Source organism: Microbacterium sp. CCNWLW41 (assembly GCF_037083505.1).
In genome coordinates, this window is sequence record NZ_JBAOJP010000002.1 from 506,227 (window position 1) to 733,733 (window position 227,507).

Annotated in this window: 207 protein-coding genes, 1 tRNA gene, 2 pseudogenes and 1 riboswitch (2 of these 211 only partly in view); of the genes and pseudogenes, 126 read left to right on the plus strand and 84 right to left on the minus strand. The window is 71.7% G+C overall.

Going from position 1 to position 227,507, the window contains the following annotated elements; translation table 11 throughout:
- Positions 1-528, plus strand: the 3' portion of a protein-coding gene (locus tag V6R91_RS10200) for a GntR family transcriptional regulator (protein WP_336395345.1). 135 nt of this gene lie to the left of the window's left edge; the window shows 528 of its 663 coding nt (coding positions 136-663); its start codon lies off the left edge, out of view; its stop codon occupies positions 526-528.
- 171 nt (positions 529-699) lie between these two features.
- Positions 700-3,342 (plus strand): VaFE repeat-containing surface-anchored protein, encoded by a 2,643-nt coding sequence (locus V6R91_RS10205; RefSeq protein ID WP_336395346.1) that lies wholly within the window; start codon positions 700-702, stop codon positions 3,340-3,342.
- Between the two features lie 190 nt (positions 3,343-3,532).
- Here V6R91_RS10205 and V6R91_RS10210 read toward each other — a convergent pair whose 3' ends face one another.
- Both V6R91_RS10210 and V6R91_RS10215 read right to left on the minus strand, forming a co-directional pair.
- A complete protein-coding gene (locus tag V6R91_RS10210) occupies positions 3,533-5,842 on the minus strand; it encodes an ATP-binding protein (protein ID WP_336395347.1) in 2,310 nt (769 codons plus the stop codon).
- A 432-nt stretch (positions 5,843-6,274) separates the two neighbouring features.
- Positions 6,275-6,922 (minus strand): hypothetical protein, encoded by a 648-nt coding sequence (locus V6R91_RS10215; RefSeq protein ID WP_336395348.1) that lies wholly within the window; start codon positions 6,920-6,922, stop codon positions 6,275-6,277.
- Between the two features lie 208 nt (positions 6,923-7,130).
- On the opposite strand from V6R91_RS10215, the gene V6R91_RS10220 reads away from it, so the two are divergent.
- From V6R91_RS10220 to V6R91_RS10245, 6 genes are all read left to right on the plus strand, one after another.
- Positions 7,131-8,384 (plus strand): ABC transporter substrate-binding protein, encoded by a 1,254-nt coding sequence (locus V6R91_RS10220; RefSeq protein WP_271060924.1) that lies wholly within the window; start codon positions 7,131-7,133, stop codon positions 8,382-8,384.
- A gap of 2 nt (positions 8,385-8,386) precedes the next feature.
- Positions 8,387-9,349 (plus strand): carbohydrate ABC transporter permease, encoded by a 963-nt coding sequence (locus V6R91_RS10225; protein ID WP_336395349.1) that lies wholly within the window; start codon positions 8,387-8,389, stop codon positions 9,347-9,349.
- Complete coding sequence (locus V6R91_RS10230; protein ID WP_271060926.1) at positions 9,346-10,227, plus strand: carbohydrate ABC transporter permease; 882 nt, start codon at positions 9,346-9,348, stop codon at positions 10,225-10,227. The genes V6R91_RS10225 and V6R91_RS10230 overlap by 4 nt, the downstream gene beginning before the upstream one ends.
- A gap of 26 nt (positions 10,228-10,253) precedes the next feature.
- On the plus strand, positions 10,254-11,174 hold the full coding sequence (locus tag V6R91_RS10235) for a dihydrodipicolinate synthase family protein (protein WP_336395350.1): 921 nt from the start codon (positions 10,254-10,256) through the stop codon (positions 11,172-11,174).
- A 16-nt stretch (positions 11,175-11,190) separates the two neighbouring features.
- Positions 11,191-11,880: a FadR/GntR family transcriptional regulator gene (locus V6R91_RS10240; protein WP_067244925.1), complete on the plus strand. Its 690-nt coding sequence runs from the start codon at positions 11,191-11,193 to the stop codon at positions 11,878-11,880.
- Between the two features lie 107 nt (positions 11,881-11,987).
- Positions 11,988-13,226 carry a sialidase family protein gene (locus tag V6R91_RS10245; protein ID WP_336395351.1) on the plus strand — a complete coding sequence of 413 codons (1,239 nt, stop codon included), beginning with the start codon at positions 11,988-11,990 and terminating at the stop codon, positions 13,224-13,226.
- 36 nt (positions 13,227-13,262) lie between these two features.
- Here the strand turns inward: V6R91_RS10245 and V6R91_RS10250 are convergent.
- Positions 13,263-13,336 (minus strand) — tRNA-Gly (locus V6R91_RS10250).
- Between the two features lie 143 nt (positions 13,337-13,479).
- Here V6R91_RS10250 and dcd point away from each other — a divergent pair.
- The 3 genes from dcd (at position 13,480) to V6R91_RS10265 (ending at position 16,998) form a co-directional block, all read left to right on the plus strand.
- Positions 13,480-14,085 carry a dCTP deaminase gene (dcd, locus tag V6R91_RS10255; protein WP_067244913.1) on the plus strand — a complete coding sequence of 202 codons (606 nt, stop codon included), beginning with the start codon at positions 13,480-13,482 and terminating at the stop codon, positions 14,083-14,085.
- A 1-nt stretch (position 14,086) separates the two neighbouring features.
- A complete protein-coding gene (locus V6R91_RS10260) occupies positions 14,087-15,529 on the plus strand; it encodes a hypothetical protein (RefSeq protein ID WP_336395352.1) in 1,443 nt (480 codons plus the stop codon).
- A gap of 260 nt (positions 15,530-15,789) precedes the next feature.
- Positions 15,790-16,998: an MFS transporter gene (locus V6R91_RS10265; protein WP_067249514.1), complete on the plus strand. Its 1,209-nt coding sequence runs from the start codon at positions 15,790-15,792 to the stop codon at positions 16,996-16,998.
- 32 nt (positions 16,999-17,030) lie between these two features.
- On the opposite strand, the gene V6R91_RS10270 is transcribed toward V6R91_RS10265, so the two are convergent.
- Positions 17,031-17,999: an AraC family transcriptional regulator gene (locus V6R91_RS10270; protein WP_336395353.1), complete on the minus strand. Its 969-nt coding sequence runs from the start codon at positions 17,997-17,999 to the stop codon at positions 17,031-17,033.
- Positions 18,000-18,125: 126 nt separating this feature from the next.
- Positions 18,126-18,968 carry a MarR family winged helix-turn-helix transcriptional regulator gene (locus tag V6R91_RS10275; protein ID WP_336395354.1) on the minus strand — a complete coding sequence of 281 codons (843 nt, stop codon included), beginning with the start codon at positions 18,966-18,968 and terminating at the stop codon, positions 18,126-18,128.
- Between the two features lie 88 nt (positions 18,969-19,056).
- Between V6R91_RS10275 and V6R91_RS10280 the strand changes: the two genes are divergently transcribed.
- Complete coding sequence (locus V6R91_RS10280; protein WP_336395355.1) at positions 19,057-19,662, plus strand: MarR family winged helix-turn-helix transcriptional regulator; 606 nt, start codon at positions 19,057-19,059, stop codon at positions 19,660-19,662.
- 140 nt (positions 19,663-19,802) lie between these two features.
- Here V6R91_RS10280 and V6R91_RS10285 read toward each other — a convergent pair whose 3' ends face one another.
- The 3 genes from V6R91_RS10285 to V6R91_RS10295 form a co-directional block, all read right to left on the minus strand.
- On the minus strand, positions 19,803-21,224 hold the full coding sequence (locus tag V6R91_RS10285) for an MFS transporter (protein ID WP_336395356.1): 1,422 nt from the start codon (positions 21,222-21,224) through the stop codon (positions 19,803-19,805).
- 61 nt (positions 21,225-21,285) lie between these two features.
- Entirely contained in the window at positions 21,286-21,885 is a 600-nt protein-coding gene (locus V6R91_RS10290; protein ID WP_336395357.1) for a DUF2165 domain-containing protein, read from the minus strand.
- Positions 21,886-21,986: 101 nt separating this feature from the next.
- Positions 21,987-23,531, minus strand: a complete 1,545-nt coding sequence (locus V6R91_RS10295; protein WP_336395358.1) for a nucleobase:cation symporter-2 family protein — start codon at positions 23,529-23,531, stop codon at positions 21,987-21,989.
- A gap of 263 nt (positions 23,532-23,794) precedes the next feature.
- Here V6R91_RS10295 and V6R91_RS10300 point away from each other — a divergent pair, with 263 nt between their 5' ends.
- Positions 23,795-24,397, plus strand: coding sequence for an ATP-dependent endonuclease (locus tag V6R91_RS10300; RefSeq protein WP_336395359.1), 603 nt, complete (start codon positions 23,795-23,797; stop codon positions 24,395-24,397).
- Positions 24,398-24,542: 145 nt separating this feature from the next.
- Here the strand turns inward: V6R91_RS10300 and V6R91_RS10305 are convergent, their stop codons facing one another.
- The 12 genes from V6R91_RS10305 to V6R91_RS10360 form a co-directional block, all read right to left on the minus strand.
- Entirely contained in the window at positions 24,543-25,553 is a 1,011-nt protein-coding gene (locus tag V6R91_RS10305) for an NAD(P)/FAD-dependent oxidoreductase (protein WP_271060943.1), read from the minus strand.
- Positions 25,550-26,971 (minus strand): FAD-dependent oxidoreductase, encoded by a 1,422-nt coding sequence (locus tag V6R91_RS10310; protein WP_336395360.1) that lies wholly within the window; start codon positions 26,969-26,971, stop codon positions 25,550-25,552. The genes V6R91_RS10305 and V6R91_RS10310 overlap by 4 nt, the downstream gene beginning before the upstream one ends.
- Entirely contained in the window at positions 26,968-27,990 is a 1,023-nt protein-coding gene (gene cobA, locus V6R91_RS10315; protein ID WP_336395361.1) for a uroporphyrinogen-III C-methyltransferase, read from the minus strand. The genes V6R91_RS10310 and cobA overlap by 4 nt, the downstream gene beginning before the upstream one ends.
- Complete coding sequence (locus V6R91_RS10320; protein ID WP_336395362.1) at positions 27,987-28,898, minus strand: ABC transporter permease; 912 nt, start codon at positions 28,896-28,898, stop codon at positions 27,987-27,989. The genes cobA and V6R91_RS10320 overlap by 4 nt, the downstream gene beginning before the upstream one ends.
- A complete protein-coding gene (locus V6R91_RS10325) occupies positions 28,888-29,739 on the minus strand; it encodes an ABC transporter ATP-binding protein (protein WP_336395363.1) in 852 nt (283 codons plus the stop codon). Before V6R91_RS10325 ends, V6R91_RS10320 begins: the two co-directional genes overlap by 11 nt.
- The gene (locus tag V6R91_RS10330; protein WP_271062401.1) at positions 29,736-30,803 is read right to left on the minus strand and encodes an ABC transporter substrate-binding protein; all 1,068 of its coding nucleotides are present in this window, start codon (positions 30,801-30,803) and stop codon (positions 29,736-29,738) included. The genes V6R91_RS10325 and V6R91_RS10330 overlap by 4 nt, the downstream gene beginning before the upstream one ends.
- Before the next feature lie 28 nt (positions 30,804-30,831).
- Positions 30,832-32,151 carry a sulfate adenylyltransferase subunit 1 gene (locus V6R91_RS10335; RefSeq protein WP_336395528.1) on the minus strand — a complete coding sequence of 440 codons (1,320 nt, stop codon included), beginning with the start codon at positions 32,149-32,151 and terminating at the stop codon, positions 30,832-30,834.
- A 407-nt stretch (positions 32,152-32,558) separates the two neighbouring features.
- On the minus strand, positions 32,559-33,446 hold the full coding sequence (gene cysD, locus V6R91_RS10340) for a sulfate adenylyltransferase subunit CysD (RefSeq protein ID WP_336395529.1): 888 nt from the start codon (positions 33,444-33,446) through the stop codon (positions 32,559-32,561).
- 233 nt (positions 33,447-33,679) lie between these two features.
- Positions 33,680-34,420, minus strand: a complete 741-nt coding sequence (locus tag V6R91_RS10345; protein ID WP_336395364.1) for a phosphoadenylyl-sulfate reductase — start codon at positions 34,418-34,420, stop codon at positions 33,680-33,682.
- Positions 34,417-36,135, minus strand: coding sequence for a nitrite/sulfite reductase (locus V6R91_RS10350; RefSeq protein ID WP_336395365.1), 1,719 nt, complete (start codon positions 36,133-36,135; stop codon positions 34,417-34,419). The genes V6R91_RS10345 and V6R91_RS10350 overlap by 4 nt, the downstream gene beginning before the upstream one ends.
- A gap of 183 nt (positions 36,136-36,318) precedes the next feature.
- Positions 36,319-37,029, minus strand: coding sequence for a sirohydrochlorin chelatase (locus tag V6R91_RS10355; RefSeq protein ID WP_336395366.1), 711 nt, complete (start codon positions 37,027-37,029; stop codon positions 36,319-36,321).
- A gap of 143 nt (positions 37,030-37,172) precedes the next feature.
- A complete protein-coding gene (locus V6R91_RS10360) occupies positions 37,173-38,063 on the minus strand; it encodes a serine protein kinase RIO (RefSeq protein WP_336395367.1) in 891 nt (296 codons plus the stop codon).
- Positions 38,064-38,375: 312 nt separating this feature from the next.
- Here V6R91_RS10360 and V6R91_RS10365 point away from each other — a divergent pair, with 312 nt between their 5' ends.
- From V6R91_RS10365 to V6R91_RS10395, 7 genes are all read left to right on the plus strand, one after another.
- Positions 38,376-38,837 carry a DUF3817 domain-containing protein gene (locus V6R91_RS10365; protein WP_271059761.1) on the plus strand — a complete coding sequence of 154 codons (462 nt, stop codon included), beginning with the start codon at positions 38,376-38,378 and terminating at the stop codon, positions 38,835-38,837.
- Positions 38,838-38,900: 63 nt separating this feature from the next.
- Positions 38,901-39,164, plus strand: a complete 264-nt coding sequence (locus V6R91_RS10370; RefSeq protein ID WP_336395368.1) for a type II toxin-antitoxin system Phd/YefM family antitoxin — start codon at positions 38,901-38,903, stop codon at positions 39,162-39,164.
- The gene (locus tag V6R91_RS10375; RefSeq protein ID WP_336395369.1) at positions 39,161-39,532 is read left to right on the plus strand and encodes a type II toxin-antitoxin system VapC family toxin; all 372 of its coding nucleotides are present in this window, start codon (positions 39,161-39,163) and stop codon (positions 39,530-39,532) included. The genes V6R91_RS10370 and V6R91_RS10375 overlap by 4 nt, the downstream gene beginning before the upstream one ends.
- Positions 39,533-39,699: 167 nt before the next feature.
- Positions 39,700-41,559, plus strand: a complete 1,860-nt coding sequence (gene dnaK / locus V6R91_RS10380) for a molecular chaperone DnaK (RefSeq protein ID WP_067245899.1) — start codon at positions 39,700-39,702, stop codon at positions 41,557-41,559.
- Positions 41,559-42,170, plus strand: a complete 612-nt coding sequence (locus V6R91_RS10385) for a nucleotide exchange factor GrpE (RefSeq protein ID WP_336395370.1) — start codon at positions 41,559-41,561, stop codon at positions 42,168-42,170. Before dnaK ends, V6R91_RS10385 begins: the two co-directional genes overlap by 1 nt.
- A 10-nt stretch (positions 42,171-42,180) precedes the next feature.
- On the plus strand, positions 42,181-43,158 hold the full coding sequence (locus V6R91_RS10390) for a DnaJ C-terminal domain-containing protein (protein ID WP_271059764.1): 978 nt from the start codon (positions 42,181-42,183) through the stop codon (positions 43,156-43,158).
- A 232-nt stretch (positions 43,159-43,390) separates the two neighbouring features.
- The gene (locus V6R91_RS10395; protein ID WP_233460140.1) at positions 43,391-43,834 is read left to right on the plus strand and encodes a heat shock protein transcriptional repressor HspR; all 444 of its coding nucleotides are present in this window, start codon (positions 43,391-43,393) and stop codon (positions 43,832-43,834) included.
- Between the two features lie 54 nt (positions 43,835-43,888).
- Here V6R91_RS10395 and V6R91_RS10400 read toward each other — a convergent pair whose 3' ends face one another.
- A complete protein-coding gene (locus tag V6R91_RS10400; RefSeq protein ID WP_336395371.1) occupies positions 43,889-44,593 on the minus strand; it encodes a hypothetical protein in 705 nt (234 codons plus the stop codon).
- Complete coding sequence (locus V6R91_RS10405) at positions 44,590-45,033, minus strand: MarR family winged helix-turn-helix transcriptional regulator (protein ID WP_336395372.1); 444 nt, start codon at positions 45,031-45,033, stop codon at positions 44,590-44,592. Before V6R91_RS10405 ends, V6R91_RS10400 begins: the two co-directional genes overlap by 4 nt.
- Positions 45,034-45,344: 311 nt before the next feature.
- On the opposite strand from V6R91_RS10405, the gene V6R91_RS10410 reads away from it, so the two are divergent.
- The 6 genes from V6R91_RS10410 to V6R91_RS10435 all read left to right on the plus strand — a co-directional run bounded on the left by V6R91_RS10410 (position 45,345) and on the right by V6R91_RS10435 (position 52,169).
- Entirely contained in the window at positions 45,345-46,616 is a 1,272-nt protein-coding gene (locus V6R91_RS10410) for an ABC transporter substrate-binding protein (RefSeq protein WP_271059767.1), read from the plus strand.
- Positions 46,609-47,529 carry a carbohydrate ABC transporter permease gene (locus tag V6R91_RS10415; RefSeq protein ID WP_271059768.1) on the plus strand — a complete coding sequence of 307 codons (921 nt, stop codon included), beginning with the start codon at positions 46,609-46,611 and terminating at the stop codon, positions 47,527-47,529. The genes V6R91_RS10410 and V6R91_RS10415 overlap by 8 nt, the downstream gene beginning before the upstream one ends.
- Positions 47,526-48,422: a carbohydrate ABC transporter permease gene (locus tag V6R91_RS10420; protein WP_336395373.1), complete on the plus strand. Its 897-nt coding sequence runs from the start codon at positions 47,526-47,528 to the stop codon at positions 48,420-48,422. The genes V6R91_RS10415 and V6R91_RS10420 overlap by 4 nt, the downstream gene beginning before the upstream one ends.
- Positions 48,419-49,132 carry a hypothetical protein gene (locus V6R91_RS10425; protein ID WP_336395374.1) on the plus strand — a complete coding sequence of 238 codons (714 nt, stop codon included), beginning with the start codon at positions 48,419-48,421 and terminating at the stop codon, positions 49,130-49,132. The genes V6R91_RS10420 and V6R91_RS10425 overlap by 4 nt, the downstream gene beginning before the upstream one ends.
- A complete protein-coding gene (locus V6R91_RS10430) occupies positions 49,129-51,621 on the plus strand; it encodes a GH116 family glycosyl-hydrolase (RefSeq protein ID WP_336395375.1) in 2,493 nt (830 codons plus the stop codon). Before V6R91_RS10425 ends, V6R91_RS10430 begins: the two co-directional genes overlap by 4 nt.
- A 116-nt stretch (positions 51,622-51,737) precedes the next feature.
- Positions 51,738-52,169 (plus strand): DoxX family protein, encoded by a 432-nt coding sequence (locus V6R91_RS10435; RefSeq protein WP_219086106.1) that lies wholly within the window; start codon positions 51,738-51,740, stop codon positions 52,167-52,169.
- Between the two features lie 318 nt (positions 52,170-52,487).
- Here the strand turns inward: V6R91_RS10435 and V6R91_RS10440 are convergent, their stop codons facing one another.
- Positions 52,488-53,621, minus strand: coding sequence for a glycoside hydrolase family 172 protein (locus V6R91_RS10440; RefSeq protein ID WP_336395376.1), 1,134 nt, complete (start codon positions 53,619-53,621; stop codon positions 52,488-52,490).
- 122 nt (positions 53,622-53,743) lie between these two features.
- Here V6R91_RS10440 and V6R91_RS10445 point away from each other — a divergent pair, with 122 nt between their 5' ends.
- Entirely contained in the window at positions 53,744-54,724 is a 981-nt protein-coding gene (locus V6R91_RS10445; protein WP_336395377.1) for a LacI family DNA-binding transcriptional regulator, read from the plus strand.
- Positions 54,725-54,760: 36 nt separating this feature from the next.
- Here V6R91_RS10445 and V6R91_RS10450 read toward each other — a convergent pair whose 3' ends face one another.
- Positions 54,761-55,045 carry a hypothetical protein gene (locus V6R91_RS10450; protein WP_336395378.1) on the minus strand — a complete coding sequence of 95 codons (285 nt, stop codon included), beginning with the start codon at positions 55,043-55,045 and terminating at the stop codon, positions 54,761-54,763.
- A 194-nt stretch (positions 55,046-55,239) separates the two neighbouring features.
- Here V6R91_RS10450 and V6R91_RS10455 point away from each other — a divergent pair, with 194 nt between their 5' ends.
- Both V6R91_RS10455 and V6R91_RS10460 read left to right on the plus strand, forming a co-directional pair.
- A complete protein-coding gene (locus tag V6R91_RS10455; RefSeq protein ID WP_336395379.1) occupies positions 55,240-56,760 on the plus strand; it encodes an FGGY-family carbohydrate kinase in 1,521 nt (506 codons plus the stop codon).
- A 91-nt stretch (positions 56,761-56,851) separates the two neighbouring features.
- Complete coding sequence (locus tag V6R91_RS10460) at positions 56,852-58,483, plus strand: fucose isomerase (protein ID WP_271059776.1); 1,632 nt, start codon at positions 56,852-56,854, stop codon at positions 58,481-58,483.
- 82 nt (positions 58,484-58,565) lie between these two features.
- Here V6R91_RS10460 and V6R91_RS10465 read toward each other — a convergent pair whose 3' ends face one another.
- On the minus strand, positions 58,566-58,889 hold the full coding sequence (locus tag V6R91_RS10465) for a hypothetical protein (protein ID WP_336395380.1): 324 nt from the start codon (positions 58,887-58,889) through the stop codon (positions 58,566-58,568).
- A gap of 184 nt (positions 58,890-59,073) precedes the next feature.
- On the opposite strand from V6R91_RS10465, the gene V6R91_RS10470 reads away from it, so the two are divergent.
- From V6R91_RS10470 to V6R91_RS10480, 3 genes are all read left to right on the plus strand, one after another.
- Complete coding sequence (locus tag V6R91_RS10470; RefSeq protein WP_271059778.1) at positions 59,074-60,531, plus strand: flavin monoamine oxidase family protein; 1,458 nt, start codon at positions 59,074-59,076, stop codon at positions 60,529-60,531.
- 82 nt (positions 60,532-60,613) lie between these two features.
- Positions 60,614-61,696, plus strand: a complete 1,083-nt coding sequence (locus V6R91_RS10475) for a LacI family DNA-binding transcriptional regulator (RefSeq protein WP_271059779.1) — start codon at positions 60,614-60,616, stop codon at positions 61,694-61,696.
- The gene (locus tag V6R91_RS10480) at positions 61,693-62,754 is read left to right on the plus strand and encodes a ribokinase (protein WP_336395381.1); all 1,062 of its coding nucleotides are present in this window, start codon (positions 61,693-61,695) and stop codon (positions 62,752-62,754) included. Before V6R91_RS10475 ends, V6R91_RS10480 begins: the two co-directional genes overlap by 4 nt.
- Before the next feature lie 21 nt (positions 62,755-62,775).
- Here V6R91_RS10480 and V6R91_RS10485 read toward each other — a convergent pair whose 3' ends face one another.
- The 3 genes from V6R91_RS10485 to V6R91_RS10495 all read right to left on the minus strand — a co-directional run bounded on the left by V6R91_RS10485 (position 62,776) and on the right by V6R91_RS10495 (position 64,534).
- On the minus strand, positions 62,776-63,063 hold the full coding sequence (locus V6R91_RS10485; protein WP_336395382.1) for a hypothetical protein: 288 nt from the start codon (positions 63,061-63,063) through the stop codon (positions 62,776-62,778).
- 124 nt (positions 63,064-63,187) lie between these two features.
- Entirely contained in the window at positions 63,188-63,838 is a 651-nt protein-coding gene (locus tag V6R91_RS10490; RefSeq protein WP_336395383.1) for a Pr6Pr family membrane protein, read from the minus strand.
- Between the two features lie 123 nt (positions 63,839-63,961).
- A complete protein-coding gene (locus V6R91_RS10495) occupies positions 63,962-64,534 on the minus strand; it encodes a TetR/AcrR family transcriptional regulator (RefSeq protein ID WP_271059787.1) in 573 nt (190 codons plus the stop codon).
- A gap of 71 nt (positions 64,535-64,605) precedes the next feature.
- Between V6R91_RS10495 and V6R91_RS10500 the strand changes: the two genes are divergently transcribed.
- A complete protein-coding gene (locus V6R91_RS10500) occupies positions 64,606-65,184 on the plus strand; it encodes a dihydrofolate reductase family protein (RefSeq protein WP_271059788.1) in 579 nt (192 codons plus the stop codon).
- A gap of 6 nt (positions 65,185-65,190) precedes the next feature.
- Here the strand turns inward: V6R91_RS10500 and V6R91_RS10505 are convergent, their stop codons facing one another.
- On the minus strand, positions 65,191-65,781 hold the full coding sequence (locus tag V6R91_RS10505; protein ID WP_336395384.1) for a hypothetical protein: 591 nt from the start codon (positions 65,779-65,781) through the stop codon (positions 65,191-65,193).
- A gap of 156 nt (positions 65,782-65,937) precedes the next feature.
- Between V6R91_RS10505 and V6R91_RS10510 the strand changes: the two genes are divergently transcribed.
- The 3 genes from V6R91_RS10510 (at position 65,938) to V6R91_RS10520 (ending at position 69,322) form a co-directional block, all read left to right on the plus strand.
- Positions 65,938-66,666: an alpha/beta fold hydrolase gene (locus V6R91_RS10510; protein ID WP_336395385.1), complete on the plus strand. Its 729-nt coding sequence runs from the start codon at positions 65,938-65,940 to the stop codon at positions 66,664-66,666.
- A 150-nt stretch (positions 66,667-66,816) separates the two neighbouring features.
- Positions 66,817-68,055: a glycosyltransferase gene (locus V6R91_RS10515; protein WP_271059791.1), complete on the plus strand. Its 1,239-nt coding sequence runs from the start codon at positions 66,817-66,819 to the stop codon at positions 68,053-68,055.
- Positions 68,056-68,068: 13 nt separating this feature from the next.
- Positions 68,069-69,322 (plus strand): glycosyltransferase family 4 protein, encoded by a 1,254-nt coding sequence (locus V6R91_RS10520; protein ID WP_336395386.1) that lies wholly within the window; start codon positions 68,069-68,071, stop codon positions 69,320-69,322.
- Between the two features lie 223 nt (positions 69,323-69,545).
- Here V6R91_RS10520 and V6R91_RS10525 read toward each other — a convergent pair whose 3' ends face one another.
- Positions 69,546-70,049 carry a hypothetical protein gene (locus V6R91_RS10525; RefSeq protein WP_271059793.1) on the minus strand — a complete coding sequence of 168 codons (504 nt, stop codon included), beginning with the start codon at positions 70,047-70,049 and terminating at the stop codon, positions 69,546-69,548.
- Positions 70,050-70,293: 244 nt separating this feature from the next.
- On the minus strand, positions 70,294-70,455 hold the full coding sequence (locus V6R91_RS10530; protein ID WP_336395387.1) for a hypothetical protein: 162 nt from the start codon (positions 70,453-70,455) through the stop codon (positions 70,294-70,296).
- 120 nt (positions 70,456-70,575) lie between these two features.
- Here V6R91_RS10530 and V6R91_RS10535 point away from each other — a divergent pair, with 120 nt between their 5' ends.
- On the plus strand, positions 70,576-71,580 hold the full coding sequence (locus V6R91_RS10535; protein ID WP_336395388.1) for a GlxA family transcriptional regulator: 1,005 nt from the start codon (positions 70,576-70,578) through the stop codon (positions 71,578-71,580).
- Between the two features lie 285 nt (positions 71,581-71,865).
- On the opposite strand, the gene V6R91_RS10540 is transcribed toward V6R91_RS10535, so the two are convergent.
- On the minus strand, positions 71,866-72,579 hold the full coding sequence (locus V6R91_RS10540; protein WP_336395389.1) for an NRDE family protein: 714 nt from the start codon (positions 72,577-72,579) through the stop codon (positions 71,866-71,868).
- A 450-nt stretch (positions 72,580-73,029) separates the two neighbouring features.
- Between V6R91_RS10540 and coaBC the strand changes: the two genes are divergently transcribed.
- Positions 73,030-74,247: a bifunctional phosphopantothenoylcysteine decarboxylase/phosphopantothenate--cysteine ligase CoaBC gene (gene coaBC, locus V6R91_RS10545; protein WP_336395390.1), complete on the plus strand. Its 1,218-nt coding sequence runs from the start codon at positions 73,030-73,032 to the stop codon at positions 74,245-74,247.
- A gap of 118 nt (positions 74,248-74,365) precedes the next feature.
- Here coaBC and V6R91_RS10550 read toward each other — a convergent pair whose 3' ends face one another.
- Positions 74,366-75,277 (minus strand): LysR family transcriptional regulator, encoded by a 912-nt coding sequence (locus V6R91_RS10550; protein ID WP_271059798.1) that lies wholly within the window; start codon positions 75,275-75,277, stop codon positions 74,366-74,368.
- A 115-nt stretch (positions 75,278-75,392) separates the two neighbouring features.
- On the opposite strand from V6R91_RS10550, the gene V6R91_RS10555 reads away from it, so the two are divergent.
- Positions 75,393-76,712 (plus strand): MFS transporter, encoded by a 1,320-nt coding sequence (locus tag V6R91_RS10555; protein WP_336395391.1) that lies wholly within the window; start codon positions 75,393-75,395, stop codon positions 76,710-76,712.
- Between the two features lie 24 nt (positions 76,713-76,736).
- The gene (locus tag V6R91_RS10560) at positions 76,737-77,606 is read left to right on the plus strand and encodes an alpha/beta fold hydrolase (RefSeq protein WP_336395392.1); all 870 of its coding nucleotides are present in this window, start codon (positions 76,737-76,739) and stop codon (positions 77,604-77,606) included.
- Positions 77,607-77,704: 98 nt separating this feature from the next.
- Here the strand turns inward: V6R91_RS10560 and V6R91_RS10565 are convergent, their stop codons facing one another.
- Together V6R91_RS10565 and V6R91_RS10570 are read right to left on the minus strand one after the other, a co-directional pair.
- Complete coding sequence (locus V6R91_RS10565) at positions 77,705-78,268, minus strand: TetR family transcriptional regulator C-terminal domain-containing protein (RefSeq protein WP_336395393.1); 564 nt, start codon at positions 78,266-78,268, stop codon at positions 77,705-77,707.
- A 9-nt stretch (positions 78,269-78,277) separates the two neighbouring features.
- Positions 78,278-79,024 carry a hypothetical protein gene (locus tag V6R91_RS10570; protein ID WP_336395394.1) on the minus strand — a complete coding sequence of 249 codons (747 nt, stop codon included), beginning with the start codon at positions 79,022-79,024 and terminating at the stop codon, positions 78,278-78,280.
- 172 nt (positions 79,025-79,196) lie between these two features.
- On the opposite strand from V6R91_RS10570, the gene V6R91_RS10575 reads away from it, so the two are divergent.
- On the plus strand, positions 79,197-81,389 hold the full coding sequence (locus tag V6R91_RS10575) for an ATP-dependent Clp protease ATP-binding subunit (RefSeq protein ID WP_271059803.1): 2,193 nt from the start codon (positions 79,197-79,199) through the stop codon (positions 81,387-81,389).
- 40 nt (positions 81,390-81,429) lie between these two features.
- Here the strand turns inward: V6R91_RS10575 and V6R91_RS10580 are convergent, their stop codons facing one another.
- Both V6R91_RS10580 and V6R91_RS10585 read right to left on the minus strand, forming a co-directional pair.
- Complete coding sequence (locus tag V6R91_RS10580; protein WP_336395395.1) at positions 81,430-82,542, minus strand: alpha/beta hydrolase; 1,113 nt, start codon at positions 82,540-82,542, stop codon at positions 81,430-81,432.
- Entirely contained in the window at positions 82,536-83,993 is a 1,458-nt protein-coding gene (locus V6R91_RS10585; RefSeq protein ID WP_336395396.1) for a M28 family peptidase, read from the minus strand. Before V6R91_RS10585 ends, V6R91_RS10580 begins: the two co-directional genes overlap by 7 nt.
- Before the next feature lie 87 nt (positions 83,994-84,080).
- Here V6R91_RS10585 and V6R91_RS10590 point away from each other — a divergent pair, with 87 nt between their 5' ends.
- Positions 84,081-85,079 carry an AsnC family transcriptional regulator gene (locus tag V6R91_RS10590; protein ID WP_336395397.1) on the plus strand — a complete coding sequence of 333 codons (999 nt, stop codon included), beginning with the start codon at positions 84,081-84,083 and terminating at the stop codon, positions 85,077-85,079.
- Between the two features lie 58 nt (positions 85,080-85,137).
- Here the strand turns inward: V6R91_RS10590 and V6R91_RS10595 are convergent, their stop codons facing one another.
- Entirely contained in the window at positions 85,138-86,463 is a 1,326-nt protein-coding gene (locus V6R91_RS10595) for an MFS transporter (protein WP_336395398.1), read from the minus strand.
- A 420-nt stretch (positions 86,464-86,883) separates the two neighbouring features.
- Between V6R91_RS10595 and V6R91_RS10600 the strand changes: the two genes are divergently transcribed.
- Positions 86,884-88,290, plus strand: a complete 1,407-nt coding sequence (locus V6R91_RS10600; protein WP_336395399.1) for an 8-oxoguanine deaminase — start codon at positions 86,884-86,886, stop codon at positions 88,288-88,290.
- A 145-nt stretch (positions 88,291-88,435) separates the two neighbouring features.
- Here the strand turns inward: V6R91_RS10600 and V6R91_RS10605 are convergent, their stop codons facing one another.
- From V6R91_RS10605 to V6R91_RS10645, 9 genes are all read right to left on the minus strand, one after another.
- Positions 88,436-89,347, minus strand: coding sequence for a hypothetical protein (locus V6R91_RS10605; RefSeq protein ID WP_336395400.1), 912 nt, complete (start codon positions 89,345-89,347; stop codon positions 88,436-88,438).
- A 279-nt stretch (positions 89,348-89,626) separates the two neighbouring features.
- On the minus strand, positions 89,627-90,214 hold the full coding sequence (locus V6R91_RS10610) for a nitroreductase family protein (protein WP_231819679.1): 588 nt from the start codon (positions 90,212-90,214) through the stop codon (positions 89,627-89,629).
- A gap of 155 nt (positions 90,215-90,369) precedes the next feature.
- Positions 90,370-91,500 (minus strand): ABC transporter permease, encoded by a 1,131-nt coding sequence (locus V6R91_RS10615; protein ID WP_336395401.1) that lies wholly within the window; start codon positions 91,498-91,500, stop codon positions 90,370-90,372.
- Entirely contained in the window at positions 91,497-92,411 is a 915-nt protein-coding gene (locus V6R91_RS10620) for an ABC transporter ATP-binding protein (RefSeq protein ID WP_271061109.1), read from the minus strand. The genes V6R91_RS10615 and V6R91_RS10620 overlap by 4 nt, the downstream gene beginning before the upstream one ends.
- A gap of 85 nt (positions 92,412-92,496) precedes the next feature.
- Entirely contained in the window at positions 92,497-94,389 is a 1,893-nt protein-coding gene (locus tag V6R91_RS10625) for an endonuclease/exonuclease/phosphatase family protein (RefSeq protein WP_336395402.1), read from the minus strand.
- A 109-nt stretch (positions 94,390-94,498) separates the two neighbouring features.
- The gene (locus V6R91_RS10630; RefSeq protein ID WP_336395403.1) at positions 94,499-94,906 is read right to left on the minus strand and encodes a PIN domain-containing protein; all 408 of its coding nucleotides are present in this window, start codon (positions 94,904-94,906) and stop codon (positions 94,499-94,501) included.
- Positions 94,903-95,181 carry an AbrB/MazE/SpoVT family DNA-binding domain-containing protein gene (locus V6R91_RS10635; RefSeq protein WP_067250582.1) on the minus strand — a complete coding sequence of 93 codons (279 nt, stop codon included), beginning with the start codon at positions 95,179-95,181 and terminating at the stop codon, positions 94,903-94,905. Before V6R91_RS10635 ends, V6R91_RS10630 begins: the two co-directional genes overlap by 4 nt.
- Before the next feature lie 177 nt (positions 95,182-95,358).
- Positions 95,359-96,018, minus strand: a complete 660-nt coding sequence (locus V6R91_RS10640) for a response regulator (protein ID WP_442928115.1) — start codon at positions 96,016-96,018, stop codon at positions 95,359-95,361.
- Positions 96,019-96,062: 44 nt separating this feature from the next.
- Complete coding sequence (locus tag V6R91_RS10645) at positions 96,063-97,337, minus strand: sensor histidine kinase (protein ID WP_336395404.1); 1,275 nt, start codon at positions 97,335-97,337, stop codon at positions 96,063-96,065.
- 333 nt (positions 97,338-97,670) lie between these two features.
- Between V6R91_RS10645 and V6R91_RS10650 the strand changes: the two genes are divergently transcribed.
- From V6R91_RS10650 to V6R91_RS10660, 3 genes are read left to right on the plus strand one after another with little or no spacing between them, the layout of a single operon-like run.
- Positions 97,671-98,120, plus strand: coding sequence for a VOC family protein (locus V6R91_RS10650; RefSeq protein WP_067250520.1), 450 nt, complete (start codon positions 97,671-97,673; stop codon positions 98,118-98,120).
- Between the two features lies 1 nt (position 98,121).
- Positions 98,122-98,853, plus strand: a complete 732-nt coding sequence (locus V6R91_RS10655; protein ID WP_336395405.1) for a winged helix-turn-helix transcriptional regulator — start codon at positions 98,122-98,124, stop codon at positions 98,851-98,853.
- Positions 98,850-99,476 (plus strand): dihydrofolate reductase family protein, encoded by a 627-nt coding sequence (locus V6R91_RS10660; RefSeq protein WP_336395406.1) that lies wholly within the window; start codon positions 98,850-98,852, stop codon positions 99,474-99,476. The genes V6R91_RS10655 and V6R91_RS10660 overlap by 4 nt, the downstream gene beginning before the upstream one ends.
- Positions 99,477-99,626: 150 nt before the next feature.
- On the opposite strand, the gene V6R91_RS10665 is transcribed toward V6R91_RS10660, so the two are convergent.
- From V6R91_RS10665 to V6R91_RS10685, 5 genes are all read right to left on the minus strand, one after another.
- Positions 99,627-100,469 (minus strand): HAD family hydrolase, encoded by an 843-nt coding sequence (locus tag V6R91_RS10665; RefSeq protein ID WP_336395531.1) that lies wholly within the window; start codon positions 100,467-100,469, stop codon positions 99,627-99,629.
- A gap of 5 nt (positions 100,470-100,474) precedes the next feature.
- Positions 100,475-101,323, minus strand: coding sequence for an exodeoxyribonuclease III (locus V6R91_RS10670; RefSeq protein ID WP_336395407.1), 849 nt, complete (start codon positions 101,321-101,323; stop codon positions 100,475-100,477).
- A 52-nt stretch (positions 101,324-101,375) separates the two neighbouring features.
- Entirely contained in the window at positions 101,376-103,553 is a 2,178-nt protein-coding gene (locus tag V6R91_RS10675; protein ID WP_336395408.1) for a malate synthase G, read from the minus strand.
- Complete coding sequence (locus tag V6R91_RS10680) at positions 103,550-103,981, minus strand: GlcG/HbpS family heme-binding protein (protein ID WP_271061117.1); 432 nt, start codon at positions 103,979-103,981, stop codon at positions 103,550-103,552. Before V6R91_RS10680 ends, V6R91_RS10675 begins: the two co-directional genes overlap by 4 nt.
- A 133-nt stretch (positions 103,982-104,114) precedes the next feature.
- Entirely contained in the window at positions 104,115-104,657 is a 543-nt protein-coding gene (locus tag V6R91_RS10685) for a YbhB/YbcL family Raf kinase inhibitor-like protein (RefSeq protein ID WP_271061118.1), read from the minus strand.
- A 201-nt stretch (positions 104,658-104,858) separates the two neighbouring features.
- Between V6R91_RS10685 and pyrE the strand changes: the two genes are divergently transcribed.
- The 3 genes from pyrE to V6R91_RS10700 are packed head-to-tail and all read left to right on the plus strand — an operon-like array spanning position 104,859 to position 107,537.
- Positions 104,859-105,437, plus strand: coding sequence for an orotate phosphoribosyltransferase (gene pyrE, locus V6R91_RS10690; protein WP_067243894.1), 579 nt, complete (start codon positions 104,859-104,861; stop codon positions 105,435-105,437).
- Positions 105,434-106,357, plus strand: a complete 924-nt coding sequence (locus V6R91_RS10695; protein ID WP_271061120.1) for an ROK family protein — start codon at positions 105,434-105,436, stop codon at positions 106,355-106,357. Before pyrE ends, V6R91_RS10695 begins: the two co-directional genes overlap by 4 nt.
- 19 nt (positions 106,358-106,376) lie before the next feature.
- On the plus strand, positions 106,377-107,537 hold the full coding sequence (locus tag V6R91_RS10700) for an anhydro-N-acetylmuramic acid kinase (RefSeq protein WP_336395409.1): 1,161 nt from the start codon (positions 106,377-106,379) through the stop codon (positions 107,535-107,537).
- Positions 107,538-107,576: 39 nt separating this feature from the next.
- On the opposite strand, the gene V6R91_RS10705 is transcribed toward V6R91_RS10700, so the two are convergent.
- From V6R91_RS10705 to V6R91_RS10725, 5 genes are all read right to left on the minus strand, one after another.
- Entirely contained in the window at positions 107,577-107,960 is a 384-nt protein-coding gene (locus V6R91_RS10705) for a hypothetical protein (RefSeq protein ID WP_336395410.1), read from the minus strand.
- 146 nt (positions 107,961-108,106) lie between these two features.
- Positions 108,107-108,259: a hypothetical protein gene (locus tag V6R91_RS10710; RefSeq protein ID WP_169797653.1), complete on the minus strand. Its 153-nt coding sequence runs from the start codon at positions 108,257-108,259 to the stop codon at positions 108,107-108,109.
- A gap of 3 nt (positions 108,260-108,262) precedes the next feature.
- On the minus strand, positions 108,263-109,084 hold the full coding sequence (locus V6R91_RS10715) for an HAD-IIA family hydrolase (RefSeq protein ID WP_271061124.1): 822 nt from the start codon (positions 109,082-109,084) through the stop codon (positions 108,263-108,265).
- Between the two features lie 48 nt (positions 109,085-109,132).
- Entirely contained in the window at positions 109,133-109,759 is a 627-nt protein-coding gene (locus tag V6R91_RS10720) for a metal-dependent transcriptional regulator (RefSeq protein ID WP_336395411.1), read from the minus strand.
- 38 nt (positions 109,760-109,797) lie between these two features.
- Complete coding sequence (locus tag V6R91_RS10725; RefSeq protein WP_067243902.1) at positions 109,798-110,118, minus strand: hypothetical protein; 321 nt, start codon at positions 110,116-110,118, stop codon at positions 109,798-109,800.
- A gap of 80 nt (positions 110,119-110,198) precedes the next feature.
- On the opposite strand from V6R91_RS10725, the gene V6R91_RS10730 reads away from it, so the two are divergent.
- Genes V6R91_RS10730 through V6R91_RS10745 form a run of 4 tightly spaced genes read left to right on the plus strand, consistent with a single transcriptional unit; the run spans position 110,199 to position 114,046 of the window.
- Complete coding sequence (locus V6R91_RS10730; RefSeq protein WP_336395412.1) at positions 110,199-110,828, plus strand: TrmH family RNA methyltransferase; 630 nt, start codon at positions 110,199-110,201, stop codon at positions 110,826-110,828.
- Between the two features lie 48 nt (positions 110,829-110,876).
- Entirely contained in the window at positions 110,877-112,097 is a 1,221-nt protein-coding gene (locus V6R91_RS10735; protein ID WP_336395413.1) for a sensor histidine kinase, read from the plus strand.
- Positions 112,094-112,777, plus strand: coding sequence for a response regulator transcription factor (locus V6R91_RS10740; protein WP_336395414.1), 684 nt, complete (start codon positions 112,094-112,096; stop codon positions 112,775-112,777). Before V6R91_RS10735 ends, V6R91_RS10740 begins: the two co-directional genes overlap by 4 nt.
- A 57-nt stretch (positions 112,778-112,834) precedes the next feature.
- A complete protein-coding gene (locus V6R91_RS10745; RefSeq protein WP_336395415.1) occupies positions 112,835-114,046 on the plus strand; it encodes a hypothetical protein in 1,212 nt (403 codons plus the stop codon).
- An 18-nt stretch (positions 114,047-114,064) separates the two neighbouring features.
- On the opposite strand, the gene V6R91_RS10750 is transcribed toward V6R91_RS10745, so the two are convergent.
- Positions 114,065-114,268: a hypothetical protein gene (locus V6R91_RS10750; RefSeq protein WP_231819696.1), complete on the minus strand. Its 204-nt coding sequence runs from the start codon at positions 114,266-114,268 to the stop codon at positions 114,065-114,067.
- 142 nt (positions 114,269-114,410) lie between these two features.
- Positions 114,411-115,730 carry an MATE family efflux transporter gene (locus tag V6R91_RS10755; protein ID WP_336395416.1) on the minus strand — a complete coding sequence of 440 codons (1,320 nt, stop codon included), beginning with the start codon at positions 115,728-115,730 and terminating at the stop codon, positions 114,411-114,413.
- A gap of 109 nt (positions 115,731-115,839) precedes the next feature.
- Between V6R91_RS10755 and V6R91_RS10760 the strand changes: the two genes are divergently transcribed.
- Positions 115,840-116,397, plus strand: a complete 558-nt coding sequence (locus V6R91_RS10760) for a J-domain-containing protein (protein ID WP_231819698.1) — start codon at positions 115,840-115,842, stop codon at positions 116,395-116,397.
- 6 nt (positions 116,398-116,403) lie between these two features.
- Here V6R91_RS10760 and V6R91_RS10765 read toward each other — a convergent pair whose 3' ends face one another.
- Positions 116,404-117,669, minus strand: coding sequence for a heparan-alpha-glucosaminide N-acetyltransferase domain-containing protein (locus V6R91_RS10765; protein ID WP_336395417.1), 1,266 nt, complete (start codon positions 117,667-117,669; stop codon positions 116,404-116,406).
- A gap of 49 nt (positions 117,670-117,718) precedes the next feature.
- On the opposite strand from V6R91_RS10765, the gene V6R91_RS10770 reads away from it, so the two are divergent.
- Complete coding sequence (locus tag V6R91_RS10770; protein WP_336395418.1) at positions 117,719-119,683, plus strand: M13 family metallopeptidase; 1,965 nt, start codon at positions 117,719-117,721, stop codon at positions 119,681-119,683.
- A 149-nt stretch (positions 119,684-119,832) separates the two neighbouring features.
- A complete protein-coding gene (locus V6R91_RS10775) occupies positions 119,833-120,750 on the plus strand; it encodes a serine hydrolase (protein WP_336395419.1) in 918 nt (305 codons plus the stop codon).
- A gap of 6 nt (positions 120,751-120,756) precedes the next feature.
- On the opposite strand, the gene V6R91_RS10780 is transcribed toward V6R91_RS10775, so the two are convergent.
- On the minus strand, positions 120,757-122,226 hold the full coding sequence (locus V6R91_RS10780; protein WP_271060665.1) for a peptide MFS transporter: 1,470 nt from the start codon (positions 122,224-122,226) through the stop codon (positions 120,757-120,759).
- A 95-nt stretch (positions 122,227-122,321) separates the two neighbouring features.
- Here V6R91_RS10780 and V6R91_RS10785 point away from each other — a divergent pair, with 95 nt between their 5' ends.
- The 3 genes from V6R91_RS10785 (at position 122,322) to V6R91_RS10795 (ending at position 123,809) form a co-directional block, all read left to right on the plus strand.
- Positions 122,322-122,579: a CopG family transcriptional regulator gene (locus tag V6R91_RS10785; RefSeq protein WP_271060666.1), complete on the plus strand. Its 258-nt coding sequence runs from the start codon at positions 122,322-122,324 to the stop codon at positions 122,577-122,579.
- Positions 122,576-122,995, plus strand: a complete 420-nt coding sequence (locus V6R91_RS10790) for a type II toxin-antitoxin system VapC family toxin (RefSeq protein ID WP_271060667.1) — start codon at positions 122,576-122,578, stop codon at positions 122,993-122,995. Before V6R91_RS10785 ends, V6R91_RS10790 begins: the two co-directional genes overlap by 4 nt.
- A gap of 124 nt (positions 122,996-123,119) precedes the next feature.
- Positions 123,120-123,809: a GNAT family N-acetyltransferase gene (locus V6R91_RS10795; RefSeq protein ID WP_336395420.1), complete on the plus strand. Its 690-nt coding sequence runs from the start codon at positions 123,120-123,122 to the stop codon at positions 123,807-123,809.
- A 30-nt stretch (positions 123,810-123,839) separates the two neighbouring features.
- Here V6R91_RS10795 and V6R91_RS10800 read toward each other — a convergent pair whose 3' ends face one another.
- Positions 123,840-124,253, minus strand: a complete 414-nt coding sequence (locus tag V6R91_RS10800; RefSeq protein ID WP_231819704.1) for a VOC family protein — start codon at positions 124,251-124,253, stop codon at positions 123,840-123,842.
- A gap of 62 nt (positions 124,254-124,315) precedes the next feature.
- Between V6R91_RS10800 and V6R91_RS10805 the strand changes: the two genes are divergently transcribed.
- The 4 genes from V6R91_RS10805 to V6R91_RS10820 all read left to right on the plus strand — a co-directional run bounded on the left by V6R91_RS10805 (position 124,316) and on the right by V6R91_RS10820 (position 128,033).
- Positions 124,316-125,041 (plus strand): YdeI/OmpD-associated family protein, encoded by a 726-nt coding sequence (locus tag V6R91_RS10805; RefSeq protein ID WP_336395421.1) that lies wholly within the window; start codon positions 124,316-124,318, stop codon positions 125,039-125,041.
- A gap of 56 nt (positions 125,042-125,097) precedes the next feature.
- On the plus strand, positions 125,098-126,483 hold the full coding sequence (locus tag V6R91_RS10810; RefSeq protein WP_067243960.1) for a glycine--tRNA ligase: 1,386 nt from the start codon (positions 125,098-125,100) through the stop codon (positions 126,481-126,483).
- An 82-nt stretch (positions 126,484-126,565) separates the two neighbouring features.
- Entirely contained in the window at positions 126,566-127,381 is an 816-nt protein-coding gene (locus tag V6R91_RS10815) for a serine hydrolase domain-containing protein (protein ID WP_271060669.1), read from the plus strand.
- 31 nt (positions 127,382-127,412) lie between these two features.
- Positions 127,413-128,033, plus strand: a complete 621-nt coding sequence (locus tag V6R91_RS10820) for a hypothetical protein (RefSeq protein WP_271060670.1) — start codon at positions 127,413-127,415, stop codon at positions 128,031-128,033.
- 138 nt (positions 128,034-128,171) lie between these two features.
- Here V6R91_RS10820 and V6R91_RS10825 read toward each other — a convergent pair whose 3' ends face one another.
- Positions 128,172-131,186 carry an alpha-mannosidase gene (locus V6R91_RS10825; RefSeq protein ID WP_336395422.1) on the minus strand — a complete coding sequence of 1,005 codons (3,015 nt, stop codon included), beginning with the start codon at positions 131,184-131,186 and terminating at the stop codon, positions 128,172-128,174.
- A 106-nt stretch (positions 131,187-131,292) separates the two neighbouring features.
- On the opposite strand from V6R91_RS10825, the gene V6R91_RS10830 reads away from it, so the two are divergent.
- Positions 131,293-132,315: a LacI family DNA-binding transcriptional regulator gene (locus tag V6R91_RS10830; RefSeq protein WP_336395423.1), complete on the plus strand. Its 1,023-nt coding sequence runs from the start codon at positions 131,293-131,295 to the stop codon at positions 132,313-132,315.
- A gap of 658 nt (positions 132,316-132,973) precedes the next feature.
- On the opposite strand, the gene V6R91_RS10835 is transcribed toward V6R91_RS10830, so the two are convergent.
- Positions 132,974-134,272: a glycoside hydrolase 5 family protein gene (locus tag V6R91_RS10835; RefSeq protein WP_336395424.1), complete on the minus strand. Its 1,299-nt coding sequence runs from the start codon at positions 134,270-134,272 to the stop codon at positions 132,974-132,976.
- Positions 134,273-134,469: 197 nt separating this feature from the next.
- Here V6R91_RS10835 and V6R91_RS10840 point away from each other — a divergent pair, with 197 nt between their 5' ends.
- The 4 genes from V6R91_RS10840 to V6R91_RS10855 are packed head-to-tail and all read left to right on the plus strand — an operon-like array spanning position 134,470 to position 139,234.
- Entirely contained in the window at positions 134,470-135,759 is a 1,290-nt protein-coding gene (locus V6R91_RS10840) for an extracellular solute-binding protein (RefSeq protein ID WP_336395425.1), read from the plus strand.
- 30 nt (positions 135,760-135,789) lie between these two features.
- Positions 135,790-136,773 carry a carbohydrate ABC transporter permease gene (locus V6R91_RS10845; protein WP_336395426.1) on the plus strand — a complete coding sequence of 328 codons (984 nt, stop codon included), beginning with the start codon at positions 135,790-135,792 and terminating at the stop codon, positions 136,771-136,773.
- A complete protein-coding gene (locus V6R91_RS10850) occupies positions 136,770-137,687 on the plus strand; it encodes a carbohydrate ABC transporter permease (RefSeq protein WP_219085389.1) in 918 nt (305 codons plus the stop codon). The genes V6R91_RS10845 and V6R91_RS10850 overlap by 4 nt, the downstream gene beginning before the upstream one ends.
- Positions 137,684-139,234 (plus strand): family 20 glycosylhydrolase, encoded by a 1,551-nt coding sequence (locus tag V6R91_RS10855; protein ID WP_336395427.1) that lies wholly within the window; start codon positions 137,684-137,686, stop codon positions 139,232-139,234. The genes V6R91_RS10850 and V6R91_RS10855 overlap by 4 nt, the downstream gene beginning before the upstream one ends.
- On the opposite strand, the gene V6R91_RS10860 is transcribed toward V6R91_RS10855, so the two are convergent.
- Positions 139,198-140,139, minus strand: a complete 942-nt coding sequence (locus V6R91_RS10860; RefSeq protein ID WP_336395428.1) for an Lrp/AsnC family transcriptional regulator — start codon at positions 140,137-140,139, stop codon at positions 139,198-139,200. The genes V6R91_RS10855 and V6R91_RS10860 overlap by 37 nt on opposite strands.
- Before the next feature lie 244 nt (positions 140,140-140,383).
- Here V6R91_RS10860 and V6R91_RS10865 point away from each other — a divergent pair, with 244 nt between their 5' ends.
- The 6 genes from V6R91_RS10865 (at position 140,384) to V6R91_RS10890 (ending at position 148,684) form a co-directional block, all read left to right on the plus strand.
- Positions 140,384-141,739: an MFS transporter gene (locus tag V6R91_RS10865; protein ID WP_271060339.1), complete on the plus strand. Its 1,356-nt coding sequence runs from the start codon at positions 140,384-140,386 to the stop codon at positions 141,737-141,739.
- 1 nt (position 141,740) lies between these two features.
- Positions 141,741-143,414, plus strand: coding sequence for an amidohydrolase (locus V6R91_RS10870; RefSeq protein ID WP_336395429.1), 1,674 nt, complete (start codon positions 141,741-141,743; stop codon positions 143,412-143,414).
- On the plus strand, positions 143,411-145,030 hold the full coding sequence (locus V6R91_RS10875) for a thiamine pyrophosphate-binding protein (RefSeq protein ID WP_442928112.1): 1,620 nt from the start codon (positions 143,411-143,413) through the stop codon (positions 145,028-145,030). Before V6R91_RS10870 ends, V6R91_RS10875 begins: the two co-directional genes overlap by 4 nt.
- Before the next feature lie 14 nt (positions 145,031-145,044).
- Positions 145,045-146,007, plus strand: coding sequence for an agmatinase (speB, locus tag V6R91_RS10880; RefSeq protein WP_336395431.1), 963 nt, complete (start codon positions 145,045-145,047; stop codon positions 146,005-146,007).
- 16 nt (positions 146,008-146,023) lie between these two features.
- On the plus strand, positions 146,024-147,007 hold the full coding sequence (locus V6R91_RS10885) for a C-terminal binding protein (protein ID WP_336395432.1): 984 nt from the start codon (positions 146,024-146,026) through the stop codon (positions 147,005-147,007).
- 111 nt (positions 147,008-147,118) lie between these two features.
- Positions 147,119-148,684 (plus strand): amidohydrolase, encoded by a 1,566-nt coding sequence (locus V6R91_RS10890; protein WP_336395433.1) that lies wholly within the window; start codon positions 147,119-147,121, stop codon positions 148,682-148,684.
- 6 nt (positions 148,685-148,690) lie between these two features.
- Here V6R91_RS10890 and V6R91_RS10895 read toward each other — a convergent pair whose 3' ends face one another.
- The 6 genes and pseudogenes from V6R91_RS10895 to V6R91_RS10915 form a co-directional block, all read right to left on the minus strand.
- Entirely contained in the window at positions 148,691-149,113 is a 423-nt protein-coding gene (locus V6R91_RS10895; protein WP_336395434.1) for a DUF1801 domain-containing protein, read from the minus strand.
- Between the two features lie 61 nt (positions 149,114-149,174).
- A complete protein-coding gene (locus V6R91_RS10900) occupies positions 149,175-149,762 on the minus strand; it encodes an HhH-GPD-type base excision DNA repair protein (RefSeq protein WP_336395435.1) in 588 nt (195 codons plus the stop codon).
- Positions 149,763-149,835: 73 nt separating this feature from the next.
- Positions 149,836-151,644, minus strand: coding sequence for an AIPR family protein (locus tag V6R91_RS10905; protein ID WP_336395436.1), 1,809 nt, complete (start codon positions 151,642-151,644; stop codon positions 149,836-149,838).
- Positions 151,645-151,798: 154 nt separating this feature from the next.
- Positions 151,799-151,894, minus strand: a pseudogene (locus V6R91_RS10910) (HhH-GPD-type base excision DNA repair protein); the annotation flags it as partial.
- Positions 151,895-151,961: 67 nt separating this feature from the next.
- Positions 151,962-152,180: pseudogene (locus V6R91_RS36375) on the minus strand (CGNR zinc finger domain-containing protein); the annotation flags it as partial.
- 114 nt (positions 152,181-152,294) lie between these two features.
- Positions 152,295-153,614 (minus strand): glutamyl-tRNA reductase, encoded by a 1,320-nt coding sequence (locus V6R91_RS10915; protein WP_336395437.1) that lies wholly within the window; start codon positions 153,612-153,614, stop codon positions 152,295-152,297.
- Between the two features lie 354 nt (positions 153,615-153,968).
- Here V6R91_RS10915 and hemE point away from each other — a divergent pair, with 354 nt between their 5' ends.
- The 11 genes from hemE to V6R91_RS10970 all read left to right on the plus strand — a co-directional run bounded on the left by hemE (position 153,969) and on the right by V6R91_RS10970 (position 163,623).
- A complete protein-coding gene (gene hemE / locus V6R91_RS10920; protein ID WP_336395438.1) occupies positions 153,969-155,039 on the plus strand; it encodes a uroporphyrinogen decarboxylase in 1,071 nt (356 codons plus the stop codon).
- Complete coding sequence (locus V6R91_RS10925) at positions 155,036-156,586, plus strand: protoporphyrinogen/coproporphyrinogen oxidase (protein ID WP_336395439.1); 1,551 nt, start codon at positions 155,036-155,038, stop codon at positions 156,584-156,586. Before hemE ends, V6R91_RS10925 begins: the two co-directional genes overlap by 4 nt.
- A 179-nt stretch (positions 156,587-156,765) precedes the next feature.
- A complete protein-coding gene (locus tag V6R91_RS10930) occupies positions 156,766-157,221 on the plus strand; it encodes a hypothetical protein (RefSeq protein WP_067250394.1) in 456 nt (151 codons plus the stop codon).
- A gap of 1 nt (position 157,222) precedes the next feature.
- Positions 157,223-157,630 (plus strand): phage holin family protein, encoded by a 408-nt coding sequence (locus V6R91_RS10935; protein WP_067250397.1) that lies wholly within the window; start codon positions 157,223-157,225, stop codon positions 157,628-157,630.
- Complete coding sequence (locus V6R91_RS10940; protein ID WP_067250401.1) at positions 157,617-157,901, plus strand: hypothetical protein; 285 nt, start codon at positions 157,617-157,619, stop codon at positions 157,899-157,901. Before V6R91_RS10935 ends, V6R91_RS10940 begins: the two co-directional genes overlap by 14 nt.
- An 88-nt stretch (positions 157,902-157,989) precedes the next feature.
- Positions 157,990-158,700, plus strand: a complete 711-nt coding sequence (gene hemQ, locus V6R91_RS10945; RefSeq protein WP_067250404.1) for a hydrogen peroxide-dependent heme synthase — start codon at positions 157,990-157,992, stop codon at positions 158,698-158,700.
- Positions 158,701-158,707: 7 nt separating this feature from the next.
- Positions 158,708-159,727 carry a hydroxymethylbilane synthase gene (hemC, locus tag V6R91_RS10950; RefSeq protein WP_231819723.1) on the plus strand — a complete coding sequence of 340 codons (1,020 nt, stop codon included), beginning with the start codon at positions 158,708-158,710 and terminating at the stop codon, positions 159,725-159,727.
- A gap of 2 nt (positions 159,728-159,729) precedes the next feature.
- Positions 159,730-160,521, plus strand: a complete 792-nt coding sequence (locus tag V6R91_RS10955) for a uroporphyrinogen-III synthase (protein ID WP_372449942.1) — start codon at positions 159,730-159,732, stop codon at positions 160,519-160,521.
- Positions 160,518-161,510, plus strand: coding sequence for a porphobilinogen synthase (gene hemB / locus V6R91_RS10960; RefSeq protein WP_067250413.1), 993 nt, complete (start codon positions 160,518-160,520; stop codon positions 161,508-161,510). The genes V6R91_RS10955 and hemB overlap by 4 nt, the downstream gene beginning before the upstream one ends.
- Positions 161,511-161,579: 69 nt before the next feature.
- A complete protein-coding gene (gene hemL / locus V6R91_RS10965; protein WP_231819724.1) occupies positions 161,580-162,902 on the plus strand; it encodes a glutamate-1-semialdehyde 2,1-aminomutase in 1,323 nt (440 codons plus the stop codon).
- Between the two features lie 268 nt (positions 162,903-163,170).
- On the plus strand, positions 163,171-163,623 hold the full coding sequence (locus V6R91_RS10970; protein WP_067250842.1) for a hypothetical protein: 453 nt from the start codon (positions 163,171-163,173) through the stop codon (positions 163,621-163,623).
- A gap of 100 nt (positions 163,624-163,723) precedes the next feature.
- On the opposite strand, the gene V6R91_RS10975 is transcribed toward V6R91_RS10970, so the two are convergent.
- Complete coding sequence (locus tag V6R91_RS10975; protein ID WP_336395440.1) at positions 163,724-166,333, minus strand: ATP-binding cassette domain-containing protein; 2,610 nt, start codon at positions 166,331-166,333, stop codon at positions 163,724-163,726.
- A gap of 143 nt (positions 166,334-166,476) precedes the next feature.
- On the opposite strand from V6R91_RS10975, the gene V6R91_RS10980 reads away from it, so the two are divergent.
- The 5 genes from V6R91_RS10980 to V6R91_RS11000 all read left to right on the plus strand — a co-directional run bounded on the left by V6R91_RS10980 (position 166,477) and on the right by V6R91_RS11000 (position 172,408).
- On the plus strand, positions 166,477-167,568 hold the full coding sequence (locus V6R91_RS10980) for an enoyl-CoA hydratase/isomerase family protein (protein WP_378820791.1): 1,092 nt from the start codon (positions 166,477-166,479) through the stop codon (positions 167,566-167,568).
- Between the two features lie 137 nt (positions 167,569-167,705).
- The gene (locus V6R91_RS10985) at positions 167,706-167,957 is read left to right on the plus strand and encodes a hypothetical protein (RefSeq protein ID WP_336395442.1); all 252 of its coding nucleotides are present in this window, start codon (positions 167,706-167,708) and stop codon (positions 167,955-167,957) included.
- Between the two features lie 74 nt (positions 167,958-168,031).
- On the plus strand, positions 168,032-168,181 hold the full coding sequence (locus V6R91_RS10990; protein ID WP_336395443.1) for a hypothetical protein: 150 nt from the start codon (positions 168,032-168,034) through the stop codon (positions 168,179-168,181).
- 205 nt (positions 168,182-168,386) lie between these two features.
- Complete coding sequence (locus tag V6R91_RS10995; protein WP_067250107.1) at positions 168,387-170,114, plus strand: ABC transporter ATP-binding protein; 1,728 nt, start codon at positions 168,387-168,389, stop codon at positions 170,112-170,114.
- Positions 170,111-172,408 carry an ABC transporter ATP-binding protein gene (locus V6R91_RS11000; protein WP_336395444.1) on the plus strand — a complete coding sequence of 766 codons (2,298 nt, stop codon included), beginning with the start codon at positions 170,111-170,113 and terminating at the stop codon, positions 172,406-172,408. The genes V6R91_RS10995 and V6R91_RS11000 overlap by 4 nt, the downstream gene beginning before the upstream one ends.
- Positions 172,409-172,618: 210 nt before the next feature.
- Here the strand turns inward: V6R91_RS11000 and V6R91_RS11005 are convergent, their stop codons facing one another.
- A complete protein-coding gene (locus tag V6R91_RS11005) occupies positions 172,619-174,163 on the minus strand; it encodes a D-alanyl-D-alanine carboxypeptidase family protein (RefSeq protein ID WP_336395445.1) in 1,545 nt (514 codons plus the stop codon).
- Between the two features lie 134 nt (positions 174,164-174,297).
- Positions 174,298-174,407: riboswitch (TPP riboswitch) on the plus strand.
- Here V6R91_RS11005 and V6R91_RS11010 point away from each other — a divergent pair.
- From V6R91_RS11010 to V6R91_RS11020, 3 genes are all read left to right on the plus strand, one after another.
- Positions 174,400-175,032 (plus strand): ECF transporter S component, encoded by a 633-nt coding sequence (locus V6R91_RS11010; RefSeq protein WP_271061171.1) that lies wholly within the window; start codon positions 174,400-174,402, stop codon positions 175,030-175,032. Its footprint overlaps the riboswitch before it by 8 nt.
- A 1-nt stretch (position 175,033) precedes the next feature.
- Positions 175,034-176,506, plus strand: a complete 1,473-nt coding sequence (locus tag V6R91_RS11015; protein WP_336395446.1) for an ABC transporter ATP-binding protein — start codon at positions 175,034-175,036, stop codon at positions 176,504-176,506.
- Positions 176,503-177,327 (plus strand): energy-coupling factor transporter transmembrane component T family protein, encoded by an 825-nt coding sequence (locus tag V6R91_RS11020; protein WP_336395447.1) that lies wholly within the window; start codon positions 176,503-176,505, stop codon positions 177,325-177,327. The genes V6R91_RS11015 and V6R91_RS11020 overlap by 4 nt, the downstream gene beginning before the upstream one ends.
- Positions 177,328-177,345: 18 nt before the next feature.
- On the opposite strand, the gene V6R91_RS11025 is transcribed toward V6R91_RS11020, so the two are convergent.
- The 3 genes from V6R91_RS11025 to V6R91_RS11035 form a co-directional block, all read right to left on the minus strand.
- Positions 177,346-177,591, minus strand: a complete 246-nt coding sequence (locus V6R91_RS11025; protein WP_336395448.1) for a hypothetical protein — start codon at positions 177,589-177,591, stop codon at positions 177,346-177,348.
- 269 nt (positions 177,592-177,860) lie between these two features.
- Entirely contained in the window at positions 177,861-178,631 is a 771-nt protein-coding gene (locus V6R91_RS11030) for a hypothetical protein (protein ID WP_336395449.1), read from the minus strand.
- Positions 178,632-178,845: 214 nt separating this feature from the next.
- The gene (locus V6R91_RS11035; RefSeq protein ID WP_336395450.1) at positions 178,846-179,460 is read right to left on the minus strand and encodes a TetR/AcrR family transcriptional regulator; all 615 of its coding nucleotides are present in this window, start codon (positions 179,458-179,460) and stop codon (positions 178,846-178,848) included.
- A gap of 221 nt (positions 179,461-179,681) precedes the next feature.
- Between V6R91_RS11035 and V6R91_RS11040 the strand changes: the two genes are divergently transcribed.
- The gene (locus V6R91_RS11040) at positions 179,682-180,992 is read left to right on the plus strand and encodes an MFS transporter (RefSeq protein ID WP_067245236.1); all 1,311 of its coding nucleotides are present in this window, start codon (positions 179,682-179,684) and stop codon (positions 180,990-180,992) included.
- Positions 180,993-181,019: 27 nt separating this feature from the next.
- Positions 181,020-182,780: a glycoside hydrolase family 3 protein gene (locus tag V6R91_RS11045; protein ID WP_219085406.1), complete on the plus strand. Its 1,761-nt coding sequence runs from the start codon at positions 181,020-181,022 to the stop codon at positions 182,778-182,780.
- Positions 182,781-182,790: 10 nt separating this feature from the next.
- Here the strand turns inward: V6R91_RS11045 and V6R91_RS11050 are convergent, their stop codons facing one another.
- The gene (locus tag V6R91_RS11050; protein WP_336395451.1) at positions 182,791-183,528 is read right to left on the minus strand and encodes an aminoglycoside 3'-phosphotransferase; all 738 of its coding nucleotides are present in this window, start codon (positions 183,526-183,528) and stop codon (positions 182,791-182,793) included.
- A gap of 184 nt (positions 183,529-183,712) precedes the next feature.
- Between V6R91_RS11050 and V6R91_RS11055 the strand changes: the two genes are divergently transcribed.
- On the plus strand, positions 183,713-184,474 hold the full coding sequence (locus V6R91_RS11055; protein WP_219085407.1) for an SDR family NAD(P)-dependent oxidoreductase: 762 nt from the start codon (positions 183,713-183,715) through the stop codon (positions 184,472-184,474).
- 87 nt (positions 184,475-184,561) lie between these two features.
- Complete coding sequence (locus V6R91_RS11060; RefSeq protein ID WP_219085408.1) at positions 184,562-185,404, plus strand: SDR family oxidoreductase; 843 nt, start codon at positions 184,562-184,564, stop codon at positions 185,402-185,404.
- Positions 185,405-185,486: 82 nt separating this feature from the next.
- On the opposite strand, the gene V6R91_RS11065 is transcribed toward V6R91_RS11060, so the two are convergent.
- From V6R91_RS11065 to V6R91_RS11080, 4 genes are all read right to left on the minus strand, one after another.
- The gene (locus V6R91_RS11065; protein WP_336395452.1) at positions 185,487-186,275 is read right to left on the minus strand and encodes an ankyrin repeat domain-containing protein; all 789 of its coding nucleotides are present in this window, start codon (positions 186,273-186,275) and stop codon (positions 185,487-185,489) included.
- A 106-nt stretch (positions 186,276-186,381) separates the two neighbouring features.
- A complete protein-coding gene (locus V6R91_RS11070; protein WP_231819735.1) occupies positions 186,382-187,020 on the minus strand; it encodes a bifunctional 4-hydroxy-2-oxoglutarate aldolase/2-dehydro-3-deoxy-phosphogluconate aldolase in 639 nt (212 codons plus the stop codon).
- 46 nt (positions 187,021-187,066) lie between these two features.
- Positions 187,067-187,552, minus strand: coding sequence for a hypothetical protein (locus V6R91_RS11075; protein WP_336395453.1), 486 nt, complete (start codon positions 187,550-187,552; stop codon positions 187,067-187,069).
- 87 nt (positions 187,553-187,639) lie between these two features.
- Complete coding sequence (locus tag V6R91_RS11080) at positions 187,640-188,401, minus strand: GntR family transcriptional regulator (RefSeq protein WP_336395454.1); 762 nt, start codon at positions 188,399-188,401, stop codon at positions 187,640-187,642.
- Between the two features lie 270 nt (positions 188,402-188,671).
- Between V6R91_RS11080 and V6R91_RS11085 the strand changes: the two genes are divergently transcribed.
- From V6R91_RS11085 to V6R91_RS11150, 14 genes are all read left to right on the plus strand, one after another.
- Positions 188,672-189,580: a sugar phosphate isomerase/epimerase family protein gene (locus tag V6R91_RS11085; protein WP_336395455.1), complete on the plus strand. Its 909-nt coding sequence runs from the start codon at positions 188,672-188,674 to the stop codon at positions 189,578-189,580.
- Positions 189,577-190,746 carry a Gfo/Idh/MocA family protein gene (locus tag V6R91_RS11090; RefSeq protein WP_336395456.1) on the plus strand — a complete coding sequence of 390 codons (1,170 nt, stop codon included), beginning with the start codon at positions 189,577-189,579 and terminating at the stop codon, positions 190,744-190,746. Before V6R91_RS11085 ends, V6R91_RS11090 begins: the two co-directional genes overlap by 4 nt.
- 65 nt (positions 190,747-190,811) lie before the next feature.
- Positions 190,812-192,236, plus strand: coding sequence for an extracellular solute-binding protein (locus V6R91_RS11095; protein ID WP_067245214.1), 1,425 nt, complete (start codon positions 190,812-190,814; stop codon positions 192,234-192,236).
- Entirely contained in the window at positions 192,233-193,210 is a 978-nt protein-coding gene (locus tag V6R91_RS11100) for a carbohydrate ABC transporter permease (protein ID WP_231819738.1), read from the plus strand. The genes V6R91_RS11095 and V6R91_RS11100 overlap by 4 nt, the downstream gene beginning before the upstream one ends.
- Positions 193,207-194,061 carry a carbohydrate ABC transporter permease gene (locus tag V6R91_RS11105; protein ID WP_217996208.1) on the plus strand — a complete coding sequence of 285 codons (855 nt, stop codon included), beginning with the start codon at positions 193,207-193,209 and terminating at the stop codon, positions 194,059-194,061. The genes V6R91_RS11100 and V6R91_RS11105 overlap by 4 nt, the downstream gene beginning before the upstream one ends.
- Positions 194,061-195,134, plus strand: coding sequence for an ABC transporter ATP-binding protein (locus V6R91_RS11110; protein WP_336395457.1), 1,074 nt, complete (start codon positions 194,061-194,063; stop codon positions 195,132-195,134). Before V6R91_RS11105 ends, V6R91_RS11110 begins: the two co-directional genes overlap by 1 nt.
- A complete protein-coding gene (locus tag V6R91_RS11115) occupies positions 195,134-196,390 on the plus strand; it encodes a CehA/McbA family metallohydrolase (protein WP_231819740.1) in 1,257 nt (418 codons plus the stop codon). Before V6R91_RS11110 ends, V6R91_RS11115 begins: the two co-directional genes overlap by 1 nt.
- Before the next feature lie 52 nt (positions 196,391-196,442).
- Positions 196,443-199,142, plus strand: a complete 2,700-nt coding sequence (locus tag V6R91_RS11120; protein WP_336395458.1) for a hypothetical protein — start codon at positions 196,443-196,445, stop codon at positions 199,140-199,142.
- A gap of 40 nt (positions 199,143-199,182) precedes the next feature.
- Complete coding sequence (iolC, locus tag V6R91_RS11125) at positions 199,183-200,139, plus strand: 5-dehydro-2-deoxygluconokinase (protein WP_336395459.1); 957 nt, start codon at positions 199,183-199,185, stop codon at positions 200,137-200,139.
- Positions 200,139-201,044, plus strand: a complete 906-nt coding sequence (locus V6R91_RS11130; RefSeq protein WP_067245205.1) for a Cgl0159 family (beta/alpha)8-fold protein — start codon at positions 200,139-200,141, stop codon at positions 201,042-201,044. Before iolC ends, V6R91_RS11130 begins: the two co-directional genes overlap by 1 nt.
- A gap of 46 nt (positions 201,045-201,090) precedes the next feature.
- A complete protein-coding gene (locus tag V6R91_RS11135) occupies positions 201,091-202,614 on the plus strand; it encodes a CoA-acylating methylmalonate-semialdehyde dehydrogenase (RefSeq protein WP_067245203.1) in 1,524 nt (507 codons plus the stop codon).
- Between the two features lie 18 nt (positions 202,615-202,632).
- Positions 202,633-203,544, plus strand: a complete 912-nt coding sequence (gene iolB / locus V6R91_RS11140) for a 5-deoxy-glucuronate isomerase (protein ID WP_336395460.1) — start codon at positions 202,633-202,635, stop codon at positions 203,542-203,544.
- Entirely contained in the window at positions 203,544-205,454 is a 1,911-nt protein-coding gene (gene iolD, locus V6R91_RS11145) for a 3D-(3,5/4)-trihydroxycyclohexane-1,2-dione acylhydrolase (decyclizing) (RefSeq protein ID WP_336395461.1), read from the plus strand. The genes iolB and iolD overlap by 1 nt, the downstream gene beginning before the upstream one ends.
- A gap of 114 nt (positions 205,455-205,568) precedes the next feature.
- Positions 205,569-205,880, plus strand: a complete 312-nt coding sequence (locus V6R91_RS11150) for a GIY-YIG nuclease family protein (protein ID WP_336395462.1) — start codon at positions 205,569-205,571, stop codon at positions 205,878-205,880.
- A 303-nt stretch (positions 205,881-206,183) separates the two neighbouring features.
- On the opposite strand, the gene V6R91_RS11155 is transcribed toward V6R91_RS11150, so the two are convergent.
- On the minus strand, positions 206,184-207,515 hold the full coding sequence (locus tag V6R91_RS11155; protein WP_336395463.1) for a 6-phospho-beta-glucosidase: 1,332 nt from the start codon (positions 207,513-207,515) through the stop codon (positions 206,184-206,186).
- Positions 207,512-208,261 carry a DeoR/GlpR family DNA-binding transcription regulator gene (locus tag V6R91_RS11160; protein ID WP_067245192.1) on the minus strand — a complete coding sequence of 250 codons (750 nt, stop codon included), beginning with the start codon at positions 208,259-208,261 and terminating at the stop codon, positions 207,512-207,514. Before V6R91_RS11160 ends, V6R91_RS11155 begins: the two co-directional genes overlap by 4 nt.
- 103 nt (positions 208,262-208,364) lie before the next feature.
- On the opposite strand from V6R91_RS11160, the gene V6R91_RS11165 reads away from it, so the two are divergent.
- The 7 genes from V6R91_RS11165 (at position 208,365) to V6R91_RS11195 (ending at position 218,401) form a co-directional block, all read left to right on the plus strand.
- Positions 208,365-209,402 carry a carbohydrate kinase family protein gene (locus V6R91_RS11165; RefSeq protein WP_336395464.1) on the plus strand — a complete coding sequence of 346 codons (1,038 nt, stop codon included), beginning with the start codon at positions 208,365-208,367 and terminating at the stop codon, positions 209,400-209,402.
- A gap of 41 nt (positions 209,403-209,443) precedes the next feature.
- Entirely contained in the window at positions 209,444-210,802 is a 1,359-nt protein-coding gene (locus V6R91_RS11170; protein WP_336395465.1) for an ABC transporter substrate-binding protein, read from the plus strand.
- Positions 210,795-211,712 (plus strand): carbohydrate ABC transporter permease, encoded by a 918-nt coding sequence (locus V6R91_RS11175; protein ID WP_231819747.1) that lies wholly within the window; start codon positions 210,795-210,797, stop codon positions 211,710-211,712. The genes V6R91_RS11170 and V6R91_RS11175 overlap by 8 nt, the downstream gene beginning before the upstream one ends.
- Complete coding sequence (locus tag V6R91_RS11180; RefSeq protein ID WP_067245186.1) at positions 211,709-212,527, plus strand: carbohydrate ABC transporter permease; 819 nt, start codon at positions 211,709-211,711, stop codon at positions 212,525-212,527. Before V6R91_RS11175 ends, V6R91_RS11180 begins: the two co-directional genes overlap by 4 nt.
- A gap of 174 nt (positions 212,528-212,701) precedes the next feature.
- A complete protein-coding gene (locus tag V6R91_RS11185; RefSeq protein ID WP_336395466.1) occupies positions 212,702-215,986 on the plus strand; it encodes a sugar-binding protein in 3,285 nt (1,094 codons plus the stop codon).
- A gap of 237 nt (positions 215,987-216,223) precedes the next feature.
- A complete protein-coding gene (rlmN, locus tag V6R91_RS11190) occupies positions 216,224-217,474 on the plus strand; it encodes a 23S rRNA (adenine(2503)-C(2))-methyltransferase RlmN (RefSeq protein ID WP_336395467.1) in 1,251 nt (416 codons plus the stop codon).
- 315 nt (positions 217,475-217,789) lie between these two features.
- Complete coding sequence (locus tag V6R91_RS11195) at positions 217,790-218,401, plus strand: GNAT family N-acetyltransferase (protein WP_336395532.1); 612 nt, start codon at positions 217,790-217,792, stop codon at positions 218,399-218,401.
- Between the two features lie 193 nt (positions 218,402-218,594).
- On the opposite strand, the gene V6R91_RS11200 is transcribed toward V6R91_RS11195, so the two are convergent.
- On the minus strand, positions 218,595-219,230 hold the full coding sequence (locus V6R91_RS11200) for an NAD(P)H-dependent oxidoreductase (RefSeq protein ID WP_336395468.1): 636 nt from the start codon (positions 219,228-219,230) through the stop codon (positions 218,595-218,597).
- 139 nt (positions 219,231-219,369) lie between these two features.
- On the opposite strand from V6R91_RS11200, the gene V6R91_RS11205 reads away from it, so the two are divergent.
- The 8 genes from V6R91_RS11205 to lsrF all read left to right on the plus strand — a co-directional run.
- Entirely contained in the window at positions 219,370-219,876 is a 507-nt protein-coding gene (locus tag V6R91_RS11205; RefSeq protein WP_336395469.1) for a TetR/AcrR family transcriptional regulator, read from the plus strand.
- A 182-nt stretch (positions 219,877-220,058) separates the two neighbouring features.
- The gene (locus V6R91_RS11210) at positions 220,059-221,753 is read left to right on the plus strand and encodes a DUF4407 domain-containing protein (RefSeq protein WP_336395470.1); all 1,695 of its coding nucleotides are present in this window, start codon (positions 220,059-220,061) and stop codon (positions 221,751-221,753) included.
- 31 nt (positions 221,754-221,784) lie between these two features.
- The gene (locus V6R91_RS11215) at positions 221,785-222,276 is read left to right on the plus strand and encodes a hypothetical protein (RefSeq protein ID WP_336395471.1); all 492 of its coding nucleotides are present in this window, start codon (positions 221,785-221,787) and stop codon (positions 222,274-222,276) included.
- A gap of 47 nt (positions 222,277-222,323) precedes the next feature.
- The gene (locus tag V6R91_RS11220) at positions 222,324-223,337 is read left to right on the plus strand and encodes an aldo/keto reductase family protein (RefSeq protein ID WP_336395472.1); all 1,014 of its coding nucleotides are present in this window, start codon (positions 222,324-222,326) and stop codon (positions 223,335-223,337) included.
- Positions 223,338-223,791: 454 nt separating this feature from the next.
- The gene (locus tag V6R91_RS11225) at positions 223,792-224,604 is read left to right on the plus strand and encodes a GntR family transcriptional regulator (protein ID WP_336395473.1); all 813 of its coding nucleotides are present in this window, start codon (positions 223,792-223,794) and stop codon (positions 224,602-224,604) included.
- A 34-nt stretch (positions 224,605-224,638) separates the two neighbouring features.
- On the plus strand, positions 224,639-225,661 hold the full coding sequence (locus V6R91_RS11230; protein WP_219086716.1) for an NAD(P)-dependent oxidoreductase: 1,023 nt from the start codon (positions 224,639-224,641) through the stop codon (positions 225,659-225,661).
- Positions 225,658-227,232 (plus strand): FGGY family carbohydrate kinase, encoded by a 1,575-nt coding sequence (locus V6R91_RS11235; RefSeq protein WP_336395474.1) that lies wholly within the window; start codon positions 225,658-225,660, stop codon positions 227,230-227,232. The genes V6R91_RS11230 and V6R91_RS11235 overlap by 4 nt, the downstream gene beginning before the upstream one ends.
- 25 nt (positions 227,233-227,257) lie before the next feature.
- A protein-coding gene (gene lsrF, locus V6R91_RS11240) for a 3-hydroxy-5-phosphonooxypentane-2,4-dione thiolase (RefSeq protein ID WP_336395475.1) crosses the window boundary here: on the plus strand, positions 227,258-227,507 show its start. It continues 641 nt past the right edge of the window; only the first 250 of its 891 coding nucleotides appear in the window; the start codon lies at positions 227,258-227,260; its stop codon lies beyond the right edge, outside the window.

Below are 227,507 nucleotides of genomic sequence, written 5' to 3' on the forward strand. Positions count from 1 at the left end.
TACGGAGTCGCCCGTCCGACCGCGAAGGCGGCGATCGAGCAGCTCGTCGCGAACGGGCTGCTCGTCCGCACCGCCCATCGCAGCGCCCGCGTCGCAGAGATCGACCCGGAAACCGTGCGCGACGTCTATCGCACCCGCACCCGTCTGGAGAGCGCGGCGCTGCGGGAGCTCGCCGAGACCCGGTCGGTGCCCGTGGCGGCCGCCGCGGCGAACGCGGAGATCCTGGCGATGCCGCCCGGCCCGGATCCCGCCACGGTCGATCCGGACCTGCGCTTCCACGCCGCCCTCATCGACGCGCTCGGCAGTGACCGCACGGCGCGGATGTACCGCAGCGTCCTGGACGAGGTGCGCCTCTGCATGGCGCAGGTGCAGGGGCGAAGACTGCTCGACGCCGCCGCCATCGCCGCGCAGCACGCCGCCATGCTCGACGCCGTGGCGGCCGGGGAGGGCGAGCGCGCCGCGGACCTCCTCGCCGCGCACCTCGCATCGGCCGAGCAGCGGCTCGTCGAGGCGCTGCTCGCCGACTGACGGGGTGGCGGTGACCCCGCCCGGGGGGCATTTTCCGGCAAGACATTGAACACGCCTTCAAGTCATGCCAGAATATCGGTCTTACAGACGCGCGCGGCCGGGGGGCCGGGCGCGCGATTCATGATGGGGATGGGGGCTTCTATGGTCGTGCAACGACGAAGGATCACACGGGTGGGGCGGTGGCTCGTCGCCGCGGCGCTGGCGCTCGGAGCGGTCATCGCTCCGGGAGCCGTCTCGGCGGCTGCGGCGGCCGAGATCGTGCCGGGCAGTTCCGTGTACATCGGCGGCAAGCAGGGATACGGCGGGACGGGACTGTACCCGATCTGGTCGAGCGGGACGCCGACCGGGGACCCGGACTACTGGGCATACTGCATCGAGCACGACGTGCCGGCCAAGACCGGTGTCAACGGCGGCGCCGGCGACCCCGACGACTATCTCGGCAGCAACTACTTCACGGACCCGGCGGTCCAGGGCAAGGTGCTCTGGGTGCTCGCGCACAGCTACCCGGCACTGAGTCTGGAGGAGTTCGGAGCGGCCGCGGGCGTGCCCGACATCGCCCGCAACGATGCGATCGAGGCGACGCAGTACGCGATCTGGCGGTACACGGACCTGACCTTCGACGCGGCGTGGGCATTCGAGACCCCGGACTCCGAGGCCGCGTACTGGTACCTCGTGAACAGCGCGAACGCGAGTCCCGGCATGACTCCGGGTGACTTCGACGTCTCGGTCTCGGTCAGCGCACCGGCCGGCCCGCACGCCGCAGGCTCCCTGGTCGGGCCGTTCGTCGTGTCCACGGACCAGCCGGTCGCGACCGTCGCCGTCGACCCGGCCGTCACTGTGACCGACGCGGACGGCACTCCCGTCGACCTGTCCAGCGTGACCGATGGGCAGGAGCTCTACCTGGACCTGCGCACCGCCACGGACGCGGGGACGGCCACCGTCACCGCGAGCGTCACCGGATCGAGCAGCTCGGGGATGATCATCTCCGTGCCGACCACGCCGGGCGAGACCCCCACGGCGGAGGACCACGCGCAGTCGATGATGCTCATCGCTCCTGACACGCTGACGACCGACGCGGAGGCCACGGTGTCGTGGGCCGCGCTGCCGGGAAGCGCCGTGCCGGCGATCGGTACCTCGCTCGTCGACTCCGCGGACGGAGACCGGATCCTGCCGTGGAACGGCGGAACGGTCATCGACAGCGTGCACTACGAGGGTCTGACCCCCGGGGAGACCTACACGGTCTCCGGTGAGCTGATGCGCAAGTCGGACGGGTCCGGCACGGGGATCACCGGATCGACCACGTTCGTGCCGACGGAGCCGATCGGGTCGGTGGACGTGACGTTCGTCGTCCCCGAGGGGTACGCGGGTGAGACGTTGGTGGCGTTTGAAGATCTCTTCGTCGGTCCGGAGGTCTCCGGGGAGCCGGTGGCCGATCACCGCGACATCGATGATCCGGCGCAGACCGTGGTGGTCGAGGAGGCTCCGCAGGCCCCCGCGCCGGTGATCGGGACCTCGCTGACGGACTCGGCGGACGGCGACCGGGTGCTGGGGTGGAACGGTGGGACGGTCATCGACACCGTCGCGTACCAGAACCTGACTCCGGGTACGGAGTACACCCTGACGGGTGAGCTGATGCGGAAGTCGGACGGGTCGGCCACGGGCATCACGGGGTCGGTGACGTTCGTGCCGACGGAGCCGAACGGGTCGGTGGACGTGACGTTCGTGGTGCCGGCCGGATATGCCGGTGAGACGTTGGTGGCGTTTGAGGATCTCTTCGTCGGTCCGGAGGTCTCCGGGGAGCCGGTGGCCGATCACCGCGACATCGATGATCCGGCGCAGACCGTGGTGGTCGAGGAGGCTCCGCAGGCCCCCGCGCCGGTGATCGGGACCTCGCTGACGGACTCGGCGGACGGCGACCGGGTGCTGGGGTGGAACGGTGGGACGGTCATCGACACCGTCGCGTACCAGAACCTGACTCCGGGTACGGAGTACACCCTGACGGGTGAGCTGATGCGGAAGTCGGACGGGTCGGCCACGGGCATCACGGGGTCGGTGACGTTCGTGCCGACGGAGCCGAACGGGTCGGTGGACGTGACGTTCGTCGTCCCCGAGGGGTACGCGGGCGAGACGCTGGTGGCGTTCGAGGAGCTGCGCCTGTCCGGGGAGCCCGAGGGCGAGCCGGTGGCTGTGCACACGGACATCGACGACCCGGCCCAGACCGTCCTGGTCGAGGAAGCCCCCACTGCACCGGTCCCGGTCATCGGCACCTCACTGGTGGACGCTGACGACCAGGACCACGTGTTGGACAGCGACGGGGGCTCGGTGGTCGACACGGTCGCCTATCAGAACCTGACTCCGGGTACGGAGTACACCCTGACGGGTGAGCTGATGCGGAAGTCGGACGGCTCGGGGACGGGCATCTTGGGGTCGGTGACGTTCGTGCCGACGGAGCCGAACGGGTCGGTGGACGTGACGTTCGTCGTCCCCGAGGGGTACGCAGGTGAGACGCTGGTGGCGTTCGAGGAGCTGCGCCTGTCCGGGGAGCCCGAGGGCGAGCCGGTGGCCGTGCACACGGACATCGACGACCCCGCGCAGACCGTCCTGGTCGAGGAAGGGGAGACGCCGGGCGTGCCGTCGACGCCGACTCCGACGCCGGTGCCTTCGGCGCCGAGCCCGTCGGCGCCCAAGCCCGGGCACGAAGGCGACCTCGCCGTGACCGGTGCCGCGGCACCGATCGCCTTGGCGGGCGTGGCCGGCCTCGCGGTCGTCGCGGGGCTCACCCTGATGGCGGCGCGACGCCGGTCCACCCGCTGACCGATCACGGGGCGGAAGGGCGGTTCCCCCGCCCTTCCGCCCCGTGGCGTCCCCGTGGCGTCCCCGTGGCGTCCCCGTGGCGTCCCCGTGGCGTCCCCGTGGCGTCCCCGTGGCGTCCCCGTGCCGTCGGGCCGCGGCCATCGTGAGATCTCCGTGCAGCTCCGGCTGGCCGGCGGCCCGGGGCGTCGGCTCAGGAGCGCGGGGAGGGGGCCGGTGCGGCCATCGTCGCCTCGATGAGCGTGTGGTCCGCGAAGCGCTCGACCGCCAGGTCCAAGGTTCGCGAGGTGGAAGAGCCCAGGCGATCCGCGAGCTCGGGATCGCCGGTCGCGACGAGCAGCATCCGCAGATCGGCGCCGCGCTGGAGGAGCGTCACGACGAGCTCGCTGCCGGGCCGACTCTGCGCGATGCAGTCGAGGACGAGACGACCGAGGGGATCGGCCCGGGCGTCGTCGATCCGCACCTGATCCGGCGAGTGCAGGTGCAGGCGCACCTCCCTGAGGCGAGATTCCGCGAGCGCGAGGGTGAACCACCGGGTCATCCGGGTCGCGTCCTGCGCGACGGCGCTGACCTGGCGGAGGTATGTCTCCTCGTCGCCGCATCGCCGGCGCGTGTCGGGGTCGGTGGGCGACACGGTGCCGTCCGCGAGTGCCTGCAGCAGCTCGAGCGGCTTCCGGAGGCCGGAGGCGCTCCACTGGACCTGCACCTCCGTCGCTGCCTCCAGCCTCGCTGCTTCTCGGGCGGAGCGTTCCGCGGCCTGGCGGGTCTGTGCGATCTGCGCGCCGATCGAGCGGAACAGCCGGAAGAAGATGTGGCACACGATCGTGAGCACGAACGGCGGTGCGGCGAGCAGGGCGATCTCCGTCGCGGCGTCCGGGTGACCCACCGTCGCCGCCGTCGCGATGACCGCGACGCTGAGGACCTGCGTGACGAGCGCCGCGACGAAGGCGCGAAGCGAGGGGCGAGCGACGTGGAGCAGGACGGGAAGGACCGTCAGCGACATGCCCTGGAACAGGTAGGGCGCGTCGTCGCCGTAGTCCACGGCGAGGAACGCGCACATGTTCGCCACGGGGATCGCGGTGAGCAGCAGCGCGACCAACCACCGCGGTGCCGGCTCGAGGCCCCGGCAGCGGGTCCAGACCATGGCCCCGCTCGTGACGATCATGACCAGCAGGAAGTAGGCCGCCAGGCTGCCCTCCCGTGGGCGGATGGTCTCCAGCGCGAGTCCGATGGCGGTGGCCTGGGCGACCCAGGCCATGGCCGTGCGCAGCAGGAAGGTCTGCAGGGGCGCGCTCGTCGGGCCGGCGGGCTCCGGGTCCTGCCCGGGGACGCTGAGCGGCACGGCGAGGGCCACGGTCGTGCCCGCCCCGGGAGTACTGTGCAGCGTCACCCGGATCCCGTGCGCCCGGCCCCGTGCGAACAGGGAGGACGCGATCCCCCGCAAGGGGGTCTGGGCGCGGTCGAAGCCGCAGCCGTCGTCCGACACGACGATCCGCAGCTCGTCGTCCGCGTACCGGACGTCGATCGCGACATGGTCGGCTCCGGAGTGCTTGGCCGCGTTTCGGACCGCCTCGGACGCGCATCCGTAGACGGCGTCGAGCACCGGGGAGGGCAGCAGCGCCTGGAAGCGGCGGAGATCGTCGCCCGAGATCCCCGACCAGCGGACGGGGAGGCCCTCGTCGTCGAGGTCGGTCAGGCTGAAGCGGGGTTCGCGGCCGACCTGGTGGCGCTGGAAGTCGCGGATGCGCTCCAGGTCTCGTCGGCATCGCTCCCGGGCCTCCGCCGGATCCATGCCGCGGGTGCGATCGCGCGCGAGCGCGCCGAAGGTGTTGATGATCGTGTCGTGCAGCACGCGGACGTACTCGGCGGTCGTCTCCCGCAGCGCCCCGGCGCGTTCGGCCCGCAGCTCCTCGTCGGCCGCCTCCTCCCGCTGCCGGTCCAGGGCGCCGGCGATCCGGCGCAATGCGTTCGCGAACAGCGTGCTCGTCGCGACGAGCACGACGTTCGTGGCCACCGATGCGCTCAGCACGGCGCGGTCCCAGTCCGGGTGCGCGAGCAGGATGACACCGCCGAACCCGACGGTGAGCGCGGACGCCGCCACGACCGGCCGGACGCCAGGACGCAGCATGATCGGGAGGATGACCGTCCATGCCGTGAGCGGGACCAGGAGGCCGAGGAGCGGATCGTCCGGGTCGACAACGACGACGAACCAGAACACGACGGCGAGGTAGAACGGGACGATGAGGACCAGCGCGGGCGCGCGCAGGGCGAGGACGAGGACCCCGGCGATGGCGACCGCCGCGGCGACGAGGACCACGGTGGTCTTCGGCACGGCCACCCGGGAGGCGAGGGCGGCGGCCATCAGCAGGAACTGCACCAACACCAGACCGAGGAACTGCGCACGGCGCATGGCGTCGGAGAGGCTCGAGCCGAGCCAGCGGTCCGCGTCCGAGCGCGGCGCGGCGCGGCGGGACCTCCCGGGTGATGCGGTGGCTCGTGGCATGCGGGGATCCTCTCACGCGGGCACGGCACGAGTGGCTGTGGCGTGGTCGGGTCCGGATCGACGCTGGGGGGAAATGGCCGATCCGAACCCGACTCCTGCACCTCGCCGCGTGGCGGGGTCGTCGGTCCGATGCTGCACGCGATTCCTCCCGTGATCACGAGCCGACCCCAGGGCTCGTGGCGTCGACCGACGAGAAGGAGGCATCCGGAATCACCGGTACGACATCACCGCGGTGCGCCGACGTGCATCGCTGACGCCCTGCGATGCCCGCGATCTCCGCGGTGATGGCAGGGCGTCCGTGGCCTCCCTCACCCTCGAGTCAACGACTCGGGCGCCTCGGGTTCTTCCCGCGCCCGCCTTTTGACACCCCGGCGGGGTCGCTTCCGGCGGATTTGACCCCCGCCGGGGGTCACGCGGGGCCCGGCCTGCGGATCAGTCGTGGAGGGTGAGGTACCCGTCGCGTGCGGCGGTCCTGCTCCACTCCGCGCGGGAGGACAGCGGCCGGTCCACGGCCGCGTACTTGTTCCGGACCCGCTGCAGGTACTTCTTGGCCGTGTCCGGCCGGACGCCGATGGAGGAGGCGACGGCCTCGATCGAGAGGCCGGAGGCGTAGAGGATCAGCGCCCGCTCCTCCTGGTCGCTGAGCTTGGGCTGGTTCGGGTCCTGCGCGATCAGGACGGCGAGCTCCGGTGAGACCCACCACAGCCCGGAGAGGACCGCACGCAGGGCGGCGAGGATGCTGGACTCGGTGTCGCGCTTGCCGATCAGGCCGTGGACGCCCGACTGGATCATCCGGCGCGCCAGCGGGGGAGAGGTGAGCGCGGAGAAGAGCACCACGCGCATTCCGGTCGCGAGCAGACGCCGGACCGTCTCGGGCCTCGCGTGCGGCCCGCGCTCGACCATGAGGTCGAGCAGGACCAGGTTCGGCCGTGCGAGCCGGTCCGTCGACTCCAGCCAGGTCATGAAGGACGGGAGGTCCTCCCCGTCGTACACCACCGACATGTCGGACTGTGCGTTGATCAACGCCATCGCGTACTTGCGCTGCAGCAGATGGTCTTCGATGACCGCGATCCGATACATGTCTCCCCTTGCCACCGTGCGCGCGGCGCACCCCTCGCGGCCCCCCACGGTGGCACAGGACCGCCGTTCCCCGAATCGCAGAAACGTCGACTCTCAGCATACGAACCGGCCGGTCGGCGCGGGAAGCGCGACTCTTGACGAGTTATCAGATATCTGATCTACTGAGGCGGTCCCGAGTTCCGATGACGAAACACACCTGGAGGACCGCATGACCCGAACACGAGCTCTTCGCCGATCCGCCGTCACGGCGCTGGCGTTGACGACCACGATGTCCCTCGCAGCATGCGGCAGTCTCGGCGGCGGGGGAGGGGCGGCCGGCGGCGAAGGCGACGGGGTCGTCACGTTCTGGCACTACTACGGCTCTCCGCACGGCGACGCGCTCACCGCGATCCTCGACGACTACACCGCGGAGACAGGCGTCGAGGTCGAGGCCCGGTTCATCCCCTACGACGACTTCAACCGCACGCTCCAGCAGGCGGCCGCTGCGGGCGAACTTCCCGACATCGCGCTGATCAACGCGTTCGACACGGCGCAGATGGCCGAGGCCGGGATCATCGAGGATCTCGACTCCCGCGTCGAGGCGTGGGGCGAGAAGGACGCGTACTACGAGACCGGGTGGGAGTCCGGGCAGGTGGACGGCGTGACCTACGGCATCCCGCATCTGGCGGACGTCTACGCGCTGTACTACAACGAGGACATCCTCGCGAAGGCGGGCGTGTCCGTGCCCACCACCTGGGATGAGCTGGAGGCCGCCGCCGCCAGGATCACCGAGAGCGGCGCCGCGTCCTACGGCATGGCCATGTCCGGGATCGAAGGAGCCGAGGGCGCCACGGGCATCCTGCTGCGCACCCTCGCCGCCGGGGGAGACCTCGCTGACGTCGGCGGCGAGGCCGGTGTCGCCGCGCTCGAGTCGGTCCAGCGGATGACCGCGTCCGGAGCCCTTTCGCCGGGTTTCCTCACCTGGAACGAGGACGACGCCATGGCGGCGTTCACCAACGGCGAGGCGGGCATGGCCATCAACTCCGCCAGCGCGATCAACGTCGTGCGAGACAACGCCCCGGACCTGGTCTGGAACGTCGCTCCGCTGCCGCGCGACGCGACCGAGGCGACCTACCTGTCCGCGGAGAACCTCACGATCGGCGCGGGCAGCGGGGACGCCGACGCGGCGTGGGAGCTCATCGAGTGGATGCAGAGGCCCGAGGTCCTGGAGGAGTACCTGCCCGCGCGGAATAAGCTGCCCGCGCGGGACGACGTCCCCGGCGCCGTGACCGACCCGATCCGCGCGACGTTCGCGGACCAGCTCGTCCACGCCTGGGCTCCGAACGGCGAACTGGCCTCCCGGTCGAACGAGGCGCTGTCGCTGCTCCAACAGGCGCTGCAGGCGGTCGTCAGCGGTGCGGCAGCCCCCGCAGAGGCGGCGAAGACCGCACAGGCCGGGATCGACGAGGCACTGGGGAACTGAACGTGTCGGTGTCCGCCCCGCCCCGCCCCGCGGCGCGACCGCGCGTCGCCTCTCCTCCGGCTCCCGCCCGGCGCCGGCGGGGCGCAGTCCGACGGCTCGCCGCGCCGGCGCTGTTCGTCCTCCCGGCCGTGCTGTTCGTGGGGGCGACCGTCGTCTACCCGCTGCTGTACAGCGTTCTGCAGAGCTTCTTCGACGTCGGGCTCCGCGAGGTGGTGCAGGGCGGAGCCCAGTGGGTCGGGATCGACAACTACGTCGACCAGTTCGGGCGCCCGCGGTTCTGGTACGCGTTCGGGATCTCGATCCTGTATGCCGCCGGCAGCGTCGCGCTCACCTTCCTGCTCGGGCTCGGACTCGCGCTGCTGCTGCGCCGCGCCTTCCGCGGACGCAACGTGCTCCGTGCGCTGATCCTGATCGCCTGGGTGCTGCCCACGGTCGTCAGCGCCAACGTCTGGCGGTGGCTCCTGGACGGCAGCTACGGGCTCCTCAACGCCGTCCTGCGTTCGCTCGGGATCGTGGACGGGGACGTGTTCTGGCTCGGCCAGCCGGTGACGGCGATCGCGGCGGTGATCCTCGCGACGGCCTGGAGCTTCGCTCCCTTCGCCATGATCCTTCTCTCCGCGGGGCTCGAGGCGATCCCCGGCACGCTGTACGAGGCCGCGCGCATCGACGGGGCCTCGCCGTGGCAGCAGTTCCGCTACGTCACTCTGCCCCAGCTGCGCCCGGTGGCTCTGGCGGCCCTGCTGCTCATCTTCATCTACACCTTCAAGACGTTCGACACGATCTTCCTCATGACGGCGGGTGGCCCGGGAGGCGCCACCGCCACCCTTCCCGTCTACGCCTACAACGAGGCCTTCGAGTTCTCCCGTTTCGATACGGCGGCCGTCGCGACCACGGTGCTGATGATCGTGCCGGTCGTGCTGTCCGTCGTCTACTTCCGGTCCCTGCGCAAGGAGAACGATTCGTGACCGTCACACAGGCACTCCTGACCCCGGCCCGGAGGGGGGCCGGATCCGGACGCGATCGCGCTGTGCGGCGGTGGCTGGCCGGTCTCGGCGTCCTCGTGACCGTCGTCTATCTCGTGCCCGTCTACTGGATGGTGGTCACGTCCCTCAAGACAAACGACGCCGTGTTCCGGGTCCCGCCGGACCTCATCCCCCTCCCCGCCACCGTCGAGTCCTATGCCACGGCCGTGTTCCGGGACCCCGACATCGCTCGGGGGCTGACGAACAGCGCGATCATCGCGATCGGCACCACCCTGGTGACCTTGGCGCTCGCACTGCCCGCCGCGTATGGCCTCGCGAAGCTGCGCGTACGCGGGATCGGCGTCGTGATGATGCTCATGCTGATCGTGCAGATGGTGCCGTCCGTCAACCTTGCGCTGCCGATGTTCGTGCTCTTCAGCAGCGCAGGCCTCGTCAACTCCTACCTCGGGTTGATCATCGCCAACTGCGCGTTGGCGGTCCCCCTGGCGATCACGATTCTGCGCCCCTACTTCCTCAGCGTGCCCGCCGAGGTGGTGGAGGCGGCCAAGATGGACGGCTGCAACGAGCTCACCTCGTTCCTGCGGATCGCGCTGCCGATCTCGATGCCGGGGATCATCACGGTCGCCGTCATCAGCTTCCTCGGCGCCTGGGGGGAGTTCGTCTTCGGGCTCTCCCTTGCCACCAGCGAGAGCATCCAGCCCATCACGATCGTGCTCGCCGAGATCACGAACGAGTTCGGCGTGCGATGGAACGACCTCATGGCGGTCTCGGCCGTCGTCGCTCTCCCGGTGATCGCGGCGTTCATCTTCCTCCAGCGGTACATCGTCGCCGGGCTGACCGACGGCGCCACAAAGGCGTGACCAGTCACGCGAAGAAAGGATGGCTCATGAGCCGGTTCGAATTCTGGGCGGCCTCGTTGGCCCCGTACGACGACGCGGGACGCGTCGACGTCTCCCGGGTCCCGGAGCAGGCGGAGCATCTGCGCTCCATCGGGGTGCGCGGCGCGTTCGTGAACGGCACGAGCGGGGAGTTCCCGTTCCTCACCGTCGATGAGCGGATGGCCATCCTCGAGGCATGGGCTTCGTCCCGCCCCGACGGCTTCGCCCTCGGGGTTCAGGTCGGGGGGCTTCCGCTCGAGCCCACGAAGGAGCTCGCCGCGCATGCCGCGGGCCTGGGCGTCGACCTCATCTCCAGTGTCGCCCCTTACTACGGGCAGCCGTCGAGCGTCGCGCACACCGTGCGCTGGCTTGCGGAGGTGAGCGCGGCGGCCAGTGGCGTCCCGTTCTGCTACTACCAGATCCCCTCGATGACCGGGTCCACGCAGCGACCGAGCGGGATCCTGCGTGCGGCCGCGGGCGAGGTCCCCGCGCTGAGCGCCGTGAAGTTCACGGATGAGGACCTGATGGAGCTGGACGCGATCCGGAGGGAGCGGCCGGACATCGACGTCTATTTCGGCCGCGACGAGCTGCTCCCTGCCGCGCTCGCCTGCGGCGCGGAGTCGGCGATCGGCAGCCTCTACAACGCCCTGGCTCCCATCGGTCACGCGGTCGTGGACGCCTTCGACGCGGGGGAGACGGCTCACGCGTACGATCTGCACCGTCCCTTCCGCGACATCGCGCGGGTGGCGACCGGGCCTGGTTTCGTGAAGGAGCTCATGAACCGCCTCGGACCGGACGTCGGACCGGCGCGCGGTGTGTGGGGTCCGGTGAGCGCGGAGGAGCGTGCCGTGATCGACGCCCTGGTGCCGGCGCTGCGCGAGGAGATCGCGGCGGCGTCCGAGCGCGCGTCCGCCGTGAGCGCGGCCTGAGAGGTAGCGTCTGAGCATGAGATCCGGAGGACCGATCTATGTCGTTGCGCAGCGCCGGCTCCGCGACTACATCCGAGAGCACGATCTCGCCCCGGGGGACAGGCTCCCCAGTGAGGCGGAGCTCGCGGCGGAGCTGGGCGTCAGCCGGCTGTCCCTCCGCGAGGCCTCGCGCAGCCTGCAGACGCTCGGGGTGATCGAGGCGCAGCACGGGAACGGCCTGTTCGTGTCCGAGTTCTCGTTCCGGCCGATCATCGATCAGCTCCCCTACGGCGTCGCCGGCTCGGGCGCGGCCCTGCGGGAGGTCCTGGTCGCGCGGGAATCGATGGAGGTCGGACTGATGTCGGCCGTGGTGCGCGCCGACCCGGGGGAAGAGCTCGGACGCTGTGCCGAGATCGCCGCGGAGATGGTCGCACGCGACTCCCGGGGCGAGGATTTCCGCGATCTCGACGAGGAGTTCCACCGCACGCTGTACTCCGGTCTCCGCAACCCGCTCGTGGACAACCTCATCGACCTGTTCTGGCATCTGTTCGGCGAGCTCAGTCGCGAGGCCGGGGAGCGGATGCCTGCTCCCGCCTCCGACCGCGGCGTCGTCCACCAGCGCATCATCGACGCGCTGATCGCGCGGGACGAGGAACTCGCGGTTCGCCGGATGCGAGAGCACTTCGACGACCTGCGCCGGCGCGTGGCGGCCCTCGACCCGCGCTGACCCCACCCTGTCGGCCCCGGAGGGCCGCCTTTCGTTCCCTGATCCTCGGCGCCGATGGCGGCGCCGTCCGCATCGACGCTGTCGATGCCCCTTCCCGGAGGTCGAAGATGACTGTCTCGAAGCAGGAACTGTCCCGTCGTCACGTGCTCGGACTCGCGTCCGCGGCCGCGCTCGGCACTGCCCTCTCCGGAGCCTCGGTGCTCGCTCCGTCCGCAGCGGAGGCAGCGGTCGGCTCGGAGACGGTGAGCGGAGCGGTGTTGTCCGTCACGCCGCTGACCATGGCGGTGAGACGCGTGTCGCCCGCCACGTCCTTTCCGACGAACGCGTGGCCGCAGGGAAAGACCAGCGTGTCGAGCACGGGGCGGATCTACCAGGGGTACAACCGGTCGAGCGGTCACGGGGCGACCGACACCAAACCGCTGGTCACCTTCTCGGACGACCTCGGGGCGACGTGGTCCACACCGGTGGTCATCGTGCCCGGAGAGTCGAATGCGCGCGGGACGGACTGCTTCGCGCTGGGGGTCGACGCGGGGAACACGCTCTGGGCCATCATTCGCAGCCGTGGCGCCACCAACGCGGTCGGGACGACCCGGCACACCCTCTATTCCTCGGTCGACGGCGGCGTCTCCTGGGCGTCCCGGGTCGTGCTCGACGCCGTGCAGCAGGGCGGCTTCGTCCCGGAGCTCTTCCACGACCTCGAACTCGTCGGAGACCGGATGATGTCCGGCTTCCACTTCGCCGGGTCCTCACGGCTGGGGTTCCTGACGTTCGATCCGGCGGACCCGGTGGCGAGCTTGGCCTTCTTCGACGTCGTCGGCGACGGGAACGCCGCCTATCCGCCGGTGACCTACTGCGAACCGACCATCACGTGGGATCCCGTCGCGGGGAGGGTCGTCGGAGGACTGCGGACGCAGAAGGCCACCGGCGCGCCCACGCAGTTCTACTCCATGAACCCGGACGGCTCGGGCTTCGCGCGATGGAACGCTCCGGAGGGGTTCGCATACAGTCCGCTGCCTGTCGAGATCGTCGGGGAAACGGTCTACGCGTTGATCGTGGAGCGGTACGGTTCCTGCCGCATGGCGCTGTGGATCGGCGACCGCAGCCAGTTCCACGCGAAGAACACCGCATCGCCGGTCTTCCGCAGCATCGCGCTCGGGACCATGGGAGGGACCCCGATCTCCGGGTCCACCGAGATGGGGGTCCCGGATCTGGCGTCCGTCGGCTCCACACTGGTGCTCTCCTGGAGCTTCGAGGCGGACGACGGCTCCTCGAAAGTCCTCCTGGGGACGATCGACCTGACGGCGCCCTCGCGCGCGATCACCTACGCCGCGATCGCAGCCCTCTGACGAGGGGTCGCCGTGTGAGAGCAGGAGACGAATCCGTGGAGGGGCTGACGGGAATCGAACCCGCGCTGTCTGCTTGGGAAGCAGAAGTTCTGCCATTGAACTACAGCCCCGGAGCCTTGCGGCGTCTGGCCAGCATAACAAACGCCGCGCCCACCCGGTGACACCGCGGCTCCGCGCCTCGCGACGCAGGAAGAGCGCGGGCACGGCGACAGGGCTGCAGGCGAGCGTCGGAGCGGGCCGCTACGCTGAAAACGTGCTGCTCTCCGATCGGGATATCCGTGCCGGCCTGGACGAGGGAAGGATCGGGCTCGACCCGCTCGAGCCGTCGATGATCCAGCCGTCCAGCATCGATGTGCGCCTGGACCGCTACTTCCGGCTGTTCGACAACCACAAGTACCCGTTCATCGACCCGTCCGCCGACCAGCCCGAGCTGACCCGGCTCATCGAGGTCGATCCGGATGAGCCGTTCATCCTCCACCCGGGGGAGTTCGCCCTGGGCGCCACGTTCGAGCAGGTCTCCCTCGCCGACGACGTCGCGGCGCGGCTGGAGGGCAAGTCGTCGCTCGGGCGCCTCGGCCTCATCACGCATTCGACGGCGGGGTTCATCGATCCCGGCTTCCGCGGACACGTCACGCTGGAGCTCGCGAACGTCGCGACGCTCCCGATCAAGCTCTGGCCGGGGATGAAGATCGGTCAGCTCTGCTTCTTCCAGCTCACCTCCCCGGCCGAGAACCCGTACGGATCGGGTCCGTACGGCAACCGCTATCAGGGGCAGCGCGGGCCGACGGCCTCGCGGTCGTTCCAGAACTTCCATCGCACGAACGTCGGCGTGACCGACGCGGGATCCACAGGGGGCTGACATGCAGGGCGACGCGACCGATCCGGAGAACGGCGCAGGCATCCCGGACCCCGAGCCCGGGAGCGCGGCGGACGCCGGAGCGGTCCCGCCGCCCGCCGCGGGCGGCGACGATCTGCCCGAGGCCGGTTCCCCGGACGCCCCGGCGGCCCCCGCCGTGCCGGGCCCGGAGAACGCCCAGGCCGAACAGGCGCTCGCCGAGGCCTCCGACGCCGTGGCCGAGGCCGGTGCGCTCGCCGCGTCCCCCGCGGCCGAGGAGCTGAACCCGGAAGAGCTGCTCTCCTCGGGGGACGCCATCGACATCCCCCCGGCGCCGGAGATCCCCGAGCCGGATGCCGCGATCCTCGACCTCATCGAGTCGCCCCCGGACCCGCCGGTGGACGAGGCGCTGCTCGCCTCCGTCGCGGACGACCGGCCGTCAGGACCGGCGACGGACGCGGGCACCCATCTCATCCCCGCGTCGTCCGCCTCGTCGGGGCGCGCGCCGGGCGGGACCGCACCGGTGGACTCCGGACCGACCGGCGCAGGGGTCCCCTCGCCGAGCAGCGCGCCGACCGCACCCCCGACCACGGATGCAGCCGCGACGCCTCCCGGCGCCCCGGCTGGACCCTCGTCGCCGAGCGTCACGGCGTCCGGCGCCCTGGCGTCGTCGGACGTCTCGGGCGCACCGGGAGTGTCCCCCTTCGGCGGTCTGCCCGCGGCGCCGCCGGCCACGGACCTGCGGCGGGACGACGCTGCCATGGAGGACCGCAGCTACCGCGGATGGACCGTCGCGATCCTCGGCTTCCTCGGGCTGCTGCTCGTCGGTGCGATCGTGCTCATCGTCTTCCTCCTCGGGCAGTCCTCGCGGTCGGCGGCGCCGGCACCGGCGCCCACCGCATCGTCGTCGGCATCGTCCTCGGCGGCGCCCTCGGTCGCCCCGTCCCGGTCGCCCTCGACCACACGATCGCCGGCGGCGTCGGCGAGCCCGCGACCCACGGAGACCGACACCGCCGTTACACCCCGCCCGGCCGCGCGCTGCGACGAGGTCTGCACGGCGCTGGCGGATGAGGCCGGGACCCGGATCGTCAGCGCCGACGGCGCGGTGACCTGGCGACTCGCGGAGGGGTGGGAGACGGCGGACACCAACTCGGCCAATGCGGCCGAGGTGGCGCACGCGGTCTACACGTCTTCCGTCGGCGAGGTCGAGATGACCGTGTGGAGCTTCACGGGCGGATCCGCGGCCTCGGACCGCGCGTTCGAGCGCTTCGCCCAGGAACGCGGCACCCCCACCTCGCAGGACACCGTCTACGACGACGGACGCGGCATGCGGTACGACTACGACTCCGCGACGACCTCTGCCGTCCTCTGGACGGTCGGCGACGACCCGTCCCGCTCCTGGGTGATGCTCGTGGAGGGCCCCGCGGGTGATGAGGTGTTCCAGTTCTACCTGGCCCTGCCGCTCTGACCCGGCGCGCGCTGCGGCGGAGATCTCCTCCTCGCGCGGACGGTTAGGCGGGATTGCTCCGCCGAGGGCGCAGGACTCCGCCGAAGGCGTGCGACTCCGCCGTTGTGGCCGTCGTCCGGCGCGGGCCCAGATCTCCGATCGGTGCTGCGGATCCAAGGGTTGAGCGCCGACCGTCGTGCCCTCGCGGAGGCCGGACGATCCGTCGGGTGCGACGGACGCCCGGTCGGGCGGGCGCCGTGGAGCCACGCCAGAGTGGAAACATGACCACGACCGCCCCCACCCCCGTGACCACCGCCGCCGGATCGGCCCCGCTGCGCTACGGCGCCCTCATCACGATGATGGCGATGAGCTTCCTGCTCGTCACGGCCGAGTTCCTGCCGAACGGCGTGCTCACCGAGATCGCCGCCGACGTGGGGGTCACGCCCGGGCAGGCCGGGCAGATGGTCACCGTCACGGCGCTCGTCGGGCTGCTCGTGGCCCCGACCATCGGACTCGCGCTTCCCCGCCTCGATCGCCGCTCCCTGCTGGTCTGGATGGCGGTGGCCGCCGCGGTCTCCAACATCGTCGTCGCGTTCGCGCCCTCGCTGCCGCTGCTGCTGCTGGCTCGGATCCTGCTCGGCGCGGCGTTGTCGGGGTTCTGGACGATGTCGATCACCGTGGCCGCGCGCATCGCCGGTCCCGAGCGCCTCGGCCGGGCCGTGATGTTCACGTCGGCGGGAACCTCCCTCGCCACGGTCGCGGGAGTGCCGATCGGCGTGATGCTCAGCGAGCTCGCCGACTGGCGGACGGTCTTCGTCATCGCCGCGGTCGCGACGGGAGCCCTCGCGATCGCCCTGCGGATCCTCCTGCCCTCGGTCCCGGCGGAGAACGCCGCTCGGCTCTCCGTGCTGCTGGACACGGTGCGCCGTCCGGGCATCGCGCTCGGCGTCGTCGGCCACGTGCTCGTGGTGCTCGGGCACTTCCTCGCCTACACCTACATCCGGCTCGCGCTGGACCGGGTCCAGATGGACGGCACTCCGATCGACGCGGGCACCGTGATCCTGCTGCTCGCCGTCTTCGGCGTCGGCGGTCTCGTGGGGAACCTCGTGATCGGCGTGGTCATCGACCGCACCTACCGTCTGTTCGCGGTCGTCTCCCCGCTCGTGATCGCCCTGATGGTGCTGCTCGTGATCCTCGGATCCGCTTCCCCGTGGACGATCGGCGTCGCCGCGTTCGTCTGGGGCTTCTTCTTCGCCTCGTGGCTGCTCATCGTGAACACCTGGGTCGGGCACCGGATGCCGGATCGCCTGGAGGCCGGCGGCAGCGTCGTGGTCGTCGGATTCCAGGCCGCCATCATGATCGCCGCCGGGGTGGGCGGCGCGCTGGTGGACGGTGTGGGGATCGAGGTCGTGTACGTCGCCGGCGCCGTCGCGCTGGCCGTGGGCGCGGTCCTGTTCGGTCTGTCCAACCGGGCGGGCGCGCGCCGCTGACGCCGCGGCCTCCGCCGTGGGAGGCGAGGGGCTCAGGCGGGAAGCGCGGCGGTGCGCGCGGCCCGCCAGGCCGACGGGGTCATCCCGGTGTGCCGACGGAATGCGCGGCTGAACCCTTCGTCGGATCCGTAGCCGAGCTCGCGCGAGATCTCGCTCACGCTGTAGCCGCGGCGCAGCAGCTCCTGGGCGGAGCGCATCCGCACGTCGGTCACATAGCCGAGGGGCGAGCGGCCGAAGGCCTGCCGGAAGCGCTCGGCGAAGACGGAGCGCGACATCGCCCCCAACGTGGCCAGGCTGTCCAGCGACCAGTCCCGACCGGGCTCGGCCTGGATCGCGTCGACGACCCGGTCCAGGAACGGGTCGTTCGACAGGGACGGCCAGCCGGCGGGGGCGCAGCCGTTCGAGGACCAGGCCCGGATCACCGAGGCCAGCACCGTCCGGGACATCATCCGGCAGATCGTGAGGTCGCCCTCCCGGTCGGGGCAGGCGTTCTCGCGGTCCACGCCCATGTGCTGGGCGAGCGCGGCGGCGGCGGGCTCGAGCGTGTCGAACCCGGTCACGAAGGCGCGCTCGGGGAGCAGGCCGGCGACGTGGGCGGATCCGTCGGCGAGGTCGAGGGACGACAGCAGGATCCGCGCCCGTCCTCGAGCCTCCAGCGCGAGCGGTCGGCCGCCGGTGGACAGCAGGACGTCACCCGCGGACAGCGCGCTGAGGGGCGGTTTCGCCGGCGAGAGGGACACCCGGCCGGTCGGGCGGATGGTGCAGGAGGAGCCGCCGTCGGAGAGGATCCGGACCTCGCCGTCGAGCACGTACACGAGGGCGAGGTCGCCCGCGTCGACGGGGAGCGCCTCTCCCGCATCGAGGGAGACCCGGATCTGGCGCCGGATGTGCACGTCGACCGCCGCGAGGACGGTTTCGAGCGCCGCCGCCGACCGACGTTCCGGCGCCGCGACGTCGACACGCGTGCGGACGGTCGGGGCGGGGGCGGCGATCGTGCTCATAGAAGGACGAACCGGCGCTCGGAGCGACGTATTCCGTCATGACGTCGCGTGTGCGCGCCGGGACAGGCGAAGGCCCCGCGTTCGCGAACGCGGGGCCTTCGGTGGCCGGGCTGGCATCGGAGAGGGTCAGCGCTCGCCGAGGTGGAGGTGGATGTGGGTCGCTCCGGAGCGGCGGTGGCCGCCGTGAGAGGGGCGGCCGTGGTGCGAGTGGCGACCGCGGCGGCCGTCGTGTCCTCCCCGCGGCCCGTCGCACTCTTCCCGGCCGAACCGGTCGGCGGGGCCGAACCGGTCGGCATCGGGGAACCGGTCGAACCGCTCGGCGCCGTGGTCGCCGTGCGGCCGGCGGCCGAATCCGGCGCGCGTCGGGTCGGTGTGGTGCGGGTCCGCAGGACGGCCGTGGCCGAAGTCGGCGTGTCGGCGCATTTCGCGCAGCACGGCACCGAAGGCGCGACGTGCGCGGTCGTCCTGGCCGTCGTCGTGTCGGTCCTGGTGCCGATCGCCGTGCCGGTGCTCGTCGTGCCGGTGCTCGTCGTGCCGGTGGGGACGCCCGGGGCGCCGGGGGAGGCGCCTGCCCTCCTGCCAGCCGAGCTCGCGGGCGATCTTCTCGAGCGTCGAGGCCATGGCGGCGAACTCGTCGGGCTCGACGGCGCCGGCGATGCGGGCGCGGATGCCGGCGACGAGGGCATCGAGGCGTTCCTTCGCGCCACGTCCTTCGTCGGTGAGCGTCCAGCCGTCGCCGTCGCTCGCCACCCAGCCGAGCTCGACCAGGCGGCGGAGCTTGGACGCCGACGGCGGGCGGTCCGACGGGGCGGTCCCATCGACGACGTTGAGCAGCCGCCACTCGCGACGGCTCACGCCCTCGTTCTCGAAGGCGCGGGCGAACTCGGCCGCCATCAAGCGGTCGACGGCGGTGATCCAGAAGCCGAACGGTCGATCGGCGGAGTGTGAGGTGGAGTCCTGGGTGTTCATGGGTGATGTCCTTTGCTTGTCATTGTGCATGTGTATGTAGTGTGACATGCGATTTAGATGCATGTCAAGTCGCATGTAAAATGAGCGGGTGAGCACTCCGCAGCGCCCATCGGACGGCGAGGTCCCCGATCCCGTCGACGCGATCTTCACGTTCCTCGGACGACTTCGTGGACGAGGGCCCTTCGGCCCCGGGGATCCGCGCATGCACGGCGGCCCGCACGCCCGGGGTCATCGGCACGGCGTGCCCGCTCCCTCGGACGGCGACCGGGACGGAGTGGGCCTGCACGGCGGGCACGGCCACGGCGGCCATCGCGGGCACCGCGGGGCCGGGATGCCCGGCGGGCGGGGCGGACACGGGATGGACGGACGCGCACCCGCGCGGCTGCGGATGCTGGAGGCGCTCGCGGGGGGTGCTCTCAGCGTCAGTGCGATCGGCGAGGCGATCGGGGTCGATCAGCCCCGCGCCTCACGGCTCGTGCAGCAGGGCGTGGACAGCGGATGGGTGGTCCGCGAGGCGGATCCGGAGGACGCGCGGCGCACCCGCATCGTGCTCACCGACGAGGGCCGACGGCTGATCCGTGGCGTCCGCGGCGAGCGGCGCGAAGTGCTCGGTCGCGCCCTGGAGGCGCTGGAGCCGGAGGAACGCACGGAGCTCGCACGTCTGCTCACGAAGCTCGCCGAGAACTGGCGCTGACCCCCCTCGGGGCGTCGGGCGTTTCGTCTGGCTCCGCTCGCTCAACGACCGTCGCGCCTTCCGGTCGTTGAGCGAGGAGCGCAGCGACGAGTCGAAACGGGGCGTCGGGGGCGTCGGGCGTTTCGTCTCGCTGCGCTCGCTCAACGACCGGCGCGCTCGCGCACGGGGAGCAGCAGCAGGAGGCCGATGAGCAGGACGAGGACGATCCCGAGGATGCCGAAGGCGGTCGCCCCGGTCAGCACGATCAGGACGGTCCACGCGCCCGAGGCCATCCAGCTGGCGGCGCGGCCGGTCGTGGCGTACAGCCCGAAGATCTCGCCCTCGCGTCCCGCCGGGGTGACGCGTGCGAGGAAGGAGCGTGCGGCCGCTTGGGCGGGACCCACGAAGGCGCAGAGGATCAGGCCCCCGATCCAGAACACCGTCTTCCCGGAGTCCACGAGGAAGAACACGGCGAGACCCGCGACGACCATGGCCGTCAGGGCGGTGAGGATGACGCGTTTGGGGCCGAACCGGTCGTCGAAGCGCCCGGCGACGATGGTGGAGACCCCTGCGATGAGGTTCGCGGCGACCCCGAAGATCACGAGCTCCATGAATCCGAACTGGAAGATCGTGCTCGCGATCACGGCGCCGAACGTGAACACGCCGCCGAGCCCGTCGCGGAAGACGGCGCTGGAGAGCAGGAACCAGAAGGTCGGCCGGGTCTCGGGGTTCCGGTAGAGGCCGGCGACGTCCTTCGCCAGCAGGCCGTACGAGGCGAGGAACCCCACCTTCCGCTCCGGCCGGCCCAGCGACGGCTCGGGCACGTGGAGGAAGATCGGGATCGAGAAGACGATGGCCCAGACCGCGCATCCCACGGCGATGAGACGGAACGGGAGCCCGCCGTCGTCAGGGAGCCCGAACCAGTCCGCGCTGTAGAACACGATGACCAGGACGAGCGCGACGATCCCGCCGAGGTAGCCGAAGCCCCAGCCGAGGCCGGACACCCGCCCGACGGTGCGAGGCGTGGCGATCCCGATGAGCATCGCGTTGGAGTTGACCGCCGCGATCTCCCCGAACACGGCGCCGGCGGAGATGAGGGCGACTCCCAGCCAGAACAGGGACGGCGTCGGCTCGACGAACCACAGCCCGAACATGCAGGCGACGAGCGCTCCCGTCCCGATCCCGAGCCAGAGCTTCTGGCGTCCCGCCGCGTCCGCCCGCTGGCCGAGCACCGGCGCGAGCACGAGGATCGCGAGGCCGGCGATGGTCGACCCGAGGCCCAGGCCGCTGGTCAGACCCGCGATCGCGGACTCCTTGACCGGGTCGTCGGCGTTCAGCGCCGCGATCTCCGGCGGCAGGAACGCGTCCGTCGTGAGGTAGAGCGCCGTGAAGATGAACGTGAGGATGACCGTGTTGAAGGGCTGGGTGGCCCAATCCCACAGCGCCCAGGAGTAGATCTGCTTCTTCGACGCGGGCTCCTCGCCGCGCAGCTCCAGGCCGATGACGCCGACGGCGCCGCTGTCGGCGGTGGCCGGCGGTCGGTCGGCGGGGCGTCGGGCGGCCGGATCCTCGGGCGTGCTCATGGACGAAGTCTGTCCTCGCCGGGTGAACGCCCGGTAGCGGCGCGCCGCAGGCGATCCTCGCTCACGCCGCGGGGGCGGCGGGCGTCTCGGCCACGGCGGGCTCGCCGTCCTGCCAGCGCGGCGAGGGCAGATGCAGCAGGATCAGCCCGATGCCGGCGAGCGTCGCGTTGCGGAACGCCGGGTCCAGGCCGTTCCAGGCCTGCGACCGCCACATCTGGAACCACTCGCCGCCCATCGCGATGAATCCGCCGACGAACAGCAGCACGATCATCACCCCGCCGATCGTCGCCCAGCGCCGGGCGGCGCCGTAGCCGTGACCGAGGAAACCGCGCACGAAGAACACCACCGAGACGATCAGCGCGACGGCGGCCAGCGACTCCCAGACGATGATCCCGACGTAGCCGATGTTCCACACGACCGGGCTCGAGATCGCCCGCCACATGACGTCCGGATCCAGGCCGGTTCCGGCCTGCTGGCCGAAGTTGGTCGTGTCCATGGACAGCACGTGCTGGACGAACGCGAAGTTCGTCTCGTAGTCGGTGACGTTGCCGAGCGCCACCAGGAAGATGTACAGGCCGTTCACGAGGGCGAAGGCGGCGGCCGCGAACGGCAGGGTGCCGATGACGTGCCAGCGCGGCGCCGGGGCGGGGGATGCGGTCATGCCTGCACCGTAGCGCCGTTGCGGCCCGGGGAACAGAGGCTCGGGAGGGAACCTCGGCGCCGCGGCGGCCACCCCATCCGATGACGCGAGGCGGGGCGAGGTCAGTCGGCCTTCGGGGTCCCGTCCGCCGCGGAGTTCTCCACAGGGCGGTTCGGGTCGACGACGCGGACCGTGCCGGTCGGGACGATCGGCACCTCCTGGCCCTCGGCGTCGATGATCTTCCCGTCCACGACGGAGTCGCCGTCCTCCAAGGCGTCGAGGAGCTCCTCGGGCACCGACCGGCTCGCCGCGGCGACGAAGACGCTGCGGTCGCCCTTCGTGTTCGAGCGGCGCACGAGGTGGTTGAACACGAGGTTCAGCAGGATCGCCATGATCGTCGTCGAGCTGATGGCCGAGTGGAAGATGACCGTGAACCACGACGGGAACCCGTCGTAGATGCTCGGCTGCACGAGCGGGAGCAGGCCGAAGCCGAGCGAGACGGCGACGGTGATGAGGTTGAGGTTGTTCTTGTAGTCGACCTTCGAGAGGGTCGCGATGCCGCTCGCGGCCACGGTCCCGAATAGGACGATGCCCACGCCTCCGAGCACGGGGGTCGGGATGGCGGCGACCACGCGGCCGAGGACGGGCAGCACGCCGAGGACCACGAGGATCACGCCGCCGGCGGCGACGACGAAGCGGCTCTTCACGCCGGTGATGGCGACGAGGCCGACGTTCTGCGCGAAGGCGCTCTGCGTGAAGGAGTTGAACACGGGGGAGACGGCGCTGGAGAGCATGTCGGCGCGCAGGCCGTTCGCGATGCGCTTCGAGTCGACCTTGGTGCCGACGACCTCGCCGACCGCCAGGATGTCGGCGGTCGTCTCGGTGAAGGTGACGAGGATCACGATGAGCATCGACACGATCGCGGCGATGTCGAAGGTCGGCAGGCCGAAGGCGAACGGCGTGGGCAGGGCGAAGACGGGGCCCTCGCCGACGGTGGAGAAGTCGGCGACGCCGATGACCGTGGCGAACAGGGTGCCCAGGGCGAGGGCGATGAGGATGCTCAGACGTGCGATCGCGGGAGTGCCGAACTTGGTCAGCAGGATCACCAGCAGCAGGGTCAGCGCGGCCAGGCCCAGGTTCGCGACCGAGCCGTAGTCCGGGGCCTCGGCGTTGCCGCCCATGGCCCACCCCGCCGCCACCGGGAGCAGGGAGAGACCGATCGAGGTGATCACCGTCCCGGTGACGACCGGGGGGAAGAACCGGATGATCAGCGCGAACGCGGGGGCTATCAGCAACCCGATCGCGGAGGCGACCAGCACGGCGCCCATCACCGCCTGGATCCCGCCGTCCCCCTGGATCGCGAGCATGGTGGCGACGCCCGAGAACGACACGCCCTGCACGAGCGGCAGCTTGGAGCCGAAGAACGGCACGCCGATGGTCTGCAGGATGGTGGCCAGCCCGCCGATGAAGAGCGAGCACGCGATGAGGGTGCCGATCTCCGCCTGGGAGAGCCCACCGGCCTGTCCGACCACGAGCGGCGGGGCGATGATCCCCCCGTACATGGTCAGCACGTGCTGCAGGCCGTAGGCGAAGCTCGGGCCGATGCCGAGCCGGGCGTCCTCGGGGCGGTCGGTGGGACGAGCGTGCCGCGTCTTCGTCTTGCTCATGTCTCGCGCTTCCTGATCGTCGTCGATCAATAATCCGCAGTACGGAAAAAGAGTTCCGGACTGCGACAATGCTAGGCCAGTCGTTCGGGCCGGTCAACCGTCGGTCGCCGCGCCGGCCGTCCCGCGGCGGTCTGTGCATCATCCTCCACGGTGCCGATCTGCACATCCATTCCCGATCTGCACACGTTCTCGCGTGGCGGGTGTGCAGATCGGGTGGGAGTGTGCAGATCGGGTGGGCGAGGCGGGCGCGGTAGCGTCGTGCCATGTCGGGATCACGGTCCGCGGGGCCGGTCGTGCTGCTCGAGGGGGAGAGCGACCGGCTCGCCCTCGAGCAGGCCGCGCGCGTGCTGGGGCGACCGCTGGCGGGCGTCGCGCTGGACGTGCTGGGCGGGATCACCAACCTCCGCTCGCGACTGATGGCCCTGGCGGCATCGGGAGCGGAGCCGGTTCTGGGGCTCTACGACACCGCGGAGGAGAGATTCGTCGTCGGCGCGCTGGCCGCCGCCGGCCGGATGGATGCACCGGCGGCGGGAACGGTGTTCGACGCGCTCGCCGCGGTCGGATTCCACGGCTGCGCGCGGGATCTGGAAGACGAGGTGATCCGCGCGGCGGGGCCTGAGCTGGTGCTCGAGACGCTGGCCGCCCGGGGGGAACTGGCGCTGTTCCGGGTCTTCCAGGGGCAGCCGGCGCAGCGCGTGCGGTCTGTGGAGGCGCAGCTGCACCGCTTCGCCGGAACCGCCGGCGGGCGCAAGGCGCACTTCGCCGCGGATGTGATCGCGGCCCTTCCCGCCGACCGGATCCCCGCCCCGCTGCGCGCGCTGCTGGACGACCTCGCGTCCCCGCCTCGCCTCGGGGTCTCGCAGTAGCCGTTTCGTCTCGGTGCTGCGCTCCTCGCTCAACGACCGGTGGTGGCGGTTCTCGGTCGTTGAGCGAGCGAAGCGAGACGAAAAGTGGTGACCTCCGGGCGGGCGCGTTTCGTCGCGGGGGCGCGGCCTCGCTCAACGACCGAGGTCAGTGCGGGGTCGAGACGCCGACGGCGTCGTGCACCATCGCCGTGGCGGCCCGGGCTCCTGCGCCGGCCGCGATGATGAGCTGCTGCGGACCGGGCGAGGCGGCGTCTCCCGCGGCGTAGAGACCCGGGATGCTCGTGCGGCCGACGCGGTCGGTGACGAGGTGGCCTGCGGCGTCTCGATCCGGATCGATGCCGTCGAGGAACGCGAGGTCCAGCGACCACTCCGGGCGGACGAACCCGCCGTCCAGCGGCAGGACGGCCCCGCCCTCCACGACGGCGTGCACGATCCGGCCCTTCTCCGACACGAGGTCGAGGACCCGCCGCCGCTCGACGACGACGCCGATCGCCGCCAGCTCCGCCTCCTGCACGGCGTCGAGGACGTCCTCGCCGTGGGTGAACACCGTCAGATCGTCGGTCCAGCGGGCGATGAGCCGCGCTCGCACGGCCAGATCCGGCGTCCGCCCGAACAGCGCGAGGCGTCGCTGCTGCAGCTCCCACCCGTCGCACGCCGCACAGCTGAACACGCTCACGCCGTAGCAGCCGAGGAGCCCCGGGACCTCGGGCAGCGTCTCCCGCAGACCGGTCGCGAGCAGGACCGTCTGGGCACGCACGCGGGACTCCGGTTCGCGCCGGCCGACCTCGGCCTCGAACGGCGCGTGCGGATCCGTCGTCCTCCGCAGGGACAGCACGCGCCGCCGGGAGAGGATCTCGACGTCGGGATAAGCGCCGAGCTCCTCGCGGGCGAGGCGACGCAGCTCATGCGGAGGCATCCCGTCGCGGGTGAGGAAGCCGTGCGAGTTCAACGTCGCGGCGTTGCGAGGGCGGTCCGCGTCCACGACGAGGACGCGGGAGCGGGATCGGCCGAGACCCAGGGCGGCGGACAGGCCCGCGGGCCCTCCGCCGATGATCAGCGCGTCGTACGGTTCGGCGAGAGCGCCCGTGCCCGCATCTGCGACCGGTTCCGCCGCCTCGCCGCTGCCCGGGCGGGAACGGGGGATCCCGCTCCTCATCGCGCCAGGGCGCCGGCGGACGAGATGGCGACCTGCTCGTCGCGCGGGATCACCTTCACGCGTTCCCGGCGGTGCTCGTGCGTCTCCCCGAGCGCCCGCTCGTGGGCGTCCAGCGCGAGCCAGCCGTCCCAGGTCGTCACGGCGACCTCCCGGGCGACCAGGTCGTCGAGCAGATCCCCGGAGTCCGTCGGATCGGGCAGACGCCTCGCCCTCGCGTCGTCGAGGAGGTTCGCAATGGTCTCACTCGCATCCGACTTCGTGTGACCGATGAGACCGACCGGTCCGCGCTTGATCCATCCCGTCGCGTACAGACCGGGCTCGCCGTCGACCCGTCCGCCCTCGTTCGGGACGACGCCGCGGCGCTCGTCGAACGGCGCCCCCAGGACCGGGGAGCCGAAGTAGCCCACGGCCCGGTACACCGCCTGGACGGGAATCGTCCGCTCCTCGCCGGTGGCGACGGCGCCCTCCGCGCCGGGAGCGGTCCGAGCGAAACGGACGGCCTCCACCCGCTCGGCCCCGACGATCTCGAGCGGCGCATGCCAGAAGTGCAGGTGCAGGCGCCGCGGTGCTCCGCTCGGCTCCCGCGTGCGCCAGGACTGAAGCGTCCGGAGCATGATCTTGAGCTGGTTGTTCGGCGCGGCGGCCGGATCCACGCCGTCGAAGTCCTCGTCGTGCAGCACGATGTCGACGCCGGCGACCTCGCCGAGCTCGCGGAGCTCGATGGGCGTGAACTTGATGTCGGCGGGGCCGCGGCGCCCGAAGACGTGCACGTCCGTCACCGCGGACGACTCCAGCCCGGCGAGGACGGAGTCGGGCACTTCGGTGCTGCGCAGCGCGGCGGCGGGCTTGGCGAGGACGCGGGCGACGTCGAGGGCGACGTTGCCGTTCCCGATGACCGCGACGGAGGCGGCGTCGAGCGGCCAGTCGCGCGGCACGTCCGGGTGGCCGTCGTACCAGGCGACGAAGTCCGCCGCCCCGTAGGAGCCGGGAAGGTCCGCGCCGGGGACGTCGAGGACGGCGTCGCGGATCGCCCCGGTCGCGAGGATGACCGCGTGGTAGCGGGCGCGCAGCTCGTCCAGCGTGACGTCGCGGCCGACCTCGACGTTGCCGAGGAACCGGATGGAGCGTCGAGGAGCCGTCTCCGCGCGGCCCGCCGCGTCGGACGGGCGCGCGTCGAGCATCTCGTGCAGGGAGTTCACGATGCCCTTGATGCGCGGGTGGTCCGGGGCCACGCCGTAGCGGATGAGGCCGTACGGGGCGGGGAGCGACTCGATCAGGTCGATCTCGACCCGCGCGCCGGCGTCCTCGGCCTCGCGCACCGCGGCGACGGCGGTCGTGAGGATGTTCCCGGCGTAGATGCCGGCCGGGCCGGCGCCCACGATCGCGACGCGGAGAGGGGAGGGAAGGGAAGAGGTCATCGGCGCGGCGCCTTTCGCTCGGCGGAGGAGGGTCCGGGAACGGCGGCGCTGGCGCTGTCTCCAGTCTCCTCCGGAAGGGGGTGGAAAGGGAAGGGCGGCTCGTCGCGACGGACGGCCGCGAGGAGCCCGGTGTCGACGGCGAGACCGGCTTCCAGCGCCTCGGCCAGTCGTGCGACGGCGCCGGCGCGACGGGTCCGCGCCGCGGGCGGCGGTGGCGGCGTCGACGACTCGGGGGACGCTCCCGCGGAGGTGCGGGGGACGCGCAGGGCCGGCGGGGCCTCGGGGCTCAGACGCACCACGTCACCGATCACGACGACGGCGGGGCTGCGGACGCGACGGGCGGCGGCGAGCTCCACGATCGAGTCCAGGGTGCCGATGGTCACACGCTCGCCCGGTCCGTACCCGTCCTCGACGATCGCGATCGGGCAGGTGCCGCCGCGGACGCCGCGGGCGAGCACCGCCGCCGCGTGGGCGAGGGTGCCGATGCCCATGAGCAGCACGATCGTGTGGTCGCGACCGCCGGGGAGCGCGGCGATCGGATCGTGACCGCTGACGACGGTGAACGAGGTGGCCACGCCCCGGTGGGTGAGCGGGATCCCCGCCACCGCGGGCACCGAGACGGCGCTCGTCACCCCGGGCACCACGCGCACGGGAACGCCCTTCTCCTCCAGGTGCAGCTGCTCCTCGCGCCCGCGACCCAGGACGAACGGATCGCCGCCCTTCAGCCGCACCACGGCCCGGCCCTCGCCGGCGAGGCGCACGAGCAGCGCGTTGATCTCCTCCTGCGGCACGCGGTGGTGACCCGGGAGCTTCCCGACGTCGAGGACCTCCGCCGTGATCTCCACGCCCTCGGCGGCCAGTTGGTCGAGCACGGCGCGGGCGCCGAGCCGGTCGGCGACGATGACGTCCGCCTCTTGGAGGGCGCGCAGCCCGCTCCGGGTGAGCAGCCCCGCGTCGCCGGGACCGGCACCGACGAGCACGACCCCTCCGGGGACGGCGATCCGGGCGACCGCGCTCACGACGCGGCCCCCGGGGCGAGTCCGCGCCGGCGCAGCACCTGCCGCTCCCACGGGCCGAACAGGACGAGCTCGATGAGGATCCCGATGGCCAGGATCAGCAGGATCGTCGCGAGCACGCCGGGAAGGTCCGCGAGCTCGCGGGACTGCTGGAGCATCGATCCCAGGCCGAAGCCGATGGACCCGCCCACTGCGATGATCTCCGCCGCCATGAGCGAGCGCCACGAGAACGCCCAGCCCTGCTTGATGCCGGCGAGGTATCCGGGGAGCGCGGCGGGCAGCACGATCGCGGTCGCGAGCTGTGCGCGTCCGGCGCCGAGCACGACGCCGACGCGGCGCAGCTGCGGCGGCACCTGGTCGATCCCGGCGAGCAGGCCGTTGACGATCGAGGGGATCGCCCCCATGAGGATCACGAAGTACACGGTGGCGTCCGACAGTCCGAACCAGATGATCGCGGCCGGCACCCATGCCACGGAGGGGAGCACCTGCAGCCCCGAGATCAACGGTCCTGCGGCGCGGCGCAGCGGCGTCCACTCGGCGAGCAGGAGCCCGACCGGTGTGCCCACGACCACGGCGATCGCGAACCCGACGAGGCCGCGCTCCAGGCTGGTCAGGACGGCTTCCTGGAGTCGTCCGCTCTGCGCCGCGTCGCCGAACGCCCCGAGCACCTGGAGCGGGCCCGGCACGATGTCGGGCCGCGGCTGGACGATCGCCACGAAGACCTGCCATGCCGCGAGGAGCACGAGCAGGAGGACCACGGGCGGGAGGATCCGCGCGAGCCGGTCGCGACCGCGGGCGGCGGGAGCCGGGGCGGTCTGCAGCCGGTCCAGCCCGGCCTCGACGCGGGCGAGGTCGTCCGCATCGGTTCTCGCGGAGGAGGGGAGGACGGCGGCGTCGGTGTCAGTCGGCATTGCGTCGGATCTCCTTGCGCAGCTGGAGCGTGATCTCGGCGGCCAAGGCCGCGACCGCGGGGGATTCGATGCGCCGGTCCGTGGCCGCGCCGATGCGCCATTCGCCGGCGACCCGACCGGGTCGGCTGGAGAGGAGGACCACGCGCTGTCCGAGCCGGACCGCCTCATGGACGTTGTGCGTGACGAACAGGATCGTCCGCCCCGTCTCGCGCCAGACGTCGGTCAGCACCTCGTGGAGCAGGTCCCTGGTGATCGCGTCGAGCGCCGCGAACGGCTCGTCCATGAGCAGGACGTCCCGGTCCTGCGCGAGCGCGCGGGCCAGGGCGACCCGCTGACGCATCCCGCCGGACAGCTCGTGCGGACGCTTGTCGGCCGCGTCGGCGAGGTTCACGATCGACAGGAGCCGCAGCGCCTCCGCGCGGCGCTCGCCGCGCGGGACCCCGCGCAGACGCAGCGCCAGCTCGACGTTGCGCCGCGCGCTCAGCCACGGCATCAGGGCCGAGTCCTGGAACATGACCGCCGCACCGCCGGACGGCGTCCGGATCGCGCCCTGCGTCAGCGGCTCGAGACCGGCGACGAGGGCAAGCAGCGTCGACTTGCCGCAGCCGGATGCCCCCAGCAGGCACACGAACTCGCCGGGCGCGATGTCCAGGCTGATGCCGTCGAGCACGAGGGGCCCCGTGCCGTACCGCTTCGAGACCCCGTCCAGGTGGACCGCCGGAGCGGGCGCGGGTGCGGGGACGACGATGGGGGCGACGGCGTCGAAGCTCGGCGCCAGGGAGAGCCCGACGGGAGGCGCCGACGGCGGGGACCCGACCCGCGAGCCGGCGTCGGCGGTCATCCGTCGTCCCTTCCGAGTCCTGCATCCGCGACCGGATCCCGGTCGTCCGCGGTCAGCAGCCGGTTGAGGACGGTCAGATCGAACAGGCCGTCGATCGACCCCTCCTTCTGCGTGCCCGCCTCGATGCCGTTCTCGACGAGGGCCGTGAAGGCGGCGGCCTGCGGATCCGGGGAGAACGTCACGTGGTCGAGCGCCCGCTCCAGCACCGCGTCGTCCAGGGCCTTGCCGGTCGCGTCCTCCAGGGCGGCGTTCACCACCTGCGGGAGCTCCGCCGGATGGGACTCGATCCAGTCCAGCGCCGCGAGGTGGCCGCGCAGCAGATCCTCGACCGCGTCCGGGTGCTGTTCGGCGAACTCTGCCCGGACGAGCAGGACCGTCGTGGGGAACCGGCCCTCCGGCCACAGGTCCGCCTCGTCGACGAGCACGTGGGCTCCCGCATCGACCACGAGCCGCGACACCCAGGGCTCGGGGAGCCAGGCGCCGTCCAGATCGCCGCTCTGGAAGAGCGTCAGTGTCTGCGCGTTCTCCGTCGGCGTGATCCGCACGTCGCCGCCGCCCGCGGTCGTCGTCGCGAAGCCCTCGTCGCGGAGCCAGCTCCGAAGCGCCACGTCCTGCGTGTTGCCGAGCTGCGGCGAAGCGAGGGTCGTGCCCGCGAGATCCGCGGGCGCGACGATCCCGTCCCGGACGACGAGCGCGGCCCCGCCGGTCGTGGCCCCGGCGAGGATCCGCGCGGAGGAGCCGCCGGACTGGATGAAGGTGTTGATCGACGGGTTCGGGCCGATGTACGCCGCGTCGATCGCCCCGGCCGACAGCGCCTCGACGGCGGCCGGGCCCGCGTTGAAGACCTGGGTCTCGATCTCCGTGTCCCCGAGCGCGTCGTCGAACAGCCCCTCGGCCACGCCGACGAGAGCGGGCGCGTGCGTCACGTTGGCGAAGTAGCCGAGCCGGAGCGTGTCGAGCCCGGCCTCCGCGGCGTCGGCGGCGGGGGACGAGCATGCGGCCAGCATCGCCATCCCGAGTCCGAGGGTGGTGAGGGTCGCGGTCGTGCGGATGGTGCTGTTCACAGTCGCCTCCTTCGCGGCGTCGGGGTTGTCAGCGGGGATCGGATCCGACGACGGTCGCGGCGGCGAGCGTCGCGCCGTCGACCGGGTGGATGAGCAGGAGGGCGCCGCCCTCGCGGTTCTCGCGGTACGGCTCCACGGGCAGGGCGGCGGCGAACCGGAGGCGGACGCGGCCGATGTCGTTCACGCCGAGCGCGGCCGCCGGGGTCGCCGCGAGGGTGTCCAGGTCGCGCTGAGACCGGACCTCCGACACCACGGCCTGCACCGTCGTCGTGCCGTGCTTGGCGAGGAGTCGGTCTCCCGGGCGGATCGGGCGGTCGTCGAGGACGAACACCTCGGCCTCGGCCTCGCGGGCGCCGGCCGGGACGCTCCCGTGCGCGGCGATGAGCGCGCCCCGGGCGACGTCGACCTCGTCGGCCAGCGTCACGACGACCGACTGCCCCTCACGGGCGACGGGCGCCGCGGAACCGGCGACGAGCACCTCCGTCACCGTCGTCATGTGGCCGCCCGGGAACACCTGCACGCGGTCGCCCACGGTCAGCGACCCGGACGAGACCCGCCCGGCGAAACCACGGAAGTCGCGGTAGCGCTCCGCGGTCTCCGGCCCGTCGTCGAGGAGGGGGGAGAGTCCGCCCTGCGGGCGGATGACCGTCTGCACCGGAAGCCGGAAGGGGGCGCCGCCGGCCTCCGCATCGGCCTCCGACCGGGTGGGCAGGGACTCCAGCAGCTCCAGCAGGGTCGGCCCGGGGACTCCGTCCTCTCCGTACCAGGGCGTCCGATCCGACGGCTCCGCCACGTTGTCGCCCTCCAGCGCCGACACCGGCAGGACGTGCGGGCGCGACAGCCCGAGCTCCGCCGCCAGCGCGACGACCTCGCGCTCCACTGTGCGGAACCGGTCCTCGTCGAACCCGGTGAGGTCGATCTTGTTGACCGCCACGAGCACGTGCGGCACACGCAGCAGCGACACGACGGCGAGGTGTCGTCGGGTCTGCTCCACGACGCCCTTGCGCGCATCGACCAGGACGACGACGGCGTCCGCGGTGGCGGCGCCCGTGACCATGTTGCGCGTGTACTGCACGTGCCCGGGGCAGTCCGCGAGGATGAAGCCCCGCGCGCCGGTGGCGAAGTAGCGATAGGCGACGTCGATCGTGATCCCCTGCTCGCGCTCGGCCCGGAGGCCGTCCGTGAGGAGCGCGAAGTCGACGGCGCCGTGGGCGAAGCCGCGCTCCGCCGTCGTCCTGGTCACCTGTTCGAGCTGATCGGCGAGGATCGCCTTGGCGTCGTGCAGCAGGCGCCCGACCAGGGTCGACTTCCCGTCGTCCACCGACCCCGCGGTCGCGAACCGGAACAGCGTCGTCTCGGGATACGCGCCGAGGCCCGGGGTCGGGTCCGTGGGGGCGTCGTCCCTGCGCTCGGCGGTGGCGTGCGCTGCGCGCCGGCCCCGTCCGTCCCGCGGTCCCCCGCCGTCCTTCGGTCGGCTCCCGCCAGTCCCGATGCCTGCGGGTCGGCCGGGGCCGTCGCTCCGCTCAGCGGGAATCGGAGGGCCGGAGGGGGTGTCGTCGCTGCGCTCGGCGGTGGCGTGCGCTGCGCGCCGGCCCCGTCCGTCCCGCGGTCCCCCGCCGTCCTTCGGTCGGCTCCCGCCAGTCCCGATGCCTGCGGGTCGGCCGGGGCCGTCGCTCCGCTCAGCGGGAATCGGAGCAGCGGCAGGGGCGTCGTCCCTGCGCTCGGCGGCGAGCCGTGTGGGGCTGTTCGTGGTCATCAGAAGTACCCGTCCTTCTTCCGGTCCTCCATGGCGGCCTCGCTGATCCGGTCGTCGGCGCGCGTCGCGCCGCGTTCGGTGAGCGTGGAGCGGCCGACCTCCGCGACGACGGCGTCGAGATCCGCCGCGTCCGACTCCACGGCGCCCGTGCAGCTCATGTCTCCGACCGTGCGGTAGCGGACCAGGCGCCGCTCGACCGCTTCGCCCGCCCGCGGCTGCGAGAACGCGCCGACCGCCCGCCACATGCCGTCGCGGCGGAACACGTCGCGCTCGTGTGCGAGGTACAGCGGGGGAAGCGCGATCCGCTCCCGCGCGATGTAGCGCCACACGTCCAGCTCGGTCCAGTTCGAGATCGGGAACGCGCGCACGTGCTGGCCGGGCAGGTGCCGGCCGTTGTAGAGGCTCCACAGCTCCGGGCGCTGGTTGCGCGGATCCCACTGCCCGAACTCGTCGCGCAGCGACAGGATCCGCTCCTTCGCCCTGGCCTTGTCCTCGTCGCGGCGCGCTCCGCCGAAGACGGCGTCGTGGCGACCGGCCGCGATCGCGTCGAGCAGCGGCCGCGTCTGCAGCACGTTCCGGGTGCCGTCGGCGCGCTCCGCCAAGCGGCCGTCGTCGATGTACGACTGCACGTCGGCGACCTCCAGCGTGAGGCCGAGACGGGCGACGGTCTCGTCGCGGAAGCGGATCACCTCGGGGAAGTTGTGCCCCGTGTCCACGTGCAGCACCGGGAACGGGATGCGACCGGGGGCGAAGGCCCGCGCGGCGAGGTGCAGCACCACGACGGAGTCCTTGCCGCCGGAGAACAGCAGCACGGGACGCTCGAACTCGGCGACGACCTCGCGGATGACGTGGATCGCCTCCGCCTCCAGCGCGTCGAGCGCGCTCAGCGGCCTGTCGCTGCGCGTTTCGTGTCGGTCTCGCTCCGCTCGTCCTCGCTCAACGACCGGACCCCCGCTGCCGGTCGTTGAGCGAGCGGAGCGAGACGAAACGGTGTCGTTCTCGGTCGTTGAGCGAGCGGAGCGAGACGAAGCAGTGTCGTTCTCGGTCGTTGAGCGAGCGGAGCGAGACGAAACGTCGCGTCCGTCCACGGTCGTCTCGGGGGACGAGTCGATGTCGATGCTCATAGATGGAGTCCGCATTCCGTCTTGGCCAACCCGGCCCAGCGGCCCGAGCGGGGGTCGTCGCCCGGGGCGACGGGGTTTGTGCAGGGAGCGCAGCCGATCGACGGGTACCCGTTCGCCACGAGCGGGTTGACGGCCACCGCGTGCGTCTCGGCGTAGGCGAGGAGGTCGTCGAACGTCCAGCTCGCGACGGGGTTGACCTTGATCAGCCCGTTGCGCTCGTCGAAGGCGATGAGCGGCGTGGCGGTCCTCGTCGGCGCCTCCTCGCGGCGCACACCGGTGAACCACGCCTCGTACCCGCCCAACGCCCGGTGCAGCGGGGCAACCTTGCGCCGGGCGCAGCACAGCCCCGGGTCCCGGGCGAACAGATCGGTGCCGAGCTCCGCGTCCTGCTCCGCCACGGTCTGCTCCGGGTGCACGTCCACGATCCGTACGTCGAGGGTCCGGGCGACCTCGTCCCTCGTGAACCGGGTCTCGGCGAAGTGGTAGCCGGTGTCGAGGAACAGCACGTCCACGCCCGGGAGCCGCTCCGCCACGAGGTGCGGGAGCGCCGCATCCGCCATCGAGCAGGCCACGGCGGCGCTGCGGACGCCGACGTGCGCCGCGACCCAGGCGACGACCTCCGCGGGCGTCGCCTCGTCCGCCGCTCCGGTGCGGAGCTCCTCGGCACCGCGCGCGGCGAGCGCCCGCAGGTCCTCGGCATCCCGGCGCCGGGGTCGCACATCCACCCGCACGCTCACCGCAGGGCCTCCTCGTCGGCGCGGTGCGCCCAGGTCGCGAAGGACTCGCCGTCGGCGCGGTCGGCCAGATAGCGGCGGATCACGCGCTCGGCGTAGTCGGCGATGCCGTCCGCGGGCACCTTGAGCCCGCGGACCGTCCGGCCGAGACCCGCCTCCTCCCGGTCGACCCCCGCGAGACCGCCGCCGAGGTGCACCTGGTAGCCGGGCACCTGCTCTCCGTCGATCGTCACGAGCTGGCCCTTGAGGCCGATGTCGGCGACCTGGATACGGGCGCAGGAGTTGGGGCAGCCGTTCACATGCAGGGTGATCGGGCGGCCGATCTCGGGCTCCAGGGCGCCCAGACGCTCCTCCAGCGCGCGGATCGCCTCGGCGGCGTTCACCTTCGTCTCGACGATCGCCAGTTTGCAGAACTCGATGCCGGTGCACGCGATGGTCCCCCGCCGGAACAGGCTCGGGCGCGCGGAGAGCCCGAGCGCGTCGAGGCCGTCCACCAGCGACGGGACCCCCTCCTCGGGGACGTCGAGCACGAGGAGCTTCTGGTACGGGGTGGTGCGGATCCGGCCGGAGCCGTGCTGCTCCGCGAGATCGGCGAGGCCCGTCAGCGTCGTCCCGGACACCCGGCCCACGAGCGGCGCCGCGCCGACGTAGAAGCGGCCGTCCCGCTGGCGGTGCACCCCGACGTGATCCCCCTGCCCCTGCGGGCGCGGTGCCGGCGGGCCGTCGGGCAGCGGCTCATCCAGGTACTCCGTCTCCAGGACCTCGCGGAACCGCTCCGGTCCCCAGTCGGCGAGGAGGAACTTCAGCCGCGCCTTGTTGCGCAGGCGCCGATAGCCGTAGTCGCGGAAGATCTGCGTGACCCCGTGCCAGACGTCGGCGACCCGCTCCGGAGCGACGAACGCGCCCAGGCGCTCGCCGAGTCGCGGGACGGCCGCCAGCGCCCCGCCCACCCACAGGTCGTAGCCGATGCCGAGCTCGGGGTGCTCCACGGCGACGAAGCCGCAGTCGTTGATCTCGTGGACGACGTCCTGGCTCGGATGCCCCGTGATCGCGGTCTTGTACTTGCGGGGGAGGTTCGCCAGGGTCGGATCCCCGATGAAGCGATCCGCGATCTCCCGGATCTGCGGGGTCGGGTCGATCAGCTCGTCCGCCGCGATCCCGGCGACCGGCGAGCCCAGGACCACGCGCGGCACGTCCCCGCACGCCTCGGTGGTGCTGAGCCCCACCCCCTCCAGCCTCCGCCAGATCTCCGGCACGTCCTCGATCCGCACCCAGTGCAGCTGGATGTTCTGCCGGTCGGTGAGGTCCGCCGTGTCCCGCGCGTAGGCGGTGGAGATCTCGCCGATCACGCGGAGCTGCGCGGTGGTGAGCTGCCCGCCGTCGATGCGGACGCGGAGCATGAAGAACTCGTCCTCGAGCTCGTGCGGTTCGAGCTGAGCGGTGCGGCCGCCGTCGATCCCGGGCTTGCGCTGCGTGTACAGCCCCCACCAGCGGAAGCGGCCGTGCAGGTCGGTGGGGTCGATGGACGAGAAGCCGCCGGCGGCGTAGACCTCCTCGATCCGGGCGCGGACGTTGAGCCCGTCATCGGCAGCCTTGAACTCCTCGTTCGCGTTCAGGGGCTCCGTGCCGTCGACCAGCCATTGGCCGTGCGGCTTCGTGGGGACACGGGCGGTGCGGGTGCGGGCGCCGCGCACCGGGGTCGTGGTGTCGGAGGACATGCCGATCACGGTAGGAATGCGGACCCCGCGTCCGCCATCGTCCGTGACCTCCACCGACTTTCGCGGTCATTGTTCGACACGATCCAGAAATCCCGGAGGGAGGTGGGGTTCGATGGAGCGCCGCGGCGCGTGCCCGTCCCCGGTCGTTGAGCGAGCGGAGCGAGACGAAACGTGTGAGCCGCGTCAGACGGACGCGACCAACGCCGACTCGCGGAGGCCGGGTGCGAGATCTCGCGCCTCGGCGTCCCGGTACCGGTCCACGACGATGTCGACGAGCTCCGTCGGGGGTTCCGCGCCGTCGAGGAGCGGCGCGGAGACGGGATGGCCTTCGGCGAGGCGCCGCGCGAGATCGAAGAAGTACCCGGGCGCGAGGAGGTAGGTCGCGAGGACCGCCCCGGGGTGCGCGCGCAGCGCGTCGTCGACGCGAGGCGCGCGAGCGGCCAGGTACGCGGTGGTGACGGGGCGTCGGAGCCGTCGTGCGAGGAGGGACGCCGTCCGTTCCGCGTCCGGGAGGGAGCGGGGATCCCGGGATCCGGCGACGCCCAGCACGACCGGCACGTCGGTCGCCGCCTCGGCCAGCCGGCGCGCCAGCACGGCGGCGAGCCGCGGATCCGGCCCGAGCGGGTCCGTCACCCGCACCCCGGGGCGCGCCAGTCGCCCGAGGTCGACGCCCACGTGGAACCCGCGCGACAGCAGCAGCGGCACGACGACCACCGGTCCGTCGAGACCCGCCAGCGCCGTCTCGGCGTCCGGCTGTTGCACGTCGACGAACGCCGAGCGGACGCGCACGTCCGGCAGCCGTGCGGCCACGCGCTCGACGAGCAGGGCGATCGCCGCGGCGCCGCGGGGGTCGGAGGTCCCGTGCGAGACGGCCAGCAGGGAGGGGCGCGACATGGGTGGCGAGTCTAGGCACGCGCGCGCTGCTCCGCCCCCGCGCCCGTCACACGGCGAAAGACTCCCCGCCTCGGTCGAGTGGTCAGTTTCTGTGGGTTCGGGACGCCGCAACCCACAGAAACTGACCACTCGATGGGAGGGCGTCAGCCGAAGGACTCGGCCACGAGCGAGGCGAACAGCTCCTCGGCGTCGCAGTCGACGCGGCGCCGGGAGAACCAGTCGCACATGTTCACGCAGTCGCGATGCATCAGGTCGAGGCCCTGCGGGTTCGCGACCGTGTCCACGATCTGCGGCAGGTCGATCACGACCACGCGGCCCTCGTGCACGAGGAGGTTGTACGGCGAGAGGTCCCCATGTGCGAGTCCGGCGCGGGCGAACACCCGCATGAGCTCCACGACCTGCGCGAACAGGCCCGCCAGCGCGGCCGGATCGTGCCGGACCTGCGCGAGCCGCGGCGCCGCCTGGCCGTCCGTGCCGATGAACTCCATCAGCACCTCCGTGCCGCTCACCTGCACCGGATATGGGACGGGAGCGCCGAGCTCGTACATGCGGCAGAGCGCGGCGAACTCCGCGAAGGACCACTGCGCGGCGGCCACGGAGCGCCCGTGCACGGACTTCCTCGCCATCGCGCGGGCGTCGCGCGTGTTCTGCACGCGGCGTCCCTCTGTGTACACGGCCGAGCGGTGGAAGTTCCGGTGCTCCGGATCCCGGTAGCGCTTGGCCGCGAGGAGCGTGCGCGAAGACGGATCACCGGGCACGGCCCGTTCGAGGAGGAACACGTCCGCCTCCTTGCCGGTCTTGAGGATGCCGAGCTCGGTGTCGACGGCTCCGGCGGAGGTGACGACCCAGGCCGGGCGCGGCTCGGGGCCGCGCTCGGACGGGGTGGTCGCGGGCCACGTGGACCAGCGCTGCCCTTCGCCGAGCTCGACGTCGGCGAAGGCGAGGTCGTCCAGCCCTTCGAACGGAACGAAGGCGGACGGGGCGGATACGGGGGAAGAGGACGGTGCGTCCGGGGACGCGGAAGAAGAGGTCAAGTCTGGCTCCGGGTTCACGGGCCGCTCGACGCGAAGAGCGGGGCGGCCGTATCAGCTGCGGGGGTCGGCGAAGGGCGCGACAAAGACGGTGTTCATCGTTCGCTCCTTCCCTCGATCCCGGGCGCATCCCGGTGCCCGCCGAGTCTATGCCTCGCCATCCGGATCTGTCACCCCTCGTCCGGGGGCGTCGGAGGAACATCGATCGAAAGGTGGATGCCCGCCGGAGGCGTCGCGTCGCCCGGTTTCCTAGGCTGGAGGGGCTGCGCGAGGACCCCGTCCGGTGCCGCCGCGCGTCCCGACCCGAGGAGCCCCGTGTTCACCACCCCCGCCCGCCTGTTCCGTGCGCTGGCGATCGCCGAGGCGATCACCTGGACCCTGCTGATCGCCGGCCTCATCACCAGGGCCGTCGGAGGCCCCGCCGTCGCGGTCACCATCGGCGGAGGGATCCACGGCTTCGTCTTCCTCGCGTACGGCGCCATGGCCGTCCTCCTCGCGTTCCACCAGCGCTGGAAGCCCGGCGTCGCGGTCCTCACGATCGCGAGCGCGATCGTCCCCTACGCCACGATCCCCGTGGAGATCTGGCTGCACCGCTCCGGGCGCCTGGCCGGCGCGTGGCGCCTGGAGGAGACGGACGACCCGCGCGACCGGACCTGGTACGACCGGACGATGCGCTGGTTCCTGCGCCGCCCGTGGGTCCTGGTCGTGCTCATCCTCGCCGCGGTCGCCGCCATCTTCACCGTGCTCCTGATCCTGGGCCCTCCCGGCGGAAAGTGACCGGTCGCGGCGGCTCCCGCCGCCTGTGTAGTAGTTCTACTACTTCGTCGCTACCTTGGCTTCGTGGGGCGGGTGACGAAGACCGAGCTGAATCAGCAGACCGCGAAGGTGCTGGCCCGCGTCGCGGCGGGAGAGCACATCACCGTCGTGGAGCGGGGCCGCGCGGTCGCGGAGATCAGCCCGCCCGCGCCGTCGCACTGGGAGCGCCTGGTCGCGGGCGGCAAGGTCCGGGCCGCCACCCGCTCCGGCGCCCTGCCCTTCGAGGCGGAGGAGCGTGACGACAGCGTCGCGGAGATCGTCGACGACATCCGCGGCGAGCGGTCGTGATCTACGTCGACACCTCGGCCGTCCTGAAGGCGGTGATCGCGGAGGAGGGCTCCGACCGGGTGCGCGCGCTCTTCGCCGAGGGGGTGCCTCTCGTCTCCTCGCGACTGCTGGAGGTCGAGCTCCACGCGGCGTCGCAGCGGAGCGGCGTTCCCCGGGAACGCGTCGAGGCGCTGGTGGACAGGATCGCGTTGATCGCGCTGGACGACGACGTCGTCGAGCGCGCGGTGTCGGCGGCGTCGGGACTGCGCAGCCTCGACGCGCTGCACCTCGCGACCGCGCTTCTGGTCGCGGAGGACCTCGAGGGATTCCTCACGTTCGACGACGAGCTCGGCCGCGCGGCCGCGGCTCGTGGACTGCGGCGCGCATAGACGCGAGCCGACCGCCCCGATCCAGAAGTTGAGCGATGCCGTATCAACTTTGTTGACAATGTCGGGACCGGGTGCGTATCCTTGAGTCATCGCGACTCAGGTTTCTGTGAGGGATCGGGTCGCCACGGACTTCCCGAACACGATCAACCTCACGAAGGAGAAAACACATGGCACGTGCTGTCGGTATCGACCTCGGTACGACGAACTCGGTCGTCAGCGTCCTCGAGGGCGGCGAGCCCAAGGTCATCGCCAACGCTGAGGGCTTCCGCACCACCCCGTCGGTGGTCGCATTCACCAAGGACGGGGAGGTGCTCGTCGGCGAGACCGCCAAGCGCCAGGCCGTCACCAACGTCGACCGCACCCAGGCGAGCGTCAAGCGCCACATGGGCACCGACTGGACCGTCGAGATCGACGGCAAGAAGTGGACCCCGCAGGAGATCTCCGCGCGCATCCTGCAGAAGCTCAAGCGCGACGCCGAGTCCTACCTGGGCGACACCGTGACCGACGCGGTCATCACCGTCCCGGCCTACTTCAACGACGCCGAGCGTCAGGCGACCAAGGAGGCCGGTGAGATCGCGGGCCTCAACGTCCTCCGCATCATCAACGAGCCCACCGCGGCGGCCCTCGCCTACGGCCTCGACAAGGGCAAGGAGGACGAGCTCATCCTCGTCTTCGACCTCGGCGGCGGAACGTTCGACGTCTCCCTGCTCGAGGTGGGCAAGGACGACGACTTCTCCACGATCCAGGTGCGCGCCACCTCCGGCGACAACCGCCTCGGCGGCGACGACTGGGACCAGCGTCTCGTCGACTACCTCATCAAGCAGTTCAAGGACTCGACCGGCGTCGACGTCTCCGGCGACAAGATCGCCCTGCAGCGCCTCAAGGAGGCCGCGGAGCAGGCGAAGAAGGAGCTCAGCTCCTCGACGTCCACGAGCGTCAACCTGCCGTACCTCTCGCTGACCGAGAACGGCCCGGTGTCCCTGTCCGAGACGATCACCCGCGCGAAGTTCGAGGACCTCACCAAGGACCTCCTCGACCGCACCAAGAAGCCCTTCGAGGACGTCATCCGCGAGGCCGGCATCAAGGTCGGCGACATCGCGCACGTCGTGCTCGTCGGCGGATCGACGCGCATGCCCGCCGTCGCCGAGCTCGTCAAGCGCGAGACCGGCAAGGAGGCCAACAAGGGCGTGAACCCGGACGAGGTCGTGGCCGTCGGCGCGGCCCTCCAGGCCGGCGTCCTGAAGGGCGAGCGCAAGGACGTCCTGCTGATCGACGTGACCCCCCTGAGCCTCGGCATCGAGACCAAGGGCGGCATGATGACCAAGCTCATCGAGCGCAACACGGCCATCCCGACCAAGCGCAGCGAGACCTTCACCACGGCCGACGACAACCAGCCGTCCGTGGCGATCCAGGTCTTCCAGGGCGAGCGCGAGTTCACCCGCGACAACAAGCCGCTGGGCACCTTCGAGCTCACCGGCATCGCCCCGGCCCCGCGCGGCATCCCGCAGATCGAGGTCACGTTCGACATCGACGCGAACGGCATCGTGCACGTGTCCGCCAAGGACAAGGGCACCGGCACCGAGAAGTCGATCGTCATCTCCGGCGGCTCGTCGCTGTCGAAGGAGGACATCGAGCGCATGGTCCGCGAGGCCGAGGAGCACGCGGCCGAGGACAAGAAGCGTCGCGAGTCGGCCGAGGTCCGCAACCAGGCCGAGACCCTCGCGTACTCGATCGAGAAGCTGATCTCGGAGAACGAGGACAAGCTGCCCGAGGACGTCAAGACCGAGGTCAAGGCGGACGTGGACGCCCTCAAGACGGCCCTGGCCGGCGAGGACGACGACGCCGTGAAGACCGCGTTCGACAAGCTCTCGCAGTCGCAGTCCAAGCTCGGCGAGGCCATCTACGCCCAGGGCCAGGCCGCCGGTGCCGAAGGCGCCCCGGCCGAGGATGCCGCATCCGCCGAGTCCGGTGCGGACGAGGACGTCGTGGACGCCGAGGTCGTCGAGGACGAGGACGAGAAGAAGTAATGACGGATCCCAAGGACTTCGAGCAGCCCGACGAGGGCAACGGGGTCGCCGGCGAGGGGTCGGACGCGCATGCGTCCGGCCCCCAGCCGGATCCGGCCTCCGAGAACGAGAGCGCCGACGAGCTGACCGTCGACGACATCCTGAACACCGAGCAGAGCGCCGACGCGGCCGCCGAGGACCAGGCCCTCGAGGACGCGGAGCACGCCCTGCTGGTCGACCTCAAGCGTCTCCAGGCGGAGTACGCCAACTACCGGCGTCGGACCGAGGAGCAGCGCGCCGTGGACGTCGAGCGTGCCAAGGGCGAGGCCGCCAAGGGCCTCATCCCGGTGCTCGACGACCTGGACCGCGCCGCCCAGCACGGCGACCTCGCGGAGGGCACCCCCTTCGCGGTGATCGCCGAGAAGGTGCGCGCCGTGGTCGACCGCCTGGGCGTGGTCGCCTACGGCGAGAAGGGCGAGGACTTCGACCCGCAGCAGCACGAGGCGATCTTCCAGCAGCCCACCCCGGGCGCGGAGAAGGCCACCGTGCTCGAGGTCGTCGAGGTCGGATACCGGCTCGGCTCCGTGGAGCTGCGCCCCGCGAAGGTCGTCGTCGCTGTTCCGGCCGAGTAGGCGGTGATCGATGGCTAGCCAGGACTGGTTCGACAAGGACTTCTACAAGGTGCTCGGGGTGTCCAAGGACGTCTCCGACGCCGACCTCAAGAAGACCTACCGCAAGCTCGCCCGCAAGTACCACCCGGACTCCAACCCCGGCGATTCCGCCGCGGAGGCGAAGTTCAAGGAGATCAGCGAGGCGTACGCCGTGCTGAGCGACAAGGAACAGCGCGAGGAGTACGACCAGATCCGCGCGATGGGATCCGGTGCGCGCTTCACGGCGAGCGGATCGGGCGCGGGCGGGTTCGAGGACGTCTTCAGCGGGTTCGGCCAGGGTCGGCAGAGCGCGGCCGACTTCGAGGACCTCTTCGCGATGTTCAACCAGGGCGGGGGCTCGTTCGGCTCCGGCCGGTTCGGGCAGTCCACCGGCGGCTATCGCGGCTTCGGCGGCCCGCACAAGGGTGCGGACGTCACGGCGCGCACCACGCTGGACTTCACCACCGCGGTCAAGGGCGAGACGATCACGCTGCAGGGCGAGGACGGCAAGCCGTTCAAGGTCAAGATCCCCGCCGGCGTCGCGGACGGCCAGAAGATCCGACTGCGCGGCCGTGGCCGCCCCTCGCCGGACGGCGGGGAGAACGGCGACATCGTCGTTCAGGTCACGGTGCGCCCGCATCCGGTGTTCACCCGGGACGGGCTGAACCTGCGCCTCACGGTGCCGGTGACGTTCACGGAGGCCGTGCTCGGGGCGACCATCGAGGTGCCGACCCTCGGCGGGGATCCGGTGAAGCTTCGGGTCGCTCCAGGAACTCCGTCCGGCCGCGTCCTCCGCGTCAAGGGGCGCGGGGTGACGACGAGGAAGGGCACCGGCGATCTGCTCGCCCAGCTGGAGGTCGCCGTGCCGACCCACCTGGACGACGCGGCGAAGGAGGCGCTGGAGCGCTTCCACGACCTGGAGCCCAAGGAGAACCCGCGGGCCGATCTCATGTCGAAGGCGCGGACGTGATGACCGTCCTCCGGTCGTCGGGCGGGCGCAGCGAATGTCTCCGGTCGTTGAGCGAGCGGAGCGAGTCGAAACGCGGTGACCGCCGTCGGCGCGTGTCGTCGCTTCGCCTCGCTGCGCGCGCTCAGCGCGCCGCACGGCGCGTGGCTCCTCGCTCGATGACCGGGGGAGCGGGTGCGGCCGCCCGCTCGGCGAGCAGCCCGAGGGGCGGGTGAGGGCGATGGGTGAGGGCCGCATGGATGCGGACACTCCGGTGTTCGCCATCGCGGTGGCGGCGGAGCTCGCCGGGATGCACCCGCAGACGCTCCGACAGTACGACCGGATCGGGCTGGTGGTCCCCGGACGCACGCGCGGCGGATCCCGCCGCTACTCGACGCGCAACATCGAGCAACTCCGCGAGGTCGCGCAGCTCTCCAGCGAGGGCATGAGCCTGCCCGCCATCGCGCGCCTGCTGGATCTGGAGGAGGAGACCCGGCGCCTGCGTCGCCGCGTGTCCGAGCTCGAGGGCGCCCTCCGCGCCGAGCGGGAGAACCGTCCCGGCATGCGCGTGTTCGCCGCCGGGGCCACGGGCTCGGTCGTCACCCTTCCCTCCGGGCGCCGCATCCGCCGCTCCACCGAGGTCGTGCTGTGGCGTCCCCGCCTCGAGCCCGAGGGCGACCCGGACGACACCGAGCGCTGATCCGCCACGGGCGCCGATCCGCCGATCCTGCGGGCACTGTTCCTGCGGGCGCGATCAGACGAGGTGCGGGCGGCAGGCGTCGAGGAACGCGCGCGGGTCGTCGGCCCAGAGCCGCACGAGCGTGACCTCCTGCGGCGCGCGGCCGGGAAGGGCGATCGCGACGGGGCGTTCCAGCTCGATCTCGATGTTGGTCTCGTCCTGGATCCGCTCCGCGTACACGAGCCCCGCGCCGTCGCCCTCGCGAGCGGAGATGCGCGGGGGTTTCGTGCCGGCGGCGTCCGGCTGCACGACGCGGCGGGCGATCGCGACCGAGGCGATGTCGTCCCACGGCACCGGCACGTCGATCTCCAGGCCGTTGCGGACGCGGACGCCGGAGGGGCCGACCGCGTGCGGCCGCACGAGCATGGCGCACAGCAGCCCGATCATCCAGGTCAGGCCCCAGATCCCGAGGATCAGCAGGGGAATGCGCACCGCGGGCCACGGGTGCACGATGAGGTCGATGACCGGGATCTCCACCGCGGACAGGATGATGAAGATCATCAGGACGGTCATCAGCGGCCGGTGGTATCCGATGCCGACACCACCCCGCTCGACGTCCGGGCGGCGCGTGACCGCCCGCGCGATGCTCGTGTAGACCCGGCCCTCCATGCGCAGGACCCGTGCCACGCCGTGCCCACGGCGATCGCGGGGGTTGCGGCGGTCTTGGTGGTGGCGGTCGCGGCGGTCGCGGATCGCCGACGCCCCGCGCTCCCCGGTCATGGCGCTCCCCGGCCCTCCGCCTCGGCGACCAGGGCAGCCAGACGATCGGCGATCGCGGCGATGCCGCGCTCCACAGCGGCGTGATCGTCCGGGTCGACCGCGGCCAGCAGCCGGGCGTCGAGGTCCTCGTGGTCCCGGCGCATCTGCGCCATCGTCTCCTCGGCTGTCGGCGTGAGCGTGACGAGCACCGCGCGGCGATCGTCCGGGTGCGGCGCACGGCGCACATGACCCGAGGCCTCCAGGGCGTCGACGAGCGCGGTGATGTTGCGGGGCGTCACACCGCACTCGCGAGCGAGGGCCTGCTGCGTCGAGGGTCCTCGGTGCGCGAGGGCCCACAGCACATGGACCCGTGCGGGGGTGAGGCCGGTGCCGGCGAACGCGCGGCTCATGTCGCGGGCGAACAGGTCGCCGATCTGGAGCAGGCGGTCGAGCGTCGTCATATCGTGAATATACGACATCATTACCTCTATTCACAATAGAGAACGGGCAACAACGGGCTAAAGAAATCGATTTCGCATCGCTGGCCGCCCCTCGATGCTCGCCCGCGGTGCGGGAGGTCAGGGCGGCGGCCCATAGGAGACCTCTTGTGTCTGAAATCGATTTCGTCTAGCGTATCGACTACCCGGTCGACGGCGCCCGTCCGCACGGCCGATGACAGTACACGCCGTACACACAGCACCGGCTCACAGGCGAGCCGAAGTCCTGAGGAGGACGAATGCGGAAGTCACTGAAGCGGATCGTACTCGGTGCAATGGCCGTCGCAACGGCCGGGGCCCTGATCACAGGGTGCTCCTCGGGCGGAGGGGGAGGCGGCGGAGACGCGGAGAGCGGAGAGCTGAACTTCGTCTACATGGGCGATGCGAACCAGCAGAAGGCGTTCAACGCGCTCTTCGCGGAGTTCAACAAGCAGCACCCCGACATCAAGCTCAAGGCCGTCGGCATCCCGAGCGGGAACTGGGCGACGTTCTCCACGACCGTCGCGACCCGGCTGGCCGGCGGTCAGAAGATCGACATCATCCAGGTCGCCACCGAAGGGCAACGACTGTTCGCCTCGAAGGGGATACTTGAGGACCTCGGGCCCTACATCGACAAGGACAAGGACGAGGTCGACGACTACTGGAACGACATCAGCCCGAACCTGAAGAAGTTCAACGAGGAGTTCGCTTCCGGACCGGACGGTGAGACCGTGTTCATCCCCGGAGGCTTCAACACGATGGGCATGTATCTGAACAAGACCGTCTTCGAAAAGGCGGGCGTGCCGATTCCGGAGGACGGCAACTGGACCTGGGACGAGTTCCTGGAGGCCGGCAAGACCATCAAGGAGAAGACCGGCGCCTACCTCACGGGAGCGGGATCGGGCTACTTCACGGACGTCATGCCGTGGCTGACGACCAACGGGACCAGCACCTTCAACGAGGACTGGAGCCAGCCGACCTACGACACCGCCGCCGCGGTGGAGTCGGCGGAGTTCGCGCGTAGCCTCGTAGAACTGGGGCTGGCGCCGAAGCCCGGCGGTCAGTTCGACCCCAACACCGCCTTCAAGCAGGGCAAGCTCGCCTCGCTGAACGGCGGTCGCTGGCCCGTGCTCGGCATCCGCGATCTGAAGATGGTCGATGACACGGTGCTGGTGAACTGGCCGACCAAGGTCGGCAACGGCTCGCCCGTCGGATGGGACGCCTGGAACATCGCCAAGAACAGCGAGAACAAAGAAGCCGCTTGGACGTTCATCAAGTTCCTCATGTCCAAGGAGGCCGGCAGCTACTTCGCCGAGATCGGCGGGACGATCGTCCCCGCGCGCACCTCGGTCGCCAACTCTCCGGCGTTCACCGACAACGCCCCTGAGGGCACCGTCCGCCTCAGTGAGGCGCTCGACTTCGCCACGCCGATCCCCTCGATCGACCAGGGGGCTGAGGCGCAGAAGACCATCGAGGAGGCGTGGGCGACGATCATCGCCGGGCAGGGCGACGCGCAGAAGACGCTGGACGCCGCGCAGGCCAAGCTGGAGAAGCTGATCGGTGACTGACACGGCCCTGGAGGTGCGGCGCCCCGGGGCGCGGGCCCAACGGCGCCGCACCGAGGCGGCCGGGTGGCTGTTCGTCAGCCCGGCCGTCCTCCTCTTCCTCGTCTTCGTTGCAGGACCCTTCGTGTTCGCGATCGTGCTGGCGTTCATGAAGTGGGACCTCCTGACTCCGCCCGAGTTCGTGGGCATGCAGAACTTCGCCGACCTCTTCTCGGACGATCTGCTCCCGAAGGTCCTGCTGAACACGTTCCTGTTCGCGTTCGCATCGATCGTCACGCACCTCGTCTTCGGGCTGCTGCTCGCGCTCGCCGTGAACAACGTCATGAGCAAGGCGCTGAGCTACTTCGCCCGCGTGGCGGTGTTCTTCCCCTTCCTGATCTCGTGGGCCGCTGTCGCCCTGCTGTGGAAGTACGTGCTCGATCCCACGTTCGGGTTTGTGGCGCAGTACCTCTCGATGGCGGGCATCGAGCTGCCGAACTTCTTCGCCGATCCCGCGTGGGCGCTGCCCGCGATCATCTTCATCGACCTCTGGCACACGCTCGGCTTCACGTTCATCATCATGCTCGCGGGTCTCCAGACCGTTCCTGCCGAGCTCGTCGAGGCGGCCAGGACAGACGGCGCGTCGTCGTGGCAGATCTTCTGGAATGTGACGCTGCCCCTCATGTCACCGACGATGTTCTTCGCGACGATCATCACGTTCATCGGCGCGTTCCAGATCTTCGACCCGATTCAGATCATCACCAAGGGCGGTCCGCAGGACTCCACGATGACGATCATCATGTACCTCTACGAGAAGGGGTTCCAGGCGTTCGACATGGGATATGCCGCCGCGGTCGCCCTCCTCGTCTTCGTCATCATCATGGGTGTCACCGTGATCCAGTTCGTCGGACGCAGGAAGTGGGTGTTCGAGTCATGACCGCCACCGAGACCGTGGTGCTCGGCGGGCGCCCCGACGCCCTGTCCCGCCTCGACCGGCGTCGTCGACGCCGTCGCGGCCCCGGCGCCGTCGTCGTCGACGTCATCCTGGTGCTGTTCGGGCTGTTCATGTTGGCACCGCTCGTGTGGCTCTTCGTACAGAGCCTCACGGAGCCCTCATCGGCATTCACGAGCCCTCCGAACTGGCTGCCGATCCCGTTCACGCTGCAGAGCTTCGCCGACGTCTTCACCTACATGCCGTTCTTCCAGCAGTTCGGCAACTCGCTGATCCTGGCAGCAATCTCGACGGGTGGTGCGCTGCTGTTCTCGGTGCTCGCCGCGTACGCGTTCGCGCGCATCCCGTTCCGCGGCAGTCGTGCGCTCCTCGTGCTCATGCTGTCGGCACTGATGGTGCCGGGGCAGCTCGTCGTCATTCCGATCTTCATCATGATGCGCCAAGCCGGGCTCGTCGACACGCTCGCCTCGCTGTGGCTGCCGGCCCTCATCAACGTGTTCCAGATCTTCTTCCTCTCGCAGTACTTCAAGACGATCCCGCGAGAGCTGGACGAGGCCGCACGGATCGACGGGGCCGGTCATCTCTGGATCCTGTTCCGGATGCTGATCCCGCTGTCGGGACCGGCGATCGCCGCCCTCGCGATCCTCGGATTCGAGGCCTCGTGGAACGGCTACTTCGGGCCGCTCATCTTCCTCTCCAGCCCCGAGAACATGACGCTGCCCCTGGGCCTGGTCACGCTGCAGAACGGGTTCGGAGCGGCTCCCACCGTCGTGGTCTTCGCGGCGATCACCATGGTCGTCCTGCCGCTGCTGATCGTGTTCCTCGCCTTCCAACGTCAGATCGTCGAGAGCGTCGCGTCGACGGGGCTGAAGGGATGAGCGCCGTGTCCGTCATCGCCCTCGTGCCGGAGGACACTCTTCTGCGAAGCCTGGGGAGGGCGGCGTGGCGTGCGTTGCCCGTTCTGGCCGCATGCGGGACGGCCGCCGCGGGCCTCGCCGCATTGGCCTTCTGGATCGGTCTGCGGATGCCGGGCTTCGTGCCGTTGATCGCTGTCGTGCTCGTGGCGCCGCTGCTGGCGGTGAGCATCGATGCCGTGCAACGCCACCTCTTTGAGGAGCCGACCGCCGTGCATCGCGCCCGGCGGGTGCTGGTCCCGGCGATCGGGTGCGCGGTGCCAGCTGCCTTCGCGGTCGGGAGCACGGTCCTGGGCGTGCTCGCCGATTCGAACGGTTCCTGGCCGCTTCAGGTCCTCGCCGTCGCGGCGGTGGGCGCCGCGGTCGTCGCCGCGCTCGTCGCGGTCGTCGCGTTGCCCGTCGCCGCGTGGCGGGCGGATGTCTCGGTGCGCAGCGTCGTCGTCTTCTCCCTGGTCGCCGTCGTCCGTCGCCCCCTGGGCGCGGTCGCGGCTCTGCTCGCCGCGGCCGCGGTGGTCTGGCTGGGCTTGACCTGGTTCGCAGGGCTCCTGATCCTCGTCGTCCCGGTGCTCACTGTGCTCATGGTGGGCGCCGCATGGCCGACCGCATCTGCCTCGGGTGTTCGTCTCCCGGCTCTCGTCCCCGTCGGCCGTCCCCCCTCTGGAGGAGAACAATGACGCAAGCACTCCGGTCGTCGATCCTGCACTCGGAGGCGCCCGCCCTCGCCATGCCCATCGGCGGCATCGGCACCGGAGGGTTCGCCGTGAACGCCGACGGCTCTCTCCGGCAGTGGCAGTTGTCCGGCATGCCGAATCACCGGGGAGCTCTTCCCGGCACCGGGTTCTGGCTCCGCCTGAGCCGGATCGAGCCTCCGTTCGACAGCGTTGCGATGGTGCAGGGACGGCCCGTCGCGGACCCGGCGGCGTCGCTGACGACGGACGGTGAGATCCCGGCGTGGATGAGCGAAGCCGCCGACCGGTTCGACACGTTCTCGTCCGCACGGTTCAGCGGCACCTATCCGATCGCGGAGGTCGCGCTCACCGACGAGCGCCACCCGCTGCGGATCGACATGCGTGTGCTGAACCCGATGGTGCCCGGGAATGTGGAGGTGAGCGGCATCCCGACCGGGATGTTCGCGTTCACTCTCACCAACACCGGCGACATCCCCGTGCACGGCACGCTCGCCGGCTCACTGCTCAACGCCTCCGGGTGGGACGGCATCACGCCCATCACGGACCGAACCCCCGGGCTCGGGGGCAACGTCAACCGGCTCCGCCGCGGCGGCGGATGGACGAGGGTCGTGATGGACAACCCATCACTGACGGAGGCGCACCAGCACGCGGGGCAGCTCGTGCTCGCCGCCGACGACGAGTCCGCTGCGGTGGTCGCGCGCTGCGCCGGGCTCGAACATCTGAGGGCGTTCCTGGAGTCGCGCGCGCTGAACAACGGCCTCTCGCGGCTCTCCGTCGCTCCGACACTCGCCGATCCGCAGCGCAATGCTCCTCAGGACGGGGCCGGCGCCAGCCCCGACGGCCGTAGCTGGATCGGCGTCGTCGGTGTCCCGTTCTGGATCGAGCCGGGGGAGTCTCGGACCATCCGCTTCTCGATGTCCTGGCACTTCCCGAACCGGATGGTCGATGTGGAGCAGTTCGGCCGCTCCTCGCCGGAGTGGGGCGCGAGCTCGTTCTATCTGGGGAACGCATACGGACTTCGCTTCATCGACGCCGTCGACGTGCAGAGCGCCGTCGAGCGCGATTGGGACGAGCTCGTGGCTCGGACCGAGGCATGGACGTCGCTCCTTCGCGGATCGAGCTTCGGCGAGGAGACGGCAGACCGCCTCGCCGCCCAGGCGGCGTATGTGCGCAGCCCCACCTGTTTCGTCGGCGCCGACGGCCGGTTCTACGGCTACGAGGGCTCGCTGGGCGCGTCGACGACGATGTGGTCCGGCCGGTTCGGTGGCTCCTGTCCGCTGAACTGCACGCACGTGTGGCAGTACGAGGCCGCGCTCGCGGGGCTCTGGCCCACGCTGGAGCGAGACATGCGTGACACCGAATTCGACGTGATGCAGAGGGCGGATGGCGCGATCCCCCATCGTCTCCGTGTCCCGACCTATCTGACGCAGATGGGAGCGGAGCTGATCGGCGGACCGGAGGAGCCCGCGTTGGACGGCATGCTGGCGACGATCCTCAAATCGCTCCGGGACATGCAGCGCGGGGCCGGCGAGGCCTGGCTCTCGCGCCGCTGGGAGTCCCTCACCCGGCTCTATCGGCACATCTGCGAACGATGGGACGCGGATGGCGACGGCGTGCTCCGCGGGATCCAGCCGAGCACGCACGACATCGATCTCGCCGGAGTCAACCCGTTCATGGGCACCCTGTGGCTGGCGGCGCTGCGCGCCTTTGAGGAACTCGCGCTGCTGGTGCGGGACGACGACGCCGCGACCGAGGCCCGGGTTCGGTTCGAGTCCGGCAGTCGACTCTACGACGAGCTGCTTTTCGACGGCCGGCATTACATCCAGGTGCTCGACGACGGCGATCCCACCGACTTCCAGTGGCGGACGGGGGTTCTCAGCGACCAGGTGATCGGTCAGTGGTGGGCGCACCAGCTCGGCCTCGGGCACATCCTTCCGGCGGAGCACGTGCGCAGCGCCCTGCGGCACATCGTGGCGACGAACCTGCGCCACGGCTTCGCGGACTTCGCGCATCCGTACCGCGTTTACGCGGACTCGGCGGAGGACGTCGGGCTGCTGATGTGCTCATGGCCCGACGGCGGTCGGCCCGACGTGCCCACCCGTTACGCGGACGAGGTCTGGACCGGCGTCGAGTGGCAGGTCGCGGCGCACTGCCTGTTCGAGGGGCTGGAGGAAGAGGGCGCCGCCGTGCTCGAGGGCCTCTGGCGTCGGCACGACGGCTCCCGTCGGAACCCGTACAACGAGATCGAATGCGGAGACCACTACGCCAGGGCCATGGCTGGCTGGACCCTCGCTCAGGCCCGATCCGGGGTGCGGGTGGACCACACTGCGGGCGTGCTCATCGTGGATCGTCCCGGGCGATGGCCGTGGATCAGCGCCACGGGTTATGGGTGGGTGGACGTCGATGAGGACGATGCGGTGATGCATGTCGTCGAGGGGAGCAACGACCTGGTCGTCGAGCGCGCACGAGGCTGACCTGGAACGGATCGTTCCCAGTCAGGAGACAGGTCCGGTTTCTACCGTGGGTGACCGGGGCGGCTGCCCCGAGCCGCGCCCGGCGCGGTGTCCTGCCACGAAGGAGCACCTCCCTCATGACGAACACCAGCAAGCCCGCAGCCTCGATCGGTCTGCTCATCCTCCGCGTCGTGGTCGGCGCGATCTTCGCCGTCCACGGCGCGCAGAAGGTCTTCGAGTTCACGCTCCCCGGCACCGCCCAGGCGTTCGCCGGGATGGGCGCACCGCTGCCGGAGTTCACCGGCCCCGCCATTGCACTGATCGAGCTCGTCGGCGGGATCCTGCTCATCCTCGGGGTGCTCACCCGCCCGGCCGCCGTCCTCCTCGCGGCGGACATGGTCGGCGCGATCTTCCTCGTCCACCTTCCCGCCGGTTTCTGGGTGAGTGAGGGCGGCTACGAGTTCGTCGCCGTGCTGGGGGCGGCCGCGCTCGCCCTGGCGTTCACCGGCGCCGGTCGCATCTCCCTGGACCGCGTCGTCATGCGCGGTCCCGCCCGCGCCCTGGCCTGACCCTCCCCCTCCTGTCCCCACGCGTCTGCCTGATCCCGCGGGATCAGGCAGACGCGCGGGATCAGGCAGACGCGCGGGATCAGGTCGCCGCGCCGGATCAGGCGGACGCGCGGGATCAGGCGGTGATCGCGGTTGTTTGCCTGTTCTCACGCGTTGGCCTGATCTCGCGTTGGCGCCCGTGTTGGCGCGCGACGACGTGCCGCCGCGCCGGGTCAGGCAGACGCGCGGGATCAGGCAGTGAGAGCAGTTGCTCGCCTGTTCTCACGCGTCTGCCTGATTTCGCGAGGAGTCGTCGTCTCGTCTTGGTGCCCTGCCGGATCAGCTCCGCGGGTCGCGCGGCGGGGTCGCCCCGATGTCTGGCACCGGGGCGGTTCCTAGGTGCACCTCCAGGTCGTCCGCCGAGGGGCTCTTCGGGCGGCGCGCCGTGGGGCGGTCGAGGTAGAACATCGCGGTGGACGCGATGTCGTCGCGCAGCGGCAGGTACCGCCAGCCGCTGCGCCAGCCGAGCGCCTGGATGTCCACCTTCGGCAGACCCGTGGAGAAGTGGATCGGGTCGAGCAGATGCCACCGGTACATCCCGAAGCGCTGCTGGGAGACGTAGAGGCCGTCGGGACGGATGACCTGAGGCATCCCCAGATACGGTGTGGAGAAGGCGGTGTAGCCCTGACCGGGCACGTCGAAGTTCCATGCTCCGCCGAAGTAGTCCTCGGTGCCGGTTCCGCAGATGGTCGGGTAGTCGGTGTCGTCGTCGAGGTAGAACTTGATCTCGCCCTCGCCCCACCAGCCGTTGGAGTTCGCGCCCCAGGCGATGTAGGTGCCGACGTACTGCCCCTGCCCCTCGATCCCCTCGAGGATCGTGTGAGGGACGAGCTCGTCCAGCGGATTCGAGCGGCGCCACTGCGCGTGGAAGTAGCCGTCGCCGGAGTAGTCGCCACCGGTCTCGTAGGTGATCTGGTAGTAGACGCGCACGTCGACGACCGAGGTGTTCTCGATGGTCAGCCGAGCGCCGTCGCGGAACGGCATCGGCCAGTAGGAGTTGAAGCCGCCGTGGGGGTTCGCGGCGATGACCTGCGAGTTGACCTGCGCGAACACGTCCCAGCCGTTGCAGAAGAAGTCGCCGTACGGCACCTCGACCGCGGGCTCCTCGGCGCCGTCCCAGTAGGCGCGCAGCAGGAGCGTGCGCCAGTTGTCGGTGTGCGTCGTGATCCAGATGTGCGTGATCTTGCCGGCGCCGTGGATCGAGGCCAGCTCGAAGGTCTCGCCGGCCTTGATGTCGACGCTCGGAGAGATCTTCCACCCCGGGCCGAGGTCCCGCGCGCAGTCGGCGCCGGTCCCCTCGGTCGCTCGCCCGCCGCCGCCGGCCGCGCCGTCGAAGTTCTCCGGCGAGATCGATCGGGTCTGCACGGGGCGCAGCGCGGAGAGGGACGAGAGGTCGGAAGGGCGGGGGCTCATGCGGGCACATCCTCGTGTCGGGGGATCCTGCCGACACGGTACCTCTGCGGCGCCTCTTTTGCAATCGATTTCAACGCGATAGGGTGGCGACACGGCGCCGACCGCGGTGCCAGGGGAGCGAAATGGCCACGATCTACGACGTCGCCCAGCTGGCCGGGGTCTCGCCGGCGACCGTGTCGCGCGTCTTCAACGGCGTCGGCGTCTCGGACGAGAAGGTCGCCGCGGTGCGTCAGGCCGCCGAGCAGCTGCGTTTCACCCCGAACCGCACGGCCCGGACGCTGCGCCGTCAGAGCTCCGAGGTGATCGCGCTGGTCATCCCCGACATCGAGAACCCCTACTTCACCGAGATGGCGCGCGGGGTCGAGGACGTGGCCTCCGAGGCCGGCTACTCCGTCGTGCTCTGCAACTCCGACGCGCAGGTCGAGAAGGAGTCCACGTACCTCGGGATCGCGATCGCCGAGCACATGTCCGGCGTCATCATCGCTGCGGCGTCGGAGCGGACCGATCTGACCGCCATCCGCGCGGCGGGGCGCCCGGTCGTCGCGGTGGACCGCGGCGTCGGCAGTGACGTCGACGAGGTCGTCATGGCCAACCGCGATGCCGGCCGAGCCGCGGCGGAGAGCCTGATCGAGGCCGGGTATCGGCGTATCGCGCACATCGCGGGTCCCGAGAACATCGAGACGGCCACCGAGCGTGCGGAGGGCTGGCGCCGGGCGCTCCAGGCGCACGGCGCGGAGGCCGATCCGGAGCTGCTGCGCTTCTCGTCGTTCCGGGTGGACGGCGGTCGGGAGGCGATGGAGACGCTGCTGGCGCTGCCCGAGCCGCCGGACGCCGTCGTCGCCGGCAACAACCTCATCGGCGTCGGGGCGATCCAGGTGCTGACCGAGCGCGGTCTGACGCCGCCGCGGCTCGGGGTCGCGGTGGTGGGCTCGCTGCCGTTCACCACGCTGTCGCCGACTGCCGTGACCCTCGTTCGCCTGCCCGCACGGCATATGGGCGTCACGGCTGCGCGCATGCTCCTGGAGCGGATCGCCGGCGACGCGCAGCCCACGCGCACCGTCGTGCTCCGCGGAGAGCTGCAGCCAGCCAGCGTCCTGCGCTGACGCCGCCCGCCCGCGCGCCTGCCGCGTGCGGGCGGGTCAGTCCGGGGCGCCCCAGACGCGCTTCGCGAGGCGTGTCACCTCGTCGTCCAGGTCCTCCAGCGCGGTCTCCACCCGATCCAGGCGGCGCTCGACCGCGTCGAAGCGGGCGTTGACGGCCTCGAACCGTCCGTTCATCTCACCGAACCGTCCGTTCATCTCACCGCGCAGGCCGTTGATCTCGGCGTGGATGACCCGGCTGACGTGTGTGCTGACGAGGGTCATGCCGCCGAGGATCGCAGCGGTGAAAACACCGATGAGAACCCAAATCTGAGGATCGTTCATGCCCATCCCTCCATGATGCCCCGGTTCGGTGATCGTGTCACCGAACAGCGGGGCGAAATGACGGTGGTGCCGGATCGGTGGACAACTCGTCTTCGACCGCGTCGGGGAGGAGGACGAGAGGATCCGTTGCCCTTGAAATCGATTTCGTGTAGCGTGATCGCCGTCCGCGGAGCAGCGGACAGCGATCGAGGAGGATGCGCGTGCAGTGCACCATCGGCGTCGACGTCGGCACGTCGAGCAGCAAGGGCGTGCTCGTCGCGGAGGATGGACGGATCCTCGCCCAGGCCACGCGCGCGCACGAGGTGAGCCGCCCGCGCGCCGGCTGGGTCGAGATGGACGGCGAGGTGTGGTGGGACGAGTTCGTCTCCCTCTCCCGAGAGCTCGTCGGAGCGGCATCCGCACTCGACGACGAGGGTCCGGCCGAGATCGTCGGCGTCGGGGTCAGCGGCATGGGCCCCTGCGTCCTGCTCGCCGACGAGGACGACCGCCCCGTCCGCCCGGCGATCCTCTACGGCGTCGACACGCGCACGGGCGCGCAGATCGCTCGCATGGACGCGGAGCTCGGGGAGGACGAGATCACCCGCGTCGGCGGCTCCGTCCTCACGTCCCAGGCCGGAGGCCCCAAGCTCGTCTGGGTCCGGGACGAGGAGCCCGTTATCTGGGCGCGCGCGCGACGGCTGTACATGCCGGCCTCCTGGCTGGCGCGGCGTCTCACCGGCGCCTATGTGCTGGATCACCAGTCCGCGAGCCAGATGTCCCCGCTGTACGACATCGAGGCCGAGGCCTGGCACCGCCCGTGGTGGGATCGCTACGCCGCGCCGATCGAGCCGCCCGCTCTGGCCTGGGCCGGCGAGGCGGCCGGAACGGTCACCGCGCGGGCGGCGGAGACGACGGGACTTCCCGAGGGGATTCCCGTGATCGTCGGCACGATCGACGCGTGGACGGAGGCGGTGAGTGCGGGCGCCCACGGTGCGGGCGATCTCATGCTCATGTACGGCACCACGATGTTCCTCGTCGCGACCGGGCCCGAGACCCTCCGCACGCCGTCGATGTGGACGACCGTCGGGGCGTTCCCCGGCACGCGGAACCTCGCGGGCGGGCTCGCGACGTCCGGGGCGCTGACCGCGTGGCTGGCGGAGCTGACCGACGCCGACTACCCGGAGCTGCTCGCCGAAGCGGAGGCGTCCGGCCCGGGTGCGCGCGGGCTCGTGATGCTCCCGTACTTCGCGGGCGAGCGCACCCCGATCCAGGACCCCGACGCCCGAGGGGTGATCGCGGGGCTCACCCTGGAGCACGGCCGTGGCGACCTCTACCGCGCGGCCCTGGAGGCCACCGCCCTCGGGGTGCGGCACAACGTCGAGACCATGCGGGCCGCGGGCGCCGCGATCGACCGGATCGTCGCGGTCGGCGGCGGCACCCAGGGCAGGCTCTGGATGCAGATCGTCTCCGACGCGACCGGGCTCGTGCAGGAGGTGCCGCGCCACACGATCGGTGCGAGCTACGGCGCGGCGTTCCTCGCGACCGCCGCCGCGGCCGCGGGATCCGGGGCGCCGGCGCCGCTCATCGCGGACTGGAACCCGATCGTCGACCGGATCCTCCCGGACCCGGACCGCGCCGGGGTCTACAACGCCCTCTTTGACCGCTACGTACGGCTCTACGAGGCCACGAAGGGCGTCGTGCACGAGCTCGCCGGCGAGCAGCGGGGGCGCGCGTGACCGGCGTCGCGGCGGTGCGCCGCGCCCGGCCCATCCCGCACACCGCCGTCATCCCCGACCGCCCGACCGACCCCGACACCACGGAGAGACCATGACCTACGCACTCCCGACCCCCACCGCGCGGCCGGCGGCCGAGCCGAACACCGTGTACCTCATCACCTCGGGCGACCTGCGCGAGTCGGCCAACGTCGCCGGGTGGCCCGTCCAGGCCGCCGCGGAGGCCGCGGTCACCGCGGTGTTCGAGGAGCTCGGATGGACCGTGATCCGCCCGTTCGGTGTGGACCCGGAGACCGGGCACGGCTACATCTCCAGTCAGCGGATGGGGATGGAGGTGTTCACGCGGATCCCGGAGGACGCCCCGCTCGCCGTGGTCACCGCGAACTGGCAGTACTCCCACCACGTCCTGCCGGGCCTGCGCACGCATCGCGGACCGATCCTCACCGTGGCCAACTTCGCCCCGGACTGGCCCGGCCTCGTCGGGCTCCTCGGTCTGAACGCCGGCCTCACCAAGATGCAGAAGCCGTACTCCACGCTGTGGTCCGTCGATTTCACGGACCAGGAGTTCCGTGAGGGACTGCGGTCCTGGACCGAGACCGGCCGCGTGTCGCACGACGCCTCGCATGTGCGTGCGCTCGCCGCGCTGCCGGACGGGCCGGAGAAGGAGCTCGGTCAGGCACTCGCCGCCCAGCTGCGCCGAGACAAGGCGATCATCGGCGTCTTCGACGAGGGCTGCATGGGCATGTACAACGCGATCTTCGACGACGAGTTGCTCAACCCCACCGGCATCTACAAGGAGCGCCTGTCGCAGTCGGCCCTGTACGCCGAGATGCGCACGGTCGCCGACGCCGAGGCCGACGCCGCCTACGACTGGCTGATCGATCACGGCATGACGTTCCGCTACGGCGAGGACCCGGCCACCGAGCTCACCCGGGATCAGGTGCAGTGGCAGCTGAAGATGTACATCGCCGCCCTCCGGATCGCCGACGACTTCGGACTGGACGCGGTCGGCATCCAGTACCAGCAGGGACTCAAGGACCTCGTGCCGGCCTCCGATCTCGCCGAGGGCATCCTGAACTCGACCGAGCGTCCGCCGGTGACCTCGCGCGACGGCTCCCGGGTGCTGCACGAGGGGCGCGCCTTCCCGCACTTCAACGAGGCCGACGAGGGCGTCGCGGTGGACGCGCTCGTGACCGACCGCGTGTGGCGGGCCATGGGGCTCGTGCCGGACAACACCCTGCACGACGTGCGCTGGGGCGAGGAGTACGACGGGGACTTCGTCTGGGTCTACGAGATCTCCGGGTCCGTGCCCGCCTCGCACCTCGGCGGCTGGCACAACGCCGAGGGATGGCGGCAGGGGCACGTGTTCTTCCCCGCCGGCGGCGCCACGATCAACGGCGTCTCGATCCCCGGCGAGGTCGTCCTCTCCCGGATCTACATCGCCGAGGGGGTGCTGCAGGCCGACCTCTTCCGCGGGTCGGTGGTCGAGCTGCCCGCCGACGAGACCCGCCGCCGCAAGGAGGCGACGAACCCGGAGTGGCCGATCGCGCACGTGATGCTGCACGGGCAGAGTCGGGATCAGTTCATGGCCAGGCACAAGGCCAACCACGTGCAGGTCGTCTACGCGCCGGACGCGGAGACCGCCGACAAGGCGCTGATCGCCAAGGCCGCGATGCTCGACGGCATGGGGATCCGCGTGCACCTCGTCGGGGACGTCACCGTCTGACCGCGGACGGGCGCGCGCCGGTGGGGACCGGGGCGCGCCCGTCCGTGGCCGTCCGATCGGACGTCACGCCGTCGCCGGCGGGTCAGGACGAGCCCCAGAAACGTCTGGCCAGGTGGGCGACCTCCCCGTCCAGATCGTCGAGACGCCGCTCGATCGAGTCGAGCCGGACGTCCATGGTCGCGAACCGGGCGTCGATCGCCTCGAACCGGGCGTCGATCGCCTCGAACCGGGCGTCCATCCGCTCGAACCGGGCGTCCATCCGCCCTTCGAGCCCGTCGAAGCGCGCGGTGAGCTCGGACCGCAGCGACGCGATGATCCGCTCGTTCTGCCTCAGCAGCAGCGTGAGCCCGCCCGCCATCACCGCGGCGAACACGCCGATGAGCGTCCAGATCTGTGGATCGTTCATCACCATCCCCTCATTCTGTCCTCTGTGCGGGATCCTGTCACGCCCCGCAGGCGGGATCGCACGCCAGATCGGGACGTGTGGAAAGGCGGCGGCATCCGTCTTGCTGTGGAGGGGCAGGCGCGGGCCGGCCGTCGATCGCAGGCGGCGAACGGCGAAGGGGGAATAGGCTGGCGGCACGATGAGGATGACGCGTCGAACTCTGCTCGTCGGCACCGGATTGGGGGCCGTCACCCTGCTCCTCGCGTCCTGCGTGCCGGAGCCCGAGCCCACGCGGACGCCCACGCGGACCCCGATGCCCCGGCCTACCCCGACGACCGGCCTGCCGGCCCCGACCGACGTCCGGCGGAGCGCCTGGTCCGCCGACCCGTTCTCCCGCGGTGCGGCGAGCATCACCCCGGTCGGCGCGCAGCCCGGGCAGCGCGAGCTCCTGGCCGAGTCCGTGCAGGACCGGCTCTTCCTCGCCGGGGAGGCGACGGACGCCGACGCTCCGGGCACCATGCGCGGCGCCGTCGCGTCGGGCGAGCGCGCGGCGCGGGCGGTGGTGGAGGTGATGGACGACGGCGAGCGGATCGCCGTGATCGGCGCCGGGCTCGCCGGGTCCGCCGCCGCGCGGATCCTCGCGGACGCGGGCGCACACGTGACCGTCCTCGAGGCCCGCGACCGCGTCGGCGGCCGGATGCATGCCGAGACCGACGACGCCTGGCCGACCGGCGTCCAGCTCGGCGGATGGATCCTCGGCGCCGACGACGAGGACCTCCGCAGCCGCATCGACGACATCGCGGTGGTCACTGCGGACGTCGCCGGGCCGCAGTGGTTCGGGACCGACGGCGCGGTGGACGCCCCCTCGGAGGAGCCGTTGGCCGCAGCGATCGAGCGCGCCGGGCAGCAGCCGGCCGACCTCTCCCTCGCCCAGGCGCTCGCGGAGAACGGCGCGGATCCGGCCGATCCCGGGCTCGTGGCCGTCCTCGCGGCGCTCGCCGCGGCGACCGGCGCCGATCCCGCCACCGCGTCGTCCTGGTTCCCGCCGATCCCCCGGGGCGGGGGACTCGTCGTCCCGCTCGGGGACACCACGGCGCTGTTCGACCGGTTGCTCGACGGGGTCCAGGTCTCGCTCTCCTCTCCGGTCAGCCGCATCGCCTACGACGACGCCGGGCTGAGCGTCCGGCTCGGGACCGGCGAGGCGCTGTCGTTCGACCGGGTCGTGCTGACGGTGCCGCTGGGAGTGCTGCAGGAGCAGGGGATCGAGTTCGCGCCACCCCTTCCGTTCGAGATCCGTGGTGCCGTGTCCGCCCTCGCCATGGGAGCGATCGAGACGATCTGGCTGCTCTTCGACGAGCCGTTCCCGCGCCCGGGTGAGGAAGCGGGAGGCGAGGGCGGGGCCGGGCCGGAGCCGACGGCGACGGTCACCCCCGACGCCGACGCGCCGGAGGCCTCGGCCGTCGCGGTCTCGCTCTGGCAGCTCGTGGACGGCTCGGCCGTCTTCCGGACGTGGCTGGAGCTGCGCACCGACGACGACCGCACGGTGCTCGTCGGCGTCGTCGGGGGAGACTCGGCCGTCGAGTTCGCCGACCTCGACGATGAGGCGGCGCTCGCCGTCGCGCTGGAGTCGCTGTCCCGCTTCGCCCCCGACGCGATCGAGTAGTCGCGTCCCCGCGGCGGGCATGTTGACACCGTACGCGCTCCCTCCTAAGCTCCCATGGAATCGAATCCATGGATTCGATTCCATGAACGATCGGGCGAAGGGGTCGATGAACGTCGTCACCATCAAGGACGTGGCCGCGCGCGCCGGGGTGTCCCCGGCGACCGCCTCCCGCGTGCTGTCCGGCCACCCGGCGACGTCGCCCGGATCCCGGGAGCGCGTCGAGCAGGCGGCGCGCGATCTCGACTTCCACCCCAACGCGCAGGCCAGGGCATTGCGCTCCACGCGCTCGGACACGATCGGCCTGCTCGTCTCCGACGTCCGCAACCCCTTCTTCGCGGATCTCGCGCACGCCATCGAGCAGGAGCTGCTCGCCTGCGGCTACACCACGCTGCTGGGCAACGCCAACGAGGACCCCGCACAGCAGGACCGCTATCTGGACACGCTCATCTCCCGGCGGGCGGACGGCGTCATCGTCGCTCCTCAGGGGGGTGGTGATCCGGGAGCGATCCAGGCACTGCTCGCCCGGGGCGTCCCCCTCGTCTTCGTGGACCGGGTGCTCCCGGGCATCCCCGTTCCGAGCGTCACCACCGATCCCGTCCCCGGGATCCGCCAGGCGGCCGTCCACCTGCGTGACCGGGGGCACCGGCGGGTCGGCTACATCGCCGGACCGCAGACGGCGTCGACCGGCCGGGACCGGCTCGCCGCCTGGGCGGCCGCCGCGGCCGACGCGGGGCTGGACGCGGACCCGGCGCTGATCCACCATGGCGACTTCCAGGCGGAGAGCGGATCGGCGGCCGTCCATCGCCTCTTCCAGCTCCCCGACCCACCCACGGCGCTGCTCGCCGCGGACAGCCTGATGACCGTCGGGGCCCTGGCCACGCTGCAGCGCCTCGGGCACCGGATCGGCGAGGACCTCGCGCTGGTCGCCTTCGACGACATCGAGTGGTTCTCGCTGCTGAACCCTCCGCTCAGCGTGATCGCGCACAGCGTCGAGGAGATGGGGCGGCACGCGGTCCGCCTTCTCCGCGAGGTCATCGCCGGAGGCGCCCCGGACTCGATCCTCCTGCCGAGCGAGCTGATCGTGCGGGCCTCCTCCTCGTCGCCCGCTCCCGCGCCCGCGGCCTTCGTCCGTCCGTCCCCGTCCTCCTCGAAGGAGCCCTCATGAGTGCGCAGGCACAGCCGACCGCCGTCCCCCGCGCGATCGCCGACGGAACCGTCGTCGTCGCCGGGTCCATCAACATCGACCAGCGGGTGACCGCCGCGCGGCTTCCCCGTCCCGGCGAGACCCTCATCGGAACATCGGCGAGCCTCGCTCCCGGGGGCAAGGGGGCGAACCAGGCCGTCGCGGCGGCGCGCCGCGGCGCGGCGACCGTCATGGTCGGCGCCGTGGGCGACGACGGGCGGGAGGCCGACGCGGTCGGCGTCATGGCGGAGGCGGGCGTCGACCTCGGCCGGGTCGCCACCGTCTCCGGTCCCACGGGACTCGCCCTCGTGAGCGTGGGCGAGGACGATGCAGAGAACACGATCATCGTGGTGCCCGGTGCCAACGGCCTCGTGGACGCCACGGCGATCGAGGCGCACGCCGACGTCGTCGAGGCGGCCGCCGTGCTCGTCCTGCAGGGGGAGATCCCCGTGGACGGGATCGACCGCGCTGCCGCGCTCGCGCGCGGCCGGGTCCTGCTGAACCTCGCTCCCGTCTGCGCGGTCGCGGACGAGACGCTCCGCCGCGCGGACCCGCTGGTCGTCAACGAGCACGAGGCGCTCGTGCTGCTGGACCAGCTCGCCGCGGGTGCCGCGGACGACGGTGGAGGGGCCGGTGGCGAGAGCGCCGCCCGCGAGGTGCCCGCCGGCCGGTCCGACGCCGCTCTCGCCCAGGCGCTGCGTTCCGCCGGAGCCCGGTCGATCGTGCTCACGCTCGGCGCCGGCGGGGCCGTGGTCGCCGAGGGGGCGCGGCTCGTGCACGTCGCCTCCCCGCGCGTGGACGCGGTGGACACGTCCGGCGCCGGGGACGCCTTCGTCGGATCGCTGGCCGCCTCGCTCGCGGCGGGGTCCTCGCTCATCGACGCCGTGCGTCTCGCCGTCCGGGTCGGGGCGTTCGCCGTGACCCGGCAGGGGACGCAGTCCTCCTCGCCGATGTCGGACGACGTGCTTCCGGGCGGTGACGAGGCCGTCACGGAGCTCGACGCCGGGGCGACGGAAGACACGGAGGCATCGCGCCGCTGACGCGCCCATCGCCGCCGTCGTTCAGGACGAGCGCCAGAACCTCGTGGCGAGGTTGGCGACCTCCTTGTCGAGGTCGTCGACCTTGTCCTCGACGCGGATGAGCCGGTCGTCGATGGCGTCGAGCCGGGTGCCCATCGCCGTGAACTGACCGCTCACCTCTCCGCGGAGTCCGTCGATCTTCGCGTCCAGCCGTGCGCCCTCCGATCGCAGGACGCGGCTGAACTGGGCCGTCATCACGGACATGCCGCCGAGCACCGCGGCGGCGAACACGCCGATGAGCGTCCACACCTGCGGATCGGTCATCTGCATCCCCCCATTCTCCTCGGGAGGCTCCAGGTTGTCACCGGGGGAGGCGCCGCCGGGGTCTCGGACGGGAGCCGTGGAGAACTCCGACGCATCCGCCGCGGGGGAGGACGACCACCGGACGCGCGGTCTACGATCCGGGGCCGGGACGCGACCACCGCACCCCGGGGAGCCGGCTGGTGAGCACCAGCACGGAGGAGACCGCCGCGAAGATCGCCAACGCGACGGCGGAGGTGCCGAGGAACTCCGCGGGGCCGCTCACCTGGCGGGGATCCAGGAAGTAGTACGGGTACCACCCGATGATCGGCCCCCGCCACATCGTGAACCCTCCCCAGACGAGCGGGAAGGCGAGTGAGGCGGGGACGATCGTCCACGGAACCGGGCGTCGGGCGGGCGTGACGAGCCAGGCCGACGCGGAGAACGCCGGCAGCCAGTAGTGGATCAGCTGATCGGACCACGGCACCGTCATCGGGATGCCCCGGAGATGGGCCTGCCAGACGATGAGACCGAACGCGAGTCCGGCGGTGAGCGTCCACGTGAGCACGAGCGCATAGGCGGCGGAGAGCCAGCGCGGATCCTCGGCGCGGCGCAGGGCCAGTGCCGCCGCGACGACCAGCAGCAGCATCAGGGCGATGTTCGACTGCACCGTGAGATAGGCGAAGAAGTTCTCCCCCGCGGCGGTCCGCGAGCTCAGACCCCAGAACAGGCGGTGGACGAGCGCGACGAGGCACACCGCCGCCGTGGCCACGCGCACGAGGGCGACCACGGTCCGAGCCCTCACCGTCCCGTCATCTCCTGTCCGGGGGCGATCGGGTGCGCCCCCGGCCCGAGTCTACGGACCCGGCCTCGGCGCCGGCCGGGGGAGACCCGCAGAGAAGGAGCCCGCATCGGCAGGGCAGCGGAGTCAGGCCCCGGGGAGGAGGCCGTCCGCGAGCGCGTCGACGACGTCGTCGACGGGCAGGTCCGGGTCGATCGGCGTGGTCAGGCGATCCAGCAGCAGGCCGTCGATCGCGTAGTGGAAGAGCGCGATCTCCCGGCGGCCGCCGGGAAGACCCGCCGCCTCGTTGAACGCGACGTCGCCCTCGAACCCGGCACGCAGCCACGGGGCGAGCACTGCGGCCAGCTCGGGGCGACGCGCGGACTCCAGGCGCAGTTCGAACAGCGCGAGGGTGACCTCCCGGTCGGCGCAGAGGCGGCGGACGATGTCGCGAAGGTAGTCGGCGAAGAGCGCGCGGCTTGGCTGCTGCCCGGCGCGGAGCGCCAGGTCCTCCGGCGTGGGCGCGAGGCGGGCGCCGATCCGTTCGAACAGGCCCGCCATGAGCGCGTCCCGGCTGCGGAAGTAGTTCGACGTCGTCCCCGTGGGCACCCCCGCCTCCTCGTCCACGGCGCGGTGGGTGAGTCCGCGGGATCCCTCGCGGGCGAGCACTGCGAGCCCGGCATCGGCCAGCGCGGCACGGCGCGCATCGTTCTTCGCCATGCGACGAGACTAGCGCAACCACTGCATCTGTTGTAGTCTCCAATCACTGCACCTGTAGTTATTGGAGAACGATGCGAGAGCTCACCTATTACGTCGCCGTCAGCCTCGACGGATACATCGCGGGCCCGGGCGGCGAGTTCGACGCCTTCCTCGCGGAGGGCGACCACATGGCGCCCATCTGGGCCCGGTACCGCGGCACGGCGCCGACGGTCCTGGCCGCCCATGCCGGCCTGCCCGTCGAGGACGGGCCGTTCGACACCGTCCTCATGGGATGGAACACGTACGCGGTCGGCCTCCCCGACCACCACCTGGCGGATCCGTACGCGCACCTGAGGCAGATCGTCTTCACGCGCACCCATCAGGGCCCGGAAGGAAGCGGCGGCGTCGAGTTCACCGCCGCCGATCCGATCGACACCGTCCGGGCGCTGAAGGAGGAGGACGGCGCGGGGATCTGGCTCTGCGGCGGAGGAGCGCTCGCCGCTCACCTGGCCGACGAGATCGACCGGCTGGCCCTCAAGATCAACCCGGTGCTCCTCGGGGGCGGGATTCCGCTGTTCGGCCCTCGCGGCTACGCGCCGACGAGGTTCGAACGCGTGGACACGACGGCGTTCGACTCCGGCGTCGTGCTCGCCGAGTACGTGCGCCGCTGAGGCGGGTCAGGCCGGGTCGAGCCGCAGCACGGGGCCCGACTCGCCCACGGCGAGGTCGTCGGCGCTGCGGAGCGTGCGCGCGAGGTCGTCGACCGCGCCCAGCACGGTCCCGAACCGCTCGCGATCCCCGCACACCGCCTGGAGGGTGATCAGGTGCGTCCCGGTGTCCCACGTGTAGGTGGCGAACGGCGGACTGGACGGGTTCGGCGGAAGGGGGACGACGAGCTTCTCGCCGATCCCGAGATAGGGATTGCGGAACTCCTCCGTGTCGTCGTACTCCATCGGCATCATGGCGCGGGCGGTCCGCAGCTGCGGCGTGAGCTCCTGCGCACTGGCCATCGCGACGATCAGCTCGGGCTCCTGCTTCCAGGTCCACACCAGGACCCGGCCGTCCGCCTTGCGCATCAGCAGCGGGGCGGCCTGGCTCATGGCCCAGGCGGCGAAGCCGGAGCCCGGGCGGGGCGTGGCTCCGGCGGCGGCGTTCGCCTGACCCAGCAGCATGCGGATCGCGGCCTTGCGATGACGGCGCCCCTTGAAGCCGAGGGATCCGGTCACGGGGATCCAGCGGGCGGGGTCGGCGTCGGCGAGCAGGCGCATGTCGTCACGCTATCGCGCGCACCTATCGGGCGGGTGTGGATCCGGATCGGCCCGCGGGGACCCGGGCCAGGTCGCGCAGGCGGCCGCCCCGGGGGTCGCTCCCCGTCGCTAGGCTCCGAGGAGGGCCGTGCGAGCCCGCGACCGGAGGGGAGCCACGTGCACGTCGAGATGCGGGGACCCGAGACGGCGACGCCTCTGCTCCTGCTGCACGGCGGCGGCGTGGGCGGGTGGATGTGGGGTCCCGTGCGCGCGCGTCTGCGTACCCCGTGGCGCGTGATCGTGCCGGATCTGCCCGGTCATGACCGCAGCGCCGGCAGCCCGTACACCGCGCACGAGGCCGTGATCGCCGAGCTCGTGGCGCTCCTGGAGCGGACGGGGAGACCGGCCGTCGTGGCCGGCTTCTCCCTCGGCGCCCAGCTCGCGGTGCTCCTGGCCTCGGAGCGGCCCGACCTCGTGGAACGCGTCGTCGCGGTCAGCGCGCAGGCCGTTCCCGCCCCGGCGACCGGCCCGACGCTGGCGCTGCTGTCCGCCACGGCGGGTCTCGCGAGGAATCCGGCGTTCGCCCGGGCGCAGGCCAGGGAGCTGTTCGTCCCGGATGCGCTGCTGCCCGACTACCTCCGCACCTCCGCCGCGATGTCGCGCGCGACGCTCGTCGCCGCGGTCGGGGCGAACCTGCGGTTCCGGATCCCGGCAGGCTGGTCCCGATTCCCCGGGAGCGCCCGGATCCTCGTCGGCGAGCGGGAGCGCCGGCTGATGCACCGCTCCGCGGCGGCGCTGCACGACGCCCTCCCGAGCGCCGTGCGCGAGGAGGTCCCGAGGTGCGGGCACGGGATCCCCCTGCAGCGGCCGGACCTGCTCGCGCGCATCCTCGACGAGTCCGACTGACGCCCCGCCGGAGGGCGGGCGGCGGTCCCCGCAGGCCTGCGCGGCGGCGCGCACAGCGGATCCCCGGCGGTCCCAGAGCCCTCGGGTAGAGTGTCGAGCGCCCGATCCCGGGCGGAACCCCTTGTCCGCGGCCCAGAATAGGCAGCCCCCGTGACCTCTCCCGACGACCGCCCGACCTCGGCTGATCCCGAGACCCCGGCCGTCCCGAATCGCTCCGGCGACGGCCCGTTGACCATCCTGATCGGATGCGACACGTTCGCCCCCGACATCAACGGGGCCGCGCGCTTCGCCGAGCGCCTCGCCGCCGGCCTCGTCCAGCGCGGCCACGACGTGCACGTCGTGGCTCCCAACCAGGCGTACCGGCGCACCAAGCCCCGCACCGAGGTGATCGAGGGCGAGCCGATGACCCTGCACCGTCTGCCCTCGGTGCGCTGGGCCCCGCACGACTGGCTGCGCTTCGTGTGGCCGTGGCGATCCAAGCACTACGCCCGCGTCGTGCTCGACGAGGTCAAGCCGGACGTCGTCCACATCCAGTCGCACATCGTGATCGGCCGCGGGCTGTCCCGCATCGCCCACCGTCGTGGCATCCCGGTCGTGGCGACCAACCACGTGATGGCCGAGAACATCCTCGACCACACCACGATGCCGAAGTTCATCGACGACATCGTGCTGAAGCTCGCCTGGGCCGACGCCGCCCGCACCTTCGCGCTGACCCGGGCGGTCACCACGCCCACGCGGCGCGCCGCGGACTTCCTGGAGCGGACGATCGATGTCGGCGACGTGATCCCCGTGAGCTGCGGCATCGACCGCTCGAACTACGATCCGGTGATCGGCCCGCGCGAGCGCAACCGCATCATCTTCGTCGGCCGGCTGACCGCCGAGAAGCAGATCGACGTCATCCTGCGGGCGCTCACGAAGCTCGACCCCGCGCTGGACGTCGCGTTCGACATCGTCGGCGGCGGCGACCAGCGGAAGGCCTTGGAGAACCTCACGCAGGAGCTGGGGCTGGGCGACCGCGTCACGTTCCACGGCCGCATCTCCGACGAGAAGCTGCGCTCCCTCTACTCGCGGGCGTCGGTGTTCGCGATCGCCTCGATCGCCGAGCTGCAGTCCATCGCGACGATGGAGGCGATGGCCTCGGCGCTCCCGGTGGTCGCCGCCGACGCCGTCGCCCTTCCGCACCTCGTCCACGACGGCGAGAACGGCTACCTGTTCGAGCCGGGCAACGTGGACGAGCTCGCCGCGCGCCTGACGGACGTGCTGACCGCGTCGCCGGCCGAGTACGAGCGGATGCAGCAGGCCTCCCTCGACGGCGTCGCGATCCACGACATCAACCGCACTCTCGACACGTTCGAGGCGCTCTACCGCGGCGCTCCGCTGCCCGAGTGACGGCCGCGCCCCCGTGCACGTCGTCTTCTTCAGCGACCAGCACCTGGAGTCCCTCGGCGGCGCCCAGGTCTCGATGCGGCTGCAGCGACGATACCTGGAGCGTGCCGGGCACACGGTGACCGTGGTCGCCCCGAGGATGCACGGCCCGCGCGCGCAGGGTATCGATCCCGACGCCGCGGCCGGCTACGTCGACCTCCCGTCGATGCCGATCACTCCGGACCGGGAGTACTCCCTGACGTGGCCGGGGCGACGCACCGACCGCGCGCTGGACCGGGCGATGGCGTCGCGGCCGCCGGCAGACCTCGTGCACGTGCAGGCGGACTTCTGGGGCGCGTTCATCGGCCACCGGTACGCGCATCGGCACGGGATCCCCGTCGTCCACACGATGCACAACCGGGTCGACGTCGGACTCGCCGCCGTGACGCCGCTGCACCGGCCGGTCCTCGTCGCGTTGAACGTCTGGCGGCGCCGGGCGCTGCGCGGCGTCGGCGTGCAGCCCCGCGGACGGGACGGGTGGGCGTACCTGCGCGGCATCGCCGCCGAGTCGCGGGCCGTGACCGCGCCGTCCGGGCACTTCGCGCGCCGCCTGGAGCGGCACGGCGTCTTCGATCCCGTGGATGTGGTGTGGAACGGCATCGACGAAGACGTGCTCGAGGCCGTGCGGTCCGCGGCGCCGTCGATCCGGCGTCCGGGACCCGCCCGCTTCGTGTGGCTGGGCCGGATGAGCCCGGAGAAGCGGCTGCTGCCCTTCGTCGAGGCCGTGGTGGCCGCCGACGTGGACGCGGAGATCGAGATCATCGGCGGTGGCGGGCAGCGTCGGGCGGCCGAGCGGATCGCGGCGCGGGCCGGGCGACCGCGGATCCGGTTCGCCGGTCGGTTGTCCTACCCGGAGGTGCTCGTCCGCATCGCCGACGCGGACGCGGTCGTGCAGACCTCGATCGGCTTCGAGACGCAGGGGATGACGCCGTTCGAGGCGGCGACCCTGGGAACGCCGACGGTGGTGAGCGACCCCGATATCGCCGCGGAGCTGCGCGGTGGGCTGTGGGCCGTGCCGGAGACTGCGGCCCCCGCGGCGGGTGGTCGCCGAGGGGCGCGGGCGCGGGAGGAACGCCGGATCGCCGCCCTCGCGCAGACGCTGCGCGATGCCGCGGCGGACATCGACGCCGGCCGAGCGCCGCGTCCGGATCCGGAGGTGGCCGAGGCCTTCCGCCAGTCGTCGCGGACGGCCGCGATGATCCGGATCTACGAGCGCGTCCTCGAGGGCTGACCGGCTCCGGTCGCCCCGGTGTCGGTCGTTGAGCGAGCGGAGCGCCTCGAGACGCGGTGTGCTCGGTCGTCCGGTGTCGGTCGTTGAGCGAGCGCAGCGAGACGAAACGCGGTGTGTTCGGTCGTCCGGTGTCGGTCGTTGAGCGAGCGGAGCGAGACGAAACGCGGTGTGTTCGGTCGTCCGGTGTCGGTCGTTGAGCGAGCGGAGCGAGACGAAACGCGGGTCAGGCCCCGGCGAGGAGGGGTGCGATCAGCGACATCAGCCAGGACGAGGCGACCCCGACGAGCCCGGCCCCGCCGACTCCGATCGCGATCCCGGCGAGCACCTTGCCTCGGGCGGCGCGGGCGCCGATGATCCCGACGATGAGGGAGAGCGCGTAGCCGACGAGCAGCACGAACGACTGCACCGTGGCGAGCAGTCCGTAGAGGGCGAACCGATCGGCGCCGGCTGCCGCGCCGGAATAGATGAGCGTCTGCAGCCCGATCGTCCCGACGAAGGCGAGCAGGACGGTGATGAGGGCGATGACGAAGGCGGTCTTGCCCGCTCCACCGGATCCTCCCTGTGTCACGGGGGCCGGTTGACCCGGGTACCCGCCGGCAGGTGCACCCGTGGCGGCGGCGGCGCTCGGTCCGGGGTTGAGCACCGCACCGGGAGGCGGTGCGGCAGGGGACGAGCCCGCGTGCGACGGGTCTGAGGCGTACGGCGGCGTGGGCTGCGGGTCGCTCATGCGGTCGAGCATAGATGAGAGCGTCCGTGCTGTGGGGTGCCCCGTCGGTGTGCCCGGTCGCGCCCGGCTCCACCCCCCGCCTTCGCGTCCCGATCTGCACACCTGGTTCCGATCTGCGCCGGATCTGCCGCAGGAACTGTGCGGATCGGGCCCGGATGTGCAGATCGGGGACCGGTGCCGGATGCGAGGATCGGCGCCTCGATCAACCGGGGGTGCCGACCGCCGGATCAGAGCCCGGACGCGGTTAGGGCGTCCTCCGGACGATCCCTCCGCGGGAGGAGCGGAGATCGACCGGGACCCGGGACCAGTCCGTCGGCATCCGTCGGACTCGGGTGCGGCGGAGCTCCACGGTCGTTGCGACGATGCCCCAGACACCGAGGGCGAGGAGAATCAGCACGATGATCATGGCAGAGAATCTACGATTGACGTGATCCTGCCACAAGTGGCAGGATGGCCATAGTCCGCAGGAAAACCGCCATCGTGCGAGGGAGACGCCGCCGAGGCGTATGACGAGGAGGAGCGCGGGATGAAGACCGTCGCGTGCATCGTGCAGCCGGGGTTCTCGCCGTTCGAGTTCGGGATCGCCTGCGAGGTGTTCGGACTCGACCGTTCGGACGACGGCGTCCCTAATTTCGACTTCCGCGTCGTGGCCGCCGATCCGGGGGAGGTGCCCTCCAAGCTGACCTTCTCGCTCAGCGGCGTCGCCGATCTGTCCTTCGCGTACGAGGCGGACGTGGTGGTGGTCTGCCCGTTCCCGCGGGAGCGCTGGAGGGATGTGGATCCGCGTGTGCTCGACGTGATCCGCTCCGCGGTGGACCGCGGCGCCTGGCTGATCAGCGAGTGCAGCGGGGTGTTCGCCCTTGCGGCGGCGGGGGTGCTCGACGGGCGCCGGGCGACGACGCACTGGATGTACGCCGACGAACTGGCGCGCATGTTCCCGCAGATCTCCGTAGATCCGGACGTCCTGTTCGTGCACGACGGCCGGATCATCACCAGCGCGGGCACCGCGGCCGGGATCGACGCCTGCCTCTCGCTCCTGCGGCTCGAGCTCGGCGCGGAGATGACCAATCGGATCGCCCGGCGGATGGTCGTGCCCCCGCAGCGTGACGGCGGACAGGCGCAGTTCATCGATCGTCCGATTCCCGTGGATCCGGGGTCCTCCCTCGCCGAACTCGCCGACTGGGCGCTGGCGAATCTCCGCGGGGACCTCTCGGTGGAGCGCCTTGCCGCGCACGCCCACATGTCGGAGCGCACCTTCGCGCGGAGGTTCAAGGCCGAGCACGGGATCACGCCTGCCGCGTGGCTCACCCGGCAGCGCGTCCTCCAGGCTCAGCGGCTGCTGGAGCGCACGGACCTCGGAATCGATCGGATCGCCCAGGAGTGCGGTTTCGGCTCCGCGGCGGTGCTGCGGCAGAACTTCGCGCGGGTGCTCGGCACGAGCCCCACCGCGTACCGGGCGACGTTCGGCGCGTCCTCCCTGCCGAGCGGGATTCCCGCGGCGGAGCCCGTCGAGGAGCCCGCGCTCGTCTGAGTCCCCTCCCCCGTGCGCGGCGCGGCGGGATGCTCTTGCCGGAAGGATCACTCGCGGGTTCAGGCGTTCGCGCGGGTTCAGGCGTTCGGGCGCGCGTTTCGCCTGTTCTCGTGTGTCTGCCTGATCTCGGGCGGCGGGTCGGCGGAGTGGCGCGGGCGTGTGTGCGGGGGAGCCACGCGCGGGTTCAGGCGTTCGCGCGGGGTCAGGCGTTCGGGCGCGCATTTCGCCTGTTCTCGCGCGTCTGCCTGATCTCGGGCGGCGGGTCGGCGGAGTGGAGTCGGGGGATCAGGCGAGCCAGTGTCCGGGCGTCGGCAAGGCGCGGTCGTGGACCTCCACGCCGTCCGCGGTGACCTCGGCGGTGCAGAACAGCAGCGACAGGGTCGGGTAGCCGTGCACGCGGTTGTCGCGGATGATCGCCCGGTCGTCCTTCGGATCGAGTCGCGTCGTGTGTGCGAGCTGGTCGATCCACAGCCCCGCCCACTCGCGCGGATCCCCGCCGTCCGCGATCGCCGCGCGCTCCCGGAACGAGGGCAGCCAGTGCGCGATGCGGGGCGTGGTGGGGTCGTCGAGGTCGTCGTGCGCGATCATGTGGACGCCCGGCGGCACCGGCGTCTCCCGAAGCGTCACGCCGTCCCAGGAGAAGACGCGGGCGCCTTGCGGGGACACCTCGAGCAGATTGAAGCCGTGGTGGCGCAGCGGCGTGCCCAGCGCGGGGGACTGTCCGGCGACGGACTGGAGGGTCAGGCTTCCGCGGGAGAGCACCTGGTCCTCGGGAAGATCCAGGACGTCCGCGCGGTTCAGCAGGACCGCCAGCCGACGCGACTCGGGATCCACCGCGAGCCAGGCGCCGCCGGCGCGCCGATCGCGGATCCCGATCACGCCCGGGTGCTCCTCGGGCCACCACGCGCCGAGGGCGTCCCATTCGCGCTGCGGATCCTCGTCGCGCACCGCGAGCAGTCGCGATCCCCGCCCATCGACCTCGATCACGACCGTGCACACGCGCCTCAGTCTAGGAGTCCCACGGGCGCTCGGATCCGTGACCGCACGGTAGCGCGCTCCGGGGAGGGCGGGGCACGTGGACAGGTGCTGGATCGGGGAACGGCGCTCGGCGCGGAGGATCTTGTGGATCCCGTCCGCGGGAACGGAGGTTCGCGGCGGGGACGGTGGTTGTCCGCCGGGACGGATGCGATCCGCGGAACGGGGGTCTCCTCGCAACGGCGGTTCTCCGCCGGGACGGGGTGGATCGGCGGGTACCGCAAGTCGAGAGTGTCGCTTGTAGCGGCGAACTGCTCATAGAGCGGAGGATCGCGCGGGTTCCGTCCGCGCGAGCGCGGGTTCTCCGTGGGAGGGCAGTGCTGGCGCGGAGGATCTTGTGGATCCCGTCCGCGGGAACGGAGGTTCTCCGTGGGAACGGGACGCCTGGGGGAGCGGGTCGGGCAGAATCGAGGCGTGGACATCGTGGTGGGGGTCTCGGGCGGCATCGCCGCGTACAAGTCGGTCGCACTGGTGCGGCTCCTGATCAAGGCCGGCCATGAGGTGACCGTCGTGCCGACGGAGGACGCGCTGCGGTTCGTGGGCGCGCCGACCTGGGAGGCGATCAGCCGCAACCCGGTCACCACGAGCGTGCACGACGATGTCGCCCGGGTCCGACATGTCGCCCTGGGGCAGGGCGCGGATCTCGTCGTGGTGGCGCCGGCCACGGCGAACACCATCGCGCGGATGGCGGCCGGGATCGCCGACAACCTCCTTGGCACGACGCTGCTGGCCACCACGGCCCCGGTGGTCGTCGCCCCGGCCATGCACGCCGAGATGTGGCAGCACCCGGCGACGCAGGCGAACATCCGCACGCTCCGCGAGCGCGGCGTGAGGATCGTCGGTCCCGCGGACGGGGAGCTCGCCGGCGGGGACAGCGGACCCGGACGCATGAGCGAACCGGAGGAGATCGCCGAGGCGGCGCTCGCCGCGCTCGCGCCTCAGGATCTCGCCGGCCTGACGGCGGCGGTGTCCGCGGGCGGGACGCGCGAGCCCATCGACCCGGTCCGCTATCTCGGCAACCGTTCCAGCGGACGCCAGGGAGTCGCGATCGCCCGAGAGGCCGCGGATCGCGGGGCGGAGGTCACGCTCGTCGCGGCCAACATCGGAGCCGACGTCCTCGCTGACGCCGCGCATCCCCGGATCCGGGTCGTCCCTGCGGCGACCGCGGCGGACGTGGCGGAGGCCATGGGCACGGCGGCGCGGACGGCGGATGTGATCGTGATGGCCGCCGCGGTGGCCGACTACCGCCCGGCGACGGCCGCGGCTCAGAAGCTCACGAAGGAGGGCGGGGCGCTGGAGCGGATCGAGCTCGTCGAGAACGAGGACGTGGTGGCGGGACTCGCCGCCGTGCGCTCGTCCGGCGGCGCGCCCGCCGGGCAGACGATCGTCGCCTTCGCCGCCGAGACGCTGCCGGACCCCGCCGAGCGACTCGCCCGGGCCCGGCGCAAGCGCGAGCGCAAGGGCGTCGACCTGCTCGCCGTCAACCACGCCGATGCCGACCACGGCTTCGAGCGGGCGGACAACGCCGTGGAGATCGTCGGCGCGGACGGCGCGGTCGTCGCCTCCGCCGCGGGATCCAAGCGGGACGTGGCGGCCGCCCTGTGGGACGCGATCCTCGCCGCGCGACCCTGATCCGCTCGCGTTCGGGGCGCATTCCCGGGGATCGGGGCGCATTCCGGGGCCGATTCGCCCCACACCGCGCCCCGAACCGGGAACACCGCGCCCCACCGCGCCCGCCCGGGGCTGACGGTCAGATTGTGGGGAGCCAGGCGCCCTCGGGCGCAGCGAGCCAGTCCTCCGCGTCGGACAGCTCCCGGGCGCTGCGGCGCAGCGCATCGAGACCCGGGTGATCGAGATCGGCACGCCAGCGCATCGTCCAGGGGAACAGCGCGACGGGCGCGATGAGCGGACGCGAAACGAGGCCGCCCACGGGGGGCTGGCTCTCCAAGGCCAGGCCGGGCGCCCTGTGCAGCCTCAGATGCGCGGCGAGTTCCGCACCGCCGAGCACGTGCGGGTGACCGTCCGACGGATCGACACCGAACCGCGCGAGGAGCTGCCCCATCGCCTGCGCCCAGGCCGGTGTCACGTGATCCCCGGAACGCGTGCACACCTGTGCGGTCCGAAGGTCCTCCAACTCAATCACCGAGCGCACGGCGAGCGGATGGTCATCGGGGAGCAGCACGATCACCCGCTCCTGACGGACCGCCTGTCTCCGCACCGCCGAGGAGCCGGCGGGATCCGCGCCGAAGCCGACGTCCGCGCCGACCGCCGCCTCGGCCGATCCCCCGCCGTATCGCACGATGTACTCGATCTCGGGGGCGGCGCGTCGTGCCGCCTCCAGCACGCGAGCGGGCGTGGTCCCCGGAGCCACTGCGTCGACGACCAGGGTTCCGACATCGGCGCGCAGATCGCGGACGGCGCGGTCGTGCAGGGCGATGAGGTCGCGTGCACGATCCAGCAGACGTCGTCCCTCCGGGGTCAGCACGACCCGGCGGGACGACCGGTCCAGCAGACGCACTCCCGCCGCCTCCTCCAATCGACGCACGTCACGGCTCAGCGCCTGCTGTGCGATGAAGAGGCGACCGGCCGCACGCCCGAAGTGCAGCTCCTCCGCGACGGCGACGAAGCGGCGGAGGAGTCGGATCTCGAGGTCTGCCGCCACGGACCCATTCTGTCCGCTCCGTGAAGAAGGCGGTAGCGGATCGACAACAGAAGCGCGTCGATCCGCTCGCCGCCGGTGTTGGACGGTCGCCGGAAGCGGCGAGGAGCCTGGACGCATGTCCTCCTCGATCCGAGACCGCCGCTGCGCCGGGCGTTCGGCTGACCGTCTCGCAGACCGCGATCTCCTCCGCGGGGTCACGACGCTGCACGGGGGAGTCGGGCTCCTCACCGCCGTCTGGGGCGCAGGGCTCCCCGAGATCGACGCCCGCGTCGACCTCGGACCGGCGCGTCTCGGTCTCCTCCTGCTCATGCTCGCACTCGGAGCCGCGGTCGCGATGCCTCTCGCGGGGTGGCTGGCGCGTCGCCGGAGCGACGCCGCCGTGCTCCGGATCGCGTTGCCCGCCGCCGGCCTGGTTCTCGCCGTGATCGGAGCGATGCCCGACGCGGAGCCGATGTTCGTCCTCGCGGTCGTCTTCGGCCTCTGCTGCGGCGGTGTCAACGTCGGTCTCACGGCGCAGGCGGCGGAGGCGGAACGTCGGGCGGGGCGTCCGGTGATCGCGCGGATGCACGGGTGCTGGACCCTCGGCGCCGTCGCGGGGGCGTCCCTGCTGGCGGCGATGCTCCGCGCAGGTGCCGACGGCCGTATCCTCCTGCCCGGCGCCGCGCTGGGCACGGGGCTGCTGCTCGCCCTCGTCGCGGTGAGGCTGCCGGAGGCCCGTGTCGCCACCCCGGCGTCCCCGCGCATCACCGGCGCACCGGAGCGGCGGGTGAGCCGCGACGCCGGAGGAACGGCGGGGCCGGTCCTCCTCGGGGCGGGTGCGGTGGCGGCGGCCGCCTTCGTCGTCGAGGGAGCTGCGACCGACTGGGCCGGCATCCACGCCACTCGAGTGCTCGGTGCGGAGCCTGCGGCCGGGGCGGCGTTGTACGCCGTGTTCTTCGCGGCGATGACCGCCGTCCGGTTCGCAGGGGACCACCTCCGGGCCCGTGTCGCGGCACCGGCGCTGGTCGTGGCCGCGGCCGCGGCGACGGTCCTCGGGTTCGTCCTCGTGCTGCTGTCGCCGGCCGTCGCAGAGGGGGCCCGGCTCCCGGTCGCCGGCAGCGGCTGGGCGCTCGCCGGAGCGGGCTCCGCACTCGTCTGGCCGATCGTGATCGGCGGACTCGGTGCTGCCGTCGTCGACCCGGCGCGGCTCTCCGTCGTCACGACGATCGGCTACCTCGGCGGTTTCGTCGGGCCGGTGCTCATGGGCGGGATCGCCGCCGGGGCGGGAGTCGACGGCGCGATGGTGCTGCCCACCGCCCTGGCCGTACTGCTGGGACTCGCGGCCCCCTCCCTGGTCGCCCGGCTCCTGCGCCTCGCGCCGTCCGTGCCCGGGGGAGCCGGAGCTCCTGCGCCCTCGGCGCCGGTCCATCCTCAGCCCACCACCCCTGCGGAGTGATCCGCACCCGACGAAAGGAACCCCATGTCCGATCCCATGAAGACGTTGTCCGACACGGTTGAAGAATCAGCCCGCACCGAAAGGTCCTCCCCGACCGGTCCCGTCGTGATCGAGGTCCCCGAGACCCGTCTGAGCTTCACGCTCCGCGGGTCCGGCCCCGCCATCGCGCTCGTCGGGTCGCCGATGACCGCCGACGAGTTCGCCCCTGTCGCGGAGGTGCTCGCCGTCGATCATGCCGTCCTCACGCACGACCCGCGCGGCCATGGCGGCAGCGTTCTTCGGGATCCGTCCGCCGGATCGACGCCCGAGCAGCGCGCGGACGACCTCGCCGCGCTCGTGCGCCATGCCGGCATCGGGCCGGTCGCCGTCCTCGGATCCAGCGGCGGCGCTGTCACGGCGCTCGCTTTCGCTCAGCGTCATCCGGAGCTCGCCACGACGATCGTCGCGCACGAGCCGCCTCTGCTGGAGCTTCTTGATGATCGGGACGATCAGCGCCGGCAGACGGAGGCGATGCGGCGCCGACACGCAGACGGCGACGTGCTCGGGGCGTGGAGGATGTTCTTCGCGCAGGCCGGCATCGAGGTTCCGGACGGGATGCTCGAGGGCATGTTCGGCGGGGAACGAGAGCAGCGGGAACGCGCGGAAGAGGCGTTCTGGTTCGCAACGGAGCTGCCGGCATCGGTGTGCTGGGAGCCGGACCGGACGGCGCTGCGCCGTGGTCCGCGGATCGTCCTCGGCATCGGGGAGGAGTCGGCCGGGCAGCTGTGCGAGCGGACGACGGAGGCTCTCGCGGAGCGGCTCGATCTCGGGACGGTGCGCTTCCCGGGTGACCACACAGGATTCGTCGATCACCCCCAGGCGTTCGCCGCGCGCCTCCGGGAGGTGCTCGGCTGAGCTCATCTGCATTCGGGGCGCGTTCCGGGGGATCGGGGCGCGCCCCGGTGGCGTCCGGCCCCAGGGGGCGCCCCATTCCGGGCGCCACCCCGAGGGCGTCAGGCGAGGGCCGCGAGGAGATCGTCCGTGCGGCGCCGGGCCAGGGCGGCGGCCCGGTCCGGCGGCATCCGGGACGGCTCGGCGATCACGGCCACGGCGAGGCCGTCGGTGAGGGCGACGAGCTCCGCGGCGGCCTCGTCGATCGCCGCGGCGGATGCGGACGGGCGGGCCGCGGCGAGGAGCCCGGCCAGCCCGCGGTGGACCCCGGCCCAGAGCTGCGCGTAGCGCACCTGCACGTCCGGATCCGCCACGGTGTGGGCCGCGAACGCCAGCCACACCCGGCTGACCGGGCTCTGCGGCGTGGACGGGACGAGCAGGCGGATCGTGCCGTGCAGCTCGGCGACCGGGTCTCCGGGCGTGCGGACGGCCGCTCCCGCCGCCTCGGCGATCCCGCCGATCCGGTCCATCGCCGCCAGGAGCATCGCACTCTTGGTCGGGAACCAGTGCTGCACCGTGCCGATCGCGACGCCCGCGCGCGCGGCCACGGCGCGGACGCTGAGCCCGCTCATGCCCTCCTCGGCGATCACGTCGACGACGTGGTCGAGGAGGCTGTCCCGGGTCATGAGTCGATGCTAGCGGCGGTCGCGACGCCCGCCGGAGTCCGCACCTTCGGTCCGGTCCGTCGGATCCGCCGCGGCGTCCCCGGTCGCGCGAGACCCCGGCGCCTCCTCCGTGAGGGCGCTCCAGACGGCCCGCAGCGTCGATCCGGTGCCGGCCGATCCGGTGCCCGGCGATCCGGTCCGCCCGGGCGCCTCGCCGCCTCCGTTCCGCACGGCCCGGATGATCCGGCCGCCCGCACGCAGCGCGTGGGCCAGCGGCTCCGGTCCTTCGTCGCGGCCGCTGACCACGGCGAGCGCGAGGAGGAGGATCCCGGCGCCGAGGAGGCCGAACTGCAGGGTCTCGAGTCCCATCGTCACCACGAAGCGGAGGAACCCGTGCAGGCCCTCGACGCCGACGGGCGCGAACGGCACGAGGACGCCGAGCACCGCGGCGACGAGGCCGCCGACGGCCAGCGGGATCCTCGGGACGGCACGACCGCGGCCGACGAGCGCGGCGGTCAGGAGGATCGCCACTCCGGCGCCGACGAGCCCGAGACGGAGCATCCCCCACCCCTCCAGCTGCTCGAGCATGTCCTCGGAGTCACCGCCGAACCAGACGGTGCGGGATCCGATGACGTCGGCGACCGAGCCGACGGCGGCGATCGCGGCCCCGATCATCCCGATGCCCGCGGGCCCCGGGGCACGACGTCGGTGGAGGAACAGCAGGGCCATCGCGGCGAACGGCGCGAGCAGCCCGATGAGCTCGATGAGCTTCGTCATGATCATCTCCCATACGATCGTATGAGTGAGAGCATACGACCGTATGGCCACGGAGGGAAGAGGTCTGGTGGGCTCCTGCGCGGGGTGCTAAACTTGAGTCACATCAACTCAAGTTTGCGCGACGCCTCTCGCATCGCGACGGAAGCAGCAGAAGGAGACCCCAGGAGGACGGATGACCACCCCCGCACAGCCCCAAGAAGAGCAGCAGAGCGCGCTCGAGCAGTTCGGCATCAACCTGACCGACCGTGCGCGGCAGGGAAAGCTCGACCCGGTGATCGGGCGAGACAGCGAGATCCGTCGGGTGAGTCAGGTGCTCACGCGGCGGACGAAGAACAACCCGGTGCTGATCGGCGAGCCCGGAGTCGGCAAGACGGCCGTCGTGGAAGGGCTCGCGCAGCGCATCGTCGCCGGTGACGTGGCGGAGTCGCTGAAGGGCAAGGAGCTCGTCGCGCTCGACATCTCCGCGCTCGTCGCCGGAGCCATGTACCGCGGGCAGTTCGAGGAGCGCCTGAAGAGCGTGCTCAAGGAGATCACCGAGTCCGAGGGCCGTGTCATCACCTTCATCGACGAGCTGCACGTGCTCATGGGCGCGGGCGGCGGCGAGGGGTCGGTGGCGGCGTCCAACATGCTCAAGCCCATGCTCGCGCGCGGCGAGCTGCGGATGATCGGGGCCACGACGCTCAACGAGTACCGCGAGTTCATCGAGAAGGACGCCGCGCTGGAGCGCCGGTTCCAGCAGGTGTACGTCGGCGAGCCGAGCGTCGAGGACACGATCGCGATCCTCCGCGGGCTCAAGGAGCGCTACGAGGCGCACCACAAGGTGGCGATCTCGGACGGCGCGCTCGTCGCCGCGGCTGCACTGTCGCACCGGTACCTCCCGAGTCGGCAGCTCCCGGACAAGGCGATCGACCTGATCGACGAGGCCGCGTCCCGGCTGAGGATGGAGATCGACTCCGCGCCGCTGGAGATCGACGAGCTGCGTCGGCACGTGGATCGGCTGGGGCTGGAGGAGCTCGCCCTGAAGAAGGAGAAGGATCCGGCATCGAAGGAGCGTCTCGCGAAGCTCCGCGACGACCTCGCCGCGGAGAAGGCGCGGCTGGAGGAGCTGCAGGGGATCTGGGAGCAGGAGCGCGCCACGCTCAACCGCGTCGGCGACCTGAAGACGCGCCTGGACGCGGCCCGGATCGAGGCCGAGCGGGCCCAGCGCGAGGGGAACCTGGAGAAGGCCTCGCGCCTGCTCTACGCCGAGATCCCCGGGCTGGAGCGGGAGCTCATGGCCGCGGACCAGGCGGCGGACTCCGAGTCGCGGATGGTCGGCGATCAGGTCACCGAGGAGGACATCGCGAACGTCATCTCCGCATGGACCGGGATCCCCGTGGGCCGGCTCATGCAGGGCGAGAGCGAGAAGCTGCTGCACCTGGAGCGCGAGCTCGGCAAGCGCCTGATCGGGCAGAAGGAGGCCGTGAAGGCGGTCTCCGACGCCGTCCGCCGCTCGCGCGCGGGCATCAGCGACCCCGGACGCCCGACGGGTTCGTTCCTGTTCCTCGGCCCGACCGGCGTCGGCAAGACCGAGCTCGCCAAGGCGCTCGCGGAGTTCCTCTTCGACGACGAGCACGCCATGGTGCGCATCGACATGTCCGAGTACGGCGAGAAGCACTCCGTCTCCCGCCTCGTCGGCGCCCCTCCCGGCTACGTCGGCTACGAGCAGGGCGGCCAGCTCACCGAGGCGGTGCGGCGGCGTCCGTACAGCGTCGTGCTGCTGGACGAGGTCGAGAAGGCGCACCCCGAGGTGTTCGACGTGCTGCTGCAGGTGCTCGACGACGGGCGTCTCACGGACGGCCAGGGGCGGACGGTCGACTTCTCGAACGTCATCCTCATCCTCACCAGCAACATCGGCTCTCCGATCCTCATCGATCCGACAATGTCGATGGAGGACAAGCGGGATGCGGTGATGGCGCTCGTGCGGCAGTCGTTCCGCCCGGAGTTCCTCAACCGGCTCGACGACATCGTGATGTTCCTGGCGCTGAGCGAGGACGACCTCGCGCAGATCGTCGAGCTCGCGGTGGACCAGCTCCAGAAGCGGCTGTCGGACCGTCGGCTCACGCTCGCCGTCACGCCGGACGCCCGGTCCTGGCTCGCCGAGCGCGGCTACGACCCGGTGTTCGGCGCCCGGCCGCTGCGCCGCCTCATCCAGACCGAGATCCAGAACCGGCTCGCGACGGCGCTGCTGTCCGGCGGCGTGCGCGACGGCGACGTCGTCCGGGTGGACGTGGCCGCCGACGGATCCGGGCTGGTGCTCACGAGCGAGGGCCCGGCGCCGGTCCCCGGCGACGACGACGTAATCGAGGCCGAGCTCCTCGACTGACGCCGTATCGAGTGGTCAGTTTCTGCGGGTTCGAGCCGCCTCAACCCACAGAAACTGACCACTCGGCGTCCGGGGCGGGGCCGAAACCGGCGGCGGCGAAGCGGGCGGCGATCCACTCCGCGACGGCGGGCGGGGCGTGTGACGCCCGCATCGTCCCCGAGTGGTGGGACGGCCACCACCGGTGCGTGAGCTCCACGCCGGCGGCCCGGTAGGTGCGCAGCAGCGCCGCGGACAGCGGGGCCGGGGCGACCTCGTCGAAGCGGGCGGCGTCGATGCGGACGGGCGCCCGGAAGCCGCGCAGGTCTGCGACCTCGTTGGCGCGGAACGAGGCGAAGAGCCGATGGAAGAGCTCCCGCCCGCCGGGCCCGCCGATGCGTCCCGGCGCGACGCTTCCCCAGGATGCGGCGCCCGCGAGCTCGGTCAGCGTGAGCTCGTCCAGATCGCGCCACCGGGCTCGTACGCCCGCGCTCAACCCGCCCCCCTCCAGGAGCGTGCGCATCCGGTCGTCCTCCGTGGCCGCGCCCCGCAGCATCAGCGCGACGAGGGCCGAGACGACCCCGGATCCCGGCACGATCCCGGGCAGCGCCGCCGATGCCCGGATGCTGAGGTCCATCCGGGTCACCGGCGTGATCGCGGCCGTGCCGCACAGGCGCGTGCGGGAGTCGGGCTCCTCCATCACCGACGCGAACAGGGCGGCGACGGCGCCTTCCGAGTGCCCCGCAGCGACCCAGGCGTCGCCGAGCCGCGGATCCAGGTCCCGGCGGGCACGGAGGATCGCACGGAGCGAGTCGGCGAGCGGGCGCCCGAGAAGGTAGGGATGCACGCCCTCCCCGCCGATGCCCGGATAGTCCGGGCGGAGGACGGCGATGCCGCGTCGCAGCAACTGGTCGCACAGGGCGTCGCCCTGGGACATCCGGCGCCATTCGGGATGCCCGGGGTGCCCGCCGCTCGGTGCCGACCGCGGGGATCCGCCGGTGGTCATGTGGCCGAACACCACGACGGGGAACCCGGAGGCCGGCGGCTCGGCATGGGGGAGGTGCATCAGCCCCGTCTCCGTGAGCCCGCCGGTGCCCGGGAACGAGACGAGCGTGGTGGATCCGTGCGGCAGCGCCGTGCCGACGGGGCCGGCGTGCACCGCGGCGCCGGTCACCATCGTCCCCGCGGCAGCAGGCGCCGAAGCGCCGCGGGCATCGTGCCGAGGAGCGATCCCCGGTGACGGTCGGCGTCGTCCACGAGGTCGATGAAGAAGCGCGCGACGGGCTCGAGCTGTGACGCGTCGATCCGGTCGACGGTGTCCGCGTCGTCGTAGAGGTACAGAGGGCCGGAGATGAGACTGGCCGTCGGCACGCCGCACACCAGCGTGAAGGAGGCGTCCGTGGGGATCCCCCCGGCGAAGAACTCCAGCGCCCCCGCGCCGAGGATGCTGGTGGCGTGCAGCCGGTGCCGGCGGATCGCCCGGGCCACGCGCACGGTGAAGGCCGGATTGACGTTGAGGAAGATCCCGCGGGGCTCGGTCTCCCCGGTCGGTGCGAACCCGCCGTCGGGGCCCTCGACCGCGCGCAGGCCGATGTGCTCGATCGTCGCGTTGAACACGATCCGCCACGGCGAGTCCGGGGACAGGACGTAGCGGCGGGCGAACTCCCGGTGGGCCTGGTAGCCGGTGAAGTGCGTGTCGAAGGTCGTGAACAGCAGGGTCTTGCGGGGGCGTCGTCCGGCCAGGGCTTCCCGCCCGTAGTGCTCGGCCAGTGCGATGACCTCGGCCGTCCCGGAGGCGTCCTCGACGGCGCCGGGGCCGACCGAGTCGTGGTGCGACTGGATCATGATGGCCTCGGCGGGGCCGGGGCCTGTGCCCTCCGAGCGCCCGGGGAGGACGCCGATCACGGACCGGGAGGTCACCTCGTCGCGCGTCACCGAGAGGGACAGCACGGCGCGCGGGGTGCGTGCGAGCCGCCGGCGCAGCTCGACGCCGCTCCGCCGCGTCACCCAGAGCCCCGGCAGCGTGAAGAGCGTCCGGCGATAGTACTCGTTGTGGTAGCGCAGCGAGTCCGGATAGTCCCGCAGCACGCCGATCACCCCGACGGCGCCGCCCGCGGCCGCCTCCGTCATGGTCCGCCCCAGCGACGTGACGTACGGGTTGCGGCTGGAGAGCACCTCCCGCCGCAGCACCCGGCGCCCGGGGTCGTGCAGGAAGAGGGTCAGCGGCAGCGTGTGCGCGAGCGTCATGTCGAAGGTCAGATCGAACACGACGATCGCCCCGCGCACGTCGTGGTCGCGGACGCGACCCGCTCCGACGTCCACGACCCGGGCCTCGATCCGGTGCGGGGCCTCACCGGTCCACTCGTGCGAGGGGAGCGCGGAGTGGAGGATGGGTGCGCACGGGATGCGGGCGCCCTCCGCGTCGTCGTCGGGCACGGTCAGTGCGCTGTCGGCCGCTCGCCAGGAGTACGACGGCACCTCGAGCAGCTGCACGTCCAGACCGGCCCGACGGAAGCGCTCCGCGACGTAGGCGGCGGCCGCCGCGCCGCCGGGAGTCCCGGTCGCGCGCGGCGCGAGGCCCACGAGATCCTCGATCGTGGCGAGGATCCCCTCCGTCGTCATGCTCATGCGACGAGAGTAGATTTCCCTCCGCCATGCCGATGATCCTGCGCCGAAACCGACATCTTTGGCGGAAGCATGCGTAATCTTCGTCACATGGTTGACGACGATGACGATGCTCCCCCGGCCCTCGGCGAGATCGACCTCGCCCTGATCCACGCCCTCCAGGTCGACGCGCGGGCGCCGTGGACGCGCATCGCGGCCGCCATCGGCGTCGACGCGGCCACGGCGGTGCGGCACTGGAACGCCCTGCGCGCGGAGGGGCTCGCGTGGCTCACGGCGTGGCCGACGCCCCAGCGCTGGGCGTCGACGACCGACCTGGCCCTCGTCCTGCTCCGCCCGGGGATCGAGTCGGGTGCGCTCGCGGCGGTCGTCGGACGACCATGGGTGCTGAGCGTCGACGAGACGTCCGCGGGGCCCCTCGTGCTGGTGGCGTCCTCCGCGGGGCTTGCGCAACTCGGCGAACGGGTGCGTCTGCTAGAGGAGGACGGCGCGGTCGTGCTGCGGATGGACGTCGTCGCGGCGATCACCGCAGAGGACTCGACCTGGCGGCTGCCGGTCCTCTCCGCCGCCCAGCAGCGGGCGATCCGGCCTCCGGCGCGGTCGGTCGCGGACACCGCCCGGGTGCCGAGAGCGCAGACGATCGCGGAGCTGGCCGAGGCGTTGGACGAGGATCCGCGCATGTCGGCGGCGGCGCTGGGGGATCGGCTCGGGGTGTCGGAGGCGACCGCGCGCCGTGCCGTCGAGCGGGCGAGCGCGGCCGGGCTGCTGAGGTTCGGGTGCGACCTCGCGATGCCCGCGGCAGGGTTCCGGCGAGGCGCCGTGCTGTGGGCGCGCGGCACGGATCCGGCCGCCGCCGCGGGCCGGGCCGCACGGCTGCCGGAAGCGCATCGCGCCGGGGTCGTGGTGGGCCCGGCGCCCCTGTTCGCGTGCGTGCGCGCCCGGACTCTCACGGCCCTCCCCGGCATCGAGCGGGCGTGGGGGGACGAGGCGGAGATCGTCGATCGGTGGACGGTGCTCCGCAGCATCAAGCGCAACGGGCACGAGCTCGATCCGCAGGGACGCTCGCGCCGCCGCATCCCCCTCCGCTGGTGACGTGGGGCGCCGGTGAGGCCGGGCGCCGGTGTCGCGGGGTGCTGGTGACGCGGGGGCCTCAGTCGGTCGCGAGGGCGGCGGCACGCAGGCGGTCGTCGAGGCGGTACCACGAGAGCGGGACGAGGCTCAGCACGCAGAGGGCCGCGGGAATCACCGAGACGCCCAGCACGATGGCCCACTGTGCGGAGTCCGGCTGGGGGGTCGCCTCGCCGGTGGAGGCGCGGTACCCGCCGACGGCCAGCACCAGGCCCAGCAAGGCGGGGCCCAGGGCGTAGCCGAGCAGCTCGAACCCGGACCAGACGCCGGAGATCATGCCGATCCGGTTCACGCCGCTGCGCCGGGCGTCCTCGGCGGCGAGGTCGGGCAGCATCGCGAGCGGGAAGAGCTGGGCGCCCGCGTACCCGACGCCGACGACGGCCGCGGCCGCGAGCATCGGCGCCGGCTCGCCCGCACGTGCCAGCAGGAGCGCCAGCAGCCCCAGCGACATGGTGACGGTGGCGACGGCGAAGCCGCGGCGCTTGCCGACCCGGCGAGCGAGGCGGGACCACGCGGGCGTCAGCACGATGGCCGGTCCGACGAAGCACACGAACGCGAGGGTGGCGACGCCCGGATCGTGCAGGACGTGCCGGGCGACGTAGACCACGCCGCCGAGCACCATCCCGATCGCCACGGCCTGGAGGACGAAGGTCGTCACGAGCACGCGCGCGTCCCGGTCGCGCAGCACGATCGCGAGCTGGGCGAACAGGCGGCCGCCGGCGTCCTCGCCCCGCGTGAGCGGCACCGCCCTCGTGCCCCACCACACGCCGATCGTCCCGACGAGGATGAGGACCGCCATGGCGATCGCCACGGTCCGGTATCCGGTGACGCCCCCGAACGCATCGACCAGCGCGGGGGCGGCGGCGCCGGAGACGAGGATCGCCAGGGTGAACACGATCACCCGCCACGTGACGAGCCGGGTGCGCTCGGTGTAGTCGTCGGTGATCTCGGCGGACATCGCGAGGTAGGGGACCTGGAAGAAGGCGTACACCGTGGCCGATGCCAGGAACGCGACGAGCACCCAGAGCGCCGCGGCGACGGGAGGTGCCGTGGGACCGAAGAACATCGCCGTGAACGCGAGGGCGAGCAGGATCCCGGCCCGCAGGATGAAGGGGCGTCGACGGTCGCGGGGGTTGCCGGACCGGTCGCTCAGACGCCCCGCGACGGGGTTGAGGAAGAAGTCCCACGCCTTGGGGGCGAACACGATCATCCCGGCGATCGCCGCCGGAACGCCCAGCAGGTCCGTGAGGTACGGCATGAGGATGAGGCCGGGAACGGTGCCGTACGTCCCCGACGCGATGCCGCCGAGGGCGTAGCCCAGGCGGGTGGGGCGGGGGAGTGCGGTCATGCGCCGATCGTAGGGTTCGCCGCGCATCCGGCGGGGTGCGGTGGATCCGATCCGTCATTCCTCGCCTCGCGATCCCCCCGATCCGTCGTCGCCGTCCCCCTCCCGTGCCGCGCCCCCGCGTCCCGCCCCCGCGTCCCGCCGCCGCGTCCCCGTGCCCGTCGCGGCCCGCCCGCGTCGTCCCCGTCGTCGAGTGGTCAGTTTCTGTGGGTTCACGGCGCTCCAAGCCGCAGAAACTGACCACTCGATGAGCGGGACGGGCGAGGCGGGCCGTTGACGGAGCGCGGCGGGGCGTGTTAGGTCTGGAGGGTCCCTCCGAGGACTCCTGGATCAGCAGACAGGGAAAAACTGAGCTGACCCCGCGTGGGGTCGCTCCCGGCTCCACGACCGCCGCCCGATCGGGCGCTCATGGAAGGAGTCCCCTTGTCGCACCACGAATCGTCGCACCACGAACCCCGCCCCGTCTCGCCGTCGGACCGCCGCGTCTGGCTGAAGAACCCCCTCGGCATCCACACCGGCGCCGACGACGACGCCAGGGGAGGCGTAGTGGTCGCGGGCTCTCGGATCGTCGAAACCGTGCCCGCGGGGGCCGACCCGACGGACCCCGTGGACGAAGTCTTCGACGCGTCACGGCACGTCGTCATCCCCGGCCTCGTCAACACGCACCACCACTTCTACCAGACGCTCACGCGGGCCTGGCGGCCCGTGGTCAGCGCGGAGCTGTTCCCCTGGCTCAAAGGGCTCTACGGCGTCTGGGCGGGGATCACGCCCCGCGACCTGGAGCTCGCGACGACCGCCGCGCTCGCCGAGCTCCTCCTCTCCGGCTGCACGACCGCGGCCGATCACCACTATCTGTTCCCGGACGGGCTGGAGAACGGGATCGACGTCCAGGTCGAGGCGGTTCGCCGTCTCGGCATGCGCGCGACGCTGACGCGCGGGTCGATGTCGCTGGGCGAGGACGACGGCGGCCTCCCGCCCCAGCGCACCGTGCAGGACGCGGACACGATCCTCGCCGACAGCGAACGGCTCGTGCGGACGTATCACGAGCGCGGGGAGGGCGCCCGGGTGCAGATCGGGCTCGCGCCGTGCTCGCCGTTCTCCGTCACGACCGGGGTGATGCGGGACACCGCTGCCCTCGCGGGCACCCTGGACGTGCGGATGCACACGCACCTCGCCGAGACGATCGACGAGGAGGACTTCTGCCGAGAGACGTTCGGGCTGCGGACGGTCGACTACCTGGAGAGCGTGGGGTGGCTCGGCGACCGGACGTGGCTGGCCCACGGCATCCACTTCGACGACGCCGAGATTGCCCGCCTCGGCGCCGCGGGCACGGCGGTCGCCCACTGCGCCACCTCGAACATGCGCCTCGCCTCGGGGATCGCCCGCGCGGTCGAGCTCGAGGAGGCCGGGTCCCCGGTCGGGCTGGGCGTCGACGGGTCGGCGTCCAACGACGGGTCCAACATGATGCAGGAGGTCCGCCAGGCGCTGTACCTGCAGCGGCTCCGCTACGGCGCGGCCGCGGTGACGCCGGAGCGCGCACTGGACTGGGCGACCGCCGGGTCGGCGCGGGCGCTCGGACGGACGGACGTCGGCGTCCTCGCCCCGGGGAAGCAGGCGGATCTGGCGATGTTCACGCTCGACGAGCTGCGCTTCTCCGGGAGCCACGACCCGGTCGCGGCGCTGGTGCTCTGCGGAGCGGAGCGAGCGGACCGGGTGATGGTCGCCGGCGAGTGGCGCGTCGTGGACGGGCGGATCGTCGACCTGGACGTGCCGGAGCTCATCGCGCACCACAGCGAGGCCGCGCGGCGTCTCCTCGCCCGCCACGCCTGACCCCCCGCTCCACGACACGCGTGCCCCCGCCCCGCGCCACGCGTCGAGTGGTCAGTTTCTGTGGGCAAAACGGCCGTGAACCCACAGAAACTGACCACTCGAACGGAGCGGCGGCGAACGGAGCGGCAGCGAGAGGGGGAGGGGGTCAGGGGGCGTCGCCGAAGCCCCAGGACAGGGCGAGGAGCCCGGGGCCGAAGCGCCGGCGGACCTGATGGATCGCCGTGTCCGTCGTGAGCGCGATCGGGCGGCGCGTCGTCGACTCCGGCGTCTCCTCGTGCTCCTCGAGCCAGTCCGGCACCGCGTCGGGATGGAAGCGGGTCCACAGCAGCACGTCGCGGCTCTGGCGGGCGACGCCGTGCCCGGTCTCGCGGATGCCGGACGGCCGATCCGGGGGATAGGAGAGCTCCCACTCGATGAGCGCCGTCTCCGCGGGACCGATCGGGCGGTCCAGCTCGAACACGACGCCGTGCACCTCCCCGTCGGGGTGCGAGACGCGGCGGCCGACCCGGGCCCCGGCGACGGCGCGGAACACGGGCGGCTCGATCGGCATCCCCGGCGAGAGCTCGACGTACGGGAAGGCGGTGAGGATCCCGGTCGTGGACTGGATGAGGCTGCGCATCGAGCGTCGGAGGACGTCGCCGTGTTCCCCCACCTCCGTCACCACGTGCGTGGACACGTCACGGACGATCGGTGCGTTTCCCATGCCGAGCGCCGTCATCACCTCCGCGGTGGCGTCCTCCAGGTTGCGCTCGGCGAGCGGATGGGCCAGGCCTCCGATCGGGCCGGTACGGTGCGTCGGGCCGATGAGCTCGCGCAGCGAACCGTGCATGAGACCGAGGATCCGCTCCAGCTCGTCCACCGCCGCGAGGGACTGGGGTCCCTCCGGGCGCCGGCTCCCGGAGCGCCAGTAACTGAGCGTGGTGACGGACACCGGGTTCCCCCGCGCGCGGAGCTGATCGCGCAGCCTCGCGAGGCTGATGCCGTGCGCGGAGATGGCCCGCCGCAGCTCGCGGGAGAAGGCGGTGTCGGCCGGTGGTGCGGTGGTGCCGTGATCCATCACAGATGCTCCGACGTATGTGAAGGGCGGGTCCCTAGAGTGAAGCCTACGACCCGAATGCCGGCATGCTGGGGATGCGCGGCGCGGGCGGCGATCGAGCGCGACGCGACGCGCGAAACGATCGCGGGGCGACGGCGCCTGCCCCGAGGCGCCGAGCCGTCCGGGCGAGTCCGACGTGCGGCTGGGGCGCACGTCGGACCGCCACCGGATGACGACGGCGACGGATACGACGAAGCCCCCGGGGCGGATCGGGTTCCGCACCGGGGGCGTACAGCCGGCTCAGGCCTCGGCGACGACCGTCTCGACGAGCGGACGGCGCACGCGCGGAGCCACCTCGCGCTCCTGGAGCGGGTCCGGAAGGGCGTCGATGTCGCCGAGCTCGCCCAGCGCGATGACGGTCGTCGGGGCGAAGCGCTCCTCCAGGTCGACGAGCTCGCGGATCGCCTCGGGAACGAAGCCGCTCATCTGGTGGACGACGAGTCCGTCGTGGTGCGCCTGCACCGACAGGTGCGCGACCGCCTGGCCCAGGTCGTAGATCGCGTGGGTGTAGGGCGCGCCCTCGGCGTTCGCCGTCTCGGCGATCGCGACGATGAGGACGGCGGCGTTGCCGGCCCACACCTGGTTGAAGCCCATGAGCGCCGACTGGATGCCCTCGTGCAGCTCGGTCCCCCGGCGGGCCACGATGAAGCGCCAGGGCTGCGAGTTGTTCGCCGACGGCGACCAGCGCGCCGCCTCCAGCGCGGAGGCGAGCTTGGCCTCGTCGATCGGGGTCGAGGCGTCGTAGGCGCGGGGGCTCCAGCGGTCCGCGAGCACGTCCAGGACGGGGTGCTCGGTGGGGGCGGTGCGGTCGAGGGTGGGCGTGCTCATGCCAGTGCGGCCTTTCGGATCGGTTCACGTTCTCCGGACTCCGTCGTCCGCATCGTCGGGTCCAACTTATGCATGCGCATGAATATTCCCGATCCGATGATCCGCCCCTTCCACGTGAGAACGCGGAAGGGGCGGATCGGTGAAGCCGGCCGTGCTCAGCCCCGGAGCGCCTCGCTCAGCTTCACGCGCGCCCCCATGCGCAGCAGCGAGTTCTCGTAGATCTTCGCGCCCAGGGCCACGACCAGCAGGCAGGTCGCGAGCAGCACCGCCAGGGCCGCGATCGGCTCCCACCACTGAGCCTCGCCGAAGAACAGGCGCACCGGCATCGCGACCGGTGCCGAGAACGGGACGTAGGACATGATCGTCATGACCAGCGGGTTGGTCCCGAGGAAGACGACGAGGAAGTACGGGATCATCGTCAGGTACATGACCGGGGTCAGCGTCGCGCCGGCGTCCTCCTGGCGGGACACGAGCGATCCGGCGGCGGCGAACATCGCCGCGAGCAGGATGAAGCCGAACAGGAAGAACACCGCGAACCAGAGCATCGGCGCGCCGAACCCCTGCAGCAGCGTCGTCTGGCCCGTCACGATCAGGCCGACCACCCCCACGGCGATCAGCAGCAGGATCTGGGCCATCGCGAGGATCGTGTTCCCGAGCACCTTGCCGGCGAGCAGGGATCGGGCGGGGATCGCGGACAGGAGGATCTCCACGATCCGCGTCTGCTTCTCCTCGACGATGCTCGTCGTCACGGGGGTGCCGAAGGACAGGGCCGCCATCATGAACACGATGCCGAACACCATGCCGAGGGCCATGCGCAGCCCGGGATGCGGCGCGTCGGGATGCAGCAGCTCCACCGCGGGGGAGACCGACATCAGCGCGACGAGCTCGTCCGGCGCGGACTCGCCGGCGAGGATCGACAGCCCGGTCGGGGAGGAGTCGTCGACGAGGACGGCGGCGTCCACGTCACCGTCCTCGACGAGGGCCTGGGCCGCCGCGCGGTCGGTGACTTCGGTGACCTCGAGGGTGTCGCTCTCGGGCAGCAGAGCGGCGGACTGGCTGGTCGCGGCGACGGCGACCGTGCTCGGCGTGCCCCCGGCGATCCCCATCCAGATGATGCCGCCGAGGGCGACGAGCAGGAGGATCGCGGTGGAGATCAGGAACGCCTTGCTGCGCAGGCGCGTGCCGATCTCGCGCTCGGCGACGAGCCAGGCGCCCTGGGCGGCGGTGATGCCGGTCAGGGGGCCGGACGACGGTGCGGTCGGACGGGACGTGGCGAGGGCGTTCACTGGATGACCTCCTTGAAGATCTGCGCGAGAGTCGGCTGCTGCGGAGCGAATCGGATGACCTCTCCGCCGTCCATCGCACGGCGCAGCACGCGCTGGGCGGTGTCGGCGGCGTCCACGTCGAAGACCGCGTTCCCGCCCTCGAAGTCGTGGACCGTCACGCCGGGCTCGGTGCGGAGCCAGCCGACGTCCCCGGTGGAGGACAGCTCCCAGCGCGGCGCGGAATGCTGCTCGCGCAGCGCGTCGCGCGTCCCCGCCGCCCGGATCGTGCCTCCGGCGATGATGACGAGGTCGTCGCACAGACGCTCGACGACGTCGAGCTGATGCGAGGAGAAGAGGATCGAAGCCCCCTGGGCCGCCCGGGCCTGCAGCACGCCGGCGACGACGTCGACCGCGAGGGGATCGAGGCCGGAGAACGGCTCGTCGAGGATGAGGACCTCCGGCTCGTGGACGAGCGCGGCGGCGACCTGGGCGCGCTGCTGGTTGCCCAGTGACAACGCCTCGATCTTGTCGTCGAGCCGCTCGCCGAGGCCGAGCTCGGTCAGCAGGTCGGTGGCGCGGCGGGTCGCCTCGGCCTTGTCGTATCCGTGGAGTCGTGCGAAGTAGACGATCTGCTCGCGCACCTTCATCTTCGGGTAGAGCCCGCGCTCCTCGGGCATGTAGCCGAACCGGCGCCGGTCCGCGGCGGACACCGGGCGCCCGCCGAGCGAGACGGACCCGTCGTCGGAGGACAGGACGCCGAGGATGATGCGCATCGTGGTCGTCTTGCCGGCGCCGTTGCCGCCGACGAACCCGGTCAGCCGGCCGGGCGCGACCTGGAAGGAGACGTCGTCGAGCACGCGCCGCGAGCCGTAGCTCTTCGTGATGCCGCGCAGGTCGACGAGTCCCTCGGTGAGGACGGGTGCTGTGGTCATGCCTCCACGCTAGGAAGGCGTCGGTCCGGCGGCATCCCCCGCAGGACGGACGCGTGCCCTCCTCCCCGGGACGGAGACCGCGGGATCAACGGAAGGCGGCGACGATCATCCGGTGATCCGACAGGGTCGAGGCGATCACCTCGGCGCGCACCGCGACCATCCCGCGGGCGAGGAGATGGTCGATCTCCTCGGCGGGGTCGTCGGCGGGCGAGGTGGCTGCGGGGCGGACGTCCTCCAGCGCGTCCCCGGCGCCCGAAGCGAGCAGGGTCCGCCACGCGTCCGATCCGGGCGTCGTGTTGAGGTCGCCGCCGCCGATCACCGCGCCGGGCGCGTCCCGGATCGCGTCCGCGAGGATCGCCGCCTGCCGTCCGGTGGCGTCGAGCTCGTTCGCATCGGGCTGGAGGTGCGTCGAGAGGATCCGCACGGGCTCTCCGCGCCACGTCACGGTCGCCGCCGTGAGACCCGCGCCGGTGAGCGCATCGAACAGCGGGTACTTCGTGGACGACGGATCGGACAGGGGCAGCGACGTGAGGATCGCGTCGCCCCAGACCTGGTCGGCGGCCGGTCCGAAGACGGCCTGCATGCTGAGCATCCGGGCGAGGATCATCAGCTCGTCCTGCCCGCCGTTGAGGAGCCATCCCCGGTCCACCTCGCTGAGGAGGACGACCTGTGCGCCGCTGCGGCGGATCTGGGCGGCCACGTCGCCGGGGCGGAAGACGCCGTCGATCCCGTACCCCATGCGGAGGTTGTAGGCGGCGACGACGAGCTCGTCCGAGGCGGCGGCCTCGCGCGCGACCGGCAGCGTGGGGAGCGTGAGGGGCGGGCCGACGAGCGCGGTCACGGCGGCCACGACGGTCGCCGCCCCGACCCCGGCGACGGCCCGGGCGCCCGAGTCGTCGATCCGGCGTTCTGAGGCACGGATGTCCTCGTCGTCGGCGGATCCGCCGGACCGGTACGCGACGCACCAGAGCGCGAAGACGGCTGCGGCGGCCACGAGCACGAGATCGGCGCGATAACCGAGGTCGTACCCGGCGTAGTAGGCGAAGAACAGGGCGGTCCAGACGATCGCGCCCGTTCCGGCCGCGAGGGCGGTGCGACGGGGAGACCGGCCGTGGCCCGCGAAGAGCAGCAGGCGCGCGGCGGCCGCCGGTCCCACGACGACGGCGGCGAGGGACCATATCGGCAGCGCCCCGTCCGCGCCGTCGCGGACGGCCTCGGGCAGCAGCGACAGCGCGACGGCTCCGGGAAGGAGCACCGCTGCCGCCCACGGGCGCCGACGCGGGGCGGGCAGGAGCGCCGCGACCGCCGCGGCACCGCTCCCGACCACCGCGGCGACCGGGCCCCAGAGCGGATCGGCGACCGAGGCGCGTCCGACGTTCGCGAGGGCGAGGAGGACCAGCAGGAGCATCGGGAGCAGGAGGAGGGCGCTGCGCGCGGCGACCGCCGGATCCCCGGGCTCCTCCGTGACCCGGCCGGACGCGCGTACGGCGAACGCGACCACGGTCGCCTGGAGGACGAGGACCGCGTACGCGGCGGCGTCGTCCCGCCACACCGCGCCGAAGCTTCCCAGGGCGGCATGCACCGTCGTGGCGACCGCGATGCCGAGGAAGACGCTCGGGATCAGCCGGCGCCCGAGGGCCCCGGCCGCCAGGCACAGCGCGGCGACGGCGAGGGCGACGCCCAGGGAGCTGCCGTAGAGCTGCACGTCCCCGCCGCCCGGGACGATCTGCACCCCGATGCGGACGACGAGCGCGGCGACGAGGAGCCCCGCCGCGAGCCGGGGCGCGGGACCGCGGACGACGGCGAGCAGCACGAGCGGCGCCGCCATCACCGCCAGGGCGTAGGCGCCCATGATCTCCGGCGGCGTCTCCGCCGCCCGGCCGAAAAGGGTGATGAGCGAGGGTGTCCACACCCGCCAGAGGTCGGTGAGGAGCCAGGCCGCGGCGAGGCCGATCGTGCTGAGCGACGTCCTTGTCATGCCGCCGATTCTGGCCCGCCCCGCCGACCGGGTCCAGAGGGCCGACGGCCGGTGCCCGGTGACGCGTGCGCCTTCCGGCACCCGGTCAGGCGAGGCCGAGACGGTGCGGCTAGGAGCCGATCAGTCGCCACCCCATGCTCTGAGCCGCTCCCCGGTCGAACGTCACCGCCTCGATCGCGCCGAACTGCTGGAAGGTCGTCTGGATGAGGGCGTCCGCGAGGTCGGCGCCGTCCCCGGCGAGGTCGAGTGCCCGGACGACGCCCTCTCCGTCCTCGAACTCGAAGACCTCGATCTCGACCAACCGCCGGATCGCGGTGAGGCAGTCGCTGCGGGGGATGCGGTACGCGCGACGCAACACCCAGTACAGCTCGGCCAGCGTCACCGTGGTGACGAAGCCGGGTCTCTCCGCCGTCAACGACTCGATCACCTCGGCGGCCGCCTCGAACTGCTGTTCGTCGTCGCGGACCAGATATCGGACGATCACGTTCGTATCGAGCCCGACGAGCCCGTCGATCATGCCGATCCGGTCCACGCTGCCAGACCCCGCAACCCGCTCGCCGAACCCTCGTCCGAGATCGCCGCGTTCATCTCCTCGACGGATACGGTGCTCCGCCCGCTGGCGTGCAGGACGCCGGCGAGCTCTTTGACGCTCCGATTGCGGGGGACCAGTGCCACCCGCCCCCCCGGCAACGGGGCGAAGAGGACCCGGTCGCCCGGCGCGAGCCCCAGCCCGTCGCGGATCGCCTTGGGAATGGTGATCTGCCCCTTGCTCGTCATCGTTGCCACCGCCATGACACTCCCTTCCCTCCGACGATCGTACAGATCGTCAGAGGGAACATCCAGGGGTAAGGAGATCGGTGTTCCTCCTTACTTCGTTGGGCGACTCTGACGTGGCTTCGCCCTCCCGGTGCCCTGTACCCGGTGCCCGGTACCCGGTGCCCGGTGACGCGTGCGCCTTCCGGCGCCCGGTCAGGCGAGGCCGAGACGGTGCGCGATGACCACGGCCTGCACGCGGTCGCGGGCGCCGAGCTTCTGCAGGATCCGGGAGACATGGGTCTTCACGGTGGCCTCGCCGATGAAGAGCTCGGCGGCGATCTCCGCGTTGCTCCAGGCCTCGGCGACCAGCCGCAGCACGTCGGCCTCGCGGTCGGTCAGCGGGTCGGCGATCGTCGCCGCGGGCAGCGCCGGTGTCGGATTCGTGCCCGGGGCCGCGTACGAGGGGAGCGCAGGCTCTGCCGGGCTCCCGGCGAAGCGGCGGAGCACCCGCCGGGTCACCTCCGGGGCGAGCATGCCGTCCCCCGCCGCCAGGGCGCGGACGGCGGCCAGCAGCTCCTCGGGCCCGGCGTTCTTCAAGAGGAATCCGCTCGCACCGGCCTCCAGCGCCGTGAAGAGGTAGTCGTCGCGGTCGAAGGTCGTCACGATGGCGATGGCGGCGCGGATCTCGGGATCCGCGACGATGCGTCGGGTCGCCTCCAGCCCGTCCATGTCGGGCATCTGCACGTCCATGCAGATCACGTCGGGTCGCAGCGCCGAGGCCTGCGCGACCGCCTCGGTCCCCGTCGACGCCTCGCCGACCACGGTGATGTCCGGCTGCAGATCCAGAATGGTCCGGAAACCCGCGCGGAGCATCGCGTGGTCGTCCACGAGCAGGACGCGGGTGGGGGCGGGATCGGTCACGAGGCGTCTCCGGTCATCGCGGCGGTCGGGGCGGCCGCGGAGAGCGGCACGGTCGCGCGGACCCGGAAGCCCCCGTTCGTCCGGGGCGTGAGCTCGATCGAGCCGCCCGAGGCCAGGGCGCGCTCGCGCATGCCGAGCTGGCCGAGGCCGGGACGCAGGCCCGTCACCACGCGGCCCGTGTTGACGACCTCGAGCTCCACGGCGGTCCCCGTGTAGCGGATCCGCACGTCGGCGCGCGCATCCGGCCCCGCATGACGGCGGGCGTTCGTGAGGGACTCCTGGGCGATGCGGTAGAGGTTGACCGCGGTGACGGACGGGACGGGCGCCGGCTCGCCGATCACCGCGTAGTCGGTGGGAAGGCCCGATCCGGTCGAGCGGGCGGCGAGGTCGGCGATGTCGTCGAGCGTCACCGTGGACGGCGGTTCCTCCGCGTCCCCGGGCGCACGCAGCGTCTCCAGGAGCTGGCGGAAGTCGCGGATCGCGTCCCGCGCCGAGGACTCGATCCCGCCCAGGATCTGCCGTGCCCGTGCGGGGTCCTGATCGATCACCATCCGGGCCGCCCCCGCCTGCACGCCCATGACCGACACGTGGTGGGCGACGACGTCGTGCAGCTCGCGGGCGATCCGGACCCGGTCCAGGGCCACCGCCTGGGCCGCCGTGACCTCTCGCTCGCGCTCCAGCTCCCTGGTGCGCTGCTCCAGCGCGGCGCGCTGGGCGGCCGCCGACCAGGAGCGCTCGCCGAAGTAGTAGGCGCCGCCGAAGTACAGCGCGTTGAGCAGGATCTGCAGCATCATGAACGCCAGGTACGGGGAGAGGAAGCCGGCGACGACCTCCGCCTCCTCCGCCTGCGTGATGGCGTCCCGATACATGACGATGAGCAGCCACACCGCCATCCCGAAGATGATCGTCGCGCGCACGAGGAACGCCGCCCGGCGGGCGTTCATCCATGCGCCGACCGTGTAGATGGCGATGAACATCGCGATGTTGCCGACGTAGACCTCGGGGACGCGGAAGGTCACCGCCACGAAGTACGCGACGGACACGATCACGGCCACGACGGCGGGCCAGCGGCGGCGGACGGCGAGCGGCGCGGCGATCGCGAGGACGTACGGCAGCGCGGTCCACGGCTCGCCCTGTTCGTCGCCGTACACCTGCGCGATGGTCGAGAGGCCGGCGCTGATGATCCCGCCCACGAACATGATCCCGGCGAGCAGGATGTCGCCGCGGAGCTCGCGCTCCGTGGGGGTGCGGGTGAAGCCGGCCTCGACCATCCCTCCACCGTAGGACGCGGCGCCCGCACCGGCATCCCCCGCGCGACGGACCCGGGACGCGCCGCCGCGCCGCCGCGCCGCCGCGCGCGTCCGCAGCGCGAGATCAGGCGTCCGCGCGGAATCAGGCAGGAGCGGGCGCTCGCCGCCTGATCCTGCGCGTTCGCCTGATCCTGCGTTCGCCTGATCCCGCGTTCGCCTGATCCCGCGCGTGCCCGCTCGGCGACGTCCCGCGCCTGCGCTGGCGGAGGGCTCTTGACAGCGGAACTTGTTTTTTGCAAGTATCGCCTTTGCGGGGCGGATCGCCTCGCACCTCACCGCACAAAGGAGTCGGTCGTGACCAAGATCTTCGTCAACCTGCCCACGTCGGATCTCGAGCGCAGCAAGGCGTTCTACACCGCGCTCGGATGCGAGATCAATCCGCTGTTCACGGATGAGAACGCGGCCTGCGTCGTCTGGAGCGACGACGTGTTCTTCATGGTGCTCACCCGCGAGTACTTCGCGACCTTCACCGACAAGCCCGTGCTCGACCCTCGCGAGGGGGCGCAGGTGCTCATCGCGTTGAGCCGTGACTCCCGCGAAGAAGTGGACGAGACCATCGCCCGTGGCGTGGCCGCGGGGGGCAGCGAGCCGAACGAGGCGAAGGACTACGGCTTCATGTACTCGCGCGACCTCGAGGATCCCGACGGCAACGGCATGGAGTTCGTCTACATGGCCCCCGAGGCCGCGGAGCAGGGGCCGGACGCGTTCCTCGCCGACCAGGACGGCGCTGCAGCGTCGGCCTGACATGGCGGCACGGAGCTACGGCCAGTACTGCGGGGTGACGACGGCCGTCGAACTGATCGGGGAGCGGTGGGCGCTGCTCATCGTCCGCGATCTGCTCGTCGGCCCCCGGCGCTACACGGACCTCAAGCAGGGCCTGCCGCGCATTCCCACCAACATCCTGTCCACGCGCCTCAAGGATCTGCAGGAGGGCGGCGTCGTGCGCCGGGTACCGCTGCGCAACTGCGGGCTGGTGTACGAGCTCACCCCCTACGGCCGCGAGTTGGAACCGGTGATCCTCGGCCTCGGAAGGTGGGGGTTCCAGGCGATGGGGGATCCGCAGGAGGGCGATGTCGTGACCCCCGACTCCCTGACGATGGCCCTGCGCACCGCGTTCCGTCCCGACGAGGCCGTCGACGGGGACTACGAGCTGCACGTCGGCGACGTCGCTCTCCGTGTGCGGGTGCACGCGGGCAGGCTGTCGGTCGTGCAGCTGGCCCCGCCGGCGCCGCCCGTGGGCGGGGCGCTTCCCGACGGCGAGGCCGACGCGCTGATCGTCGCCGGTCCCGGCATCCGCCGACTGATCGCGCGGGAGGTCACTCCCGCCGAGGCGATCGACCAGGATCTCCTGGCCGTCGTCCGCGGCGACGTCTCCGCGCTCGCTGACTTCGCCCGGACCTTCCACATCCCGCCGATCCCCGCCCGGAGTGCGGGGGCCGGCTCGTCCGAACCAGAGCTGCAAGGGAGCACATCATGACCGGACGCATCATCATCGACCTGTTCACCACCCTCGACGGCGTCGCCCAGGCCCCGGGCGGGCCCGAGGAGGATCCGACCGACGGGTTCCGGTTCGGGGGCTGGCAGGCGGGAGTCCCCAGCGAAGCGGTTGGCCGGAGCGTGATGAAGGGCATGGAGACCCTCGACGCCCTGCTGCTGGGGCGACGCACGTACGACATCTTCGCGGGCTACTGGCCGCACCACACCACCGGCCCGGAGGGGGCGATCGGGCAGCTCTTCGACCGGGTGCCGAAGTACGTCGCCTCCCGCGACGCGGACATCGTCCTGGACTGGCAGGGAAGCTCCCGCGTGGGTGCGGACCTGGCCGCCGAGCTGGCGGCGCTGCGCGAACGGCACCAGGACGTGCACGTGATCGGCAGCATCGACTTCGCGCAGACGCTCCTCGCCGAGCGCCTCTACGACGAACTGCAGCTGTGGGTCTATCCCATCGTCCTGGGTCAGGGGAAGAAGGTGTTCCCCGAAGGCGCCGCCCCGGCGAACCTGCGCCTGCTGCACGCGGAGAGCGGCGACAACGGCACGCTCTCGCTCCGGTACGCGCCCGGCGCCCCCGGCGAGCCGGAGACGGGCGTCATGGGGGAGTGACCCGCGTCGTCCGGGTGTGCCCGCGCACGCCGGACCATCGCGCGAGCTCAGGCCATCGCGCGGCATCAGGCAGAAAGCGCGGCCCCGCGCCTGAACTCGCGCGATCGCCTGACGCCGGGGGCGGGGGCGGAGGCCGCGCGGAGCCGCGGGTCAGGCGACGAGGCGCTCGATCACGCGGGCGACGCCGTCGTCGTCGTTGCCGGGGGCGACCTCGTCGGCCGCCTCGCGCAGGACGTCGATCGCATTGGCGACGGCCACCCCGTGCCCGGCCCACTCCAGCATCTCCAGGTCGTTGAGGCCGTCGCCGAAGGCCACGACCTCCTCCCGCGCGATCCCGAGACGCGTGCACAGCTGGGCGAGGCCCGTGGCCTTGGTGACGCCCTCCGCCATGACCTCCACGAAGGGCGCACCGGACAACGTCGCCTCGAAGCCCGACAGGCCGAGGCCGCGCAGGGTGGCGAAGATCTCCGCGATCGGCACCTCGGGATGCCGGATCACGAGTTTCAGGCTCGGTGCCGACAGCACGTCCGCGAGAGGGACCCCGATCATGTCCCGCGGATCGCGCTTGTGGTCGCTCAGGCGCGCGAGCGCGGCGTAGCCCTCCTGCGTGACGAAGCCCTCGCCGGCCTCACGGACGCTGGCGAACAGGAGCCCGGGGATCGCCTGCGACAGCGCCTCGGCGAGCTCCTGCTGCACCGTGGCCGGGATCTCCTGGGCGAACAGGACCTCGCCGGTCACGAGGTGGATGCCGTACGCGCCGTTGCCGCACAGCGCCCACGCGTCGAAGGCGGCGTCCGCGGCGAGCTGGCGCAGGCCGATCGGCTGACGGGCCGTGACGGGGACGACGTGCACGCCGGCGGCGCGGGCCCGGTCGAGCGCCGCACGCGTGCGCCGGGTGACGGTGCCCGCCGCGTCCAGGAGCGTGCCGTCCAGGTCCGTCGCGATCAGGCGAACGGGCGCCGTGCGCGGCGCCGCGGAGGACGAGGCGGGCATCGTCGTCACGCGAAGATCATCGGCAGGTCGTCGTCCGCGTCCGCCGTCGTGCCGAGGTCGAGGTCGACGACCACGGGCACGTGGTCGCTCGGCTGCTCGCCCTTGCGCTCGTCGCGGTGGATCGACGCGCCGGTGACCGCGTCGGTGAACGGCTGCGAGCCGAGGACGAAGTCGATCCGGATGCCCTCGTTGCGGGGGAACTTCAGTCGCTGGTAGTCCCAGTACGTATAGCCGGTCGGAAGGAGGGGACGGACGACATCCTGCACCCCGGCGGTCTCCAGGGCGAAGAAGGCGGCGCGCTCCTCCGGCGAGACATGCGTCGAGCGCCCGACCACGATGTCGGGATCGCCGTTGTCGTCGTCGAAGGGGATGATGTTGAAGTCGCCCACCAGCGCGAGGGGCTGCGCCGGGTTCGCGGCGATCTCCGCGGCGGTCGCCTGGCGCAGCGCCTCCAGCCAGTGCAGCTTGTAGGTGAGGTGCGGGTCGCCGAGAGAGCGCCCGTTGGGCACGTACAGGCTCCACACGCGCACGCCGCCGACGGTCGCCCCGAGCGCCCGCGCCTCCAGCGGAGCGTCCGGGCCGTCATGCCCCTTCGCGAACCCGGGCATGCCGGCGAACGCGGTCGAGACGTCCGTGATCGGCTCGCGGCTGACGATCGCGACGCCGTTCCACTGGTTCAGTCCGTGCGCCTCGACGTGGTAGCCCGCGTCCTCGAACGGGCCGTAGGGGAACTGCTCCGGCTTGCACTTGATCTCCTGCAGCGCGAGCACGTCGATGTCCTCACGGACGACGAAGTCGACGGCGCGGGCCACGCGCGTGCGGATCGAGTTGATGTTCCAGGTCGCCAGACGCATGCGTCCAGCCTAGTTTCGGTCGCGGACATCCCCGGACCGCCGGCGGGCGCGGTCAGCGCTGCTGCTGCTGCGCCTTCTTCTCCCGCCGCAGACCGTGCAGCAGCGGCTCGGTGTAGCCGCTCGGCTGGTCCGCCCCCTCCAGGATCAGGCGGCGAGCCGCGGTGTAGGCGATGCCGGGCACCGCCCCGTCCGGGAAGGCGAGCGGCTCGTAGGCCGGGTCGCCGGCGTTCTGCTCGTCGACCACCTCCGCCAGCCGGCGCAGGCTCTCATCCACCTGCTCCGGCGTGATGACGCCGTGCAGGAGCCAGTTGGCCAGCAGCTGGCTGGAGATGCGCAGGGTCGCGCGGTCCTCCATCAGGCCGGTGCCGTGGATGTCGGGGACCTTGGAGACGCCGATCCCCTGGTCGATCCAGCGCACGACGTATCCGAGGATCGACTGCACGTTGTTGTCGAGCTCCTCCGCCACCACGTCCGCGGTGAGCACGCCCTCTCCCGCGAGCGGCGGGACGAGGAGCCGGTCCAGCGCGTCCTCGCCGACCGGCGGAAGCGTCGCGCGCACGGCGAACGGATCCACCTGGTGATAGTGCAGGGCGTGCAGGGTGGCCGCGGTGGGCGACGGCACCCACGCGGTGGACGCCCCGGACAGCGGATGGGCGATCTTCTTCTCCAGCATCGCCCGCATGAGGTCCGGCTCCGCCCACATGCCCTTGCCGATCTGCGCGTGCCCGTCCAGTCCCGAGGCGACCCCGATCGCGACGTTGCGATCCTCGTACGCCTGCATGAACGGCTGCGCCTTGATCGCGGCCTTGGGGAGGAACGGGCCGGCGTGCAGGGAGGTGTGGATCTCGTCCCCGGTGCGGTCGAGGAAGCCGGTGTTGATGAAGACCACCCGGTCGGACGCGGCGGCGATCGCGGCGGTGAGGTTCGCCGACGTGCGCCGTTCCTCGTCCATGATCCCGATCTTCAGGGTGCGTGCCCGCAGCCCCAGCACCTCCTCGACGCGGCCGAACAGCTCGACGGCGAACGCGACCTCCTCGGGGCCGTGCATCTTCGGCTTCACGATGTACATCGATCCGGTCCGGGAGTTGCGCCCGGCGTCCGGTCCCTCCAGATCCGGCAGGGCGCCGAGCGCGGTCATCACCGCGTCGAGGATCCCCTCGAACACCGGCTCGCCGTCCCGGTCGAGCACGGCGTCGGTGCGCATCAGGTGGCCGACGTTGCGGATGAACAGCACCGCCCGGCCGGGGAGGGTGACCTCGTCGCCCGCCGCCGTGCGGTACGTGCGGTCCGCGGCCAGGGCGCGGGTGAAGGTGCGGCCGTCCTTGGTCACCGTCTCGGTGAGCGTGCCGTCCATGAAGCCGCGCCAGTTGCGGTAGCCGAGCGCCTTGTCCTCGGCGTCCACCGCGGCGACCGAGTCCTCCAGGTCGAGGATGGTGGTGATCGCCGACTCCAGCAGGATGTCCTGGACGCCCGCGGGATCGGTGCGCCCGATCGACCCGTCCCTGTCGACGGCGATCTCGGCGTGCAGGCCGTGGTGGCGCAGCAGCACCGCGCGGGGCTCCTCGGGATCGCCGGCGAAGCCGACGAAGGCCGTGGCGTCGGCGAGGCGGCGCACGCCGTCGGCGGTCCGCACGGCCAGCCCCTCGTCGTCGACGGCATAGCCGGTGGCGTCGCGGTGCGAGCCGCCGGTGAGGGGCGCGATCGCGTCCAGCAGCTCCCGGCCCCGCGCGACCACCGCGGCCGCGCGGGCGGGGGTGAAGGCACGGCCGGGGGCGAGGTCGCCGGTCCGGTCGATCGCGTCCGTCCCGTAGAGGGCGTCGTAGAGGGATCCCCAACGGGCGTTGGCGGCGTTCAAGGCGAAGCGCGCGTTGAGGAGGGGCACCACGAGCTGCGGGCCGGCGAGGGTCGCGATCTCCGGATCCACGTCCTCGGTCGTCACGCCGACCGCGCCGGGGTCCGCCGCCAGGTAGCCGATGTCGGTGAGCAGGGCGCGGTAGGCGTCGCGGTCCGGGACGCCCGGGTGCGTGCGGTGGAAGTCGTCGATGCGGCGCTGCAGTTCGTCCCGGGTCCGCAGCAGGGCAGCGTTGCGGGGGCCGAGGTCGTGGACGATCGCGCTGACGCCGGCCCAGAAGGCCTCGGGGTCCCGTCCCGACGCGGTCAGCGACTCCTCGGCGAAGGCGGCGATCGGTGCGGCCACCGACAGGTCGGCGCGGGAGAGATACGAGGTCATGGTTCCGTTCCTTCCACCCGTGCGCCGAGACGGTGCAGGGTCTCGAGCGCGATCGCGGCGTCCTGCGCCGGGGTCCCCCCGGCGACGCCGAGCCCGCCGACGTGGTCGTCGCCGAAGACGATCGGCACTCCTCCGTCGATCGTAGTCAGCGCCCCGCCCGTGCCCAGCGGCAGGGCGACGGACAGGGCCTCGGGGATCTGCGCGGTGCGACGCCGGATCGAGGCCGCGGTCACGGCCTTGCGGCGACTGGTCTCGGCGCTGTGCGGGGTGGCGCCGTCGGCCATGCCGTAGGCGACGACGGTCATCGAGGGGTCGGCGACCGCGACGACCGCGCGCACCCCGTGGTCCGCGCCGATCTCCATGGCGAGCGAGACGGCGCGGGCAGCGGTCTCGTAGGTGATCGCGGCGATCTGACGGTGGGTGGACATGGCGTCTCCTCGGGTCGGTCCGGGCGGATCGGGTCAGCTTCCTGCAGATATCCACATAGCGAAGAAAAACTTTCGCACTATGAAATGATGCAGCAAACCGCGCCATCCGTCCAGAGCGAGGCGACGTGACGCGTCAGCGGTCCGCGGGGTCGCCCGTCCCGGTGAGGATGCCGCGTGCCAGCGTGTGGAAGTGGCGGTTGAACCCGAGGTACGCGGGCGTCTCGTCTCCCGTGAGCTCGATCGCCTCGACGTCCAGGGCGTCGACCACGAAGACGTAGCGGTGGACGCCGGTCCCCGCCGGCGGAGCCGCGCCGATGTAGCGGGGCAGGCGCGCCTCGTTGGGGAGCGTCACCGCGCCGACGGGAAGCGAGCCCGGCTCGCCGTCGCCCGCTCCCGCGGCGAGGGAGCGCAGATCGGCGGGGAGGTTCGCGACGGCCCAGTGCCAGTATCCGGTGCCGGTCGGGGCGTCCGGATCGAGGCAGGAGACCGCGAAGCTCTTCGTGCCGGCGGGCGGCTCGCCCCAGCTCAGCGCGGGCGAGCGGTCCTCTCCGCCGCGGGAGGCCGACCAGGCGCTGACCGGGAGCGGCGCGCCGTCGGCGAAGTCGGGGCTGGTCAGCGCCAGCGGGGCGAACTCGCGCAGGCGAGCGAGGGCGGCATAGGGATCGACGTCGAGCACGGCTGCTCCTCCTTCTGTGGCGTACGCGGGCCACGATAGGCGCTGGGCGGACGGCACGCCAGGCGGACAGCGGCGGCGCGTGGCGCGGATGCACGATCCCGATACGGGAGCACGGCGGATCCGCGGGAGCGATCCTGCATGCGTCCCCGGATCGTGCAGCTGTCCCGACTCCCGGGGCGTCCGGGAGGCCGCCGTAGACTGATGCCCGTGACGCTCAGCACCCCGGAACTCGAGGCCGACCGCCAGGCCCTGATCGCCCTGATCACGGCTGAGGCCGTCTTCCACGGCGACTTCACGCTCTCCAGCGGCAAGAAGGCGACCTATTACGTCGACATGCGTCGTCTCACGCTGGATCACCGCGCGGCGCCCGCGATCGGTCGGATCATGCGCGATCTCATCGCCGACCTCGACGTGGTCGCGGTGGGCGGGCTCACGCTCGGCGCGGATCCGATCGCCAACGCCGTCCTGCACGCCGCCGCCGACAGCGACCGTCCGCTGGACGCCTTCGTCGTGCGCAAGGAGCCCAAGGACCACGGGCGCGGACGCCAGATCGAGGGCGCCGAGGTGGCGGGACGCCGCGTGGTCGTGCTGGAGGACACCTCCACCACCGGCCAGTCCGCGCTCAAGGCGGTCGAGGTGCTGCGTCGTGAGGGCGCCGAGGTGGTGGCGGTCGCGGTGATCGTCGACCGCAAGACCGGCGCCCAGGCCGCGATCGAGGCCGCCGGGCTGGAGTGGCGCGCGGCCATCGACCTCGACGACCTCGGGCTCGACCCGCAGTGACCGCCTACGCCCTGGCCGTCGACGTCGGCGGCACCAAGCTCGAGGCGGCGCTCGTCGCCGCGGACGGCACCGTCGTCGACACGACGCGCACCCGCCGCCCGACCGGTCCGGACGCCACGCCCGACTCGCTCCGCGAGGCGCTGGACGCCGTCATCTCCGCGGCGCTCGCCGGACTCTCGTCCGGGGACGAGCTGCTCGGCGCCGGCGTGGGGAGCGCCGGACCGATCGATCGCGAGCGCGGTCTGATCCACCCGGTGAACATGCCGCGAGCCCGGGGCTTCGATCTCGCCGGCACCGTGCGCGACTCCGCCTCCGCCGTCCGCGGGGCACCGGTCCGCACGGCGTTCGGGCACGACGGCGGGTGCCTCGCGCTCGCCGAGTCCTGGCTCGGCGCGACCCAGGGGGCGGCCTCGTCGCTGTCGATCGTCGTGTCCACCGGCGTGGGCGGCGGCTTCGTGATGGGCGGGCGGTACCTGCCGGGCGCCACGGGCAACGCCGGTCACCTCGGGCAGGTGCACGCCGAGGGGTCGCTGACCCTGGAGGAGGTGGCCTCGGGGCCTGCGAGCGTGGCCTGGGCGCGTGCGCAGGGGTGGACGGGCGAACGCGGCGAGGACCTGGCGCGCGACGCCGCAGCCGGGGACCGGATCGCCCGGGCGGCGATCGAGCGTTCCGCCGCAGCGGTGGGAGCGGCGCTCGCCGACGCCTCGACGCTCGTCGACCTGGAGGTTGTCGCGATCGGCGGCGGGTTCTCCCGCGTGTCGGCGGACTACATCGACCTCGTCCAGCGGGCTGTCGCCGACACGGCGGCGCACGACTACTCCCGGCGCACCCGGGTCGTCCGATCGGGTCTCGAGGACGAGGGCCCGCTCATCGGTGCGGCCGCGCTGATCCTCCGCGCCGCCTCGGACGACGACCGATGAGGGCCGCAGGGAGGGGCCGGTGAGGGTCCTCGGGCTGCAGTCGGGCACGTCCCACGACGGGATCGACGCGGCCGTGGTCGCGTTCGAGCGGGACGGGACGCTCCTGCGCGGACGCGTGCTGCACACGACCGAGATCCCGTACGACCCGGTGCTGCGGCGGCGACTGATCGCCGCCCTGCCGCCGAACCCCACCACGCTCGCCGAGATCGCCGAGCTCGACACCCTCATCGGGCAGGCCTTCGCCGAGGTCGCCGCGGCGGCTGCGCAGGCCGTCGGGGGCGTGGACGCCGTCTGCTCGCACGGGCAGACCGTCTACCACTGGGTGGAGGGCAACGCCGCGCGGGGAACGCTGCAGGTCGGCCAGCCGGCGTGGATCGCCGAGCGTCTGGGCGTGCCCGTCGTGTCCGACGTGCGCATCCGCGACATCACCGCCGGCGGCAACGGCGCCCCGCTCGTGCCGTTCCTCGACGACCTGCTGCTGCGCGGACGGATCCGGCCCGCCGCCGCGCTCAACCTCGGCGGGATCGCGAACGTCACGATCGTCGGCGGAGAGGGCGACGTGCGCGGATACGACATCGGCCCGGCCAACGCCCTCATCGACGCGGTGATCGTCGCCGAGGGGCTGAACGATCGCGGCTACGACGAGGACGGCCGGATCGCCGCCGCCGGACACGTCGACGAGCGGCTGCTGGAGGCACTGCTGGCGGATCCGTACTACGACCTGCCGGCGCCGAAGAGCACGGGCAAGGAGCACTTCCACCTCGACTACGTGCGTCAGCACCTCGCGGCGCAGGAGCGTCCGATCCCCGTCGCCGACGTCGTCCGGACGCTCACCGAGCTCACGGTGCGCACCGTGGCCGCCGACATCCGCGAGGCCGGGGTGCGCTTCCTCGCGGTCTCCGGCGGCGGCTGCCGCAATCCGCAGGTCATGGACGGGCTGCGGGCCGCGCTGCCGGGGGCGGACGTGGTGCTCGCGGACGAGCTGGGCGCACCCGCGGACGCCAAGGAGGCGATCCTGTTCGCCCTCATCGGGTGGTGCACCATGAACGGCGTTCCCGCTGTGCTGCCCGAGGCGACGGGCGCCGCGGCCGCGCGGATCCTCGGCACGATCACGCCCGGCGACGGACCACTCCGGATGCCGGAGCCTGCGGAGCCGGTGTCGGGCCTGACGCTGACCTGACGCCGGCCCGCCGAGGCCCATCGGGTTCGGTCCGACGACTCAGTGCGTCGTCAGCAGTCGCCGCGGCGTGCCCTCGATCCGTGCGATCGCCACCCTGAGGTCCGTGGTCTCCGTCGTGAGCCGGTTCTCCAGGGCGTCGATGCGGGCGGTGAGCTTCTCTTCGACGGCGTCGATGCGGGCGGTGAGCTTCTCTTCGACGGCGTCGATGCGGGCGGTGAGCTTCTCTTCGACGGCGTCGATCCGGGCGGTGAGTCTCTCGTCGAGCGCGTCGATGCGCGCGTCCACCCGGTGCTCGAGGCGGGCGACGGCGGCGTCGATGCGTCGCACGCACCAGCCGAAGCCCGCGACCATGGCGACCCCGAACGTCACGACGACGCCGACGGCGCTCAGGACGACCGCGAAGATCTCCGGTGACACGTACACCCCTCCATTGTTGCTCGGTGGAAACTCGGTTCACCAGAGACCGTAGAGGCTCGTCGGGCGGGGCGGCGTGCCCTTCGCGCGGACCGTGGACAAGCCCGCAGCGGGCCGCCCTGGGGAGGACGAGCGTAACGCGGATCAGCTCGTCGTCAGCGCTTCTCGTCCTCGTCCCAGGGACCCTCCCACCACCCGCGCTGAGGCCCGGAGCCGCGGCGCGACCGCACGAACTGGACGATCAGGACGACGAGCGTCGTCAGGCCGATCACCAGCCCGACGAGGAGCAGGAGCGTGTGCTGCGACACGGGTCAGCCCTCCGAGGCCTCGTCCGCGGGACTCGCCGGGGCCTCGCCCGGAGCGGGGAGGAGATCGATGACTCCGCCCACGACCTCGTCCGGTCGGAACGGGTAGCGCTCGATCTCGCGGCGGTCGCTGATGCCCGTGAGGACCAGGACCGTGTGCAGGCCGGCCTCGATCCCGGCGACGATGTCGGTATCCATCCGGTCGCCGATCATGCCGGTGACCTTGGAGTGCGCGCCGATCTTGTTCAGCGCCGAGCGGAACATCATCGGGTTGGGCTTTCCGACGACGTACGGCTCGCGCCCGGTCGCCTTCGTGATGAGCGCCGCGATCGCCCCGGTCGCCGGCAGCGGCCCGTCGGCGCTCGGGCCCGTCGCGTCGGGATTGGTGACGATGAAGCGCGCGCCGCGCTCGATGAGCCGGATGGCCTTGGTGATCGCCTCGAACGAGTAGTTGCGGGTCTCGCCGACCACGACGAAGTCCGGGTTCGTCTCGGTCATGATGAACCCGGCCTCGTGCAGCGCCGTCAGGATGCCGGCCTCTCCGATCACGAACGCCGAGCCGCCGGGCTGCTGCTGCTTGAGGAAGTCCGCCGTGGCGAGCGCGGAGGTCCAGATCCGCTCCTCCGGCACGTGCAGTCCGCTGGCGCGCAGGCGCGCGGACAGGTCGCGCGCGGTGAAGATCGAGTTGTTCGTCAGGACGAGGTACGGGATCCCGTCGCGCTCCCATCCGGCGAGGAGGTCGGCGGCCCCGGGCAGCGCGTCGTTCTCATGGACGAGCACGCCGTCCATGTCGGTGAGCCAGCATTCGATCTCGGCGCGTTCGGACATGGGATCAGCCTAGAGCCGGCGGCTGGGCGCGTGCGATCCGCGTCGCCCTCAGGTGGTGAGCCAGACGATCGCCGCGCTGCCGTCCGGAAGCGCAGCCCCCTCCACGCGGGGGCCGTCGGGCGTGACCGCGACGGTGACGCCGACCGACACCCCGGCGTTCTCCAGCGCGCGCAGCAGCTCGGGATCGCGGTCGTCCACGCGCAGCACCCGGCCGACGTGACCGATGGCGGCGTCGGCGAGCAGGACGAACGGCGCGCGGTCGACGGTCCCTGCCGCGTCCGGGATCGCATCCCCGTGCGGATCGAACCGGGGTCGGCCGAGCCGCTCGTCGATGCCTTCGAGCAGGCGGTCGCTGATGGTGTGCTCCAGCACCTCGGCCTCGTCGTGGACCTCGTCCCAGGCGTAGCCGAACTCGCGGACGAGCCAGGTCTCGATGAGGCGGTGGCGCCGCAGCATCGCCAGCGCGCGCTGCTCGCCCTCCGGGGTGAGGCGCACGGCGCCGTAGGGGACGTGGGAGACGAGTCCGGCCGCGGCCAGCTTCTTGACCATCTCCGTGACGCTCGACGGCGCGATCCCCAGCTTGAGCGCGAGCTGCGACGGGGTGATCGGCGCGGCCTGCCACTCCGTGTGCGCGTACACGGTCTTCAGGTAGTCGTCGAACGCGGGGGAGGCCACGGATCCAGCCTACCGGCGGGCCGGTCCCGGCTTCCCGGTCAGCCGCCGAGGCGCGAGAGCGTCGCGAAGGCGACCTGTCCGGCGAAGAAGATGATCGCGAAACCGGCGATCGCCGCCAGCAGCCCCAGGCGGCCGTCGAAGTCGTTCACGCCGCGCATCCCGATCGCCCGCGCGCGGAAGGCGAGGAAGAGCGTGATCGCCCCGAGCGCCAGCTGCACCCAGGGACCGCCGACGGGCAGCAGCGACGGCACGGCGACGAGCAGCACCCCGAGAGCCGCCGTCCCGATCCCCGCCCACGTGCAGATCGCCACGGCGCGGCGGGCCGCGGAGTCGTCGGGGCGACGGGAGTCGGAGGGCATGGGACGAGCCTACCCGCGTCGGTAGCTCCGGGCCGCGCGGCCCGGAGCCGTCGCCGGCGACCGGTGAATAGGCTGAGCGGGTGAGCACCGAGACGCCCGAACGCAGCACGCACGGCGTGGGGCCGTGGCCGGGCGGCCCGGAGAGCTGGCCGGGTGACGCGCACTTCGACCCGGAGCTGCTCGCCCACGGCGACACCCGCAACGTGATCGACCGCTACCGCTACTGGCGCATGGAGGCGATCGTCGCCGACCTGGACGCCCGCCGCCACCCGTTCCACGTCGCGATCGAGAACTGGCAGCACGACATGAACATCGGCTCGATCGTGCGCAGCGCCAACGCCTTCCTCGCCGACACCGTGCACATCATCGGTCGGCGTCGGTGGAACCGCCGCGGGGCGATGGTCACCGATCGGTACCAGCATGTCGTGCACCACGAGGACGTCGCGGCGTTCGCCGCGTGGGCGCAGGACGAACGGATCCCGATCATCGCGGTCGACAACGTCGAGGGCGCCCTCCCCGTGCAGGAGGCGGACCTACCCGCGCGCTGCGTCCTGCTCTTCGGGCAGGAGGGGCCCGGGCTGAGCGCGGAGGCGATCGCGGCGGCGAGCGGGCACGTGGAGATCACCCAGTACGGATCGACGCGGTCGATCAACGCCAGTGCGGCCGCGGCCGTCATCATGTACGAGTGGTGCCGGCGGCACGCCGGATGACGACCGGCGGACCGCCGCGGACCGGACCCGGGATGGGAGCATGAGGGGGTGAGAGCACAGGGCAGGGCCGCGTCGCGCGCATCCGCGCGAACGGCCTCGCCGCGGTTCTGGCTCCGGATCGACGTCATCGCGACCGCCGCGGCCACGGTCGTCCTCCTGCCGGCCACGATCGTGTCCCTCGTCCAGGCGGAGGGCCCCCCGCTCGTCGTCGTCGCGGCCATCGCCCTGTTCGTCGGGCTCCACGCCGCCTCGTTCGTCGCCGTCCGGCATCCGCGACCCGCCTTCGTCGCCGCGGCCCTGGTGATGCTCGCGCTCGCCCTGCTCCCGGCGGACGGCGTCGTCGCGGCCGCGCTGTATCCGTCCGCGGCGGCGTTCCTGCTCTGCCTCGGTCAGGTGGCGGTCCAGTGCACGACGCGACTGAGTCTCGCGGCGCTGGGCGTCGGCGTCATCGGCGCAGGCATCGTGTCGGCGCTCGCCACGGACCTTCCGGATCCGCTCCTGCGTCTCGGCTCGTTCGTGGGTCTCGCGGCCGTCAACGCCGCCGCGTGGGCGTTCGGCGCACTGGAGCGCTCGCGCCGGATCCGGGTCGAGGACGCCGCGCGCATGCGCGCCGAGCAGGCGGTGATCGCCGAGCGGGGCCGGATCAGCCGGGATCTGCACGACGTCGTGGCCCATGCGCTCACGGTGATGATCGCCCAGGCCGAGGTCGCGAGGACGCTCCTGCGCGAAGACCCGCTGACGAGCGAGCGCGCCCTCGACGTCGTCACCCGGACCGGCCGGGAGGCGCTGCGGGGCATGCGCGGCGTCGTCGCCGACGAGGCGTCTCGCTCGCCGGCGCCGGATCTGGCGGCGGTGCGCGCGCTCGTCGAGGACGCCCGCAGCCCCCGCGTCGACATCGAGCTGGACGAGAGCGGCGTGCCTGTCGCACTGGGGCCGGGTGCCATGCTCGCGCTCCACCACGTCGTGCGCGAGGCGCTGACGAATGCGATCCGGCACACGAGGCCGCCCGTGCGGGTGACGGTCGCGCTGCGATGGGAACGGAGCGCCCTGGAGGCCGTCGTCGAGGACGACGGCGGTGCCGGACGCCGGGACTTCGGGCTCGGCAGCGGCACCGGCCTGGTCGGCCTCGCCGAGCGGGTGCGGCTCGCGGGCGGCGTCCTGACCGCCGGGCCGAGCACGGCAGGCCATGACCGGGCGTGGACGGTGCGGGCGGTGTTCCCGTACGGAGACGGCGGTGCGGCCCGAGGCGCGACGGAGGGACGAGGATGACGGTCCGAGTGCTGCTGGCCGACGACCAGGACCTGCTCCGGGAGGCGCTCGCGCTGATGCTGGCGCGGGACGAGCGGATCGAGATCGTGGGCTCGGTGCGGTCCGGGGACGAGGCGATCGCTCTCGCGGACGAGCGGGTGGTCGACGTGGTGCTGATGGACGTGCGGATGCCCGGCACCGACGGCATCGCCGCGACGGCGGAGGTGCGCCGTCGTCATCCCGGCGTGCGCGTGCTGGTCCTCACGACGTTCGATCTGGACGAGTACGTGGTGGGGGCGATCCGCGCGGGCGCGAGCGGATTCCTGACCAAGGACGCGGCGCCGCAGGAGGTCGCGGACGCGGTCGTGGCGGTGGCGGCGGGCGAACGCGTGGTGGGGGAGCGGGCCCTGGAGGCGCTCGTGGGATTCGTGCGGAGCGCCGTGGCGCCGCGGGATCCGGACGCGTCCGCGGCGCTGACCACGCTCACCCCGCGGGAGCAGGAGGTCGTGCGGCTGCTGGCCGCCGGGCTGTCCAATGACGAGATCGCCCAGCGCCTCTTCCTGTCGCCCAATACCGTCAAGACCCATGTGAAGGCCGTGCTCGCCAAGCTCGCCCTGCCCGACCGGATCCACGTGGTCATCTGGGCGTATGAGAACGGAGTGCTGCGGCCGGCGGCGGAGCAGGATCACCCGCGCGGGTGATCCGATCCACCCCGGAGGGCGATGCGGGGATGCCGCGCCGCTTCCTAGCGTCGAGGCATGCACGCACGAACCAGGCTCCTCTTCCCCCTGCTGTCGGTCGCCGCGTCCTCGATCGTCACGGCGCTCGCGCTTCTGCGGCTCACCGTCCCGACCGTCGCCGGATGGTTCGCCGAGGTGCCGCCGGGCCTGCTCGACCGGTGGATCGCGCCCGTCCCGTCCGCGGTGCTGAGCCTGCTGCTGGGCCTCGCCGGGATCGTGACGGGACTGCGGGCCCTCGTCGTCGAGCGTTCCGCGTCGCGCCGACCCGCAGGAATCCGGATCGCGGCGGCCGCTCTGGCCGCGGGCGTCGTCCTCCTCGCCCCCGGTGGTGTCATCCCGGTGGCCGGCTACACGTTCGCGCTCGTCGCGGTGGGCCTGGTCGTCGCGGCGATCGTGCTGCTGACGCTCCGGCACCCGGTGGCGGGCCTGGCCGCGATCGCCGGCCTGGGTGCGGCGGGATTCGTCGCCGTCCGGCTCCTCGACGCCGGTGATCTCCTCGTGCGTCTCCTCCCCGCCTTCGCACGGCAGCTGCCGTTCGCCGGGACGACCGCCGTCTACCTCGTCGTGTCGACGGCGCTCGTGCTCTGGGCCATCGGCGATGCGCGCCCGCCCTACGGCCGCGTCGCCGCAGGCGTCGTTCGCCATCGCCGCGCGATCACGATCGTCGCCGCCGCGTGCGCCCTGCCCTACGCCCTCGCGCGCGCGTCGTGGCTGACGCCGTGGCCGCAGTTCGGCGGGGACGCCGAGCTCTTCGCGCGCGAGCCCGCGATGCTGCTCACCGGACTCCTCCTCGGCGCCGGGATGCTCACCGGCGGAGTGCTCACGCTCGGGCTCATCCGCCCGTGGGGAGAGCGGTTCTCGTCGCGGTTCGCCCTGCTCGGGGATCGCCCGGTGCCGGTCGGTCTCGCCGTGATCCCCGCGGTCGCGGTCGCGGTGCTGTTCCTCACCGGAGGACTCGACTTCCTCCTCCTGGCGGCGGAGGGTGGACTGCCGGCGGACGGCGCCCTGCTCGAGGTCTCCGTGCTGTTTCCGTTCTGGCTGTGGGGTCCGCTGCTCGCGCTCGCCGCGTGGGGGTACGCGATGCACCGCGCCTCCGAACCGCTCGCACCGGTCCGCCCGCGCGGGCGGGAGGCCCGGCGAGCCGCCAAGGACGAGGAGCGGCGGAACCGCGAGCGCGCCCTGGCGCATCTGGAGGCGCTCGAGGACCGGGATCCGGAGCCGTCGCGCTGAGGACGCCGCCTCTCGATCTCAGTCGCGGTCGATGCCGAGGACGTGTCGGTACAGCGCCGACACATCGCGATCGAGCGCGCGGATCTCGCCGATGAGCTCCGCGCGTAGCCCCCCGATCTCCGACTTGATGACGTGGATGAACATCGTCGACACGACCGTGATCATGCCGAACATGGCTGCGGCGAGGACGCCGATCAGCACCCAGACCTGAGGTTCGGACATCGACAGCACCCTTCGAGTATGGCGGATTGCATGCCAGAGTGCCAGGGTTCTGAGCGGTCGATGAGTCGCGGCGCGGACACGGGGGAGAAGGCGAGATTCTCGTCCGCGGTGGAGGACGAGGGATCCCGTCACGTGCCGTGCGTCATACCGCGACGCGCAGCCAGCGGCCGGTGCGTACGCGCAGGCCGAGGGTCGCGAGGCGCACCAGCAGGTACACGCCGAAGAACGCCACGGCGATCCAGATGAGCCCCGCGACCCCGTCCACGCCGGTCGCGGCGACGACGGCGAGGGCGGGAAGGAAGACGAGGAGGTTGATGCCGCCCGCCAGCGCGAGGTAGCGGGCGTCCCCGGCGCCCATGAGCACTCCGTCGAGGACGAACACGACGCCCGCGACGGGCTGCGCGACGGCCAGCACGATCAGGGCGGGCTGGATGAGGGCGGCGAGGTCCGGGTCGCCGGTGAAGACCAGGCCGATCACACCGGAGAGCGCTCCGATCGCGAGGCCCACGACCACGCCGAACCACGTCCCCCAGGCCACCGTCCTCGCCAGCACCTGCCGGGCGGCCTGCTCGTCCTTCGCCCCCAGGTTCTTGCCGATCAGCGCCTGCGCCGCGATCGCGAGGGCGTCGAGGGCGAAGGCCGCCGCGGAGAACACCGTGTAGACGACCTGCCACCCGGCGAGCTCGGTCGTCCCGATGCCCGTGGCGACGCCCACGGTCGCCAGCAGCGCGACGCGCAGCGACACGGTGCGCAGGAACAGCCAGCCCCCCGACCGCGCCGAGCCTCGGATGCCGGACAGCTCCGCCCGGATCGACGCATCGTGCCGCCGCGCGAGGCGTCCCACGACGACGACGTACGCGCCCACCATGCCCCATTGGGCGACCACCGTGCCGAGCGCGGAGCCCGCGATGCCCCAGCCGAGCCCGTAGATGAACAGCGCGTTCAGCGCGGCGTTGGCGGCGAAGCCGCTGCCCGCGATCCACAGCGGGGTCATCGTGTCCTGCATCCCGCGCAGGAGTCCCGTCGCCGCGAACACCACGAGCATGGCCGGAAGGCCCCACATCGAGATGACGAGGTAGGTGTCGGCCTGCTGGGCGACCGCCTCCGAGGCCCCGAACAGACCGACCAGCCACGGCGACGACCACGCGCCGGCGACCGCCAGCATCGCACCGAGCCCGAGAGCGAGCCACATCCCGTCGATCCCGACGGAGACGGCGTCGCCGGGATCCCCGGCCCCGAACCTGCGCGCCACGGCGGGCGTGGTGGAGTAAGCGAGGAACACCATCAGGCCGACGAAGGTCTGCAGCACCGCCGAGGCGATGCCGAGGCCCGCCAGCGGTGTCGTGCCCAGGTGCCCCACCAGCGCCGCGTCCACGATCAGGAACGCCGGCTCGGCGATCAACGCGCCCAGTGCGGGGATCGCCAGGCGCAGGATCTCGCGGTTGAGGGAGGAGCGGGCCACCCACCGAGCCTAGGCCGTGGCGCCGACGTCCCCGGCGCGTGGTCCCGGACCGGCCCGCGGCGGACCGTCGTAGGCTGGAGGAGGACGCCGACACCGCAGGGGGTGCACGATGACCGGGACGAGAGACGCTGAGGATCGCTACCGCGCCGCCGTCGAACGGAACCGAGGCCGCACGGAGCCCGCGCCGTCACCCGCCGTCCTGAACGCCGAGACCATGCCGGCGATCGTCGAGACCGCGATCCAGGTCGCGATCCGTCGCGGCGAGTTCGACGACCTTCCCGGCGCAGGCAAGCCCCTGGAGGGACTGGCCGCGTCGTCGGATCCCGACTGGTGGATCCGGCGGAAGATCGAGCGCGAGGGACTGACCGGCCTCGGCCCGCCCGCCCTTCTCCTGCGCGTGGAGGACCGCGGGATGGAGGAGACGCTCGACGCCCTCGGGCGTGAAGAGGATGTCCGCGCCCTGATCGAGGACTTCAACCGTCGGGTGGTCGAGGCCCGGCGGCAGCTGCAGGGCGGCCCGCCGGTTGTCACGCGGACGCGCGACGCCGACGCCGAGGTCGCGGCGTGGCGGCAGCGGCGAGAGGCGCGACACGAAGCCCCGACCGCCGAACCGGACGAGCAGCGTCCGCGCCGGCGGTGGTTCTCCGCGCGGCGCGCCCGCGACTGAGCGGGATCAGGCCCGCGGGGTCCGGGAGAACAGCCGCCCCGACCACGAGACGAACGTCTCCAACGGCCCGCGGCGGTCGAGCAGCAGCAGGACGAGGCCGACCAGCACCGCGCCGGCGACGTGCAGCGCCCACATCCCCGGGCTGGACACGTACCACGCGACGCCCCACGGGGCCCCGTCGTCGGACTCCCGCACGAGCCCGGTCACCGCGGTCGCGAGGACGTGGAGCGTGTAGATCGTGAGCGGAGCGGCGCCCGCCCGCCGCACCGGTTCCACCAGCCGCGCGCCGATCCCGTGCAGCGCAGCCCCGGCCGCCAGGCACAGGGCGATCACCACCAGCGCGACGCCCGTGGTGATCGCGAGGTCGAACGGCGTCCCCGTGTGCGGCGCGGGAGAGGCGAGCCACCAGAGGCTCCCGGGCGGCGGCGTGCCGTACCCGGACGCGTAGAACGCGCCCTCGACATCCCTGCCGAGCCAGGCGGGCTCCGCCTCCAGCGCCGCCAGGGTGCCGAACGGTCCCGCGAGCAGGGCGCTGAGCCCCCAGCCGCCGAGCGCGGCGACGGCGCCCACGACCGCCAGTCGCCGGGCCGCACGTGCCCGGGATCCTGCATCGGACGCCCGGAGGAGTACGCGGCCGACCAGCATCCCGACCATGGCGTAGACGATCCAGGTCAGCACCGGGTAGGCGCCGGTCAGCAGGACGTCCTGCAGGAGAGCGAGCGGATCCCGCAGGCTCGGCCAGGACGGCGTGCTCGCGCCCGCCGGGGGTCCGAAGAGCTGCGCGAGCGCCGCGCGCAGCAGGGCGGTGGCGACCGGCCCGATCAGGCCGAGGGCCGCGGCGCCGATCACGAGCGCACGGTCCGACCAGCGCACCAGGAGCATCGCCACCCAGAACAGGACGCCGTAGAAGACCAGGATCACGAGCACGCCGGACGGCGCCAGGCCCAGCGTGAGGCCGATGATCACGAGGGCGAGGCCGCGCCCGAAGAGATTGCGTCGGGCGGCGCCGACGCGTCCGGCGGCGAGATCGCGCCGCGAGGTCAGGGCGATCCCGGCGCCGGCGAGCACCGCGAACAGCCCCGCCGCCTTTCCCGACACCGCGGCGGCCGCGAGGGACTCCTCCCCGGACGGGGTCACGGTCCACACGTGCGCCGCCATCATCCCGGCCACGGCGACGAAGCGGGCCAGGTCCAGGCCGGCGATCCGCGCGGGCGACGCGGCCGGGGACGCGGGACCGAAGGCGGCGGCCGACGCGGCGGGTGTGCGTGCCATGGGAACACGATAGGACGCGGTGTCGCCGCCCGCGCATAGGGTGGGATCCATGACCGACGTGCTGCCCTCCGGCCTCGCCACCGGCGAGTTCGATCCCGCGATCCGCCCCCAGGACGACCTCTACCGTCACGTGAACCACACGTTCCTCGAGAACACCGAGATCCCCGCCGACAAGGCGCGCTGGGGCTCGTTCCACCTGCTCGCGGAGCAGGCCGAGAAGGACGTGCGGGCGATCATCGAGGAGGCGCAGGAAGCGGAACCGGGAACCGAGGCGCGCAAGATCGGCGACCTGTTCGCGAGCTTCATGGACACGGAGCGGATCGCGGCCGCCGGCATCGAGCCGCTGCGCGAGCCGCTCGCGACCGTAGACGCGATCTCCTCGATCCCCGAGCTCCTCGCGGCCGCCGGCGAGTTCGACCGCCGCGGCGTCGCCGCGCTGATCGGCCTCTACGTCGAGCCCGATCCCGGGAACCCGGAGCGCTACGTGCCGTTCGTCGTTCAGGCGGGGCTGTCCCTCCCCGACGAGAGCTACTACCGTCTCGACACCTTCGCGGACACGCGTGCCGCGTACCGGGCGCACGTCGAGCGCCTGCTCGGGCTCGCCGGGATCGCCGATCCGGCCGGGGACGCGGAGCGCTCCTTCGCGCTGGAGCACGAGATCGCGGCCCACCACTGGGACAACGTGGCGAGCCGCGACGCCGTGAAGACGTACAACCTCCGCACCTGGGCCGAGTTCCAGGAGCTCGTCGGCGTCGACCTCGCCCCGTGGCGGGAGACGGTCGCGCCCGCCAACCCCGGGGCGTTCGACGAGGTCGTCGTCTACCAGCCGAGCTTCTTCGAGGGCCTGGGCTCGCTGCTGGTCCCGGGGCGTCTGGACGACTGGAAGGCGTGGCTGCGCGCGAAGGTCGTGCACGGCCTGGCCGGGTTCCTCACGGATGAGATCGTCGCCGAGAACTTCTCCTTCTACGGCACCGAGCTCACCGGCGTCCCCACCATCCGCGAGCGCTGGAAGCGGGGCGTCTCCCTCGTGGAGGGCTCGCTCGGCGACGCGGTCGGCAAGGTGTACGTGGAGCGCCACTTCCCCCCGGCCGCCAAGGAGGCGATGGACGAGCTCATCGCGAACCTCATCGAGGCCTATCGGCAGAGCATCTCCGAGCTGGAGTGGATGAGCCCGGAGACCCGCGAGCGGGCGCTCGCCAAGCTCGCGACCTTCACCCCGAAGATCGGCCACCCCCAGACCTGGCGCGACTACACCGCCGTCGAGATCTCGGCGGACGACCTCGTGGGCAACGCCGGACGCGCCGCCGCGTTCGAGCACGACCGCACCGTGGGCAAGGTCGGCAAGCCCATCGACCGCGACGAGTGGTTCATGCCGCCGCAGATGGTCAACGCGTACTACAACCCGCTGATGAACGAGATCGTGTTCCCCGCGGCGATCCTGCAGTACCCGTTCTTCGACGCCGCCCGCGACAGCGCCGCCAACTACGGCGGCATCGGCGCGGTCATCGGGCACGAGATCGGGCACGGATTCGACGACCAGGGCAGCCGTTACGACGGCGACGGCCGGCTCCAGGACTGGTGGACGGACGCCGACCGCGCCGCGTTCGAGGAGCGCACCGGGTCGCTCATCGCCCAGTACGACGCCCTCGTGCCGGAGGGGTTGAGCGGCGACCACCACGTCAACGGCGCCCTGACGATCGGCGAGAACATCGGGGACCTCGGCGGTCTCGGCATCGCGCTGAAGGCCTACGAGCTCTCCCTCCGGGGCGAGGCCGCACCGGAGATCGACGGTCTCACGGGCGTCCAGCGCCTGTTCCTGTCGTGGGCGCAGACCTGGCAGCAGAAGAGCCGCGAGGCGGAGACCATTCGCCTGCTCACCGTCGATCCCCACTCGCCGAACGAGTTCCGCTGCAACCAGATCGTTCGCAACATCGACGCCTTCTACGAGGCGTTCGGCGTCGCGGAAGGCGACCGGCTGTGGCTCGATCCGGCACAGCGCGTCACCATCTGGTGACGCCGATGCGGTCGCCGACGAACCCCGTCGGCGGCCGCATGCGCGGGTTACGATAGCCCTGGCGCGGGGGGACGTGGGACGTGCGGGCAGCCGTGCGACCGACGTCCTCGTGCGCCGACCTCCCCCTCTCCTTCTCGGAAGGAATCCGCGTGGGCACCTCCCCCGAGCCTTCGCCGTCCACGGCCCTGCGCCGATCGCAGCGGTCGTCCCGACGACTTCCGCGTCGCGCCGCGATCGGCCGCCGCTCCTTCGACGCGACCCTTCGTGCCCTGGAAGGGCTGGTCGAGTCCGGGGCGCAGGTCGCCGTGCACGTCGTCGACCTGGACCACGGCGAACGCGTGCTCGCCGGCGACGACCACGTGACGCTGCCGATCGGGGGCCTCGGGGTCGTGCCGCTGCTCGTGGAGACCGCGGCCGCCTTCGAGACCGGCCGCATCGACCCGCTGGAGGTCGTGGAGCGGGCGGAGCTCGAGCAGGTCGCGATCGGCGGGGTGTGGCAGCATCTGCGGGCACCGGCGCTCCCGCTCACGGATCTCGCGACGCTCGCGGCGGCGGTGGGGGATCCGATCGCCGTCAACGCCCTGCTCGACCACGTGGGCCTGGACCGGGTCCGGGCGCGGATCGAGGAGCTCGGACTGGAGCGCCTGGCGCTGCTCGACCGCACACGAGACCGGCGGGGGCCCGATGACGCTCCGCACCTCGCCGTCGGCACCGCGGGGGAGCTGGCGCGCCTGTTCGCCGACCTGGTGAACTCGCGGGTCGTCGATGCGGCGGTCAGCGCGCAGGTGTCCGAGTGGCTGAGCCTGAACCACGATCTGAGCCTCGTGGCCGCCGCGACCGGTCTGGACCCGTTCGCGCACGAGAACGACTCGCACGGGATCCTGTTCGTCAACAAGACCGGTCGGGAGGACGGGGTCCGCGTCGAGGCCGGGGTGCTCGCAGGGCCGCGCGCGGGAGTCGCCTACGCGCTGATCGTGTGCTTCGACGACCTGTCGATCATGCACCGTCTCCGCGCCCACGACGCCTTCCGGGTCCTGGGCGTGGAGCTCATGGAGTACGCGTTCTGACCGGACTCAGCGCACGCCCTTCATCAGGGCGAGCACCGGCTTGGCGCTGACCCACAGCCCGAGGCCCACGACGATCGCGATGCCGCCGAGGATCGAGAAGTACGGCACCTCGTTCGTCGGGTCGTAGAACTGCACGAGCCAGCCCGAGATCGCGGTGCCGAGCGCCACCGACAGGAAGAACAGCGCGACCATCTGGGTGTGGAAGGCGGCCGGGGCGAGCTTCGTGGCGGCGGACAGGCCGATGGGCGACAGGAGCAGTTCGGCGATCGTGAAGACGAGCAGGATGCCCACGATCGCGAGCAGCGGCGTGGAGTTCTCCGCGCCGCCCGCGAACGGCAGGAACAGCAGGAACGCCGCGCCCATGATGATCGCTCCGAGGGCGAACTTGACCGGGGTCGTCGGCTGGCGGGCGCCGAGCTTCGTCCACAGGGCCGCGAAGACGCCGGAGAGCACGATGATGAAGACCGGGTTGATCGACTGCACCCACGACACCGGCATCTCCCAGCCGAACAGGTCGCGGTTCAGGCGGGCGTCGGAGTAGACGGTGAGGACCGTGAACTGCTGCTGGTACAGCGACCAGAACGCCACGCTGGTGATGAACAGCGGCAGGAACGCCCAGACCCGCGAGCGTTCGGTCGCGTCGATGCGACGGCTGCCGAGGATCACGGCGAAGTAGGCCACCGTCGCCGCGAGCGTGCCGATGATCACGATGGCGGACAGGTTGTCGGCGCGGATGACCCCCGCGAACACGAGGACGACCACGAGGAGGACCGCGGCCGCCGCGATGATCCCGACGAGCGGGTAGCGACGGGCGGGAAGCGGGTTGGCGACCCGGCGCGCGGCCTCGGGGAGCGCGCGCCGGCCGAACGAGTACTGGAGGAGACCGGCGGCCATGCCCACAGCCGCGATGCCGAAGCCGAAGTGGAAGCCCAGCGTGGACTGCATGAGGCCGGTGAGGATGGGGCCGAGGAATCCGCCCAGGTTGATCCCGAGGTAGAAGAGGGAGAAGCCGGCGTCGCGGCGGGTGTCCTCCTCCGAGTACAGCGTGCCGACGACGGCGGTCGCGTTCGCCTTGAGCCCGCCCGAGCCGATGGCGACCAGCACGAGGCCGACGCCGACGCCGACCACACCGGGGAGGAAGGCTAGGGCGAGGTGTCCGGCCATGATGACGATCGCGCTGAGGAACAGCGTCCGCTCGGATCCGAGAAGGCGGTCCGCGACCCACGCGCCGAGGATCGTGGACAGATACACGGATCCGCCGTAGGCACCGACGATCCCGCCGGCGACGCTCTGCGGGATGCCGAGCCCGCCGTCTGTGACCGAGTAGTACAGGTAGATCAGCAGGATGCCCTGCATGCCGTAGAAGCTGAATCGCTCCCACATCTCCACGCCGAACACGTGCGCGAGCGCCCACGGCTGTCCGAAGAACCGGGTGTCGCGATCGCCGGATTCACGGGTCTTCTGCGGGGCGCTCATCATTCCAGAATATGTTGCGCGCGGATCCGGGGCGGGCGAGCCGGGCCGCGAAGTGGTACCACTCGACGCCCTGAGTGGTACCATTACGTATGGCTATGAACCTGAGGTTGGGTGCCGAAGCCGCAGCGGCGCTGAAGACCGAGTCAGCTCGGACCGGCATCAGTCAGCAGGAGATCGTCCGCCGGGCGGTCGCGGAGCACCTCGGGTTCGGTGGGGGCACGCGTCGGCCGTTCTATCCGGACTGGGCGCATCCGCCGGCGGAGCCCTTTCGCGATGTGCGGGCGTCCCTGTCATTGCCGGACGGGGTCACGATCCAGAGCGTCCTCGACGACCTGCGCGAGGAGCGTGGGTGAGGATCCTCTACATCGACACGAGCGCGCTGATGAAGCGCGTCGTCGCCGAGGACGAATCCGACTTCCTGGCGGATGCGCTGCGCCTCGCCGTCAATGATGCCGCGACGCTCATGACCTCCCGACTGGCGGAGGTCGAGGTCTCGCGCGCGTTGCGATCTCGATTCGCCGGGGACGCCGCAGACCACGCGGTGCCGGACGCGCTGAGCGGAGTCGGCGTTGCGCCGATCACGGATGTGGTGCTCGCCTTCGCGCGAACCCTCGAACCGCCGGTGGTGCGAACACTTGATGCGATTCACCTCGCCACCGCCATCGCGCTCGGCGCCCATGAGGTCTGGACCTATGACGACAGGTTCGCGGAGGGAGCCCGACGGGCGGGCATCGCGGTGCAGATGCACGGTCGGCGTCGGCACGAATGACGGAGGCGCGGTCGCCGATGATGCGGGGCGCCGGCCCTGTCTGGAGGGAGGGGCGGGCCGACCGTGAAACTGGCGCGCAGGGCGCGCGTTTCGTCCTGGGGGCGGGGAGGGGCAGACTGGGGGCGTGCGAACCGTGCGTGATCTTGACACCGTCGAACTGATCCTGGATGCGCAGGGACTGCTGGACTCGATCCGCGGGCCCGAGCGCGTCATCGACGCCGGCACCCTGCGGGCGCTGCAGCAGTCGGGCAACTACGTCGTGGGGCTGTTCGACAGCGACGGCGGCGAGGAGCGCATGGTCGGCGCGTCGATCGCGTTCTTCGGGGAGCCCGGGCGGCGCTCGATGCACTCGCACATCACCGCCCTGCTTCCGGAGTATCGGGGACGCGGCTGGGGTCGCGAGCTCAAGGAGCACCAGCGCCAGTGGGCCTTCTCCCGCGAGGTCGGGCGGATCACGTGGACCTTCGATCCGCTCGTCGCCCGCAACGCGCACTTCTTCCTCACCGTTCTGGGGGCGCGCGTGACCGGCTACTCGGTCAACCGCTACGGGATCTTCGGCGGCGGGGACGCGGGGGACGAGAGCGACCGCCTGGACGTGGAATGGGCGCTCGCCGACATCGCCAAGCCCCCGGCCGAGGACACCGTCGTCGAGACCGTGGAGATCCCGGCGGACATCGAGGCGATGCGCACGTCGGATCCGGAGGCCGCGCACGAGTGGCGGATGCGCTTGCGCACCCGGATGGAGGAGACCCTCGGCCGTGGTCTGCGGATCGTGGGCTTCGACGTCGAGCGGGGCTACCTGTTCGCGCAGTGACAGCGGGCGACCTCGCCCCGCCCTGCCGCGTCACGGACGGGGAAGCACGAACGCGCCCGTCTCCCCGGGGTTGACCGCGACCTCCCAACGGAAGCCGTCGGGGTCGGCGAAGTATCCGGAGTACCCGCCCCACTCACGACGCACAGCGGGACGGACGTCGGCACCGAGCGCCGCCGCCTCCGCGAGCACGGCGTCCGCCTCGGCCTCGCTCGCGACGTTGTGCGCCAGCGTGACCGGAGCCAGCCCCGGAGCCGGGGCCTCCCCGATCTCCTCCGTGAACCCCGCGACCGACCACAGCGAGAGGATCACCCGGTCCGCGACCGGGAGCATGAGGACGTCGTCCGCCTCGAAGATCGGCCGCCACCCCAGACCCTCGACGTAGAAGGCGCGACTGCGGGCGACATCGGCGACAGCCAGGGTCAGGAAGCTCACTCGTTGTTCCATGCCGCGATCCTGCCACCGGCCTCGGACACCGCGATGTCGGGGGCTCGTGGCATCCTGGCGGGATGAACGACAGCGACGCCCGTCCGGTGCCTGCGGGGCGGCCGGGCGGCAGCGCCGACCGGCCGGCGGTCTTCTTCGCCGATGCCGCCGAGTTCCGGGCGTGGCTGGAGCAGAACCACGACACGGCCGGCGAGCTGTGGATGGAGCTGCGCAAGGCCCACGTCCCCGAGGCGGAACGCGGCCTCTCCTGGGCCGACGCGGTCCTCGAGGCGCTGTGCTTCGGGTGGATCGACTCGGTCTCCCAGCGTGTGGACGACGACCGCCGCCGGCAGCGGTGGTCGCCGCGGCGCCCGGGGAGCACGTGGTCCGAGGTCAACGTCGCCCACGTCGAGCGGCTGCGCGCGGAGGGCCGGATGACGCCGGCGGGCCTCGCCGCGTTCGAGGCGCGACGGGCGGATCGCACCGGCACGTACTCGCACGAGAACGCCGAGGCCGAGCTGGAGCCGGAGGTGCAGCGGATCATCGACGCGTCCCCGGCGACGGTCGCCTTCCTCGCCGCGTCCACCCCCGGGTACCGCAAGGTCGTGCGCCACTGGATCGCGACCGCGAAGCAGCCCGCGACCCGCGTGCGCCGAGCGGAGCAGCTCGTCGCCGACAGCTCCGCGGGGCTGCTCATCCCGCTGGCTCGCCCGGGCACGACGCCCGCCTGGCTGCAGCGCGCCGCAGCCGCCGCCCGCGCGGCGCAGGCGGGCGGGGGAGCGCCGGAGGGGGAGGCGCCCCGCGGATAGGATTGGCATCACCGGCATCGCCGGACGATCCTCCGCTCACGACCATTGGAGCCGCCATGGCCGAACAGTCCCGCCTCGACAAGGTCATCAGCCTCGCCCGCCACCGTGGGTTCGTCTTCCAAGCGGGGGAGATCTACGGGGGATCCCGGAGCGCGTGGGACTACGGCCCCCTCGGCACGGAACTGAAGGAGAACATCCGGCGCCAGTGGTGGCAGACGTTCGTCCGCGGCCGCGGCGACATGGTGGGCCTGGACTCCAGCATCATCCTCCCGAAGCGCGTGTGGGAGGCCTCCGGACACGTCGAGACGTTCACCGACCCGCTCGTGGAGTGCCTCCACTGCCACAAGCGCTTCCGTGCGGACAACCTCGTCGAGGACTTCGAGGCCCGTAAGGGCCGCACCGCCGAGGGTGGACTGGCCGAGGTGCCGTGCCCGAACTGCGGGACCAAGGGGCAGTACACCGAGCCCAAGGCGTTCTCCGGCCTCGTCAAGACCTACCTCGGCGTCGTGGACGACGAGTCCGGCATGTACTACCTGCGTCCGGAGACCGCGCAGGGCATCTTCGTGAACTTCGCCAACGTGCTGACCGCCAGCCGCAAGAAGCCGCCGTTCGGCATCGGGCAGGTCGGCAAGGCGTTCCGCAACGAGATCACCCCCGGCAACTTCATCTTCCGCACGCGCGAATTCGAGCAGATGGAGATCGAGTACTTCACCCCTCCGGCCGAGGCCCAGGAGTGGTTCGAGCACTGGGTGGAGAAGTGCTGGGACTGGTTCGTCGACCTCGGCGTGGACCCCGACAACATGCGCCGCTATGACGTCCCGGAGGAGGACAGGGCGCACTACTCGGCCGGCACGATCGACGTCGAGTACCGCTTCGGGTTCCCGGGCAAGGAGTGGGGCGAGCTCATGGGCGTCGCCAACCGGACCGACTACGACCTCAACCGCCACTCCGAGGTGTCCGGCCAGAGCCTGACGTACTTCGACCAGGCCTCCGGCGAGCGGTACACCCCGTACGTGATCGAGCCGTCCTTCGGCCTCACCCGCGCGATGATGGCGTTCCTCGTGGACGCCTACCGCGAGGAGGAGGTTCCGAACGCGAAGGGCGGGACGGACGTACGGACGGTGCTGAAGCTCGACCCGCGGCTGGCGCCCATCAAGGTCGCCGTTCTTCCGCTGTCGCGCAACGAGAAGCTCTCGCCGCTGGCGCGCGAGGTCGCCGACGACCTGCGGGGGCACTGGGTGATCGACTTCGACGACGCCGGGGCGATCGGCCGTCGCTACCGTCGCCAGGACGAGATCGGGACGCCGTACTGCGTCACGATCGACTTCGACTCGCTGGAGGACCGCGCGGTCACCGTGCGCGACCGCGACACGATGGCGCAGGAGCGCGTGGCGCTGGACCAGCTCGATGCCTACCTCGCGGAGCGCCTGCGCGGCGCCTGATCCCCTTCGCGGAGCCCCGGTCCAGACGTGTGGACCGGGGCTCCGCGGTCTCCGCCGCGCCGCCGCATGGGACGATGGCTGCGTGGAGACGACGACCTTCGCCGCGACCGACGGCTTCCCGCACCCGGCCCTGATCGGTGTCACGGACGCCGACCGAACCCTCGCGTTCCAGGGCGACCCGCACCAGGTGCTCCCGCTGGCCTCGGTGACCAAGCCGCTCACGGCCTGGGGAGCGCTCGTGGCGATCGACCACGGCCTCCTGGACTTCGACGACCCGGCCGGTCCCGAGGGATCGACGGTGCTCCATCTGCTCGATCACACCAGCGGCCTGCCGTTCGAGGGGGACGATCCTCAGCGCGCACCGGGGGAGCGCCGCATCTACTCCAACGCGGGATTCGACCTCCTGGCGGACGTCGTCGCCGAGGCCGCAGGCATGCCCTTCGCCGAGTGGATGGCCCGCGAGGTGGTCGTGCCGCTCGGGATGACGGAGACGGACGTGACCGGTCGCCCCTCCGCCGGGGCGCGTTCCTCGATCACGGATCTGCTCGTCTTCGGCCGCGAGGTGCTGCGCCCCACGCTCATCCCGGCCGAGCTCCGCGACCTGGCGCTGCGGGTGTCGCGCGAGGGACTGCCCGGGCTCGTCCCCGGATACGGTTCCTATCCGGACAACCAGTGGGGTCTCGGGTTCGAGCGCAAGGGCGTGAAGTCCCCGCACTGGCTGGCCGACTCCTTCCCGCCGGAGACCGCCGGCCATTTCGGGGCCCAGGGGAGCTTCCTCTTCATCGACCGGTCCCGGGACCTGGCTGCCGCGTTCCTGTCCGGCGTGCCGTTCGGCGAGGACCACAAGCGGATCTGGCCCGCCCTCACCGAGGAGATCGCCGCCCGCTACGGCGGGTGATGTCGTGGGCGACGACGACGGACGAGGGACGATGACGAACGAGGATCCGGACGCCCGTTCCCGGCGCCGCACCTGGGTGGCCGGCGGGCTGCTTCTCGTCCTGTCCGCGGTCGTGGCCCTGGTCGCGCGCGGTCCTCTCGCCGGGATCCACCTCGCGAAGGACGCGCTGTGGGCGCTCGGAGTCCTGGTCCTGGTCATCGGGCTGGGTCGGGCGGGAAGCCTCACGGCGCGCCGGCCGGTCGCGACCGTCCTGGTGATCCTTCAGGTCGTGCTCGCGAGCCCCTGGGCGGCTCGCTTCGTCTCCGGGTTCGTTCTCGACGATCCCGCCAACCCCCACGCCGAGGAATCCTCGTGGAAGAGTATCGTCTTCCCGTATCAGGTGGTGCTGGCCGTGCTGACGGTCGTCGTGGTCGTGTTGATCGGCATCATCCGGGCGTGGCCGCGCTTCTGGAGTTGGGCACCGGCCGGCGGTCTGGTCGTCTGGGTCGTCGTTCTCGCCGCCGGATTCCTGTCTCCGGTGACGGACTCCGGGCTGCTCGGGTTCGCCGTCGTCTTCCTCCCGCCGATTTTGACGGCGCTGCTCGGCGGGATCGCGATCGTGCTCGGACTGCGTGCCGTTCCCGCGTCGCGCCCGCATGCTCTCGACGCCTGACACGTCGGACGCATCCCTCCCGCGCCGAAACCCCCTCTGCGCGCCGAAACCCCTCCTGAAACGCGCGATTCCGAGGGGGTCTCGGCGGCCAGGAGGGGTTTCGACGGAAGTGCGACGGGAACCGGGGACGGTGAGCCGTCAGGAGCGGGAGATGCGGAGGGTCCTGACCTCGAACGGGCGAAGGCTCAGCGCGCCGCCGGTGCGGGGCTCGTCGAGCTCGTCCTCGATCAGCGTCACCTCGCGGATCCCGCCGTGTGGGAAGCCGACCTCCACCTCGCCGGTCGTGCGTCGTCCGAGCGACTCGTACACGCGGACGATCACGTCCCCGGAGCGGTCGTCCGCGAGCTTGACGCTCGAGACGACGATCCCCGGGCCGGTCACCCGGACGAGGGGCTCGACCTCGTCTGCTCCGCGCACCTCGGTGGGTAGCGCGTTCATCCGGATGCCCTCGGCGGTGGCGATCGCCGCGTCGGCGCCGACGACCAGGCCGACCTCGATCTCGTGGGACCCGTGGTCGGTCTCGGGATCGGGGAAACGCGGGGCGCGCAGCAACGACAGGCGGACCGTCGTGGTGACGTCGTCGCCCTCGACCTCGCGGCTCGTGTCGTAGCCGTAGATCGAGTCGTTCACGAGCGCGACGCCGAAGTCCTCCTCCTGCGCCAGCACGAAGCGGTGCATGGACGTCTCGAACTTCGCCGCCTCCCAGCTCGTGTTCACATGCGTGGCCCGGCGCTGGAACCCGAACTGCGTCTCCGCCAGCGTCTCGCGCGCGAACACGTCCAGCGGGAACGCGAGCTTCAGGAGCTTCTCGGTCTCGTGCCAGTCGATGTCGTTGCGCAGCAGGACGGTCCGCGATCCCGGCTGCAGCACGATCGTCTGGGTCAGCCGGGACTCCGAGAACGCCCGCTCCACGACCACCACGGCGGCGCCGCCCTCCACCGAGGCGGAGATCGAGGACACCCCGGTGAGATCCTCGACGCGGTTGCGGTAGTACCGGTCGATGTCCCACGCGTCCCACATGTTCGGGAAGTCCTGGTGGAGCTGGAACAGGTTCGCCGGCCGGCCCGCGGGGATCGCGTCGCGCCCGCTCGCGCGGTCCACCGCGGACGTGATGAGCCCCTCGGCGGACACGAGGATCGACACCAGCTCGTTCTCCAGGCGGAAGCCGCCGTCCTCCTCGGCCAGCGTGGCCACCGCATCCGGCGCATCGACGGCGGCGGCGCCGAGCGCCACGGCTCCGGCGCCGAGACCGACCGAGGTCGGCGTGAAGCGAAGGCGCCGATCGCCCTCGCCGGCCAGAGCGCGCCGGGCGGCGTCGGAGATCCCGCGGGCATCGTCCAGCACGCCGCCGAGCACCTCGACGGCCTCGCGGTGCACCCAGGCGATGGAGGTGCCGGGGAGGATGTCGTGGAACTCGTGCAGCAGGACCAGCTGCCACAGCCGGTCCAGCTCGTCGTGGGGATAGCGCGTCCCGCGGCGCACGGCGGCGGTCGCCGCCCACAGCTCGGCCTCGATCAGCGCCTGCTCCGCCCAGCGGTGCAGGGCCTTCGTCGCGTGCTGGCTGGTGAGGGTGCCGCGATGCAGCTCCAGGTACAGCTCGCCGACCCAGACGGCGGGATCCGGCAGCTCGGCTTTAGCGTCGTCGAAGAAGTCGTCCGGGTGCTTCCATTCCACCTGCGCGGCGCCCTCTAGGGACGCCATGCGCGCGGCCTTGCCGGTCATCTCGCGGGTCGTGCCCCCGCCGCCATCGCCCCAGCCGACCGGGGCGATCGACATGGTCGCGACGCGGTTCTCCTTGAACTGGCGCGACGCCTTGGCGACCTCCATCCCGCTCAGCTGCGAGTTGTAGGTGTCCATCGGCGGGAAGTGCGTGAAGATGCGGGACCCGTCGATGCCCTCCCAGTCGAAGGTGTGGTGCGGGAAGACGTTGCGCTGGTTCCAGGAGATCTTCTGCGTGAAGAACCACTCGAAGCCGGCCCGGCGCATGAGCTGCGGGAGGGCGGGGGAGTAGCCGAAGCTGTCCGGGAGCCAGACGCCGCGCGAGCGGATCCCGAACTCGCGCTCGAAGAAGCGCTGCCCGTGGGAGAACTGACGCACGAGCGACTCGCCCGTGGGCATCACGGTGTCCGACTCCACCCACATGCCGCCCAGCGGCAGGAAGCGTCCCTCGGCCACGGCGTCCTTGATCCGGGCGAAGACCTCGGGCCGGTGCTCCTTGACCCAGGCGTACTGCTGCGCGCTGGACATCCCGTAGCGGAACTCCGGCTCCTCCTCCAGGAGCGTCGTCATGGAGGAGGTGGTGCGGGCGACCTTGCGGATGGTCTCGCGAACGGGCCACAGCCACGCCGAGTCGATGTGCGCGTGCCCGACGGCGGCGATCCGGTGCGCGCTGGCGTCGGCCGGCGACTCCAGCGCCGGGGCCAACCGCTCCCGGGCGTCCGCGGCGGTGTCGGTGATCCGCTGCAGGTCCAGGACGTCCAGGGCGTCGTCGAGGGCCTGGAGGATCCGCATGCGCCGCGGCGAGGTCTCCGGAAGCTCCGCCTGCAGCTCCAGCAGGACCTCCACGTCGAGCGCGAGCTCGAACACCTCGGACTCGAAGACGGCGAGATCCATGTGGCGGATCCGGTACAGCGGCTCCGGCGAGGAGGTGCGGATGTCGCCCTCCTGGGTGGGGAGGAAGGGGTGGTAGTCGAGGAGCACGGGGTTCGACGCCCCCTCCAGGAACAGCTCGACCGACTCGCCGCCCTCTGCGACGGGGACCACCGGCACCCACTGGTTGCGGGGGTTGAGGCTCTTGACCGGTACCGGCTCGCCGTCCGCGCCTCGCCGGTACACGAGCGCCTCGCACTGGAAGCCGGTCATGTTCACGTCGAAGCCGAGGTCGATCACGGCCTCGACCCGCCGTCCCGCCCACGCGGCGGGGACCTCGCCGCGGACGCGGAACCAGGTGGTGCCCCACGCGGGTCCCCACTGCTGTCCCGCTGGGAACGGCTCGTAGTCCAGCGCGAGACCGTCGGCCGGCGCGATCGGCTCGCCGGGGAGGGCATGGGCGGAGATCTCGAGCGGCACCCGCGCGGAGTGGATCGCCGGGCGGATGCGCTCCGTCAGGACGCGGTTCGCGCGGCCGACGGTCAGCGAGGTCTCTTCGTGCATGGAGGCGCTCCTTCGCGGTGCCAGAATGTGGGGAACGTCCGGACATCGTATTCCGTCCGGCCGGGGAGTTCCGAGAGGAACTAAAACGATCTAGTACGGTGAGTCTATGTCACGGGCGAAGCGCGTCACCATCGCGGACATCGCGCGCCTGGCGGGAGTGTCCCCCGGCGCGGTGTCCTTCGCGCTCAACGGGCGCCCGGGCGTGAGCGAGCAGACGCGCCAGCGGATCCTCGACATCGCCGAGGCGCACCAGTGGCAGCCCAGCTCCGCGGCGCGGGCCCTCGTCGGCTCGCGCGCCGGGGTCGTCGGGTTCGCGGTCAACCGCCCGGCCCGCACGCTCGGCACGGAGGCGTTCTTCACCGACCTCATCGCCGGCGTCCAGTCGGCGCTGGGCGCGCGGCGGATGTCGATGCAGATGGTCCTCGTGTCCTCGATCGAGGAGGAGATGGCGACCTACCGGCGCTGGCGCAGCGCGAACCAGGTCGACGGGGTCATCGTGATCGACCCGCACGACGACGATCCGCGGCTGACGCTGCTGACGGAGCTCCCGCTCCCCGCGGTCGTGATCGGATCCCGCCCGTCGGCGGCGGGCGAGCCCGCGGCCATCTGGCTCGACGACCGCCGCGCCGCGCACAGCCTGTTCGACTACCTCGCCGCGCTCGGGCACTCCCGCATCGCGTACGTGTCGGGCCCGGGGGAGTTCCAGCACACGCGGATGCGCGCCGAGGTGCTCGGCGAGCTGTCCGCGCGCGGAGTGTCGGGCGAGACGCTGGTGACGGACTTCTCGCCGGCGGCGGCCACCTCGGCGACCCGGGCGCTGCTGAGCCGCGCCGAGCGGCCCACCGCGATCGTGTACGACAACGATGTGATGGCGATCGCCGGCCTTCGCGTCGCGCAGGAGATGGACGTCGCGGTGCCGAGCGCCCTGTCCCTGGCCTCCTTCGACGACTCGGTGGTGACGGGGCTCGTGCATCCGTCGATCACCTGCCTGACCCGCGACACCTTCGCGCTCGGGGAGGGCGCCGCGGAGTTCCTGCTGGAACAGATCGAGACGCCTGAGGTCCTTCCCGCGCGCTCGGGTCCCCTTCCGGAGCTCACGATCCGCGAGAGCACCGCCGCCCCCCGCTGATCCCGCTCCGCCCTTTCGTGCGGAGAACCACCCTTCATGCGGAGGATCGCTCTTCGTGCGGAGAACCGCCCTTCGTGCGGAGAACCGCCCTTCGTGCGGAGGATCGCGCTTCGTGCGGACGGATCCTGCGCTGTTCTCCGCGGGAGGCGCGGATCTCCGCATCAGGCGTCGGGCGTACCGCCCCTCGCGCGGAGAACCACCGCTGGTTCGGTGTACCGCTCGTCGCGCGGAAAACCCCGCTTGGTGCGGAGAACCCCGCTTCGCGCGGAGAACCCCGCTTCGCGCGGAGAACCCCGCTTCGTGCGGACGGATCCTGCGCTGTTCTCCGCGGGAGGCGCGGATCTCCGCATCTTGCGGCCGGCGTTTCTCCCGTCCTTTCGTGGCCCTGTCGCGACCCGTGGACCTGAGGATGTCCGGGACGCGGAGAAGCGTCCTTGATGCGGACGGATATCGCGCTGGCGTCCGCGTGAAGCGCGCTTCTCCGCCGCTGCCGGACGGTTCCGCCTGAAGCGCGGATCTCCGCCACGGCGCGCGACGCGTCCCGACGGCGCATGACGCGTCCGACGGCGCGCGACGCGTCCCGACGGTGCATGACGCGTCCCGACGGCGCGGACGCCCGTGCCCCCCGCCGGCGCGCGACGCGGCCGGGGTCGCAGGATCAGACGACCGTGTTCTGGGATGCGTAGTCGACGGCGCCGCGGAGGTCGGGACGGATCAGCTCCGTGATGCCGCGCGCGGCGAGGGCGGCCGGGTCGGCGGCGGTGCGCGAGGTGACGAAGGCGGGGTCCGCTCCGCCCGTGCACGCGTCCACCCAGGCCTGGAAGACGGGGCCGCCGGGGCCGAGGGCGCCGCGGCTGACGGGGGTGTCGTCGTCATCGACCTCGACGACGATCCCGAGCGTGCGGGCCGGGGCGGGGCGGCGCTCGCGCAGCTCGGGGATGATCTCCGCGAAGCGGCGGCCGATGGGCTTGGCCGCGCCGTCCTGTCCGACGAGCCCGAGCGTGTACTCGAGCTCCGGGAAGTCCGCGAGCTCCCGGCTCACGTCGTGCGAGCACCACCAGGTGATCCCCCACAGGTCGTCCGTGCGGACGGCCGCGCGGACCGTCGCCTCCAGGAATCCCGGCGTCTCGTCGGGGGTGAGGCAGTTGGAGGGCGCGCCGACCTCCTGCAGCCAGATCGGGCGGCGGGGGTCCGTCGCGAAGGCGCGCGAGAGCTCGATCATGTACTCGGCGTGCCGGTCGGAGGCGACGGACCGGCCGCCGTAGCGCTGGGCGGTGCCGTTGAAGATCCAGGAGTGCACGGTGGTCATGGCGCCCAGTCGCGAGGCCAGCGCGGGCGTGAACCCGTGCCCGTCCATGTACCAGGCGGCGTCGTACTCGCTGTGCACGTGCTGCTGCGCCGGAGCCGAGCGGTCGGCGGCGTCCAGGAGCGCGGTGATCCACGCCGCGGCCTCGGCCTCCGTGACCGGCCACGGAGAGGGGTGGGTCTTCGCCGAGAACTGGTTGGTCTCGTTGCCCGTGGTGAATCCGAGGAAGTTCCCGGCGTCGCCGAGCGCAGCGCCCAGCCGCTCGACCAGGGCCACCTGCCCGGACACCGCGTCGGGATGGGTGAACATGTTCTTGTCGTGCCAGGTGAACAGCCAGGACGGGATGAAGTCGAAGCTGGAGAGGTGTCCCTGGATCACGTCCACGCTCACGTCGAGCCCGAACTCGCCGGCCGCGTCGACGACCGCACGGACGTCGTCGACGGCGCGCTCGCGGATGAGCGTCCGGTTCGGCTGCAGCACCGTCCACAGCGGGAAGATGCGGACGTGGTCGAGCCCGAGCTCGGCGAGTCCGGCGAAGTCGCGGCGCACGGCGTCGAGGTCCAGCGACATCCAGGCGTGCATCCACTCGGTCGAGGGGGTGTAGTTCGCGCCGAAGCGCAGGGGGGCGTCGGCCGGGAGGTGCGCGGTCATCGCGGTCCTTTCACGGGATCGAGGCTCGGAGAGCGGGTCGTGGTGGCTGAAGGGCTTAAGGGGTCGTGCCTCTCGCGCCGGAATCCACAGTGGACGGGTCATCGTCCTTGTGGCATGCTATGGTCACTATATCGTTTTAGTGACGGGACGCCACCCCATCCGATGGCGCCCCTGGGCCACTTCGAAGGAGAACGTCCATGAAGATCCGAGCGACTCTCGCCGTGGGTATCGCCGCAACGGCCGCGCTGGCGCTCAGCGCGTGCACCGGCGGAGGCACGGCGACCGGGGGAGGGGGAGCCGACGGTGAGGTCACCGGCGAGGTCACCTTCCAGACCTGGTCCCTGAAGAACGACAAGTTCACCCCGTACTTCGACGGCGTCGTCGAGGCGTTCGAGAAGGAGAACCCGGGCGTGAAGGTGAAATGGATCGACCAGCCCGCGGACGGCTACGAGGACAAGGTCCTGCAGCAGGCCGAGTCCGGCGAGCTGCCCGACGTCGTGAACCTCCCGCCGGAGTACGCGTACTCGCTCGCCTCGGCCGGTCAGCTCATGGACCTGAAGACGGAGTCGTCCGTGCTCGGCGACTACGTCGAGGGCGGCGTCGACGCCTACACCTACGACGGGATCGAGGGCTCGTTCGGATTCCCCTGGTACCTCGGCACCGAGCTGAACTACTGGAACACCGAGCTGCTCGGCAAGGGCGGCGTCACCGCCCCGCCGGAGACGCTGCAGGCGACCCTCGACGCGGCGGAGAAGCTCGCCGCGGCGGGCGTCCAGACCATCTCCGACGTCCCGAGCCCGAAGTCGCTGCAGATCATGGTGTCCGACGGCGGCGGCACGCTCGACATCGTCAAGGACGGGAAGTTCGTCTTCAACACCCCCGAGGCCGAGGCGATCGTCCAGCGCTACGCGGACCTCTACAAGGCGGGCGCGATCACGCCTGAGGCGCTGCAGAACGCCGGCACCGCCAACGCCAACATCAACAACTTCAACAAGGGCACGGTGGCCTGGGCCACGGCCGGCCCGAACTACATCGACAAGGACATCGCGGTCAACGCCCCGACGCTCCTGCCGAACGTGGCCGTCACCAGCGGGTTCGGCAATCCGCCCCTGTTCGTCCAGGGCATCAGCGTCTCCGCGAACGCCAAGAACCCGGCGGCCGCCCTCGCCTTCGCCGAGTACCTGACGAACACCGCGAACCAGATCGAGTTCGTCAAGCTCGCCGTCGGGTTCTTCCCCGGCACCGTCGAGGCCAACGCCGATCCGTCCGTGTTCGCGGAGACCGCGCAGAACGAGCAGCAGGGCGTCGCGACCGATCTCGCCGCCGCCCAGATGGACAAGGCGAAGATGCTCGGAGCCCCGCAGTTCACCGAGGCGATGGAGACCTACGCGAAGCAGCAGATCGCGCTCGCGGTCAAGGGCGACATCACCCCGAAGGAAGCGCTGGACAAGGCGGTCGAGTACGCCCAGCAGAACCTCGTGGACTGATCGGACGATGCGGAGGGGGCGGGGACGCTCATGAGAAGACAGCGCTGGTACACGCCGTACCTGCTGGTGCTGCCCGGTGTGATCTGGGTGTTCGTGTTCGCCCTGTGGCCGTTCCTGAACACCATCGGTCTCGCCTTCACGGACGCCCGCCCCCTCCGCCCGGCCGAGTTCGTCGGCCTCGAGAACTTCGCGAAGCTCTTCACCGACGACCGCTTCGGTTACGCGCTGACGACGTCGCTCGTCTACGTCGTCGTCTGCGTGCCGCTGCTCACGTTCCTGCCGCTGCTGCTGGCGCTGCTCGTGCACAGCAAGATCCCCGCGATCGGGTTCTTCCGCACGACCTTCTACTTCCCGGTGATCGCGTCGGCCGTCGTCGTCGCGATCGTGTGGGAGTTCCTCTTCTCCGGCAACGGCACGATCAACGAGGCGCTGAAGTTCTTCGGCCTCATCGACCGGCCGATCGAGTTCCTCTCCGATCGGTGGCTGCTGATCGGCTGCGCGATCGGCCTGACCGTGTGGAAGGGGCTCGGCTACTACATGGTCGTCTACCTGGCCGCACTCGGGAACGTCGGCCGCGACCTGCACGAGGCGGCCGCGATGGACGGCGCCGGCGTCTGGCGGCGCTTCTGGTCCGTCACCGTCCCCGGCGTCCGCGGGCCGATGATGCTCGTGTCCGTGCTCATCTGCGTCGGTGCGATGCGGGTGTTCACCGAGCTCTACATCCTCTCCAACGGCTCCGGCGGGCCCGGCGGCCGCGCCATGAGCCTCGTCATGCTCATCCAGTCGATGGGCAAGGGGCTGAACGGGCAGATCGGCTACGCCTCCGCGATCTCCCTCGTCCTGTTCCTGCTCACGCTCGTGCCCCTGGCCGTGGTGGGCATCGCGAACAACGGCGACATGATCCGTGAGGCCCTGCAGAACCGGCGCACCCGACGGGACCAGCGGGCCATACAGCGCGCCGACCGCGCCGACCGCCGTGCCGCCGCGCGCACCCCCGAGGAGGTGTCGGCATGACCGCCGTCGAGACCCGCCCGCGCTCCGCCGCCGCGGAGAAGCCGCGCCGCGACCGCCCGTACCGCGTGCGGGGATCCGCGGACATCATGAAGCCCTCGCTCGCGGGGCTCATCGGCAAGTATGCGCTGCTCGTCGTGATCCTCGGGATCATGGTCTTCCCGTTCCTCTGGCAGCTGTCGACCTCGTTCAAGGGGCCGGCCGAGAACATCTACGACTTCCCGCCCCAGCTGATCCCGAGCGAGCCCACACTCGACAACTTCGCCGAGGTGTTCCGCACGATCCCGGTGCTCGACTATGCATGGCACTCGCTGCTCGTGGGCGTCGGGACCGTGCTGACCAACATCGTGTTCGCGACGCTCGGCGGCTACGCCCTCGGATGCCTGAAGTTCCGCGGCAAGGGGATCGTCATGGCGATCTTCTTCTCCACGCTGCTGCTCCCGGGCGAGGTGACCCTGACGAGCCAGTACCTGACCGTGAAGTCGCTGGGTCTCGCGAACACGCTGTGGGGCGTCTTCCTCCCCGGTGCCATCGCTGCGATCAACGTCCTGCTGATGACGGCGGCCTGCCGGATGATCCCGGCCGACACGCTCGACGCCGCGACGATCGACGGCGCCAACACCATGCAGCGCCTGCGCCACATCGTGTGGCCGAACATCCGCGGCATGGTCTCCGTCGTCGCGCTGTTCGCGTTCATCGGCGCGTGGGACGACTTCCTCTGGCCCCTCGTCGTGCTCTCGGACCCGGCGAACTACACGCTGACGGTCGGCATGCAGTACCTCAGCTCGAACTTCTCCGCCAACCCGCGCGTGATCGCGGCGGGCACCATGATCGCGCTGGTGCCGATCATCCTGCTCTTCGCCGTCCTGCAGAAGCAGTTCTTCAAGGGCGTCGAGGAGGGGAGCGTCAAGGGATGACCGCGCCGCTCTGGCACGCGCTGCCCCAGCCGGCCGCGTTCACGCCGAGCGGCGGGACATGGCGGCCGAGCGGCGTCAGGGTCGTCGCCGACGATCCGCGTCTGGGACGCGAGGCCGAGCGCCTCCGCGCCGACCTGCGCGCGCAGGGGATGCTCGAAGGATCCGCATCGCTCGTGCGGCTGCGGATCGATCCGGCGCTCGCCGCGGGCGCGGAGCGGGGAGCGGAGGCGTACCTCGTCGAGGTCGGCGACGACGTCGTGGTCCGGGGCGCCTCACCGAGCGGCGTGTTCCGCGGCACCCGTCAGCTCCTGCACAACCTGCGAGCCCAGGGCGGGGTGCCCCGGGGGCGCGCGCACGGCAGCCCGGCGGTGGCGGAACGCGGTCTCCACCTGGACGCGGGGCGCAAGCACTTCGGGGCGGAGGGCATCCTCGCGCTGCTCCACGACGCGGCGGACATCGGCATCAACGTCCTGCAGTGGCATTTCTCCGAGAACGAGGGGTTCCGGCTGGAGTCCGCGGCGTTCCCCGAGATCGTGTCTTCGGAGCACGTCACCCGCGCCGAAGCGGCACGGATCCTCGCGGTCGCGGCGGACCTGCACGTGGAGATCGTCCCCTCGCTGGACATGCCCGGCCATCTCCGCCAGGTCCTCTCCGCCCATCCCGAGCTGCGCCTGCCGCCGGGGATCGACGGGTACGGCCCGGACGCGCCCCCTCCCGCGATCACGGGCACGGACCACGCGCTCGACATCGCCCGTCCCGAGACCTGGGACTTCGCGCGACGCCTGATCGACGACATGCTGCCGGTGTTCCCCGACGCCCGGCGGTGGAACCTCGGCGGGGACGAGTTCGTCGACTTCGCCCGCATCGACGACCATCCCGGCCTCGCCGCGGCAGCGCGGGAGCGGTTCGGGCCGGACGCCACCGGATTCGACCTGCTGACCGCCTTCGTGAACCACATCGCCGCGCACCTGCGGTCGCGGGGGCTCGAGCCCCGTGCCTGGAACGACGGCATGCTGCGCGGCGCCGTGGTGTCGCTGGATCCGTCCGTCGTGCTGACCTGGTGGACGAACTGGAACGCCGGGATGCGCCCGCTCGCCGATGCGGTCGCCGCCGGCCACGGGATCGTGAACGTCAACGACGCGCTGTTCTACTACGTGCTGGGCGAGAACGCGGGGTACCGATACCCGACCGCGGCGCGGATCTGGGAGGCCGACTGGCACCCGGGCCTGTTCCCCGATCTGCCCGCGGCCGTCGGCGAGGAGCGGCGCCAGGAGCTCGCCGCGCCCTATCCGCCCCTCCTGCGCGGCGTCTCGTTCGCGATCTGGTCGGATCGTCCGGACGCACAGACCGTCGACGAGGTGACCGCGGGGATCCGTTCGCCGCTGCGGGCGATGGCCGAACGGGCCTGGAACGGCGGGACCCGACTGTCCCTGACCGAGTTCATCGCCCTCGACGCGGCGATCGGCGAAGCGAGGGCGTCGTCCGAGGAGGCGGCGGGCGGACGCGGGGATCAGGCCGACACGACGCGGCCCAGCGACCGCGCGTAGTCCTCCTTGACGACGTCGAGGTGCGTCCACGTCTCCAGGCCCCCGACCTGCGGCAGCGTGCGGATCTCCTCGAGCACCCCGAGCACCCCCGCCGTCGACGAGCCGCCGATCGTGGCGATGAAGTCGTAGCTGCCGTGCGATCGCGCGGCGAAGTCGATCGTCCGCGATCCGAGGATGTACTGCCGTACCGGGTCGGCGTCGCCGTTCACCGTGATGCCCACCCCCACCGCCACACGATTGCGAGAGAGCCCTCCCGAGGGGATCGCGGCGATGCGGATCACACCGGCGTCGATGAGGCGCTTCACCCGGGAGCGGACCGACGACGGCGAGAGGTGGACCGCGTCGGCGAGCGCCCGGTAGCTCACCCGACCGTCGTGCTGCAGCTCGGCGACCAGGCGGTGGTCGAGCTCGTCGAGGACGATCTCGGTGCGCGAGTCCGCCACGAAGAACCCCTTGAGCACTTCGGCGTAGGTGGTGACCCTGACCCGGTGCACCGACCGGATGCGCCGCACCCGGTCGAGCATCTCGTGCAGTCGCCCGTCGTCGCCGTGGCGGGATTCGAACACGAGCGGATACGCCCCGCTCACCATCGACACGAACACCGCGTCGTCGAGACGGGCGATCTCCTCGGCGACGGGTCGGGCCGGACCGGTGATGCTCACCATCGCGTGGACGAGCACGTGGTGGCCCGCGAAGCCGGGATCGAGGGCGGCGACCACGCGCAGCCCGCCGCGCTCGGTCAGCAGGCGCAGGCGCTGCGAGACGACGTCGCGCGGGCGGTCGAGCAGGTGCGCGAGCTCCTGGATGCTGGCGCGGCCGTTCTCCTGCAGAGCGTGGATGAGCCTCCCGTCGAGATCGTCCGTGTCGCGATCCGGTCTGCGCGACGGGACGCTTGCTGCGCTCATGGGAACCCCCGAATGTGCCGCTCGCACGAGATGGCTGAAGAAGCCGGATCTGCCACGGGTTCGTCGCAGATCGGCGGTGATCAACAGGATTCTATCCGCGAATAGCGTTCGTCCGCCCCGAGTGATGGGCAGAACAGCGGTCAGCCGCCTCGTTCCAGCGAGCATCTGCCTCCGCACGCGCCTATAGTCGGCTCAGCTCGAAGGACATTCGACCGCCTCACCCGACAGAGCAAGGGAGCCCTGTATGTCCACCTCTACCGCCCACCCGCCGGTGCATTCGCACCGCCGGGCCCTCCGCGCCGGCTTCGCCGCGATGGCGGGCACCTCCATCGAGTGGTACGACTTCTACGTGTATGCGACCGCCGCGGCGATCGTCTTCCCCCAGGTGTTCTTCCCCGAGGTCGACCGGGCTCTGGGCACGCTCGCCTCGTTCGGCACCTATGCCGTCGCGTTCTTCATGCGCCCGCTCGGCGGCATCATCTTCGGCCACATCGGCGACAAGCTCGGGCGCAAGCCCGCCCTCACCATCACCCTGCTGGTGATGGGCGTCGCGACCGTGCTCGTCGGCTGCCTGCCGGGCTACGCGAGCATCGGCATCACCGCCCCGATCCTGCTGATCGTCCTGCGCATGGCACAGGGCCTCGCCGTCGGCGGCGAGTGGGGCGGCGCGAGCCTGATGTCGGTGGAGAGCGCGCCGCCGAAGTTCAAGGTGTTCTACGGCGGATTCACGCAGCTCGGCAACCCGCTCGGCGCCCTGATGGCCTCCGGCGCGTTCTGGATCCTCGCCGCGATGGGCGACGACGCCCTCGTGGAGTGGGGATGGCGGGTGCCGTTCCTGTTCAGCATCGTGCTGATCGGCGTCGGGCTCTGGGTGCGCTACCGCGTCGAGGAGACGCCGGTCTTCGAGGAGAAGATCGAAGGGCACAAGCAGTCCACGCCGCTGCTGTTCGCCGTCAAGAACAACTGGTGGCCGATGCTGCTGGGCTTCTGCATCATCGCCATGTCGTCGGGCGGATACGTGATCGCCACGACCTTCGTGCAGAGCTTCGCGACGAGCCCCGAGGTGGGCATCAGCGCCTCCGTCATCCTGGGGGCGATGACCATCGCCTCGCTGGTCGAGACGATCGTCACCCTGCCGCTCGCCTGGCTGGGCGACAAATGGGGCGGCAAGTCGATCATCTACCTCGGCGTCATCCTGTCGTTCGTCGTGTTCATCCCGCTGGTCCTGGTGATCCAGAACCACCAGATCGCCCTGATCTTCATCCTGGTGTCGGTGCTTCGCCTGACCCTCAGCGGGGCGTGGGCGTCGCTCTCGACGGTGATGGCGCAGATGTTCCGCCCGCAGGCGCGGTACACGTCGATGTCGCTGTCCTACGGCATCGGCGCCGCGGTGTGGGGAGGGCTGTCGCCGGCGATCGCGACCGCCCTGCTGGCGGCGACAGGGAACTTCTGGTCGGTGGTCGGATTCTTCGGTGTGCTCTGCCTGGTCGCCCTCTTCGGCACCTTCTTCGCGCCGCAGCACTCCGACACGGCGCCGGTGACCCAGTCGCTGCGCGCCCGCACCGACACCACCGCCATCCGGAACATCGAGAAGGGCTGACATGCGCAGACTGGCCACCTACGACGCCCGTGACGCGGCGGCGACGATCATCACCGCGAAGACCATCCGCACCGTCGACGAGCAGCGCCCGCAGGCCGAGGCGATGCTCACGGCCGGCGGCCGGATCCTCGCCGTGGGGACGATCGCCGAGGTCGAGTCGGCTGCCGAGGCGGCCGGTCTGCAGCCCGTGCGCGTCGACCGGCCGGGGGCGACGATCGTTCCCGGGTTCGTCGACGCGCACGCGCACCCCCTGATGTACGGGCAGATGCTCACCTGGGTCGACATCGGCCCGGACAAGGCCGGCTCCATCCCCGAGATCGTCGCGCTCATGACCGCGCGGGCCGCGACGCTGCCGGAGGGGGCGCCGCTGCGCGGCTACGGCTACGAGCAGCGCAACCTCGCCGAGCGCCGGCACCCCACCCGGCACGAGCTCGACCAGGTCGCCACCGACCGCGAGGTGTACATCATGAACGCCTCCGGCCACGGCGGCGTGGTGAACAGCTTCACGCTGGAGAAGTACGGCATCACCCGGGACACCCCCAACCCCGAGGGCGGCGAGTTCTTCCGCGACGCGGACGGCGAGCTGACCGGCGAGCTGTCGGACGCCGCCTGCAACGTGCTCACCGGGCTGCACGGCGTGAAGGTCGGGCACCACGGCCCGAACTTCCATCTCGGCGACGAGCCCGCCGAGCACCAGCGTCAGCTCGACGCGGTGCAGCGGGAGTTCCTCGCCGGCGGCGTCACGACGATCGGCGACGCCCAGGTCTCGCAGCGCGAGTTCGCCGCGTATCTGGCTCTCGCCGACCGCGGTGCCCTGCACCTGCGAGTCTCGATGTACTTCCTCTCGCATCTGCTCGATCAGGTGATCGATCTCGGCCTCACCGGTCCGTTCGGCAACGCCTTCCTCTCCGCGGCGGGCATCAAGCTGTACGCCGACGGCACGCTGGGCGGCTGGACCGCGTACTTCCCCGAGGGGTACGTCGGCGATCCGTGCCGCACCGGGCAGCTGTACCACCAGCCGGAGGAGTACGCCGGGCTGGTGAAGAAGGCGCACCTCGCCGGTCTGCAGACCGCCACCCACGCGCAGTCGCCCACCGCGATCAGGATGGTCGTGGACGCGCTGGAGCAGGCGCTCGCGGCTCGCCCCGACACCGACGCCCGGCACCGCATCGAGCACTGCGGCCTGCCCGACCCGGCGGAGATCCGGAGGATGGCCGAGCTCGGCATCCGCCCGGTGAACCAGACCCAGCACTACTACAACTGGGGTGAGGGCGTGGAGCAGGCCATCGGCACCCCCGGTGAGCGGTTCAACCCGCTGGGCGAGTTCCTCGCAGCGGGCGTGCCCGTCACGATCTCCTCGGATGCCCCGGTCGCCGAGCCCCGTCCGCTCGAGGCCATCCAGGCAGCGGTGACCCGCGTCACCCGTCGCGGCCACAAGCTGGGGCCGGATTCCCTGCGGATCAGCGCCGAGCAAGCCCTGCGCGGGCACACGCTCGAGGGCGCCGCCTCGCTCGGCCGCGACGACGAGCTGGGGTCGCTGACGCCGGGCAAGCGCGCCGACTTTGTCGTGCTCGGCGGCGATCCGCTCGAGACCGACGGGGAGGAGATCGCCGCCATCCCGGTGCTCGAGACCTGGGTCGACGGCATCGTGACGCATCAGGCCCAGGAAGGATGAGCGGCATGGAGACCGTCGCGAAGCGCACCACCGGCTGGGTGGTCATGGAGGTCCTGCGGGGTTACGGCATCGACACCGTGTTCGGCATCCCCGGCACCCACAACCTGGAGTTCTACCGGCCGCTGCCGGCCCTCGGCATCCGCCCGGTGACCACGCGCCACGAGCAGGGCGCCGGCTACGGCGCCGACGGCTGGTCGCTGCAGACCGGGATGCCCGGAGTCGTCGTGACCACGAGTGGCCCCGGTCTGCTCAACGCCCTGTCGGCGGCGGGAACCGCGTACTGCGAGTCGCGGCCGATGATCATCCTGTCGCCCGGCCCGGCCCGCGGCAGCGAGTTCGCCGACGTGGGCACGCTGCACGAGACCAAGGACCAGCTGGCCGCGGCCTCCGCGGTCGTGGAGTGGGGGCGCCGCGTATCCAGCGCCGCCGAGGCCGTGGCGGCAGTGCACGACGCGTTCGCGCTGTTCGCCACCGGGCGGCCGCGCCCGGTGTACATCGAGGTCCCGCTCGACCTGCTCGAGGAGGAGGCCGAGGGGATCACTCCCGACGACATCGCCGCCCGGGCGTTCCCGCCCCCGCCCGCGCCATCCGACGACGCCGTCACCGAGGCGGCCCGGCTGCTGAACGCCGCCACCGACCCCGTCATCCTCGCCGGCGGCGGATCGCGCCGCGCCGGCGCGGCCCTGCGGGCGGTGGCCGAGCGCCTGGGCGCCCCGGTCGTGACCACCGCGAACGCGAAGGGCGTGCTCGACGAGCACCACCCGCTCTCGCTCGGTGCCAACCTGCGCCTGGCCGCAGCCCGCGACCGCGCCCGCGACGCCGACGTGCTGCTCGTGGTCGGGTCCAAGCTCGGCGAGGCGGAGCTGTGGGTCGACAAGCTCGACGCCCGCGGCACGGTCATCCGCATCGACCTGCTCGCCTCGCAGATCGACAAGAACCAGAAGGCCGATGTGGGCATCGTGGGTGATGCCGCGGCATCCCTCTCCGCGCTGCTGACCGAACTCGGCGACGGAGCTCCGCGCACAGGCGGTCGCGTCGCCGAGACCCTCGAGGCCGTGCGCGCCGAGGTGCACGAGCTGTCGCCCGTGAACGCGGCGCTCGGCGAGGCGATCGCCGGCGCCCTGCCCGCGGAAGCGATCGTCACCACCGATTCGTCGCAGATCGCGTACTGGGGCCTGATGAACGTGCTGCGCGTGCCCAGGCCGAACTCGATGCCGTACATGGCGACGTACGCCACCCTCGGGTACGCCCTGCCGGCGGCGCTCGGATCCCGGCTCGCCGACCCCGGCCGCCCCACGTTCGCGGTGACCGGCGACGGCGCCCTGATGTTCTCGCTGCAGGAGATGATCACCGTCGTCGAGCAGCGCCTGGACGTCACCGTGATCGTCGTCGACAACGGCGGCTACGCCGAGATCCGGCAGAACGAGGCGGATGCCGGGATCTCCCCGATCGGTGTCGACCTCGTGCAGCCCGACTGGGTCGCGCTCGGCACCGCGTTCGGCGGCACGGGTCGCCACGTCGGCACCGCAGCGGAGCTCGCCGATGCCGTGCGGCAGGCGCAGGCCGACGGCGGCCTGCAGGTCATCCACCTCGACCAGTCGACGTTCGCCCTCTGAGACAGGAGCCCTTCATGAGCAGCACACCGATCGGCCCCGCGGACGCCTCGAAGACCCCGCGCTACGCGGGCCTGTCCACCTTCGCCCGCCTGCCCCGCATCGAGGACGTGGGCGAGACCGACATCGCCGTCGTCGGCATCCCGTTCGACAGCGGCGTCAGCTTCCGCCCCGGTGCCCGGTTCGGCCCGGAGCACGTGCGCGCGTCCAGCCGCCTGCTGCGGCCCTACAACCCCGCGCAGGACTTCTCCGGCTGGGAGGCCGTGCAGATGGCGGATGCCGGCGACATCGCGGCCAACCCGTTCCACATCCACACCGCGGTCGAGCAGATCGCCGAGGCCGCGACGGAGCTCGGCGAGCGCGTCGACCGGATCCTCACGATCGGCGGCGACCACACGATCGCCTATCCGCTGCTCAAGGCGATCAGCGCCAAGCACGGTCCGGTCGCCGTGGTGCACTTCGACGCGCACCTGGACACCTGGGACACCTACTTCGACGAGCCGATCACGCACGGCACGCCGTTCCGCCGGGCGTCGGAGGACGGCTTCATCGACCGCACGGCGTCGATGCACGTCGGCACCCGCGGCCCGCTGTACGGCAAGGGCGACCTCGAGGACGACGAGCGCCTGGGCTTCTCGATCATCACGAGCGAGTACGTGGAGGAGCACGGCGTGCCCGCGGCGATGGAGCGGCTGCGGCAGCGCATCGGAGACCGGCCCCTCTACCTGTCGATCGACATCGACGTGCTCGACCCCGCGCATGCGCCGGGCACCGGCACCCCCGAGGCGGGCGGGCTCACCAGCAGGGAGCTGCTGCGCATCATCCGCGGCCTGGCCGATCTGAACATCGTCGGAGCCGACGTGGTCGAGGTGGCCCCGGCCTACGACCACGCCCAGATCACGGGCATCGCCGCCAGCCACGTGGCGTACGAGATCCTCACCGCCATGGCGCGCGCGATCGTGCGCGGACGCGGGGAGTGAGGGGACGGAGAACGAGATGACCCACGAACGGCCGCTCGCCGTCTACACCGATGTCGAGGACACCGACCCGGCACCCGGCATCGCCCTGCTGGAGGCGCACGGGTTCGAGGTGCGGGTGCTCGGCACCCGAGACCCGCAGCGGATCATCGACGGCGCGCGCGACGCGGTCGCCCTGCTGCCGGGCTACGCCTCCGTCACCCGCGAGATGATCGAGGCGATGCCGAACCTCGAGATCATCGCGCTGATGTCGATGGGCTTCGATTACGTCGACCTCGATGCCGCCACCGAGCACGGGGTCTGGGTCACGAACGTGCCGGGCGCGGCGACCGAGGAGGTCGCCACGCACGCGCTCGCGATCATGCTGCACAGCCTGCGGCAGCTGCGGTTCTACCTGGCCAGTGCGAACCCCGCGGACTGGAACGAACGGGCGTCCTGGGCGCCGCCGCGCCTCAGCGAGCGGACCCTCGGCGTCATCGGGCTCGGCAGGATCGGCCGTGAGCTCGTCCGCCAGGCGGGTCCCCTGTTCGGACGCGTGCTCGGCTACGACCCGCTGATGCCCGACACTCCGGAGGTGCGCGCCGATCTCGACGCCCTCGGTGTCACGCGCACCGGACTCGACGAAGTGCGCGGGGCCTCCGACGTCCTGTCCCTGCACCTGCCGCTCACGCCCGAGACCGCGCACATGGTCGACGCGGAATTCCTCGCCGGGATGCCGCAGGGGGCGCTGCTGGTGAACGTCTCGCGCGGTGCGCTCATCGACGAAGAGGCGCTCGCCGCATCGCTCGACGCCGGGCACCTCGGCGGCGCCGCCCTGGACGTGCTCGCCTCCGAGCCTCCGCAGCCGGGGCATCCGCTGGTCGGCCGCGACGACGTCGTGCTCACGCCGCACATCGCCTACTTCTCGGAGCGCACGGAGATCGAGTACGTGCGCATCCAGGCGCAGAACGCGGTGACGCTGCACGAGACCGGCGCCCCGGATTCGCCGGTCAACCGCCCCTGAAGCCGTCCCATCCCCAGCCCGGCCGCCCGGGTCGCGCTTCCCGTCGCCGGAGCTCCCTCCGCCGCGACCGAAGCGTCACCGGAACGGCCCTCCGACCGAGAGGAAACCGTCATGCCGCACCTGATCGACGAGGCGAAGCAGTGTGCCCGCGCCTGGATCGACGAGCATCTGCCCCGCCTCACCGAATGGCACACCCACATCTGGGAGCTCGCCGAGCCGGCCTGGCGCGAGTACCGCTCGCAGGCGTGGTACGTCGAGCTCCTGCGCGCCGAGGGCTTCGAGGTCGAGGACGGCTCCGCCGGGATGCCCACAGCATTCAGCGCGACGTGGCGCAACGGCGACGGCCCGACGCTGCTCACGTACGCCGAATACGACGCCGTTCCCGGCAACAATCAGGCGGCGACCACGACGGAGACCCCGCGGGACGGCCTCAGCCGCTTCGCGCCGGGGCACACCGACCCACACTCCGTGCTGGGGATCTCGACGCTGGCCGGTCTGCTCGCGACCAAGCACGCCATGACGCAGCACGGCATCGGAGGCACGTTGAGGTACACCGGGGAACCGGCGGAGAAGATGCACGGATCGAAGGTCGTGCACGGTCTGCGCGGCTACTACGACGACGTGGACGCGATCGTGTCCTTCCACCCGTTCTACATGCTGCCGCTGTGCAACACCGCACGCTGGGACACCCAGTGCGGCGCGTACTACAGCAAGGTCTACACCTTCGTCTGCGACCGCCCCGAGACGTGGCAGCTCTCCAGCGCCGACCCGAACTCGCCGATCCCGGCATCCCACTCCGCGGCCAGGGCGCCGGGCGCGAACGTCGCGCTGACCCAGATGTACACCGCATCCCGGACGATGCTCGACTCCATGCTTCCCGCGACCGGGGGCTGGAGCTTCTCCGACGCGATCCTCAGCGACGGGCAGGCGACGGCCGACAATCTGCCGCACCGGGTGGCGCGGCTGCAGTTCTCCTGGCGCACACCGGATGTCGAGATGGCCGAACACATCCTCGCCGTGCTCGACCGCAACGCGGCCGCTGCCGCGACCATGGCGCACTGCGAGCTGGAGGAGCGCTGGATCGCGCGTAGCCGTCCCGGCCGCACGAACCACGTGATGGCTCAGACGCTCTACGCCAACCTCGAAGCCGTCGGGGCGCCGGTGTACGGGCCGGAGGCGGTCGCCGTCGCCCAGGACATCCAGCGGTCGCTCGGGCAGGAGCCGAGCGATCATCCTTTCCTTGCGGAGACCGAACAGCTGATCGCTCCGCAGGAGGCCGAGCGGATCCTGCGCGAGCACATGCCGGCCTGGCAGCGGAACTGGACCAGCGACGACTACGTGGAGATGTCGCACTACGCACCCCTGGTGCGGTTCTACGTGTCGAGGCCGGCCCTGCGGCCGGTGGCCGGAGCGGGACCGTACCCGGCGTGGGTGATGAACGCGCTGGGCGGCATCCCCGAGACGATCGCGCCGACGATCGTGACCGCGGGGAAGACGATCGCCGGCACGTTCCTCGACCTGTTCCTGTCGCCGGAGACGCTGGAGGCGGCGAAGGCGGAGTTCCGTCGCCGCACGGAGGCGGACCCGATGCCGGCTCTGCTGCCCGCCGACTTCGAGGCGCCGATCGACCTGCCCTGGCCGGACTACTCCGGAGCGGGCGAGCACCGGCACTGGTGAACGTGCTCAGCCGGTGACGGTGAGCGCGGTGTGCTCGTCGCCGCCGTTCTCGGCCCACCGCAGCGATGCGGACAGGATGCCCCGCAGAACGTCCAGGTCCACCTGCTCGAGATCCTTGATGTAGAGGCACCCGACGCCGGTGGTGTGCGGGCCGAGACGGGCGAGGTCGTCCGCATGCGCGGCGGTCGACGTCAGGTAGACGGCCGAGGCGGCCTTGCGGGGCGCGAACGCGAGCAGCGGCATGTCGCCCTCGGTGCCGGTGGGGTAGCGGTAGTGGCAGCTGCCGAACCCCACGATGGTGCCCCACAGACGCGGCTCGCGTCCGGAGATCTCCTGCAGCAGGGCGGTCAGAGTCTCGGCGTCGTGCCTGCGCCCGGCAGGTGTGACGCCGGCCAGGAAGCCCTCGACGCTGCCGCCGGTCGGCTTCACGACCCGGCCTTCGCGGTGGGCTTCGGCTCGCTGCGCCCGCTCACCCCTGAGCTCGCCCGCATCAACGCTCCTTCGTCGCATTGCTCCGGGCGGCCTCAGCCTTCATCGCCTTCTTGTGCTCGCGGACCTTGGCGAGGGACTCGGGGGAGACGATGTCGGCGACGGATCGGAAGGAGCCGTCCTCGCCGTACGGCGCCGAGGCCTCGCGCCAGCCGGCCCCTGTGAAGCCGTACTGCTTGCCGAGGAGCGCGAGGAAGATCTTCGCCTTCTGCTCGCCGAAGCCGGGGAGCGCCTTCAGCCGCCGCAGCACCTCTGCGCCGTCGGGGTCTCCCTCGGTCCACAGCGCCGCGGCGTCCCCGCCCCAGTCGTCGACGATCGTCTGGCAGAGGGTCTGCACGCGAGTCGCCATGGATCCGGGGAAACGGTGCACGGACGGGGTCTGCCGGAAGGCCTCCAGGAAGGCGTCCGGATCCATGCCCGCGATCGCGGCGGCGTCGGCCGCGCCGGTGCGCTGCTCGATCTTCAACGGCCCTGCGAACGCGGTCTCCATGGGCACCTGCTGATCCAGGAGCATGCCCACGAGCAGCGCGAGCGGGTTGTTCGTGAGCAGGTCGTCGGCGGCGGTGTCTCCGGTGATGTGAAGGGCCATGCCTCCAGTGTGGCACCCGGCGCAAGAGGTGTGATTGTCTACCCTGACCGCATGCGCCGCTCAGAATGCTCGATTAGACCCCGGCCTGGTTGGTGGCCGCCGGTAGCGTTTCAGCCGCAAGTGCATCAAAGGGTTCCGGATTTGCGGACCGAGTGGCCTCGACCATGGCAGCAAAGTCATCGAGCGCTTTCGCGACCTTTTCCTGCGATTTCAATCCCTGATCAGTTGCGGGAGCGAGGTTTTTCGAGAACGACAGGAGAGTGCTGACTATCGGTTGCCAGGCGAGGGTAGCCTCTGCGGGTGACAGATTACGCCTGAACATCAGTTGCGTTCGATCGGTGATCGGGCGCCCCACCAATGTCTCCACGCACGAGCCAATGGCCGCGACGAAGAGCAGGTTCGAGCCTCGAGCGCGGAAGAACTCTGCGTGACGCTTCTGTGCGTCGGTCCGCCCTGATTCCGGAATGGACATTATCGTCTGCTTCGTTTGGTCCACTGCTCGCAGCAGGCCGAACACGAACACGATGTGCCGCGCGCTGAGCGTGTCACGAAAGACGCTGGCATAAGTGGCGTCGTTGTCCCATATTGCCCGCGTTTCGTTGTACGCGAGGTTCGGTCGACCGTGGAAGGCCGCGAGCGACTGTGCGACCGAAGAGTCGGGAAGCAACCCGCGTCGACGAACGATTGCATCACTAGCGCCTCCGCGCCGCCCTCCTCGGTACTCTGCCTCAGGAATCTTCGAGAACTCGTCCCTCAACCGCTCCTGAATAGGATCTTTGCTTCGAAAATCCGTGGCCTCAACCTTATTCTGCGTATTGTTGTACCGGACGATGTTCTGCAGCACTGATGGATCGGTGCACTTCACGAATCGCGCCATCACCATCGCTTCTTCAAGTCGTGAAGCTTCCGATGCTGACAGCTCGCCGATGGCGCCGGTCGTCTGACCGCCGTTGACGATGCCCACCCCTTCCACCCTCAACTCTGACGCGTTTTCGATAAACTCGTAATCGTTGACCAAGATCGTGATTCCGTTATTGAAGATCGCGAAGTTCTCGGGCTCCGACTTCGCTGTCTCCTTGATCCCGAAGTTAATGTTCCCCACGGACCGCACCATTCCGAGGTAGTCGCGAATATTTGGGGACATGAGATCGGTAGTGTGCGCAGACCATAGCGCTCTCAGCGCCACGGCACTGATCGCCGTCGAAAACGCGCTCCAGCCGTCCGCCTTGAGTTCAAAGCCTCCGGGTACTTGAAGTAAGAATTCGTCAGCGACGAGGATCGGTGCTTGAGTTCTCAAGTACTCGTCTTCGAGTGCGACGACGCCGAACTCCGTCGATGTGACATCGACGACCGCATCCGGAAAGTCGCGCTTGATCAGTGCGTCCGCTGTCCGAGCTGCTTGGTCAAGCTCTCGCTGAACGTTCTTGGACTCGGGGAGGTTGTGAGAGTACCAAATCTCGAATTCGCTTACCGTACCCGCAAACAGCGCGGCTCGGACCTCCTCTGCGGCACCGCGCAGCACGTTTGGGACTGTTTCAAGCGGACCGGAGATGAGCCAGCTCACGGCGGTGTTAGCGTCCGCCGCCTTGTTATCCGGCGCAGCGGGCTTAGCGGTCCGCGAGAAGTAGCCCTGCCCGACTACGATCTTGGAACCATCGTTAACGACCGAGACCAGATCACACTTCTTGTCGTTGCTGTGATCGGTGAGTGCATTTGCAGCGAACGCTTCAATGTCATCAACACCGAGGCGCATTTGTGCTAGGAAAAGAAGAAGCGCGTTGTTGCCGTACTTCGAGAGGTCGTCGCGAGCCTCAAACGCTCGGAATCCCGGGCGATCCGCCTTGTCAAGCTCCCCGTTGTCTGCGCCCGTGTGGTCGGTCATGTGGCCCCTTCGCTTCGTCTTAGGAAGATTATCCCAAACGCGAGAGCGGCGATACCACGCAAGGAAAGTGGTAGCGACTTACCTAGTCGGGTGTTCGCAACCCGCTCGCGCTCCTCATGGAGTAACAGATTGTCCGACTTTCACATGGTTAGCGCACCTGCTGGTCCAGGAGCATGCCCACCAGCAGCGCGAGCGGGTTGTTCGTGAGCAGGTCGTCGGAGGCGGTGTCTCCGGTGATGTGAAGGGTCATGCCTCCAGTGTGGCATCGCCCCCTCGCCGAGAGCTGTGCCTTCTTCACTCTGTTCCTTCCCCCTGTTCCCGCAGATGTTCATCGGGCACCGCCGGCGGTTGCGACCACGGCTGCCGTCGCCGAAGAGACCGCCGCAGTCCGGCCCGCCGCTCCAGACGGCCTTCTCCTCTTCGCGCGGAAGTATCCGCACCATCGATCCGCGTGACCGGTGGTTCTCCGCGTGCCCGGTGGTTTCCGCGCGAACGGGGGATCCCCGCGTGGAGGGGATTTCGGGAGGGAACACCATCGCGTGGGCTCAGGCACACGCGCGGGATCAGGCGCTCGGGGCGCGCAGGTGCCTGATGCGGCGCGTTCGCCTGACGCCGCGTGGACGGGGCGTGGGCGTGACGCGGGGCCGGGATCAGGCGGTCTCGGCGGAGCGGGCGTCCTCGTCGGGGGTGAGGCCGAAGAGGGTCTCCAGCGCCGCGGAGAACTCCGCGCCGCGACCGGCGGCGGCGAGCTCGTGCGCCCGCGAGGTGGGAGTGTGCAGCAGCACCCCGGCGAGGTGGCGCATGGCCTGCTCCACCCGGCCGTCCTCATCCCCGCGGCGGCGCGCGCGCTCGATCTCCGCCTCAAGGAGGCCGAAGATGTGCGAGCGGAGGGACACGACCGCGGGCGTGACGCTCTGCCGCTCGCCGACGACGTGGAACGTCTCGGCCGCCTCGCGGACGATGGAACGGGCGGCGTCCGTCGCCTGCAGCTCCTCCAGCGGGGCGTGCAGGCGGATGGTCTCCAGATCCAGCAGCGAGACGCCCTCGATGCCCGCCACGTCGGGGGAGACGTTGCGCGGCATCCCGAGGTCGATGACCAACTGGGTCGGCGCCGACGCGGACACGGCGTGCACCGGGCAGCCGGGTGCCGCGGAGGACGCCGGCACGTCGCGACCCGCGCGCAGCACTTCGGCATCCAGCACCGCGTGCTCGGCCGTGGTGCAGGTGATGATCAGGGAGGCCGAGGCCGCCGCGCGGGCGTACTCGGTCGCGGGCAGGGCGCGGATCCCGTGCTTCGCGGCGAAGGCCTCGGCGCGGCCGGACGGCGAGTGGACGGCGATGTCGACGGCGCCGCGCTCGCGGAGGGTGGCGAGGGTGACGGCGGCGTACGCGCCCGTGCCGATGAGGAGCACGCGCTCCGCGGACCAGTCGGCGATGCGGCTGTCCGCCAGCTCCAGCGCGAGGCGGACCAGCGAGCGCCCCGCACGGCCGAGGGCGGTGACGTTCTTGACCTTGCGCTGCGCCTGGCTCGCCCGCTGGAACAGACGCTCGAGCTCGGGAGAGGTGGTGCCCTCGGCGCGCGCGGTGGTGAGCGCGCGGCGCACCTGACCGGCGATCTCGCCCTCGCCGGAGACCACGGACTCGAGTCCGGACGCGACGGCGAAGAGGTGCTCGGCGACGCGCCGGCCGCTGTGCACGACGTAGGCGCCCTCGAGGTCCGCAGGGGTGACGCCGGTGCTCGCCTGGACGGCCTCGAGCACCGCCTCGACGCCGATGGCACCGGCCGCGGTCACGGGCTCGTCCATCTCGACGTACGCCTCGAAGCGGTTGCACGTCGCCAGCACCACGGCCCCCTGGACGCACTCGGCCGTCTCGGTCAGGCCGGTCGCGATGCCTTCGGGGGTGCGGCTGAGGCGTTCGAGCAGATCGAAGGAGGCGGTCTTGTGACTCGCCGTCACGCACAGGAGCACCCTCCGAGTCTACGGCGAGGATCCTTTCCGCGGCCTGGACGCCGTCATCTCGCCGGCGCGGGCCCGGTGTCCGGCCGGGTCTCCGCCGTTCTCGACTCCGCCCGCCACCGTCCCGATCTGCACATCCGGTCCCGATCTGCACAGCGATCGGGGCAGAGCGTGTGCGGATCGGAGCGATGTGTGCAGATCGGGACGGACCAGATCGGGACGGACCAGATCGGGACGGACCGGACTGGACGGGACGGGACGGACCGGACGGGACGGATCGGACGGGACGGGAAACCCCACGGATCGGGATCGAGGAGCCGCAGAACACCGAGGAGTCGCATAAGAACGGGGTGCGAGGATGGACGCATGGCCCTCCCGGATGCCCCGCTGCTGCGCGCCCTCGCGGGCGATCGACCCGACCGCACCCCCGTCTGGTTCATGCGCCAGGCCGGGCGTTCCCTGCCGGAGTACCGGGAGCTGCGGGTCGGGACGCGGATGCTCGACGCGTGTCTGACGCCCGAGCTCGCCGCGGAGATCACGCTCCAGCCGGTCCGTCGTCACGGCGTGGACGCGGGCATCTTCTTCAGCGACATCGTCGTGCCGCTCCGTCTCGCCGGCGTGGAGGTCGAGATCGAGCCGGGCCGGGGGCCCGTCTTCGCGGCCCCGGTCCGCACCGCGGACGACGTCGTGCGCCTCACCGCGATCGATCCCGAGGCGCTCGACACGTCCGCCATCGCGGAGGCGGTCCGGATCGTGACGGCGGAGCTCGGTGAGACGCCGCTAATCGGATTCGCCGGTGCCCCCTTCACTCTGGCCGCCTACCTGGTCGAGGGCGGCCCGTCGAAGGAGCACCTGCGCGCGCGGGCGATGATGCACGCGGACCCGGAGTCCTGGAACCGGCTGGCCGGATGGCTCGCGCGGCTCTCGCGCACGTTCCTCTCGGCGCAGCGCGACGCCGGCGCCGCGGCCGTGCAGCTGTTCGACTCCTGGGCGGGATCCCTCGCGCCCGAGGACTACCGCACCTTCGTCGCCCCGCACTCCGCCGCCGCGGTGCGCGGGATCGGCGCGCCGGTGATCCACTTCGGTGTCGGCACGGGGCCCTTCCTCGGCGACATGCGCCTGATCGGCGCCGACGGCGCACCCGCGGCCGACGCGGTCGGCGTCGACTGGCGGATGCCCCTGGACACCGCCGCGGGGATCCTCGGCCCCGATGTCACCGTGCAGGGCAACATCGATCCCGCCCTCCTCACCGCGCCGTGGCCTGTACTCGAGGAGCAGGTGCGCGAGGTCCTGCGCCGAGGCCGCAGCGCCCGCGCACACATCCTCAACCTCGGACACGGGGTGCCGCCGGAGACCGACCCGGCGGTGCTGACCAGGATCGTCGAGCTGGCGCGGACCGTGGACGCCGAGAACGCCGCGGAGGCGGAGCGCTCATGACCGCGCTCCCCGGTGACGCCCCGGAGCTCGCCGAGCGGGCGGCGGCCGTGCGCGTCGCCGTCGTCGGCGGCGGGGTCGCCGGGCTCGTCGCAGCCAAGGAGATCGCGGCCGTCGGCATGCACGCCACCGTGTTCGAGGCGGCGCCGGTCGCCGGAGGCGTGGTCCGCCGCGGAGAGGCGGACGGGATCGCGTTCGACGCGGGGGCGGAGAGCTTCGCCACGCGCGGCGGGCACGTGCAGGCGCTGCTGGAGGATCTCGGTCTCGCGGAGCGCATCGTGGACCCGGCCCCCGGCGGCGCCTGGCTCGCGGGGATCCCGGGGGTCGGTGCGGCGCCGCTGCCGCGCGGCGGGATCCTCGGGATCCCGGAGAATCCGTTCGCCGAGGACGTGCGGCGGATCATCGGGTGGCGCGGCGCCTGGCGCGCGTACGTCGACCGGCTGCGTCCTCCGCTGACCATCGGCCACGACCGGAGCCTCGGGCATCTCGTCCGCTCGCGCATGGGCGCGCGGGTCCTCGACTGCCTGGTCGCCCCCGTCACGACGGGCGTGCATTCCGCCCATCCCGACACGATCGACACCGAGGTGGCCGCCCCGGGACTCAACGCGGCGCTGACCCGGGCCGGGTCGTTGTCCGGGGCTGTGGCGAGCCTGCGCGCGGACGCGGCCCGGAAGACCGCCGCGCCCCGGAGCGGAGCCGAGCCGGCGCGCGCTCCTGGCGCGGCCGTGCGCGGGATCGACGGCGGCATGGCCGTGCTCGTGGACGCCCTCGTCGCCCGGCTCGGCGTGCTCGGATCCGAGGTCCGCACCGGCTCCTCCGTCGTCGGGCTCGCGCGGGACGCCGACGCCTGGGTCGTGCGGTTCGAGGCGCCCGATCCCCGACCCCGCCCCGCGGACGCGGACATCGACGCATCGACGGAGGGGGGAGACGCCCTTGTGGCGGAGGAGCGGTTCGACGCCGTGATCCTCGCCGCGGACGAGGCGACGACGCGTCGCCTGCTGTCGCCGCACGTCTCGGCCCTCGATGCGATCCCCGCCGGCGACGCCCCGCACATCGAGATCATCACCCTGGTCCTGGACGCTCCGGCTCTCGACGCGTCCCCGCGCGGATCCGGCGTCCTCACGGTCCCCGGCAGCCACACCGCCAAGGCCCTCACACACGCCACCGCCAAGTGGCCGTGGCTGCGCACCGCCGCAGGGGACCGACACGTGGTGCGGGTGTCGTTCGGCTCCCAGGGGGAGGAGCCGGCGACGTCGGGGCTGGACGACGACGCCGCCGCCCGGCTGGCGATGTCCGAGGCCGCGGCGATGCTCGGTGTCGCCCTGCCGGCGAGCGCGCTGCGCGGATCGTTCCGCGCGCGGTTCACCCAGTCCCAGCCGACGGCGGCGATCGGCGCGGCCGACCGGCGGGCCGCCGCTGCCCGGGTGATCGCCGCGGGCCACCGGCTCGCCGCCACAGGCGCCTGGCTCTCCGGGACGGGGCTCGCCCAGGTCGTGCCCCACGCGCGGGCCGAGGCCGAGCGCCTTCGCCACGCGCTCCTGTGGGGCTGACGCCGAGACCGTCCCGCCGGATCAGGCGGACGCGCGAGATCAGGCGCCGAGGCGCGATGACCGCCTGATCCTGCGCGATCGCCTGTTCCCGCGCGCTCGTCACGGACGATAGATGCCGAAATCGGAATACGGGGTTACGCTGGTAGTCCGCAAGGCCGACCACATCGTGAGGAGACCCTATGAAGGGGAAGATCGGACTCGTCGTCGGACTCGGAGTGGGGTACGTGCTGGGCACGCGCGCCGGTCGCGAACGCTACGAGCAGATCAAGACGCAGTGGCTGAAGGTCTGGCACCTCGACCCCGTGCAGGCACAGGTGGGCAAGGTCCGCGAGTTCGCGAAGAGCCAGGCCGCCGCCGTCCCGCAGGCGCTGTGGAACGGCGCCGTCAAGGTCGTCAAGGCGGTCAACGCCGACGGGACGCCGGGCCAGAAGGTCGACTCGGCCCTGTCGAGCGGCAAGGGCGCGGTCGAGGACCTCAAGCGCGCGGTGGAGGACACCGTCGACGCGGCGGAGGACGGCGAACTCGATCGGCCGGCCAAGACGTCGTCCGCGAAGAAGACGACCGCATCCGCGACGAAGAAGAGCACGGGATCGACCCGGTCGGCCAAGGGCTCCGGATCGTCGCGAGGCGCGTGACATGGTCCGCGGATACCGGGATCGTGCCGACGACAGCCTGCTGACGCTGCTCGGCGACCTGCCGGACCTCGTCAGCAACCTCGTCAAGGCGGAGATCGACGCCGCCAAGACCTGGATCGCCCGCACGTCCAAGGACGCGGGGATCGGGAGCGTCTGGTTCCTCGTCGCCCTGTTCTTCCTGTTCTGGGCGGTGCCGGTGCTGCTCGTGTTCGCGATCGCGGGGATCGCGTCGTGGCTGCCGGTGTGGCTGTCGGCCATCATCGTGTTCGTCGTGCTGCTGCTGGCCGTCGCGCTGTTCGCCCTGCTGGGCATCCTGAAGTTCCGGAAGGTGCTGGCCAGGGAGAACCCCGCGCAGGCCGTCGCCGAGGACATCCGCATCGTGAAGGAGGCCGGCGATGACGTCCGCTGAGCAGACCACCCCCGCCGTGCCGCGGACGGCGGTGCCGCACGGGATCGTCGATCCGGTCGCGTCCGCGCGCGCCGAGCTGAAGGCCGCGCTGGCCGCCATCGAGGTCAAGGGGAACCTGCCCCGCCGGATGGAGAAGGCGATCACCCGCGAGAGCGCGCGTCTGCGGCAGGAGGCCCGGACGAACCCGGTCAAGGTCACGCTGATCGTGGTCGGTGCGGCCGTCGCCGTCGGCGGCGTCGTCTGGGGCGTGGCCCGGCTCCTCTCCCGCTGAGACGGGCCCGCTCCGCAGGCTCCCGCGCGCACCGGCCGAAAGCGCCCCGCGGTTCGCGACCCGCCGCGGGAAGGGGCAGACTGGGACCATGTCCGAACCCGTCGTCCCCACCCCGTCCGAGTCCGTCGACAGCGCCGAGGCATCGCCCTCGGGCTTCACCCTGTGGGCGGTGTGGCGCCGGAACCCCGACGCCCCGGTGACGGAGACCGACGCCACGGAGCTGGAGGACATCGTCTCCCACATCGAGGCCGGGGGCGTCAGCGTCCGCGGCTTCTACGACGTCTCCGGGCTCAAGGCCGACGCGGACCTCATGGTCTGGCTGCACGGCGCCACCGCCGAGGAGCTCCAGCGGGATCTGCGGCGGCTCCGTCGGACCGAGCTCCTGCGCTCCCTGCTGCCGGTGTGGAACGTGATGGGGGTGCACCGCGACGCGGAGTTCAACCGCGCGCACGTCCCCGGGTTCCTTCGCGGCGTCGAGCCGAAGGGATGGCTCTGCCTGTACCCGTTCGTGCGCACGCCGGAGTGGTACCTCATCGAGGAGGACGAGCGCCGGCAGATGCTGGCCGACCACGGACGCCGCGGCGCCGCCTTCCGTGGCGTCATCGCGAACACCGTGGCCGCCTTCGCGCTCGGCGACTACGAGTGGCTGCTGCCGCTGGAGGCTGACGACCCCACGGAGCTCGTGGACCTGATGCGCGACCTCCGCTACACCGACGCGCGTCGTTACGTGAAGGAGGAGGTGCCGTTCTACACCGGACGACGCCTGCGTCTGGACGAGATCGCGGACGTGCTGCAGTAGGCGCGACATGTCCGTCACGTCGAACGCCCAGACCCCGATCCGACTCGGCACCCGCCGCAGCGCACTGGCGCGCGCCCAGTCCGGTCACGTCGCCGCCGCGCTGAGCGAGGTCGCCGGCCGCCCGGTCGAGCTCGTCCCGATCGTCTCCGAAGGGGACACGAACCGCGCCTCGCTCTCCGAGATCGGCGGGATGGGCGTGTTCGCGACCGCCCTGCGGGAGGCGCTCCTGCGCGGTGAGTGCGATCTCCTCGTGCACTCGCTGAAGGACCTTCCCACCGCCGTGCCCGATGCGCTGCGGATCGCCGCGATCCCGCCGCGCGCCGACGCCCGGGACGTCGCGGTGACCCGGGACGGACGCCCGCTGCACGAGCTCCCCGCCGGCGCGACGGTCGGGACGGGCTCGCCGCGGCGGATCTCCCAAGTCCGGATCCGCGCCCCGCACGCCCGGGCGATCGACATCCGCGGCAACGTCGACTCCCGCCTCGCCCGGGTCTCGTCGGGGGAGCTCGACGCCGTGATCCTCGCCGCCGCCGGGCTCTCGCGGCTGGACGGCGATCCGCTCGGTCCTCTGCATGCGGAGCCGCTGGGCCTGGCCGAGTGGCCGACGGCACCGGGACAGGGGGCGCTCGCGGTCGAGACGGTGGCCGACGCTCCCGAGGACCTGCTCGCGGCGCTCGCCGCGCTCGACGACGAGGCGACGCGGATCGCGGTCACGGCGGAGCGCGCGACCCTCGCCGGACTGGAGGCGGGGTGCCAGGCGCCGATGGCCGTGCACGCGCAGGTGGAGGGCGAAGCGCTGCGGGTGCGCGCCGTCGTGTACGCGCCCGCCGACGGCTGGCGGATCGGGGTGGACGTCACCGAACCCCTGAACGGGGGGTATATTCATCAGAACGGCAGTGGCAATGGTGCGGACGCTGCCGGCGGCGCAGACCCGATCGCCGCGGCTCGCACGATCGGGTTGTCTGTTGCCCGTCGGTTGCTCGAACGTGGGGCGGCCGACCTCATTCCGCGAGACCATTCCCGATGATCATGACTGAATCGAACCAAGCCAAGCCGCTGACCGGCTGGCGCGTGCTGGTGCCGCGCGGCGGTCCCTGGGGTGACGGCGTCGCCGCGTCCCTGCGCGCCCAGGGCGCCGTCCCCGTCGTCGCCCCGCTCATCAACTTCGGCCCGACCACGGACCAGGAGACGCTGGACCGGGCCCTCGTCGACCTCGCGGAGGGCGCCTTCGACTGGCTGACCGTGACGAGCGCGACCACGGTCGACGTCCTCTTCGCGCACCGTGCGGTCATCCCCCCGGAGACGAAGGTCGCCGCGGTCGGCGAGACCACCGCGGCGGCGCTGCAGGCGGTCGGGTACAAGGTGGACCTCGTCCCCGAGAACGACAACTCCGCGGAGGGCATGGCGCAGCAGCTCATCGCCCTGGAGACCGAGCCGCGGCGGATCCTGACCCTGCGCAGCGAGATCGCGAAGCCGGTCCTCACGCGGTTGCTGATCAAGGCCGGGCATGACGTCTCCAGCGTCGTCGCCTACCGCACGGTCGGGGTCCCGGTCACCGAGCGGATCCTCCGGGACGTCGAGAACGGCCGGATCAACGCCATCCTGATCACCAGCGGCTCCGTCGCCGAGCAGGTGCGGGAGCAGTTCCCGAACATCCCGGAGACCACGCTGCTGGCGGCGATCGGACCCCGCACCGCCAAGGACGCCAAGCGCGCCGGGCTGCCGGTCTCCGTCGTCGCGGACCGGCAGACCGTGGACGCCCTCATCGAGGCGGTCTCGCACTTCACCCTCCCGCACGCGGCCGACGAGTTCGCGCCGTGACCGGTGCATCGTTCCCGCAGACGCGCCCGCGGCGGCTGCGGCAGACGCCCGCGCTGCGCGGGCTCGCCCGGGAGACCGATCTGCTCCCGCGGCACCTCGTGCTCCCTGCCTTCGTCCGTGAGGGGATCGCCGAGCCGGCGCCCATCTCCTCGATGCCCGGTGTCGTGCAGCACACGATCGAGTCGCTCCGCCGGACCGCGGCGACGGCGGCGGAGGCCGGCGTCTCCGGACTCATGCTCTTCGGCGTCCCCGCCGTGCGCGACGCCGTCGGCTCGGGCGCGGACGACCCGGACGGGATCCTGAACGTCGCGACGGCCGCCGTGGCCGCCGAGGTGGGCGACGCCCTCGTGGTGCAGACGGATCTGTGCCTGGACGAGTTCACCGACCACGGGCACTGCGGGGTCCTCGACGCCCGCGGCGCCATCGACAACGACGCGACGCTCGAGCGGTACACAGCGATGGCGCTCGCGCAGGCGCGTGCCGGCTCCGCCCTGCTCGGGCTGTCCGGGATGATGGACGGCCAGGTCGACGCGATCCGCCGAGCGCTCGACGCCGAGGGCTTCACCGACGTGCTGCTTCTGGGGTACGCGGCCAAGTACGCCAGCGCCTTCTACGGTCCCTTCCGGGAAGCCGTGGACTCGCAGCTCCAGGGCGACCGCCGCACGTACCAGCTGGACCCCGGGAACCGCCGCGAGGGCGTCCGCGAGGCCGTGATCGACGAGGCCGAAGGCGCCGACGTCGTGATGGTGAAGCCCGCCATGGCGTTCCTGGACGTGCTGCGCGAGGTCCGCGACGCCGTCTCGGTGCCCGTGTGGGCCTACCAGGTGTCCGGCGAGTACGCGATGATCGAGGCCGCGGCCGGCCACGGCTGGATCGACCGCCGCGCGGCGATCCTCGAGTCCCTGCTGTCGATCCGGCGGGCGGGGGCGGACGCCGTGCTCACGTACGCGGCGATCGAGGCGGCCGGCTGGATCCGCGCCGGCCGGTGACCCGGGGCGCCGCACCGAGGCCGCACCTCCCTGGACGCCTCGCATAGCCGCCCGCGGGAGGATGGACGCATGACCGATCGCAACGACGACCTCTTCGACGCCGCCCGTGCCGTCATCCCCGGCGGGGTCAACTCGCCCGTTCGCGCCTACGGCTCGGTCGGCGGGACACCCCGGTTCCTCGCGAGCGCCGAGGGAGCGACCGTGACGGACGCCGCGGGGCGCCGTTACGTGGATCTGGTCGCGTCGTGGGGGCCCGCCCTCCTCGGGCACGCGCATCCGGAGGTCGTCGCGGCGGTGCAGGAGGCCGCCGCGCGCGGGCTGTCGTTCGGCGCCCCCACCGAGGGGGAGGTGGAGCTCGCCACGCTGATCGCGGAGCGGGTCCGCGTCGGGGAGTCCCGGCCGGTGGAACGGGTCCGGCTCGTGTCGACCGGCACCGAGGCGACCATGACCGCGATCCGGCTCGCGCGCGGCGCCACCGGCCGTGATCTGCTGGTGAAGTTCGCGGGCCACTACCACGGTCACTCGGACGGGCTGCTCGCCGCGGCGGGATCCGGCGTCGCCACGCTCGCTCTCCCCGGATCGGCGGGCGTTCCGGCCCCCGTCGCGGCGCAGACCCTCGTGATCGACTACAACGACCCCGACGCCCTGGCCGCCGTCTTCGCCGAGCACGGGGAGCGGATCGCCGCCGTAATCGTCGAGGCCTCCGCCGCCAACATGGGCGTGGTCCCGCCCCTTCCGGGCTTCAACCGCCTGCTCGCCGAGACGGCTCACGCGCACGGCGCCCTGCTCATCCTCGACGAGGTGCTCACGGGGTTCCGCGTGCACCCGGCCGGCTTCTGGGGCCTGCAGCAGGAGGCAGGCGAACAGTATCTGCCGGACATCCTCACCTTCGGCAAGGTCGTCGGCGGCGGGATGCCGCTGGCCGCGCTCGGCGGGCGCGCAGAGGTCATGGATCTGCTGGCGCCGACCGGTCCGGTCTACCAGGCCGGGACGCTCTCCGGGAACCCCCTCTCGGTCGCGGCCGGGCTCGCGACGCTGCGCCTGGCGACCCCCGAGGCCTACGCGCGGGTGGACGCCGCCGCGGATCGGGTCGCGACGGCACTCGACCGCGCGCTCACGGCGGCGGGCGTCGTGCACGCGGTGCCTCGCGCCGGCAACCTGTTCGGCGTGGCGTTCGCCGCCGAGGGCCCCCGGGACTACGCGCAGGCGCAGGCCCAGGAGAGCCACCGCTACGCCCCGTTCTTCCATGCCATGCGCGAGCACGGGGTCGCGCTGCCGCCGAGCGTGTTCGAGGCCTGGTTCCTGACCGCGGCCCACGGCGAGCAGGAGCTCGCGGCGATCGAGGCGGCCCTTCCCGCCGCCGCCGAGGCCGCCGCGCGCGCCGCGGCCTGATCCGCACCGGCACGGGACCGGCACGGGATCCCGGCGGCGCCCGCCGTGCAGGCCGTTCCCGTTCTCGGCCGCCGCATCCGTCCCGATCCGCACATCTTGTCCCGATCCGCACGGCGTGCCGGCCCCTTCGTGTGCGGATCGGGACGGAGTGTGCAGATCGGGAGGCATGGGGCATGACGGAGGACCGGGCAGGACGCCGGACGGGATCGTTGTGGTCCTGTGAGCTTGTCTCCGAGACGCGTGGGGCTCGTTTTGGCAGACTTGAGCCATGGTGACGCTGCTGCTGGACCGGACCCGGCTCGAGGTGGAGCTCTCGCCCATCGAGCGCGCGGTCACGTTCCAGCGCGGGAACCTGCACATCGAGCGCTCCGCCATCACGAAGGTGCAGCTCACGGATGACGCGTGGACGTGGTTGCGCGGCATCCGCGCTCCCGGCACGCACATCCCCGGCGTCCTGGCCGCGGGAACGTGGCAGTCCGCGTCGGGCAAGGACTTCGTGCTGATCCGTCGTCGCCGCCCGAGCGTGGTCATCGACCTGGTCGGCGCGGAGTACGAGCGCCTGATCCTGACGACCCGTCATGGGCTGGCCCTCGCTCAGGCGCTGCGCCTGGACGTGTCGGAGGAGCTCGCCGAGGTCACCGAGATCGCCGCGACCGGTCCGGTCCGCGTGCCGGGGAAGGGGCGCGCGGGCAAGCCTGCCATCCGCCCCGCCGGCGCGTGAGGGCCCCGGGCGGACCCGGGATCTCCTGCCGCAGCATGAGAGGACGAAGAACGCGGCGAGCCGACCGGGGTCGGATCGCCGCGTTCGCGCGTCGCTGAGGTCAGTCCCGGGGGCGCTCGCCGTCCTCGGAGCCGTCGTGGCCTTCCTCGCCCTCGCCACGGTCGTGTGCGTCGGCGGCGTTCTGGTCGACCGTACCCTCGGACGCGTCGTCCGGCGTCGCGTCCGAGTGCTGTTCCTCGGACGTCTCGGCATCGTCGGCATCGTCGGCGGCCGGGACATCGGCGGCGTCGGCGGGGCGCTCGCCCTCCTCCGCGGTCGGAACCGTGTCGATCACGCCCGTGCTGGCGATCCGCCACGTGCGGCGTTCCTCGTCCGGCTCGGCGTCGCCGGGCGTGTAGGACGGAGCGTCCTCGGAGTAGTAGGCGCGGGCGGCAGCCGCGAGCGAGGCGCTGACCGCGGCGGCGCGCGGATCCTCGTCCTTGGTCACGTCGTCGGCGTCCTCGGGCTCGGATCCGTGCGATGCGTCCAGGACGACGGGGATCGCCTGGGTCTGGCCCTCGGTGAGCGAGCTGAAGATCTCGATGCCCGTGATCCCCGACGTCTCTGTCGGCGGCTCTTCGGCCGAGGTCGCGTCCTCGGCCGAGGCCTCGTCGTTGCGGGAAACCTCCACCTCGGAAGGGGCCTCGGGCGCGTCCTCGGAAGGGACATCTGCGGTGTCCGCCTCGGCGGCTGCGCGTCCATCCGCGCCGCCCTCCTCGGTGCCCCGCTCTTCCGCGTCGTCCGGGGCGTCGGCCTCGGCGTCCGCCGGGGCGTCGACCTCGGTCTCGGGCGCGTCCTCCGCCTCGGGTGCGTCGGTCTCCGACGATTCGGCGGGCACGGGAAGCGCGGTCGTGGGCGCCTCGTCACCTGACGCCGCGTCCGCCTGCGCCGAAGCGGGGACTCCGGAGATGAGCTCGTCGAACGTCGGCTCCGGTGCGGCGTCGGGAACCGAGATCGCCGCGGTCGCGAAGGGCAGCGGTCCGTCGGCGCGGTCGTCGTCCTGCTCGGACGGCGTCGTGATGTCGGCTCCGTCACCGGCGGACGCGGCGGACACGCCGAAGTCCGTGTCGGTGTCGATCGGTGCCGTCAGGGCGACGCCCGCGGCCACGGCGGAGTCCTCCGCGGTGTCACTCGCCGATGCGTCGTCCGGTGCCTCGTCCTCTGCCGTCGCGGCGTCGGCTGCCGTCTCCTCGGCGGCGTCGTTCTCGGTGTCCTCGGAAGCGGTGGGCTCCGCGTCCTCCGGGGACGCGGGGGTCTCGTCGTCCGTCGACTCGTCCGACGTGGAGTCGGCCTTCGACTCGTCCGCGACGACGTCGCCCGGCTCGTCGTCCGCGGCGTCCGTCGACTCGTCCGAGGCGGAGTCGCCCGTCGTCTCGTCGTCGGAGGCCGGAGCCTCCCCCTCGGCGAGGGGAGTCGCGAACGTCTCGTCCGGTGTCTCGTCCTCGGCGGCCGAGGCGGCGGCGTCGGCATCGGCGGGCTCGTCGCCCGCGTCCGCGTCCTCCGCCTGGGTGCGTGCGGCGCGACGGGTGCTCGGCTCGGAACCGCCCTCCGTCCCCAGCAGGCCGCCCGCGACGGCCGCGCCGGCGGCGGCCGCCCCGGCTCCGATCGCCGCGCCCGCCGAGACCGGGGACTCCGCGTCGCCGACGACGGGCAGCGCGGTCGTGGCGTCCGCCGCCCCGGTCAGGGCCGCCTCAGGAGCATCGTCGGGTGCGCCGGTGGCGCTCGTCCCTGCAGCGGCCGCGGCGGCGCTTGCCCGCGTCCCCCCGGCGACGGGGTCGCGGCGGCCGTGGACGAGGTCGAGGAAGACCTCCTCCAGCGTCGGTCCGCGCTGCTGCAGGGTGGTGAGAGCCAGGCCGGCCGATGCGGCCAGGGCTCCCACCGTCGCGGCGTCGGTGTCGTGCACCGTCAGGCCGGAGCGAAGCACGTCGTGCGACAGCCCCGACGCGCTCAGAGCGGCCGCCAGGGCGTCGCGGTCCTCGGCATCGACGACCACGGATCCCGTGGTCGGGTCCGAGAGCTTGCTCATGCTGTCCGCGTAGACGAGTCGACCCTTCGAGAGCACCAGGACGTCGTCCGCGATCTGCTCGATCTCGCTCAGGACATGAGAGGAGACGAGCACGGTGCGACCCTCGTCGGCGAGGCGGCGGATCAGCAGGCGCATCCAGCGGATGCCCTCGGGGTCGAGCCCGTTGGCGGGCTCGTCGAGAACGAGGGCGCCCGGGTCGCCGAGCAGCGCGTGCGCCACGCTGAGGCGCTGGCGCATGCCGAGGGAGTAGGCGCCGATGCGGGTCTCGGTCTCGTTCTGCAGCCCGACGAGCGCCAGGACCTCCGCCACTCTCGAGAGCGGGATGCCGTTGGCCTTCGCCGCGATGGTGAGCTGGCGGGTAGCCGTGCGCCGGGGCCGGTACGCCGTGTCCTCCATGACCGCGCCGACCGTGCGCAGCGGATGACGAAGCTCCGAGTACGCCTTGCCGCCGATGGTCGCGGTGCCGCTGGTGGCGCGGACCTGACCGAGGAGGATGCGCAGGGAGGTGGTCTTGCCCGCGCCGTTGGGCCCGAGGAACCCGGTGACGGTGCCGGGCGCGATCTGCGCGGACAGGTCGTCCACGGCTGTCAGCGCGCCGAAACGCTTCGTCACCCGGGAGAACTCGAGCAGCTGTCCGTCGGTCATCTGCGACCTCTCGTCGTCAGGGGCATTACCTCATCTATCTTGTCGGAAAGCACCTGGAAATGCTCATCGACCACGGGATATACCGCGCGCGCCGACGGTTCGCCGGTCTCCGGCGCCCGCGGTAACGTGGCACCGTGACCGCCATCGCCGACGCCTCCCCGTCCGCCGCCGCGCCCTCGCGGGTGATCGCGCGCACCGAAGGGGCCCTCGGCCGCCTCACCCTGAACCGTCCCGAGGCGCTCAACGCTCTCGACATCGGGATGATCCGGGAGATGCGCCGGACGCTGGACACCTGGCGCGAGGACAGCGACGTGCAGATCGTGCTCATCGACGGGGCCGGGGAGCGCGGTCTCTGCGCGGGCGGCGACGTCCGCGCCCTCTACGACTTCCTCACCACCGACCGCTTCGAGGACACGGTGGCGTTCTTCCGCGAGGAGTATGCGCTCGACGCCGAGATCGCCGAGTACCCGAAGCCGGTGGTCGCCATCGCGGACGGCATCACGATGGGCGGCGGCATCGGTATCGCCGGGCACGCAGCGATCCGCGTCGTCACGGAGCGCTCGAAGCTGGCGATGCCGGAGACCCGGATCGGGTTCACGCCCGATGTCGGCGGCACGCTGCTGCTCGGACGAGCCCCGGGCCGGCTCGGCGAGTACCTCGGGCTGACCGGCAGCACGATGAGCGGCGCAGACGCGCTGTACGCGGGCTTCGCGGATCACTACGTGCCCTCGGACCGGCTCGACGCGCTGCGCGAGGCGCTGGCGTTCCGTGCGGACCCGACCGGTCCGAGCGAGATCGTCCTGCTGTTCGACGAGACGCCGGACCCGTCGCCGCTGTCCGCGGCCAGGGGGTGGATCGACGAGGTGTTCGCCGGCGACTCCGTCGTGGAGATCCTCGCGCGGCTGCGCGCGGCGCCGCAGGTCGCCGGAGAAGGTCCGGATCCGGCGGGGGTCGCCGATCTGCTCGGAGAGCTGTCGCCGACGGCGCTCGCCGTCACGCTGGAAGCCGTCAGGGAGTCCCGCGCGATGGACGACCTCCGCCCGGCGCTCGAGGGCGAGTACCGGCGTGTGCTGTGGTTCGCCGCGCATCATCCCGATCTCGTCGAGGGGATCCGGGCGCAGCTGGTCGACAAGGATCGGAACCCCTCGTGGAATCCGGCGACGATCGGCGATCTCGGCGGCGACGCCGCCGCGCCCGCCCGCTCCCACGTGCCGCCGACGCCGCTCTGGGACTGACGCCCGTCGTCCTCCACCGCCGAGCCGTCGGGACCGGCTCCCCACAGATCCTGACGACGGCGGCCGCCGATCCTGTGCAGCGGGCGAGACTCCTTCTGGCGGGCCATCGGGCGGTCCGGCAGAATGAGGAGGTGTTCGTGTCGGCAGAGCTCTTCGGCGTGGTCCTCACCGGGCTGGCCGTCGTCGTGTCGATCGGCGCCGCGATGTTCGCGGGTTTCGCGTGGATGATCCGGCGGATGGACGACTCGGCGTCGAGCATCCGCTCCGAGATGGGGGCCGGGTTCGCCGCCGTGCGTTCCGAGATGAGCACCGGATTCGCCGAGGTGCGTTCGGAGATCGCCGTCGTCCGCGAGGATGTCGCGGTTCTGAGACGGATGTTGCGGTCCTGAAGGACGATGTCGCGGTCCTGAAGGAGGACGTGGCGGTCCTGAAGAACGATGTCGCGGTCCTGAAGGATGACGTGGTGGATCTGAAGACAGATGGCGCGGTTCTGAAGACGGACGTCGAGGTCCTGAGGATCGACGTGCGAGGCGTGAAGGACGAGCTCACCGAGGTGAAGATCTCGATCGCGCGCATCGAGGGGCCGCGACCTCATCTGGTCGTCGCTCGCTGAGGCCGCCTCGCGTTCTTCGATCCGGGCCAGAAATAGCGCCTGACCGCGGGATCGTTTCGCTGACAGCGAAGGGATCCGGGGAAGGGGTGTGTTTGTCCGACCCCCGTGGCACTCTATTGCCTGGCCTCTTCTCGCCCACTGGGGTGGCGAGGGTGGCCCTATCCCCCTTCCGTCAGGAAATCCGCTCCCACAAGGAAGTCCGCCTGTGCTCGGAAAACTCCTCGTCCGATATCTGTCCCGATACCGATGGCTGCTGCTCGGCGTGCTGGTGTTCCAGTTCGCGAGCGCGCTCGCCATGCTCTACCTTCCCTCGCTGAACGCCGACATCATCAACGAGGGCGTCGCCAAGGCCGACACCGGATTCATCTGGTCGCACGGCGTCTTCATGCTGGCCGTGTCGCTCGGCCAGATCGTCTCCTCGATCATCGCCACCTACTTCGCCGCCCGGGCGGCCATGGGACTGGGCCGGGACATCCGCGCCGACGTCTTCGCCCGCGTGAGCGGCTTCTCCGAGCGCGAGGTTTCGCGCTTCGGCGCCGGCTCCCTCATCACCCGAAACACGAACGACGTGCAGCAGGTGCAGATGCTCGCGATGATGGGCGCGACGATGTTCGTCACCGCGCCGCTGCTGGCCATCGGCGGCATCATCATGGCCGTGCGCCAGGACGTCGGCCTGAGCTGGCTGATCGCGGTCGCCGTGCCGGTGCTGCTGGTGCTCGCCGTGCTCGTGATCGGCCGGATGGTCCCGCTGTTCCGCAGCTACCAGAGCAAGCTCGACACCGTGAACCGCGTGATGCGGGAGCAGCTCACCGGCGTGCGCGTCGTGCGCGCCTTCGTGCGCGAGCGGATCGAGGAGGAGCGGTTCCGCGGAGCGAACACCGACATCATGGTCGTCGGCCGCAAGGTCGGCTCGCTGTTCGTGCTGCTCTTCCCGCTGTTCATGCTGATCCTGAACGTGACCGTGGTCGGCGTCATCTGGTTCGGCGGCATCGAGGTCAACGCGGGCAACGTCGAGGTCGGCACCCTCTTCGCCTTCATGCAGTACGTCGGCCAGATCATGGGCGGCGTCATCATGTCGAGCTTCATGGCGATGATGATCCCGCGCGCCGCGGTCTCGGCCGAGCGCGTGGGCGAGGTCCTGGACGCCGAGTCCAGCATGACCCGCCCGGTCGGCGGCGTGACGGAGTTCGCCGCCCCCGGTTCCGTGGCCTTCGACGGCGTCGAGTTCACCTACCCGGGTGCGGAGGCGCCGGTGCTCACCGGCATCAGCTTCGCGGCCGAGCCCGGTGACACGGTCGCGATCGTGGGGTCGACCGGCGCCGGGAAGACGACGCTCGTCTCGCTCATCCCGCGACTGTTCGACGTCACCGGAGGCAGCGTCTCCGTCGGTGGGACCGACGTCCGCGAGGCGGACGTCGACGCCCTCTGGGAGAGCATCGGGCTCGTGCCGCAGCGCCCGTTCCTGTTCACCGGGACGATCGCGTCGAACCTGCGCTTCGGCCGGGAGGACGCCACCGACGAGGAGCTCTGGAAGGCGCTGGAGATCGCGCAGGCGAAGGACTTCGTCTCCGAGATGCCCGACGGCCTGAACTCCCGCATCGCGCAGGGCGGCACGAACGTCTCCGGCGGCCAGCGCCAGCGGCTCGCGATCGCCCGCGCGATCGTGCACCGCCCGCGCGTGCTCGTCTTCGACGACTCCTTCTCCGCGCTGGATCTCACGACGGACGCCCGGCTGCGTCAGGCGCTGTGGCGCGAGCTGCCGGACGTCACGAAGATCGTGGTCGCCCAGCGCGTGTCCACCATCACCGACGCGGACCGGATCGTCGTCCTGGAGGGCGGCACCATGGTCGGCGTCGGCACGCACGAGGAACTGCTCGAGACCAATGACACCTATCGCGAGATCGTCGAGTCGCAGCTGGGGGTGGACGCATGAGCGCTGAGAACCAGGACAAGCCCATAAGCCGCCGCGAGCGCATCGCGGCCGCCCGGGCCGCGCGCACGGCCGGAGCCACGGCCACCGCGGAACGCGAGCTCACCGACGAGGAGAAGTACGAGGAGGAGCTCGCCGAGAAGGCGCGCCTGGACGGCGGGGGCATGTTCGACGGCCCGGCTCCCGGCAAGGCCGAGCGGTTCGGCCCGAACTTCGCTCGGATGCTCGGCCTGCTCAGGCCCTCCGCGGTCTGGCTGGTGATCGTCTCGATCCTCGGCGCCGTCGGCGTGGTCCTCATGGTGGCCGCCCCGAAGGTGCTCGGCGAGGCGACCAACCTCGTCTTCGAGGGCTTCGTCTCGAAGACCATGGGAGACAACGGCGTGCCCGCCGACCTGTCCCAGGACCAGGTCGTCGAGCTGCTGCGATCGCAGGGCCAGAACGAGTTCGCCAACATGGTCGCGGCCATGAAGGACTTCCAGGTCGGGGCGGGGATCGACTTCGATCGCCTGCGCTGGATCATCACCGCGGTCCTGGCGATCTACGTCGGCTCTGCGCTGCTGAGCTGGCTGCAGGGCTACGTCATCAACGTCATCATGGTGCGCACCATGTGGCGCCTGCGCGAGGACGTCGAGGCGAAGATCAACCGCCTGCCGCTGTCGTACTTCGACAAGGTGCAGCGCGGCGAGCTGATCTCGCGCGTCACGAACGACATCGACAACATCACCCAGACGATGCAACAGTCCTTGTCGGGAGCGCTGACCTCGATCCTGACGGTCGTGGGCGTGCTCGTGATGATGTTCTCGATCTCGTGGCAGCTCGCTCTCGTCACCCTCATCGCCCTGCCGCTGATGGGCATCATCTTCGGCGTGATCGGGCCCCGGTCGCAGAAGGCGTTCAGCGCGCAGTGGAAGAAGGTCGGCCGTCTCAACGCCCGCGTCGAGGAGGCCTTCTCCGGTCACGCGCTCGTCAAGGTCTACGGACGCGAGAAGGACGCGCTGGCGAAGTTCCAGGAGGAGAACGAGGAGCTGTACGAGTCGGCGTTCAAGGCGCAGTTCCTCTCCGGCATCATCATGCCGGCGATGCAGTTCGTCGGGAGCCTGACCTACGTCGGCATCGCGGTGCTCGGCGGACTCATGGTCGCCAGCGGGCAGATCCGTCTCGGCGACGTGCAGGCGTTCATCCAGTACGAGCAGCAGTTCACCCAGCCGCTGTCGGAGCTGGGCGGCATGGCCGCGGTCGTGCAGTCCGGAACCGCCTCCGCGGAGCGTGTGTTCCAGCTGCTGGACGCGGACGAGCAGGACCCGGACGACGAGGACGCGCCGACCGTCACCGGCGGCAAGGGCGTCATCGAGTTCGAGCACGTCGCGTTCTCGTACTCGCCGGACCGTCCGCTGATCACGGACCTGTCTTTCCGGGTGGAGCCGGGGCAGACCGTCGCGATCGTCGGGCCCACCGGCGCCGGGAAGACGACGCTGGTGAACCTCATCATGCGGTTCTACGAGCTCGACTCGGGCCGGATCCTGCTCGACGGGCAGGACATCGCCGAGCTGACGAGGGACGACCTGCGCTCGCGCACCGGTATGGTGCTGCAGGACCCGTGGCTGTTCGCGGGGACCATCCAGGAGAACATCCGCTACGGCAAGGCCACGGCCAGCGACGACGAGATCCTCGCGGCGGCGAAGGCGACGTACGTCGACCGGTTCGTGCACGCCCTCCCCGAGGGCTACGACACCGTCCTCGATGAGGACGCGTCGAACGTGTCGGCCGGCGAACGCCAGCTGATCACGATCGCGCGCGCCTTCGTGGCCCAGCCGTCGATCCTGATCCTGGACGAGGCGACGAGCGCGGTCGACACCCGCACCGAGCTGCTGCTGCAGCACGCCATGGCGGCGCTGCGGCAGGGGCGCACCTCGTTCGTGATCGCGCACCGACTCTCGACGATCCGCGATGCCGACCTCATCCTCGTGATGGAGCACGGCGACATCGTCGAGCAGGGAACCCACGACGAGCTGATCGCGGCCGAGGGCGCGTACTGGCGGCTCTACCAGTCGCAGTTCGAGCAGGCGGCGACCGATGTCGACGCCGAGGCCGCGCTCACCGCGTCGGTGCCGGTCGTGGTGACCGGCGAGGCGGCAGCGGAGGAGGCCACGGCGGCCGCGGACGCGGTGGCGGGCATCCCGGCGGCGGGCATGGCCTCCGTGCGGGCCGGCCTCTCCGCGCAGGAGGGCGTCCGCCCGGATGGGGCGACGCCCGACGGCCCGGAGCGCTCCGGGGATCAGGACGGCACGTCCGCCTGACCCGTCTGATCGCACGAAGGCCCGCACCGAGAGGTGCGGGCCTTCGTCGTCGATCCGCCTCCGCTCCGTCCGTGATGAGCGGGGGCGAGCAAGCGCCTCGGGCCGCCGCAGACGGCGGGTCGGGCGTCGGCGGTGTAGAGGAAGAGGAGGGGCCGAGGGGTGCTCGCGGCGCCCGCGGGCGCGCGGGTGTCTCCCCGGCGCGGCGGCGGATCAGTCGGCCGGGGCGAGACCGAACAGCTCGACGGGGTGCGTGAGGCGCCAGAGGAAGCCCGGGCCGGCGAGGTCCTCGCCGAGCTCCACGGGAACCTCCACCGTGTTCAGCGGGCCCTTCAGGGCGAGGGAGCCGGCCTCGCCCCCGGTGTCCCAGTCGTCGCCGAGCGCGAGACGGCTGGTCGCCGATGCGAGGGCGCCGTTCCACAGGACCACGCGGCCGTCCTCGGCGGCGACGAGCGGGGCCGTGGCCCCCCACCGGGTCTCGACCGTGCCGAGGACCGTGCCCCGGGTGACGGTCGGGGCCTGTGCGGACAGGGCCGCCTCGAGCTCGGAGTACAGCGTGCGGCTCACGTCGTAGCGGGAGTCGTCGTCGGGCTGGCCGAGCACCGAGGCGTACGCGCGGACCGTGGTCTCTCCGACGGGGATGTCCTTGGCGGTCAGGACGTTGTACAGGGTGTCGTCGCCGTCGCCGATGGTGCCCGTCTTCACACCGACGACGCCGGCGTCGGTGAGCAGCTTGTTCGAGTTCTGGACCAGGCCCGCTCCGGGGATCTCCGCGGCCGGCGTCGCGACGATCTCCGCCACGACGGGGTGGCTCAGCGCCTGGCGTCCGAGGTCGATGAGGGCCCGCGGCGTGGACTCGTTGCCGAACCCGAACCCCGAGGGATTCTGCAGAGAAATGCCGGAGATGTCGTGCACACGCAGCCACTGCTCGCCCGCGGCGACGAAGTCGGCGTCGGATCCCCAGATCTCGCGCGCCAGCCGGTCCGCATAGTTGTTCGCCGAACCCAGCAGGATGCCCTGGAGCAGCTGATACTCGGTGAGTGAGCCGTCCACGGGGACGTCGAGCGAGGACTGATCCGACTCGCGGTACCGCCAGTACTCCGCGCTGTCCTCCGCGGTGAAGGCGAACGACGGGCCCTGCTCGCCCGGTGCGAGGGGCAGCGCGTCCAGGGCGGCGAGCACCGTGACGAGCTTGGTGATGCTCGCCATGGGCACCTGCTCCTCGTCCGACGCTGCGGTGCCGATCCCATCCACGGCGAGGGCGGCGCTTCCGAAGACGGGCCAGGTGAGGGCAGCCGGATCGGCGGGGGCCGGCTCGAACGCGGCGGAGGAGACGGTCGGCGCGATCGCGGTCAGCGGCCACAGGGCAGTGGTCCCGGCATAGGCCGCGCCGAGGGTGACGAGGATTCCGAGCGGTGCCAGGACGGCGGCGCGGCGAGCCGGGCGCTGCGGTGCGCCGCTGAGCAGGTCGCCTCGCGCTCCGGCCGTGGCCGAGGATCCTGTCGCCGTCGAGGAGGCGAGACGCTCGATGTCGACCCACGACAGGGCGTCCGTCTCGGGCGCCGGGCCGTCGGCGAACCCGTCCGCCGGCGGGGCGGCGCGTTCAGAAGCGGGCGCGGCGAGGGCCACGGGCGCGGGGGCGTGGTCCGGCGTCGGGTCCGTCGCGTCGGCGTCCTCCCGGGTCACGGCGACCGCGGACGCCTCCTCGGGCGCCTCGGCGGGCGCGTTCGGGGTCGATCCGTGGTCGTTGTTCGTCACGGCATCTACCGTACCGGCCGGGCCCTGCGCGACCGCCGCGACGAGGGCGGGGCGTTTCGTCCCGCGGAGACCTGCACTGAGCGAGCGAAGCGAGTCGAAGTGTCGCTCAACGACCGGGGCGTCGCGGTAGGATGGGCGGACACCACGGGAGTCCGGCGAGCCGGGCTGAGAGGAAGCGATCCGCGCTTCGACCGTCGAACCTGATCCGGATCATGCCGGCGCAGGGAGGAGTCTCTATGAACACGTCCGCATCCGCCGTCGTCACTGCCACGGGGACGAGGAGCCTGCGCTGGCGGGTCGTCGACATCGTCGTCGCCGCCGTGCTCGGCGTCGCCCTCGGCCTCGTCTTCTGGGTCTGGAACACCGTCGGCTACGCCTGGTTCACCGCCGCCGACGGCCTCACGCCCGGTCTCGGCGGCATCGCCGTGGGGATCTGGCTGATCGGCGGCGTCGTCGGCGGCCTCGTGATCCGCAAGCCCGGCGCGGCGCTCGTCGTGGAGCTGGTGGCGGCCATCGTCTCGATGATGATCGGCAACGTCTGGGGCGTCTCCACAGTCCTGTCCGGACTCGTGCAGGGCCTCGGCGCCGAGCTCGTCTTCGCGCTCTTCCTCTACCGCCGCTTCACGCTGCCGGTCGCCGCACTCGCGGGCATCGGCGCGGGCGCCGCGGCGTGGGTCTTCGAGCTCTTCTACGGCAGCTCGCCCAACATCCTGAAGTCGGTCGAGTTCAACGCGATCTACCTGGGCTGCGTGGTCGTGTCCGGAGCGCTGCTGGCGGGGCTCGTCGGCTGGCTGCTGGTGCGCGCGCTGGCCGCGACGGGAGCGCTCAGCCGCTTCGCCGCGGGGCGCGAGCGGCGCCGCGAGGTCTGACGTGACGACGCCCGTACGGGTCGTCGCCGACGGCTGGGGGTGGCGCTACGCCGGACGGCGCCTGCCCGCGGTCCGCGACGTCTCGTTCACGATCGAGCCGGGCGAGCGCGTCCTGCTCCTCGGCGCCTCCGGGGCGGGCAAGTCGACGCTGCTCGCCGGGATGGCGGGGCTGCTCGGTGACGCCGACGAGGGCGAGCGCGCCGGTCTGCTGCACGTCGACGGCGCCGACCCGGAGCAGCGCCGCGGCCGCATCGGCCTGGTGCTCCAGGACCCGGACGCGGGCGTGGTCCTGTCGAAGGTCGGCGACGATGTCGCGTTCGGCTGCGAGAACCTGGGCGTTCCCGCCGCGAGCATCCCCGTCCGGGTGGCGCAGGCGCTCGACGCGGTCGGGCTCGACGTCCCGCTCGAGCGACCGACGGCGGCCCTCTCCGGCGGTCAGAAGCAGCGGCTGGCCCTGGCCGGCGCGCTCGCGATGCGCCCGGGACTGCTCCTGCTGGACGAGCCGACGGCCAACCTCGACCCGGACGGCGTCACCGGGATCCGTGCCAGCGTGGAAAGGGTCCTCGCCGAGACGGGGGCGACGGCCGTCATCGTGGAGCACCGCACGCCGGTGTGGGCGGACCTGATGACCCGCGTGATCGTGCTCGCCGCCGACGGGGGGCTGCTCGCCGACGGCCCACCCGCGGAGGTGTTCGCCCGCCACGGCGACGCGCTCGCGGCTGCGGGCGTCTGGATCCCGGGCCGTCCGACCGGCCTTGCGGCCCTGCCCGCCGCGGGTGAGGCGGACCCGGCGATCCTCAGGACCGTCGATCTCGCGGTGAGCAGGGACGGGCGTCGCCCGGTGCGGACCGGACTCGACCTCGCCGTCCCGGCCGGGGCGGCCACGGTGGTGACCGGCCCCAACGGGGCAGGCAAATCGACCCTCGCGCTCACCCTCGCCGGGCTCCTGCGCCCGCTCTCCGGCGAGGTCCTCGCGGACGAGGCGCTGCGCGGACGCAAGGGACTACAGCCGATCTCCTGGTCGTCGCGCGAGCTGCTGACCCGGATCGGGACGGTCTTCCAGGAGCCCGAGCACCAGTTCCTCACGCAGACCGTGCGCGACGAGCTCGCTGTCGGGCCGAAGGCGCTCGGATGGGACGCCGCTCGGATCGACACGGTGGTCGGCGAGCTCCTCGAACGGCTGCACCTCGCCCCGCTCGCCGCCGCCAACCCGTTCACCCTGTCCGGCGGTCAGAAGCGTCGGCTCTCGGTGGCGACCGCGCTCGCGGCGTCGCCCTCGGTCATCGTCCTCGACGAACCCACGTTCGGGCAGGACCGGCGGGGATGGATCGAGCTCGTCCGGCTCCTGCAGGAGCAGATTGCGCGCGGCACGTCGATCGTCGCGGTCACCCACGACGAGGCCGTGGTCGATCTGCTCGGCGGTCGCCGCGTCGACCTCGCCCGTGCCGATACGGGGCTCGGGAGGGCGGCATGACGGCACCGGTCCGCTCGCCACGTGACGTCGCGCTCCCGGTGCCGACGCCGGGGGAGGAGGCCCCGCGCGGCTGGATCTCCGGGGTCAACCCCGTCACCCGGATCCTCCTGGCCCTGGTGCTGTCGATCCCGCTGTTCGCGTCGATCGACGTCGTGAGCGGTCTCGTCGCGATCGGACTGCAGCTGCTGTGCGTCCCCCTGACCGGACTCTCCTACCGGACGGTGCTGACGCGGCTGTCGCTGCTCCTGCTCGTCGCCCCCGTCGCCGGCGTGAGCATGCTCCTCTACGCCGAGCCCGAGGGCCGGGTGTTCTGGACGTTCGGCGTCGCGGCGATCAGCGAGGGGTCGATACAGCTCGCGGTCGCGGTGAGCATCCGGGTGATCGCGCTCGGTCTGCCCACGATCCTGCTGTTCGGCCGGGCCGATCCCACGGAGCTGGCGGACGCGCTCGCGCAGGTCGCGCGCCTGCCCAGCCGGTTCGTGCTGGGAGTCCTCGCCGGGACCCGCATGCTCGGCCTGTTCGTGGATGACTGGCGGACCATGTCCCTGGCCCGGCGCGCCCGCGGTGTGGGGGACCGGGGGGTGATCCGCCGGGTCGCGTCGATGGCGTTCGTGCTGCTCGTGTTCGCGGTGCGCCGGGGCACCAAGCTGGCGATGGCGATGGAGGCGCGCGGGTTCGGGTCCGGGATCCCGCGGACCTGGTCGCGTCCGTCCCGCCTGTCCCTTCGCGATGCCGTCGCCCTCCTCGGCGGTCTCGCCATCATGGCGGCCGCGCTGGCCGCCGCGGTCGCGGCGGGGACGTTCCGCTTCATCTGGTCCTGACCGTGCCGGGTCCCGTCGTCAGGCGGGCGGGTCGAGGGGAACCGTCAGAAGCTCCTCGATCCGGCGGCGGACGGCGTGGTGGATTGATCGATGGGTGGATACCCTGATGCGATGGTGATCTGGCGACGGGTCGTTGATGCTGTTTCCTGGGTCGAGATCGACGTGCCAGACGCCGTCAGCGATGAAATGGCGGCCGGACGTGAGGCCCGACGACGCGACGGCAAGGTGAAAATGCTCACCCTCCGACCTGAGATCGGTCGGCACTCCCCAGTTTGGGACTCGGAAGGACCGCTTTCCGATCGCGATCTGGTTGGACTAGGCGTTTCGAGCGCCCTACGAGCTCGGCTTGCGAGTTGGCAGAGCGACTGGCAGGAGCACTTCGGCTTGAGCGCCACATGGGAGCACTCGGAGGCACATCGAAAATGGCTCCAGGAGGGCGAGGCCGTGTGGGACGATTTGCGTGCCGAAGTGTGGCTGAGAGCTGAAGTTCGAAGGGGGTTCTGAGATCCAATCAGGAACCCCCTTCGCATCCATCAGCAGGTGGCGTGTCGGGTGGGATATGTCGAGATCAGTTTGTCAGAGTTTGTGGCGAACGCTGCTACGGCTCTGAACTCGTATACGATCGTCCATGTCGATCCGTTCCATTCGACAAAGACCAGCTCGCCTACGGTGCACTTTGTATTGTTCGAAACTGGCCCGGCATAGGTCCAGAAGCGGATCGCGTTCCCGGCCCCTTCTGCCATGAGGTCATCCCAACCGTTCATCCCCTGGAGTTCTGGATTCCACCCGCGATCGCGGGCCGTGTTGTACTTTTCCTGCCAGTCTGCCTCGTGATTCAGCCGGATGTGTTTGTAGCCCCAAGTTGAGTTTCCGCACTTGAGCCTCACGTCTTGCCTGCCCCCATTGTAAGGATGTGAATACGAGGCGAAGACTTCCCCTTCGTTGTTCAGTGAGAAACAACTGACCCATTGATTGAAGTCGATCAGATATGGGGTGGCGGTTTCATTGGTGTTGCCATTCGGTTGTGCCGGTCCGTTGAGGTCAAGGGCATACCCGCCGAGCGGGATCAGCTCCCCTGTCGGCGTCCTCGTCATTGCAAGAACCTGCCCGGTGGGCGGGGCGGAGGTGATCGCGATATGAGCTGCGTCAACGTTTTGGCCGAATGACTCTTCTTCCAGCGAGGATGCTGCAGCTGTGGCCAGTTCTTCAGCGTTCGCCGAGTTGGACGCGAAGAGGGTGACGGTGGCGAGTATCGCCCCCGACGCTATTCCTGTGAGAAACATCCTCCCCAGTCGCGCCGTCATGGTTGTATACTGGTGTTCGGGTCGCATTTGGACCTCCTCGTCCGATTGCTATTCATTTTTGCCGTGCCCGATACACGCTAGCGGTTCCATCGTTATTGAGATGTCCCCTTTTCGGCGGACATTGCGTTGTGGAACCGCGGCGGCCGCGCTGGCCGCCGCGGTCGCGGCGGGGACGTTCCGCTTCATCTGGTCCTGACCGTGCCGGGTCCCGTCGTCAGGCGGGCGGGTCGAGGGGTACCGTCAGAAGCTCCTCGATCCGGCGGCGGACGGCGGCGGCCATGTCGACGGAGTCGGGATCCAGCAGCCACTGCAGCTGCAGACCGTCCATGATCGCGGTGAGCTCCGCGGCGGCCTGCTCCTCGTCCACGTGGGCGGCGAGGAACCCGGCGTCCCGAGCGCGGCGGAGAGCCGTCGCAGTGCCCTCGCGGATCCGCGCGTAGCGGCGGACGAAGTAGTCGTGCGCAGGGTGGTCGGGGGCGGCCGCTTCCGCGGACAGCACCGCGTAGAGCCCGATGATGCCGGGGACCTGGGTGTTGTGGCGCGCGAGGTCCACCATGCCCCGCAGCACGCCCAGGCCGTCGGAGCCGCGCGAGCCGTTACGGCGGAACCGCTCGCGGTCCTCGACGTCCCGGGTCTCCAGCACCGCCTCCATCAGCGACTCCTTGGTGGGGAAGTGGTGCGACAGGCCTGCGCGGGTGATGTCGCAGGCCTCGGCGATCTCCCGCATCGTGGCGCTGTTGAAGCCGACGCGACCGAACAGCTCGGTGGCGACGGCGATGATCTGCGCGCGGCGGGCGCGCCCCGTCGTGTATCCCCGTGTGGTGGTCATCCGCTCCCTCGTCGTCGGCTCTCCGGTCCCCGGAACACTGCAGCGGGCGCATCGATCCGTCGCGCACGGATCGGGGGAGATCCGTCGCCGAGCGTACCCGTCCTCAAAAACCTACACATGTGCAGGTATTCGTGCTAGCGTGCTATCGCCGCGAGGACGCGGCGGACCCTCGGCGCTCCCGGACACCCGGCCGGGAGCGCCCCCGACCCGAAGGACGGACGATGTCGTCGATCCCCTCCGACGCACCCGATGAGGTGCGTGCGCCCCTGACCGAGACGACCTTCGTCGCGACCGCGTCCGGCGAGGACGACCCGCCCCCGCCCGTGCGCGGCCTGCCGCGTCTGCTCGGATGGATCCTGCCGGCGAACTTCGCGATCTTCGTGATCTGGGGTGCGGTGCCCGGCATCCTGCTGCCCCACCAGATCGAACTGCTCTACCCGGACGAGAAGCAGAAGGTCGCCTACTTCGCGATCGTCGCCACGATCGGCGCGCTCTGCGCCATGATCGCGCAGCCGGCCGCAGGCCAGATCTCCGACCGCACACGGTCCAAGTACGGCCGGCGCGCACCCTGGATCCTCCTCGGGGCGCTGGCGGGCGGGCTGTCGCTCGTCGGTCTCGCGTTCGCGAACTCGCTCGTCGGGATCGTGATCGGATGGTGCCTGGTCCAGGTGTTCTACAACGTCGCGCAGGGACCGCTGTCGGCCGTCCTCCCGGACCGGGTGCCCGTCTCGCGTCGGGGGACGTTCGCCACGCTGTTCGGCATCGGGCTGATGGCGGGCGCTCTCGGGGGTCAGATCGTCGGCGCCATGCTGTTCGACAACCTCGTCATGGGGTACGTCTTCTTCGCCGCGTTCGCGCTCCTCGTGCTCACCCTCTTCGTCGTCTTCAACCCCGACCACCCCAGCACGAACTTCGCCCGGGAGCCGTTCCGCCTCGGCGACTTCCTGCGCACGTTCTGGGTGAACCCGGTCAAGCACCCGGACTTCTTCTGGGCCTTCACCGGCCGGCTGCTGCTCTACACCGGCTACTTCGGCGTCACCGGCTACCAGCTCTACATCCTCGGCGACTACCTGGGCGTCGAGAACCCGAACACCGTGATTCCGGTCCTCGGCATGGTCGGCCTCGTCGGCACGATCGTCGCCACCATCATCTCCGGCCCGCTGTCGGACCGGATCGGGCGTCGCAAGCCCTTCGTGTTCGGCTCGTCCGTCGTCATGGGCGTCGCGCTCGCGCTGCCGTGGATCTGGCCGACCTACACGTCGTGGCTCGTGATGACGGCGATCATCGGGTTCGGGTTCGGCATGTTCCAGGCCGTGGACACGGCGCTCATCAGCCAGGTGCTGCCGTCGGCGAAGTCCTTCGCGAAGGACCTCGGGGTCGTCAACATCGCCGCCACGCTGCCGCAGACCTTCGCTCCCGGCGTCGCCGGTGCGATCGTGCTCGTGTTCGGGTACGCCGGGCTGTTCCCGGTCGGGATCGTGCTGAGCATCCTGGGCGCGTTCTGCGTCTGGTTCATCAAGTCCGCGCGCTGACCCAGCGATCGAGTGAGGAGAACAGGAATGACACAGGACGAGGTGCGCTTCCCGTACCAGGATGCGGCGCTGCCGGTCGAGCAGCGGGTGGAGGACGTGTTGTCGCGCATGGACGCCGCCGACAAGGCGGGCATGCTCTTCCACACCATGGTCGCGTTCGGCGACCCGTCCGTCGGCAACCCGACGTTCGGGATCCCGTCGGCGGAGTCGATGGTGCGAAAGCGCCGGATGAACCACTTCAACATCCTCGGCGCCGCCCCGGACGGACGGGAGTTCGCCGCCTGGCACAACGCGCTGCAGCGCGTGGCGCGGGAGGACGGCCTCGGCATCCCCCTCACGTTCTCGACGGATCCGCGCCACGCGTTCAGCGACAACCCCCTCACCTCGATCCTCGCGGGGCCCTTCTCCCAGTGGCCGGAGACGCTGGGCTTCGCCGCGCTGCGCTCGCCGGAGCGGCTGCAGCGCTTCGGCGACATCGCGCGGCAGGAGTACCTCGCCGTCGGGCTGCGGGTGGCGCTGCACCCGCAGATCGACCTCGCCACGGAGCCGCGCTGGTCGCGCATCAACGGCACGTTCGGCGAGGACGCGGACCTCACCTCCGCGCTCGTCGTCGGCTACATCCGCGGCTTCCAGGGCGAAGAGCTCGGACCGGACTCCGTGGCGACCATGGTCAAGCACTTCCCCGGAGGCGGGCCGCAGCTCGACGGCGAGGATCCGCACTTCGAGTGGGGCAAGGAGCAGGTGTATCCGGGAGGAGCGCAGGAGTACCACCTCCGGCCGTTCATCGCTGCGATCGGCGCCGGCGCCACGCAGATGATGCCCTACTACGGCAAGCCCGTCGGCACCGATTGGGAGGAGGTCGGCTTCGGCTTCAACAAGGACGTCCTGACCGATCTGCTGCGCGACCGGCTCGGCTTCGAAGGCATCGTCTGCACGGACTGGGGCCTGCTCACCGACGCCGAGATCCTCGGCACGCCGATGCCGGCGCGGGCGTGGGGCCTGGAGCACCTGACCCGCCCGGAGCGGATGGTGAAGGCGCTCGACGCCGGCGTCGACCAGTTCGGCGGCGAGCTGTGCACCGATGTCCTCCTGGACCTCCTCGGAAGCGGTGCGGTCTCGGAGGAGCGTCTCGACGTCTCGGTCCGGCGGCTGCTGCGCGAGAAGTTCCGCCTCGGGCTCTTCGACGACCCGTTCGTGGACGAGGACCGCGCCGAGGCCGTGGTCGGCCGCGCGGACTTCGTCGAGGAGGGGCTCGCCGCGCAGAGCGACTCCCTCACGCTCCTGACGAACACCGACGCGATCCTGCCGTTGTCGCGGGGCGTCTCGGTCTACGCCGAGGGCGTGGACGCCGAGGTGCTCGGCGGGTTCGCCACGGTCGTGGCCACGCCCGAGGAGGCGGACGTCGCGATCCTGCGCATCAAGGCGCCGTTCGAGGACCGGGACCGCGGCGGGTTCTCCGCGATGTTCCACTCCGGGTCGTTGGAGTTCCCGGCCGAGGAGCACGCGCGTCTCACCCGGATCGCCGAGACGGTGCCGACCGTGATCGATGTCTACCTCGACCGCCCCGCCGTGCTCGGCGGCCTGGAGGAGTCCGCCCGCGCGGTGCTCGCCGACTACGGCGCGTCCGACCAGGCCGTGCTCGCGGTGCTGTTCGGCGACCGCGGTCCTCAGGGGGCGCTGCCGTTCGACCTGCCGAGGTCGGACGCCGCCGTCATCGCGAGTCGCTCCGACGTGGCGTTCGACACCGAGGACCCGACCTTCCGGTTCGGGCACGGCCTGCGTTACTGAGCCGGCGCGATCAGGTGGCGTTCCACAGATCGCGGTAGTACGCGAGCCGTTCCCGATCGGGCTCTGCGCCGTACGCCTCGATGAGCACGTCGTCCCACCCGGGGCCGTAGTTCCACTCCGTGCTCATCGAGGCGACCGCGATGTCGGCCCAGCGATCGGCCGCCCCGAGCGCGGCGAGGTCAACGTGCGCGGCCGGGCGTCCGTCCGGACCGATCAGCGTGTTCGGCATGCAGGCGTCCCCGTGGCAGACCACGAGCCGGTCGACGGCGGGCGGGGTCCGCAGCGCCTCGGGGACCACGAGCCCGCGCGCCGCCGCGTTCGCGATGCGGGCGGGGACCGTCCACTCCCAGGGGCACTCCGCGACGGGCAGCGCGTCGTGCATCGTGCGCAGCGCCTCCCCGACGGCGCGCACCGCGGTCTCGGGTTCGTCGGCCCAGCGCGGATCCACCGCGCTCAGCCCCTCGACCGCCGTCGTCACGAGCCACTCGTGCGTGTCGTCCTCGCCGTGCGCGAGGACGCGGGGGACCCGGATCCACGATCCCGCCCAGCGCATCCGCTCGGCCTCGTCGCGCATGGAGGACTCGGCGTTGCGTGGTCCCCACTTGACGTAGAAGGCCTCGCCGCCCGTCGGAGTCGCACGGAACGTGAGCCCGCCATAGTCGTTGCTCCACACGCAGACGAGCTCGGCGTCGCCGCCGAGGTCCCGGACGCGGTCGGGGATCGTGACGGGCTCGGACGGGATGGTCATGCCTCCATCCTGCCCGGTGGCCGCCGACGCGGCGCCGCGGTGGCCGGGCTCCCCGCCAGACGCGCGCTGACGTAGGCTCGCACGCGAGACCCGCCCGCGCCGGGCCCGCTCCGGCGATGACCGCGGTGGGACTCAGGACCGCCTAGGCTGGGACTCGGGCTCACCCGTTCGAAGGAGAACACGAATGCAGATCCACGGATCAGGCGCTCTCGTCACCGGAGGCGCCAGCGGACTCGGACTCGCCACGGCCCGTCGTCTGGCGGAGGCCGGCGCGGTCGTCACGATCGTCGACCTGCCCGGGTCCGACGGCGCGGCGGTCGCCGAGGAGCACGGCTTCGCCTTCGCTCCCGCCGACGTCACGGTCGTCGACCAGGTGCGCGCGGCGGTCGAGCGCGCCTCCGAGAAGGCGCCGCTGCGGATCGTCGTGAACTGCGCCGGCATCGCGCCCCCGGCGAAGGTGCTGGACCGCGACGGCAATCCGACGGACGTGTCCGGCTTCGAGCGGATCATCCGCATCAACCTCGTGGGCACCTACACCGTGATCTCGCAGGCCTCCGCGGCGATCGCCCGCACCGAGCCGACCGAGGGCGGGGATCGCGGCGTCGTCGTCAACACGGCGAGCGTCGCCGCCTTCGACGGGCAGATCGGACAGCCCGCCTACGCCGCGTCGAAGGGCGGCGTGCACGCCATGACCCTGCCGATCGCGCGGGAGCTGGCCCGTTACGGGATCCGCGTGTGCACGATCGCCCCCGGGATCATGGAGACGCCCATGCTCGCGGGACTCCCCGAGGCGGCGCAGGCCTCGCTCGGCCAGCAGGTGCCGTACCCGCAGCGGCTCGGGCGTCCCGACGAGTACGCCGCGCTCGTCCAGCACATCGTCGAGAACGGCTACCTCAACGGCGAGACGATCCGCCTCGACGGCGCGATCCGCATGGCGCCGAAGTAGGCCGCCCGCTCTCGCGCCGCGATCCGTCGCTCCGGTCCACCGGAGCGGATACCGGCGCATCACCCCGACACGACCCCGAGGAGAACCATGACCGACACCAAGCCGCTGGCCGGCAAGACCATCCTCATGTCCGGCGGAAGCCGCGGCATCGGCCTCGCGATCGCCCTGCGCGCGGCGGCGGACGGCGCGAACGTCGCGCTGCTGGCGAAGACGGACACGCCGCATCCGAAGCTCGAGGGCACGATCCACACCGCGGCGGAGCAGATCCGCGCGGCCGGCGGCAGGGCGCTCCCGATCGTCGGAGACGTGCGGGAGGACGACGACATCACCGAGGCGGTGCTGAAGACCCAGGGCGAGTTCGGCGGGATCGACGCCGTGATCAACAACGCGAGCGTGATCGACCTGTCCGGATCGCTGGACCTCCCGGCCAAGAAGTACGACCTGATGCAGGACGTGAACGTGCGCGGGACGTTCCTCCTGTCTCGCGCGGCGATCCCGATCCTCAAGGACTCCCCGAACCCGCACATCCTGTCGCTGTCGCCGCCGCTGAACCCGACGCCGCGGTGGCTCGGCGCGCACACCGGGTACTCGCTGGCGAAGTTCGGCATGACGATGGTGACGCTGGGGCTCGCCGCGGAGTTCGCCGAGGCCGGGATCGCTGCGAACACCCTGTGGCCGAGGACGACGATCGCGACGGCCGCCGTGCAGAACCTCCTCGGCGGCGATCGGGTGATGGCCGCGAGCCGCACGCCCGAGATCTACGCGGACGCGGCGTACGCCGTGCTGACCAAGCCCGCGCGCGAGTACACCGGGCAGTCCCTCATCGTGGAGGACGTGCTCGAGGCGGACGGCGTCACGGACTTCTCCGCGTACGCGGCCGTCCCCGGGACGCCGGACGACCGGCTGTACCCCGACATCTTCCTCGACTGACGCCGACGACGGCCCCCCGTCTGTCGAGTGGTCAGTTTCTGCGGGTTGGCGGCGTCTCAACCCGCAGAAACTGACCACTCGGCTACCGGGGACGGGCGTTGTCGAGCTCGGCGACGATGGCGTCGTAGCCCTGCTGCCGCGCGAGGTCGCGAGGCGCGGTGCCGTTGCCGTCGGGGATCGTCGGATCCGCACCGCCGTCGAGGAGAGCGCGCACGGCGAGCACATAGCGCTCGGAGCCGTCGCCCAGCACGATCGCCTCGTGCAGGGCCGTCCAGCCGAGGTCGTTCACGTGGTCCGGGTCGACCCCGGCCTCCAGCAGGATCCCGATCGTGGAGAGCAGGCCACGTTCGGAGGCGGGGATCAGCGCGGTGCCGCCGAAGCGGTTCGTGCTCGCGAGATCCGCGCCATGCGCCAGAGTGAGGCGCAGGATCTCGTCGTGCCCGCGCGCGCCGGCATAGAGGTACGCGGAGTCCTGGATGTCGTCCTTGGCGTTCACGTCCGCCCCGGCCTCGATCAGCGCGCGGGCGGCCTCGACGTGGTTCTCCTTGGTCGCGGCGACGAGCGGCGTCATGCCGGCCTTTCCTCGTGTCTCGAGATTCGCGCCGCCCTCGATCGCGGTGCGGACCGCCGCCGCGTCACCGGTGGCGGCGGCGGAATACAGGGCGGAGTCCATCGCGGCCATCTCGGTCTCCGTTCGGGGGGTCGTCGGGGAAGGGGCGGTCATGCTCGGCGCGGGGGTGCGGGAGGCCGGCGGGGCCGGTGACCCGTCCTCGGCTGCCGGAGCGCAGCCGGTCACCAGCAGGGTCGCCGTCGCGGCCAGGACCGCGGCGGCGACGGCGCCGGGGAGGCGGGGTGCGCGGAAGAGCGTCATGCAATTGGTATACCAAATGCGGCTGTGCGGGAGCCGAGTGGTTCGGGACCCGTGCCTCGACGGGCGGGAAGCGCTCCGGTGTGCGGGACGCCGGTGCGTGCGCGTGTCAGCGGCGAACGGCGGCGAGGGCGGCGGCGAAGCGCACGGCGCGCTGCTCGATGTCCGCCCAGTCTCCCGCGGCGATCGATGCGCCCCGCGCCAGGTCGCCCCCGGCGCCCACGGCGACGGCCCCCGCGGCGAACCACTCCGCGAGGTTGTCGGGGGTGACGCCGCCGGTCGGCATGAGCGGGGCGTCCGGGAACGGGCCGCGCAGCGCGCTGAGGTAGGAGGGGCCGCCGAGGGAGGCGGGGAAGATCTTCACCACGTCAACGCCGAGCTCCCGCGCCTCCATGATCTCCGACGGGGTGAGCGCCCCGGTCATGACCACGGTGCCCGTCTCGATCATCGCCCGGGTCAGATCGGGGCGGGTGCCCGGCGAGACCAGGAACTCCGCCCCGGCCTCCGCGGCGGCGGCGGCCTCGGCGGGGGTCGTCACGGTCCCGGCCCCGACGTATGCGTCCGCGCCGTGACGGGAGATGAGCTCTCGGATGACGGCCGGGGCGTCCGGGGTGGAGTAGGTCACCTCGATACCGCTGATGCCGCCGCGGATCAGGGCTTCGGCCGTGTCGAGCGCGGACTCGGGCGACGGGGCGCGGAGCACGGCGAGCACTCCGGCGGAACGGGCGCGGGCGAGTCGATCGGTCATGCGGGTCTCCTTCGGGTCGGGTCCATCCTCTCAGCGGGAGAGGGCGTCAGCGCCACGCGTCGATGACGCCCTTCGACTCCTTCAGCCCGAGACCGGTCGCCTCCCGGAGGATCTTGATCGCCGCGATCGGCTGTCCGGTGGCGACGAGCCGGTCGATCTCCGCGCGGGTCGTCGGTGGCAGGGAGTCGGCGGAGAAGCCGCCCGGCGCGACCGACGCGGGCCGAGGCGCCGAACCGGGGATCCAGGCGTCGACCCGGTCCTTCGCCTCCTGCAGGGAGAGGGGCTGGTGGTCGCGGAGCACCTTGATCGCGGCGATCTTCTGGTCCGTCGCGACGAGCCGGTCGATCTCGGCCGCCACGGCGGGATCGAGCGTGCCGTCCGTCCGCGCGATCGGGATGGCGGTCGTCGCCGGCGCCGCGGAGGCGGTCGTCGGGCTCAGCGGCTCCGGGCGTTTCGGGCTCAGCGACCGCACCAGGACCCCCGCGATCACGAGCAGCACGACGACGGCGACGATCCACATCCACGGTTCCATGCCCTCCAGTCTGCCGGAGGGCGTCGCCGTTTCGTCTCGCTGCGCTCGCTCAACGACCCTCGCTGGGCCGGTGAGCGACCGGGCGGGCTACTTCGCCACGAGGGTCGTCTCGAAGCTGTACATGTCCGGGCGGTAGCAGTGGATGCCGAACTCGACGGCCGCGCCGGACTGGTCGAACGACACGCGCTCCATCGTGAGCACGGGGCCGCCCTCGTCGATCCCCAGCAGCTCGTCCTCGTCGTCCTCGGCCCGTCGCGCGCCGATCGTCTGCTTGGCGACCCGGATGGCCACTCCCCGGGCGCGCAGGATCTGGTAGAGGCCGCGGGCCTCGAGCTGCTCCGCGGTCACGACGGCGAACTCGGCGGGCAGGTAGTTCTCCAGGACCGCGACGGGGACGCCGTCCGTGCTGCGCCGGCGGCGCAGGTGCAGCACCTCGGTCCCCGTCTCGCAGCCCAGGGCGGCCGCGACCTGGTCGTCCGCGGGGATGACCTCGTGCACCAGCACCTCGGTCCCGGGCTCGTGGTGCGCGCTCTGCAGGTCCTCGTAGAGGCTGGTGAGCTCCACCTGCCGGGTGACCGAGCCCTGCACCACCTGGGTGCCGATGCCCCGGCGCCGCACGAGCAGGCCTTTGTCCACGAGCTCCTGGATCGCCCGCCGGATGGTCGGACGCGAGACGCCCAGCTGCTCCGCGATGGAGATCTCGTTCTCCAGGCGGGCCCCGGCCGGGATCGTCCCCGAGCGGATCGCCTGCTGGAGCCGCGTGGACACCTGGAAGTAGAGGGGGACGGGGCCGGTCCGGTCGATGTCGGCGAACAGCTCGTTCGGCCAGTGGACGGTGTCGTCGGCCATCGATCCCCGCTTTCTGCGACGCCGCGCCGAAGCGACGCGGTCACATTGTAGCGACAATCGGACGATTGGCCTCGGGAACGCCCCGGAAGCCGTGGTCTCGCGCTGCGAGCGTCGTTTCCCGGGGCGTCTCCTCCCCGTCCGCGAGAGGTCTCCGAGCGTTCATCAGGACACCCATTGATGCATATGTCGTTACTTGCTAACATTTCGGCGGACCCGGGCTCCACACCCTTCCGAGCGGGGTCTGCTCCTTCGATGAGGAAAGGAACACGCGTGATCCGCATCGCGAACGCGCCGGTGAGCTACGGGGTCTTCGAGCTCGCCCGGCCCGATCTCGTCGCCCTGCCCGACGGGGAGGAGCTCGCCGCCTGGATCGGCGAGGCCGGATACCAGGGCATCGACCTCGGGCCGGTGGGACTCCTCGGGCGCGGGGAGGAGCTCGTGGACCGCCTCCGCCGCCACGGGCTGGAGCTGGCCGGGGGTTGGGTCGATCTGCCGTTCACCGCCGATCAGGAGACGTTCGGCGCCGCGTTGGCGGGACTCGACGACACGCTCGACGTGTTCGTGGCCGCCGCGGAGGCGGGGCCCGCGCTCGCTCCGCTGCCGACCCTGGCCGACGCGGGCAGCGCCGAGCGTCGGGCGCGTCCGGGCGGTGCACCCGAGCTGATGCTCCAGGGCGCGGACTGGGACCGCTTCGCCGCGCGGGTGGGGATCGCGGCACAGCGCGTGCGCGCCCGCGGGCTCGAGCCCACCTTCCACCACCACGCGTGCACCTACGTGGAGACGCCCGCCGAGGTCGACGCGTTCCTCGCCTCCACCGACGTGGGCCTCACCTTCGACTCCGGCCACCTCCTCATCGGCGGCGGGGACCCGCTCGCGGACTACCGCCGCTGGAAGGACCGCATCAACCACCTCCACCTCAAGGACGCCCGCACCCGGGTGCTGGCGGAGGCGATGGAGGCCGACGACCCGATGCGCTCGGTCTGGGAGAAGCGCGTGTTCGTCGCGCTCGGCGAAGGGGATCTGGACATGGATGCGCTGGTGCAGGAGATCGTGGACGACGGGTACTCCGGCTGGCTCGTCGTGGAGCAGGACGTCGTCCCGCGCTCGATCGAGGAGATCGACCGCGCACGGACCGATCAGGTCGCGAACCGCGAGGCGCTGCGGCGGTGGTTCGCATGACCAGGACGCGGGTGGCCGTCATCGGCCTGGGGGCGATCAGCCAGAGCGTGCACCTGCCGCTGCTGCGCCGCAACGCCGAGGACTTCGAGATCGCGGCGCTGGTGGACCTCTCCGCGGAGCGGGTCGCGGACATGGCGGCGCGGTACGGCGTCGCGGACGAGGGCCGGTTCGCCTCGGTGGAGGCCCTGGCGGACGCGGTCGAAAGCGGTGAGTCCCGTGTCGACGCGGCGATCCTCGCCACCACGGGATCGCACGCGGGCGACGTGCTCCGGCTCGTCCGCGCCGGGATCCGGGTCCTCGCCGAGAAGCCGCTGTCCTACTCGCTCGCCGAGCTCGACGCCCTGCGCACGTACGCGGACGGGGCGGGCATCGACCTGCGCGACTGGGTGCGGGTCGGCTACATGAAGGAGTACGACCACGCCTCCCGGCGCGCCGCCGAGCTCCTCGCCGACGTCACGCTGCGTGCGGTCAGCGTGCAGGTCCTGCACCCGCTCGACGGGTCGCAGCTCGCCTATGCGCGCCTGGCCGCGCCGACCGGGGACGTGACCCCGGAGATGCTCGCGCCGATCCTGTCCGCGACCTCCGACGTCGTGGACACGGCCGTGGGCGCCTCGCTGCCCGTCGATCTGCGGACCCTCTACACGAACGTGGTGCTCGGGTCGATCATCCACGACGTCGGCCTGCTGCGGATGCTCGTGGGCGGACTCGGCGAGGTCCACCACGCCGAGCACTGGGGCCCGAAGATGCCCGGATCCGTCCATGCGCGCGGCACGCTCGCCCGGGACGAGACGCCGTGGACCATCGACTGGCACTACATCGACGGCTACCCGGACTACCGCGAGACCGTCGCCTTCCACCACGAGGGCGGCACGATCGAGCTCGTCTTCGGGGTGCCGTACGTGACCAACCTCCCGACCGTCCTGCGCGTGACGCAGGGGGATCCGGAGCTGGGCATCAGCGTGACCGAGTCGCGCTGGATGCAGCAGGAGGCCTTCGAGAACGAGCTGTCCGCGCTGGCGGCGCTGGTCCGCGGCGAGCGTCCCGACGGGGCGGGCGTCGAGGAGTCGGTCGACGACGTGCGCGTCGGGCAGCGGATCATCCGTGCGCTCGCGGTCTCGAAGGGCCTCGCGCTCGATCCGGGCGTCGAGGCCGCATCGGAGCAGTAGTCCCGTCCCGCAACACCTCAGCACGGCCGGGCGCGCACACCGGTCGTCACACAGAAAGGTCGACAATGATCACGAACGGAAAGCGCCGGCTTCTGACGGCGTTCGCGCTCACGGCCGCCGGTGCGGTCGTGCTGGCCGGCTGCTCGGGCGGCGCCTCGAACGGCGACGCGGGCGGGGAATCCGGTGGCGGAGAATCCGGCCCGGTCACGCTCACCCTGACCGCCAACTCGATCACCGGGGGCAAGAACGCAGCGGAGGCGGACTGGATCGCCGACTACGTCGTCCCGGAGTTCGAGAAGGCGATGAAGGCCGACGGCAAGGACGTCACCGTCGAGTTCCAGCCGCAGGGCGTGGACGACGAGGACTACAAGACGAAGATCGCCCTGGACCTGCAGTCCGGCAAGGGCGCCGACATCATCGGCATGGACGGCATCTGGGTGGGGGAGTTCGCCGAGGCCGGGTACATCAAGCCGCTCGCCGACGTGGCCGCGTCCTCCGACGACTGGGACGGCTGGGCGCAGATCCCCGAGGCCGTGCAGAACGCACTGTCGTTCGACGGCGACCGGTACGGCGTCCCGCAGGGCGCCGACGGCCGCGTCCTGTACTACAACAAGACGCTCTTCGCCGAGGCGGGACTGCCTGAGGACTGGCAGCCCACGAGCTGGGACGAGATCATCGAGGCGTCGAAGGCGCTCAAGAAGGTCGAGGGCGTGACGCCGATCCAGCTCAACGCGGGCACCGCGATGGGCGAGGCGACGACCATGCAGGGTCTGCTCCCGCTCATCGTCGGCACCGGCGAGGAGGTCTACGAGGACGGGAAGTGGATCGGGGCGAGCGACGGCCTGAAGGAGGCGCTCGACCTCTACAAGACGATCTACGTCGACGAGGGACTGGGCGACCCGGTGCTGCAGCAGGAGGCCTCCGGACGCGACACGTCGTTCCAGCTCTTCGCCGAGGGCAAGATCGGCATCCTCCTCGAGGGCGACTACTTCTGGCGATCGGTGATCAACCCCGCCGAAGGCGTCGGAACCGCTCCGATGGCCGATCGCGACGAGGTCGTGGGCTACGCGAAGATCCCGGCCGTGAAGCCGGGCAAGGGCATCAACGGCCAGGACTTCGTCTCGATGTCGGGCGGGACCGGTCGCGTGCTCAACCCGAACTCGAAGAACCCTGAGCTCGCGTGGGAGCTGCTGGCGTTCATGAACTCGCCGGAGGCGTTCGAGGCGCGCGTCGCGGGCACCATCTCGATCACGCCGCGCACCGACGTGAACGAGAAGATCCTCGCGAGCGACAAGATGCTCACGTTCGTCAACGACGAGGTGCTCCCGATCACCGCCTACCGTCCCGGCCTCGCGGCCTACCCGCAGGTGTCGGTGCTGCTCCAGCAGGCCACGCTCGACGTCGCCACGGGCACCTCGGTCGACGACGCGCTGAAGACGTACGTCGGCGGTCTCGAAGGGGTCGTGGGCGAGGACGCGATCTCGAAGTGACCGCGAACGCGACCATGCCGGCGGGGGGCGTCCGCGCCCCCCGCCGGCGCCGGGCAGAGGACGTGGCGGGGCTGGGCCGCGTCCGGGCGACGCTGTTCGCCGCTCCCGGCCTGATCCTCATCGGTCTGTTCCTGCTCTTCCCCGCGCTGTGGACGGTCTACCTGGGGATGACCGACTACCGGCTCACGGGCCTCGCCGCGGCGAACCCGCAGTTCGTGGGGCTGGACAACTTCTCCCAGGCGCTCGCCGACCCGAAGTTCTGGAACTCGCTCTGGCTGACGCTCGTCTTCGTCCTCGTGTCGGGCATCATCGGCCAGACCGTGCTGGGCTTCGCGCTGGCGTGGATGCTGCGCAACGTCCGCGGCTGGGTGAAGACGACCGTGGAGACGCTCGTGCTCGCCGCCTGGGTGATCCCGGCCTCGGTCGCATCGTTCCTGTGGCTCGCGCTCCTGGACCGCCGCAGCGGCACCCTCAACGCGCTTCTCGGCACGGAAGGGGCGGCCTGGCTGATCCAGCACCCCATGGAGTGCATCATCATCTTCAACGTCTGGGTCGGGACGGCGTTCTCGATGCAGCTGTTCTCCTCCGCCATCAGCGCCGTGCCACCGTCGCAGCTGGAGAGCGCGCGGATGGTCGGCGCGAACACCTGGCAGCAGCTCCGCGACGTGATCCTGCCGAACATCAAGGGCCACCTGCTGACGAACACGCTCCTGATCACGCTGTGGACGTTCAACACGTTCACGCCCTACCTGCTCACGGCGGGAGGGCCCAACGGAGCCACCGACATCCTCTCCGTGTACATCTACCGCACGGCGATCCCGGGCGGTCAGCTGGGGCTCGGGGCGGCGATCTCGCTCATCATGCTCCTCATCAACCTCGTCATCGCCCTGATGTACATGCGCGTCTCCCGGGGCCGGAGCGGGAAGAGCGGACGGAAGACCGGATCGAAGAGCGCGAAGGAGGCCCGCGCATGATGTCCGCCGTGAAGACCGTCGCCCGCGACCGGTCCGTCATCCACTTCGTCTCGCGCGTGCTCTTCGTGCTCGTGCTCGTCGTCGTGTCGCTGTTCTTCGCGCTGCCGATGGTCTGGCTCGTGCTCGCTCCCTTCGACGCGACGCCGTCGCTGACGGTGTCGTGGCCGGACTGGACCCTGGACAGCTTCGCGCGCCTGGCGGAGAACCCCTACGCGCTGCGATCGATCGGGAACTCGCTCCTGCTCGGGATCGGCACGATGGTCGTCGTCATCGTGCTCGGGGCGCTCGCGTCCTACGCGATGAGCCGGATCAACATCCCCGGGCGCGACGCGATCCTGTACGCGCTGCTGCTGCTGTCCTCGATCGTCACGGGCACCGCCGCCATGGTCCCGACGTTCCAGCTCATCACCCAGCTGCAGCTCATCAACACCCACGTCGGCGTGATCCTGGTGCTCGCGGGAGGGATCCTCCCGACGGTCATCTTCATCCTCAAGGACTTCATGGACTCGATCCCGAAGTCCTACGAGGAGTCCGCGCGGCTGTACGGCGCGGGCCCGTTCCGGATCCTGAAGGACGTCGTCGTGCCGATCGCCCGACCCGGCCTCGCGTTCATCGCGATCTGGACCATCGTGCAGGTGTGGGGCAACTTCCTCGTCCCGTTCCTCCTGCTGCGCACGCCCGACATGCAGCCGGCCGCCGTGCTGATGTACACCTTCTACACCGAGAGCGGACAGGCGGATCTGCGCCTGATCTCCGCGTTCTCGCTGGTGTTCTCGGTGCCGGTCCTCCTCATCTACTTCTTCGTCAACCGACGTTACGGTTTCCGCTTCCACGGAGGAATCAAGTCCTGATGGCCAGAATCTCAGCCCACGAGCTCGTCAAGGAGTACCCCGGCGGGGTGCGCGGCGTCGACAGCATCGACGTGGAGATCGCCGACGGCGAGTTCTTCGCGCTCCTCGGCCCCTCCGGATGCGGGAAGACCACGCTGCTGCGCTCGATCGCGGGCCTGGAGAGCATCACCTCCGGCCGCCTGACGATCGGCGACAAGGACGTGACCAACGCCGAGCCGGGGGAGCGCGGCGTCGCCATGGTCTTCCAGGACTACGCCCTGTTCCCGCACATGGACGTCGGCGACAACATCGCCTACCCCCTGCGCATCCGGCGGGTCGCGAAGGGAGAGCGCCGCGCGACGGCGGAGTCGGTCGCGAACGGGCTGTCCCTGGACGGTCTGATCGAGCGTCGCCCCGGTCAGCTCTCCGGCGGACAGCAGCAGCGCGTCGCGCTCGCCCGTGCCGTGGCCACCCGGCCCGACGTCCTGCTGCTCGACGAGCCCCTGTCGAACCTGGATGCGCGGCTGCGTCTGGAGGCGCGCACCTTCCTCAAGGAGCTGCAGCGCGACCTGGGCGTCACGACGGTGTTCGTGACGCACGACCAGGCCGAGGCGCTCGCGCTCGCCGACCGGATCGCCGTCATGAAGGCCGGGAAGCTCCAGCAGATCGGCTCGCCGCGGGAGATCTTCCACCGTCCGAACAACACGTTCGTGGCCGGGTTCATCGGATCCATGCCGATGAACCTGATCCCCACCGCCGTGTCGGCGGGGACCGTGCGGATCGGCGAGACCGCGGTGCCGCTGCCCGCCGAGACCGCGGCGCTGGTCGCGGAGGGGCAGCGGGTCGTGTTCGGGATCCGGCCGGAGTACGTCAGCTGGTCGACCGAGCCCGCGGCCGGAGGGATCCCCGCTGAGGTGATCGTGACCGAGACGCTGGGGGCGAGCACCCTCGTCCTCGTCGGCGCCGGTGAGCACAAGCTGCAGGTGGTCGTCCCCGAGGAGCATGAGCCGGAGCCGGGCGCGCGAGGCTGGGTGGTCCCCCACCTCTCGCGAGCGCTGCTGTTCGACGAGGAGAGCACGGAGCGCATCGGCTGATGGCCATCGACCGCACCGCGCTGCACCTCACGCACGAGATCCAGAACGAGGACCGCTACGTGCGGGTGCCGTTCGAGGTCCCCACGGGGACCGACTCGATCGAGGTCCGCATCGCCTACGACGCGGCCGCGGCGGTGATCGACCTCGGGTGCGAGGGGGCGGCGGGCTGGCGCGGATGGTCCGGCGGAGCGCGGACGTCGTACGTCATCCGGGCGGACGACGCCACGCCCGGCTACCTCCCCGGGCCCCTCGAAGAGGGCGAATGGACCGTGATCCTGGGCGTGCACCGGCTGGCGCCGGGCGGCGCGGACGTGGTCGTGGAGGTCCGGACGCCGGCGGAGTCGGGCATCGACCACGGTCCGGAGGCCGCCCCGGTGCGCAGCGTGCCGCGCGGGAGCGCGCGAGGGCTGCCCGCTCCCGCCGGGATGCGCTGGTACGCCGGCGACTTCCACGGGCACACTCTCCACTCGGACGGCCAGGAGAGCATCTCCGGCCTGGCGGCGCTCGGCGCCGCAGCCGGCCTGGACTTCCTCTCCGTCACCGATCACAACACCACCAGCCATCACGCGCACCTCCCCTCGGTCGGCGCACGGCAGGGGATCACGCTGCTGCCGGGGCAGGAGGTCACCACCCACCGGGGCCACGCCAACGCCTTCGGCGACATCGGCTGGATCGACTTCCGCCGACCGGCTCAGGAATGGGTCGACGAGGTCGATCGCCGCGGCGGGGTGCTGAGCGTGAACCATCCGCTCGGCGGGGACTGCTCGTGGCTGCACCCGCTGGAACGGCTGCCGCGCGCGCTGGAGCTGTGGCACTCGGAGTGGTACCGGGAGCTCATCGCGACGTCACCGCTCGCGTTCTTCGCGAGGTGGGGCACCGGGGTCACCCTCCTGGGCGGGTCCGACTTCCACATGCGCGGTCAGCGCGTAGGGCCCGGGACCCCCACGACCTGGGTCGCGGCCGAGGAGCCCAGCGCCGAGGCGATCCTCGCCGGCGTCGCCGCCGGGCGCACGGCGATCATGGGCGGCGTCACGGAACGGGACGGCCTGACCGTCCCGGACGTCCTCACCGCGCCCGTCCTGCTGCGCCTGGACGGCGCGCTCGTCGCGATCGACGCGGACGGGCTCATCCTCGTCGACGGTCTCGGCGGCCGACGCACCGTCCACGGAGCCCGTGCGGAGTTCGACGCGGATCCCGCCGCCGGCCCGTACTCCTTGCTGCACCCCGACCGGCGGATCCTGGCGCTCAGCGCCTGAACCGTCGCCCTGCCCCCACCGAACCGCCCCCGAGAGAACCGGAGCCCCGTCCGTGAGCAGTGAGATCGTCGTCGTCCCGCACACCCACTGGGATCGGGAGTGGTACGAGCCGCACGACGTGTTCCGGCTGCGGCTGGTGCACATGCTGGACCGGCTGCTCGTGCTGCTGGAGGAGGAGCCCGCCTATCGGTTCACGCTCGACGGGCAGGCGGCCGCGATCGAGGACTATCTGGAGATGCGGCCGGAGAACCGCGACCGGGTCGTCGCCCTGGTCGAGGAGGGGCGCCTGAGCCTCGGACCCTTCCTCATCCTGCTCGACGAGTTCGCGTGCGACGGGGAGACCATCGTGCGCAACCTCGAGCTCGGCCGTGCCGCCAGCGCGCGACTCGGCGGGGCCATGCCCGTCGGGTATCTCCCCGACATGTTCGGGCACGCGGCGCAGATGCCCCAGATCCTGCGCGGCTTCGGGATCCGCCACGGCGCCCTCTGGCGCGGCGCGCCGGCCGCCGTGCGGGAGCACGCGTTCGCCTGGACCGCGCCGAACGGCGACGCCGTGCGCTGCGAGTACCTGTTCGACGGGTACGGGAACGGTCTGGACATGTTCGCGCTCGCGGGGCAGCTCGCCGACCTCGCCCCGGACTACGCGGCGCGCACCGCCTCCTGGTACGGGGACGACCCGGTCCTCGCCATGCTGGGGACCGACCACTCCGCTCCGCCCGAGGACCTCGCCGAGGTCGTCGCCGCCTACGACGCGCTCGGCGGCGCACCGCGCATGTCGATCGCGACGCTCGACGAGCACCTGGCCCGATACGGCACCGACGACGCCGCACTCGATCGGCTTCCCGCGGTCCGCGGCGAGCTGCGCTCGCATGCGCGCGGCAACCTCCTCCCGGGAGTGTTCTCGATCCGCACCAACCTGAAGGCCGAGATGGGGCGGACCGAGCGCGCGCTCGCCGCCGCGGAACGACTGGACCTCGTCTTCGGCTCGCGCGACCACCGCCGGTTCTTCGACACCGCGTGGTATCGCCTCGTGGAGAGCACCGCGCACGACTCGGTGACCGGCTGCGGCGTCGACGCGACGGCCGAGCAGGTGGGCACGCGCATCCACACGGCCGGGCACATCGCACGCGGCGTGATCGACAGCGTGATGCGCGACCTCGCGCGGGGCGTCACCCCGGCGCAGCACCTCGTGTTCAACCCGGCGGGAGCCGCGCGGCGCACCCAGGTCGAGGTGACGCTGCACGACGCGGAGGCGCGGGAGCTCTCCGCCGGCGTGCAGCTGCTCGACCGCCTCCCCACCGTCCTCGGCGACGAGCGCCTGCGGACGGCCGACCTGCCGAAGATCCTCCGCCGCATCCACGGCCGGGAGCTGTTCGGACAGCAGATCAACGGCTACGCGTGGGGTGCGTCGTCCCTGCGGTTCCGGGTGGCGGAGAGCCCGGAGGGCGTGTGGGACCTCGCGGCCTTCACCGCGGAGCTCGAGGAGCGCGTGGCGGCGGACCCCGAGCGGGAGGCGGTCTGGCACGTCGAGACCATCGCGGATCCTCGTCGGCGCGCCCTGCTCGCGGCCGATGTGCCCGGGCTCGGACTGGCGGCCGTGTCCGAGACCGCAGCGCCCGCCCCGACCGACCCCGTGCGGGTGACCGCGCGCAGCCTCGCCAACGCCGCGCTGACCGCGACCGTGGCGGACGACGGGACGGTGCGGATCGAGGCCGCGGACGGGACCGTCCTCGACGGCGCTCTGACGATCGTCGACGACGGCGACCGCGGCGACTCCTACAATTACGGACCGGTCGCGGACGAGGGCGGCGTCTCCTCGTCCGTGACGACGCCCCGGTCGGTGGAGATCGTCGTCCAGGAGGAGGGGCCGCTGCGGGGGCGCCTCCTCATCCGCCGTGCCTACGACGTTCCCGAGGGCCTCGACGAAAGCCGTCGCCGTTCCTCCGCGACCGTGCCGCTGGTCGTGGAGACGACGGTCGAGCTCCGCGAGGGCGAGCCGTTCCTGCGGGTCGGCGTCGACCACGTCAACACCGCCTCCGACCACCGCCTGAGGGTTCTCGTGCCGGTCGGCGGTGTGGACCTGGACGCCTCACGCAGCGCCGGGCAGTACGGCATCACCGTGCGCGGACGCGAGGCCGAGGGCGGATGGGGCGAGTACCCGTTGCCGACCTACCCGGCCTACCGCTTCGCCGCGGCGGGCCGTGCGGCCGTGCTCGTCCGCAAGCTCACGGAGTACGAACTGGTGTCCGCCCCGGGCGGCGACGACGCGCTGGCGCTCACCCTCTCCCGTTCCGTGGGGATGATGAGCGTCAACCTCCATCCGCTCCGCGACGAGCCGGCCGGGTCCGAGATCCCGGTCCCGGGCGCGCAGTACCTCGGTGTGGCCGTCCACACGGACCTCGCGATCCTGCCCTCGTCCGATGACGCCGCGATCGTCCGCGCCTCGGATCTGTTCCGGCACGACCCGATCGTCGTGCGGGGGACGGGCGAACGGGATCTGCCGCTTCCCGCGCCCGCCGTGGCGGGGGTGCTCGACGGCGACGTCGTGCTGGAGTCGGCGCGCCGCGTCGACGATCAGGCGGAGCTCCGGTTCGTGAACTACCTCGACGAGGAACGTGTCCTGGGCTTCGCCGCGCCGGGGGCATGGACGCGGACGGATCTGGACGGCCGGCCGGAGGGCGCGGTGGATCCGGGATCGCTGTCCGTGCCGGGCGGTCAGGTCGTCACGATCCGTCGCCGTCTCGACACCTAAGTGATAATGTAAGGACATATAAGCCGAGGAGAGGGGCGAGATGGCGCAGGACCGATCGATACCGGAGATCCTCACGATCGGACGCCTCGGCGTCGACCTGTACCCGCTGCAGGACGGCGTGGGACTGGCCGAGGTGACGAGCTTCGGGAAGTACCTCGGGGGAAGCGCCGCCAACGTCTCGGTCGCCGCCGCCCGGTACGGCCACGACGTCGCCCTGCTCTCCCGGGTGGGCGACGACCCCTTCGGCCGTTACCTCCAGGACGAGCTGGCGCGGCTCGGCGTGCGCAATGCGTTCGTGCCGACGGACCCGACGTACAAGACCCCGATCACCTTCTGCGAGATCTTCCCCCCGGACGACTTCCCGTTGTACTTCTACCGGGAGCCCACGGCGCCCGACCTGCAGATCGTTCCGGCCGACGTCGACCCGGAGGCCGTGCGCGGGGCGGCGCTGATGTGGTTCACGGCGACGGGACTCAGCGAGGAGCCGAGCAGGCAGACGCACATCGACCTGCTCGCACTGCGGGAGCGTCGCCGCCACACCGTCTTCGACCTCGACTACCGGCCCATGTTATGGGCCGACGTGCAGGCGGCGCGGACCGAGATCCAGCGTGCGCTCGCCTTCGCCACCGTCGCGGTCGGCAACCGCGAGGAGTGCGAGGTCGCCGTCGGCGAGACGGAGCCCGAGCGGGCCGCGGACGCGCTGCTGGATCGCGGCGTGGAGCTCGCGATCGTCAAGCAGGGGCCGAAGGGCGTCCTCGCCAAGACCCGGACCGAGCGGATCGAGGTCCCGGCGACCGTCGTGGACGTCGTGAACGGACTCGGGGCGGGGGACGCCTTCGGCGGCGCGCTCTGCCATGGTCTGCTCGCCGGGTGGGACCTGGAGCGCACGCTCACGTACGCCAACGTCGCGGGCGGGATCGTGGCCGGGCGGCGAGAGTGCTCGACGGCCATGCCCACCGAGGCCGAGGTCGCCCGCATCGTGGAGGGGGAGCGCTGATGTCCGTGCTGACCGAGGAGGACTTCGCGCGGCTGCGGACCGTGCGCGCCGAGAGCCCGGGGGAGATCCCCGCGATCCTCGCTCGGCGCCGGCGGCGCGACGTCATCCGCGACGACGGACGGCTGTTCATCATCGCGGCCGACCATCCGGCGCGCGGCGCCCTCGCGGTCGGCTCCTCCCCGTACGCCATGGCGGACCGGTACGAGCTCCTCGAGCGTCTCGCGATCGCGCTCCGCCACCCCGGCGTGGACGGCGTGCTCGGGACCCCCGACGTCCTGGAGGACCTCGCCGTCCTCGGGCTGCTGGACGACAAGATCCTCGTCGGCTCGATGAACCGCGGCGGGCTCCGCGGCGCCTCCTTCGAGATGGACGACCGCTACACGGGATACGACGTCCCCGCGATGGTCGAGTCCGGCGTGGACTTCGCGAAGGCCCTGGTGCGCGTGGACCTGGACGATGCGGGCACCGCCGCCACCCTCGAGGCGACCGCCGCCGCGGTCTCCGCCGCCGCCCGCGCGGAGCTGCCGATCATGCTCGAGCCGTTCCTCAGCCGCCGCGTCGACGGGAGGGTGGCCAACGACCTCAGCCCCGAGGGGGTGATCCTCTCGATCGCCATCGCCTCGGGGCTCGGCGCGAGCAGCGCGCGGACGTGGATGAAGCTCCCCGTCGTCGAGGACATGGAACGGGTCGTCGCCGCGACCACGATGCCGGTGCTGCTGCTCGGCGGGGATGCGGGCGCGGATCCCGACGACACGTTCTCCTCGTGGGAGGACGCCCTCTCGCTCCCGGGTGTGCGCGGCCTGACCGTCGGACGCACCCTGCTGTACTCCGCCGACATCGACGTCGCGGCCGCGATCGACATCGCCGCCTCCCTCGTCCACCCCGGCCTCACCTCCGCGTCCTGACGACGGGACTCCCGCCGGACGCCCGACCCCCAGACAAGGACCATCGATGACCACCGACACCGCCGCGCCCCTGATCCCGCACTGGATCGACGGCGCGCCCCACGCCCCTGAGAACGGCCGCACCGCTCCCGTGCACAACCCCGCGACCGGAGCGGTGTCGGGCCGCGTCGCGCTGGCCGGGGAAGACGAGATCGCCGCCGCGATCGCCTCCGCCGAGCGCGGGTTCGCCGAGTGGAGCGGGTACTCGATCGCCAAGCGGCAGACGGTGATGTTCGCGTTCCGCGAGCTGCTGAACGCGCGCCGCGACGAGCTGGCCGCGCTCATCACCGCCGAGCACGGCAAGGTGCGCTCGGATGCGATGGGCGAGATCCTGCGCGGTCAGGAGGTGGTGGAGCTCGCCTGCGGGTTCCCGCACCTCACGAAGGGCGCCTACTCCGAGAACGCCTCCACCGGGGTCGACGTCTACACGCTCCGGCAGCCGCTCGGCGTCGTGGGCATCATCTCCCCGTTCAACTTCCCGGCCATGGTCCCGATGTGGTTCTTCCCCATCGCGATCGCCGCGGGTAACGCCGTCGTCCTGAAGCCCAGCGAGAAGGACCCCTCCGCCGCGCTGTGGCTGGCGGAGCTCTGGGCCGAGGCGGGGCTCCCGGCCGGGGTCTTCACCGTCCTCCAGGGCGACAAGGCCGCCGTGGACGGGCTGCTCACGAGCCCGGCCGTCGCGTCGATCTCGTTCGTCGGGTCCACCCCGATCGCCCAGTACATCTACGAGACCGCGTCCCGGCACGGCAAGCGCGTCCAGGCGCTCGGCGGCGCGAAGAACCACATGCTCGTACTCCCCGACGCCGACCTCGACCTCGTCGCCGACCAGGCGGTGAACGCCGGATACGGCGCCGCGGGGGAGCGGTGCATGGCGATCTCCGTCGTGCTCGCCGTCGAGCCGGTCGCGGACGCGCTCATCGACCGGATCGCGGAGCGGATCGCCACCCTGCGCGTCGGGGACGGCGCCGGAGGCCCCGACGGCGAGCCCGACATGGGGCCGCTCATCACGCGCGAGCACCGGGACCGCGTGGCGTCCTTCGTCGACATCGCCGAGCAGGACGGCGCGCGGATCGTCGTGGACGGGCGGGACCTCCGCATCGACGGACGTGAGGACGGGTTCTGGTTCGGCCCCACTCTCATCGACGACCTCCCGACCACCTCCCGCGCCTACCAGGAGGAGATCTTCGGCCCGGTCCTCCAGGTCGTCCGCGTCGCCTCCTATCAGGAGGGCGTCGACCTCATCAACTCCGGGCGCTTCGGCAACGGCACCGCGATCTTCACCAACGACGGCGGCGCGGCCCGGCGGTTCCAGCACGAGGTCCAGGTGGGGATGATCGGGATCAACGTCCCGATCCCGGTCCCCGTGGCCTACCATTCCTTCGGCGGGTGGAAGGCGTCGCTGTTCGGCGACGCCAAGGCGTACGGCGTGCACGGGTTCGACTTCTTCACGCGGGAGAAGGCGATCACCAGCCGCTGGCTCGACCCCGCGACGCACGGCGGCATCGACCTCGGCTTCCCGCAGAACGGCTGAGCGAGTCAGGAGCACCGGATGAGCACGACCGACCCGCAGTGGGTCCACCCGCGCGGCACGCTGTCCCGGGACGGCTGGGAGAGCGTCGTCGACGAGACGCTCCCCGGATGGGAGCACACCGGTCTGCGCATCGGCGTGCTCGGCGGCGGCGGGCGGCTGACGCTCGGGGAGACGGGGGTCGAACGCCTCGTCGTGCCGCTCGCCGGTTCCTTCACCGTGGTGCATACGGAGAAGGGGCGCACCTCCGAGACGGCCCTCGACGGGCGGGCCTCCGTGTTCGACGGCCCCACCGACGTGCTGTACCTCTCGGCCGCGGCCACCGCGGAGATCACGGGAGCGGGCCGCGTCGCCGTGGCGTCGTCCCGGACGGAGGCGATCCATCCGACCCGCCGGATCCCGGCCGCGGACACCCCCGTCGAGCTGCGCGGTGCCGGCGCGTCCAGCCGTCAGGTGCACAACTTCGGGACGCCCCAGGCGCTGGAGGCCGAACGGCTCATCGTGTGCGAGGTGATCACTCCGGCCGGCAACTGGTCCTCGTATCCGCCGCACAAGCACGACGAGCACGTCCCCGGCCACGAGACGCGGCTGGAGGAGATCTACTACTTCGAGTCCGCGCCCGAGCGGGGCACCGTGCCGCGACCCGCGGCCGACGCGTTCGGGACCTTCGCCACCTCCTCGTCCCCGGCGGGCGAGATCGAGGTGGACGCGCGCGTGCGCACGGGCGATGTGGTCCTCGTCCCCTACGGCTACCACGGCCCGGCCGCCGCCGCGCCGGGCTACGACCTCTACTACCTCAACGTGATGGCGGGGCCGGACCCGGACAGGGTGTGGCTCATCACGGACGACCCGGCGCACGCCTGGGTGCGGGAGCAGTGGCAGGAGCAGGACGTGGATCCGCGCCTGCCCTACACGGACGAAGGAGCACGCTGATGCAGACGAGGCGGATGACGGTCGCGCAGGCCCTGGTCGAGTTCCTGGCCCGCCAGTGGACCGTGGACGGGACGGTCCGGGAGCGCACGATCCCCGGCGTCTTCGGCATCTTCGGCCATGGCAACGTCGCCGGGCTGGGACAGGCGCTGCACCAGGCGAACCTCACCGAGCCCGACCTCATGCCGTACTACCAGGCCCGCAACGAGCAGGCCATGGTGCATCAGTCCGTCGGCTTCGCGCGCATGCACCGGCGGCGGGCCACGTTCGCGTCCGCCGCCTCGGTCGGCCCCGGCGCCACCAACATGCTCACCGGCGCGGCGTTGGCCACGACGAACCGGCTCCCCGCCCTGCTCCTGCCCAGCGACACCTTCGCCACCCGCGTCGCCGACCCGGTGCTGCAGCAGCTGGAAGTGCCGCGGGACACCGGGCTGACGGTCAACGACGCGTTCCGCCCGCTGTCGGTGTTCTTCGACCGGGTGCAGCGTCCGGAGCAGCTGTTCTCCATCGCGCTCGCCGCGATGCGCACGCTCACCGACCCCGCCGAGACCGGGGCGGTGACCATCGCGCTCCCGGAGGACGTGCAGGCCGAGGCGCTGGACGTGCCCGAGGAGTTCCTCGCCGAGCGCGAGTGGCACCTGCGTCGCCCGCTTCCCGAAAAGGGTCCGCTGGAGCGTGCCGTCGCCGCGATCCGCTCCGCCCGGCGTCCGTTCGTGGTCGCAGGCGGCGGCGTGCTCTACTCCGGCGCCGAGGAGGCGCTGCGTGCCTTCGCCGAGGCCACGGGGATCCCGGTCGGCACGACGCAGGCGGGCGGCGGATCCCTGCCCTGGGACCACCCGCAGTACCTCGGCGGCGTCGGCGCGACGGGGAGCACCGCGGCGAACCGGATCGCCGCGGACGCAGACGTCGTCATCGGGATCGGCACGCGCTACAGCGACTTCACCACGGCGTCGCGCACGGCGTTCCAGAACCCCGACGCCGTGTTCGTGAACGTCAACGTCGCATCGTTCGACGCGTACAAGCACGGCTCGCGCCTGCCGATCGTCGCCGACGCCCGGGAGACCCTCGTGGCGCTGACCGAGGCGCTGGCGGACCACCGGGTCGATCCGGGGCACGCGGATCGGGTCGCCGGAGAGAAGGCGCGCTGGGACGCGGCGGTCGACGCCGCGTTCGCCCCCTCCGGGCTCGCGCGCCCGGGGCAGCCCGAGGTCATCGGGGTGGTGCGCGGAGCGCTCGCGGACGAGGACGTGATCGTCCAGGCCGCCGGATCCCTTCCCGGGGATCTGCACAAGCTGTGGCGGGTGAGCGATCCCCTCGGATACCACGTGGAGTACGCGTACTCGACCATGGGATACGAGATCGCCGGGGGCCTCGGCGCCAAGCGCGGCCTGCTCGCCGACGGCGACGCCCGCGACGTCGTCGTGATGGTGGGCGACGGCTCCTACCTCATGCTGAGCTCGGAGCTGGCGACCGCGGTGGCCGAGGGGATCAAGCTCATCGTCGTGCTCGTGCAGAACCACGGCTACGCCTCGATCGGGCACCTGTCGGAGACGACCGGCGCCGAGCGCTTCGGGACGAAGTACCGGGCCTACGATCCGCGGGTGCGGAACTTCCAGGGGGACGAGATCCTGCCGGTGGATCTCGCCATGAACGCCCGCAGCTACGGGATCGACGTGGTCGAGATCGCACCGTCGCCGGCGGCGGCGGACGATCTTCGCGCGGCGCTCGCCGCGGCGAAGGCGTCGGAGCGCTCGACGCTCATCCACATCGAGACGGATCCGACGATCTACGCCCCCGACGGGGAGGGCTGGTGGGATGTGCCCGTGGCGGAGGTCTCGGAGACCCCGTCGGCGCAGCGCGCCCGCGCCGAGTACGAGCAGCAGCGCACCGCCCAGCGCCCCCTCCTCGGCTGAGGCGTTTCGTCCCGCGCGGATCGGTGGTCCTCGGTCGTTGAGCGAGGAGCGCAGCGACGAGTCGAAACGTGGTGACCCGGCAGGGATGTCCGGGACGGTGGGTAGCGTGCGGACATGTCAGGGTTCACGTACATCCTCCGATGCGCAGACGGCACCTATTACGTCGGCAGCACGACGGACCTCGATCGTCGGCTCGCTCAGCATGCGGCGGGGGAGGGCAGCGCGTACACCCGACGGCGGCTCCCCGTGACGCTGGCATGGCACGAGCGATTCGAGAGGATCGACGAGGCCTTCGCGTGGGAGAAGCGCATCCAGGGGTGGGGGCACGCGAAGCGCGAGGCCTTCATGGCGGGAGGGATCGACGCGGTCCGGGGCTGGAGCGCCCGCGGCCGTCGGCGCACGGAGGGACCCCACCCCGGTCGTTGAGCGAGGAGCGCAGCGACGAGACGAAACGGGGTGACCCGGCGTCCGGGGTGTGGCGTTTCGTCTCGCTGCGCTCGCTCAACGGCCGGGTGGTGTTCGCTCGTTGAGCGAGGAGCGCAACGGCGAGTCGAAACGCGGTGACCCGGCGTCCGGGGTGGGGGCGTTTCGTCTCGCTGCGCTCGCTCAACGACCGGGTGGTGTTCGGTCGTTGAGCGAGGAGCGCAGCGACGAGTCGAAACGTGGTGACCCGGCGTCCGGGTAGCGCGGTTCGTCTCGCTCCGCTCGCTCGACGACCGGGCGTGCGGGTCAGCGCAGGAGGTCGCCCAGGGACGGGAAGCCGGCGCGGTAGCCGTCCACGAGCCTTCGTGCCACGGAGACCGAGTCCACGAGCGGGTGGGCGGCGAACGCGCGCCATGCGAGCTCGCGGGACCCGCGCGTGGCCGCCTCGATCACGAGCTGCTCGGCGGACTTCACTTGCGTCATCAGGCCCAGCATGTCGCCGCGCACCGGGGCGATCGGCCACGGGTGCACGCCCTCGGCGTCGACGATGCAGCCCACCTCGACCACGGAGTCCTCGGGCAGCTGCGGCACGAGCGAGCCGTTGCGGACGTTGAGGATCATCGTCGCGGGGCGCCCCGTGGCGATCGCGGCCATGAGATCCAGCGCCACCTGCTGGTAGCCCCCGGAGTCGACGTCCTCCTCGTGGCGGCTCTCGCCTTCGGAGCGCGACTCGGCCATGTAGGTCGACTCGCGGGCGTGCCGTACGCGCTGCCACTCCTCGAGCGGCTGCGCCGGCGGCGCGGCGAAGAACGCGGACTGCTGCTCGTCGAGGTACTCGCCGCGCGTCGCCGCGGCGCCACGGATCGAGGCGACCGCCTCGCGCGTGAAGTAGTAGTAGTACAGGTACTCGTTCGGCAGCGCCCCGATCGTGCGGACCCAGTCGAAGCCCATGAGACGGGCCTCCTCGATCGACTCCAGGGACGCGTCGGAGCCCAGCACGTCCGGGAGCACATCCCGCCCGTCGACCGAGACGGACCGGAGCCAGCCGAGGTGGTTGAGGCCGACGTAGTCGAACGTGACGTCCGACCCGGCCGATGCCCCGGAGGCGGCCACCGCCCGGCGCATGAGGCCGATCGGGGTGTCGCAGATCCCCACCACACGGTCTCCGAGCACCTGACGCATCGCCTCCGTGACGATGCCCGCGGGGTTCGTGAAGTTGATGACCCAGGCGTCCGGGGCCACGTCGCGGATGGTTCGGGCGAGCTCCGTCATGAACGGCACGGTCCGCAGGGCGTAGGCGAGGCCGCCGGGTCCGACGGTCTCCTGTCCGAGCACGCCGAGGTCCAGGGCCGTGCGCTCGTCCACGATCCGCCCGCGGGTGCCGCCGATGCGCACGGCGGAGAAGACGAAGTCCGCGCCGCGCATCGCCTCGACGACGTCCGTGGTCGTCGTGACCCGCGGCGCGGAGGGATAGGACGGAGCGAGCTCGTCGATGACGGCCCGGATGATGTCGAGGCGCTCCGGTGCCACGTCGTACAGGCACAGCTCGTCGATCCGCGTCGGTGCGCCGTCCGCGGCGACCGCCTCGAAGACCTGGGGCACGCGGAAGCCGCCGCCGCCGACGATCGTCAGCTTCATGCGAACACCACCTCGACGTCGCCCTCCTGGAGGGTCCGGACGGTCGGCGCCCCCGGATCCGCATCGGTCACCACCGCGTCCAGCGCCTCCGGGCCGCACACGCTGAGCAGTCCGACGCCCGGCAGCTTCGTCGCGTCAGCGAGGACGACGACGCGCTGGGAGGACTCGATCATGGCGCGCTTGATCGGCACCTCCATGCCCGTCGTGTCCATGATCGTGCCGTCGGCGCGGATGCCGCTCGTGCCGAGGAAGCAGACGGTCGCGCGGATCTGGGCGAGAGCCTGCTCGGTGAGCGCGCCGACCATGGAGTTGTAGTTCTTCCGCACCGCGCCGCCGAGGATGATGAGCTCGACGGCGTCGTCGTCGCGCAGCTGGTCGACGGCGGCGAGGCTGGACGTCACCACGGTGATCCGCCGGCCGCGGAGCGCCCGGGCCAGCAGGGCGGTGGTCGTGCCGATGTCGAGGAGGACGATGTCGCCGTCGCGCACCATCTCCGCGGCCCGTGCCGCGATCCGCGCCTTTTCCTCGGGTTGCTGATGCTGCACGTCGGCGAACGGCACGCGGTCGGACTCGATGCTGCCTCCGCCGCGCACCCGACGCAGCAGGCCGTCGGCGCTCAACGCGTTCAGATCGCGTCGGATCGTCGAGGCGGAGACGCCGAACTGGTCGGCGAGTTCTTCGACGGTCACCTGGCCGTCGGCGCGCAGGGAATCCAGGATGCGGGCCTGACGTGTGGTCGTGAGCATGCGGTGAGCATATCAGTCATGATTGAGCATCAATGTGCAGTAATGCGCAGTTGCGCGTATGATCTGACAAACCCTGATTTCGATGGCGAGGGAGGAGCACTCGGTGGACACCCGATTCCGGTGGGACGTGGGGCTTGCGGGCCCGGTCTTCCTCGATTACGGCTTCGCCTCGCTGGACGCGGCGCCGCAGGAGGGCACCGAGGTGTTCGCCGGCACGGCCGGGATCAGCCCGGGCGGCATCGCCACCCTCGCGGTGGCGGGCGCGCGCCTGGGGCTCCGCACCGCGCTCGCGGCGCCGTTCGGGACCGACGCCTTCTCCGCGTGGTGCTGGTCGGTCCTGCAGGACCAGGAGGGCGTGGACCTCTCCGCGTCCCGGCGCCTCGCCGAGCTCCCGATGCCCGTGACGGTCGCGGTCGCCGACGGCGGCGACCGCAGCATGATCACCTACGCGCCCGGGCTGGACGACGCCGTGCGGGCGATCGGCGCCGCACCGGAGGCGAGGACCGTGATCGCGGACCTGAAGACCCTGGATCCGGCCGCGGCCGATCCCTGGTGGCGCCGCGCGGCCGCCGCGGGCACGCAGCTGTTCGTCGACATCGGCTGGGACTCCACGGAGCGCTGGCGGCAGGAGGACCTCGCACCGCTGGAGTCCTGCCACGCCTTCACCCCGAACGAGCGCGAGGCCATGGCCTACACGCGCACGGACGACCCGGTGTCAGCCGCGCGGGCGCTCGCCGAGCGGGTCCCCCTCGTGGTCGTCACGCGCGGCGGCGACGGAGTGGTCGCGATCGATGCGGCCTCCGGCGCCGAGGTCATCGTCCCCGCCCTGCCCGTGCGCGTCCTCGATCCGACCGGCGCCGGTGACGTCTTCGCCGCCGCCCTCGTCCGAGCGGGCCTGCTCGGCCTGCCCCTGGGCGACCAGGCCGCGTTCGCGGTGCTCGCGAGCGGCATCGCCGTGACGCGCCGGGGCAGCGCGCTGTCCGCTCCGGGCTGGGCCGACATCGCCCGGTGGTGGCAGAACGTGCGCGGCTCGGACGACGAGGAGCTGCACACCCGGTACGGCTTCCTCGACGACGCCATCCCTCCCGGCCCCCATCCCGACCATCCGTCCGCACCCGAGTCCCTGCCGTCGCCTCGCTGAGGCCGGCGCCGCACGCAGCACCATCCACGAAAGGAATCCCGATGAAGCGACACATGCGCACCGTCGCCGCCGTCTCCGGCACCGCTCTCGTCCTCGCCCTGTCCGCCGCCTGCGCGCCGGGGGCCGGGGCGCCCGCGGGCGGATCGACGCCGAGCGGAGAGATCAGCACCGACGTCGCCGCCGCGGGCGACGTCACGCTCACCGTCTGGGACCAGGAGGTCCGCGGCGGACAGAACGAGCAGATGGAGAAGCTCAACAAGGCGTTCGAGGAGAAGTACCCGAACGTCACGATCGACCGCAACTCCCAGGCGTTCGACGACCTCAACAAGACCCTGCGCCTCGCCCTCACCGGCGATGACGCCCCCGACGTGGTGCAGGCCAACAACGGTCGCAACACGATGGGCGCCTTCGTCAAGGGCGGCCAGCTCCGTGCCCTCGACGACTACGCCGAGCTCTACGGCTGGAACGACCGGTTCGCCCCGTCCGTCCTGCAGTACTCCACGTACGGCGACGGCGCCGTCGAGTTCGGCACCGGCAGCGTCTACGGCCTGCCGCAGGTCGGTGAGATCGTGGGGGTCTTCTACTCCAAGTCGAGGCTCGCGCAGCTCGGCGTGGAGGTGCCGAAGGACTGGTCCGCGTTCGAGGACGCGGTGGTGAAGGCCCGCGACGCGGGTCAGAAGCCGCTCGTGCTCGGCAACATCGACAAGTGGCCGGCGATCCACGTCTTCGGTCCGATCCAGGGCGAGCACGTCGACGCCGACACGATCCGGGACCTGGGCCTGGGCAACGAGGGCGCGGACTGGACCACGGACGACAACGTCGCCGCAGCCCAGCAGCTCGCGGACTGGTCGTCGAAGGGCTACTTCAACGACGGTCCCAACGGCACCGACTACGACGCCGCGTGGCAGGACTTCGGCAAGGGTCAGGGGCTCTTCCTGATCGGCGGATCGTGGCTGGCCGCGGACCTCGAGGACGCCATGGGCGACGACGTGGGCTTCTTCGTCCCCGACACCTCGGCGGGAACGCCCGCGACGACGGGCGGCACCGGCCTTCCGTTCGGGATCACCTCGGCGGCGGAGAACACCGACGTCGCGGCGGCCTACATCGACTTCATCACGAGCGACGAGGCGATGAAGATCCTCGCCGAGACCGGGAACATGCCGGTCAACGGCACCGCCGATCTCGCACCGGCCTCGGGCGTGCAGGCGGACGTGTTCACCGAGTTCGGCCGTGTGACCGAGACCGGCGCTCTGCTGCCGTACCTCGACTACGCGACGCCGACCTTCAGCGACACCCTCGGCGACGCCCTGCAGGGGCTGATCGACGGGAAGCTCGACGCGAAGGCCTTCGTGGACGCTCTGCAGGCCGACTACGCGGAGTTCGTCTCGTCGAATGGCTGATGCGGTCATGACCGGCCGGGGCGCCCGACGGCGCCCCGGCCCCTCCGGCGGTTCCGGACCGCGGTGGCTGCCGTACGCGTTCCTCGCGCCGGCGCTGCTGCTGTACGGCGGATTCCTGCTCTTCCCGCTGGGGCGGGCGGTGCAGTTCTCCTTCTTCGAGTGGGACGGGCTGGGGGCCTCGACGTTCGTCGGATTCGACAACTACATCGAGATCGCCCGCAACGGACAGCTGCGCGACGCGTTCGCGCACGCCCTCGTGCTCATCGTGTTCTTCGCGATCATCCCGCTCGCGATCGGTCTCGTCCTCGCGGCGATCCTCACCCGCTCGAACGTGCGCGGGCTCGGGTTCTTCCGGACCGTCATCTTCCTCCCGCAGGTCATCGCGATGGTGGTCGTCGCCGTCACCTGGCGCCAGATCTACGCGCCGGACGGCCCGCTCAACCAGTTCCTGCGGGCGATCGGGCTGGGCGGGCTCACGCGCGCCTGGCTCGGCGACTACACGTGGACGCTGCCCGCCGTGGGCCTCATCGGCACGTGGGTGTCGACGGGCCTGGTCACGGTGCTCCTGATGGCGGGGATGAGCCGCGTTCCGCGCGAGCTCTACGAGGCCGCGCGCCTCGACGGCGCGGGGGCGGCGCGGGAGTTCTTCGCGATCACCCTCCCGTCGGTGCGCGGAGAGATCACGGTCGCGCTGACGCTGACGATCGTCGCGGCGCTGAAGACCTTCGATCTCGTCTACGTCACCACCCGCGGGGGACCCGGAACCTCGACGACCGTGCCGAGCTACGAGGTCTATCGCCGCGCGTTCGAGCTGGGAGAGGTCGGAGCGGCGGCGGCCGTCGGCGTCGTGCTCACCGTGATCGTGTTCGCGATCAACGCGGTGGTCAACATGATCGGGGAGAAGCGATGAGGGTCTCGGCGTTCGAACGCGTCGCCAACTACGTGGTGCTCGTCGTTTTCGCGCTCATCGTGCTGGGGCCGCTGGGCGTGATCCTGACGACCGCATTCGGCCCCCAGAGCGTCAGCGCGGCGCGGGAGGGAGGCCTGTTCCACCCGGAGAACTTCGCCGAGGCGTGGGAGGTCGGCCGGTTCGGGCAGTACATGCTCACGAGCGTGGCCGTCGCCGCGATCGTGGTGGTCGTCGCCGTGACGGCGTCGATCCTCGCCGGATACGCCCTGGGCACGATGCGCTTCCGCGGCGCGACGTTCTTCTTCTACCTGTTCCTGCTCGGGATCATGGTGCCGACGGAGGCGTTCATCGTGCCGCTGTTCTTCGACATGCGGGCGCTGGGGCTGGCGAACACCGTGCTGGGCGTCGCCCTCCCGCAGATCGCGATGTCGATCGCCTTCGGCACGTACTGGATGCGGACGTACTTCCGCACATCGAGCCGGGCGATGATCGAGGCGGCGAGGCTGGACGGGGCCGGGAGCATGCGCATCCTCTGGCAGATCCTCGTGCCGATCGGGCGTCCGGCGATCCTGACGCTGGTGCTGCTGACGTTCATGTGGACGTGGAACGAGTTCCTCATCCCGCTGGTCATGTCGCCGAACGGCGCGGTCCGGACGGCCCCGCTGGGGCTCGCCTTCTTCCAGGGGCAGTACACCCAGGGGACGGCCCTGCTCGCGGCGGGAGCGGTGCTCGTGGCGCTGCCGGTCGTGGTGCTCTACATCTTCCTGCAGCGCCACTTCATCAAGGGGATGATCGAGGGCGCCGTCCGGGAGTGAGCGACGTCGTGCGACCGGGCGGCATCGGGGTCCGATGCCGCCCGGGGGCGTGCCTGCGTATTAGTGAACGGTTTTGCGCGTAATTGCGCATTAGTGCTTGCTCTCTGCGCGAAACTCTCGCTAGGGTGACGGGCGATGACGGTGTCACCCGCGCCGTCGCCCCCTGGAGGAGAGATGAGACGCAAGCACATCGGCGTGCTGACGGCGCTGCTGACGATGGTCGGCCTCGCCCTGCCGACGGCCGCACAGGCGGCCGAGCCCCCGACGCTGGAGGTGGGCGATCCCTCGATCGCCACCGAGACGGCGCGCGAGAAGATCGACGTGCTCGGGATCTGGGCACACCCCGACGACGACGCGGGGTTCACCACCCCGTGCGGCGTCTGGCAGGACCTGTACGACGTGCGCTGCGGCATCATCATGGCGACGCGCGGTGAGGGCGGATCCAACTCCGTCGGCCCCGAGGCGGGCCCCGACCTGGGCCTGCGCCGCGAGAACGAGGACCGGACCTCGCACGTCCGCTCCGGCACGGTCGACATCTTCAACCTCGACCGGGTCGACTTCTACTACAACACCTCGGCGCCGCTGACCGCGCAGGTGTGGGACGCGGAGGAGACGCTGCGCCGCACGGTGCGCATCATCCGCGAGACCCAGCCGGAGATCCTCGTCGGCTGGACGCCCTCTCTCGACGCCGGTCACGGCAACCACCAGTACGCGCAGGGCCGCATGGTCTGGGAGGCCGCCGCTGCGGCGGCGGATCCGTCGATGTTCCCCGAGCAGCTGGAGGGAGAGGGCGCCGTCGGGCCGTGGCAGGTGAAGCGGATCCTCTCGCAGGGCTGGTTCGCGGCCACCGGCGGCACCGGCGGCGTGGACGGCCCGGGCTGCAACGCCGGCTTCATCCCTGAGGAGGGCAGCACGCAGACCGTCGTCGGCACCTGGTCCGGCTACGACTCGCCCTACACCTGGGCCGAGGGCAACCTCGCCGGGCAGCCGGCCGGCTCGGCCAAGACCTGGGCGCAGGTCGGCGGCGAGGGCGCCCGCGCTCACCCGACGCAGGCGCGCGAGATGGTGAAGACCGTCGTGGACCCCACGTGCCAGCGTTTCGCGGTGGACTGGTCCGCCGTCCCGATGCAGCCGAACGGCAGCGCGGGCGCCGGCTCCGACGACGCGCCGCTGCACGGCGCCGTGGTCGCGGACCCGGGCGGGCTGCCGCTCGGATCCACCTTCACGATCGACGCCGAGGCCCACGTCGCCGCGGGCGAGCCGTTCTCGGTCACCGTGGGGATCCGCTCGGGCGCCGACGCGCTCGACGGCGGCGACGTGTCGCTGACCGTTCCGGACGGCTGGAGCGTGGACGGCCCCGTGTCGCTCGACGCGGTGCCCTCGGACGCCCCCGCGGAGGCGACCTTCACCGTGACCCCCGCAGCCGACGCCGTTCCGGGCCGGTTCCGCATCTCGGCGGACTTCGCCGGGGCAGGGGTCACCGCCTACAACGACACCCGGGTCGACCTCGTCCCGCCGGTGGACGGACGCTTCGAGCGCACCGGCAACGGCGCGGAGTACGAGGAGTGGATGGATCGCACCGGTGCCTACATCGGCGGGCCCGCCGACGCCATCGCCGCCATCGGTGCGGGGGAGTCGAAGACGATCCCGGTCGTCGTCACGAACCGCAGCGCGGTGCCGCAGACCGCGACGGTCGCGCTGACGGCCCCGGCCGGATTCTCGCTCGACGCGGCCTCGAAGGACGTCCCGGCCGTCGCGCCCGGGGAGACCGCCACGGTGCCGTTCGTCCTCACCCACCTCGACCCCGCCGATCGGGGCGGGCGCGTCGAGGCGGTGACCGCGACGACGACCTCGGCGCTGGGCGCCTCCTCCGAGGACCTGTCGCTGCACGTCGTCCCCACCACGGTGATCCCGCAGCTCGCGGCGGCACCGGCGCTGGACGGCGCGCCCGACGACGTCTACACCGGGACCCCGCTGGATCTGGGAGCCGTGTGGGAGGGCGACGCGTGCGAGCCCGACGGCACGGACTGCGGAGCCGGCAGCACCGCCGTGCTCGGCTGGCACGACGACGCCCTCTACGCGCAGGTGCGCGTGGTGGACGACATCGCGAGCGCCGCGGCCACGCCGGACCGCTGCTTCGGGCACTGGCTCGTCGACTCGGTGGAGCTGCTGCTGGATCCGCGCGGGTCCTCCGTGGACACCTCGTCGACGTTCAAGCTCGGGATGTTCCCGTTCACGGACGACCCGGAGGGGACCAACGGCAACGGGCCGGACGGCGCATGCTGGTCGCGCGACGCGGACAACCACCAGGGCTTCTCGACCGGTCCCCTCGCGGACGAGGTCGAGGGCGGCCCGAACGCGCCCGGCGTGGAGGTCGCGGTGCGCGCGGCCCGCACCGCCGACGGGGCGTACGAGGGCGGCGCCTACGACGTCGAGGTGAAGATCCCGCTCGCGGATCTTCCCGCGGCGGTCGGTCCGACCAGCGCGGTTCCCACGGGGGACGCGGCGACCAACACGGTGGACCCGACCTACCTCGGGCTCAACGTCACGCCGTACGACTCCGACACGCAGGACTTCATCGGGCAGACGCGCACGGCCTGGTCGGCGTTCGGCTCGCAGCAGTCCGAGCCGTACCGATGGGGGCACGCATACCTCGACGGCTACACGCCGCCGTCGTCGCGTCCGATCGAGGCTCCGGCCGCGATCATCCCGCAGACCGCGCTGCAGGGCGTGGAGTCGCCGCAGACGGTGTTCCAGTCCGCGACCCGCGGCGGGACGATCTCCGGACTGCAGCCGACCACGGCGCTGACGATGGGCGATGTGGCCTTCGACGCGGAGGGGGCGACGCTCTCCTACAGCGCGGAGGCCGCGGGCACCGCCCGGGTGTTCGTGTGGAAGGGGGACGCGCGCTTCGTGCCGGTGTGGACGTCGAGCTGCCCCGGTGACGAGTACGGCTTCGAGGCGTGCTCCGAAGAGGACGGCGCGGCGCCGCCGTGGTCCCCGGACATGGGCGGGCGCCTCCTGGCGACCGCGACCGCCGAGGTGAACATCGGCGGGGGCAGCATCCGGATCCCGCTCGACGCCGAGACGCAGGCGGCGATGACCGAGGACGCCATGGTGCTCGTCTCGTTCGCGACCGCGGCGTCCGACGGTGCCCGGTCGGCGGTGAACGCGTGGATGTACCCGGTCGAGGTGGCCGACACCCCGACCCCCACTCCCACGCCGAGCCCGACCGAGCCCACCCCGACGCCGACGGACCCGCCGGAGCCGACGGATCCGCCGACGCCCGCGCCGACCGGTCCTCCGTCGGGTGACGCGGGTGCCGACGGCGGCGGAGCGCTGCCGGTGACCGGTCTCGACCCGTGGGGTCCTGCGCTCGGAGCGCTGCTGGGCCTCGTGGCCCTCGGCATCGGCACCGCCGCGGTGCTGCACCGGCGGAAGGTCCTGCGCGGGGAGTGATCCGCGCGCGAGGGGCGGGACGGCGTCTGCCGTCCCGCCCCTCGCCGTGTCCCCCGCGCGCGGTTCCGGCCCTCGCGGCATCAGGCATTCGCGTGAGATCAGGCGGTTTCGGGGTGAGCGTGCCTGTTCTCGCGTGTTCGCCTGTTTTCGAGTGCGTGGGCGGAGTCTCGCGTGGGCAGGGACGCGGGTGCATCCTGCCCCAGCGCTCTCCCACCCGCCACCGCGTACCCTGGGGGGATGACCGAGAACCCTGCGCCCGCGCGGCCCGAGCGCACGCCCGCCGCGCCGCAGGTGCGGCCGGCCACCGAGGGCTGGACCCAGAAGAAGGATGCCGGAGGGCGTCCGCTCCTGCAGTTCGCGAGCCCCAAGCGCGGCAAGCCTCCGGTGCACCTCGCCGACCTCACGCCCTCCGAGCGTGTTGAGAAGGCGAAGGAGCTGGGCCTTCCGGGCTTCCGGGCGAAGCAGCTGGCCACCCACTACTTCACGCACTACACGTCCGATCCTGCCGAGATGACGGATCTGCCCGCTGCCCAGCGGGCGGAGCTCGTCGGCGGGCTGCTGCCGAACCTGCTCACCGAGGTCCGCCGCCTGGAGACCGACCGCGGCGACACGATCAAGTTCCTCTGGCGCCTGCACGACGGTGCCCTCGTGGAGTCGGTCCTGATGCGGTACCCCGGCCGGATCACGCTGTGCGTGTCCAGCCAGGCCGGATGCGGCATGAACTGCCCGTTCTGCGCCACCGGTCAGGCCGGCCTCACCCGCAACATGTCCACGGCGGAGATCGTGGAGCAGATCGTCCGGGCGAACCGGGCGATCGCGCAGGGCGAGCTCGGCGGCAAGCGCGCGGACGACCACTCCATGGAGCGGGTCAGCAACATCGTCTTCATGGGGATGGGCGAGCCGCTGGCGAACTACAAGCGCGTGATGGATGCCGTCCGCGTCATGGTGGCGCGTCAGCCGGAGGGGCTCGGCATGAGCGCCCGCGGGATCACGGTGTCCACGGTCGGGCTCGTCCCGGCGATCCACAAGCTCGCCGACGAGGACATCCCGGTCACCTTCGCCCTGTCGCTGCACGCCCCGGACGACGAGCTGCGCGACGAGCTCATCCCGGTCAACTCCCGGTGGAAGGTCGACGAGGCGCTGGACGCCGCCCGAGGCTACTTCGACAAGACGGGCCGTCGTGTGTCGATCGAGTACGCGCTCATCAAGGACATGAACGACCACGCGTGGCGGGCGGACCTCCTCGCGGAGAAGCTGAACGCGCGTGGTCGCGGCTGGGTGCACGTGAACCCCATCCCGCTGAACCCGACCCCCGGATCCATCTGGACCGCGTCCGAGAAGGACGTGCAGGACGAGTTCGTGCGCCGGCTGAACGACGCCGGGATCCCGACGACCCTCCGCGACACCCGCGGCAAGGAGATCGACGGCGCGTGCGGCCAGCTCGTCGCGACCACCGAGGACGAGGCCGCCGCCGAAGCCCTGGTCTGAGGCCCCGCCGCTCGGTGCCCCCTCGCGTCGTCCCTCGGCCTCCGCTCGCCGCGTCCAGCCCGATCCGCACACGCGAACCCGATCTGCACACCGCAGCCGCCGATCCCTCCGCGGATCGGAGCATCGTGTGCAGATCGGGCGTCCGGGCGGAGGAACCGGTACAGGTTCGCGCCGCGGGAACGGAAGGTCTCTCGATTGCGTTCCAAAATCTTTGACCATCGCCGCTGAATCGAAGGCTCAGAGTCACCGATTACCATGCCCGTCATGCATGAGGCGGGTCTGACGGCATGGGAAGATGGCGACTCAATCGGTGGAATGCACGCCAGATCCGATGGTGGTTGTCTCCGCACGCTCTGGCGGAGGATCCCTCTGCGAAGGCCCCGACTGCTGCGTGGGGCACCGGTTCCGACCCCGCTTCACGCGCGGCCGATCGAGACCGCCCGCCTCCGGCTGCGGCCCTACGAGATGCGTGATGCGGCGGATTGGTATCGGATCCAGTCCACTCCGGAGATCCTGGAGTTCCTTCCTTGGCCGAAGCGATCGCGCCGGGCGTCGCGTCGTCATCTTCGTCACCGGACGAGGCACGTCGAGTTGCGATTCGACGGGGACTTCCTTGCCTTCGCGGTGACGCGTGAGGGGCGGCTCATCGGCGACGTGTCCATGCAATTGCGCGGGACCACGGGTGCGCCCTACGGGGTGGAGGTGGGCTGGCTGCTGCTTCCCGAATTCTCGGGGGAGGGATACGCGGCCGAGGCGGCCGAGGCCATGCTCGACGCGGTGTTCTCGGAGCTCGGCGCCCAGTGGGCTCTGGCAGAGATCCACCCGGAGAACGAACGGTCGATGCGCCTCGCCTCGCGGCTCGGGTTCGCGTTCGTCGCGGCGGGGCCCGACGGGCAGCATCGGCTTCTCCGGCGCCCGCCCTCCTGACGACTCGCCCTCGGCGTGGGCCGAGGCGTTGCCTTCCATCATCCACGTCGAGTGGTCAGAAACTGTGGGTTCGTGGCGGCGGAATTCACAGAAACTGACCATTCGACGAGGAGGAGCGGAGCCGATGGGGGCGGCGAGGGACGTGTCCACGGCTGGCGCACATCGCGCGCTCCTGCGCCGATGCGGTCCGGGATCAGGCGACCTCAGCCGGGGTCGATCGGATCTCCGTGGCCTCGCTCCCCCGCGTCGCGGAGGCGCGGAGGTCGCGGACGCCGTCGGCGGCGCCGAGGCGCTCTACGCGGTCGAGCCATCCGGCGATGCGCTGCGGCGCGGCGCTCTTCACCCCCAGCATCCGGGTGGCGCGGACCGAGCGGACCCCGCACAGCTTCAGCGTGTTGCGCACCACCTGCCTCTGCGCCGGGAGGCCGGTGACCGAGGCGAAGTACCAGGGGGTGTCGGCGAGCAGCAGCAGGCGTCCGTGCGCCGCGGTCAACAGCCCCTCGGGGACGCCGAGCTTCGAGAAGCGGTACTCCTGCTGCGGTAGGAGAGCGCGATCGAAGAAGCCCTTGAGAAGCGCGGGGACGGATCCCCACCACAGCGGCGTCGCCACGACGATCGTCCGGGCGGCGTGCAGTGCGCGCTTGGCCTCGGCCAGGTCCTCCTCGAGCGGCATGCGCTCGCGGTAGCCGAAGCGCAGGTGCGGGTCGACGTCGAGATCGCGCAGGGCGAGGACGCGGGCGTCGCCGTGGCCGACGGCGTAGCGACGGGCGAGCTCGGCGGTGAGGGACTGCGCGTCGGGGTGGCCGTCGATGACGAGGGCGGTGGTCATGGGATGCTCCGATCCTGGCTTGATCTTGACACTGCCCATCTGGTGGACAGTGTCAAGATAGGTCAGGATGTTGCTTGTGTCAAGTTCTCGAACGGCCTATCACCACGGTGATCTCGCGCATGCCTTGGAGACGGCGGCGATGCGCCTGCTCGCGGACAAGCCCGCGCACGACATCAGCCTGCGCGAGGTGGCACGCGCGGCCGACGTCAGCCACAACGCGCCGTACCACCACTTCTCCGACCGGCTGGGCCTGCTGAAGGCGCTCGCCGAGCGCAGCATGGGCGAGCTCGTCGCCGCGGTGACGAGCGCCGTGGACGCGGCAGAGGATCCGACCGCGGCGCTGATCGACGGGGGAGCGACGTACATCCGCTTCGCCGTCGAGCGCCCGCACGCCTTCGACGTGATCTACGACCCCACGGTCTGCCTCCCCGGATCGCCGACGCCGACGATGGCGCCGCTGATCGCGGAATTGGAGACGGTGCTCGGCACCGTCGCGGCGCGCGCCGGGCTCGCCCGACCCGACGACCTCGTCGGCCTTTGGGGACTCGTCCACGGGCTCGGGACGCTGTGCGCGGCGGGGCACTTCACGCTCGACGCCGCCTCCTCGGCCTTCTCCTCCGCGATCGCCCGCATGCTGTCGCGCTGAGCCCCACCCCTCTCCTCCGAGTGGTCAGAAACTGTGGGTTCGCGGCGGCGGAACCCACAGAAACTGACCACTCGACGAGGGGGAGCGGGGCGGACGCGAGGGGGTGGCGAGGGAGCGGGTCCACGGCTGGCGCACAGCGAGCGCCCACGGGTCTTCCAGGCGTCCTTTTCTATGGTGGAACGATGTCCTATTCCGCGCATCGCCCGGGGCGCCTCGATTCCCAGGGCCGTATCGCCCTCGACGCCTCCGCAGCCGACGGTGCTCCGACCCTCCCCGAGGAGCAGCTCGAGTTCGTGCGCGAGTACGTCCCCGCCGGATCCGAGAACGTGCCGCCCCGCCCGGCGGACCCCGTGAGTCCCGACGCGGAGACGGCCGTGCTCGCCGAGCCGCAACCTGCCGTCGCCGCGGAGCCTGCCGCGTCGGTGTCGCGAGCGGCAGACGAGCCGACCCCCGCCCCCGCGGCGGAGCCCGCACCGGCTCCCGCGGCCCGCACCCGGCGCGAGCGCCGCCCGCGCACGCCCGGATCGATCTGGCGGCGCCTCGCGATCCTCGGCGGCGCGGACGGCCCGATCCTCGACCGCGTGCCCAGCGAGACCTCGCGCTTCGTGCAGATGTTCTTCGTCCTCGTCGGGACCGCCCTCGTCTCGGCGCTGTCGATGTTCTTCGCGCTCGTGACGGGCGTGCAGGTGATTGCCTGGATCGCGATCCCCCTGGCGATCGTCTGGGCGCTCATCATCTTCAACCTGGACCGCTTCCTGACCTCCACCATGACGTCCACGCGGAGCGTCTGGCGTCTCATCGGCCTCGCCTTCCCGCGTGTCATCATGGCCGCGCTCATCGGCTTCGTCGTCGCCGAGCCGGTCGTCCTCCAGGTGTTCCACAACGACATCGCCCGTGAGGTGGCGTCCACGAACATCACCCAGTCGCTGTCCGATCAGGAGGCGCTGGAGAAGGGGCCCGAGAAGAAGGCCCTCGACGATGCGTCCGCGCGCCTCAAGGATCTGGAGAATCAGGCGGCGACGGGGATCGTGGCGGGCACCTCGTCCGACTCCGCCTCGCAGACCGCCGCCCAAGCCACGGTCGATCAGCTCAACGCGCAGATGGCCGAGCAGCAGAAGGTCATCGACCAGGCGCGTCTGCTCTACCAGTGCGAGCTGACCGGCGAGGGCGCGGGGACGGTGCCCGGATGCACCGGCGTCAACGGCGAGGGCGCGAGCTCCGACGCCGCGCGCGCTCAGCTCGACCAGGCGCAGCAGACCTACGACGGGCTCGCCGCGCAGCTACGGACGGCGAACGACGAGCTGGCTGCCGCCTCGACGGCGTCCAAGGAGAACACCACGGCCTCCGAGGCGCAGAACCGGACCGAGGCCCAGGATCAGCTCCCGGCGGCCCGCCAGACGTACGAGACCGCGCTGGCGGCCTACAACGCGCGGGCCGCATCCGTGGCGGACGGCAACGCCGGCGCGATCGGTCTGCTCAGCCAGATCAGCGGGCTCAACCGACTCGGGGAGAAGGAGCCGACGATCTTCTGGGCGCACTGGCTCATCGCGGCGCTGTTCTTCATGATCGAGCTGCTGCCCGTGCTGGTGAAGGTGCTGACGAGCTACGGCGACCCGTCGCTGTATGAGAAGGCGGCGGCGGTCGCGAAGCAGGTCGAGCTCGATCGCGTGAACTCGCACGGGTTCCGCGAGCGTGCGGCGATCATCTCCGAGGACGCGGCGAGGCGCGAGGATCCCGGTCCGACGCCGACGGGGACCGCCGTCTCCGATCCGGCCCCCGTGGTGTCCGCCGCGGCGGGCGATCCGTCGGCGTCGCCATCCCCCGCGGATGACGACACCGCCCCGGAGACGCGCGAGCACGCCCTCGTCGGCGCGTGAGCAGGGACTGAGCAGGGCGTAGGATCACGCCATGGATCCCCGGACGCTGTCGGTCGCCGTCGTCGGCGTCTTCGCGGTGACGGCGTACGCCGTGCTGGCGGCCCTGCAGATCCTCGTCCTCAACCCTCTCGCGGCCGTGCCCGGAATGACCCTGGACGAGATCCGGGCCGAGGCGGCGCTGCGGGGCGAGGAGATGGGCGGCGTCGGCGTGGTCGTCTTCCTCTCGGTCGGTGTCGTGCTGGCCGTCGTCGTGGCTGCCATCGCCGTGCGGAAGGGTCTGGCTCCCGAGGCGACGGCGCTGATCCTGCTGTCGATCCTGTTCTGGGGCATGCCTGCGTACTTCGCGGCCTCCTTCGGCACGGGCATGGCCCTGGCGGACGCCTTCGGCATCTCGGGCGCCGACTACTCGCGGTGGTCCCTCGTGCTCTACGGGACGAGCGTCGCCGCGGGGCTGGCGGCCATCGTCCTGGCGGTGGTCCTGGCGCGTCGGCGCGATCCGCAGCCCGCCGCGGCTCCCGCCTGATCGACGGTCCCGGCCCACCGCCGGCGCGGCGGTCGTAGCCTGAGTCCATGGTGAACCATCGCTTCCTCGGCAACAGCGGGCTCAAGGTCTCGGAGATCACGTACGGCAACTGGGTGACGCACGCGTCCCAGGTCGCGGACGACGCCGCCGTCTCCACCGTCCACGCCGCCCTCGACGCCGGCATCACGACCTTCGACACCGCCGACGCCTACGCCAACACCGCGGCGGAGGCCGTGCTCGGCAAGGCGCTGTCCGGCCAGCGTCGCGAGAGCCTGGAGATCTTCACGAAGGTCTATTTCCCGACCGGGCCGAAGGGGCCGAACGACACCGGCCTCAGCCGCAAGCACATCCTCGAGTCGATCAACGGATCGCTGACCCGTCTCGGGACGGACTACGTCGACCTGTACCAGGCGCACCGCTTCGACCACGAGACGCCGCTGGAGGAGACGTTCCAGGCGTTCGCGGACATCGTGAGGCAGGGGAAGGCGCTGTACATCGGGGTCTCCGAGTGGACCGCCGAGCAGCTGCGCGAGGGGCACGCGCTCGCGAAGGAGCTGGGGATCCAGCTCATCTCGAACCAGCCGCAGTACTCGATGCTGTGGCGCGTGATCGAGGGGAGGGTGATCCCGGCGTCGCAGGAGCTCGGCATCTCACAGATCGTCTGGTCGCCGATGGCCCAGGGCGTGCTCAGCGGCAAGTACCTCCCGGGCCGGCCGGTGCCGGCGGGATCCCGGGCGACGGACGAGAAGAGCGGCGCGCACTTCATCGAGCGGTTCCTCACCGACCGGACGCTCGAGGCCGTGCAGCGCCTGAAGCCGGTCGCCGCGGAGGCGGGGCTGACCATGCCGCAGCTCGCGATCGCGTGGGTCCTGCAGAACCCGAACGTGGCCTCGGCGCTGGTCGGCGCCTCGCGGCCCGAACAGCTCGCCGACACGGTGAAGGCTTCCGGCGTGACACTGGACGCCGCGACGCTCACGGCCATCGACGCCGCCCTCGGGGACGCCGTGTACGCCGACCCCGAGGACACGGACGGCGTCTCGCCGAAGACCCGACTCGTCTGACGGCGGAGGCGTTTCGTCTCGTCGCTGCGCTCCTCGCTCAACGACCGGTGGCGGTTCTCGGTCGTTGAGCGACACTTCGACTCGCTTCGCTCGCTCAGTGCGGGTCTCCGCGTGTCGAGACACGGTGACCCGGGGCTGGGTGCGTTTCGTCTCGGTGCTGCGCTCCTCGCTCACCGACCGGGTGAAGGGACAACAGGACGCGACTTGTCTCCTCCGAAGAGGACGAGCGTGCGCCGGCGGAGCCAAGACGGCGTTGGAGACCGGTCGGTAGTCGAAAAATACCCCAGATAAACATCCAAAAACAGCGGTCCTGAAGAAATCTCGGGCAGAAGAGCACTTGTCTCTATGGTGCGGACCTGTCGGCCTGTGAGGATGGGACAAGTCAGGCAACGGCCCCCGACCCGAGGGAGCACGGCCGGCGCCCATCACCGTCCTCAACGACGAGGTTTCCGTCATGCCCACGATCCCCCTGCCCGCGATCGATCGCGCCAGCGACGCCCCCATCTGGTTCCAGATCATGCGCGGGCTCGAGCAGGCCATCGCGGACGGCGCTCTCCGCCCCGGCGACCGTCTCCCGAGCGAGCACCGGCTGTGCGAGGACCTCCGTGTCTCGCGGACGTCCGTGCGCGAGGCGCTGGCGAAGCTGGAGAAGGGCGGAGTCATCTCCCGCCAGCAGGGCAAGGGCGCGTTCGTGGAGCTCGCGGCCGGCCCCTCGGCGTGGACGCTGCCTTCCGCGCCGAGCCTCCTCGGCGAGTACGGCGAGCACGGACGCAGCGCGCTGAGCTCCACGATCATCCGCGCCGGCATCGAGCCGCTGCCGTCCTGGGCCGCCGCGACGGTCGGCCGGGACTCGGACGGACAGGGGTTCGTCCTCGAGCGGGTGCGCGCGGTGGGGGCTCGCACGGCCGTGCACGTCGTCAACTACATGCCGGCGCGGTTCTCGGGCATCCTCCCGGATCTGCGGGATCCGCGGGCGAGCCTGTACGCGGCGATCACCCGGGTCACCGGCGTCCGCATCGCCCGAATGCACCGCACGATCGAGGCCGCGACCGCCGACCGGGTGCTCGGCGCGCTCCTGGAGGTGGAGATCGGGCACCCCGTCGTCGTCGTCGAGGCGGTCGCGTACGACGCCGACGGCGTCCCGATCGACGTGTCCCGCGCCTCGGTGCGCACGGATCGGATGCGCGTCAGCGTCGACACCGGCTTCGACGCCCACGGCCTCCCCGGCGCGGCGACGTCGGGAACCTATCCCGGCGGAAACCGCTGAGACGACCGGAAGAACGGAAAGAGGAGCACCATCCATGAGCGATTCCCCGAAGATCCTCGCGATCGGCGACAGCTACATGACGGCCGAGAGGATCGCCGCCGCCCTCGTCGATCGCGGACTGTCCGTCGATCTGCGGACGATGACCGACGTGCCGGCGACGTGGGACACGAGCCGCATCCGGGAGTTCGAGGGCGACCCCGCGGAGGTCGCCGCGCTGATCGAGGGCTACGACGTCGTCCTGGTGCACGGCGCGCCGGTCACCGCCGACGTGCTGGAGGCCAACCCCGGGCTGGCCCTGATCGGGTGTCTGCGCGGCGGACCGGTCAACATCGACGTCGAGGCGGCCCGGGAACGCGGGGTGGCGGTGTCGATCACCCCGGGCAAGAACGCCGAGGCCGTCGCGGAGCTCACGATCGGCTTCCTCATCTCGATGATCCGCAACGTCCCCGCCTCCCTGCGCGACGTCGACGCCCGCCGCGCCGCCGGATCGCCGCTGGCGGAGTCGGCCTTCGAGGGCGCGCGATGGTTCGGCCGCGAGGTCTCGACGCTCACCCTCGGTCTCGTCGGGTACGGCAACGTCGCCCGGCTCGTGTCCGCGAAAGCGCGGGCGCTCGGCGCCGAGGTCGTCGCGTACGACCCGTTCGTGGACCCCGACTCCGTTCCGGAGGTGCGGCTGGTCCCGAGCCTCGAGGAGCTGCTGCCGGCCGTCGACGTGCTCAGCCTGCACGCCAGGGCGACGTCCGAGAACCGTCATCTCCTCGACGCCGGCGCGTTGGCGCAGCTGCGCCCCGGCGCCCTGCTCATCAACACGGCGCGCGAGAGCCTCGTGGACGAGGACGCGCTGCTCGCGGCGGTCCGTTCCGGCCAGGTCGGCGGTGTGGCCATGGACGTCAACGAGCCCGAGGGGGCGTGGCGCGAGCTCGTCGACCTGCCGCAGGTGGTGCTCACCCCGCACCTCGGGGGCGCGACGCTGGAGACCCTGCACCGCGGCAGCGAGATGATCGCCGACGACGTCGTCGCCTTCCTGGAAGGGCGGCCCCGGAGGTGGTCCTTGTGACCCGCAGGGACCCGGTCGTCATCGCGATCGATGCCGGCACCGGGTCGGCGCGCGCTCTCGCCTTCGATGCCGCGGGCGCACGGGTCGCACAGGCCGCGGTCGAATGGAACCACCCGGCGGTGCCCGGGCACCCGGGCGGGACGGGCTTCGACGTCGTGCACGGCTGGCAGGCGGTGTGCGAGGCGCTGCGCCGGGTGACCACCGAGGTCGCGGATCGCGAGATCGCCGCTGTCGCCGCCTCGAGCATGCGCGAGGGCTTCGTGCTCTACGACGGTGCGGGCGAGGAGGTCTTCGCCTGCCCCAACACCGACGGACGGGCGCGCCGCGAGGCGGACGAGCTCGTCGCGGAGGGCCTCGCCGACGAGATCTACGCCACCGGAGGCGACTGGGTCTCGATCACGGCGCCGGCGCGGATCCGCTGGCTCGCACGGCACGAGCCGGAGACGCTCGACCGCGCCCGTCATCTCGGCATGCTGAGCGACTGGGTCAACCGCCGCCTCACCGGCGAGTACGCCACCGACCCCACCTGTGGCTCCAGCACCGCGCTGTTCGACCTCGGCGCGCGTACGTGGGCCGAGGGGCTCGTCGAACGGGTCGGGCTGGATCCCCGGATCCTCCCCTCCGTGCTCGAGCCCGGCTCCCGCGTGGGCGGCGTCACCCGCGAGGCGGCGGAGCAGACCGGACTCCCCGAGGGCACCCCCCTCGTGATGGGCGGCGCCGACACCCAGCTCGCGCTGCACGCGATCGCCGCGGCCCCCGGACGCCCCACCATCGTGGCGGGCACGTTCTGGCAGACCACCGCCGTCGTTCCCGGTCCGGTGATCGATCCGCTCCGGCGCACGCGGACGCTGTGTCACGTGGCGCCGTCGAGCTGGATGGTGGAGGGCATCGGATTCCTCTCGGGTCTTGCGATGCGCTGGTTCCGTGACGGCTTCTGCCCGGATGCGGTGGAGCTCGCCCGGGGCGGCGGCGTCGGGGCGTTCGACGTGATGGAGTCCTGGGCGGCGGACGTGCCGGTCGGCAGCGACGGCCTCGTCGCGGTGCTCAGCGATGTCATGCAGGCCGACGCCTGGCACCATGCCGCCCCGGCGCTCGTCGGCTTCGACATCGCCGACTCCTCCCGATTCCACCGGGGCACGGTCGTGCGCGCGATCGAGGAGGCGGCCGCGTTCGTGGCCGCGTCCCACCTGCGGATCCTCGACGAGGTGACCGCCGGCGCCGCGTCCGCGTCCGGGGAGATCACGTTCACCGGGGGCTCCAGCGCCGGGGTCCTCTGGCCCCGGGTCATCGCCGGGGCGACGGGCCGGACCACCCGGACCACCGAGGCGCCCGAGGCGACGTCGTACGGGGCCGCGCGTCTCGCCGGGACGGCTGTCGGGATCGACCTGCCCGCCCTTCCGCTCGACCCCACGGCCATCGCCCCGCAGGAGGCCGAGCGAGCCGCATACCGGGATGCGGCACGGCGGTGGCGCGAGGTGTACGACGCCCAGCGCACCGCCACCGTCCGCTCCGGCGCCACCGCCCTGTTCACCCCGCCCGGAGCCGCGCGCGCCGCGGCCCCCGAGCTCTGACACACCGACACAAGGAGAAACACCCATGGCTGATCTCGAAGGAAACCGCTCCGCCAAGCAGTTCCACGCCGACGTCCCGGCGGTCCGCTTCACGAACGCGATCAAGGGGGCGCACGCCCTCGACTGGGGCATGCAGAACCGCCTCTCGCGGATCCTCGACCCGGAGACCGGGCGGACCGTGATGCTCGCCTTCGACCACGGCTACTTCCAGGGGCCGACGTCCGGTCTGGAGCGGATCGACCTCGGCATCGCACCGCTGGCGACGCAGGCCGACG

What these genes read in the sequence shown, in the direction of transcription:
- V6R91_RS10210 (WP_336395347.1), bottom strand. Translation starts at nt 5,842, where the DNA reads ATGCCACGAGCCACCGCATCACCCGGGAGGTCCCGCCGCGCCGCGCCG.
- V6R91_RS10215 (WP_336395348.1), bottom strand. Translation starts at nt 6,922, where the DNA reads ATGTATCGGATCGCGGTCATCGAAGACCATCTGCTGCAGCGCAAGTAC.
- V6R91_RS10220 (WP_271060924.1), top strand. Translation starts at nt 7,131, where the DNA reads ATGACCCGAACACGAGCTCTTCGCCGATCCGCCGTCACGGCGCTGGCG.
- V6R91_RS10235 (WP_336395350.1), top strand. Translation starts at nt 10,254, where the DNA reads ATGAGCCGGTTCGAATTCTGGGCGGCCTCGTTGGCCCCGTACGACGAC.
- V6R91_RS10240 (WP_067244925.1), top strand. Translation starts at nt 11,191, where the DNA reads ATGAGATCCGGAGGACCGATCTATGTCGTTGCGCAGCGCCGGCTCCGC.
- V6R91_RS10245 (WP_336395351.1), top strand. Translation starts at nt 11,988, where the DNA reads ATGACTGTCTCGAAGCAGGAACTGTCCCGTCGTCACGTGCTCGGACTC.
- V6R91_RS10260 (WP_336395352.1), top strand. Translation starts at nt 14,087, where the DNA reads ATGCAGGGCGACGCGACCGATCCGGAGAACGGCGCAGGCATCCCGGAC.
- V6R91_RS10265 (WP_067249514.1), top strand. Translation starts at nt 15,790, where the DNA reads ATGACCACGACCGCCCCCACCCCCGTGACCACCGCCGCCGGATCGGCC.
- V6R91_RS10270 (WP_336395353.1), bottom strand. Translation starts at nt 17,999, where the DNA reads ATGAGCACGATCGCCGCCCCCGCCCCGACCGTCCGCACGCGTGTCGAC.
- V6R91_RS10275 (WP_336395354.1), bottom strand. Translation starts at nt 18,968, where the DNA reads ATGAACACCCAGGACTCCACCTCACACTCCGCCGATCGACCGTTCGGC.
- V6R91_RS10285 (WP_336395356.1), bottom strand. Translation starts at nt 21,224, where the DNA reads ATGAGCACGCCCGAGGATCCGGCCGCCCGACGCCCCGCCGACCGACCG.
- V6R91_RS10290 (WP_336395357.1), bottom strand. Translation starts at nt 21,885, where the DNA reads ATGACCGCATCCCCCGCCCCGGCGCCGCGCTGGCACGTCATCGGCACC.
- V6R91_RS10295 (WP_336395358.1), bottom strand. Translation starts at nt 23,531, where the DNA reads ATGAGCAAGACGAAGACGCGGCACGCTCGTCCCACCGACCGCCCCGAG.
- V6R91_RS10300 (WP_336395359.1), top strand. Translation starts at nt 23,795, where the DNA reads ATGTCGGGATCACGGTCCGCGGGGCCGGTCGTGCTGCTCGAGGGGGAG.
- V6R91_RS10305 (WP_271060943.1), bottom strand. Translation starts at nt 25,553, where the DNA reads ATGAGGAGCGGGATCCCCCGTTCCCGCCCGGGCAGCGGCGAGGCGGCG.
- V6R91_RS10310 (WP_336395360.1), bottom strand. Translation starts at nt 26,971, where the DNA reads ATGACCTCTTCCCTTCCCTCCCCTCTCCGCGTCGCGATCGTGGGCGCC.
- V6R91_RS10320 (WP_336395362.1), bottom strand. Translation starts at nt 28,898, where the DNA reads ATGCCGACTGACACCGACGCCGCCGTCCTCCCCTCCTCCGCGAGAACC.
- V6R91_RS10325 (WP_336395363.1), bottom strand. Translation starts at nt 29,739, where the DNA reads ATGACCGCCGACGCCGGCTCGCGGGTCGGGTCCCCGCCGTCGGCGCCT.
- V6R91_RS10350 (WP_336395365.1), bottom strand. Translation starts at nt 36,135, where the DNA reads ATGTCCTCCGACACCACGACCCCGGTGCGCGGCGCCCGCACCCGCACC.
- V6R91_RS10355 (WP_336395366.1), bottom strand. Translation starts at nt 37,029, where the DNA reads ATGTCGCGCCCCTCCCTGCTGGCCGTCTCGCACGGGACCTCCGACCCC.
- dnaK (WP_067245899.1), top strand. Translation starts at nt 39,700, where the DNA reads ATGGCACGTGCTGTCGGTATCGACCTCGGTACGACGAACTCGGTCGTC.
- V6R91_RS10385 (WP_336395370.1), top strand. Translation starts at nt 41,559, where the DNA reads ATGACGGATCCCAAGGACTTCGAGCAGCCCGACGAGGGCAACGGGGTC.
- V6R91_RS10390 (WP_271059764.1), top strand. Translation starts at nt 42,181, where the DNA reads ATGGCTAGCCAGGACTGGTTCGACAAGGACTTCTACAAGGTGCTCGGG.
- V6R91_RS10395 (WP_233460140.1), top strand. Translation starts at nt 43,391, where the DNA reads ATGGATGCGGACACTCCGGTGTTCGCCATCGCGGTGGCGGCGGAGCTC.
- V6R91_RS10400 (WP_336395371.1), bottom strand. Translation starts at nt 44,593, where the DNA reads ATGACCGGGGAGCGCGGGGCGTCGGCGATCCGCGACCGCCGCGACCGC.
- V6R91_RS10405 (WP_336395372.1), bottom strand. Translation starts at nt 45,033, where the DNA reads ATGACGACGCTCGACCGCCTGCTCCAGATCGGCGACCTGTTCGCCCGC.
- V6R91_RS10410 (WP_271059767.1), top strand. Translation starts at nt 45,345, where the DNA reads ATGGCCGTCGCAACGGCCGGGGCCCTGATCACAGGGTGCTCCTCGGGC.
- V6R91_RS10420 (WP_336395373.1), top strand. Translation starts at nt 47,526, where the DNA reads ATGACCGCCACCGAGACCGTGGTGCTCGGCGGGCGCCCCGACGCCCTG.
- V6R91_RS10425 (WP_336395374.1), top strand. Translation starts at nt 48,419, where the DNA reads ATGAGCGCCGTGTCCGTCATCGCCCTCGTGCCGGAGGACACTCTTCTG.
- V6R91_RS10430 (WP_336395375.1), top strand. Translation starts at nt 49,129, where the DNA reads ATGACGCAAGCACTCCGGTCGTCGATCCTGCACTCGGAGGCGCCCGCC.
- V6R91_RS10435 (WP_219086106.1), top strand. Translation starts at nt 51,738, where the DNA reads ATGACGAACACCAGCAAGCCCGCAGCCTCGATCGGTCTGCTCATCCTC.
- V6R91_RS10440 (WP_336395376.1), bottom strand. Translation starts at nt 53,621, where the DNA reads ATGAGCCCCCGCCCTTCCGACCTCTCGTCCCTCTCCGCGCTGCGCCCC.
- V6R91_RS10445 (WP_336395377.1), top strand. Translation starts at nt 53,744, where the DNA reads ATGGCCACGATCTACGACGTCGCCCAGCTGGCCGGGGTCTCGCCGGCG.
- V6R91_RS10450 (WP_336395378.1), bottom strand. Translation starts at nt 55,045, where the DNA reads ATGAACGATCCTCAGATTTGGGTTCTCATCGGTGTTTTCACCGCTGCG.
- V6R91_RS10455 (WP_336395379.1), top strand. Translation starts at nt 55,240, where the DNA reads ATGCGCGTGCAGTGCACCATCGGCGTCGACGTCGGCACGTCGAGCAGC.
- V6R91_RS10460 (WP_271059776.1), top strand. Translation starts at nt 56,852, where the DNA reads ATGACCTACGCACTCCCGACCCCCACCGCGCGGCCGGCGGCCGAGCCG.
- V6R91_RS10465 (WP_336395380.1), bottom strand. Translation starts at nt 58,889, where the DNA reads ATGAACGATCCACAGATCTGGACGCTCATCGGCGTGTTCGCCGCGGTG.
- V6R91_RS10470 (WP_271059778.1), top strand. Translation starts at nt 59,074, where the DNA reads ATGACGCGTCGAACTCTGCTCGTCGGCACCGGATTGGGGGCCGTCACC.
- V6R91_RS10475 (WP_271059779.1), top strand. Translation starts at nt 60,614, where the DNA reads ATGAACGATCGGGCGAAGGGGTCGATGAACGTCGTCACCATCAAGGAC.
- V6R91_RS10480 (WP_336395381.1), top strand. Translation starts at nt 61,693, where the DNA reads ATGAGTGCGCAGGCACAGCCGACCGCCGTCCCCCGCGCGATCGCCGAC.
- V6R91_RS10485 (WP_336395382.1), bottom strand. Translation starts at nt 63,063, where the DNA reads ATGCAGATGACCGATCCGCAGGTGTGGACGCTCATCGGCGTGTTCGCC.
- V6R91_RS10495 (WP_271059787.1), bottom strand. Translation starts at nt 64,534, where the DNA reads ATGGCGAAGAACGATGCGCGCCGTGCCGCGCTGGCCGATGCCGGGCTC.
- V6R91_RS10500 (WP_271059788.1), top strand. Translation starts at nt 64,606, where the DNA reads ATGCGAGAGCTCACCTATTACGTCGCCGTCAGCCTCGACGGATACATC.
- V6R91_RS10505 (WP_336395384.1), bottom strand. Translation starts at nt 65,781, where the DNA reads ATGCGCCTGCTCGCCGACGCCGACCCCGCCCGCTGGATCCCCGTGACC.
- V6R91_RS10525 (WP_271059793.1), bottom strand. Translation starts at nt 70,049, where the DNA reads ATGAGCGACCCGCAGCCCACGCCGCCGTACGCCTCAGACCCGTCGCAC.
- V6R91_RS10530 (WP_336395387.1), bottom strand. Translation starts at nt 70,455, where the DNA reads ATGATCATCGTGCTGATTCTCCTCGCCCTCGGTGTCTGGGGCATCGTC.
- V6R91_RS10535 (WP_336395388.1), top strand. Translation starts at nt 70,576, where the DNA reads ATGAAGACCGTCGCGTGCATCGTGCAGCCGGGGTTCTCGCCGTTCGAG.
- V6R91_RS10555 (WP_336395391.1), top strand. Translation starts at nt 75,393, where the DNA reads ATGTCCTCCTCGATCCGAGACCGCCGCTGCGCCGGGCGTTCGGCTGAC.
- V6R91_RS10560 (WP_336395392.1), top strand. Translation starts at nt 76,737, where the DNA reads ATGTCCGATCCCATGAAGACGTTGTCCGACACGGTTGAAGAATCAGCC.
- V6R91_RS10565 (WP_336395393.1), bottom strand. Translation starts at nt 78,268, where the DNA reads ATGACCCGGGACAGCCTCCTCGACCACGTCGTCGACGTGATCGCCGAG.
- V6R91_RS10570 (WP_336395394.1), bottom strand. Translation starts at nt 79,024, where the DNA reads ATGACGAAGCTCATCGAGCTCATCGGGCTGCTCGCGCCGTTCGCCGCG.
- V6R91_RS10575 (WP_271059803.1), top strand. Translation starts at nt 79,197, where the DNA reads ATGACCACCCCCGCACAGCCCCAAGAAGAGCAGCAGAGCGCGCTCGAG.
- V6R91_RS10580 (WP_336395395.1), bottom strand. Translation starts at nt 82,542, where the DNA reads ATGGTGACCGGCGCCGCGGTGCACGCCGGCCCCGTCGGCACGGCGCTG.
- V6R91_RS10585 (WP_336395396.1), bottom strand. Translation starts at nt 83,993, where the DNA reads ATGAGCATGACGACGGAGGGGATCCTCGCCACGATCGAGGATCTCGTG.
- V6R91_RS10590 (WP_336395397.1), top strand. Translation starts at nt 84,081, where the DNA reads ATGGTTGACGACGATGACGATGCTCCCCCGGCCCTCGGCGAGATCGAC.
- V6R91_RS10595 (WP_336395398.1), bottom strand. Translation starts at nt 86,463, where the DNA reads ATGACCGCACTCCCCCGCCCCACCCGCCTGGGCTACGCCCTCGGCGGC.
- V6R91_RS10605 (WP_336395400.1), bottom strand. Translation starts at nt 89,347, where the DNA reads ATGGATCACGGCACCACCGCACCACCGGCCGACACCGCCTTCTCCCGC.
- V6R91_RS10610 (WP_231819679.1), bottom strand. Translation starts at nt 90,214, where the DNA reads ATGAGCACGCCCACCCTCGACCGCACCGCCCCCACCGAGCACCCCGTC.
- V6R91_RS10620 (WP_271061109.1), bottom strand. Translation starts at nt 92,411, where the DNA reads ATGACCACAGCACCCGTCCTCACCGAGGGACTCGTCGACCTGCGCGGC.
- V6R91_RS10625 (WP_336395402.1), bottom strand. Translation starts at nt 94,389, where the DNA reads ATGACAAGGACGTCGCTCAGCACGATCGGCCTCGCCGCGGCCTGGCTC.
- V6R91_RS10630 (WP_336395403.1), bottom strand. Translation starts at nt 94,906, where the DNA reads ATGATCGACGGGCTCGTCGGGCTCGATACGAACGTGATCGTCCGATAT.
- V6R91_RS10635 (WP_067250582.1), bottom strand. Translation starts at nt 95,181, where the DNA reads ATGGCGGTGGCAACGATGACGAGCAAGGGGCAGATCACCATTCCCAAG.
- V6R91_RS10640 (WP_442928115.1), bottom strand. Translation starts at nt 96,018, where the DNA reads ATGCTCCGCGCGGGTTTCCGGACCATTCTGGATCTGCAGCCGGACATC.
- V6R91_RS10645 (WP_336395404.1), bottom strand. Translation starts at nt 97,337, where the DNA reads ATGGTCGAGGCCGGCTTCACCCGCACCCCCACGGAGCGCGAGCTCCGC.
- V6R91_RS10655 (WP_336395405.1), top strand. Translation starts at nt 98,122, where the DNA reads ATGGCGGCACGGAGCTACGGCCAGTACTGCGGGGTGACGACGGCCGTC.
- V6R91_RS10660 (WP_336395406.1), top strand. Translation starts at nt 98,850, where the DNA reads ATGACCGGACGCATCATCATCGACCTGTTCACCACCCTCGACGGCGTC.
- V6R91_RS10665 (WP_336395531.1), bottom strand. Translation starts at nt 100,469, where the DNA reads ATGCCCGCCTCGTCCTCCGCGGCGCCGCGCACGGCGCCCGTTCGCCTG.
- V6R91_RS10670 (WP_336395407.1), bottom strand. Translation starts at nt 101,323, where the DNA reads ATGCGTCTGGCGACCTGGAACATCAACTCGATCCGCACGCGCGTGGCC.
- V6R91_RS10675 (WP_336395408.1), bottom strand. Translation starts at nt 103,553, where the DNA reads ATGACCTCGTATCTCTCCCGCGCCGACCTGTCGGTGGCCGCACCGATC.
- V6R91_RS10680 (WP_271061117.1), bottom strand. Translation starts at nt 103,981, where the DNA reads ATGTCCACCCACCGTCAGATCGCCGCGATCACCTACGAGACCGCTGCC.
- pyrE (WP_067243894.1), top strand. Translation starts at nt 104,859, where the DNA reads ATGCCCGTGACGCTCAGCACCCCGGAACTCGAGGCCGACCGCCAGGCC.
- V6R91_RS10715 (WP_271061124.1), bottom strand. Translation starts at nt 109,084, where the DNA reads ATGTCCGAACGCGCCGAGATCGAATGCTGGCTCACCGACATGGACGGC.
- V6R91_RS10725 (WP_067243902.1), bottom strand. Translation starts at nt 110,118, where the DNA reads ATGCCCTCCGACTCCCGTCGCCCCGACGACTCCGCGGCCCGCCGCGCC.
- V6R91_RS10740 (WP_336395414.1), top strand. Translation starts at nt 112,094, where the DNA reads ATGACGGTCCGAGTGCTGCTGGCCGACGACCAGGACCTGCTCCGGGAG.
- V6R91_RS10745 (WP_336395415.1), top strand. Translation starts at nt 112,835, where the DNA reads ATGCACGCACGAACCAGGCTCCTCTTCCCCCTGCTGTCGGTCGCCGCG.
- V6R91_RS10750 (WP_231819696.1), bottom strand. Translation starts at nt 114,268, where the DNA reads ATGTCCGAACCTCAGGTCTGGGTGCTGATCGGCGTCCTCGCCGCAGCC.
- V6R91_RS10760 (WP_231819698.1), top strand. Translation starts at nt 115,840, where the DNA reads ATGACCGGGACGAGAGACGCTGAGGATCGCTACCGCGCCGCCGTCGAA.
- V6R91_RS10765 (WP_336395417.1), bottom strand. Translation starts at nt 117,669, where the DNA reads ATGGCACGCACACCCGCCGCGTCGGCCGCCGCCTTCGGTCCCGCGTCC.
- V6R91_RS10770 (WP_336395418.1), top strand. Translation starts at nt 117,719, where the DNA reads ATGACCGACGTGCTGCCCTCCGGCCTCGCCACCGGCGAGTTCGATCCC.
- V6R91_RS10780 (WP_271060665.1), bottom strand. Translation starts at nt 122,226, where the DNA reads ATGAGCGCCCCGCAGAAGACCCGTGAATCCGGCGATCGCGACACCCGG.
- V6R91_RS10785 (WP_271060666.1), top strand. Translation starts at nt 122,322, where the DNA reads ATGAACCTGAGGTTGGGTGCCGAAGCCGCAGCGGCGCTGAAGACCGAG.
- V6R91_RS10800 (WP_231819704.1), bottom strand. Translation starts at nt 124,253, where the DNA reads ATGGAACAACGAGTGAGCTTCCTGACCCTGGCTGTCGCCGATGTCGCC.
- V6R91_RS10805 (WP_336395421.1), top strand. Translation starts at nt 124,316, where the DNA reads ATGAACGACAGCGACGCCCGTCCGGTGCCTGCGGGGCGGCCGGGCGGC.
- V6R91_RS10810 (WP_067243960.1), top strand. Translation starts at nt 125,098, where the DNA reads ATGGCCGAACAGTCCCGCCTCGACAAGGTCATCAGCCTCGCCCGCCAC.
- V6R91_RS10820 (WP_271060670.1), top strand. Translation starts at nt 127,413, where the DNA reads ATGACGAACGAGGATCCGGACGCCCGTTCCCGGCGCCGCACCTGGGTG.
- V6R91_RS10825 (WP_336395422.1), bottom strand. Translation starts at nt 131,186, where the DNA reads ATGCACGAAGAGACCTCGCTGACCGTCGGCCGCGCGAACCGCGTCCTG.
- V6R91_RS10830 (WP_336395423.1), top strand. Translation starts at nt 131,293, where the DNA reads ATGTCACGGGCGAAGCGCGTCACCATCGCGGACATCGCGCGCCTGGCG.
- V6R91_RS10835 (WP_336395424.1), bottom strand. Translation starts at nt 134,272, where the DNA reads ATGACCGCGCACCTCCCGGCCGACGCCCCCCTGCGCTTCGGCGCGAAC.
- V6R91_RS10840 (WP_336395425.1), top strand. Translation starts at nt 134,470, where the DNA reads ATGAAGATCCGAGCGACTCTCGCCGTGGGTATCGCCGCAACGGCCGCG.
- V6R91_RS10845 (WP_336395426.1), top strand. Translation starts at nt 135,790, where the DNA reads ATGAGAAGACAGCGCTGGTACACGCCGTACCTGCTGGTGCTGCCCGGT.
- V6R91_RS10850 (WP_219085389.1), top strand. Translation starts at nt 136,770, where the DNA reads ATGACCGCCGTCGAGACCCGCCCGCGCTCCGCCGCCGCGGAGAAGCCG.
- V6R91_RS10855 (WP_336395427.1), top strand. Translation starts at nt 137,684, where the DNA reads ATGACCGCGCCGCTCTGGCACGCGCTGCCCCAGCCGGCCGCGTTCACG.
- V6R91_RS10860 (WP_336395428.1), bottom strand. Translation starts at nt 140,139, where the DNA reads ATGAGCGCAGCAAGCGTCCCGTCGCGCAGACCGGATCGCGACACGGAC.
- V6R91_RS10865 (WP_271060339.1), top strand. Translation starts at nt 140,384, where the DNA reads ATGTCCACCTCTACCGCCCACCCGCCGGTGCATTCGCACCGCCGGGCC.
- V6R91_RS10870 (WP_336395429.1), top strand. Translation starts at nt 141,741, where the DNA reads ATGCGCAGACTGGCCACCTACGACGCCCGTGACGCGGCGGCGACGATC.
- V6R91_RS10875 (WP_442928112.1), top strand. Translation starts at nt 143,411, where the DNA reads ATGAGCGGCATGGAGACCGTCGCGAAGCGCACCACCGGCTGGGTGGTC.
- speB (WP_336395431.1), top strand. Translation starts at nt 145,045, where the DNA reads ATGAGCAGCACACCGATCGGCCCCGCGGACGCCTCGAAGACCCCGCGC.
- V6R91_RS10885 (WP_336395432.1), top strand. Translation starts at nt 146,024, where the DNA reads ATGACCCACGAACGGCCGCTCGCCGTCTACACCGATGTCGAGGACACC.
- V6R91_RS10890 (WP_336395433.1), top strand. Translation starts at nt 147,119, where the DNA reads ATGCCGCACCTGATCGACGAGGCGAAGCAGTGTGCCCGCGCCTGGATC.
- V6R91_RS10900 (WP_336395435.1), bottom strand. Translation starts at nt 149,762, where the DNA reads ATGGCCCTTCACATCACCGGAGACACCGCCGCCGACGACCTGCTCACG.
- V6R91_RS10905 (WP_336395436.1), bottom strand. Translation starts at nt 151,644, where the DNA reads ATGACCGACCACACGGGCGCAGACAACGGGGAGCTTGACAAGGCGGAT.
- hemE (WP_336395438.1), top strand. Translation starts at nt 153,969, where the DNA reads ATGGCCCTCCCGGATGCCCCGCTGCTGCGCGCCCTCGCGGGCGATCGA.
- V6R91_RS10925 (WP_336395439.1), top strand. Translation starts at nt 155,036, where the DNA reads ATGACCGCGCTCCCCGGTGACGCCCCGGAGCTCGCCGAGCGGGCGGCG.
- V6R91_RS10930 (WP_067250394.1), top strand. Translation starts at nt 156,766, where the DNA reads ATGAAGGGGAAGATCGGACTCGTCGTCGGACTCGGAGTGGGGTACGTG.
- V6R91_RS10935 (WP_067250397.1), top strand. Translation starts at nt 157,223, where the DNA reads ATGGTCCGCGGATACCGGGATCGTGCCGACGACAGCCTGCTGACGCTG.
- V6R91_RS10940 (WP_067250401.1), top strand. Translation starts at nt 157,617, where the DNA reads ATGACGTCCGCTGAGCAGACCACCCCCGCCGTGCCGCGGACGGCGGTG.
- hemQ (WP_067250404.1), top strand. Translation starts at nt 157,990, where the DNA reads ATGTCCGAACCCGTCGTCCCCACCCCGTCCGAGTCCGTCGACAGCGCC.
- hemC (WP_231819723.1), top strand. Translation starts at nt 158,708, where the DNA reads ATGTCCGTCACGTCGAACGCCCAGACCCCGATCCGACTCGGCACCCGC.
- V6R91_RS10955 (WP_372449942.1), top strand. Translation starts at nt 159,730, where the DNA reads ATGACTGAATCGAACCAAGCCAAGCCGCTGACCGGCTGGCGCGTGCTG.
- hemL (WP_231819724.1), top strand. Translation starts at nt 161,580, where the DNA reads ATGACCGATCGCAACGACGACCTCTTCGACGCCGCCCGTGCCGTCATC.
- V6R91_RS10970 (WP_067250842.1), top strand. Translation starts at nt 163,171, where the DNA reads ATGGTGACGCTGCTGCTGGACCGGACCCGGCTCGAGGTGGAGCTCTCG.
- V6R91_RS10975 (WP_336395440.1), bottom strand. Translation starts at nt 166,333, where the DNA reads ATGACCGACGGACAGCTGCTCGAGTTCTCCCGGGTGACGAAGCGTTTC.
- V6R91_RS11000 (WP_336395444.1), top strand. Translation starts at nt 170,111, where the DNA reads ATGAGCGCTGAGAACCAGGACAAGCCCATAAGCCGCCGCGAGCGCATC.
- V6R91_RS11010 (WP_271061171.1), top strand. Translation starts at nt 174,400, where the DNA reads ATGAACACGTCCGCATCCGCCGTCGTCACTGCCACGGGGACGAGGAGC.
- V6R91_RS11020 (WP_336395447.1), top strand. Translation starts at nt 176,503, where the DNA reads ATGACGGCACCGGTCCGCTCGCCACGTGACGTCGCGCTCCCGGTGCCG.
- V6R91_RS11030 (WP_336395449.1), bottom strand. Translation starts at nt 178,631, where the DNA reads ATGACGGCGCGACTGGGGAGGATGTTTCTCACAGGAATAGCGTCGGGG.
- V6R91_RS11035 (WP_336395450.1), bottom strand. Translation starts at nt 179,460, where the DNA reads ATGACCACCACACGGGGATACACGACGGGGCGCGCCCGCCGCGCGCAG.
- V6R91_RS11040 (WP_067245236.1), top strand. Translation starts at nt 179,682, where the DNA reads ATGTCGTCGATCCCCTCCGACGCACCCGATGAGGTGCGTGCGCCCCTG.
- V6R91_RS11045 (WP_219085406.1), top strand. Translation starts at nt 181,020, where the DNA reads ATGACACAGGACGAGGTGCGCTTCCCGTACCAGGATGCGGCGCTGCCG.
- V6R91_RS11050 (WP_336395451.1), bottom strand. Translation starts at nt 183,528, where the DNA reads ATGACCATCCCGTCCGAGCCCGTCACGATCCCCGACCGCGTCCGGGAC.
- V6R91_RS11055 (WP_219085407.1), top strand. Translation starts at nt 183,713, where the DNA reads ATGCAGATCCACGGATCAGGCGCTCTCGTCACCGGAGGCGCCAGCGGA.
- V6R91_RS11060 (WP_219085408.1), top strand. Translation starts at nt 184,562, where the DNA reads ATGACCGACACCAAGCCGCTGGCCGGCAAGACCATCCTCATGTCCGGC.
- V6R91_RS11065 (WP_336395452.1), bottom strand. Translation starts at nt 186,275, where the DNA reads ATGACGCTCTTCCGCGCACCCCGCCTCCCCGGCGCCGTCGCCGCCGCG.
- V6R91_RS11070 (WP_231819735.1), bottom strand. Translation starts at nt 187,020, where the DNA reads ATGACCGATCGACTCGCCCGCGCCCGTTCCGCCGGAGTGCTCGCCGTG.
- V6R91_RS11075 (WP_336395453.1), bottom strand. Translation starts at nt 187,552, where the DNA reads ATGGAACCGTGGATGTGGATCGTCGCCGTCGTCGTGCTGCTCGTGATC.
- V6R91_RS11080 (WP_336395454.1), bottom strand. Translation starts at nt 188,401, where the DNA reads ATGGCCGACGACACCGTCCACTGGCCGAACGAGCTGTTCGCCGACATC.
- V6R91_RS11090 (WP_336395456.1), top strand. Translation starts at nt 189,577, where the DNA reads ATGACCAGGACGCGGGTGGCCGTCATCGGCCTGGGGGCGATCAGCCAG.
- V6R91_RS11095 (WP_067245214.1), top strand. Translation starts at nt 190,812, where the DNA reads ATGATCACGAACGGAAAGCGCCGGCTTCTGACGGCGTTCGCGCTCACG.
- V6R91_RS11105 (WP_217996208.1), top strand. Translation starts at nt 193,207, where the DNA reads ATGATGTCCGCCGTGAAGACCGTCGCCCGCGACCGGTCCGTCATCCAC.
- V6R91_RS11110 (WP_336395457.1), top strand. Translation starts at nt 194,061, where the DNA reads ATGGCCAGAATCTCAGCCCACGAGCTCGTCAAGGAGTACCCCGGCGGG.
- V6R91_RS11115 (WP_231819740.1), top strand. Translation starts at nt 195,134, where the DNA reads ATGGCCATCGACCGCACCGCGCTGCACCTCACGCACGAGATCCAGAAC.
- iolC (WP_336395459.1), top strand. Translation starts at nt 199,183, where the DNA reads ATGGCGCAGGACCGATCGATACCGGAGATCCTCACGATCGGACGCCTC.
- V6R91_RS11130 (WP_067245205.1), top strand. Translation starts at nt 200,139, where the DNA reads ATGTCCGTGCTGACCGAGGAGGACTTCGCGCGGCTGCGGACCGTGCGC.
- V6R91_RS11135 (WP_067245203.1), top strand. Translation starts at nt 201,091, where the DNA reads ATGACCACCGACACCGCCGCGCCCCTGATCCCGCACTGGATCGACGGC.
- iolB (WP_336395460.1), top strand. Translation starts at nt 202,633, where the DNA reads ATGAGCACGACCGACCCGCAGTGGGTCCACCCGCGCGGCACGCTGTCC.
- iolD (WP_336395461.1), top strand. Translation starts at nt 203,544, where the DNA reads ATGCAGACGAGGCGGATGACGGTCGCGCAGGCCCTGGTCGAGTTCCTG.
- V6R91_RS11150 (WP_336395462.1), top strand. Translation starts at nt 205,569, where the DNA reads ATGTCAGGGTTCACGTACATCCTCCGATGCGCAGACGGCACCTATTAC.
- V6R91_RS11155 (WP_336395463.1), bottom strand. Translation starts at nt 207,515, where the DNA reads ATGAAGCTGACGATCGTCGGCGGCGGCGGCTTCCGCGTGCCCCAGGTC.
- V6R91_RS11160 (WP_067245192.1), bottom strand. Translation starts at nt 208,261, where the DNA reads ATGCTCACGACCACACGTCAGGCCCGCATCCTGGATTCCCTGCGCGCC.
- V6R91_RS11170 (WP_336395465.1), top strand. Translation starts at nt 209,444, where the DNA reads ATGAAGCGACACATGCGCACCGTCGCCGCCGTCTCCGGCACCGCTCTC.
- V6R91_RS11175 (WP_231819747.1), top strand. Translation starts at nt 210,795, where the DNA reads ATGGCTGATGCGGTCATGACCGGCCGGGGCGCCCGACGGCGCCCCGGC.
- V6R91_RS11180 (WP_067245186.1), top strand. Translation starts at nt 211,709, where the DNA reads ATGAGGGTCTCGGCGTTCGAACGCGTCGCCAACTACGTGGTGCTCGTC.
- V6R91_RS11185 (WP_336395466.1), top strand. Translation starts at nt 212,702, where the DNA reads ATGAGACGCAAGCACATCGGCGTGCTGACGGCGCTGCTGACGATGGTC.
- rlmN (WP_336395467.1), top strand. Translation starts at nt 216,224, where the DNA reads ATGACCGAGAACCCTGCGCCCGCGCGGCCCGAGCGCACGCCCGCCGCG.
- V6R91_RS11195 (WP_336395532.1), top strand. Translation starts at nt 217,790, where the DNA reads ATGCACGCCAGATCCGATGGTGGTTGTCTCCGCACGCTCTGGCGGAGG.
- V6R91_RS11200 (WP_336395468.1), bottom strand. Translation starts at nt 219,230, where the DNA reads ATGACCACCGCCCTCGTCATCGACGGCCACCCCGACGCGCAGTCCCTC.
- V6R91_RS11205 (WP_336395469.1), top strand. Translation starts at nt 219,370, where the DNA reads ATGCGCCTGCTCGCGGACAAGCCCGCGCACGACATCAGCCTGCGCGAG.
- V6R91_RS11210 (WP_336395470.1), top strand. Translation starts at nt 220,059, where the DNA reads ATGTCCTATTCCGCGCATCGCCCGGGGCGCCTCGATTCCCAGGGCCGT.
- V6R91_RS11215 (WP_336395471.1), top strand. Translation starts at nt 221,785, where the DNA reads ATGGATCCCCGGACGCTGTCGGTCGCCGTCGTCGGCGTCTTCGCGGTG.
- V6R91_RS11220 (WP_336395472.1), top strand. Translation starts at nt 222,324, where the DNA reads ATGGTGAACCATCGCTTCCTCGGCAACAGCGGGCTCAAGGTCTCGGAG.
- V6R91_RS11225 (WP_336395473.1), top strand. Translation starts at nt 223,792, where the DNA reads ATGCCCACGATCCCCCTGCCCGCGATCGATCGCGCCAGCGACGCCCCC.
- V6R91_RS11230 (WP_219086716.1), top strand. Translation starts at nt 224,639, where the DNA reads ATGAGCGATTCCCCGAAGATCCTCGCGATCGGCGACAGCTACATGACG.